This is a genomic window from Rhizobium sp. CF080 (assembly GCF_000282095.2).
Lineage (GTDB): Bacteria > Pseudomonadota > Alphaproteobacteria > Rhizobiales > Rhizobiaceae > Neorhizobium.
In genome coordinates this window covers 166,452-395,195 of the sequence record NZ_AKKC02000015.1, presented here as the reverse complement: position 1 = coordinate 395,195, position 228,744 = coordinate 166,452, and the positions used below count along the sequence as shown (strand labels likewise).

Genomic DNA, 228,744 nt, shown 5'->3' with positions numbered 1-228,744 from the left:
GGGCGATCCTTGGCGGCGGTTGCGCCGTGCATCAGTTCACCCGCATCGGCCGCCAGGCCTTTATCGGCGGGCTTTCGGCTGTCAATTACGACGTCATCCCCTATGGCATGCTGAACGGCAATCCGGGCGTGCTGGGCGGCCTGAATGTGGTCGGCATGACCCGCGCCGGCATCGAACGGGCGACCATCCATACCGTCCGTCGCGCTTTCAAGCAGATCTTCGAGGGCGAGAGCAATATCCGCGCCAATGCAGCGGCGATCCGTGACGACTATGCCGATTGCAAGGAAGCGATGGAGATCCTTGATTTCATCGCGGCCGACAGCGACCGTGCCATTTCCTCGACCTACCGCGGCAAGGGCTGATCTTACATGGCCGGCCTCCCGAGCCTTGCGCCGAAGGGCCGGCTGGCGATCATCGCCGGGAAGGGGTTTCTGCCCCTCTATGTGGCGAAGGCTGCGAAGGAGGCGGGTGAAGCGCCTCTAATCCTCGCGCTTTCAAATGAATCCGACCACAGTTTTGAAGGTTTCGAAGCGATTTCCGTCGGCGTCGGGGACCTTTCGGCGATCGAGCGCCTGTTTCGCGAGAAGGGCATCACCCGCGTCATCCTGTCGGGCGGCGTGGCGCGCAGGCCTGATTGGCGCGATATCCATCCGACCTTCCGCACCTTCTTGAAAGTTCCCTCGGTGGTGCGGACGCTGCTGTCCGGCGGTGACGATTCGGTGCTGCAGATGGTCATCAAGCTCATCGAGGCGATGGGCTGTGAGGTTCTGGGCGCCCACGACATCGTGCCCGGCCTGCTTGCCAAGACCGGACCGCTCGGCGCCAACGCACCGTCGGACGATGATCGCCGCGATATCGACCGGGCTTCCGAGGCCGCCAAACGCCTCGGCGAACTCGATATCGGCCAGGGTGCCGTTTGCGTCGGCGGGCGTGTCGTGGCGCTGGAAGGCGTCGAGGGCACTGACCGCATGCTCGAACGGGTGGCGGCATTGCGCGCCGAAGGTCGCATTTCGGCCCGCCGCAAGGGCGTGCTCGTCAAGCTCTGCAAACCGCAGCAGGACATGCGCGCCGACCTGCCGACGATCGGCCCATCGACCGTCGAGAATGTCATCAAGGCCGGTCTCGCCGGCATCGCGGTTGAGGCTGGACGCGCACTGGTGCTGGAAGAAGCGAAGATGATTGCCGCAGCCGACGCTGCCGGCATTTTTGTCTGCGGCATCGATCCCGGCCTGCCGCAGGGAGGATTGTGATGGTCAGGACCTTGAAGGTCGGCGTCATCGCCGGCGAAGTATCCGGCGATCTTCTCGGTGGTGATCTGATCGCGGCCCTGAAGGCGGCTCATGACGGCGCGGTCGAGCTCGTCGGCGTCGGCGGTGATGCGCTGGAGGCGCAGGGCCTCACCTCGCTCTTCGACTTCTCAGAACTCTCGATCATGGGGCTGACCCAGGTGATCGCCCGCCTGCCGAACCTGATCAGGCGGATCAACCAGACGGCGGCCGCCATCGTCGCGGCAAGGCCGGACGTGCTGATCATCATCGACAGCCCCGATTTCACCCATCGCGTTGCCAAGAAGGTGCGCGCCGCGCTGCCTGACCTGCCGATCGTCAATTACGTCTGCCCCAGCGTCTGGGCGTGGAAGGAATATCGCGCCAAGGCGATGCTTCCCTATGTCGATCATGTTTTGGCCGTGCTGCCCTTCGAGCCCGCGGCCATGAATCGGCTCGGCGGGCCGGAAACCACCTTCGTCGGCCATCGGCTGACGGCCGATCCGTCGCTCCTCAAGGTCCGCGAAATCCGGGCCGGGCGCCCGGTGAAGGCCCCGGGTGAGGAAAAGACGATCATGCTTCTGCCGGGTTCGCGCTCGGCGGAGATCAAGGCGCTGCTGCCGATCTTCGGCGAGGCGGCCCGCGAGTTTATTGCCCGCAACGGACCGACCCGCTTCCTGCTGCCCACGGTTTCCCGCCAGGAAAAGCTGGTGCGGGAGATCATCGCCGGTTTCGAGGTTAAGCCCGAGATTACCGCCAACACGGATGGCAAATGGGCGGCATTCGCCGAAGCGGATGCCGCACTTGCGGCCTCCGGCACGGTGATCCTCGAACTCGGTCTTGCCGGGATTCCGGTGGTCTCGGCCTATAAGACCGACTGGCTGATCACCATGCTCGCCAAGCGCATCAAGACTTGGTCCGGCGCGCTGCCAAACCTGATCGCCGATTACGCGGTCGTGCCGGAATACGTCAACGATGTAGTGCGTGCGGCGAGCCTCTGCCGCTGGGCCGAGCGGCTTTCCGCCGATACGATGCAAAGGCGCGCCATGCTGGAGGGCTTCGACCTCACCTGGGAGCGGCTGCAGGTGCCTGTGCCACCCGGAGAAGCCGCCGCGGGCGTCGTGCTCCAGGTATTGGACAATAAAAAACCCGGTCATCTCTGACCGGGTTTTTTTGATCTTGCCTACCGATTAACGCTTTGAAACCGGAACGTAGTCACGCTGCGCTTCGCCGGTATAAAGCTGGCGCGGGCGGCCGATGCGCTGCTGCGGATCTTCGATCATTTCGGCCCACTGTGCGATCCAGCCGACGGTGCGGGCGAGAGCGAAGAGCACGGTGAACATGGTGGTGGGGAAGCCCATCGCCTTCAGCGTGATGCCCGAATAGAAGTCGATGTTCGGGTAGAGCTTCTTCTCGATGAAATACTCGTCGGTGAGCGCGATACGCTCGAGTTCCATCGCGACCTGCAGGAGCGGATCGTCCTTGTGGCCGAGCTCGCCGAGCACTTCATGCGTGGTCTTCTGCATGATCTTGGCGCGCGGATCGTAGTTCTTGTAGACCCGGTGACCGAAGCCCATCAGACGGAACGGATCGTTCTTGTCCTTGGCGCGGGCGATATATTCCGGGATCTTGTCGACCGTACCGATCTCCGTCAGCATGTTCAGCGCCGCTTCGTTGGCGCCGCCATGTGCGGGACCCCAGAGGCAGGCAATACCGGCCGCGATGCAGGCGAACGGGTTGGCGCCCGAGGAGCCGGCGAGGCGGACCGTCGAGGTCGAAGCGTTCTGCTCGTGGTCGGCATGCAGGATGAAGATGCGGTCCATGGCGCGCGACAGCACCGGGTTGACCACGTATTCTTCGCACGGAACGGCAAAGCACATGCGCAGGAAGTTCGACGCATAGTCCAGGTTGTTCTGCGGATAAACGAAGGGCTGGCCGATATGGTACTTGTAGGCCATCGCGGCAAGCGTCGGCATCTTAGCGATCATGCGCAGCGAAGCGACCATGCGCTGGTGCGGATCGGTGATGTCCGTCGAGTCGTGATAGAAGGCCGACAGCGCGCCGACGCAGCCGCACATGACGGCCATCGGATGGGCGTCGCGGCGGAAGCCGGTGAAGAAACGGCTCATCTGCTCATGCACCATCGTGTGATGGGTCACGCGATAGTCGAAGTCCTTCTTCTGGGCAGCGGTCGGCAGCTCCCCGTAGAGCAGCAGATAGCAGGTTTCCAGAAAGTCCCCATGCTCGGCCAGCTGTTCGATCGGATAGCCGCGATGCAGCAGGATGCCCTCGTCGCCATCGATATAGGTGATCTTGGATTCGCAAGACGCCGTCGAGGTGAAGCCGGGGTCGTAGGTGAAGGTACCGGTGTGTTTGTAGAGAGCGCCGATATCGACCACGTCAGGACCGATAGTGCCCGACTTGACCGGAAGATCGACTTTCTTGTCACCGATTACCAGATTTGCGCTTGTTTCCGTCATGCTGATCCTCCAACCTTTTGGCGGCATGGCGCCCTAAAAGCGCCACAAGAATTAAGCGTCCACCGTTTAGCTATATGATCCGAAAGCTGATGCCAAGCTGTCGTGACGGCATTTTGTGCAGCGCGAAAGATTATTGGGCAGCGGCTTTTGCTTGGATGTCCAACTTCCTGTTGCAACTCTTGTTCGCCCCTTGGAATTCCCGATATTTAACCGCCAGTTGACGGCCGAAGAGGAAACGCGCAGGTTGCATTGCCGCATGTTTGGCGGTCGGGCGAACAGAGCGTTTCATGCCGGAGGAAGATGCATTTCCGACGCGTGCCGAGGCAGGGAGGCTGATATCTCGGCCGCCGGACTCCCGCATAAGCGGAGGCGCATCCGACTCAGCGAAGCTCAGGGATCTGTCCAGGCTTTTTCCGGCCATCGAACGCCGGCCCGTGGTCCATACGCAAGGCGGGACCTTTCGCCGCTCGGCCGGCCGCCTCGATCGGCTGCGCCGCCGCCTCCCGGTCATGCTGGAGGAGGAGACGGCCTATGGGCATGGCTTCCTTTTCCTGCCCGTCATCGTCGGGGCAGGAGCGGCCTCATGGTTCGCGCTGCAGCAGAGCCCGGCCTTCTGGCCGTATTTCCTGGTTTTTTGCGTCTCGACGACAGTCGTGATCGTCTCGCGCTACCGCTCCGGCACGACGCATCTCTTGCCGCTTGGCCTTACGCTCTTCCTTGGCGGAATGATGCTGGCGCAGTTCGAGACCTGGCGGCGGTCTACCGTCATTCTCGATTCGCCGGTCACGACCGAGCTTGCCGGCGTGGTCGAGCGGAAGGAGGTCGATGCCCAAGGCCGCTGGCGCTATATCGTTCGTATCGAACGGACCTCCAATCCGGAAGTAGGGCGCCCACCGCAACGGGTATCGCTGCTGGCAAGAGCCCGTCATGACCCGGCGCAAACCGGCGATACGATCAGCGGCCGCGTGCGCATCTCGCCACCATCCGGGCCGGCTCTGCCCGCTCTCAACGACTTTGCCTTCTCCTCCTATTTCGATGGTATCGGCGCCGTCGGGTTTTTCTACGGAGCGCCGAAAAAACAGGCTGCCGCTCCATCGGCGAGGGGCTGGAGCGCAGAAATCGAAAGCCAGCTTTTCGATCTGCGCAGCGCCATCGCCACCCGTATCCGCGAGACTGTGCCCGGCGACGCGGGCGCCTTTGCCGCGGCGATCGTGACCGACGAGCGCCGGGCGATTTCGCAAGAGACCACGGAAGCCCTGCGGGTGTCGGGACTCGCTCATATCGTTGCGATTTCCGGGCTCAACATGGCGCTCGCCGCCGGCATCTTTTTCGTCGGCGTGCGCACCGTGCTTTCGGTCTTCACGGGTTTCGCGCAGGCCTATCCGGTCAAGAAGCTCGCCGCAGTCGGCGCCCTGATGATGGCGACGGCCTATTACCTGATCTCCGGCTTCGGTGTTTCAGCCGAACGGGCTTACATCATGATGGCGATCATGCTGGTCGCGGTGCTCTTCGATCGCCCCTCGATCAGCCTGCGCAATGTCGCCCTGTCTGCGCTCGTCATCATCGCCATGTCGCCCTCGGAAATCTTAGGACCCAGCTTCCAGATGTCGTTTGCCGCCACCGCCGCCCTGGTCGCCGGTTACGCGCTGTGGAAACACCGGGCCGAAGGCCGGGATCCCGAACCTCTGCCGTTACGTCACCCCATGGTGACGCCCGTCCTGGCGTCGTGGAATTTCGCGGCCGGAATCTTCGTGACCTCGCTGATCGGCGGTATTTCGACGGCGATGTTCTCGGTCGAGCATTTCCACCGCATCGCCACCTACGGCCTTGCCGCCAACCTCGCCGCCATGCCGGTCATCTCCTTCGTGGTCATGCCGGCCGGGCTGGTCGGCATGCTGCTGATGCCCTTCGGCCTCGACGCTCCCTTCATGAAGCTCATGGGTCTTGGCCTGGAGGCGGTGATCGCCATTGCCAAGCACGTGGCGGCCTGGGGCGGCGATGTCGGCATCGGCCGTCAGCATCCCTGGTTCCTGACGGTCTCGACGGCAGGCTTCCTGCTGCTGGCGCTGCTGAGAACGAGGTTGAGGCTGATTGGCCTGCCGCTCATGGTGACCGCTCTGCTGCTCTCCTGGCATCAGCGGACGGCGCCACCGCCGGATATACTGGTCTCGGAAGACGGGACGATGGTGGCGCTTGTGAGCGGCGAGATGGTTGCCACCAATCGCATCCGCCCGCCCGATTTCATCTACGATCAATGGAAGAGGGCGCTTCTCCTTAGCGATCCGACCAAGCCAGAAATATCACCATTCAGGGACAAGCCGCCCGACGGCAAGCCTGCTGGCGCAAAAACCGACGAGCGCCGCGAGCTGACCTCGGAGCAAATCGAAGCGACGAAGGCCCGGATAAGACAGGTGCCCACCGGCCGCTTCACCTGCGAACCAAGGGCCTGGTGCGCGGCAAGCACGGGCAAGGGCATCGTTATTGCCGTCGACGACAGCCGCTATGCCGGTGCCGCCTGCGACACCGCATATCTTGTCATTGCCCCACGAGCCCGCCTCGACCGATGCCGGTCCGGCGCGCTGATGATCAATGGCGTTACGCTCAGAAAGACCGGCGCGCTGGAGATTTCCTTCAACGGTGCGACCGATGTCCGGCGTTGGCAGGTACGGGCCGCGATGGCCGGCGAAGACCGTCCCTGGAGCAGGCACCGCCACTATGATTGGCGAAGCCGGGGTTTCGACAAGTCCCTGCCGGAACCGCTCCGGCAGCTGATCAATGATACCGGCGGATGAGGCCGACGAGCTTGCCCTGGATCTTCACCCGGTCAGGCCCGAAAATGCGGGTTTCGTAGGCGGGGTTGGCCGCTTCGAGGGCGATCGAGGCACCGCGGCGGCGAAAACGCTTCAGCGTCGCTTCCTCGTCGTCCACCAGTGCCACGACGATATCGCCTGGGTTGGCGGTATTGCCGTTGCGGATGATCACGGTATCGCCGTCGAGAATGCCGGCTTCGATCATCGAGTCACCCTTGACCTCCAGCGCATAATGTTCGCCGGAGCCGAGCATCTCGGCCGGTACGGCAATGTCATGCGTATTGTTCTGGATTGCCGAAATCGGCACACCGGCGGCGATGCGGCCCATAACCGGAACGGTCGTGGCGTTCGAGGAGTCGTCGTTGGCGGCGGGCTTCGGGGGCGCTGCCGCCGGCTGCGGCTTTCCGAGGCTTCCCTCGATGACGCTCGGCGAGAAACCGCGACGCGGCTGCATGCTCGGCGAATAGGCTTCCGGCAGCTTGATGACCTCGAGCGCGCGTGCCCGGTTCGGCAGGCGGCGGATGAAGCCGCGTTCCTCGAGCGCCGTGATCAGGCGGTGGATGCCGGACTTGGACGCGAGGTCCAGAGCATCCTTCATTTCGTCGAATGACGGCGGGACGCCGGATTCCTTCATTCGTTCGTGAATGAACAGAAGCAATTCCTGTTGTTTGCGCGTGAGCATCTTTTGGCACCCTGAGAGTCGGAAACAAATCCAGAACGGACACTATATGTTCCATATGTGTTCTGCAAGTCCCTAAATTTCCGTGAAGTATGATGATTTTTTCTTCATAGATGCGTGCCAGATATCTCACTCCTCAGCACTTGCGCGGCGCCAGCCTGCTGCCAAAGTAGCTTTGCGATTCCAATTCTGGGGGCCCTCGCGTGAACGCAAGACCGATCGATCATCTCGTGCTGCCGGTGGCGGAACTTACCGCTGCGCGTTCCCGGCTCACGGAGCTTGGTTTTACAGTTGCGCCGGACGCTTTTCATCCTTTCGGCACCGCCAATGCTTGCGTGTTCTTCTCGGATGGCACCTACCTCGAGCCGCTGGCGCTCGCCAACCGGCGTCATGCGGGTGCTGCGGCAAAGCGCGGCAACGTCTTCACGGCCCGGGATCTCGCCTTCCGCAAGGCGCACAATCGGCAGGGATTTTCGGCTCTCGTGGTCGGGACCCGCGACGCGATGGCCGATCATGCGCGTTTCAAGATGCGGGGCGTCTCGGCAGGCGACGTGCTGGAATTTTCCCGTGGCATGACGTTGCCGGATGGTTCCGAAACGCAGGCGAGCTTCCGGCTGGCCTTTGCCGGCGATGACCGCGCGCCCGATTTCCTCCTGTTTTCCTGTCAGCGCATCAATCCTCTACCCGCCGATCGCGACGAACTCGAGCGCCATGCCAATACGGTCACGGGCCTGAGCGAGATCATCCTGTCGGCCTCGGCGCCGTCCGATTTCACGCCGCTGGTCGAACAGGTGCTGCTGACGAAGGCGGCGCCGGAGGCGGCACCGCTCGCGCTTGCCGCCGCCAATGCCCGCATCCGGATACTGGAGGATCGAGAACTCGAGGCGGAATTTGCCCTTCCGTCGACGCCGGGCGTCGAAGGCTTGCGTGGCCGGGCGATCATCTTCAAGACGGCCGATCTTGCCGTGACAGAGATCATCCTTGCTGCTAATGACGTCGCATTCGTCCGCCGGGAGGGCCGAGTTCTCGTCTCGGCGGCGCCCGGCCAGGGCGTTTTGTTCGGCTTCGAGGAATAGGTTCATGGAAGTTACCGCCAATCCACGCGTCTCCGTCGGCGAAGGAGACGGCAAGGTGGTTTTCGCGCAGGACGCAAAACTGTCGTTGATCGCCGGCCCGTGCCAGATGGAGAGCCGCGACCATGCCTTCATGATGGCAGGCGCCCTGAAGGAACTCTGCGGCAAGCTCGGCCTCGGCCTCGTCTACAAGTCCTCCTTCGACAAGGCCAACCGCACGTCGATTGCCGGCAAGCGCGGCATCGGGCTCGAAGAGTCCATGGCAATCTTCGCCGACCTCAAGCAGGAATTCGGCTTTCCGGTTCTGACCGACATCCATACGGAAGAGCAATGCGCCGTCGTCGCCAAGACGGTGGACATCCTGCAGATCCCGGCTTTCCTGTCCCGCCAGACGGATCTTCTGGTTGCCGCCGCCAAGACCGGCCGCGTCATCAACGTCAAGAAAGGCCAGTTCCTGGCGCCCTGGGACATGAAGAACGTGCTCGCCAAAATCACCCAGAGCGGCAATCCGAACGTTCTGCTGTGCGAACGTGGCGCCTCCTTTGGTTACAACACGCTGGTCTCCGACATGCGGTCTTTGCCGATCATGGCGTCCATGGGCGCGCCGGTGATCTTCGATGCGACGCATTCCGTACAGCAACCCGGCGGGCAGGGAGGCTCCACCGGAGGAGACCGCACCATGGTGCCGGTCCTCGCACGGGCAGCGGTCGCCGTCGGCATTGCTGGCCTGTTCATTGAAACGCATGAGGATCCGGACAACGCTCCGTCCGATGGTCCGAACATGGTGCATCTGAAGGACATGCCGCGGCTGCTCGAAAAGCTGCTCGCCCTCGATGCCGTCGCAAAGACGGCCTGAGCGCGCCCACAAAAGCACGCAAACTGCTTCGATTGTAATTTTCGTGTCATTGATTATGAGACATTTTCAGTGACCTCGTGACGTCCAAACCCAGGGAGAGACCCTTGACCGCCATCACCGATATCATCGCCCGCGAAATCCTCGACAGCCGCGGCAATCCGACCGTCGAGGTGGATGTCTATCTGGAAGACGGGTCCATGGGCCGCGCGGCCGTTCCGTCGGGCGCCTCCACCGGTGCCCATGAAGCCGTCGAACTGCGTGACGGCGGCAAGCGCTATCTCGGCAAGGGTGTCGAAAAGGCGGTCGAAGCCGTCAACACCGAGATCTTCGATGCGATCGGCGGCTTTGATGCCGAGAGCCAGATCCATATCGACAAGACGATGATCGCGCTCGACGGTACGCCGAACAAGTCGCGCCTCGGCGCCAATGCCATCCTCGGCGTCTCGCTCGCCGTCGCCAAGGCGGCTGCCGAAACCTCCGGCCTGCCGCTCTACCGTTATGTCGGCGGCCCGAACGCCCATGTCCTGCCGGTTCCGATGATGAACATCATCAACGGTGGCGCCCATGCCGACAATCCGATCGACTTCCAGGAATTCATGATCATGCCGGTCGGCGCCGACACGCTGAAGGACGCCGTGCGCATGGGCTCGGAAATCTTCCACGTTCTCAAGAAGGAACTGGCAGCCCAGGGCCACAACACCAATGTCGGCGACGAAGGCGGTTTCGCACCGGGCCTGAAGAGCGCGCCCGAAGCCCTCGACTTCATCATGAAGTCGGTCGAGAAGGCCGGTTACACACCGGGCGACGACGTATGCCTGGCGCTCGACTGCGCCTCGACCGAATTCTTCAAGAACGGCAAGTACGAGATGGAAGGCGAGGGCCGCACGCTCGAGCCGGAAGCCATGGCCGATTACCTCGCCGAACTTGCAGCCAGGTACCCGATCATCTCGATCGAAGACGGCATGGCCGAAGACGATTGGGCCGGCTGGAAGTACCTGACCGACAAGATCGGCGCCAAGTGCCAGCTCGTCGGCGACGACCTGTTCGTCACCAACTCGTCCCGTCTGCGCGACGGCATCAAAATGGGCGTTGCCAACTCCATCCTCGTCAAGGTCAACCAGATCGGCTCGCTGTCGGAAACGCTCGATGCCGTTGAGACCGCCCACAAGGCGAGCTATACGGCAGTCATGTCCCACCGCTCGGGCGAAACCGAGGACTCCACCATCGCCGATCTCGCCGTCGCCACCAATTGCGGACAGATCAAGACCGGTTCGCTGTCGCGTTCCGACCGGCTCGCCAAGTACAACCAGCTCATCCGCATCGAGGAAATGCTGGGTCCGCAGGCGGTCTATGCCGGCCGCGGCATCCTGAAGGGTTAAGGACTGTTTGGCGAAGCCAACGAAACGATCCGGTGAATCGTTTCGAAGGACGTACGCCCTGAGCCCAAGCGAAGGGCCGGCAAAATCATTGCACCATAATTCCAAAGCCCGCGCCGGAAGACGCGGGCTTTTTTCGGACTCCATTCTGGTCAACGATTGCTTAAGCAAGTTCTGCGAATTTGAAGCTCTGTTTCGGATCCGATTTGAGATCCCGTAAGCGTGGCAAGGCGTTAGAGCGGCATGTGGACAAAGCATCATAAGAAAAGAAAATTCGGCCGTTTTGTCCTTCCCGCCATCACAGTCGCGTTTCTTTCCTACTTCGGCTATCATTCCATCCACGGTGATCTCGGCCTGATCGCCACGGAGGAATTCGAACGTCAGCGGCAGGCGCGTGCAGGCGAGCTCGCCAAGCTGACCGCTCGGCGCGAAACGCTGGAGCGGCAGGTTCAGCTGATGAGCGATGGTTCGCTTGACAAGGATATGCTCGACGAGATCGCCCGTTATCAGCTGAATGTTTCGCGCGGCGACGAAATCGTCATCTTCAACAACTACTTCTAAATTAACCGAAATCCAGTTAATTTCACATTTCTGTAACCTTTTCATCGTGTTACACGGAATGTGAGCCATGCGTTTATGGCATTGCTGGGGCAGCTTTTCTTGCCTATGGTACGCTCCGAAACCAGAGTGGGAATCTGGCGATCCACGTCAGGGCGTAATCTCGCTTTCAACGCAGAACTCAAAGGGAGGGATGAATGGCGCCGACCAAAACCGCGTCTGTATCCGGCCGCAAACCAGCGGCAAAGTCTGCAATCAAATCAGCCTCGAAATCCTCTGCCAAGGAGTTTACGGGCAGGAACACCCCGGATTTCGGCAAGGACCAGGATCTTCACGCCTATCGTGAAATGCTGCTCATCCGCCGTTTCGAGGAAAAGGCCGGCCAGCTTTACGGCATGGGCTTCATCGGTGGTTTCTGTCACCTCTATATCGGCCAGGAAGCCGTCGTCGTTGGCATGCAGATGGCGCAGCAGGAAGGTGACCAAGTTATCACCGCCTATCGCGATCATGGCCACATGCTGGCAACCGGCATGAGCGCGCGTGGCGTCATGGCGGAGCTGACGGGACGCAAGGGCGGCTATTCCCGAGGGAAGGGCGGCTCGATGCACATGTTCTCCAAGGAGAAGCATTTCTACGGCGGCCACGGCATCGTCGGCGCCCAGGTCTCGCTCGGCACAGGTCTCGCCTTCGCCAATCGCTACCGCAACAATGACAGCGTCTCGGTCGCCTATTTCGGCGACGGCGCGGCCAACCAGGGTCAGGTCTACGAGAGCTTCAACATGGCAGCCCTCTGGAAGCTGCCGATCGTCTATATCGTCGAGAACAACCGTTATGCGATGGGCACCTCGACGGCCCGTGCAACGGCGCAGTCGAACTACTCGCTGCGTGGTTCCGGCTTCGGCATCCCCGGCATTCAGGTCGATGGCATGGACGTTCGCGCCGTCAAGGCCGCCGGCGACGAGGCGCTCGAGCATTGCCGCTCCGGCAAGGGCCCGATCATTCTCGAAATGCTGACCTACCGTTATCGCGGCCACTCCATGTCCGACCCGGCGAAATATCGCTCCAAGGACGAAGTGCAGAAGATGCGCTCCGAGCACGACCCGATCGAGCAGGTGCGCCTGCGCCTTCTCGAAAAAGGCTGGGCCACCGAGGACGAGCTGAAGGCGATCGACAAGGATATCCGCGACGTCGTTTCGGATAGCGCCGATTTCGCCCAGGCCGATCCGGAGCCGGATGCGTCCGAGCTCTACACCGACATTCTGCTCTGATCGCGGGGAGGGAACCCAATGCCAATCGATATCCTGATGCCCGCCCTTTCTCCGACCATGGAGGAAGGCACGCTCAGCAAGTGGCTGAAAAAAGAGGGTGACAAGGTCACCTCCGGCGACGTGATCGCCGAAATCGAAACCGACAAGGCGACCATGGAAGTGGAAGCCGTCGATGAAGGCGTGATCGGTAAGCTGCTGGTGGAAGCCGGCACTGAAAACGTCAAGGTCAACACCAAGATCGCCGTGCTCCTCGCCGATGGCGAAAGTGCCGATGCAATCGGTTCGTCGGCGCCTGCCAAGGAGGCTCCGAAGGCTGAAGCTCAGGCTGCGCCGGAAGAAAAGCCGGCCGCCGCCGCTTCGGCTGCTCCCGTCCCGGCCCAGCCGAAGGTCGAGACCGCTGCCGACCCGGATATCCCGGCCGGTACCGAAATGGTCATGACCACGGTTCGCGAAGCGCTCCGTGACGCCATGGCCGAGGAAATGCGCCGTGATGAGGACGTCTTCGTCATGGGCGAGGAAGTCGCCGAATACCAGGGCGCCTACAAGATCACGCAAGGGCTGCTGCAGGAATTCGGCCCCCGCCGCGTGGTCGATACCCCGATCACCGAACACGGCTTTGCCGGCGTCGGCGTCGGTGCCGCCATGGCGGGCCTGAAGCCGATCGTCGAGTTCATGACCTTCAACTTCGCCATGCAGGCGATCGACCAGATCATCAACTCGGCCGCCAAGACGCTCTACATGTCCGGCGGCCAGATGGGTGCCCCGATCGTGTTCCGCGGCCCGAACGGTGCCGCCGCCCGCGTCGGTGCCCAGCACAGCCAGGATTATGCCTCCTGGTACAGCCAGATCCCCGGCCTCAAGGTCGTCATGCCGTACACGGCGGCCGACGCCAAGGGCCTACTGAAGGCCGCCATCCGCGATCCGAACCCGGTCGTCTTCCTCGAAAACGAAATCCTCTACGGCCAGTCCTTCGAGGTTCCGAAGCTCGATGATTTCGTCCTGCCGATCGGCAAGGCGCGCATCCACAAAAAGGGCAAGGACGTCACCGTCGTCTCCTTCGGCATCGGCATGACCTATGCCGTGAAGGCGGTTGCCGAGCTGGAAAAGGAAGGCATCGATGTCGAGCTGATCGATCTTCGCACGCTGCGTCCGATGGACCTTCCGACCGTCATCGAGTCGGTCAAGAAGACCGGCCGCCTCGTCACCGTCGAGGAAGGGTATCCGCAGAACTCGGTCGGCACCGAAATCGCCACCCGCGTCATGCAGCAGGCCTTCGATTATCTCGATGCGCCGATCCTGACGATCGCCGGCAAGGACGTGCCCATGCCTTATGCGGCCAACCTTGAAAAGCTGGCGCTGCCGAATGTCGGCGAAGTCGTCCAGGCGGTGAAAACCGTCTGCTACAAATAAGGGGAGGATGTTTCGATGCCGATCAACATCACCATGCCTGCCCTGTCTCCGACCATGGAAGAGGGCAATCTTTCCAAGTGGCTGGTCAAGGAAGGCGACAAGGTCAAGTCCGGCGACGTGATCGCCGAGATCGAGACCGACAAGGCGACCATGGAAGTGGAAGCCGTCGATGAGGGCACCGTCGCCAAGCTCGTCGTGCCGGCCGGCACGGAAGCCGTCAAGGTCAACGCCCTGATCGCCATCCTCGCCGCCGATGGCGAGGATGTCTCGGCCGCTGCTGCGGGCGGCGGTGCCGCTCCGGCCCCAAAGGCCGAGGCTGCACCCGCGCCGAAGGCGGAAGCCGCAACTGCTCAGAAGGCTTCCGAACCGGCTCCGGCTCCTGCGGCGGCAGCTCCGGCTGCCGCCCCGGCATCGTCGGGCGGCGCAAAGACGTTCTCGTCTCCGCTCGCCCGTCGCCTCGCGAAGGAAGCCGGCCTCGATCTGTCCGCCGTTTCCGGCTCCGGCCCGCATGGCCGCGTCGTCAAGGCCGATATAGAAAAGGCTGTCGCATCCGGTGGTGCCAAGGCTGCTCCGGCTGCCGCTCCGCAGGCCGCTGCAGCAGCAGCTCCGGCCGTTGCCAAGGGTCCGTCGGACGATACCGTCCTGAAACTCTTCCCCGAGGGCTCCTACGAACTGCTGCCGCATGACGGCATGCGCAAGACGATCGCCTCGCGTCTCACCGAGTCGAGCCAGACGGTTCCGTCCTACTTCGTCTCGATGGATTGCGAGATCGACGCGCTGCTCAAGCTGCGCGGCGAGATCAATGCGTCTGCTCCGGTGAAGAAGACGGAAAAGGGCGAAGTGCCCGCCTTCAAGCTGTCGGTCAACGACTTCATCATCAAGGCGATGGCGCTGGCTCTCCGCGATGTCCCGATGGCGAACGCCTCCTGGACCTCGACGGCCCGCGTGCTGCACAAGCATGCGGACGTCGGCGTCGCTGTATCGATCCCGGACGGCCTGATCACCCCGATCGTCCGCAAGGCCGAAACCAAGACGCTCTCCGTCATCTCCAACGAGGTGAAGGATCTCGCCAAGCGTGCCCGCGACAAGAAGCTGAAGCCGGAGGAATACCAGGGCGGCACGACCTCCGTGTCGAACCTCGGCATGTTCGGCGTCTCCAACTTCACCTCGATCGTCAACCTGCCGCAGGCCTCGATCGTCTCGATCGGCGCCGGCGTCGAGAAGCCGGTCGTCAGGAGCGGCAAGATCGAGGTGGGCACGGTGATGACCGCAACCTTCGCCTTCGACCACCGCGTCATCGATGGAGCGCTCGGTGCGGAACTCGCGTCCGCCTTCAAGCGCTACATTGAAAACCCGATGGCGATGCTGGTGTAACGCGACTTATATGGGGCTATCCCTCCCCCTTGCGGGGAGGGTGTCCGCGGAGCGGACGGGTGGGGTGTCGGAGGTGCGTTCATGAAAACCGTTCTCTGCTATGGCGATTCACTGACCTGGGGCACGGATGCCGCGACCGGTGGCCGCCATGCCTTCGAGGATCGCTGGCCGAGCGTGCTGCAGGCAGCGCTCGGTCCCGCGGTCAATGTGGTAGCCGAGGGTCTCGGGGGCCGTACCACCGCCTATGACGACGGGCTTGCCGATTGCGATCGTAACGGTGCGCGGCTGTTGCCGACCGTCCTTCATAGCCACGGTCCGCTCGAGCTGGTGATCATCATGCTCGGCACCAACGACCTGAAGCCCATCATCCACGGCACGGCCATGGGCGCGCGGCAGGGCGTGAAGAAGCTGGTCAGCCTCGTGCGCTTCCACGACTGGGGCCGGGAATGCGAGACGCCGGAAATCCTCATCGTGTCGCCGCCGACGCTCTGCGAAACCGCAAACCCGATGACGGGAGCGCTGTTTCGGGGCGGCATCGAGCAGTCCTCGATGCTCGCCTCGCTCTATCGCGATCTCGCCGACGAACTCGGCTGCGGTTTCTTCGATGCGGGATCGGTGGCGAAAACGACGCCTATCGACGGCGTGCATCTCGATGCGGACAATACCCGTGCCGTCGGGCGTGGCCTTGAGCCGATCGTCCGAATGATGCTGGGACTATGATGGTGTGAGGCGGTTGACGAGGGTCAAGGAATAGCGGGATGGGGTAGGCTCTACCTCTCCATGTCATCAGCATGGAGATTGAAGATGTCGAGCACACCCCACCATCTCGCGGAAGAGTTTCCGGAGTTTGTCGTCCAGATGCGCCATTTGCGCGAAACGGACGGGCATTTTCACCGGGAATGCAGCGCGTATGAGGACGTGAACCACGCGGTCCACAAGGCGGAAACAGGACTGGAGCCATGCGACGACGTTCGGATGGCGGAGCTGCGCAAGCGGCGGCTGGCCTTGAAGGACGAGATATACGGGATGCTGACGCGGGTGGAACCCGTCGCCGACCAGATCGGCTGACAGATTTCAAGGCTTCGCTCCCGAAGGCAAAAAGGGCAGGGCAGCCATGGCTGCTTTGCCCGTTCAAACAAGGAGTGAAGCGCCTATGGCCAATGCTTACGACGTCATCGTTATCGGTTCCGGTCCGGGCGGTTATATCGCCGCCATCCGGGCATCCCAGCTCGGGCTGAAGGTCGCCGTCGTCGAGCGCGAGCACCTCGCCGGCATCTGCTCCAACTGGGGCTGCATCCCGACCAAGGCGCTGCTGCGCACGGCAGACGTCATGCACACCGCGACCCACGCCAAGGACTACGGCCTGACGCTGGAAGGCACGATCAAGCCGGACGTCAAGGCGATCGTCGACCGCTCGCGCGGCATCGCCCACCGCATGAACAACGGCGTCGGTTTCCTGTTCAAGAAGAACAAGGTCGACATCATCTGGGGCGAGGCGAAACTCACCAAGCCCGGCGAGATCGTTGTCTCGAAAACCACCAAGAAGCCGATGGAGCCGATCGGCCCGATCCCGAAGAACACGCTCGGCGAGGGCACCTATACCGCCAACCACATCATCATCGCGACGGGCGCCCGTCCGCGCGCGCTTCCGGGCATCGAGCCGGACGGCAAGCTGATCTGGACCTATTTCGAGGCGATGAAGCCGGAGGAAATGCCGAAATCCCTGCTGGTCATGGGCTCGGGCGCCATCGGCATCGAGTTCGCGAGTTTCTACCGCACCATGGGCGTCGAGGTCACCGTCGTCGAGATCATGAGCCAGGTGATGCCGGTCGAGGATGCGGAAATCTCCGCGCTTGCCAAGAAGCAGTTCGAGCGCCAGGGCATGAAGATCCTGCTCGAAGCCAAGGTCGCCAAGGTCGTGAAGGGTGCCAACTCGGTCACCGCGACGATCGAACTCAAGGACGGCAAGACGCAGGAGATCACCGCCGACCGGATGATTTCCGCCGTCGGCGTGCAGGCCAATGTCGAAGGCATCGGCCTTGAGACACTCGGCGTAAAGACGGACCGCGGCTTCATCGTCATTGACGGCTACGGCAAGACCAATGTGCCCGGCCTCTATGCGATCGGCGACGTCGCCGGCCCGCCGCTGCTCGCCCACAAGGCCGAGCACGAGGCGGTCATCTGCGTCGAAAAGATCGCCGGCCTGCCCAACGTCCATCCGATGGACAAGCTGAAGATCCCCGGCTGCACCTATTGCAACCCGCAGGTCGCCTCCGTCGGCCTTACCGAAGCCAGGGCCAAGGCCGAGGGCCGCGATATCCGCGTCGGCCGCTTCCCGTTCGTGGCGAACGGCAAGGCGATCGCGCTCGGCGAAGACCAGGGTCTCGTCAAGACCATCTTCGACAAGAAGACCGGCGAACTCATCGGCGCCCACATGGTCGGTGCCGAAGTCACCGAACTCATCCAGGGCTTTGTCGTCGCCATGAACCTGGAGACGACGGAAGAGGAACTGATGCACACGATCTTCCCGCATCCGACCATTTCGGAAACGATGAAGGAAAGCGTGCTGGATGCGTATGGCCGGGCGCTGAATGCGTAATAGGCACAGCATTGCTCGCTGCCTGCGTTTGGGATGGGTGGGGAGGTGCCACATCCGCCGTCATCCTCGGGCTTGACCCGAGGATCCACTCTTCCCTCGCAGGACTTGGCCTGGATCCTCGGGTCAAGCCCGAGGATGACGATTTAGGTGGGGCCGGCCTATCCACCAATATTGCGAACGGGCGAGTGGTCGCCCATATCTTTCAAACTTGGTTTCAACGGGGGTTCTCATGGGTGTAGGTTGGATTGCGGCAATCATCATCGGCGGCCTGGCGGGTTGGCTCGCCGGCAAGCTGATGGATGTCCGCTTCGGCATTTTCATGAACATTGTCATCGGCATCGTCGGCGCGGTTCTCGCCAATGGCATCTTCAACAGGTTCAACATCCATGTTGCAAACGGATGGCTGGGTTACCTGGTTGCAGGTTTCATCGGCTCCTGCATTTTGCTATTCATTGCCAAACTCGTCAGGCGCTGACGGTAGCCGCAATACGGGCGGTTGAAAGCAGGTTCTTATGGTCACCATTCTCGACAGGACGGATATCAGCGAAGAAAAGCGCGTCCGTCATCCTGAAAAGGCGCATCGTCCCGATACCGAGGTGATGCGCAAGCCGGAGTGGATCCGCGTCCGCGCGCCGGTCTCCAAGGGTTACCAGGAAACCCGCGCGATCGTGAAGGAAAACAAGCTGGTGACGGTCTGCGAGGAAGCGGGCTGCCCCAATATCGGCGAGTGCTGGGACAAGAAGCACGCCACCTTCATGATCATGGGCGAGATCTGCACCCGTGCCTGCGCCTTCTGCAACGTCGCGACCGGCAAGCCGAACGCGCTCGACATGGAAGAGCCCGAAAACGTCGCCAAAGCCGTCAAGCAGATGGGCCTTTCCCATGTCGTCATCACCTCCGTCGACCGCGACGACCTGGCCGATGGCGGCGCCGAGCATTTCGAAAAGGTGATCTGGGCGATCCGCGCCGCGTCGCCGATGACGACCATCGAGATCCTGACGCCCGACTTCCTGAAGAAGCCCGGTGCGCTGGAGCGCGTCGTCGCCGCCAAGCCGGATGTCTTCAACCACAATATGGAAACCGTCCCCGGCAACTATCTGACGGTGCGCCCCGGCGCCCGTTATTTCCACTCCATCCGGCTGCTGCAGCGGGTGAAGGAGCTGGATCCGACCATGTTCACCAAGTCGGGCATCATGGTGGGGCTCGGCGAGGAGCGCAACGAAGTGCTCCAGCTGATGGACGACCTGCGCACCGCAGACGTCGATTTCCTGACGATCGGCCAGTATCTGCAGCCGACCCGCAAGCACCATGCGGTCATGAGCTTCGTCACGCCGGACGAATTCAAGTCCTACGAGACCGTTGCCTATACCAAGGGTTTTCTGATGGTGTCTTCGAGCCCGTTGACCCGGTCTTCGCACCACGCCGGCGATGATTTTGCTCGCCTCAGGGTTGCGCGCGAAAAGAAGCTCCTGGCTGCCGCCGAATAAGCGGCAGCCCTCTCAAAAGCCGTTATTCGGCCGCCTGGACCTTTTCGTGCTTGTCCTGGCCGCGCCGTCTTTCCCGGAGCGTGAAGCGGTGACCGCGCGCTTCGCTCTTCGCCATTTCAATAAGATAGACCAGCATCGGGAGCTGGTTCATGTCTGCTAGCTGCTTTGCGGATTCGAGCAGCTTTATCATCTGCGAGAAATCGTCCATGGATGCTTCTTTCGAGTGCGCCCGGTCTGCTATCGGTTGAATAATGCCATTCTACGCTCGTATACGGCAATAGTTCATTACAACCGGATGAATCCTACATTAAATCTTATTAATCTGAATGCCATTTGACATCGACAAATGGCTGGTGCTTAAGCCGGTCAATCTGACGCCAGTGTCAAATCCATGTCACGATCGCATTCGGAGACCTCTATAACGCCGTCCGTCCGACATTGAAATCCTCCTGTCATCATTGTCGGCTACCGCCGCTCACGAAGCTGCGAGCCTGATTCACGGGAGATCATGATGAACACGAAATCTGGCCCGAATGCGATCCGTTACGTGGGAATTGCAGAAGCGGCCGACAAGGTCCGCAATGCCGATCGTATCCTCGTCATCGGCTGCTCCGGCGGCGGCAAATCGACGCTGTCGCAGAAGATCGCCCGCCGCTTCGGGCTCGCTTATGTTTCGATCGACCGCGACGTGCTCTGGCTGCCCGGCTGGGTGCAGCGCGAAAAGCCGGAACAGCACCGGCTGATCGCCGAGCTGACTGCCGGCGAGCGCTGGATCATGGACGGCACCAATACCTCGACTTTCGACATTCGCGTGCCGCGCAGCGATCTCGTCATCTGGGTGCGAATGCCGCGCTGGCTGTGCATCTGGGGCATCTGGAGCCGTTGGATCACCAACCGCGGAGGGACTCGCCCGGAAATGGCACCAGGCTGCCCGGAGAAGATCGATTTCGATTTTTTCCGCTTCGTCTGGACCTGGGAGAAGGTCTATGGCCCGCGCGTGCTTGCCGGGTTGGCGGCGCACGCGGCCGACAAGCCGGTTCTGATGTTGAAATCCCGTCGCGAAATGCGCGATCTTCTTGATCTTGTCGGGGCGGGCGCTTAACTCGGGATCATGCCAAAGTTCGAAATCCGCCGTCCCGTGAAGCACAGCGCCGAAAAGATGTACGCGCTCGTTGCCGATGTCGAAAAATATCCGCAGTTCCTGCCGCTTTGCGAGGCGCTGACCGTGCGCTCGGCCAAGGAGCGTGACGGCAAGACGCTGCTCGTGGCCGATATGACCGTCGGCTACAAGGCGATCCGCGAGACCTTCACCACCCAGGTCCTGCTCAATCCCGCCGAGCGGATCATCGACGTCAAATATATCGAGGGGCCGTTCAAATACCTCGACAACCGCTGGAGCTTCGAGCCGGCGGCCGACGGTTCGCCGAATGCCGGCCCAGAAGGGTGCGTCGTGCATTTTTTCATCGACTACGAATTCAAGAGCATGATTCTCGGCGCCCTGATGGGCTCGATGTTCGACCGTGCCTTCCGCATGTTCGCCGAAGCCTTCGAAACAAGGGCCGACAAGATCTACACCTGACCTGCTTGTGGGCCTGTACCGTCCGGCAGATAATCATGCCGTCAATATTCCCTGGACCAGCGATTTCCTGCTGGCCGATATCTGCCCCTTGCCGAAATAACGCCCGCTCTTGCGAACCTTCTCGCTCTGGCGGATAGTCTCCTCACCGCAGGGGGAGGCTGGCATGGCAGGACATCTCTCACGCATGATGTGGCCGGTGCTTCTGGCTGTGCTTCTGGCGATGCCCGCGGCTGCAGCCGATCTTTCGAAGCTTCGCCAGCCCGGTATCTATGTGATCGTCTCGGACAAGGACGGCAAGGCGATCAGCGGGGCATACTGGCTGTCGCCGGAGCTCAAGTTCGTCGTCCATTCCGAAGACGCCGCTGCACCGGCCATGGGTGTTTTCGTCGATCGGGAAATGTTTCCGCGCCGGATCGCGCAGTTCGAAATCTTCCTGAATGTGCGCCTGACCTATGATCCCGAGCCAGGCTCGCTGCCGGTCGGCAAGATCGCCCAGATCAAGCAGACCGAAAAATTTCCCAGATCCGATCCGAAAACCTCTCTGTTGGCATTCGCAACCACCGGTATCGCCTCGTCGAAACTCCAGGACATCGATATCGTCAGCCGCAGCTATGGCGTCGATGGCGACCAGTTCAGCATTCCCGGCCGCAAGCCCGGCGAACGCGTTTATATCGAGACCCTGGATATCGATCTCTCGGCTGCCGATGCGGCAAAGGTAGCCGTGGTCGAAACCGGCGAGGCGCTGAGCAGCCTGGATTTTCACATGCTTTACGTTACGCGCGCGCTCCCCTCTCACCCAAAGGTGGTGAAATGTTTCGAGGAGGTTCGGGCGAGCCCCAAGTTTCAGACGGAGGCGAAGAAACTGCGCGAAACGATGGATCAGTGGATGGCCACCATCTTCATGAAAGACGGCAAGACATGGTGGGACCGTGAGACGGTGAGCCCGGAGGATTTCGGGCCGGATGTCGCTTCGCTCTGCCCAAATCCTTGATTGGGGAAACGCCAGGATTGCCGCTCAGCGTGCCGCCAGGTTCTGGTCAGCCTGCGGCCTCCATCAGCATTTCCAGCGCGGTTCGCACGGTCGCGAGCCTGATGTCCGTGCGGCCGATATCGCCGTAGCGCATTTCCCGGTGCAGGAGCTTCCCACCACGGCTTTTCGCCGACAGATGCACAAGCCCGACCGGCTTGTCCGCCGATCCACCGCCAGGCCCCGCAATGCCGGTCACCGCAACCGCCACGGCCGCCTTTGAGCGATAAAGCGCGCCATGCACCATCTGCAGCGCCGTTTCCTTGGAAACCGCGCCATGGGCCGTGAGCGTGGCGTCGGTCACGCCGAGCATGTCCATCTTCGCCTGGTTCGTATAGGTGACGAAACCGCGGTCAACGACGGCCGACGACCCCGAAATCTCCGTCAGCGCCCCGGCGATCAGTCCGCCTGTGCAGGATTCCGCGGTCGAGACCATCAGTCCGCGCGCGGTAAAATCGGTGATGATCCGCCTGGCCTGTTCTTCGATATCGGCGGGAAACAGACTCACGTGGCGTCTCCGCGATAAACCACGGTTGCCGTGGCGATCGCGGCAATGCCTTCGCGGCGGCCGATGAAGCCGATTTTCTCGTTGGTGGTCGCCTTCACCGAGCAGCGGTCGAGCGAAATGCCGAGGATGTCGGCAAGGTTTTCGCGCATCGCCTGGCGGTGCGGGGCGATCTTCGGCGCTTCGGCGATCAGCGAAATGTCGGCGTTCATGATCGTGCCGCCATGCTCGCGGACGATCTTTGCCGCATGGTCGAGGAAGGTTTTTGAAGGCGCCCCGCGCCATTGCATGTCCGAAGGCGGAAAATGGTCGCCGATATCGCCGGCACCGCAGGTGGCGAGCAGCGCGTCGGTCAGCGCATGCAGGGCGACGTCGGCATCCGAATGGCCGCTGAGCCTCTGGTCGTGGGGAATGAACACGCCGCAGAGCGTCACCCCGTCGCCGGGTTCCAGCTGGTGCACGTCGTAGCCGTTGCCGGTCCGGACATCGGGAAGGGCGGTCGAGGACCGGGTCTGCGAGAGTTTTTCGTCGGCCATGGCGATATCCCGCTTCACGGTGAGTTTGATATTGTCGACCGATCCTTCCACCAGTGTGACCGGCAGTCCGGCCCATTCGGCGATCGAGGCGTCGTCCGTGAAATCCTCGCGGCGCAGGGCTGCCGCCTTCTCATGAGCGGTGCGGATTTCCGAGAGAAGGAAGCTCTGCGGCGTCTGGGCGGCATAGAGGCCGGAGCGGGGCACGGTCTCGTGCACCAGCCCGTCGGAACCGCCGCGCTTCAGCGTGTCGCTGACGGGAATGGCCGGCAGCACGCCGTCCTGTCCCTCATCGATCGCCTGTGCCACCCGGTCGAGCACGCCGTGGTCGATGAACGGCCGCGCCGCATCGTGGATCATCACATGGGTGGCCTCGGTGCCGGAAAGGGCGCGCAGGCCTTCATAGACCGAGCGCTGCCGGGTCTCGCCGCCGAATGTGGTGATCACGCCGCCCGCGCCGCTGACGCCGACGGTCGCCGCCGCGAACAGGGCTTCGTCGTCCGGATGGATGACGACGACGATCGGGCCACTTCGAGGCCAGGTCAGAAACCGTTCGAGCGTATGGGCGATGACCGGCTTGGTTCCGATCCGCCTGTATTGCTTCGGGCCGTCCTGCGGAGAGCCCGCCCGTTCTCCGCGACCTGCGGCGACGATGACGATACCGATTGTCCTGGAACCGATTGTCATGGCTTTGTCGTCCCCGACCCGTAACTCGTTTTGGATTGACAGGCGGAGAACTATAGGACCAAAAGCCTGAATTCCAGCATGCCGCTCAAAAATAACGCAGTTCAGGAATCGCTCTTGGCAAATGCTCAAGACCTGAATAAAAATAGTGCAACTATCTCATGTGCCCGAAAGATCATCATTTGAATTTTCACGATCTTGCCAAGCCTTTTCAGATCGGGCCTGTCGCCATTCGCAATCGCGTCGTCCTGGCGCCGATGTCCGGTGTCACCGATCTGCCCTTCCGGCAGCTTGCCTGGCGTTATGGCGCCGGGCTGGTCGTGACGGAAATGGTCGCCAGCGGCGAGCTCATTCTGAATCGCGGCGAATCATGGGCGCGGCTGAAGGGCGCCGGCATCTCGCCGCACATGGTGCAGCTGGCCGGCCGCGAGGCGCAGCCGATGGCGCAGGCCGCGAAAATCGCTGCCGATAACGGCGCCAACATCATCGACATCAACATGGGATGCCCGGCCAAGAAGGTGACGGGCGGTTATTCGGGCTCGGCGCTGATGCGCGATCCGGATCACGCGCTGTCGCTGATCGAGGCGACCGTCAATGCGGTCAAGGTGCCGGTGACACTGAAGATGCGACTCGGCTGGGATGAGAACTCCATCAATGCGCCCGAGATCGCCCGCCGTGCCGAACAGGCCGGCATCCAGCTGGTGACCATCCACGGCCGCACCCGCATGCAGTTCTACGAGGGCAGGGCCGACTGGGATGCGATCCGCGCGGTGCGCGACGCGATCTCCATCCCGCTGATCGCCAACGGCGACGTCGAATCGCCCGAGGACGCTCAAGGTATCCTGGCCCGTTCCGGCGCCGACGCGGTCATGGTCGGCCGCGGCGCGCAAGGGCGTCCCTGGCATGTCGGCTGGCTCGCCGGCCATGCCGCGCCGTCGCAGGCTGAGATCGCCGATCTGGTCATCGAACATTACGAGGCCATGCTGGAACTCTACGGCCGCGAGGCCGGCCTTCGCCATGCGCGAAAACAGCTCGGCTGGTATCTCGACCGTTTCGCGGGCGACCTGCCCGTCGAAGAAAAGGCCGCCATCATGATTTCGAAAGACCCGGCCGATGTCTCGCGCCGGATGATTGCAGCGCTCGGCGGGCAATCCGTCGCCGCCCAGAAGGAGGCCGCATGAGCAAGTCCCAGGCGCAGGATGCCGCGATCGGCAACGCGCTCGCCATGGCTGTCCTCAATTCGGTTCAGAACCCGGTGATCCTGGTCGATGCGGCCGGCAAGGTCGCGTTCGCGAACTGGGAGGCGGAGTCCTTCTTCGGCGCCAGCGCTCCCCATCTCGCCAAGAACAAGATCTCCACCTTCATTCCGTTCGGCAGCCCGCTGCTCGCCCTGATCGACCAGGTGCGAGAGCGCAAAGCGCCGGTCAACGAATACCGCGTCGACCTGTCGTCGCCGCGTCTCGGCCAGGACAAGCTGGTCGACCTCTATGTCGCGCCTGTTGTCAGCGAGCCGGGTTCGGTCGTCGTCGTCTTCCAGGAACGGTCGATGGCGGACAAGATCGACCGACAGCTCACCCATCGCGCCGCCGCCCGTTCGGTCACCGGCCTGGCGTCGATGCTGGCGCATGAGATCAAGAACCCGCTTTCCGGCATCCGCGGCGCCGCCCAGCTTCTGGAAACCGTGGTCCCTGATGACGATCGCGCGCTGACCCAGCTGATCTGCGACGAGACCGACCGCATCGTCTCGCTGGTCGATCGCATGGAAGTCTTTTCCGACGAGCGGCCGGTCGACCGCGTGCCGCTCAACATCCATTCGGTGCTCGATCATGTGAAGGCGGTCGCCAAGGCCGGTTTTGCCCGCAACATCAAGATTTCCGAAATGTACGACCCGTCGCTGCCGCCGGTGTTCGCCAACCGCGACCAGCTCGTGCAGGTCTTTCTCAATCTCATCAAGAACGCGGCCGAAGCCGTCGGCGACCAGCCGGACGGCGAAATCATGCTGACCACCGCTTATCGCCCCGGCATCAAGCTTTCGGTCGCCGGCACGCGGGACAAGATTTCCCTGCCGCTCGAATTCTGCGTCATCGACAACGGCCCGGGCGTTCCGACCGATCTCGTGCCGCATCTCTTCGATCCCTTCATCACCACCAAGACGAACGGCTCGGGCCTCGGTCTCGCGCTGGTCGCCAAGATCATCGGCGGCCATGGCGGTATCGTCGAATGCGACAGCCAGGCGCGCCGGACGATATTCCGTGTTCTGATGCCCATGCACAAGGAAGAGGCCACCGATGGCCGCGCCTTGAACTCCACAGGAAGCGTAAAATGACTGCCACGATCCTTGTCGCCGACGACGACGCGGCCATCCGCACCGTTCTGAACCAGGCCTTGACCAGGGCTGGCTACGAAGTGCGCATCACCTCCAATGCCGCCACCCTGTGGCGCTGGATCTCGGCCGGTGAGGGCGACCTCGTCGTCACCGACGTGATCATGCCCGATGAGAACGCCTTCGACCTCCTGCCGCGCATCAAGAAGGCCAGGCCCGAGCTGCCGGTTCTGGTCATGAGCGCCCAGAACACCTTCATGACGGCAATCAAGGCGTCTGAGAAAGGCGCCTACGACTACCTTCCAAAACCCTTCGACCTGACCGAGCTGATCGCCATCATCGGCCGGGCGCTCGCCGAACCGAAGCGCAAGCCCGCCCGCCTCGACGACGACATGCAGGATGGCATGCCACTTGTTGGCCGCTCCGCCGCCATGCAGGAAATCTACCGCGTGCTCGCGCGTCTGATGCAGACCGACCTGACGCTGATGATCACCGGTGAGTCCGGCACGGGCAAGGAGCTGGTCGCCCGCGCGCTTCATGATTACGGCAAGCGCCGCAACGGCCCGTTCGTGGCGATCAACATGGCCGCCATCCCGCGCGACCTGATCGAATCGGAACTCTTCGGTCACGAGAAGGGCGCCTTTACCGGCGCCCAGAACCGCTCCACCGGCCGTTTCGAACAAGCCGAAGGCGGCACGCTTTTCCTCGACGAGATCGGCGACATGCCGATGGACGCCCAGACGCGCCTCCTGCGCGTCCTGCAGCAGGGCGAATACACGACCGTCGGCGGCCGCACCCCTATTCGCACCGACGTGCGCATCGTCGCGGCCACCAACAAGGATTTGAAGCACCTGATCAACCAGGGCCTCTTCCGCGAGGATCTCTATTACCGTCTGAACGTCGTGCCGCTGCGCCTGCCGCCGCTGCGCGACCGCGCCGAGGACATTCCCGATCTCGTCCGCCACTTCATGCAGATGGCCGAGAAGGAAGGGCTCGACGGCAAGCGTTTCGACACCGAGGCGCTGGACCTGATGAAGGCCTATGCCTGGCCGGGCAACGTGCGCGAGCTGGAAAACCTCGTCCGCCGCCTGATGGCGCTCTATCCGCAGGAGGTCATCAGCCGCGAGATTATCGAATCGGAACTCCGCTCGGATGTTCCCGACAGCCCGATCGACAAGATGGGCACCCGCAGCGGTTCGCTGACGATAGCGCAGGCCGTGGAAGAGAACATGCGCACCTATTTCGCGAGCTTTGGCGAGAACCTGCCGCCGCCGGGCCTCTACGATCGGGTGCTGACGGAACTGGAATATCCGCTGATCCTGGCGGCACTGACGGCCACCCGCGGCAACCAGATCAAGGCGGCAGATCTCCTCGGCCTGAACCGCAACACCCTCCGCAAGAAGATCCGCGAACTGGGGGTCTCCGTCTATCGCAGTTCTCGCGGCGCCTGACGCGATAGTTTGCTCTCGGCTGCTTGACACCTTCCGTTCATCGTTGCATTTTCGCCACATTGCGTTGCTTAAAGGTCACGCAGGGTTTGGTGAATGCTCGACGGAGTGGCGGCCGTCGAGGGGGTAGACAGGCCCTTTTCAGGAAGTGGCTGTCACTTCGCTCGGTCTGACCGGGTTGGAATGATCTCCCGCGAGGGTTTTGGGGATCGGAGTGGATTCGATGACTGAAGGCGTAACCGCGCCGGTGGCCGAAGACGAGCCAGCGGTGTCAGTGCAGGATCGGCGCGCGTCGTTTGCGCTCCCCGGCCTTCTGCTTGCCGGCGGAGCTTTGATCTGCGCCACGGTGACGCTTTTCATCCTGCTTGGCCTCACGCCGATTGCTCCCACCACCAATGTCGTGATCGCCTCGGCATCGATCAATTCGCTGTTCATCCTCGGCCTGATGTATCTGATCGGCCGCGAGATCGTCCGGCTGGTCAGGGCCCGCAACCGTGGCCGCGCGGCCGCCCGCCTGCATGTCCGCATCGTCGTGCTGTTTTCGATCGTGGCGATCACCCCGGCGGTCCTGGTGGCGATCTTCGCCAGCCTGACGCTCAATGTCGGCCTCGACCGCTGGTTCTCGCTGCGTACCCAGTCGATCGTGCAGTCGTCCCAGGACGTCGCCCGCGCCTACATGCTCGAGAACGCCAGCTACCTCCAGGGCCAGACTGTGTCGATGTCGAATGACCTCGAGCGCAATCGGCCGATGTTCTATCTCGATCGGACCGGTTTCGTGGAACTGATGACCCGCCAGGCGCGGGGCCGCGGCATGCTCGGCGCCTTCCTGGTGCGCGAGGACGGCCAGGCGATCGTCCAGGCCGACATCAAGACGGAAAAGCCGTTGCCGGCGATCCCGGCCGATGCACTGAAGACGGCGGCTGCCGGCCAGCCGACACTGATCCCGCCTGGAGTCACCAATCTCGTCGGCGCCGTCATCAAGCTCGACGCCATCCCCGGCTCCTATCTGTATACCATCCGCGCCGTCGATCCGAAGGTCATCTCGGCCATGCGGCTGATGGAGGAGAACACCGCCGAATACCAGGCGATGGAGGCCGGCCGCACCTCGCTGCAGATCGCCTTCGCCGTGCTCTATCTCGGTTTTGCGCTGATCGTGCTGCTGGCGGCGATCTGGACGGCGATCGCGGTGGCCGACCGCATCGTCCGGCCCATCCGGCTGCTGATCAGCGCCGCCGACAGCGTGGCGACCGGCAATCTCAATGTCGTCGTGCCGGTGCGTGCGGCCGATGGCGACGTCGGCAGCCTGTCGCGCACCTTCAACAAGATGATTTCCGAGATACGCAGCCAGCGCGACGAGATCCTCGAGGCCAAGGACGAGGTGGACGATCGCCGCCGCTTCATCGAGGCGGTGCTGTCGGGCGTCACGGCTGCCGTCATCGGCGTCGAAGAAGACCGCCGCATCACCATCGTCAATCCGTCCGCCGAGCATTTCCTCGACATTCCCGCCGAAAAGCTGATGGGCGAGAAATTGCAGGATGTCGCGCCCGAGATCGATCTGGTTCTGACCGAGGCGCGCAGCAGGGCGCGCGGTGAGTTCCGCAAGCAGGTCAACCTGATGCGCGGCGGCAAGGAGCGGACGCTGTCGGTTCAGGTCACCCGCGAGGAACAGCGGGCCGCCCACGATTCCTACGTCGTGACGCTCGACGATATCACCGATCTCGTCATCGCCCAGCGTTCGACCGCCTGGGCCGACGTCGCCCGCCGCATCGCCCACGAGATCAAGAACCCGCTCACCCCGATCCAGCTGTCCGCCGAGCGCCTGAAGCGCCGCTACGGCAAGCAGATCGCCGAGGACGACCGCGCCGTCTTCGACCAGTGCACCGATACGATCGTGCGCCAGGTCGGCGATATCGGCCGCATGGTCGATGAATTTTCCGCCTTTGCCCGCATGCCGAAACCCGCGAAGGAAGAGGCCGATCTGCGCGATATCCTGCGCGACGCGATCTTCCTGCGCGAGATGGGCACCACCCATGTCGACTTTATCCGCGAGCTCGGCGATGACCCGCTGAAGGGCATGTTCGATGCGCGCATGCTCGGCCAGGCCTTCGGCAATCTCATCAAGAACGCCGTCGAGGCGATCGAGGCGGTGCCGAGCGATCAGGAACGCGACGGCCGCAAGGTCAAGGTCCGCTCGGTCTACGATGCGGCGCGCGATACCTACGTGGTCGACATCATCGACAACGGCAGCGGCCTGCCGAGCGAAAACCGGCACCGCATCCTCGAGCCCTATATGACCATGCGCGACAAGGGCACGGGTCTGGGGCTCGCCATCGTCAAGAAGATCATCGAAGAACACGGCGGGCAGCTCGAGCTGCACGATGCTCCCGCCGATTTCGATCATGGCAAGGGCGCCATGATCAGGGTGCTGCTGCCGCATCTTGAGCAGGTAGTGGTGCCGGGAACGGACAATAATAACAAGGAATTGGCTTATGGCGTCTGATATTCTGGTCGTGGATGACGAGGCGGATATCCGTGATATCGTGTCGGGTATTCTATCCGACGAGGGCCATGAAACCCGCACGGCGCATGACAGCGACAGCGCGCTCGCCGCGATCTCGGACCGCGTGCCGCGGCTGGTCTTCCTGGATATCTGGATGCAGGGCTCCAGGCTCGACGGCCTGGCGCTGCTCGACGAAGTCAAGAGCCGGCATCCCGATTTGCCCGTTGTGATGATCTCCGGCCACGGCAATGTCGAGACGGCGGTGTCCGCCATCAAGCGCGGCGCCTTCGACTTCATCGAAAAGCCGTTCAAGGCCGACCGGCTGATCCTGATCGCCGAGCGGGCTCTCGAAAACTCCAAGCTGAAGCGTGAGGTGACCGAGCTCAAGAAACGCACCGGCGATGCCGCCGAACTGGTCGGCACGTCGGTTGCCGTCTCGCAACTCCGCCAGACCATCGAGAAGGTCGCGCCGACCAACAGCCGCGTGATGATCCTCGGCCCCTCCGGTTCCGGCAAGGAACTGGTGGCGCGGATGATCCACAAGCGTTCTTCGCGCGTCGCCGGCCCCTTCGTGGCGCTGAATGCAGCGACGATCACGCCCGACCGCATGGAGATGGCACTGTTCGGCACCGAAGGTGCGCCCGGCCAAGCGCGCAAGATCGGCGCTCTGGAAGAGGCCCATCGCGGCATCCTCTATCTCGACGAAGTCGGCGAAATGCCGCGCGAGACGCAGAACAAGATCCTTCGCGTGCTCGTGGATCAGCAGTTCGAGCGCGTCGGCGGCTCCAAGCGTGTCAAGGTCGACGTGCGCATCATCTCGTCGACCGCCTACAATCTCGAAAGCCTGATCGCCGACGGTTCCTTCCGCGAGGATCTCTACCACCGGCTGGCCGTCGTGCCGGTCAAGGTGCCGGCGCTCGCCGAACGTCGCGAGGATATTCCTTTCCTCGTCGACATGTTCATGCGCCAGATTTCCGAACAGGCCGGCATTCGGCCCCGCAAGATCGGCGAGGATGCCATGGCCGTCCTGCAGGCCCATGACTGGCCAGGCAATATCCGCCAGCTCCGCAACAATATCGAGCGGCTGATGATCCTTGCCCGCTCCGACGGCCCGGATTCGCCGATTTCCGCCGACATGCTGCCGACCGATCTCGGCGACATGCTGCCGAAAGTGTCCGCCAAGGGCGACTATCACATCATGACGCTGCCGCTGCGCGAAGCCCGCGAAATGTTCGAGCGCGACTACCTGATCGCCCAGATCAACCGGTTCGGCGGCAATATTTCCCGCACCGCGGAATTTGTCGGCATGGAACGTTCGGCCCTGCACCGCAAGCTCAAGTCGCTCGGTGTATAGCCTATGAAGGTGATCATATGCGGCGCGGGGCAGGTGGGCTACGGCATCGCCGAACGGCTCTCGCAGGAGGACAATGACGTCTCCGTCATCGATACCTCGGCGGCCCTGATCGCCGCGATCACCGAGACCCTCGACGTCAAGGGCTATGTCGGCCATGGCGCCCATCCGGACGTGCTGGAAAAGGCCGGTGCCGAAGACGCCGACATGATCATCGCGGTGACGCTCTACGACGAGGTCAATATCGTCGCCTGCGAGGTCGCGCAGGCGCTCTTTTCCGTGCCCACCAAGATCGCCCGCATCCGCGCCCAGAACTATCTGAAGCCGGAATATGCCGATCTGTTCAGCCGCCAGAACATGTCGATCGACGTGACGATCTCGCCGGAGATCGAGGTCGGCAAGATGGTGCTGCGGCGGATCTCCTTTCCCGGTGCAACCGATGTCGTCCGCTTCGCCGAGGATCACATCGCCATGGTGGCGATCGAATGCATGGAGGACTGCCCGGTCGTCGCCACGCCCCTGCATCAGCTTTCCGACCTCTTCCCGGACCTGATGGCAACCGTGGTCGGCATCTTCCGGAATGGTGTCTTGAGCGTTGCCCGTTCGGCGGATGAGCTCGAAGTCGGCGATCTCGCCTATGTCATCTGCCAGCGCGAACACATCCGCCGCACGCTCGGCCTGTTCGGCCATGAGGAGCAGGAGGCGCGCCGCATCATCATCGCCGGCGGCGGCAATATCGGTTATTACGTCGCCCACAGCATCGAGGAGCACCAGCCGAGGACGCGGCTGAAGATCATCGAGAGCGACCGGGAAAAGGCGCTTGCGGTCTCCGAGCGGCTGCGCAATACCATCGTGTTGCACGGTTCGGCGCTCGATCAGAACATCCTGACCCAGGCCGATATCCAGGATACCGACCTGATCGTGATGCTGACCAACAACGACCAGATCAATATCCTCGGCGCGGTCATGGCCAAATCGCTCGGCTGCAAGTCAAATCTGGTGCTGATCAACTCCACCTCCTTCCATCAGGTCACCGACGCGCTCGGCATCGATGCGCAGATCAACCCGCGTGCCGTGACGATCTCACGCGTGCTGCAGCATGTCCGCAAGGGCCGCATCCGTTCGGTCTATGCCGTGCAGAACGGCGCTGCCGAGATCATCGAAGCCGAAGCGCTGGAAACCTCGCCGCTGGTCGGCCGGCCGTTCCGCGAACTCGACCTGCCGGAGGGCGTCCGCATCGGCGCCATCTATCGCGGCGAGGCGGTGATCCGCCCGAACGGCGACACCAAGATCAAGGCCCGCGACCGGGTCGTGCTTTTTGCGGCCGCCGAAGCCGTGCGCCATGTGGAGCAGCTTTTCCGCGTTTCCATCCAATATTTCTGAGCAGTATTTGCGACAAGCAGGGGACATCCGATGTCGAGAATTGCCTATGTGAACGGACAATATGTTCGCCATTCCGAAGCCGCGGTGCATGTGGAGGATCGCGGTTTCCAGTTCGCGGACGGCGTCTACGAGGTCTGCGAAGTGCGCCACGGCATGATCGTCGACCTGACCCGGCATCTCAACCGCCTCGACCGGTCGCTGAGCGAACTGAGGATGGCCGCACCGATGAGCCGCGCGGCACTCACCTTCGTCATCCGCGAAGTGCTCCGCCGCAACCGGGTCACCAACGGCATCTTCTACATGCAGGTCACCCGGGGTGCGGCCCGCCGCGACCACTACTTCCCCGCCGAAGGCACGCCGCCGACCATTACGATCACCGCCAAGAGCACCGACCCATCGGTCGCCGCCAGGAAATATGCGAACGGCATCAAGGTCATCACGCTGCCCGAGAACCGCTGGGACCGCGTCGACATCAAGACGGTCGGGCTGCTGCCGAACGTGCTCGCCAAGCAGCAGGCGAAGGAAGCCGGCGCCCAGGACGCGATCTTCATCGACCGCAACGGCATCGTCATGGAAGGCGCCTCCTCGAACGTCTGGATCGTCACGCCGGATGGCGAACTGGTCACCCGCCCGGCCGAGCACGGCATCCTCAAGGGAATCACCCGCACGACTCTCATCGATGTCGCAAAGGAGCTCGGCCTCAAGATCGTCGAGCGCGAGTTCGGGACGGAAGAGATGCTGGCCGCCCGCGAGGTGTTTTTCACCTCCGCCACCGGGATCTGCGTGCCGATCGTCGAAATCGACGGAAAGCCCGTCGCCAACGGCCATCCGGGCACCGTGTCGTCAAGTATTCGCGACACCTTTTTCGACGTTGCGGAAAAGACGGCGATTTGATAGTCAAACATCGGGGGAAGGGAAGCACGGGGCGCTTCCCTGCCGTCTCTTATCAAGCTTGATCATGATTCCGGCTTTTGGCCGGCAAAAAAGAAAGAAGCGGCGCTATGGCGGAACGTTCTCAGAATCTGCAGGATTTATTTCTCAATACTGTTCGCAAGCAGAAGATTTCCCTGACGATCTTTCTGATCAACGGGGTCAAACTGACAGGCGTCGTGACGTCTTTCGACAACTTCTGCGTCCTTCTTCGCCGTGACGGCCATTCTCAGCTCGTGTATAAGCACGCGATCTCGACCATCATGCCGGGCCAGCCCATGCAGATGTTCGAAACCGAAGAGAACGCGGCCTAACAGGACAGAACAGATTTCAAATCGCGATACTTCCAACGAATCCATAGTCCCGGAGGCTGAAAAGCGCCGGGACGACATGCGTGCGCTCGTCATCGTGCCGGTCCTCAAGCAGGGACGGTCGAAGGCCGGGCAGGGCGACTCGAGCCCGGCACCCGCACCGCAGCGCTCCAACGAGGCCCGCCTCGAAGAGGCGATCGGCCTTGCCAAGGCCATCGACCTGGAGATCGTGCAGGGCCTGATCGTACCGATCAGCCAGCCGCGTCCGGGAACGCTGATGGGCACCGGCAAGATCGAGGAAATCAAGGCGCTGCTCGACGAGCACGATGCCGGCCTCGTCATCGTCGACCATCCGCTGACCCCGGTGCAGCAGCGCAATCTCGAAAAGGAATGGAACGCCAAGGTCATCGACCGGACGGGCCTGATCCTCGAAATCTTCGGCCGCCGCGCCTCCACCAAGGAAGGCACGCTGCAGGTCGATCTGGCGCATCTCAATTATCAGAAGGGCCGCCTGGTCCGCAGCTGGACCCACCTTGAACGGCAGCGCGGCGGCGCGGGCTTCATGGGCGGCCCGGGTGAAACCCAGATCGAGGCCGACCGCCGGCTGCTGCAGGAGCGCATCGTCAAGCTGGAGCGCGAGCTCGAACAGGTCGTGCGCACCCGCCAGCTTCACCGCGCCAAGCGCCGCAAGGTGCCGCACCCGATCGTGGCGCTGGTCGGTTATACCAATGCCGGCAAGTCGACGCTGTTCAACCGTATCACCGGTGCCGGCGTGCTGGCCGAAGACATGCTGTTCGCCACGCTCGACCCGACGCTGCGCCGCATGAAGCTGCCGCATGGCCGCACGGTCATCCTCTCCGATACGGTCGGTTTCATCTCCAACCTGCCGACCCACCTGGTCGCCGCCTTCCGCGCCACGCTGGAAGAGGTGCTGGAAGCCGATCTCGTCCTGCATGTGCGCGACATGTCCGATCCGGACAATGCCGCCCAGGCCGGCGACGTCATGCGCATCCTGTCCGATCTCGGCATCGACGAGAAGGAAGCCGCCAAGCGCATCATCGAGGTCTGGAACAAGATCGACCGGCTCGACCCGGACGCCCATGAGGCGATTGCCGAACGCGCCGTCGGCCGCGAGAACGTGATGGCGGTCTCGGCGATCTCGGGCGAGGGCGTCGATGCCCTGATGGACGAGATCTCCAGGCGCCTCTCCGGCGTGCTCACCGAAACCTCGATCATCATTCCGGCGGATCAGCTCTCCATCCTCTCCTGGGTCTACAGCAATGCCGTCGTCGACGGCCGCGAGGACAATGAGGACGGTTCCGTCACCCTGGATGTCCGCATGTCCGAAGCCGAGGCCGCCGAGTTCGAGCGCAAGCTCGGCAATGGCCCGAAGGCGACGAAGGAAGACTGGGAGCGGTAAGGGAGCGCGGCATACGCGACTTCGGCCCCGAACGCCGCGCCATGATGTTGCCTGCTTTTTGCGGTGCAACATGAGCCGACGAGGACGGCCACGATTCCCGCAGTATCATTCACCGGCCGGCAACGAGGGTGGCGTAATGATACAGAGTCGGCCGCACGAAGAGACCGGAAAACACCTGGACTATCTCGACGGATGGCGAGGGATTGCGGTCATTTTCGTGATCGTCGGCCATTTCTGGCTCGATGATTTCAAGCCGGGGGTCAGTACATTCGGTGTAGAGCTGTTCTTTGTTCTGTCCGGCCGGTTGATGTCGGAAATCCTGTTCGTGAAGCGGGCAGAATTGCCGACCTTCTTCTTCAGGCGTTTCTCACGAATCTATCCGGCTCTCTTCGCATTCGTCGTCATCACTACCCTTGCCTTCCAGGGCACCGAGATTTCGCATGGGCCTGTTGCAGCATTGCTGGCCCTGACGTTCACGCTCAACTATGCCATGGTCTATACCCATCCGGTGGCGTTGCTTGATCACCTCTGGTCGCTGTGCGTCGAGGAGCACGCCTATGTCCTTCTGGCAGGCGTCGCCTTCCTGTCCCGCCGCAGACTGTTCCCGGTCGGCGCTCTCATCATCGCCCTTGGCGCGGCGGCAATGCTGAACGGCATCATTCGCACCGAACTCGGCGCCAGCGTTTTGGATACCCATTGGCGCAGCGACGTCTCTGTCGCGGGCATATTCATCGCCGGCGGCCTGTGGCTGTTGCTTCGCAAGCGTCAGGCTCCCTGGTGGGTCTCACCGCTGGCGCTGCTGATTGCGGTTGCGGCTAAAATGGCGCCTTTTCAGGTCCTCTCCTTCGGCCTGTCGACCATCATGCTCGCGGTTTCGATCACCACGATCGACAGCGCGGCGCCGGTTTTCCGCAAGATCCTGTCCGCAAAGGTGCTCACCTATGCGGGCCTGTGGTCCTTCTCGCTCTATCTGTGGCAGCAGCCCTTCTACAAGCTCTACCGCGAAGGGGTGGCGCCGACCCCTTTATTGCTTCTGGCCGCCGTGGCGACCGCACTGGCGAGCTTCTACCTGGTGGAGAAGCCCTCACGGAGGGCCCTGAACAGTGTCTTTGAAAACCGCCGTGCGAAAGTCGCCGCCGCCGGCCGAACGGCCTAGAAGCGCCGCCGTCCACGATTGTCGTCACCGTCGCGTCATAGCCGGATCAGAAGGTGGCCAGCTCCTGAGTGCTCACTGACGGCGCCTCAGCCGATCTGCCGCTCGATCGCCTTTGCCGCCTGCCAGAGCTCCTCCATGCGCTCCAGGGTTGCGTCTTCCAGCGTCTGACTCGACTTTTCAAGCGACGTCTCGATGTAATTGAATCGCCGCCTGAATTTTGTATTGGTGCCGCGCAGCGCCTCTTCCGGATCGGCCTTCACATGCCGGCCGATATTGACCAGCGCGAAGATCAGGTCGCCGAGTTCGTCCGAGATCTTGCTGTGGTCTCCGCCGCGCAGCGCCTCGCGCAATTCGCCGACCTCTTCCTCGATCTTGTCGAGGATGGGCTCGGCCTCCGACCAGTCGAAGCCGACCTTGGCGGCCCGCTGCTGCAGCTTCAGCGCTTCGGTCAGCGCCGGCTGGGCGCGATGGACGCTTCCCAGGTATCCGGCCTTGAAATCCTCGGTAATGCCCCGTCGTGCCCGCCGCTCTGCCCGCTCGCGCTTCTCTTCCGTCTTGATGTCATCCCATTGCAGCTTCACCGCATCCGGCGTAGCTGCATCCGAAACGGCAAACACATGCGGGTGCCGGCGGATCATCTTTTTGGTGATCGCCTGCACCACGTCGCCAAAGGCGAATTCGCCGGCTTCCTCGGCCATGCGAGCATGAAAGACGACCTGTAGCAGCAGGTCGCCCAGCTCCTCGCAGAGGTCGTCCATGTCGTTGCGCTCGATCGCATCGCCCACCTCATAGGCTTCCTCGATCGTATAGGGCTTGATGGTCGCAAAGTTCTGCTCGAGGTCCCAGGGGCAGCCGGTGACCGGCGTGCGCAAGGCCGCCATGATCTCGATCAGCCGCGAAATATCCTTCGATGCTTCCATCTTCTTGGTCCTTCAATGTCGGAATGTCAGGCGAGCGGAATGCTGTTCTTGTCCTTGGACGACTGGTAGACCCCGGAAAGCCCGTCATAGCGCGCCTTGATACGGGTCGTCTGCGCCTGGAGTTTGGTGCGAAGCGGCTCCTCCTCGCTCTCGACGAGGTCGGCAACGGCGTAGGAATGCCAGAAGGCGTTGTTACGCCGGTAACCGCCGGGCTCCAGCCCGAACACCTCTTTGAGGATCTTCAGGTCATGCGGAATGGCGAAGGCGTCGCGCGAATCCTCGTGGCTGAAAAAATAGTAGAAATTGTCGAACCCGGCCCAGGTGATTGCCGACATGCACATGGTGCAGGGTTCGTGAGTCGACAGGAAAATGAGATCCTTGGTGGGAAGATCTCGCGTGGTTTCGTAAAAGCGCTTCAGCGTATGCACTTCGCCATGCCAGAGCGGATTTTCAAGCTCGTTATTGGTCTCCGAAATCACCAGCGACAGGTCCGACTTCCTCAGTATAGCCGCGCCAAAAACCTTGTTGCCGGTGGCGACGCCTTTTTCCGTGAGGGGAAGGATGTCGTTTTCGATGACGTCGAGAAGGCGGGCGGCGATTGTCATGGGGGCTCTTTGTTTTAAGCTGTCTAGGCAGTTTATGGCGTGGAACGAGCGGATCGGGGCAAAAAACACTTTAGTCTACAGAAATACTGGAGAAATATCGTCTGCGGTGGCTTTTGCTCAAGAACCGGTTGATCGTAAAACAGAAATACCGGCTCGCAATCCACTTCGCATATCCATTCCTTCAATTCCGGTGCCTTATTGTGGATATTGCTGTCATATGCCTCAGGATAACCGCATGTCTCCAAGCCAACAACGCCTGTCGGTCTTTCCGGCCTTCTTCCGCGTCAGCGGACGGAGCGTTGTTGTATTTGGCAATGGTGACGAAGCCTATGCCAAGGTTCGGCTGTTGCGCAACACCGATGCGGACATCATTGCTTACGTCTCGGCGCCGGATGCGGACTATGCCGACTGGCTGACCGCCCAGGGCATCAAGACCGTTCATTCGGAGTTCTCGCCGGATCAGATCTCGGATCAGATCAGGGGTGCGGTTATGGTGTTTGCTGCAACCGGCGATGCCGCCTTGGATCGTGCGATCGTCACGGCCGCCCGCGCCAAAAAGATCCCGGCCAATGCGGTCGATCAGCCCGATTTCTGCGATTTCTACACGCCGGCCCTTGTCAACCGCGCGCCGGTGGCGATTGCCATCGGCACCGAGGGCGCCGGCCCGGTTCTCGCCCAGATGATCCGCGCCCGCATCGACCAGATGCTGTCGCCGTCGCTTGGGCTTCTGGCGCGCCTTGCTGCCGAATATCGCGATGCTGCCGAACGACTGGTGCCGCGTGGCGTATCGCGCCGCATCTTCTGGCGCCGCTTCTTCTCGGCCGATGTCGCAAGCGCCGTCGATGCCAATGATATCGCCGCCGCCCGCCGCTCGGCCAATGCGCTGCTGTCGACCACCGGTCGCGCCGCAGGCCATGTCTGGCTGGTCGGCGCCGGCCCGGGCGCCGAGGACCTTTTGACGCTGCGGGCCCAGCGCGTGCTGATGGAGGCCGACGCGATCGTCTACGATGCGCTGGTGCCGCAGGCGATCGTCGACATGGGCCGCCGCGACGCCGAGCGCCTGTCGGTCGGCAAGCGCAAGAACTGCCATTCGAAGTCGCAGGACGAGATCAACAAGCTGCTGGTCAGGCTCGGCCGCGAGGGCAAGCGGGTTGTCCGCCTCAAGTCCGGCGATCCGCTGGTCTATGGCCGCGCTGGCGAGGAAATGGCGGCACTGCGCGAGGCGGGTGTCACCTATGAGATCGTGCCCGGCATCACCTCGGCCTTTGCCGCCGCCGCCGATTTCGACCTGCCGCTGACGCTGCGCGGCGTCGCCTCGTCGCTGATCTTCACCACCGGCCACGACCTGACCGGCGATGTCCTGCCCGACTGGGCGAGCCTTGCCATCTCCGGCGCGACGATCGCCGTCTATATGGGGCGCACTGTGGCCGCCTCTGTCGCCGAGCGCCTGATGGGCGCCGGCCTTGCGCCGGAAACCACGGTCGCGGTGATCGAGAATGCCAGCCGTTCCGACCGCCGGCTTTTCCACGGGGTGCTGCGCGAATTGCCGGATCTGGAAGCCCGCGACGATCTTTCCGGCCCGGTCATGGTAATCATCGGCGAAGCCGTCGCCGGTGCGAATTTCAAGAAGTCCGAACCGCTTTCCGCCGGGAAGGTTCTGGTTCGGGAGGAAGTGGGACTGTAAAAGATGACCGACAAGGTTCTGACCGCCAACCGCCTGTCCGACGGCATCGCCGTCTGGCTCGACGCGAACGGCCATTGGGTGGAAAACCTGCAGGACGCGATCGTCGCCCGCCATCCGGAGGCAGTGGCTTCGCTGGAGGCGATCGGCAAGCGCGATTTTGCGGAGAACCGGGTCGTTGACGTTGCCGTCGTCGAAGTGCAGGAGCAGGACGGCAAGCTCTGGCCTCTGCGCCTTCGCGAACGTATTCGTGCCCAGGGCCCGACCATGGAATATGCTGCCGGCTATCGCCCCGCCGACCCGGCCTTCATCGCAGTTTGAGGAAGTCATGTACCGTTACGACGAATTCGACCACGCTTTTGTTTCGAGCCGCGTGGAGCAGTTCCGCGATCAGGTCGGCCGCCGCCTCGCCGGCGAACTGGCCGAGGATGCTTTCAAGCCGCTGCGCCTGATGAACGGAGTCTATCTCCAGCTGCATGCCTACATGCTGCGCGTCGCGATCCCCTATGGGACGCTGAACGGCAAGCAGATGCGGATGCTCGCCCATATCGCCCGCAAGTATGACCGCGGTTACGGCCATTTCACCACCCGCCAGAACATCCAGTACAACTGGCCGAAACTCTCCGACACGCCGGATATCCTGGCCGATCTCGCGACCGTCGAGATGCATGCGCTGCAGACCTCGGGCAATTGCATTCGCAACGTCACCGCCGACCATTTCGCCGGTGCTGCAGCTGACGAGGTCGCCGATCCGCGTCCCTATGCCGAAATCCTGCGCCAGTGGTCTTCGGTCCACCCGGAATTCTCCTTCCTGCCCAGAAAATTCAAGATCGCCGTCACCGGCGCCGAGCGCGACCGCGCCGCGATCCAGGTGCATGACATCGGCCTGCATCTGAAGAAGAATGAGGCTGGCGAAATCGGCTTTGCAGTCTATGTCGGCGGCGGGCAGGGGCGTACGCCGATGATCGCCAAGAAGATCAAGGATTTCCTCCCCGAGGAAGACCTGCTCTCCTATACGACCGCGATCATGCGCGTGTACAACCTGCACGGCCGTCGCGACAACAAATACAAGGCGCGCATCAAGATCCTCGTGCATGAGACCGGTGCGGAGGAACTGGCCCGCCAGGTGGAGGAGGAATTCTCCCATCTGCAGGGCACCGAGCTGAAGCTGCCGGAGAAAGACATCCAGGCGATCTCCGCCTATTTCGCGCCGCCGGCTCTCCTCGATCGCGCCGAAGGCTGGCCGCAGCTTGCCCGCTGGAAGAAGGCCGACGAAAACTTCGCCCGCTGGGTCGACCAGAACGTGCAACCGCATAAGCACCCCGATTACGGCATGGTGACCATTTCCCTGAAGCCGATCGGCGGCATTCCGGGCGACGCCTCCGACGCGCAGATGGACGCGATCGCCGATCTGGCGGAAGAATTCGCCTTCGACGAGATCCGCATCAGCCACGAGCAGAACGTCATCCTGCCGCATGTGGCGCTGGCCGACCTCGAGCCGCTCTACCGCGCGCTGGTGGCGCAGAACCTCGCGACCGCCAATGCCGGGCTGATCACCGACATCATTGCCTGTCCGGGGCTGGACTATTGCGCGCTGGCGAACGCCCGTTCGATCCCGCTTGCGCAGGAAATCTCCTCCCGGTTCGGCGCGGCCGAGCGCCAGGCGGAGATCGGCGAGCTAAAGATCAAGATTTCCGGCTGCATCAACGCCTGCGGGCATCACCATGTCGGCCATATCGGTCTCCTGGGCGTCGAGAAGAAGGGCGCCGAACTCTACCAGATCACGCTCGGCGGTTCCGGCGACGAGAACACCTCGATCGGCGAGATCATCGGCCGCGGTTTCGAGCCGAACAAGGTGACCGATGCGGTGGAAACCATCGTCGACACCTATCTCGGCCTTCGCACCTCGAAGGCGGAGACTTTCCTCGAAGCCTATCGCCGCGTCGGGCCGCAGCCGTTCAAGGAAGCGCTCTATGGCGACGCCAAGGCGGAGGCCGCGTAAATGACCAGGCTTTGGAGAGAAACCGGCTTCGTCGAGAACGATCCCTGGGTGATCGAGACCGAGGAGCTGAAGGCGACCGAGGACCAGAAGGCGCTGCTGCCGCTCGACGAGATGATCGCCCGCGCCGAGGAGAGCAACGACGTCGGCCTCGGCGTGCTGATCCGCCCGGCGGACGACGTGCGCAAGCTCGAACCCTATCTCTACCGCATCGAGATCGTCGCGGTGGATTTCCCGGCCTTCAACGACGGCCGCGCCTTCAGCCATGCCTCGCTGCTGCGCGACCGGCTCGGCTACAGGAACGAGCTGCGGGCGGTCGGCGACGTGCTGATCGACCAGGTGCCCCTGATGCTGCGTTGTGGCATAGACAGCTTTTCGGTGAAGAACGCCACGGCGCTGAAGCGGCTCGAGGAGGGCCGGCTGCCGGGCATCGCCGAGCACTACCAGCCGACGGCCCGCGACGCCGAAAAGGGCGAGGGTTACAGCTGGCGGCGCCGCACGGTGACCGCCTGAGGCGTTTGGATGACCGGACAAAGGTGACTTTCCCGCACATATTTTTCCGAAAGCGCCGCGACAAAGACACGCGGATGCCTTCAAATGCGGGGCCATATGGTATATTTCGCTTCTGCGAAAAACGATGAGACGAAGAGACCGATAGGCATGAACGCTCCAGCAAAGACCGATGACTTCGTAGCGGCCCAGGCTCCGGCCCATGGACTGGCCAAGATCCCGGACGGCGTGTATGCCGAGACGGTGCTCGCCGTCGAGCATTATACCGACCGCCTGTTCCGTTTCCGTATGACGCGTCCGGCCGGTTTCCGCTTCCGTTCGGGCGAGTTCGCGATGATCGGGCTGATGGTCGGCGACAAGCCGGTCTACCGCGCCTATTCGATCGCCAGCCCCGCCTGGGACGAGGAACTGGAATTCTTCTCGATCAAGGTGCCGGACGGTCCGCTGACCTCGCACCTGCAGGCGATCAAGCCGGGCGACACGGTGCTGATGCGCAAGAAGCCGACCGGCACGCTGGTGCTCGACGCGCTGACGCCCGGCAAGCGGCTCTACATGTTCTCGACCGGTACCGGCATCGCGCCCTTCGCCAGCCTGATCCGCGATCCCGAGACCTACGAAAAGTTCGACGAGGTCATCCTCACCCATACCTGCCGCGACGTCGCCGAGCTGAAATACGGTTTCGACCTCATTGAGGAGATCCGCAACCACGAATTTCTGGCGGAACTGGTCGGCGACAAGCTCAAGCATTACCCGACCGTGACCCGTGAGGAATTCTCCCACAAGGGCCGCATCACCGACCTGATGGCGAACGGCAAGCTGTTCGCCGATCTCGGCGTGCCGGCGCTCGACCCCGCCGTCGACCGCGGCATGATCTGCGGCTCGACCGCGATGCTGAAGGACACCAAGGACCTGCTCGAAAAGGCCGGTCTCGTCGAAGGCTCCAACAACAAGCCCGGCGAATTCGTCATCGAACGGGCGTTTGTGGGGTGACGAGCGGTCGGGCGCAGCCCGAGCAATCGATCCAGTGAATCGATTGCAGCGAGGAACGCCGCGAGCCAAAGCGAGTGGCCGGGCGGGAGGCGACGGCCTGCGGCCGGCAAAACGCTCCAGTGGAGCGTTTTGAGCCTCGAACGCCCTGAGCCAAAGCGAAGGGCCTGGGGGCGGTGCGGCATACGCAACCCCCTGCACCATTTCCACATTTCCCGACATTTACGATCACCCGCCCTCCGGCGGCGGCAGCTTTTCCCGCTCGCGCCGATAGGCGTTCCAGCGTTTGCGATCCGTTTTCGAAACGGCGGCGCGGGCGATCTCGACGCCGGCATCCTCCAGCGCCCGCCAGCCGGGCCGGCGCGAGGCGAACATCAGGCCGTTTCGGCCGAGGTGATCGCGGGCGCCGCGCGCCTCATCGTAGACCGCATCGAAAACCTGGCGCTGCGCGGCGTCCAGGTTCTGCAGGCAGCAGGGTTCGTTGTTCGATTTGAAATGCCAGTAGCAGGCATTCCGGCGGCGGCATGAACGCCGGCGGCAGGCCATGTGGGGCAGGGCGAGCATTTCCGCGGTGCGGGCGGCGAGATAGGTTTCGATGGGCGGCTTTTCGTAAGGCATGGTAACTCCTTGGCGATCCTAGATTTTCTTTTCGTCATCCTCGGGCGAGCAAAGCGAGACCCGAGGATCGGACGGGGCGCTGAAAGCTGCCTCGTAAGATAAGTAATAAGTGACACCTCTCAGCGCCCCGTTCGGCTGTTTATGCCCGCGACTTCGGTCCCTCTGCCGTGGCCTTGCCGGACGATGTTCGTATGACCCATGGCGCCCGTCCGAATCCTCGTCCTCGGGTTAAACCCGAGGACTTATCGGCAGGGCTTCCACAGGTCTCCGCCGGTTTCTCCGATTCCCTCGGGTTAATCCCGAGGGTCGGTCGGACTTGTCAAAGCCCGGCGAAACCATCCGGTTTGCCACCCTGTGTGCCGCACAGGCACGCCCGGCGCGCTGTTTCGGGCTTCAAGAGACGAAGGCTCGGTCCGTTTGCCTTCGTCTCTCCCCGTGTCGCCGGAGGGAGACCATTTTCCGCGAACCCCGAATGGAAGGACTTACGTCGTTTCCTGCCACCCGGCGCCGGTCCCGCCTCGCCGGCACGCCTGCCGGTGTATCCGCGACGGAACGGGAGGATTGTAGGCACGGGTTGGGAGGGCGGGGATGAGAGAGGGTGGAGATTTTGGGTAAGGCGTTGAAAGGGTTGGAAGAGGTGTTTGGGAGCATCCCCGCTTAGGGGCAGGGTTGACGTTTTCCACCGTCATCCTCGGGCTTGACCCGAGGATCCAGTCGCCGTGCGGTCGCACGGCGACACCCCTTCTATCAGGCGTCGTGTCCGGGAGAGTCTCCCGCGCCGCCGACGCGGTGCTGCTGGATCCTCGGGTCGTCCTCGGGTTTAACCCGAGGACGAGGATGACGGAGGAGAAATGCTGCCCCAAAAGAAAGACAGAGGGTGGTGCCCCCCCGCGTAAAACCCCGCCCCTATTGCCCCAAAAGCTCCCGAAGGCTCCAGGGGTCGTCGCCGGACTGGTCGGCGATGTCGTCCACCTTCCAGCCGCCGTTTTCGCGCACCAGCGTGTAGTAGAGCGTCGCCGAGCGTTTGCCGTTGCGGAAGGACACTTCCAGCTCGGCCGTGTCGCCCAGGATGATCGGCGGGGTCAGCCGGACATTGCTGGCGACGCCATCCTGCCCGGCGAGGATCGGATCGAAATCCACCGCCTCGCCATTCGCCGCCAGACTCTCGTTGAGCGCCTCGGAGAAATAGGCGGAATAGGGCGAGGGCGCATCGTCCTCGGCCGGGTCGATCGTGTCGGCATAAAGGGATTTGATCAGCGCCTGCGGGGAAGCGTAGGTGCGCGCCTCGGCGGCGGTTGCGGCCAGCAGGGAGAAGAGCAGGGCGAAGACGATGGCTGGCATGCGCATGGGTGAGTCGTCCCCGGTTGGATGTGAGGAGATGTTTAGGCGTATCCCCACCAAATCTGTGTACCGCCAAGTTGCCAAGCGGAGTTCTAACTCTCCCGCCAGGATCGCCGAGTCTGCCATTAAAAATACTGATCGGTCGCAACGGTCAAAGAGAGGGATTCCTAGCCATACAGTTCATTTTGCTTCGTAGTCTCCATTTCGGGGTTGTTAAGATAGTTAACTAAATCCTTTAGAATAACCGCGTCCATCGCGTGATTACCATTCTCATCAAAGAACTTGTGGGTGATGCCGTGATAATCTCGCTCACCTCGACCGTCCTCTGTAAGTAAAGATTGAACACGGAAAAGGCTTTCATATGTATCACCCATCTCCCATGCAATTACCAAACTAATATCGCTGGCTTTCTTGTCGCCAGTATGAAGGTCATTGATAAGGCCGTTAATGGAGTACTTGTACTCCAAAATCATTATGTCATTGGAAATAAATCCGTTAGGGCTGTTTTCTTCGTAATCGTTTCGAAATGCGGAAGAAATACCAAGTGGATTTGTTTCGAAATCAAACTCATGGTCCTCGTATTTGGGGCCTACGCAAACGCGCATTGCTCCATCGTACGTCATTTGTTCATTGGTGCCAACAATCCGAATACCGCGAATTACACCACCTGCAATAAGCTGATTGAATAAAGCAATAACATCTTGCTCTCTTGACGGCTCAGCCGTAATGGCAATTTCGTTAATTGGATTAAAAAAATTCTCATTCTTTAGGAACAGGGGATGACTTGTCTCGTGGTCAATCAGATTTTGCTTCCATCCGTTTACTTTTTGTTTTTCAAGGAGAGATGTTTTTCTGAGGTCATCAATCTTTAAGCAATCTCGTATCTTGGAAAAAATATCCTGTACAATATGGGCAGAAATAGATTTTGCGAGATCCACAAAATCTTTGTCGAATCCCTTCCGCCCCAGATCGACGACGCAATTGTCAAAATGTATCAAAAAATGAACTTGGTTTTGACGTCCAGTGTAGCGTTGAAGAGGAACTTGGATAATCTCACCCTGGGGCATATTGTCAGCGGATAATTGTATGCCCGGCGCATATAGGTTCGCAGTTGATTTGTAACCAATCTTGCTGGCGAGTCGCTTCCAAATCTCGGCGGTGTAGATATACGATGCCTTTATCGTACAATTATGCTGTTGTAGTAGGGCCCGCTCGGCGGAGTCTAGTTTTGGTAGCATCGTTAAAATTTTCTGAGAATTCCAGTCAAGGAATACAGCCTCCAGATTTGACACACTAGGAGGAAGTCCAGCCCCAGCTCCCTTTTTTTGAAAATTTTCGCTAATTTTGGCAAGAATGAAATCGTATTCCCTGGTTTTCTCCAAATGAGCATGAGGTTGAATGTAGCCTATTGATTTCACTGTTTTGACAGACGTTTCGCCCTCTTTATCTTTGCAAATCACAGTGAAGTCGACATCGGCATACGCTGTAACCGCACCCAGAGCGGTTTTGATAGAGAGCGCGACAAACCAAGCATCGGCGGTTCTCAAATTTGGCCAAGACAGATTGTTAGGTTTGGTTTTTGAATCAAACTTAATGGTAATAGAGACGCCGGTCTCGAATTGCTCGAACTCTGAATCAATATGAGGGGCATCTGTAGGGATTACCTGCGGATTCTCTGGCGCCGCATCATCATGGAGCCAATTACGAGCGCCCTCCATAATCCCACTTGCTATGAACGTTTTGGTTTTCGTGTCTACCCGGAGATAGTTGAAGCCATAGGCAATGTAAGTCGCTCCGACCCCCTTGCTGCCGCGCGCGTCGTGATCCTTGAAAGATTCATTGGGAGCAAGAAACCGATGAAATGTCGTTTCGTCCAAACCTGTCCCATTATCAGAGACGGTTAGAGAATTACTTATTAGATCAATAATTACGCGAACTTTTTTTTCATAGCCCGCATCTAATTGCTTAGCTTTCTTATCGACTGAATCCAATGCATTCTGGATCAGTTCAGCAAACGGGTCATACCAACCCACATAAGAATGTAGGATAGAGTGAATATTGCGTTTTTGACGTCTAACAATCGCGACTTCATCAAAGGAATTGGAATGGGATATTTTAAGTGGATCGAAGTTTGCAAAGGCCATTGGTTTTGATCTCATTTTATCGGCGGTCACTACTTGTAGATTACGCGACCTTGGCGTCAAGCGGGCGCTTATCTGGTAAAAAATGCTCAGCGATCACCTGCGGCAGTTGGAAATCTGAATTTAGCCGCTGTAGGATGTTTTCGTAATCTTTGCCACTACCGCCCCGGCCGCCCGGTTTTCCCCTTCGTCCGGCTCTTCCGCTTCTGCTCCCCAGCATCCTCATAACTTCCCGCGCCGACCTTGCCGCGCACGAGGGGGCGGGGGTCGTCGGTGGATCCTCGGGTCGGGCCCGAGGATGACGACGGAGAGGTCGCGGATGACGGCGGCGGCGATGACGGTTTCGGCGGAACCTTGCCCATGACCGGTTTTTCGGTGCGGCCGACGGTCATTTCGTCGAGGTCGTTCTTGCGGAACAGCGATCCTCGGGCTTGACCCGAGGATGAGGGCTCGGCGATGTCGCGACCCATGTCGGAAAGGTCCGGCTTACGGAAGAGTGGCGTCGCGGTGTCGGTGCCCGGGCCCATGTCGTCGAGGCCGGGTTTGGCGAAGAGGGAGGTCGAGGGTGGGGTTTCCCCCTCATCCGCCCTGCGGGCACCTTCTCCCCGCTGGGGAGAAGGAGACTCGCGGCGGGCTTTGGCGCCGCCTTTGCCGTTTCCACCCTTGCCGCCACCACCTTCGAAGGCGCGGGCCTCGTCGCGGGCGATCGGGTCGTCCATGACGGCGAGTTCGGCGGCCTTGAGGCGTTTGATTTCGTCGCGCAGGCGCGCGGCCTTTTCGAAGTCGAGGTCGGCGGCGGCGTCGCGCATCGATTTTTCGAGCGCATTGAGATGGGCCTGCAGGTTGTTGCCGACCAGGTGGCCGCCATCCGCAAAACCCTTGCCGGAGACGCCGGAAATGTCGGCGCGGACGTGGTCGCGCTCGTAGACCGAGTCGAGGATGTCGGAGATCCGTGCCTTCACCGATTCCGGCGTGATGCCGTTGGCGGTGTTGTATTCCATCTGCTTTTCGCGGCGGCGGGCGGTTTCGTCCATGGCGCGCTGCATCGAGCCGGTGATCTTGTCGGCATAAAGGATGACCTTGCCGTCGACGTTACGCGCGGCACGCCCGATGGTCTGGATCAGCGACGTCTCCGAGCGCAAAAAGCCTTCCTTGTCGGCGTCGAGGATGGCGACGAAGGCGCATTCGGGAATGTCGAGGCCTTCGCGCAGCAGGTTGATGCCGACCAGCACGTCGAAGGCGCCGAGGCGCAGGTCGCGGATGATCTCGATGCGCTCCAGCGTGTCGATGTCCGAGTGCATGTAGCGGACGCGCACGCCCTGTTCGTGCAGGTATTCGGTCAAATCTTCGGCCATGCGCTTGGTGAGCACCGTACACAGCGTCCGGTACCCCTTGGCGGCGGTCTCGCGGATTTCGCCGAGCACGTCGTCGACCTGGGAACGGGCGGAACGCACTTCCACCGGCGGGTCGATCAGGCCGGTCGGGCGGATCACCTGTTCGGCGAACACGCCGCCGGACTGTTCCATTTCCCAGGCGCCCGGCGTGGCCGAGACGGCGACGGTGAGCGGGCGCATCGCATCCCATTCCTCGAAACGCAGCGGCCGGTTGTCCATGCACGACGGCAGGCGGAAACCGTATTCGGCGAGCGTCGCCTTGCGGCGGAAGTCGCCCCGGTACATGCCGCCGATCTGGCTGACCGAGACATGGCTTTCGTCGATGAAGAGGAGGGCGTTGTCGGGGATGTATTCGAACAGGGTCGGCGGCGGCTCGCCGGGATTGCGGCCGGTGAGATAACGCGAATAGTTCTCGATGCCGGCGCAGGAGCCGGTCGCCTCCAGCATCTCGATATCGTAGCGGGTGCGCTGCTCCAGCCGCTGCGCCTCCAGCAGTCGGCCGCCCTTTTCGAGTTCGGCGAGGCGTTGCTTCAGCTCTTCCTTGATCGCCTTGATGGCGCCGTTCAGCGTCGGGCGCGGGGTGACGTAGTGCGAATTGGCGTAGATTTTTACCGATTTCAGGTCGCCGACCTTGTGGCCGGTGAGCGGATCGAACTCGGTGATCGCATCGATCTCGTCGCCGAACATCGAGATGCGCCAGGCGGCATCTTCCAAGTGGGCCGGGAAGATTTCAATGGTGTCGCCGCGGACCCGGAACGAGCCGCGCACGAAATTCAGGTCCTGGCGCTTGTATTGCTGGGCCACCAAGTCTGCCAACAATTGACGTTGATCCAATCGGTCGCCGACCGACATCTGGAAGGTCATCGCCGTATAGGTCTCGACCGAGCCGATACCGTAGATGCAGGAGACCGAGGCGACGATGATGCAGTCGTCGCGCTCCAGCAGCGAGCGGGTGGCGGAGTGGCGCATCCGGTCGATCTGTTCGTTGATCGAGGATTCCTTCTCGATGAACGTGTCGGAGCGCGGCACATAGGCTTCCGGCTGGTAATAGTCGTAATAGGAGACGAAATATTCGACCGCGTTGTCCGGGAAGAAGTTCTTGAACTCGGAATAGAGCTGGGCGGCCAGCGTCTTGTTGGGGGCGAGGATCACAGCCGGGCGCTGGGTCGCCTCGATCACCTTGGCCATGGTGAAGGTTTTGCCCGAGCCGGTGACGCCGAGCAGGACCTGGGAGCGCTCGTTGTCGTTGATGCCCGCCACGAGGTCGCGGATGGCGGTCGGCTGGTCGCCGGCCGGCTCGTAGTCGGACGCCATGCGGATGGTGACGCCGCCCTCGGACTTTTCCGGCCGGGCGGGGCGGTGCGGCGTCCACAGCTTGCCGTCCTTGAACAGCGGGTTGCCGCTCTCGATCAGCGCCGACAGGGCCTCGACGGTTGCGGTGACCGCGCCGGCGGCGAGATTCTCGGCATCCTCCAGCGACGTATCCATGCCGGCGACCGGGTTGAGGCCGGCGCGGGCGCGCGTCTTCGGATCCGAGGAGGCGCCGATCGACACGCCGCGGGCGGTCTTCGAGGCGGTGGTGTTCTTGGCCGTGGTGGGCGCGCTCTTCTGGGCGGCCTTGATGGTCTCCTCACGCGCCGCGATCTCTATTCTCTTGCGGTGCTTGCCCGCCTTGGAGGCGATCTCGCGCTGCGTCTCGACGCCCGACGCTTCCGCCTCGGCTTCGAGCTGCTTCACCCAGTCGGAGACGCTGCCTTGCAGAGGCGCGCCCTCGAACGACGATTGCGGGGCTTCCTCGAAACCGTCGTGATTGTCCGGGTTCGAGGCGGGCGATTTTTTCGGTGATCTGGCCATGCCGCGAATATGGAGAGACTCGTCGCGAAAGTGAAGAGGGCCGGGTCACAAAACGAGTACAAAAGGGAAACAGATTTTTGGGGCGCGGGAGGAGTTGGGGAGGTCAGGCCACCTGGCGTTCGGCGAGCATGCGGCGGCTTTCGATCCAGCCGGGGATGCGCTCGGGCGGCATCGGGCGGCCGAAGAAATAGCCCTGGGCGATCTCGCAGCCGAGGGCGGAAAGGGCGTGGGCCTCCTCCTCGCTCTCGACCCCTTCGACCACCACTTCCATCGACAGCGCCCGGCCGAGGCCGACGAGCGCTCCGACGATTTCCTGGTTCTGGCGGCTGAGATGCACGCCGGTGATGAAGCGGCGGTCGAGCTTCAGGCGGTCGACCTTGAGCGCCACGAGATAGGCGAGCGAGGAATGGCCGGCGCCAAAGTCGTCGACCGCCAGCTTGTAGCCGGAACGCTCGATACGCTTCAGCTGCTCGCCGGCGACCAGCGTGTCGAGAATGGCTTCCTCGGTGATCTCGATCTCGAACAGCGCCGGATCGATGCGGTGGGCGGCGGTGATGCGGTCGAGCACGTCGGTGACCGAATAGAGGTCGAATTCGCGCGGCGAGACGTTGATGGCGACGGTCGCCCGCGGCAGGCCGAGCGCGGGCAGGCGGTTGAGCAGCCGGCAGGCGGCTTCGGCGATGGTCGCGGTCAGCCGGTCGGCGAGATTGGCGGCCTGGGCGGCGGCGACGATTTCCGGCGGCGCGATCGGACCGAGATAGGGATGGTGCCAGCGCACCAGCGCCTCGAAACCGGTGATCTCCTCGGAGGCGAGGTCGACCTGCGGCTGGAACCAGGCTTCGAGGTCGCCAGCATCGAGCGCATCGGCGAGTTCCTGCTCGATCTGGTTCTGGCGGTCGGCCTGGGAGCGGAAGGCGGGCTCGAATTCGCGCCACTGGCGGCGGCCGCCGTCCTTGGCCCTGTAGAGCGCCATGTCGGCGCTGATGAACAGGTCTTCGGCGGTATCCGCATGCAGCGGGAAGAGCGCCAGCCCGATCGAGGTGCCGACCACGGTCGGCTGGCCGTCGAGCATCACCGGCTGGCGGCCGCGCTCCAGGATGCGTGCCGCGAGATCCCGGGCGACTTCAGCGGCATCGGAGCCGCCGAGGATGATCGCGAACTCGTCGCCGCCGAGCCGGGCGATGGTGCCCGTGCCGCCGACGGCCGAGCGGAGCCGGTCGCTGACCTCGACGAGCAGCGCGTCGCCGGCGCTGTGGCCGAGCGTATCGTTGACCGTCTTGAAGCGGTCGAGATCGAGGATCAGGAGGGCGAGCTGCTCCTCCCTGACCCGCGCAGTGGAAATCCCGGCGTTGAGGGCGGTATTGAAGGCGGCGCGATTGGCAAGGCCGGTCAGCGGATCGCAATTGGCGAGCACTTCGAGCCGGTAGTTGGCGCGCAGGATGTCCGAGTTGGCCGAGGAGAGGGAATCGGCGAGCGCCGTCGCCTGCAGCTTGCCGAGCACGTTGCCGACGAAGGTCGCCGCGCTGATGCGGCTGCTGCGGATCAGGATGATCGTCAGCGCCACGACGTTCAGCGCCAGCAGCCAGCCGCCGGGACCGCCGCTGGTGGCCAGCGATACCATGACGGACACGTGCGGCGGCAGGGCGAAGGCAAGCGAGTTGGGGCTGTAGCCGACGCCCATCAGCACGGCGCCGGTCGCCATGCCGAGCATCATCAGGTAGAGGCCGCCATCCTTGCCGATCGCCTCGAAACCCGGCAGCGCGAAGGGAAGTGCTGCCCAGGCGAGGCCGCTGAGCAGGGCGCCGACCGTCATCGCGTCGAGCGCCGATTGCGGCGCATGTTCGACGGTTTCCCAGCGTTTCAGCATCGAGGCCATGAAGGCGCGCAGCAACAGGCTGCCGACGACCGCCAGGAACCAGAGCGTGGCAGCGACGGTGAGGCCCCGTTCGATGGTGGTGACGAACAGCGCCGAGGCCGAGACGCCGGCATTGGTGACGAGCGTCGAGGTCAGGCGTTCGAGCATGGTCGATGCCTGGGCCCGCTTCACATCCAGTGCGAGGGCCGGGTCGGTCTGACCAGATCTGAGTTCGGCTTCCATCGATCCGCTCGGGGCTGAAGTTGCTGAAGAATGCCGGCACTATCCGATGGCTGCGATAAGAAAGTCTTGATATCAGACGATTTTCTGCAGCTTGGCCGGGTTATCCTAAATGAAAAGGTAATCGCTTGCCACGGGCGCATTGATATTGGGCGAATGCCTTGAAATTGGCCGTTGCCGGCAAGCAAACAGCAAATTTATCGCTGGCTTTGCGATGGCCTGGAACTTTCCGGCCGGCCCTGAATTACAAATTGTCCATATCACGAAATGGTCGCAATTCCTGTTGGTTTCCACCACATTTGTTGAGGACTCTCAGCGGGTCCAACGAGGAGTAACCCAATGGCTCTTCCCAACTCGACCCTGGCCGCCATCCGATACGGTTATGGCCTTCGTCCCGGCGAAGAGCCGCCCCGTGATGTCGAGGCGCTGCTGGGGCAGATCGAGGAAGGGGCTTCCGAAAAGCCCCGTTTTCCGCGCGAGGGTCTGAGCGGCCGACTAGACACTGCAACCCGCGTCATCTCGCTGCTCGCTGCCGAGGCGAAGGCCCGCAGGGCCGGCAATCCGAACGAAGACGTCCGCAAGGCGACCCAGAGCGAGGCGCGGCGCATCTACCGCCAGGATGCCATGGCGCGGCTTGCCCAGGCGATCCATTCGCCGCTGGGATTTTATGAGCGCCTCGCGAGTTTCTGGGTCGACCATTTTTCGACCAGCGTGATGAAGTCGCTGCCGATGCGGATGATCGTGCCGCTTTACGAGGCGCAGGCGATCCGTCCCAATATCGGCGGTTCCTTCACCAAATTGCTGTCCGATGCGATCCTGCATCCGGCGATGCTGATCTATCTCGATCAGGACCAGAGTGTCGGCCCCGATTCGATTGCGGCGCGCAGGAATGGCCGCGGCCTCAACGAAAACCTCGGCCGCGAGCTGCTCGAACTCCATACGCTGGGCGCCGGCAGCGGCTATACCCAGGACGATGTGCGGGCCGCAGCGCTGATCCTGACGGGACTTTCCGTCGATAATCGCGCTATGCAGGTCGTCTATCAGCCGCGGTTCGCCGAGGCGGGGCCTATCAGCCTGCTCGGCCGGACCTATCAGGACGACGAGGGCGACAGTCAGGACCACGTCCTGATGCTCGAAGATCTCGCCGCCAACCCGAAGACCGCGCAGCACATCTGCGGCAAGCTCGTCCGGCATTTCATCGCCGACATTGCGCCCGAAGACATGGTCGGCGCGATGGTCGCCGCATGGACGAAGAGCCATGGCAATCTGACCGAGGTCTACCGCGCCATGCTCGACCATCCGCGTGCCTGGTCTGATCCCGGCCAGAAGATCAAGCAGCCGTTCGAGTTCGTGGTTTCCGGTTTCCGCGCCCTCGACCTGCCGGAGAAAAATTTCGCCAACCTGCTGCGCGACATGGACGACGGCGACGATGACGAGAGCCCGGTGCAGAAGGCCATGGACATGACCGGCATGGTGGCGAGGCAGGATACGAAGAAGAAGGCGGGGCGCGCCAATGCGCTGACGCTTGGCGCCCTGCAGCGCATGGGCCAGCCGATCTGGCAGCCGCCGAGCCCTGCGGGTTTCCCGGACGAACAGAGCGTATGGCTGACGCCGAGCCAGCTGAGCGAGCGGATTTCGTGGTCACGCACGGTCGCGCGCATCTTCGGGCAGAAAGTGGAGCCGTCCGCCTTCCTGCAAGCCGCACTCGCCGATGCCGCCCATGCCGAGACCAGCAGGATCATCGCCCAGGCGCCCAACAAGGTGCATGGCATCACGATGGTGCTGGCATCCCCCGAATTCAACAGGAGATAGACGATGAGCTTTGACAATGGCTTCCTGTTGTCCCGCCGCGGTTTCCTGGCCGGCGCCTGCTGCACGGCGGCCCCCATCCTGACGCCGGTGAGTTTTGCCGCGATGCCCGGCGACAACCGCTTCGTAACGATCATCCTGCGCGGCGCCATGGACGGGCTTGATTTCGTCCAGCCCTACGGCGACCCTGCCTATGCGGCACTGAGGCCGAAACTGGGCTTGAGGCCCGATACCGGCCTCATCGATCTCGACGGTTTCTTCGGCCTCAATCCGGCGGCCTCCGCCCTGATGCCGCTATGGCAGGCGGGCGAGCTCTCCTTCGTACATGCGGTCTCGACGCCCTATCGCGACCAGCGCAGTCATTTCGACGGCCAGGACATGCTGGAGACCGGCGGCACCGGCAAGGGCGAGCGCACCGGCTGGCTGAACCGCACGCTCGCGGTCATCCCGCGCTCGAATTCCCGCAAGGCGATCGACATCAATACCTCGATGGAGCTGATCCTCAGCGGTCCGAACGAGGCGGATTCCTGGTCGTCGCAGAGTAATTTCGCGCTGGCCGAAGACGAGATCACCTTTCTCGACCGCCTCTATGCCGGCGACCCGGCCTTCGCCAAGGCCCTGGAGGAGGCGAAAAAGACCGACATGTCGGCTGATTCCCTTTATGCCGACAGCAGGCGCGGCGCGGGCATAACCGACATGGCGCGGCTTGCCGGCGGCATGCTGCGCGAGGACTATCGGATCGCCAGTTTCTCGATCAACGGCTGGGACACCCATGTGGGCCAGCAGGGCCAGTTCAGGAAGGCGGCCGGCGACCTCTCGACCGCGATCGTCACACTGAAGGATGCGCTCGGCGAAGACGCCTGGAAGAAGACCGTGGTGCTGGCGATGACCGAATTCGGCCGCACGGCCCGCGAGAACGGCACCAACGGCACCGACCACGGGACCGGCGGGCTTGCGGTGCTCGCCGGCGGGGCGATTCCGGGCGGCAAGGTTCTAGGCAAATGGCCGGGTCTTTCCGAAGACAAACTGCTCGACCGTCGCGACCTGATGCCGACCGGCGACGTGCGCGAGGTCGCCGCCGCCATGCTCTACCGCCAGTTCGGCATCGAGCCCGGCAATCTCACCACCAAGGTGTTTCCGGGACTGAGTTTCGATACGTCCTCGGTCTATCTGAGGGGGTGATCCGGCGGGGTAGCGCTACGTCAGGATGTCGTAGACGCGAAAGATCCAATAGAGCTGGTAGGTCAGCGCGAAGATGACGAAACCGGCATGATAGCGCCGGTTGGCGGTCGTCGCGGCGATGAGGCTCAGGACGACATAGATCGCCGTGCGCACCGGATATTCCCAACCGAGCGAGGCGAAATATTCCCGGCCCTTGAGGATCGTATCGACGATGTCGGTGGCGAGCAGCCCCGCCAGGAAACAGAAGAACCATTTCCGGCGTGACAGGAAATAGTGCTCGTAGCCGTCATAATCCTGCATCGCGGTCGGGAAGAGCAGGGCGCAGAGGAAGAAGAACAGCGCGCAGAAGACGATCAGGAAAAGGAAGGCGGCAAAGCCGATCACCGGCAGGGCGTGCAGCCGGTATTCCCACCACCAGAAATGCACGACGAACAGGAACATGAACGCCACCCAGCCGAGATGGACGGGGTAGATGCGCGCCGCACCGGGATGCTGGACGATGCCGGCGAGGCCATTCAGCAGCCGCGCCAGGCTGAGGCTCACCACCATGCCCATGACCACGCGGATATGCGTGAAGGTTTCGGCGGTGGTCGCGGCGTCCATATCCGTCTCTCGCTCTATTCCTCGGCCGGCACTGGCACCGGGCGGCCGTCCTCGTCGAGGGCGACCATGATGAAGGTTCCGGCCGTGACTTTCTCGATCATCCGGTGACGCGCCCGCTGCGCCCAGGCTTCCACCGTCAGCGTGATCGACGAGCGACCGACGCGGGTGATCTCCGTGTAGATGTTCAGCGTATCGCCGATCTTGACCGGCAGTTCGAACGCCATTTCCTTGACCGCCGCGGTGACCACCCGGCCGCGGGCGCGCTCGGCGGCGCGGATGCCGCTCGCCAAGTCCATCTGCGCCATCACCCAGCCGCCGAAAATATCGCCGGCGGCATTGGCATCCGCCGGCATGGCGAGCGTGCGGAGCGTCAGTTCGCCGGTCGGTTTGGCATTTTCGGTCATTGTCATCTCTCGTTTGAAGGGTTTTGGGCGATTCCTCCAGCCGGGAGAGTAGCGGCAAGCGCAGGAGAAGAAAACTCCACGGAAAAGTGTTTCCACATCAATAGTTTAGGCTGGCCTAATTCGCGCATGCCGCGACCGGAAATGACTTTACTACCTGGTAATCATCGCCCGTTAGTATTTAAGGCGAATTGCGAATAAGGGGGCTCCCATGCAACGTCTCGCCATTTCCTGGCGCCTTTATAGTCTCGTGCTGCTGTCGCTCATCATCCTCGGCGGCGCCATGGTCTTCAGCCTGTTCCAGAGCTATGCCTCGTCGGAACGGGAGCGCAAGGCGGGCCTTGCCCAGATGAACGACGTGGCGCTGACCGTGCTCAAGAAATACCAGGCCCTCGAAGCCTCCGGGGCCATGACCCGCGAACAGGCTCAGACCGAGGCCAAGGCGGTCATCTCGGTGATGCGTTACGGCGAGGGCAGCGGCTATTTCTGGCTCAACGACATGTTGCCGCGGATGATCATGCATCCGATCAAGGCTGAGCTGAACGGCAAGGACCTGTCGAACGACAAGGATCCGAACGGCAAGTTCCTGTTCGTCGAGTTCGTCAATGCCGTCAAGGCAAGCCCGACAGGCAAGGGCTTCGTCGATTACTATTGGCCGAAGCCCGGCGCCGAGCAGCCGGTCGAGAAATATTCGCATGTGGCCGGTTTCGCGCCCTGGGGCTGGATCGTCGGTACCGGCGTTTATGTCGACGACCTGCACGCCATGTTCCGGCGCGACGCGATCAACTTCGCCTCGATGTTCGGTATCGGCGCGCTGGTGCTGATCGCCGGTGCAACCTTTGTGGTCAAGACGGTTACCGGCCCGATCGGCAAGATCAGGCAGGCGCTGCAGTCGATCGCATCGGGCGAGGCGCGTGTCGCCGTGCCCTGCACCGAACAGAACAACGAGATCGGCGAGATGGCCAGAGCCCTCTCCGTGCTGCGCGACTCGGTCGAGGAACGCGCCCAGTTGCAGGCGCGCGAGGCCGAGCAGGCCCGCACCATCGCCAGCGAGCGCTCCGACAACGAGCGGACGATGACGGCCGCCGCAGAACGGCAGGGACGCGCGATCAGCGAGCTAGGACGGGCGCTCGAAGCGCTGGCGGAAGGCGACCTTTCCGTGGCGCTTGCCGATATCGGCGAGGACTATGCGAAACTCCGCCACGACTTCAACGCGGCGGTCGGCTCGCTGCACCAGGCGATCGCGGCGATCTCCGAGACGAGCCTCGTGGTGCGCGACAGCGCGTCCGACATTTCCGGCGCGACGGGTAATCTCTCCAAGCGTACCGAACAGCAGGCGGCGGCCCTCGAGGAGACCGCGGCGGCGCTCGACGAGATCACCGCAACCGTCCGCACCGCATCGGACCGGGCGGTCGAGGCTCGCACCATGGTCAGCGAGACCAAGGACAGCGCCGGTCGTTCGGGCGAGATCGTCCGCAATGCGATCGACGCCATGGGCCGGATCGAGGAGAGTTCCAGCCGCATCAACCAGATCATCTCGGTCATCGACGAGATCGCCTTCCAGACCAACCTTCTGGCGCTCAATGCAGGCGTCGAGGCGGCGCGGGCCGGTGAGGCGGGTCGCGGCTTTGCGGTCGTGGCGCAGGAAGTGCGCGAACTGGCGCAACGCTCGGCCAATGCCGCCAAGGAGATCAAGACGCTGATCAGCAATTCCGCCCGCGAGGTGGAAGGCGGCGTGGCGCTGGTGCGCTCCACCGGCGATGCGCTGGTCGAGATCGCCACGCTGGTCGAGCGGGTCAACGCCCATGTGGACACGATTGCGACGGCCGCACGCGAACAGGCGACCGGCCTCCAGGAGATCAATTCCTCCGTCAACCACATGGACCAGATGACCCAGCAGAACGCGGCGATGGTCGAGGAAACCACGGCGGCGAGCCAGACGCTCGCCGAACAGAGCCTGCACCTGCAGGGCCTTCTTTCGGCCTTCAGGCTCGAAAACGGCGGCCGCGGAGCGGCCTCCGGCCATGGGTCCCGCGCCCGCGCCGCCTGATCGGCACGGATCCACCGCTGACAATTGAGGCCGCCGGAGCGACAAGCCCGGCGGCCTTTTGACGTCGGTCGAATTGATGAGGGTCAAACACCCGAGACTCCGTTGCCCCTAACGCTCCGTCATCTTCAACGGAGAAAGCCGATGACGAGGATCGTGATCATCCAGGGACATCCGGACGCCGCCGAGCCGCATCTCTGTCACGCGCTGGCGGACGCCTATGCCAAAGGAGCCGAAGCCGGCGGGCATTCGGTCGAGCGCATCGAGCTTGCGCGCATCGGCGTGGCATTCCTGACCTCGCAGCGGGAGCAGGAGCATGGGGCGGTGAGCCCGCCGATCGTTGACGCGCAGGTGAAGATCGGCCGGGCGGATCACCTTGTCTTCGTCTATCCGCTCTGGCTCGGTTCGATGCCGGCGCTCGTCAAGGCATTCCTGGAACAGGTGGCGCGGCCGGGTTTTGCCTACGACACGTCGCGCGGACCCTTCGACAGCGGGCTTCTGAGCGGCAAGTCGGCGCGGGTGGTGATCACCATGGGCATGCCCGCCTGGTATTACCGGATCGTCTACGGCAGCCACAGCCTGAAGGCTCTGAAAGTGGGCATCCTGCATTTCGTCGGCATCCGGCCGGTGCGCGCGGTTCTGGTGGGCAGTGTCACGGCCAAGGATTTCGGTGGCGCGAAATGGCTCGCCAAGATGGAGGCCATGGGGCGGCAGGCGTCCTGAAGCGACCTGGGATTGCAGCAAAAGGTCACGAAAGAGCCTTGATTTCTCAAAGGTTCATTTACCGGCTTTGCCTAAACTCTCAGTGTGTGTCATTTCGGCACCGGAAGAGTGGCAACTGGTATGGCGTATGCTTCCTTTTCTCGGCGGGTGATCGGCTCGCTGATGATCCCGACAATGCTGGCTGCCTGTTCCGCCGGGGATCTCGTTCCGCCCGCACCGATCGACGATCGCCGGGTCGGGGCGATTCAGCCGATGCGAGACATTCCGCGCGAGCCCGTCTCGCAGCAGGCCTATCAGATGAGCCCCGCGCCGGTTTCCCAGGCGAGCGCCGTCGACTACGTAAACACGCCGAACCTTGCGGGCAACGGCTATCCGAATACCAACTACCAGAATTCAGCCTATCCCAATTCTGGCGCCAATGACGGCGGCCACTATCTGCGGGCGCCGGCTCAGGTGCAGACTGTGCCCTTGAATGCGCCGATGTCGCAGCAGGCACCCGCCGCGCGCCAGGGCCGCCTGCCGATGATCGACAGCGACGAGGCGATGCAGCAGCAGGCCTCCGCCGGGAGGCGCAATACGACACGCAATGCCGGGCCGATGACCATTCCGGAAGACGGCGTCAACATCGATGCCGAGCTCGGTTTCGGTCCCGACGAGAGCGACGTGACGGGGCTCGCCGAGGAAGAGGATTCCGATATCGCCGAAGGCGTCGGCGACCAGCCCGTCGTCGACGGCATCGGCACCGACAATCCGCGCGCGCTGCAGCCGCGCCGCCAGCCGATCTCGCAGTCGATGCCCCAGTCTATGAACGACGACCGCGTGCTGGTGCCGCCGAAGCGTCAGGGCGCCGGCCTCCAGGGCGATCTGTCGAACGGTAACATGGCCAATCGCGACATGGGGTGGGGTAATGAGCGTAGCATCGCGCCGCCAGGCAGCAGATCGGCCGCCGGCACGCAGCAGGTGGCGATGCTGCGACCCAACAATCCGATGATCGACAACGGCCCGATGAGCCAGCGCGACATGCCCTGGCAGCGCGAGGTCATGCCGCAGTCGGAAGTGAGCTGCCGCGCCGAACTGCGCCGTCTCGGCGTGGAATTCGATGATCGGCCTTCTATCGATGCAGGTCCGAGCTGCAGGGTGCCCTATCCGGTAAAACTCTCCGGCCTGTCGGGCAATATCGACGTCAAGCCGGCCGTCACGCTGAATTGCCAGACGACGCTCGCCTTTGCGAAATGGGTGAAGAACGAGCTCGCCCCTTCTGCCCGTTACCGCTATCTGACCGGTATCCAGAAGATCGTGCCGATGGGCGGTTATTCCTGCCGCCGGATGAACAACAGCAACCAGCGCAACAATCCGATGTCCGAGCATGCCAAGGGCAATGCCATCGACATCGGCCAGATCGTACTGAAGGACGGCCACGAGATCGACGTGCGCAAGAAGGGCCTGTTCTCGATGCGCGAAGGCGGTCTCCTGAAAGCGGTGCGCAGCGACAGCTGCAAGTATTTCAACACCGTGCTCGGCCCCGGCAGCAATGCGGAACACTGGAACCATTTCCACTTCGACCTGCGCTCCCGCCGGGGCGGCAAGCGCTATTGCGACTGAGGGCTGACGATGGCCGATGCAGACATGCTCCGCGGCCTGGCTCTCTCGCTCGAAGGAACGTCCGAGGCGCCGCATTTCGACCGGGCGGCCTTCAAGGTCAAGCGTATCTATGTGACGCTTGCCGCCGACGGCCTGACCGCGAATTTCAAGTTCACGCCCGACGAGCAGCAGATCAAATGCGAGATGCTGCCGGATGCCTTTTCGCCCGTTCAGAATGCCTGGGGCCGGCAGGGCTGGACGACTGCGGTTCTTTCCAAACTCGAAGAGGCGGATCTTGGCGACGCGCTGGAAACGGCGTGGCGGCATGCGCTGCCCGGCAAACGCCGACCCTGAGCTTCGCCCTTTCGGATACAGCGAGCTTCTGCCAAGCCCCGCGAGCCTGTGGACATTAATCCTCCATAAACCATATCCGGCAACCAAACTGGAACCATAAGCGGTGGCGAAGCAAGAGTGGCGACGCCGCAGTCCGTCCCCCGACTACCCCTACTGCGGCACGAGACCCGGTGTGCGCATCAAGCCCCCGGCGGACGCCGGGTCTCACCCAATCCTCGCGGACGCCAGCCCCAACGAACCGGCAGAGCGGAGATTGGCCAGAGACGCCAGCCTGCAGGTGGAAATCTAAGGGCGACCGGCTTTTCTTGATTTGTACGTCTATTTGACGTACAAGATCGTCCTTCGACACCGAATGGGAGGCGACGATGTTTGTTTTCGAGGATGTCACGACCGAAGTCGACGAGCCAAATGATGCGCGAATGAATTTCCGCACCAAGGAGCGCATAAAGAAGGCAATTCATCGCGCCGCAGTTCTGTCCGGGGTCGATGATTCCGCCTTCGTGATCAATGCGGCCTATCAGTCCGCCATGGCGACGATCGCGGCGCACGAAGTCACGCTTGTACAGCCGGCCGACCATAAGGCGTTCTTTGACGCGCTCGACAATCCGCCGGCTCCGACGCAGAAACTGCAGGACGCATTCAAGCGCCACCGTGAGACGGTCGTTTCCAAATAATGCCCGGCGATCTTGTTTTGAAACCGACAATAGAGCCGCTCGATCCGTCCAGGCACGATCGGGCGGCTTTTTCTTGCGGGGTACCGCAGGTGGATAACTTCATCCAGACGACGGCCAACAAGCTGTCCCAGGCGGACAATCTGCGTGTCTATGTCATGACGCAGGGCGACGGCACGATCATCGGGTTCTATGCCATCAACAGCCATTCTGTCGATTATCGTGATCTCCCCGCCAAGTTCGCCCGTACTCGGCCGGCACACGGCCGTATCCCGGCAGTTTATGTCTCCATGATCGGCCGCGATCGGAGATTCCAGGGACGTGGCTATGGAGGCGACCTGCTTGTGGATTGCCTGACGCGAATTGCACGCGTTGCCGACAGCATCGGTGTCGCTATCGTCATGCTGGATGTTCTCGACTGTGGCGACCGGGAGCGCACTGAGCGCCGAGCGAAGCTATACAGGGACTATGGGTTTCAACCCTTGCCGTCCCATGAAATGCGGACGTTCCTTCCGGTCGCGACGATCCGGAAAATGCTGGACGAAGCATAGGTCGCATTCCCGATTGAAGCCTTGCGCGGGTGACCGGACCGGCTTGAAGCCCCACAAAAAAGAAAGCCGGCTCAGGGAGCCGGCAAGGGCGGAGGTGGGGCTCGCGGGGAGGAGCCGTGCTTCCGGTTACTCAAGAACTCATACTTTAAAACATGATGCACGCGGCAAGCGCAAATAACAGGCATTCAAACGCTTTGGTCATGACGGTCGCGCAAGGGCTACGTGCGGCGTAAAGGGCGGGACCGTTGCTTGCCTGGTGGGGACAATGCTGTAAGAACGTCACGGAAAAATGACAACGGCAGTGGATGAATATCCGTCTTCGGATCCGATGTCGGACTGGAGACCGGAATGTTGTCCATCGCAGCGCTTTTCCCTTTCATCCTGGCGCTTCTGGCCGGCGGTGCGGCCGCGGGAATTCTCGCCGGCATGTTCGGCATCGGCGGAGGTGCCATCCTAGTGCCGATCTTCTTCCACGTTTTCGGGCTCCTCGGTGTGCCCGAAGACATACGCATGCAATTGGCACTCGGCACGTCGCTGGCGATCATCGTGCCCACCTCGATTCGCTCCTTCATGGCGCACCGGCAGCGTGGCGCGGTCGATACCAAATTGCTGAAAGGCTGGATTGTCGCGGTGCCGCTCGGCACGCTGATCGCCACCCTGATCGCCGCCAAGGCGACCAGCGTCGAACTGCAGCTGATCTTCGCGGTGATCGCCCTGGTGCTGGCCTTCCGGATGATCTTCAACCGCGCGAGCTGGAAGCTTGGGGACGACCTGCCCGGCAATCCCGTCAAATTCCTGGTCGGCACCGGCATCGGCCTCCTGTCCGGCCTGATGGGCATCGGCGGCGGCATCCTCAACAACACGTTCATGACGCTCTACGGCCGCTCGATCCATCAGGGCGTGGCGACGTCCTCGGGCGTCGGCGTGCTGATCTCGCTCCCGGGGCTGATCGGTTATGTCTGGGGCGGCTGGGGCAGGCCCGGCCTGCCGCCTTTCTCGACCGGCTATATCAACTGGCTGGCGGTGGCGCTGCTGATCCCGATCACGCTCTATCTGGCTCCGGTCGGTGCCCAGCTGGCGCATGTCATGTCGAAACGGCAGCTCGAAATCGGCTTCGGCATCTTCCTGATCGTCATCTCGGCACAGTTCTTCCTGTCGATTATCCTCTGAAACCGTCAGCAATATTCTTCCGCAAGGGATAGTTTTGAAGGTTTGCGTGCCTATATTCGCGGCGCATCCCGAAAATCGATTTCTTGAGAAAACCGTTCCCCATGGCGTCAGTCGTTTCCATAAATAAGCTTACCAAGACCTACGAGAACGGGTTCCAGGCGCTGAAGGGCGTCGACCTGGAGATCGAGGAGGGCGAGATCCTCGCGCTGCTCGGCCCGAACGGCGCCGGCAAGACGACGCTGATCTCGATCATCTGCGGTCTCGTCAACCCCTCGACCGGCAAGGTGCTCGTGAGCGGCAAGGACGTGGTCAAGGACTTTCGGCAGACGCGGTCGCTGATCGGCCTTGTGCCGCAGGAACTGACGACCGACATGTTCGAGACGGTCTGGAACACCGTGACCTTTTCCCGCGGCGTTTACGGCAAGAAACCCAATCCGGCGCTGGTCGAGAGTGTCCTGAAGGAGCTCTCGCTCTGGGACAAGAAGGACAACATGCTGCGTGAGCTTTCGGGCGGCATGAAGCGGCGGGTGATGATCGCCAAGGCGCTCGCCCATGAGCCGAAGATCCTCTTCCTCGACGAGCCGACCGCCGGCGTCGACGTCAATCTGCGCCGCGAGATGTGGCAGGTGGTCGAGAAGCTGCGCGCAAGCGGCGTCACCATCATCCTCACCACCCATTATATCGAGGAGGCGGAAGAGATCGCCGATCGGGTGGGGGTGATCAACGGCGGCAAGCTACTGCTGATCGAAAAAAAGGCGGCGCTGATGAAGAAGCTCGGGCGCAAGCAGCTCAGGCTGGAATTGTCCGAGCCGCTGAAAGTGCTGCCGGGGAGCCTCGCGCTCTACAACCTGACGCTTTCCGACGACGGGACGGCGCTGGTCCACGAATACCAGGGCGAGGAAGGGCAGGGCACGATCGCATCGCTGCTGTCGACGCTCGCAGCAGAAAACATTCATTTCCGCGATCTTTCCACGCGACAGAGCTCGCTCGAGGATATTTTCGTGGCGCTCGTTGCGGAAAAAGCGGGAGAAGACGCATGAATTTCGAAGCGATCAAGTCGATCTATTTCTTCGAGATGGCCCGGCTGCGCCGCACGCTCCTGCAAAGCGTCATCTCGCCGGTCATCACCACCTCGCTCTATTTCATCGTCTTCGGCACCGCGATCGGCTCGCGCATCCAGACGGTCGAAGGCGTTTCCTACGGGTCGTTCATCACCCCCGGCCTGATCATGCTGACGCTTCTGACGCAATGCATCAGCAACGGCTCGATCGGCATATACTTCCCGAAATTCACCGGCACGATCTACGAGATCCTGTCGGCGCCCGTCGCCATGACCGAGATCATCATCGGTTATGTCGGTGCGGCGGCGACCAAGGGGCTGATCATCGGCGTGATCATCCTCGCGACCGCCTCCTTCTTCGTCGACATCCGCATAGCCCATCCGTTCATGATGGTGCTTTTCCTGGTGCTGACGGCGGTCACTTTCAGCATGTTCGGTTTCATCATCGGCATCTGGGCGAAGAATTTCGAGCAGCTCAACATCATCCCGATGCTGGTCGTGCCGCCTTTGACCTTCCTCGGCGGCAGCTTCTATTCGATCAACATGCTGCCGCCCTTCTGGCAGACGGTCAGCCATTTCAACCCCGTCCTCTATCTCGTCTCCGGTTTCCGCTGGAGCTTCTACGAGATTGCCGACGTGAACCCGATGGTCAGCCTCGGCATGATCGCCCTGTTCCTGGTGATCTGCCTGTCGATCCTCGGCTGGATCTTCAAGACGGGTTATCGGCTGCGCAACTGACCGCAGCCGAGAACGGTTTCGAGGGCAGGCTCAGCCCTGGCTGAGCTGCACCTGGCGTCCGCCGCGCATGACCATGACGGATGCTCCGAGAACGGATGCGATTCCGAGGAAGGTCATGACGCCGAGCGGCCCTTGAGCGTCGATCAGCAGGCCGCCGAGAACGGCACCGCTGGAAATGGCGATCTGGAAAGTCGTCAGCAGCAGGGCGCCGGCGCTTTCCGCCTCATCCTGGGCGGCACGGGTGATGTAGCTCTGGATGCTGACCGGTAGTGCGCCGAAGGCGAAACCCCAGAGCGTGATGGCGACCGCTGCGGCCGTCGTCGACGCTCCAAGCGAGACGAGGATCACGGCGGCGACCGCGATCAGGCTGGAGGCGAAGACGACGCCGAGTGCCGAACTGCGTTCGGTGATGATGCCGCCGACGATATTGCCGAAGAAGCCGCCGACGCCGTAGGCGAGCAGGACGAGCGAGACCATCTCGACGTTAAGCCGGGGAACGTCTTCCAGGTAGGGCCGGATATAGGTGAAGCCTGCAAAGTGGCCGGCGACGATAAGCAGCGTCGCGATGAGGCCGATACGGATCTTCGGGCGCTTCAGGACGGCAGCCAGCGTGCCGAGCCCGGCATGTCCGGCCGGCGGCAGCGAGGGCACGGTGACGGCTTGCGCGAGCAGCGCCAGCACGCCGACCGCGCCGGCCAGCACGAAGGCGGCCCGCCAGCCGAGCGTGGAACCGATATAGGCGCCGAGCGGCGCGGCCATGACGGTCGCCACCGAAACGCCGGTGAAGATCATCGCCATGGCGCGGGGCAGGTGGTTGATGGGCACGAGGCGCATCGCAAGCGCGCCGGCCATGGCCCAGAAGCCGCCAAGCCCGATTCCGAGCAGGACGCGCGACACCAGGAGCAGGGTCAGGCCGTTGGCGAAGGCGGCGAGCGCGCAGGAGAGGATGAGAAGCGCGGTCAGCCCGAAGAGCGTCCAGCGGCGGTTGAGGCTGCGGGTGCCGATGACGACGCCGGGGCCGGCAAAGGCCGCGACGACGGCCGTCACGGTCACCGTCTGGCCCGCCACGCCGGAGCTGATGCCGAGATCGGCGGAAATGGGAGTGAGAAGGCTTGCCGGCAGAAACTCCGCCGTCACGAGGCCGAAGACGCCGAGGGTGAGCGCGACGACCGCCTCCCACCGGGCCTTGGCGGGTATATCGGGGCTGGACGTATCGCGAACGGCATCGTCCTCTTCGAAAGTGCTGTCTGTCATAATCGTTTCCTGTCTTGGGAGGTGGCACAGGTTGCCCATGCCTGGGAGGTGAACCAGACTTAGGCGTGACAGTCTGTAGTTTCCATGCTAGAAAATCCGATATGCTTGACCATTCGTCCAAAGAAACGCCGATAGACCTCTCCGATCCATTGACCGAGATGCTGCGGGGCTTGCGGCTCGACGGCGTCGAATACGGCCGCTGCCGGCTGCCCGAGCCCTGGGCGACGTCCTTTCCGGCTCAGGAGGCGGCGCGTTTCCACTTCATTTCATCGGGCTCCGCATGGTTGCAGACGCCTTCAGGCGAATGGCTGGAATTGCGGGCGGGGGATGCGGCTCTTCTGCCGCGCGGCGATGCGCATGTGCTGGCAAGCGTTCCGGGCTTGACGCCGCTGCCGTTCGACCGGTTCGGGCGCAAGGAAGTCTGCCAGGGCGTGTTCGACGTGCAATGCGCCGATGCCTGTGGCGGCACCGTGGCGCTGACCGCCTCGATGCGCTTCAACATCGACAAGCTGCACCCGCTGCTGCAGCTGATGCCCGAGGCGATGCTGACCAGCGATCTCGCCAGGAACGAGCCTTCCATCCCGCATCTTCTCGACGCCATGGCGCGCGAGGTCGACATGGACCGGGTCGGGGCGGGCGGCATTCTCGCAAGACTCGCCGACGTGCTGACCGCGACGCTGATCCGCACCTGGGTCGAACACGGCTGTGGCGACACGACCGGCTGGATCGCCGCGGTGCGCAATCCCGAAGTCGGCCGCGTGCTGGCCGCCATCCATCTCCAGCCGGACCGGGACTGGACCGTCGCCGCGCTCGCCCGGCTGATGGGCGCCTCGCGGTCCGGCTTTGCCGAACGGTTTTTGCGTGTGGTCGGTGAAACGCCGGCGCGTTACGTGGCGCGGGTGCGCATGCACCAGGCGCGGCAATGGCTGCGCGACGGCGAACGGGTCGCAACCGTGGCCGAACGGCTCGGTTACGATGCCGAAGCCTCCTTCAGCCGCGCCTTCAAGCGCATCATCGGCACGCCGCCAAGCCATTTCCGCGGCAAGGGTGATGGGGAAGCCATTCGCGATTTCGGCTGAGGTCAGTCCCGCAATCTCAGCTCGTCCGTCTGCATCTGCAGGGAGCCGAGAGTGGAGAGGAAGCTCATGCCGAGCAGGCTTTCGCCGAGCCTTCCGTCTTCGGCGACCATCGCCCGGATGTTCTTCCGCACGATCGGGCCGATGGCGATTTCGTCGAGGCGCACCGGTGCGGCCAGCGCCCGGCCGTTGGCGGTCATTACCGTGACCGTAAAATTGAGGCTCTGCGGATTGAGGCCGATGGCGCGGGCGTCGTCGTAGGAGAGCACGACGGTGCTGGCGCCGGTATCGACCAGCATCGGCAGGACCTTGCCCTGGACGCTGACATTGGTCTGGAAATGGCTGCCCCGGGTCTTGTGGATGATCACCTCGTTGCCGCCTTCGCTGGTGGTCACCACCACGGCCGTGCCGGGCAGCAGGCCGGCGGTCACCCTTGCGGCGACATTGCGGGCGTCGTCGCGGTAAAGATAGGCGGTCACCAGCCCGAGGATGATCAGCAGCCAGATGGCGATATTGCGCAGCACCTCACCGGCATGGCCGCGCCGGCCGGCGAGAATGCCGACGGCGAGCAGGCCGGCGATCGGCAGCAGGTAGATGATCTGGCCGAAGCTGTCATTGTCGATGCCGAAGGTCTGTCCGGTATCATGGTTGAAGATCAAGAATGCCAGGCCGATGCCAAGCACGATGAGGATGCCGGTGAGCGCGTTCATGCAGTGTCGCGTTCCTTTGCCGGACGCTGGGCCAGACGCTGGCGGCGCGTCTCCCGCCGCGGCTTTCGCTCGACGGTTTCCAGCCGTGCGGGAAGCGTGTCCATCAGCGCGCGGCGCTCCCCGTCGGTATAATCCATCCAGGCGGCGATCTCTTCGCGCGTCCGTCCGCAACCGAAGCAATAGCCGGTCTTGAGGTCGATCGAACAGACGAGGGTACAGGGCGAAATCATGCGTCAGTATATCGGGGTTTCACGCCGCAAGAGCAAGAGTGGCAAGCATGGCGATCTCGCTCAATTGTTGAGTAGCGCCGATCGTATCGCCGGTATGCCCGCCGAGCTTTCGGGCCACGAAACGGGTGAAGCCGACCCCGGCGAGCGCCGCCACGATCAGCGATAACAGGACTTTTGGAAGGCCGAGAACCGGGACGAGCAGGACCAGTGCGATGGCCGCGCCTGTAAACAGCGCGATATTGCGGGCGCCGTCTTCCGGAAGGCCGGCGCTGGCTGCGACGCCGTTTTCTCGGGCCGATGGCAGCGAGCGCCAATGGGCGACCAGGACCGCGCGGCTGACGGCAGCAACGGCAAGGACGGCAAGGGCCGCGGTGACCGCATCCTCGCGGAACAATGCGGCAAGCGCTGAGGCGCGCAGGCCGAAGGACAGTACGAGCGCCACGACGCCATAGGCGCCGATCCGGCTGTCCTTCATGATGAGGAGGGCGTGTTCCTTGTCCCGCCCGCCGCCGAGACCGTCCGCGGCGTCCGCAAGGCCGTCCTCGTGGAGCGCACCGGTCAGAACGGTCAGCAGAGCAAGGGCAAGCAGGCTGACAAGCAGCGGATCGCCGGATTGCAGGAAGAGGAAAACGAGCGCGGGCAGGGCCGCAATGATCAGTCCCGCGACGGGAAAGGCCTGCACCGCCCGCGAGATCGTGCCGTCATGGCCGCGAAAAAATCGGTCCGGCACCGGCAGGCGGCTGAGGAACCCGACCGAGCGGGCGAGGTCCGCGATGAATTCCGTTGCGTTTGGCAGTTGTTCCTCCGTTCCGACCCGACTATGAGTTTGCGCACAGAAGCGCGATTTGCCGGGAAAGACAAGTTTTCCTGGCGGCGATGCGAGACCGAGCTACAAGAGAGACTTTCCATGAGCGTGAGCGGCCTGCCTTTCGACGATTTCCGTGTCCTGCTGCAGAACCTTCCCGGACCGGACCCGCGGGCCTTGGTTGCGGCGCGCGAGCGCGATGCGCAGCTCACCAAGCCGCCGGGTGCGCTCGGCCGCCTCGAGGAAATCGCCTTCTGGCTGGCTGCCTGGACGGGCCGCGCGCCGGCCGTCAACCGGCCGCTGGTGGCGATCTTTGCCGGCAATCACGGCGTCACCCGGCATGGCGTGACCCCGTTCCCGTCGTCGGTGACCCAGCAGATGGTGGAAAATTTCGCAGCCGGCGGAGCGGCGATCAACCAGATCTGCGTCACCCACGATCTCGGCCTGAAGATCTTCGACCTGGCGCTCGACTACCCGACCGGCGACATCACCAGCGAGGCCGCCCTTTCCGAGCGCGACTGCGCCGCGACTATGGCCTTCGGCATGGAAGCGATCGCCGGCGGCACCGATCTTCTCTGCATCGGCGAAATGGGCATCGGCAACACGACGATCGCCGCCGCCATCAATCTCGCCCTCTACGGCGGCGAGGCGGAGGACTGGGTCGGTCCCGGCACCGGCTCGCATGGCGAGTTCATGGAGCGCAAGATCGCCGCGGTGAAGGCGGCCGTCGAATTCCACAAGGACCACCTGAGCGATCCCTTGGAAATCCTGCGCCGCCTCGGCGGACGCGAGATCGCCGCGATCGCCGGCGCGATCCTGGCTGCGCGCGTCGAGAAGATCCCGGTCCTGCTCGACGGTTATGTGGTGACGGCCGCGGCCGCTATCCTCAAGGCTGCCAATCCGGCGGCACTCGACCACTGCCTGATCGGCCATGTCTCCGGCGAACCGGGACACTTGCGGGCCATCGAACAGCTCGGCAAGACGCCGCTTCTGGCACTCGGCATGCGGCTCGGCGAGGGGACCGGTGCAGCGCTTGCCGCCGGCATCGTCAAGGCCGCCGCCGCCTGCCATTCCGGCATGGCGACCTTCGAGCAGGCCGGCGTCAGCAACAAGAGCCACTGAGCCCTTAATGGAAAAGACGCCGCTCGGCAGCAATATCGAAAGGGCGACCGGCATTCGCCGGGTGATTGCGGCATTCCGCTATTCCATGCAGGGGCTGACGCGCTTGTGGCAGGAGGAAGCCTTTCGCCACGAGGTGATCGCCTGTGCGGCAGCCATCGTGATCTTCGCGATCGTCGGCGCCGGCGCGCTCGACTATTTCGTCTTCGGTATCCTGATGCTGGTGCTGTTTGCGGTGGAATCACTGAATACCGCGATCGAGGAACTGGTCGACCGCATCTCCCCGGAAATCTCCACCGTCGGCCGCCACGCCAAGGATCTCGGCTCCTTCGCGGTGTTCTGCCTGCTGTGTGCGAACGGGTTTTTCGCGCTCTATGTGGTGGTGCGGAGTGTTTTGGGGTGAGGTTGGCGACTATTGGCTTTTGCGAGACGCGTGGCGGAAGCGCTGAATTATGATTTCGTCGGCGCCAACACGCGGCGGGTGTTTTTTCTCGGCGTGCTACTACCCGCGAACGGTTGCTCGCTCAAGAACATCAACGCTCCGCGGATGCGTGCAGCGACGTTGTCTGCACCTTGCGGAGAGTGGCTGCCGATATAGGAGATAGCCTCGTCGATTTCTCGGAGAGCTCTGGTCGTATAGCGAAGCTTCACAGGCGGTATTTGGCCCACATCGCGCGGACTTCCTCTTCCGTCGCGATTTCTCCGCGTTCGATTTCTCGATCGGCCTCTTCCAGATCAGCCTCTTCTTCGGGCGTAAGCTGATAAACCCCTTCGTCATCTTTGCCCATGAAGGTCGATCGCCCTCAGGCGAAGCTCTTGCGGCGGCGGGCGACCGTCTGGGCGTCGGCGACGGCCGGCACGCTCTGCAGCACACGCGTCGCCGGCAGGATGGCGATCGCCTCGGTGCCTTCGCGCAGCTTGGAGCGTAGGATGAACTGGCCGTCGTGCTTGGCAAGGATCGCCTGGACGATCGGCAGGCCGAGGCCGGTGCCCTGTTCGGCGCTCTTGATGGCGATCGAGCCCTGGCCGAAGGCCGAGAGCACGACCGGGATCTCTTCTTCCGGAATACCGGGGCCGTTGTCCTTGATCGCCACATACTGGCCGCCGCCGGCGGTCCAGCCGACCTTGACGGTGACCTCGCCGCCCTGCGGCGTGAACTTGACCGCGTTCGAGAGCAGGTTCAGGAGAACCTGGCGCATCGATTTTTCATCCACCCAGACCTGCGGCAACTGCGGTTCGAACTGCTGGCTGATCGCGATGTTCTTGGCGCTGGCGCGCAGCTGAACCATGCCGATGCAATCCTCGGCGATCTCCAGCAGCGACAGCGATTCCTCTGCAAGGTCGTAACGGCCGGCCTCGATGCGCGACAGGTCGAGGATCTCGTTGATGAGGTTAAGGAGATGCTGGCCGGACCGGTGGATGTCGCCGGCATATTCCCTGTAGGTCGGGTTGGCGAGAGGCCCGAGAACCTCGGAACTCATGACTTCGGAAAAGCCGAGAATGGCGTTGAGCGGCGTGCGCAGCTCGTGCGACATCGAGGCGAGGAAGCGGGATTTGGCGAGGTTCGCCTCCTCGGCGCGGCGGCGGGCCTCGTCCGACATGGATTTCGCCACTTCCAGCTCGGCGATCAGGTCGTCCTTTTCCGACTGATAGGACATCAGCGTCAGGTTGGAACGATAGAGCCGGTCGGCGATATAATGGAAAAAGACGACCGCGATGGCGCAGATCGCGATCATGCCGATGTCGAGCACGTGGCGCGACAGAATGGCGGTGGCGAGCAGCGCGAGGATCATCGGCAGGAAGCCGAACAGCACGCTGAGCCGCAGCATGAAGCTGCTCATCGCGGTGATCGAGATCGCGAAGAGGAGCACGGCACCCTTGTAGAAATAATAGCTGTCGCCGGAACAGGCGTCGCAGTTCTGCAGCGCAAAGAGCGCCCAGCCGGTGCCGACGATCATCTGTGCGGCGAGCAGCCTGCGGCGCCATTTCCGGACATCGACCGCGGCAATGTCCTTGCGACTTGCACGGCGGGCGAGCAGCACGTTGATGGCATGGACGCTGAACATCAGCAGCGCCCAGGCAAAGAGATTGGCGTTCGGATTGAGGTAGACGCCGATCGCCGTCACCACGACGATGAAGAGCGGCATGATGGATGCGCCCTGCAGCACGGCATTGACGTGCATGGCGATCATGTCGCGGTCGAAGATCTGGTTGCCCTGGGAACTGGACTGCAGGCGTTCTCGGGTGGCACGAACAGCTTTGGAGACGGCCTTGTTGCGGTGGCCGCGCGAGCGATCAACGATGTTCTTGTCGGTCGATGTGCTGACGCCGCTACTCATGGCCACTAAACTGATACCCCGGGTGTTGAGAGAGTATGTCCAAAACCTTAAGAGAGTACTGCCGGGAAAGGTTTTGTTTGCCATTTTCCTGAAGCTTCCGTTTTCCAATAAGGCTGGATTGTGGCCAGAACGTTCAGGGTTTTTCGCGACGGCGCGTTTCTCGGGGCCTTTTTCATCCTTCTGGTGCTGATTGCCGCGAAGCTGGACGAGGCGGCCGACAGCACCGTGCTCGGCCCGTTCCATGTGATCGACGGCGACACGCTCTCGGCGGGCGGCGAGCGCCTGCGGCTGCAGGGCATGGATGCCCCGGAACTGGACCAGACCTGCAGGGACGACCGCGGCAGGACATGGGCCTGCGGAGAAGAGGCGAAACGACTGCTGATGCGCCTCGTCGGCAATGGTGGCGTCGAGTGCCTCGGCCGTGAGCGCGACAAATATCATCGGCTTCTGGTGCGTTGCCATGCGGGCACGACGAACATTAACGGGACGCTGGTGCGGCAGGGCCTCGCCATCGCCTCGGGACGTTACGCGCAGGAACAGCTGGCGGCCCGCCGCGAAAGGCAGGGGCTGTGGGCCGGCCAGTTCGAAAGCCCGCGTGACTGGCGCGCCAGCCGCGGCATGATGGACGACGCGAGCCTGGTGGAGGCGTTCATGGATTGGGTGACACGGGTGATGGCCTGGCAATGAGCATGGATGGGAGCATGGATGGCATTGTGAATAGCGAGGAGGATATCAGCGAACTCGCCCAAGCGATCGCGGCCTGTCGCATCTGTCGCGATACGCCGGCGAAAGGCGAAGGCGACCGTCTGCCGCATGAGCCGCGGCCGGTCGCCGTGTTGTCGAAGACGGCAAGGGTGCTGATTGCCGGCCAGGCGCCGGGGCTTCGGGTGCACGAAAGCGGGCTGCCTTTCAACGATGCCTCGGGAAACCGCCTGCGCGACTGGATGGCGGTGAGCCGCGAGGAATTCTATGATCCGGAGAAGTTCGCGATTGTGCCGATGGGATTCTGTTTTCCGGGATATGATGCCAAGGGAAGCGACCTGCCGCCGCGGCTCGAATGCGCGCCGCTGTGGCGTTCTCGGGTGATCGCCGCCATGCCCCGGATCGAGCTGGTTCTCGCCGTCGGCGGTTATGCGCAGGCCTGGCATCTGGGCAGCCGGCGAGGCAAGGGCATGACGGAGACGGTCGCCAGCTGGCGCGATTATGTCTTCGCCAATCAGGGACCGAGGATCCTGCCGCTGCCGCATCCGAGCTGGCGCAATACCGGCTGGCTCAAAAAGAATCCGTGGTTCGAGGCAGATCTGCTGCCGGTGCTGCGACAGCATGTGGATAGCTTGATACGGGAAACAAATTTCGGTTAACTGCCACGAATTCGGTGTATAACGAAAAATCATTTCGAAAGGACTCTGATGGACCGCCTCGACCGTAAGATACTGCGCATTCTGCAGGAAGATTCCACTCTCGCCGTCGCGGATCTCGCCAAGAAGGTCGGCCTGTCGACCACGCCTTGCTGGCGCCGCATCCAGAAGATGGAAGAGGATGGCGTCATCCGTCGCCGCGTGGCGCTGCTGGACCCGGTCAAGGTCAATACCAAGGTCACGGTTTTCGTCTCGATCCGCACCGCCAGCCACTCGATCGAATGGCTGAAGCGGTTCTCGGAAGTGGTGGTGGATTTCCCCGAAGTGGTCGAATTCTACCGCATGAGCGGCGACGTCGATTACCTGCTGCGCGTCGTCGTTCCGGATATCGGCGCCTATGACGCCTTCTACAAGCGGCTGATCGCCAAGATCGAGATCCGCGACGTCTCCTCGGTCTTTGCGATGGAGCAGATCAAGTACACGACCGAACTGCCGCTCGACTACATGATGCTGGACAACCAGAAGTCCGGCGAAGAATAGTTCGCCGTTTGGCGGATCGGGATCATTTTCTGGCAGGACGGGCCGAGTTGAAACGGCCCGTTTTTGTCTATCTGAGCTTGGTTAAACAGAATCTGTGTCGGACGTTTGCGGGCGCGACACCGCGGCAATATCGAGCTGGTAAAGCCGGCTAACCCCTCAGCCGCGCCAGAAGCGTCTCGCCCGACAATTCCTTGAGAGCGTCCTTGCCGATCCAGCGGGCGGTCTTGTCCGGCGAGGCGGCAAGCTTTTCGGAGAGTGACAGCGCAGGGGCATGGCAGGTGCGGTTGCGCTTGCCGATATTGCGGAGCGCCCAATTGACCGCCTTTTTCACGAAATTGCGCGGGTCGGTGGAATGCGCCTCGATCAGCGACAGATAGGCGATGAAGGTGTCGTTCGGCTCCTGTTTGCGATGCACGGCGGCGCCGGCGATCATCGCAAACGCGGTGCGACGAATGAATTCGCGGTCATCCTCGGCGAAGTCTGCGACGAGTTGCTGCCAGAACGGCGTTTCGACGAAAAGGTCGGCGGCGGTGTCGACGATTTCCCAGGAGGCGAAGTCTTCCGCCCAGCCGCGCGCCTCGGCAGGCGTCAGCGACGCAGGATCGGCGGTGTAGATCGCCAGCATGTGCGCCTCGCGAATGCCGGTGCGCCAGAGATCCAGCGCCCGGCCGTGATTGCGCTTGATGGTCCGCGCAATCTTCTGCAGGTCGGGATTGGAAATGCCGATCGCCCGGTCGGTGACGATGCCGAACCGGGCCATGCCGGAAATATTCTCCTCCGAGCGCAGCGTTTCGAGATGCACGACGATCCCGGCGACGTCGGAGGAGGGGCCGATCATTTCTTTTCGAGGCGCGCCAGCAGCGAGGACGTATCCCAGCGCTTGCCGCCCATCGCCTGGACGTCGCCGTAGAACTGGTCGACCAAGGCGGTCACCGGCAGCTTGGCGCCGTTGCGGCGGGCTTCGGTCAGCACGATGTCGAGATCCTTGCGCATCCAGTCGACCGCAAAGCCGAAATCGTATTTGCCGGCATTCATCGTCTTGTAGCGGTTTTCCATCTGCCAGGAGCCGGCCGCACCCTTGGAAATCACCTCGATCACCTTCTCGATGTCGAGGCCGGCCTGCTTGCCGAAATGGATCGATTCGGCCAGCCCCTGGACGAGGCCGGCTATGCAGATCTGGTTCATCATCTTGGTGAGCTGGCCGGCGCCTGCCGGACCCATGAGGCCGACCATGCGGGCATAGGCATCGATCACCGGCCTGGCCTTCTCGAACGTCGCTTCGTCACCGCCGCACATGACGGTGAGCACGCCGTTTTCGGCACCCGCCTGGCCGCCGGAGACCGGTGCGTCGATAAAGCCGACGCCCTTTTCCCGTGCCGCGGCATCGAGCTCGCGGGCGACTTCGGCGCTGGCCGTGGTGTTGTCGATCAGGATCGCGCCCGATTTCATGCCGGCGAGAACGCCCGTCTCGGTGATTGTCACCGAGCGGAGATCGTCGTCATTGCCGACGCAGACGAACACGAAATCGGCATCCCTGGCCGCTTCGGCCGGCGTGGCGGCGGCCTTGCCGCCAAATTTCGTCGCCCAGTCCTCGGCCTTGGCAGCCGTGCGGTTATAGACGGTAACGTCATGGCCGCCCTTGACCTTGAGATGCCCGGCCATGGGATAACCCATGACCCCGAGACCGATGAATGCCACTTTTGCCATGCTGAACCTCCAGAATTTTGTTGCCAGAGGATTAGAGCAAAGCGGACCTTCGGAAAAGCGCAGTTCGGTGAAAAGCGCAGATTTCGGTCCGGACGAAACGTCGCGAAGGCGGGTTTTGACAGGCCCGAGCTGCTGGCCGCCAACATCGGCGCCCGGATCGCTCATCCGCTCGCGGCTGCAAGCACGTAGCGGCATTGCCGGATGTTTTCTGCGCGCGGCCGCGAAAAGCGGTCGACGGTATCGAGATGGCGAAAACCGAGCTTGACGAGGATGCGCCCGGAAGCCGGGTTGTCCTGCGCATGCCCCGACTTCAGGACCGACAGCCCGATCTCCTCGAAGGCGAGGCGGATTGTCGCGCGCGCCGCTTCCGACGCATAACCGGATCCCCAGGCGGCCCGCTCGAACCAGTAGCCGAGTTCTCCCTCACCACCGGCAATCTCGTCGATATCGACGAGGCCGATCATACGGCCCGCGACGTCCACGGCAAAACGGCAGGCTTCGCCGGCGAGCCATTCCCGCTCGTGATCGGCGAACCACGTTTCCGTCGCCCGAAGGTCTGGCGGGAAGGCGGCCATGCGCAGCATGCGCGTGACCTGCCAGTCGGACTGGATTTCGAACGCTCGACCGGCATCCTTGGCGGTCGTTGGCCGCAGCACGAGCCGTTCTGTTTTGATGAGACGGCGCGGGGGAATGGGCATCGCCTTTCGGCCTCGGCTCAGAACGGCTTGATGACCGCAAGCGCGATGATGACGACGACCGAGCCGAGGACGATCGGCAGGCCGGCGCGCACGAAGGCCGGTGGGTCGAGATGCGGATCGGCTTCCATGCGGCGCATCCACGCACCCTGCATGCCATGCAGGGCCGACAGCATGAGGACGATCAGGAATTTGAAGCCGAACCAGCCGGTCGTATAAAAGCCGTAACCGAAGGCGAGCCACAGGCCGAAAAGCCAGGCGCCGCCGAGTGCTGCGGTGGTGACGGTGCGGTCGTATTTCCTGAGCGCCGAGATCACGCCGGTGCGGATGGTCGGCGGCACCATGCCGATGACGAAAGCGTTGATCAGCATGCCGCCGATCAGCAGGAAGTCGGACAGAATGTGCAGGGCCTTGATGACGAAATACAGCATGGTCAACTCCAGATCATGGCTTCGGTGAAGCCCAGTTCGGCAAAATCTTGTTGTCTCAATTGGTCTTCGCCCGTGCAGAAGAACTCGTCGAGCTGCGGCGGTTCGACCGAGGTTCCCGACAGCATGGCGTGAACCTGGCCGCGGTGATGGATCTGGTGCTGGAAGAGATGCATCAGCAGGCGATCGGCAGGTTCGACCTGCACGAAGGTGCGCCGAGGAATGCGGATGTCCTCGGCGACGGTTTTCTCGTCCAAGCTTCGACAGTGATCGATGAGGCGGCGGTCGGCGGCGCGCTGTTCGCGGTCGAGATCGGCAAAGAGGGGACAGGGGATTTCCGGCTCGAAGGCGGCGGGGCCGAGGCAATCGCCTTCAAGCGCGCTGATATAGAGCCAGTCGACGGTGAGGATATGGTTGAGTGTGTGGGTGATCGACGGGAAGAAGCTGACACGCGTCGCGTCCAGCTCTTCCCGTGAAAGCTCTCCACAGGCCTTCAGCAGCCGGTGGTTGGCCCAGGCATTGTTATAGGCCTGGGCAAGAAGATAGCGCTGCGGCGTCATCCGAATCCCTCCGTTGCGGAGGGCAAACTATCGGTGAAGCGACGCGATGAGAAGATGGCTTGGAGCACCCATGATGTCGCGGTGAAGTCGTCCGCAATTGCGCGCTCTCAAAGAATGATCCTGCCACCTCGATTGTTATGATTTCGCAGTCAACTTCGCAATCACCAGATGACCCGGCGTCGGGTTGCCGTCCTGCATGCGCACGTTGATGTCGGAGATTTCCAGAAGCTCGAAGCCGGTGGCGGTGAGGCGGTCGCGGACATAGCTTTCGGCATGGGCGAAACGCTGGTGCTGGCCAACCATGTAGGGGCGGCCGGCGAAGGTTTCTTCAGGCAACGTTTCGGACGAGAAGACGAACAGGCCGCCGGGCAGCATATTTTCCGCTGCGCCGAAGAACAGCGGCTCGAGCGCGCCGAGATAGGGCAGCACGTCGGTGGCGGTCACGAGGTCGAAGGGCTCGTCGTCATTGTCCTCGAGGAAATCCTCGACTTCCGCAACGTAAAGCGTCTCGTAGAGATCCTTTTCGTGCGCGATTTCAACCATGTTCTCGGAAATGTCGATGCCGGTGATATCGTCGACCATGTCGCGCAGCGTGCCGCCGGTCAGCCCCGTGCCGCACCCGAGATCGAGCATGCGCTTGAACGGTCCGAGCTTCAGTTCCTGCAAGCGCTGGCGCACGATGACCGGCACGGCGTAACCGAGCTGCTCGACGAGAATGTCCTCGAAGCTTTCGGCATGCTGGTCGAACAGGGTTTCCACATAGGCATCCGGCGCCCTGGGCGGCGTCTCGCCGCGACCCATGGCGGCAATGCGTACGGCCGCACCACCGTGGTCCTCGGGATCGATCTCCAGCACCTGCTGGTAGGCCCCGACGGCGGCGTCGATGTCGCCCGCCTTTTCCAGCGCCAGCGCGCGGTTATAGGCCTCTGCCAGGGCTTCCTCGTCGATCTTCTTCATGGCTCGCGTCCTTCGTTTCGCAAGCGGCTTTAAGCCGAAGCCACGCGTTTGGCAATCGCCGCGGGCGCGGAGCCTTTATCCTGCGAACGAGGAGACGCGGGTCAGTGCAGGATGATCTCACCCTTCACCGCCCGCCACTCGCTGGCCGAAATCAGCTTGCGGTGGACATAGCGGACGGAATGCAGCGGGCCGTCGAGCTTCTCCTGCCAGAATTTCAGAAAACCGTTCATCTCCGGGAAATCCGGAGCGAGGTCGTAGTTCTGCCAGACATAGCTTTGCAGCAGCGCGGGATGGTCCGGCAGGCGGTAGAAGATCTGGGCGGTCGTCAGACCATAGCCTTTCAGCATCATTTCCATTTCAGACATGCAGCAGTTCCCATTTGTTGTTTCGAACTGACGTCGTTGCGTCAGCCGATAGGGGAGCATGCCACGGTTAACCGAAGCTTTACAATTGCGCCTTAAGAGCACATTCATGATATTTTACAGTATGTTAGCAGCTGTGTTCCGTGAGTGCTGCTAACGCTTCAGATGGCGCGTCAGGCGTGCCTCGATGAAGGCCCACAGGTGCCGCAGCGCCTCGACGATGGCGAGGTAGAAGATCGCGGCCCAGAGATAGGTCTGGTAATCGAATGTACGCGAGAAGGCGTAGCGCGTCTCGCCCATCAGGTCGTAGACGGTGACGATCGCCACGACCGCCGATCCCTTGATCAACAGCACGATTTCGTTGCCATAGGGGCGCAGCGCGACGATCAAGGCCTGGGGCAGGATGACCTTGCGGAAGGCGTTGCGTTTCGAGAGGCCGAGGGCTGCGGCACCTTCGTGCTGGCCGCGCGGCACGCTTTCGATCGCGCCGCGCAGGATTTCCGCCTGATAGGCGGCGGTATTGAGCGTCAGCGAGAAGAGGCCGCAATACCAGGCCTCGCGAAAAAACCACCAGAGGCCGACCGCTTCGAGCTCCGGTCGGAAACTGCCGAGCCCGTAATAGATGAGGAAGAGCTGGGCGAGCAGCGGCGTGCTGCGAAACACGTAGACATAAGCGTAGGCGATGCCGTTCAGCACCTTGTTCCTCGCCATGCGGGCAAAGGCGATCGGTGCCGAGAGGATGGCGCCGAGGATGACGGAAAGGCCGACCAGCGAGATCGTGGTCCAGAGGCCGTGGAGATAGCGCGGGCCATAACGCTGGAATTTGTCCTGATCCCAGCCATTGATCATCATGAAGACGAGCGCGATCGCCAGGGCTGCCCAAAGCAGGAGGACGCCGATGCCGGCAACACGCGCCGGCGCCAGCGACCTGACGGCCAGGGCCGGCGGCGCGCGTGGCGGAATCAACTCCCTGACGTAAGTCATCGGCGGCCCTCCGAGCGTCTGGCCCATCGCTCGATGAAGCCGAGGCCAAAGGACGAGATCATCGCGAGGATCAGATAGAGCAGGCAGGCGATGCCGTAGAAGAAGAAGGCTTCCTTGCTGACGCGCGCGGCAATGCCGGTCTGGCGCAGGATGTCGGCAAGGCCGATGACCGAGACATAGGACGTGTCCTTGAGCAGGATCAGCCAGAGATTGGTGAGGCCCGGCAGCGCGATGCGGATGAGCTGCGGCAGGATGACCAGAACCATGGTGCGCGAGCGGTGCAGACCGAGCGAATCACCCGCCTCGTACTGGCCGCGCGGGATCGCCCGGAAGGCCGACAGCAGCACCTCGGAGGAATAGGAGGAGAAGACGACGGCGAGCGCCGCCATGCCGGCGAAAAAGGCATTGATCTCGACACGACCCTCGTACCCGAACGATGCGAGCACCGCCTGGATGAGGATCTGCATGCCGTAATAGACGATGAACAGGGTGAGCAGCTCCGGCAGGCCACGGAAGATCGTCGTGTAGATGCCGGCGGCGAGCCTCAGCAGCTTGTCCTCGGATTGCGCCGCAAGCGCAATCAGGAAGCCGATGACCAAGCCGACTGGCAGGGTGGCGATGGCGAGCGTGATGGTGACCTTGACGCCGAAGGCGATCTCGTCGCCCCAGCCGGCCTCGCCGCAGGCGACAAGGTTACCTGAACCGAACAGTGAAAAAAGCCCGACAGGCCCGCAAAGCGGGTCAAGCGCCGAAAGGAGCGCGGAAAAGAATCCGCTCATAAGGTCGTTTTCCCCTGCGGCCTTTTGGTGTGCCGCTTTTGTCTTGTATTGACGCCATTAAAAAGAAAAACGGCGGAAGGGCAAGCCTCCCGCCGGGTGCTGACCGGGTTCTCCGGTCGATTACTGACCGTAAACGTCGAAATCGAAATATTTGTCGTTGATGGCCTTGTACTTGCCGTTGGCGCGGATCGCGACGATCGCGGCAGAGAACTTGTCGGCAAGCGCCGTTTCGCCCTTGCGGACCGCAATGCCGGCGCCCTCGCCGTTGATCTCTGGATCGAGCGGCAGGGGGCTGAGAATCTTGCAGCATTTGCCGGCATCCGACTTGACCCATTCCGACAGCACGACGACGTCGTCGATGACGGCATCGATGCGGCCATTGGTGATGTCGAGCTTGTATTCGTCAGCGGTCGGATAAAGCTTCAGCTCCGAGTCGGGCATATGCTTTTCGGCATAGTTCGAATGGGTTGTGGAGCCCTGTGCGCCGATCGTCTTGCCCTTGAGGCCGGCGGCGGTCGCATCCTTGATCGGCGAGTTCTTCGGCACGGCGATGGCCGGCGGCGTGTTGTAATACTTCTTCGAGAAGGTGACCTGCTCCTTCCGCTCCGGGGTGATCGACATGGAAGCGATGATCGCGTCGAATTTTTTCGACTGCAGCGCCGGGATGATGCCGTCCCAGTCATTGGTGACGAAGGTGCAGGTGACCTTCATTTCGTCGCAGAGCGCCTTGGCGATATCGACGTCGAAACCGGTGAGCTGGCCGTTGGCTTCCAGGTTGTTGAAGGGCGGATAGGCGCCTTCGGTGCCGATCACGAGTTTCTCCTGGGCCATCGCCGAACCGGCGAAAAGCGACAGGGCGGCGATCGAGGCGGCAGCTAGGAATCGGGTGGAAATGTTCATGTTGATCCTCTCTGTTGGCAACCCTGCGGTGTTGGTCTTTTTCGGCCGCAGGGAGACGGGGCACGCGCACACGCTCGCCCCGAGTGGATTTTTAGATACCTGCTCGGGAAAAATTGCAACGGCATTTTACGTGCACGTCTGGTTGTCTTGAGTGGATGAACGACACATTCATGCGAGGTTCAGGCCAGCCGCAACAGGCTGCAACGGAACCATTTTGGTGCAATACAGTTGAGCCGCCGCGTAAGTCCGCCGAAAAACGGCAATAAAGGACGCGCATGAAAGGGATGACACCCGAGAAGAGGAAATGTTCATGTCGAAGAAATTCAAACTGTTCGCCAGCGTCGCAGCGCCTTTCGTGTCGCTGCCGCTGATGTTTCAGCCGGCCGGTGCCGCCCCCCCGACATCCATTAATTTGAGACCCGCCATAGAGGCCGGCCAGATGCCGGGCGTCGTCCAGGTCCAGCAACAGATCATCGTGCCGCCGGGGGCTCCGGCCACCCAGGAAGGCGAAGGACAGCCGCGCCCGCGCCGCAAGCTGCAGGAGGAGCAACAGCAGGCTCCGGCCGAACGGCCGCAGGCGCCGCCCCGGGCCCAGCAGCAGGAACAGCCGCAGCGCCAGCGCAAGGCTGAGCCTGAAGCTGCGCCCCGTGAGGCTGCACCGCGCGAAGCCACACCACGCCAGGCTCCGCAGGCCGAGCGCCCGGCTGCCGAGGCGCCCGCGCAGGAGCGTCCGCGTCGCCAGCAGCAGGAGACCGGCCAGGGTCAAGGTCAGGGTCAGGGCGGAAATGACGCCCAGCCGCGCCGCCAGCGCGAGCAGGCCACCCCCCAGACCGAACAGCCCGCCGCAAGGGAAGCCCAGCAGCCGAAGACGGCTCCGGTAGAAAAGCAGGCCGAAACGCCGAAGCCTGAGCGGCCGGCAACCAATCGCGCGGCAACGCCGGAAGCAGCGCCCGAGGCTCCCGCCCGCCGCGATGCCCAGCAGCCGCAAGCCGCTCCGACCGAAAAACAAGCCGAAACCCCGAAACTTCCCCCTGCGACCAATCGTGCCGCGACGCCGGAAACTGCGCCGCAGGCTCCAGCCGGTCGCAATGCGCAGGATCGCAACGCCGCTCCGACGCAGAACCAGGCGGACACGCCGAAGCCCCTGCAGCCACCCGCAACCAACCGCGCCGCGACACCGGGAGCCGCACCTGAAAATCCGGCTCGCGGCACCGCAACCGGTCAGGCGCCTGGACAGGTCCCGGGCAACGGAACAGCGCCACCGGCAGCAACCGGCCAAGCCGCTCCGGGTCCGCTGGTTCCGGGCGAAGCGCCTCGCCGGCAGACCACCGAAGGACAGCCGCCAGTGGCGCCCGCGGGCCAGCCCCAGGGCCAGCAGGCGACGGGAGCCCAGCCTAGTACCCAGCCGACCGCACCCCAGACGGCAACCACACCGCAGCAGGTCGAACGCGCCAAGGCACTTGCCAAGGATCCGGCTGCGGCCAAGAGCGGTGAACAGGTCGTACTGCCTGTTCAGAACGGTGCAGCCGTGCTCGACAGCGCCAAGGAGACACCTTCCACACGTCCGCTGCGGGATGGAGAGCGTCCGCGCCGTCCAGCCCCACAGCAGGCCGACCAGCAGCAGCTGGCGCCGCCGAAATCCGATGCCGAGGCCCAGAGCGGCACGCGCGCCACCCGCGAGCAGCAGCAGGAATTTCGACAGCTGTCCGAAGAGCGTGGTCAGCGTCTCGACCGTCGGCCGGATTTCGAACGCCCCCAGGGCTGGGACTTCCGCGACACTGCCGGCCGGGACGGCAATCGGGACCGCAACGGTCGCGATCGCGACAGGGATGGCGGCCGCTTGATCATCTCGATCGACAACCAATCCGTGGTTCGTCATGACGACAGCCGTCGTTTCTACAACGATCGCGATCGGGCGCCGCAATACGAGCAGCTCCGCGACGGCCGGGTGCGTGAGGTCATCGTGCGCGACGACGGCACGCGGATCGTCACTGTCCGCAACAGCTATGGCGAGATCGTCCAGCGCTCGCGAGTCGTGAAGGGCGGTGAGGAATACGTGCTCTACTATTCGCCGGAGCTGATGGATAACCGCCGCGGCCGCGACTATGTCTGGCGCGATCCGGGCGACGACCTGCCGCCGATGCGGCTGGGCGTGCCGCTCGACGACTACATCATCGACACTTCGACCGACCCGGACCGGGATTATTACGAGTTCCTGGAACAGCCGCCGGTCGAGCGGGTCGAGCGGGTCTATTCGCTGGACGAAGTGCGCTACTCCGCCCGTATCCGGGACAAGGTGCCGCGTATCGACCTCGATACGATCACGTTTGCCACCGGCAGTGCCGAAATTCCGATGAACCAGGCGAGCTCGCTGCGCAAGGTCGCCGACGCGATCAACAAGGTTCTGAAGCGGGATCCTTCTGAAACCTTCCTGATCGAGGGTCATACGGATGCCGTCGGCGCCGACGACAGCAACCTCGTTCTCTCCGACGAGCGCGCCGAAAGCGTTGCCCGGGTGCTGACGGACGCATTCGCCATCCCGCCGGAAAACCTGGCGACTCAAGGTTATGGCGAACGTTACCTCAAGGTCCGCACGGACGGTCCGGAACAGGAAAACCGCCGCGTGACCGTGCGCCGCATCACACCGTTGGTCAAACCTGTCGCTTCGAACCAGTAAGCGGTTTCGGGCCTCTCAAACCAAGCCGCCGGAGCGATCCGGCGGCTTGTTCATTTGTCGGGAAGCCCCGTCACCTGCGCAATGAAATCGGCAATCGCGTTCGTGTCGTCGAGATCGAAGACCGGGATTATGGCGTCCGTGACGGGGTGGTCGGCGGCGATGGCGACGATGTGGGGATCGCTGGGTGCGAGCGGTTCCCGGTTGTTTGCCTCCAGGCGGCGCGCTTCGATTTTCGGGACCGGCTCGCGCTTGTAACCCTCGATCAGTACCAGATCGCACGGGGCGAGGCGGGAGAGGATTTCCTCGAAGCTCGGCTCCGGCGCGCCGCGCAGTTCGTGCATGATCGCAAAGCGGGTGCCGGAAACGATCGCCACCTCGTGGGCGCCGGCCGCGCGGTGTCGGAAGGAATCGGCACCCACCTTGTCGATGTCGAAATCGTGGTGGGCGTGCTTGATCGTCGAGATTGCGTAGCCGCGGCGGGTGAATTCCGCCACCAGCCGCACCGCCAGACCCGTCTTGCCGGAATTCTTCCAGCCGGAAATGCCGAAGACACGGGGAGGGGTCATGAAAGCTCCTTGGCGAAACGGCGGGCCTCTTGAAGATCCTCGGGCGTATTGATGTTGAAGAAGGGGTCGAGCAATCCTTGCGGCGTCCCGATCATCGGGAATTCCACCGTCACCACGCGGTGACGCCGAAGGAAATCCTTGATGCGGCGGTTGTCGGGACCGGAGAGCCAGCTTTCCAGATCGTCGGCGATCGAGATCGGCCAGAGCCCGAAGACCGGATGATCGCGGCCGTCCGAGGCAGCGATGACGATCGTGTTTGGATCGTCGGCCTCCGCTTCAAGCCGGTTCGCGAGATCGGCGGGGACGAAAGGGCTGTCGGAGGGGGCGGTGAGGAGGTGCGTTGCCGGAAGTCCACGGTCCAGGATATCGCGCAAGCCGGAGAACACGCCGGCGAGCGGCCCGATCTGGCCAATGATCCGGTCGGGCAAAAGGCGCAACCGGAGTGGATTGGGGAAATCCGCCTGCGCGTTCAGAGTGATCTCCGCGACCTGGGGCCTAAGCCGCCGTGCCACATGGGCGAGGATCGTCTCGCCGCCGATGTCCAGAAAAGCCTTGTCGGTGCCCATGCGGCTCGATTTGCCGCCGGCGAGGATCAGGCAGGGAGGCCGGCGGGGGGCAACAGCAGGAGCGGTCATAGGTCGTCCTCCCGCGTCGGGATCGCGCCTTCGCGGCGATCGATCTGCCACACATAGGCGGTGGCGACGAGTGCGAGGATGGTCGTGGCGCCCATGACGAAGAGAAGCGGCATGGCGCCGCCTTCTTCCTTCAGCACCGCCGCTGCAAGCGTCGAAAGCGCGGCACCGCCTCCGACGGTGATTGCGCCGCCGAGGCCGGAAGCGGAGCCGGCAAGATGCGGCCGCACGCTGACGATGCCGGCATTGGCGCTGGGAAGGGTAAGGCCATTGCCGACGCCGGTGAGCGCGAGCGGCGCGAAGAAGGCAAGCGGCCAGGGGGCTTCGAAGAACAGGAAGGCGGCCGTGATCAGCACCCCGATCAGGCTGACAACGCTGCCGGAGATCATCATCGACATGGTGCCGAAATGGCGGGTGTAGCGGCCCGAAATGAAGTTGCCGATCATGTAGCCGGCCGCGATCAGGAAGAACTGCACCCCGAGCATGGTCGGCGACAGATGGTAGATCGCCGTGCCGACGAAGGGCGCGCCGCCGAGGAACGAGAAGAATACGCCGGAGGAAAAGGTCGAAGTGAACGTATAGCCCCAGAAGCGGCGCGAGCGAAAAAGGTCCGGCCAGCTGCGGAACTGCGCGGTGAAGCTGGTGGCCGGCGCGCGGTTGGTCTCGCCGAGATCGGTGAACACGAGCGTCAGGGTCAACAGGCCGAGCCCGAGCATCAAGGCGAAATTCGCCTCCCAGCCGAACATGTCGTTGAGTGCGCCGCCGATCGTCGGGCTGATCATCGGCACCAGCGACATGCCCATCGTCACATAGGCGATCATCGAGGCGGCCCCCTCCATCGGCACCGTGTCGCGGATGATGGCGCGCGGCAGGACGAAGCCTGCGACCACGGCCGTCTGCAGCAGCCGTCCGATCATGAAGACGGTGACGTTGGCGGCGAACAGGCAGATCAGTGTGCCGGCCAGCATGATCAGGATGCTGCCGATCATCACGCGGCGGCGGCCGAAGAGGTCGGAAAGCGGGCCGAGCACCAGCTGCAGCAGGGCGGTGCCGGCGATATAGCCGGAGACGGCGAGCTGCATAACGGCGTATTCAGTGCCGAAATGGATCGCCATGGCGGAAAGCGACGGCAGGAAGATATTGAGCGAGAGGGCGGCAAGTCCTGCGCAGACGACGAGCGTGACGATATGGGGCGGGGTTCGTCTGTCGAGAAACTGGCTTTGCTGCACGTCTTGTCCTTTCACGCCTGCCTTTCGGCCCTTTGGTCTGGCCTCGAGTCCGGGCCGTCCTTAAGCCGGCGGAGCGGCGGCTGCCTTGTCGGTGGTGACGTCCTGCCGCTTTCGCTCGCGATAGAAGGTATAGAGGCCGGAGCCGATGACGACCGCCGCGCCCACGAGCATGTAGGCGCTCGGGCGTTCGCCGAAGGCGAAAAAGGCGATGACCAAAGCCCAGAGCAGGCCGGTATAGCGGAAGGGCGCGATGAAGGAGATGTCGCCTGTTCGCATCGACTTGATCACCGCCTGGTAGCCGGCGAAGACCAGCACCGAGGCGATCGCCAGATGCCCGAGCGCATAGGCGCTGACGGGCTGCCAGCCGCCCATGGGCGCGATCAGGATCGCCCCGACGACCGTGTTGGCAAGCGACGTGAAGAGCGTCAGCGTCAAACTGGGAGTGTCGGCCTTGATGCGCTTCGTAACGAGATCGCGGCTTGCGGTGCAGCAGCAGGCGATGACGGCAAGCAGTGCTGACGGCGTAAAGCCTTCAGGACCCGGGCGGATGATGATCAGCACGCCGAGAAAACCGATGCCGATCGCGGTCCAGCGCCGCCAGCCGACCGGTTCGCCGAGGAACAGCGCCGCGCCTAACGTTACGGCAAGCGGTAGGGCCTGCATGATCGACGAAATGGCGGCGAATTCGATATGGGCAAGCGCGGAGAGCAGGGTCAGGGTGGCGCCAAGCTCGAAGAGGGTGCGCAGCAGCACCAGCGGATGCATCACCGCCTTGAGCGAGAGGGGCACGCCCATATATCGCGCAACGCAATAGATCAGCCCCGTCGCCATGACGCCGCGCACGGCCATGATCTGGGGAATGCTGAGCTCCGAGGTAACCGACTTGACCAGCGCATCGTTACAGGTGAAAGCCGCCATGGCGAGCGCCATGAACAGCGCGCCCCGCGAATTTTCCGACGATGCCATTCTCAAGATTCCTCCACTACCCCGTACTCTTAAAGCAACGGCTTACGCGTCGCCAGCCCGATTGCCTCGCGGACGGTACTCTTTCGGGCAGAGCGAAGAGATTTCTAATATGCGATAGGGTGTAGCAAAAACGAAATGTAAGGGTCCCGAATTAACCGTTACTCAACCGAATTTGACCACTGTAAACCCCATTCATTCCCGCATGAAGCCGGGATCGTGCCGTTGCCGTTTCGCGAATGCCGCTGACGCGAATGCCGCATCTGGTTTGCAGTGGGGGAAAAATGTCTTTCATCGATCGTCTTCTTCAGAGCCGTAGGATCGTCACCAAGGTCCTCCTTTTCGTCATACCGCTGGTGCTTCTGATCGCCGGCGTCGGCCTTGCCGGCTATTATACGGCAAGCATGCTGAACGGTCATATGACCGTGACGCGTGCGACGATCGAGAACATCGGTGATTTCGAAAATCTCCAGGCTGTTCTCCAGGAATTCAACAACAAGCCCGACAATGCGTCGCTTGCGGCCCTGAAGGCTGTCATCGACAAGCAGGAGAGCGGCGTCCGCGTGCTCGAAGGCCTGCTCGTGACCGATGGCGACCGTGAGCGCATCGCCGTGGTGACCGGCCTCGCGCCGAAGATGCGCGCCGCCACCGACGTGCTCTGGAAGATCAAGCAGAGGCGCGAGGAGAACGCCGCAGCGCTCGACTACAGCATCGACGATGTGCGCACCGTGGCGACGGGGGTCTCGGATCAGGTCGCCAACGTCCGCAAGCAGTTCGAAGGCAAGGAAAAGTTCGCCAAGAGCATGGTGCTGGAAGCTTATGCCTACAAGGCGATCGCCGAACAGATCGGCGAACTCCGCAATTCGGTCAAGGAGACCGGCACGGATGACGGCGCGATCGGCACCGCAGACATGTATCTTGGCATTCTGGACAAGACGTTCCAGGAGGTTCAGGCGTTTCTGACGCCGAACGGCGTCAAGCAGCTGAAACCGATCAACGACGCGATCAGCGCCCTTGCTGCCACCATCAAGGGCAACAAGGAGGTCCCGGAAAAGGCGAAGGCGGTGCGTGACACCGTTGCCGGAATGGAGAAGTTCCAGCTCAGCATGGAGGCGGAAGTCACCAACAAGGCAGGCAACGCAGCCTCTCGTTTCGCAAGCATCGAGGGCGAGGTTGCGAGCCTGCGCACACTTCTCGACCGCAGCGCCGAAGCGCTGCGCCTGATCGACGCCATGCAGCTCCATATCGAGCGGCTGCGCGCTACCCAGACGGAGGATGCACGCAAGGTCGTCCTCAGTGTCATGGCAAAGCTGAAGGATGCCAGCGCCGAAGTTTCCGAACTCGCCAGAAACCCGGCCATGCGCGAATTCGCGACCCTGCTTCAGCCGCGCCTGAAGTCGATCGAGGACGATACCGCCCAGCTTCTGTCCATCGCCGCCGACTGGAAGAAGGCCCGCGCGGCGGCCGGTGAAACCCTGACGGGTGGCATGGCCGGCCTCAAGAATTTCGTGGCCCAGGCCCAGGAGGTCGGCAAGGAAGACAGCGAACGTTCCGCCCAGTTGTCGCTCGTCGCGATGGTTGTCGGCACGCTGCTCGCCATCGCCGGCGGCCTGATGCTGGTGGAAACGCTGCGCGGCCCGCTGCGCCGCGTGACCGAAGTGATGAAGCGGCTCGCCGACGGTGATCTGGAGGTCAAGATCGAGGGCCGCGAACGGGGCGACGAGATCGGCGACATGGTTCGCTCGGTCACCGTCTTCCGCGATGCGGCGGTCGAAAACGTCCGCCTCGAGCAGGATGCCGCCGCGGCCCGCGAGCTCTCGACTGCAGAGTCCGAGCGCCGCGCGACCGAACGTGCCCGCATCGCCGGCGAACAGCGCCAGGCTCTCACTGCGCTCAATGAAGTGCTCGGCAAGCTTGCCGAGGGCGATCTCGAGCGCAGCATGGACGAGAACCTGCCGGAAGACTTTATCGAAATGGCGCGTACCTACAACCAGGCAGTCGAGGCACTCCGCGCGACGCTTGCCGACGTGCGCTCCACTGCTGAAGAGATCGACGGCGGCACAGGCAACCTTGCCGCATCCGCCGATGACCTTGCCCGCCGCACCGAACAGCAGGCGGCAGCTCTCGAACAGAGCTCGCGTGCGCTGCGTCACCTCAGCGACATCGTCCGCTCGACGGCCGAAAGCGCCAAGCAGACGTCGGTCTCGGTCAACGAGACGGAAGATTTCGCCGTCCGCTCCGGCGAAGTCGTGTCCCGCGCGGTCGACGCCATGGGCGAGATCAGCCGCTCCTCGAACAAGATCGCGACGATCATCGGCGTCATCGACGAGATCGCCTTCCAGACCAACCTGCTGGCGCTGAACGCCGGCGTCGAGGCGGCCCGTGCCGGCGAGGCCGGTCGCGGCTTTGCGGTCGTCGCCCAGGAAGTCCGCGAACTGGCGCAGCGCTGTGCCGGCGCTGCCCGCGAAATCAAGGGCCTCATTTCGGCCAGCTCGACACAGGTCAGCAACGGCGTGCACCTCGTCGAGGAGACCGGTACGGCGCTCACCGAGATCATCACGCACATCACCGACGTCCGCAAACTGGTCGCCCAGATTTCGGCGGCGACCGGCGAGCAGTCGACCGGCATCAACGAAGTCACCAAGGCGGTGCAGGAGGTCGAGCTGATCACCCAGCGCAACGCGGCGATGGTCGAGGAAAACAATGCCGAGATCCACGGCCTGCGCAGGCGGGTGGAAATGCTGTCGGAAAAGATCGAGCGCTTCAAGACGCGCGACCCAAACGTCAACTTCCACGCCGGCACCAGCGAACGCCGGGGTGGCTTCCGCCGCAGCGACGCTGCCTGAGCCCACGCCTCACATGCTTTCAAAGCCGGGACGTGAGTTCCGGCTTTTTTGTTGGGCGGCAGGAACGAAAGAGGCGAAGTCTCGAAGGCCGGGTGGGTGCGGATATCACCCGCCGGTGACGCTCATGTGGCGGGCGACGGCGGGGCGTTTGTGGGTGCGGTCGATGATGAAGTCGTGGCCCTTGGGCTTGCGGGTGATCGCCTCGTCGATTGCGGCCGACAGATAGTCGTCGTTCTCGGATGCCCGCAGCGCGGTGCGCAGGTCGGCTGCGTCGTTCTGGCCGAGGCACATATAGAGCGTGCCGGTGCAGGTGAGGCGCACGCGGTTGCAGCTCTCGCAGAAATTATGGGTCATCGGCGTGATGAAGCCCAGTCGTCCGCCGGTCTCCTGTATCTCGACGTAGCGGGCAGGGCCACCAGTCTTGTAGGGGATCTCGGTCAGCGTGAACTGCTCTTCGAGATCGGCGCGCAGCTTGGAGAGCGGCAGGTACTGGTCGGTGCGGTCCTCGTCGATCTCGCCCATAGGCATGGTCTCGATGACCGTCATGTCCATGCCGCGGCCATGCGCGAAACGCAGCATGTCGGCGATCTCGAATTCGTTGAAATCCTTCAGCGCCACGGCATTCAGCTTGATCTTCAGTCCGGCCTTCTGGGCGGCGTCGATGCCTTCCATGACCTTGTGGAAATCGCCCCAGCGGGTGATCGCCTTGAATTTTTCGGGGTTCAGCGTATCGAGCGAGACGTTGATGCGGCGCACGCCGCTGTCATAGAGCTCGTCGGCATATTTTGCGAGCTGGGAACCGTTGGTTGTCAGCGTCAGCTCGTCGAGTGCGCCTGCCTTCACGTGCTGGCCCAGCTCGCGGACCAGGAACATGATGTTCTTGCGCACCAGCGGCTCGCCACCGGTAAGGCGGATCTTACGAACGCCCTTGGAAATGAAGGCGGAACAGAGCCGGTTGAGCTCTTCCAGCGTCAGCAGGTCCTTTTTGGGCAGGAAGGTCATGTTTTCCGCCATGCAATAGGTGCAGCGGAAATCGCAGCGGTCGGTGACCGAGACGCGCAGATAGGTGACGGCACGGCCGAACGGGTCGATCATCGGCGCCTTGTCGGCGATGATGGGCGCTGCGCCTCCGATCGGTCCTGCGAAACTGTTCACGTGGCATTCTCCCTTGCCCCGAAAGTGGGGGTTTCGAGCCTTCGCGTCAAGTGTATGACAATCGGTCCAGATAGAACAGCGCTGGACGCAAAACAGCTTGCGGCGAAACGCCGTAGCTCATAATCCTCCGCGAGACACATGACAATCGGGAGCCTTGAAAGCATGAGCGACATCTGGCCGACGGAACTGCGGGTCTCAAAGGACCGCCACACGCTGAACGTCACCTTCAGCGACGGCGCGGCTTATCCCCTGTCGGCGGAAACGATGCGCGTGCTATCGCCTTCCGCGGAAGTGCAGGGCCATGGCCCGGGCCAGAAGGTGACCGTGCCGGGCAAGCGCAATGTCGGCATCGCGGCGATCACGCCGGCCGGCAATTACGCCGTGCGGATCCGTTTCGACGACGGCCATGACAGCGGTATCTTTACCTGGCCTTACCTGCGCGAACTTGGCGAGCGCGGGGCCGAGCTGTTTGCCGACTACGAGCGCGATCTCGCCGACAAGGGTCTGTCTCGCGATCCGCCACAAAGGACACGGTGATCAGGCCGGTTCGCGGCTGTCCTCCCGGACTTCCGACTGCAGGGTGACGATCAGCCGTTCCATGGATTCCGCCATCGCCATACATTGGTCCAGCGGCTCGGAGGAGAGCGTCCGCTCGATCAGGGCCGTCTGGATCGCCATCGCCCGTTCCGTCACCGAGCGGCCTTCCTGGGTCAGGTAGAGTCGCAGGACGCGCTTGTCCTTCTTGTCGCCACGCCGTTCGATCAGCCCGCGCTTTTCCATCTGCGGCAGGGCCATGCTCATGTTGGAGCGCCCCACCAGCAGCTTGTGGGCCAGCTCCTGCTGGGAGATCCCCTCGAACCGGTAGAGATTGATCAGAATGTCGAGATGCGGCGGCTTGATGTCGAGTTCGGCGAGCTCACGGGTCAGCACGGTTTGCATCAACTGGCAGGCGCGGGCAACGGCAATCCAACTGCGAAAACGCGGATGATCCCAGGGGAGGGATTGATTTTTGTTCATTGTTGTACTTTATTGTTCAGTATTGAACATTATTGGATTTTCCCACTATGCCATCCTTTGCACTGAAGGTCACCCGTCTCGGATTTGCCGCCTTAGGTCGGCCGTTCCCCCGCGCCGCCGCCAGCCTGGCGTTTCGGCTCTTCTGCCTGACGCCCTCGCGCCGTCCCAAGGGCGACAAGGCGCGGTCGATGGCGAAGGAGGGGCGGGAGCGGCTCTCGGCTGCTCAGAAGATGCCGCTCACGGTCGGGACATCGACGGTGATGGCCTATCGCTTCAACGGCGACGGCAAGCCCGGCCGGCCCCGTTACCTGGTCGTGCACGGCTGGGGTTCCAGTGCCGCCTATATCGCGGCGCTGCCGACGGGGCTCGCCGAAACCGGCGCCGAGGTCGTGGTGCTTGATTTTCCAGGCCACGGACTTTCGAGCGGCCGCAGCCTCAACATGCGCCAGGCCGTTGAGGCGATCGTTGCGGCCGAGAAGCGGTTTGGCCATTTCGATGCGGCCGTCGGTCATTCCTTCGGCGGAGCGAGCATGATGCTTGCCGCCGGCGGGGTGATGAAGGAGGTCGGGGCGATCTCGCCGTCGAAACTGGTGGTGATCGGTGCGCCGAGCCATATTCATTGGCTGTTCGACGATTTTTCGCGGATGGTCGGCCTGCCGCCGCGCGTCAAGGCGCGGCTGATCCGGCGGGCAGAGGATGTGGCCGGCGCCTCGCTCGACGATTTCGACACAGTTGCGAGCGCCGCGCGGCTCGGCACGCCCCTGCTGGTCGTGCATGCCGAGGAGGACAAGGAGGTTGATGCCGGCCATGCCCGCCGTTTCGAGGGGCTTGCCAGCGCAAGGATGGAATGGGCGAACGGGCTCGGGCATCGCCGTATCGTCAGCGATCGCGGCGTGATCGAGGCGATTGCCGCCTTCCTGACGGAAGATCGCCGTCCGATGCGCGAAACCTCTGTCGATGACAATTCCGGCAGCGATGCGGCTGCTTGATCCACAGGAAACGTCATCATACTGTCGCCCGCGCGGGTTACGGCCCGCCGTAATTCGAAGGGGCGAGCCATGACCATCATCACATCCGTCGAGCAACTGAAGGCGATCTATGACAGCGTCTCGGAAGCCTCACTCGTCAAGGTGACGAGGACGTTGACCCCGGAATACCGGCAGATGATCGAGGCTTCGCCCTTCGTCGCCTTTGCGACCGTCGGACCGGAAGGGCTCGACTGCTCGCCACGCGGCGATCTCGGCGGCGCGGTTCGGATCCAGGATGAAGCGACGCTGCTTCTGCCCGACTGGCGCGGCAACAACCGCATCGATTCGCTCATCAATATCGTCCGCGACCCGCGCGTCGCGCTGATGTTTCTCGTCCCCGGCTCGAATACGGCGATGCGCATCAACGGCCGCGCCGTGATCTCCGTGGACACGGCCCTGCTCGACAGCTTCGAGATGGACGGTAGGCATCCCCGCAGCGTTACGGTCATCACCATAAACGAGGTCTATTTCCAGTGCGCCCGCGCCCTGATGCGGGCGGAGCTCTGGAACCCGGAGCATTTCATCGATCCGAAGAACCTGCCGACGCCAGGCACACTCCTGAAGGCCGCCAAAGCGGACTTCGATAAGGAGACTTACGACCGCGAATGGCCGGAGCGCGCCGCCAAGACCATGTGGTGAGCCGGGTTTCTCCAAACGAGTCGGAGCCTATTTCCTGTAGATCAGCCAGCTCTTGCCGACATAGTCCTTCTTCATGCCGTCCTCGAAGAAGATCGAGCGGTTGCGGCCGGAATTCTTGGCGGTATAGAGGGCCGTGTCGGCATTGGCGTAGAGTTCGCCGGGATCGCTCGCCTGCGAGCCCATCGCAAAGCCGAGCGAAATAGTGACCGGGCCGTAATCGATGCCGGAGCGCGAATTGCGGAAGATCCGGGTTTCAAGCGCGCGGCGGACCCGCTCGCAGATGATCATCACTTCTTCCGGCGTATTGCCTTCGACGATGATCGCGAATTCCTCGCCGCCGGAACGGGCGACGAAGACATCCTTGCGGACGTTCGAGCGGATCACCGAGGCAACGGTAGCGAGGATCTTGTCGCCGACCGGATGGCCGTAGCTGTCGTTGATCTTCTTGAAGTTGTCGATATCAGCCAGCACCAGCGCGGTGACCGGCAGCAGGGCGGTATTGTCGTAGGTGGCGGCAAGGCGCTCGTCGAAGGCCCGGCGGTTGGCGATGCGGGTCAGCGAATCGGTGTTGGCGATACGCTTGTATTCGTCGAGTTCCCTGCGGACCTGATCCATTTCCTGCGAGCGCTGGGCGACACCGCCGACGGTCTTCTCGCCATGCGCCATGGTGCTGCCGGTCGCTTCGCTCAGGAGGGTCAGCGCGCTGGTCAGGAGGTCGTTTGAAAAATTGCTCTTGGAGTTGATCCGCTGGGCGGTTTCTCCCAGCAGCTTGCCGTAGCTTTCGAGCGAGCTCTGTTCCTGGCGCAACAGTTTCAGGAGCGCGTCGAGTTCGCTGAGAAGCTTGGTATGGGCATCCTCGATCACCGCCACCTGGCCGGTTCCAAGGTAGCGATGCGAGAGCGCGTCCAGCTCTTCCTGCGTCGCACGGCTTCCGAGCGCTGCCAGGTCGCGGGTCAGATCGGAATTGGAACCGATATAGGCCTCGTAGAAAAGCTGATAGTTGCGAGGGATCGGCGCGACGCCCATCGATCGCACTGCATAGATGATCTGGCCGATCAGATCGCTAGATTGCGCCTTCGGCGCCGTTGCCGTCGTCATCGACGATCCCCACTAGATCCCACCCGTATGCTATGAAACGAAGTAGTATGTGAAAAATGTTGGAAAAGAATTAAGGGGTGCCAGCTGAAGAGCTTATTCTTAAATTTATTTCGCATTTCTGAAATACCCCATTTTCCCTCAAAATTAATGGGTTTCCGGACTTTGGGCCCGAAAAGATATTCACCTTTGGAAAGTCGATATATTCTCGGAATTAATCATTTGGACTGACATCAAGAGAAAGCCCGCCCTTCGAGAGGCGGGCTTTTTCCGTTATATTATCAGACAGGTGTGCTTATTTGGGACCGATCATGTTTTCCGGGCGGACATACTGGTCGAATTCCTCGTTCGTCAGGTATCCGCCGCCGACAGCTTCTTCGCGCAGCGTCGTGCCGTTCTTGTGCGCTGTCTTGGCGATCTTGGCGCAGATGTCGTAACCGAGCCTGGTGTTCAAGGCGGTGACCAGCATCAGCGAGTTTTCGACGCCGCGTCTGATATTGTCTTCGCGGGCCTCGATGCCGACCACGCAATTGTCGGTGAAGGAGACGGCAGCGTCGCCGAGCAGCTGCACCGACTGCAGGAAATTGTAGGCCATCATCGGATTGTAGACGTTGAGCTCGAAATGGCCCTGGCTGCCGGCAAAGGTGAGCGCCGCATGGTTGCCGAAGATGTGGGCGCAGACCTGGGTGAGCGCTTCCGACTGGGTCGGGTTGACCTTGCCCGGCATGATCGATGAGCCCGGCTCGTTTTCCGGCAGCGACAGTTCGCCGAGACCGGCGCGCGGGCCGGAGCCGAGGAAGCGGATGTCGTTGGCGATCTTGAACAGGGCTGCCGCGGCAGCATTGATTGCGCCGTGCGCGAAAACCATCGAGTCATGCGAGGCGAGCGCCTCGAACTTGTTCGGCGCCGTGACGAAGGGCAGGCCGGTGATCCTGGAGATCTCGTCGGCAACCTTTTCGGCAAAGCCGACCGGAGCGTTGAGACCCGTGCCGACCGCCGTGCCGCCCTGGGCAAGCTTGGAGAGCGCCGGCAGCGTCAGTTCGATATTGGCGATCGCCGAGCCGACCTGCGCCGCATAACCGGAGAATTCCTGGCCGAGCGTCAGCGGGGTGGCGTCCTGCGTATGGGTGCGGCCGATCTTGATGATGTGGGAGAAGGCCTTGACCTTTACTTCCAGCGCCTCGTGCAGATGCTTCAGCGACGGAATGAGGTGGCGCACGATGGTTTCGACGCAGGCGATGTGCATGGCCGTCGGATAGGTGTCGTTCGACGACTGGCTCATGTTGACGTGGTCGTTCGGATGCACCGGCTTTTTGGAGCCCATCACGCCGCCGAGCATTTCGATCGCGCGGTTGGAGATCACCTCGTTGGCGTTCATGTTCGACTGGGTGCCGGAACCCGTCTGCCAGACGACGAGCGGGAAATGCTCGTCGAGCTTGCCGTCGATGACTTCCTGCGCTGCTTCGACGATAACTTTCCCGATTGAGGCATCGAGGCCACCCAGTTCCATGTTGGCGCGGGCGGCCGCCTGCTTGACGATGCCGAGCGCCCGCACGACGGCGAGCGGCTGCTTTTCCCAGCCGATCTTGAAGTTGCCGAGCGAGCGCTGCGCCTGGGCCCCCCAATAACGGTCGCTCGCCACTTCGATCGGGCCAAACGTATCGGTTTCGGTGCGGGTCGATGCCATCTTCGCTGCCTCTTTTTGCTCGTGGTCGCTGCCGGTGTCTCAAAAGATCAACAACGCGTTACCGCGTCCAGGCCGGCCGGCGGCATTACTATACGATTGTTGCGCGTCCGCAAGCCGGGGAAACAGGCTTTTTGGCGTCCTTTCGCCGTGCCTTTTATGACACGGATCGTGGAATTATGCAGCAGAATCCGCACTCCGACAGGGCACTTATCGATGGTCGTCAGTAAAAATTTAACGAATAGTTTCTTAACCTTCCGGCAACGCAGCGACGATGTTTTTCGCCGGGCCTCAAGCCGGCGGAACACACGGGCGTTTCTTTCCATCCCTCACGCGATCGGTTAGATGGCGTGATACATATTCGAGCCCGCGGATCAAGACGCGGATGCAGGTGACGGGGACGACATTGCAGCACAAACACAAAAAAACTTCGATCGCATTGGCGCTCGTGTCCGGCATTTCGATTTTCACCGGAGCGGCGGTTCCCGCACATGCCGTGACCCTTCTCGACCTCCTGCGCGGCGGCCCTGGAGCCGACCGGTCAAGGGCTGCCGACAACGGCCTGCCGGGCGTTGGCGGCAATACCAGCTTGCCGACCGAGCGTAGTCTCGCCGATCCCGAGCCGCTGCCGAAAGTCTCCGGTCCTCGCTATTACACCTACAAGCCGGATGCCGAGCGTGTCGTGAAGACGGCCGGCTTCGCCGCAGTGTCATCAACGAACGGCACCCGCCTGATCGCCGAGGCCAAGGTTTCGGCGCCGGCGGAAATCGCCACCGCTCTCGAGGCCTTCTATAGCAAGGCGGCCGAGCCCGTCTGGGTCTCCGGCGGTGACGTCAATGAAAAGGCGAGGGGCGTCCTGGCGCTCTTCGAACGCGCCGGCGAATACGGGCTCGAGCCGGCTGATTACATCCTGCCGGTCCCGGCGCTGACGACCGCAAGTGTCGTGTCATCGGCCGATGCGGCAACCCCGATCAATGTTTCGGCAACGGCGTCAGCCCCGGTTTCCGCCGCCGACGGCCATGACCGCGCGCTGATGCAGTTCGAGTTGGCTCTCTCGGAAAAGGTGCTGTTGTTTGCACAGGACATGATGCGCGGCCGCATCGATCCGAACAAGGTGTCCGGTTACCACGACTTCAAGCGCAAGGACGTCAAGCTTTCGCTCGTCCTGCCTTTTGCGCAGACCGGCACGGACGTTGCGGCCTATCTTGAAGGCCTTGCGCCGCAAGGCCCTCAATTCCAGGCGTTGAAGGCCGAGCTTGCAACGCTGCGCGCCGCGGCCGCCGACGACGGTCCGCAGATCGCGCTGCCGACCGACATCCTGCTGAAGCCGGGCAAGAGCAGCCCGGATATGGCAAGCATCATCGCCGCCATCCAGCATACCGGTTCTGAAGCGCTGAAGACCAAGCACGCGGCGACGCTCGCAGCCTACCAGCAGACCCCGGACTACACGCCGGAACTCGTTGAGGTCGTCAAATCCTTCCAGGCCGAAGTCGGCCTCAAGGCTGACGGCGTCATCGGCAATGCGACGGTGCGCAAGATGGTCGGCCATACGTCGAAGGACAAGATCGAGAAGGTCGAAGTCGCCATGGAACAGGCGCGCTGGCTGCCGGACGATCTCGGCCAGCGTTACGTCTTCATCAACCAGCCGGCTTACACGGTCTATTACCATGACCATGGCGCTGAACAGTTCTCGATGCGCGTCGTGGTCGGCGGCAAGGCCAACCAGACCTATTTCTTCCAGGACGAGATCGAAACGGTCGAGTTCAACCCCTATTGGGGCGTGCCGCAGTCGATCATCATCAACGAGATGCTGCCGCATCTTCGCCAGGACCCGAGCTATCTCGACCGGCTGGGATACGAGGTCTCGGTCGGCGGCAAGGCGGTTCCGTCGAGCAGCGTCAACTGGTTCGGCTCGACCGACAAGATCTCCGTGCGCCAACCGCCGTCGAGCGACAATGCGCTCGGCGACCTGAAGATCCTCTTCCCGAACAGCCATGCGATCTACATGCATGACACGCCTTCGAAGAGCTTCTTCCAGCGCGACATGCGGGCGCTGAGCCATGGCTGCGTGCGTCTTGCCGAACCGCGCAAGATGGCGGCCGCCGTGCTCGGCACGACGATCGACGACGTGAACGGACGTATCGCCGCCGGCGAGAACGTCGCCACCAAGGTGCCGGTCAGGATCCCGGTCTACGTCGCCTACTTCACCGCCTGGCCTAACAAGGACGGCAAGGTCGAATATTTCGACGACGTCTATGGCCGCGACGATGCGACGGTGAAGGCTTTTGTGGCAACGACCAAGGTCCGTGCGGCACAAAGCTAGGTTCGGCTTTCGGGCTGAGAACGAGTTTCGGATTGCAGAAGAAGGCGGCCACGTGCCGCCTTCTTATTTGGCTGCCGCCACCCGCTGCACGTCGGCGGAGATCAGCGTTTCCACCATCTCCACGGTCAGCTGGTCATAACCGCTGATCACGCGATCCGGGTTGAGTGTCTCGACGGCGACGTCGGAATAACCGAAGGTCACGGCGACCGAGGCAATGCCGGCATTCTGTGCCGCCAGAATGTCGTTGACGCTGTCGCCGATCATGATGCTCGTCGCGGGGGCGCCGCCGGCCCGTTCGATGGTGCCGAAAATATGCCGGGCATCCGGCTTGCGAACGGCAAATGTATCGCCGCAGGTCATCGCCACGAAGCGATCCAGAAGACCGAGCTTCGCGAGGAGCGGGAAGGCGAGCTGTCCGGACTTGTTGGTGCAGACTGCGAGCCGCATGCCGGCTGCCGACAGGCGGTCGAGGCAGGCGACGACACCGTCGTAAGGCACGCTTCTGCCCGGCATCTGCGCCTCGTAATGCTCCATATAGCGGTCAAACAGCCTGGCGGCCATCGGCTCGTCGAGCGGAACTTTGCGAAGCTCGAAGGCGCGGCGGATCATCACGCGCACACCCTGGCCGACGAGATGCGTCAGGTCCTCGAAGGTGACCGGCGCGAGGCCGACCGCTTCGATCGTATAGTTGAGGCTGTCGATGAGATCGGGTGCGGTGTCGATCAGTGTGCCGTCGAGGTCGAAAATGACGAGTGGAGCGGTCAATGGAACCTCGTGAATGTCGTTTGGGAGATGCCCCGGATTAAGCAATGCTGTCGTGAAATGCAAATATGCGAGATTCGCGGAGCTTCGTAAAACCCGCCGCGAGGGGACTTTCGTTTGCCGGGAGAGGCGTGTAAACAGCGGGTCGGCGAAAACAGCGGGGAGCTTTTGGCGAATGGACGCCCGGGAAATGAAAGTCAAGGCGGCGCAAGCGGCACTGGCCTATGTCGAGGACGGCATGAGGCTTGGTATTGGCACCGGTTCGACGGCGGACGAATTCGTCAGGCTACTCGCCGAAAAGGTCCACGGCGGCTTCAAGGTCGAAGGCGTACCGACGTCCGAGCGTACCGCCAGACTCTGCGTCGAGCTCGGCATTCCGCTGAAATCGCTCGACGAGCTTCCGGAGCTCGACCTGACGGTCGACGGGGCTGACGAAGTCGATGCCAACCTGACCCTGATCAAGGGCGGCGGCGGCGCATTGCTGCGCGAGAAGATCGTTGCTGCCGCGTCCACTCGCATGATCGTGATTGCCGACGAAAGCAAGCTGGTCGGCATGCTCGGAGCCTATCCTCTGCCGATCGAGATCAATCCCTTCGGCCAGGCGGCGACCCAGATCGCGATCGAAAAGGCCGCCTCCAGGTTAGGCCTGAGCGGCGAGCTGAAACTGCGCAAATCCGGGGCCGATATCTTCATGACGGATGGCGGCCACTACATTTTCGACGCATCTTTTGGCCGCATTCCTGATGCAGACGCTCTGTCGGCGGAGCTTAATTTCATTCCCGGTGTCGTGGAACACGGGCTGTTCATCCACATGGCGTCCTTAGCGATCATTGCCGGCGAGGCTGGAGCGCGGACGCTCGAGGCGAAATAAACTAGGAGCAACAAACTCATGATCAGATTCGCGGTTCTCGGCCGTGCCGCCGCTGTGGCGATCCTCTTCTCCGGCGCCTTCACGGTATCGGCTCGCGCGCAGGAAGTTTCGGAAGCCCAGCTTGCCGCTGCGCGCGATGCTATCGCAGCGCTCAATGTGACGGATCGTTACGATAATATCCTGCCCAACCTGGCAGAGCGTCTGAAGGCCCAGTTCATCCAGGCCTCCCCCAACTTCCAGGGTCAGATCTCCAACGTTGTCGACGAGCAGGCGCTCGTGCTTGCGCCGCGCCGTGCCGATCTGGAAAAGGAAGCCGCGACCATCTACGCCAAGAGCTTCTCCGTCGATGAGCTGAAGTCGATCTCCACCTTCTTCAACACCGATGCAGGCAAGAAACTGCTGACCAACCAGCCGCTCATCAGCCGCGAATTGACCAGGGCCGCTGAAATCTGGGCCAACGGCATTTCCCGCGACCTCACCAACCAGAGCTCGGAAAAGCTGCGCGGTATCATCGACGCGAACCCGATCCAGCCGCCGGTCGTCGATACGGCTCCTGCGGAAGCGCAGGCCGTAGCACCGGTTCCGGCAAAGCCCGCCACGCCGCCGGCCAAGCCAGCTGCCGCGCCTGCGACCAAGCCTGCTGCTCCGGCCGCAGCCGCCCCGGCCAAGCCGGCTGCCCCGGCTGCCAAGCCGGCCCCGGCGCCCGCGCCGAAGCCCTGATCGCATTCGCGAGCCGCTGAATTTTATGGAAGCCCGGAGCAATCCGGGCTTTTCCTTTGGGGGCTCCCGTCCCTATATGTGAGCCACATCCAGCCGCCTGTTTTCAAGGAGAATGCCATGACCACCTATGACTATGATCTCTTCGTGATTGGTGGCGGATCGGGCGGCGTCAGGGCAGGCCGGGTGGCCGCATCGCTCGGCAAGCGGGTGGCGATCGCCGAGGAATATCGTTTCGGCGGCACCTGCGTCATCCGCGGCTGCGTGCCGAAGAAGCTGTTCGTCTACGCCTCGCAGTATCACGAGCATTTCGAGGATGCCGCGGGCTATGGCTGGGAAGTCGGCGCAGGCACGTTCGACTGGAAGAAGCTGATCGCCGCCAAGGACAAGGAGATCGCCCGCCTCGAAGGCCTTTACCGCAAGGGCCTGGAAAACAACGGTGCCGAGATCCTCGATACCCGCGCCGAACTGGTCGGCCTACATACGATCCGGCTCGTGAAGACCGGCAAGGCGGTGACCGCCGAAAAGATCGTCATCGCGACCGGTGGCGCGCCCAATCCGCATGTGGCGCTGCCCGGCCACGAGCTGTGTATCTCGTCCAACGAGGCCTTCCATCTGCCGGAACTGCCGCGCTCCATCCTGATCGCCGGCGGCGGCTATATCGCTGTCGAATTCGCCAACATCTTCCACGGCCTCGGCGTCGACGTGACGCTGATCTATCGCGGCAAGGAAATCCTCTCGCGCTTCGACCACGACATGCGCCAGGGCCTGCACAAGGCGATGGTCGAGAAGGGCATCCGCATCGTCCTCACCGATGTGATCGAGGAGGTGACCAAGGCGGCGGCCGGCGGACTTGTCGCCCGGACCATGAACGGCGAGACGATTGCCGTCGATACCGTGATGCTGGCGCTCGGCCGCGATCCGAATACCAGCGGGTTGGGCCTGGAGGCCGCGGGCGTCGAGGTGAACGAGCGCGGCGCCATTGTCGTCGACAGATATTCCCGCACCAGCGTGCCGCATATCTATGCGCTCGGCGATGTCACCGACCGGGTACAGCTGACGCCGGTGGCGATCCACGAGGCGATGTGCTTCATCGAGACCGAATACAGGAACAATCCGACCGCCCCCGACCACGACCTTATTGCGACCGCCGTCTTCTCGCAGCCGGAGATCGGCACGGTCGGCCTGTCGGAAGAGGAGGCCGCCAAGCGTTATCCGGAGCTCGAAGTCTACCGCGCCGAGTTCCGGCCGATGAAGGCGACGCTTTCGGGACGGGCGGAGAAAATGATCATGAAGCTGGTCGTCGATGCGGCAAGCCGCAAGGTGGTCGGCGCCCACATCCTCGGTCACGATGCCGGCGAGATGGCGCAGCTTCTCGGCATTTCGTTGAAGGCCGGCGTCACCAAGGACGATTTCGACCGCACCATGGCCGTGCACCCGACGGCGGCGGAAGAACTCGTCACCATGTACAACCCGAGCTACCTTGTGAAGAACGGCGAGCGCGTCTGACGCGCTCTCAGGCTCGGCGTCGCGCTAACTGGTGATGCGCGGAGCGCTGACGATCTTGCGGAAGAGCCTGTCCATGGCGGCAGCGATCCCTTCGGTCGGGCTCACCTCAAAGTAATAGCCTTCGGTGGCGCAGGCCTGCATGTTGCTCGGTATCTTCGGCTGGAACGGCGCGATCCAGGTGTTGTAGAAGCTGTTCTCCGGTAGAGGCAGATAGGTCGTGTAGAGCACGGCGATCTTGACGCCCCGGAGCTTTATATCGTTGCAATACTGGACGTCGATCGGTTCCATGCAGCGCGGCAATTGTTGGGATCCCACCTTCGTGTAGGTCAACTTCTCCTTGCAGTCGGCGCGCTGCGCATCGCCGACGCCATCTGCCACCAGGAAGACAATCGCCTGCCGATCGGCAGAGCTTGTACCATTGCCGGTCGACTTGATCTTGTCGTCGATGCCGGTCAGGGCCGCATTGTAGTCCGTCTGATTGTTCGGGTAATCGTGACTTGGAATGCTCATCAGCTGGATCTTTTGCGTCGCCTTGCCGAGGGCATCGAAATCGGTCGTCGGATTGGCGACCGTGAAGAGCTTCGCATCCAGCGCGGTTTGCCCGAACGTGTAGGCTGACATGCGGAACTGACCGGTAACCGTTTGCGTCTCCTTGGCGGTGGTCATGAGCGCGGCGACCGCATCTGCCACCACGTCGATACGGATCGTTGCTCCGATCGATTTGGCGAGGTTGTAGTAGCTGCCCATGTCCTCGACGCCGCTTTCCGAGACGATGTGGCAGGCGAAGGCGCAGTCCTTGTCTTTCCCGTTGCGGCCATTGATGGTCGCTGCTCGGAGTTTGGCCACGTCTGAAGGTGTCGCTCCGACGCCCATCGAAGGTGTGTTGTCGAGCAGCATGTAGAAATCGATGAACGACGGCGTCTGGTATTGCGCGGTGGCCTGACCGGAAACAGTGATGTCGTCCTTGCCGAGGACTGCCATGAAGGTGGTCGGCAAGGTCGCGCTGAACGAGACGCGCGAGGTCAGGATGCCGTTGTTCTTCGCGACCTCGATATCGACGCTGACCGGCAGGGTGGAAAGCTCGCCGGACATCTGGCCGAGGAAGATGCCGCGGGCCTCGGCCGGATCCAGCGCCACGCTGCCGTCGCCCTGCAATTGCATGGCCTGGGCGACGGCCTTGGATTTCTCCGCAACCGCGCCGACGGCGGCCGCATCGGCCGCGCCGACGAGTTGCTGCTTGATGGTCAGCGCGCGACCGAAATCAAGCGCCATGCCGGCGGTTCCGATCAGCGGAACCAGCAGCAAGGCGGTCATGACGCCGAAATTGCCCCGGCGATCTTTCCAGAAACGTGTCATCGGATGCATCGCCCGCTCCCCAGCAAGAAACTTTCGGCGAAATGTGGCGCAAATTCGTGAAATTGTGGCTAAGAACAGGATTAAAATCCGCTGATGCCCTGATTTCATACTGCATGCGATCGACCGGGTTATGCCTGAATACTCAGTCGCCGAGGGTGGGGCACCTCGGCACCGGAAGCAGCTTTTATCAGATGTGGGGGCCGCCGAAGTGGGCCAGGCAGCGATGCAAAGCGGCTATGCAAGGCGGCTGTTAAGGTTTATAAGCCGCCTCGATTTTGAAGGCGTTTGTCCGGCAGAGGATCGCCGCGACGGAAACAGGTGAGTGAGATGGCACAGAATTGGACCCCGAGCAGTTGGCGGCAGAAACCGATCCAGCAGGTCCCGGAATTTCCGGACAAGGCCGCGCTGGCAGCGACGGAAGCTCAGCTCGCCACCTTTCCGCCGCTTGTCTTTGCCGGTGAAGCCCGCCGCCTGAAGAAGCAGCTCGCCAGCGTCGCGGAAGGCAATGCCTTCCTGCTGCAGGGCGGCGACTGCGCCGAAAGCTTCGTCGAACATGGCGCGGACAACATCCGCGACTTCTTCCGTTCGTTCCTGCAGATGGCCGTCGTTCTGACCTATGGCGCCCAGCTTCCGGTCGTCAAGGTCGGCCGCATCGCCGGCCAGTTCGCCAAGCCGCGCAGCAACTCGCACGAGACGCAGGACGGCAAGACGCTGCTCACCTATCGCGGCGACATCGTCAACGGTACGGAATTCACCGAAGAAGCCCGCACGCCGGATCCGGAACGCCAGATGATGGCCTATCGCCAGTCTGCCGCGACCCTCAACCTGCTGCGCGCCTTCGCGATGGGCGGTTATGCCAATCTCGAAAACGTCCACAAGTGGATGCTCGGCTTCGTCAAGGACAGCCCGCAGGGTGAGCGTTACCGCAAGCTCGCCGACCGCATCAGCGAAACCATGGATTTCATGAAGGCGATCGGCATTACCGCCGAAAACCAGCCGAGCCTGCGCGAGACGGATTTCTTCACCAGCCATGAAGCGCTGCTGCTCGGTTACGAAGAGGCGTTCACCCGCGTCGACTCCACCTCGGGCGACTGGTACGCGACGTCGGGCCATATGCTGTGGATCGGTGACCGCACCCGCCAGCTCGACCATGCGCATGTCGAATATTTCCGCGGCATCAAGAACCCGATCGGCCTGAAATGCGGCCCGTCGCTGCAGGCCGACAACCTGATCGAGCTGATCGACGCGTTGAACCCGGCCAACGAAGCCGGCCGCCTGACGCTGATCTGCCGTTTCGGCTACGACAAGGTCGCCGACAGCCTGCCGAAGCTGATCCGCGCCGTCGAGCGCGAAGGCAAGAAGGTGGTCTGGTCCTGCGATCCGATGCACGGCAACACGATCACGCTCAACAACTACAAGACCCGGCCGTTCGACCGGATCCTGTCGGAAGTCGAGAGCTTCTTCCAGATTCATCGTGCGGAAGGCACCCATCCGGGCGGCATCCATATCGAGATGACCGGCAAGGACGTTACCGAATGCACCGGCGGCGCCCGCGCCGTCACGGCCGGCGACCTGCAGGACCGTTACCACACCCATTGCGACCCGCGCCTCAACGCCGACCAGGCGCTGGAACTGGCCTTCTTGCTCGCCGAGCGGATGAAGAGCGGCCGCGACGAAAAGCGGATGGTCGTTAACGGCTGAACCGCCGCTTAGGATGGTTGGAAATCAGAAAGGCCGGCGGTGACGCCGGCCTTTCTTCGTATTGTTTCCCCTGATGGTCATCATCAGCCGAATAGATTTGACCCCGAGGCTCGTGCTCGCGACACTGAGCGTCTCGCGTTCATTGGGGATGGTGCATGCAGCAGAAGAACAGCGGTCGTTGCCTGTGCAGGGCGATCCGGTTTGAAACGGTTGGTCCGCTGCGGACGGTCACGGCCTGCCATTGTTCGCAATGCCGCCGCCAGACCGGGCTTTATTACGCGGCGACCAGCGTTCGCGCCGAGAACATGACGCTCGAAGGTGAGGAGATGCTGAGCTGGTATCGCGCCAGCGATGAAGCGCGGCGCGGCTTCTGCTCGCAATGCGGCTCGGCGCTGTTCTGGCAGGCGGAGGGCGCGGAAAGCATTTCGATCCTGGCGGGCGCCTTCGATCAGCCGAGCGGGCTTGTGATGGGCGAGCATATCTATTGCGCCGACAAGGGAGATTTCTACGAACTGCTGGAGGACGGCGTGCCGCATTATCCGGGCGATCGTCCTGCATCCGCCTGAACCATAAAAATCACGGAACAACGTTGCCGCCGCCTGCGGCTGACGCTAAATCGGTATCATGACCCAGGACATCAGCCAGACTTTCCGCATCGCCGTCGCCCAGCTCAACCCGACCGTCGGCGATATCGCCGGCAATCTGGCGTTGGCCCGAGAAGCCCGAAGGGATGCTGCCCGCGAGGAGGCGGATATCATCCTGTTCACAGAGCTCTTCCTCTCCGGTTATCCGCCGGAAGACCTCGTCCTGAAGCCGGCTTTCCTAAAGGCCTGCCTGAAGGCGGTGGAGGAGCTTGCGGCCGACACCGCGGATGGCGGCCCCGGCGTCATCATCGGGTTTCCTCGCCAGGGCGCGGAGGGCCGGCACAATTCGATCGCCGTGCTCGACGGCGGCAAGGTGATCGCGGTGCGCGACAAGATCGACCTGCCGAACTATGGCGAGTTCGACGAGAAGCGCGTCTTCATCGCCGGCGAGATGCCCGGACCGGTGAATTTTCGCGGCGTTCGGCTCGGCATCCCGATCTGCGAGGACATCTGGGGCGATCTCGGCGTCTGCGAGACCCTGTCTGAAAGCGGGGCGGAAATCCTGCTCGTGCCGAACGGTTCGCCCTATTATCGCGGCAAGGTGGATATCCGCCATCAGGTCGTGCTGAAACAGGTGATCGAGACCGGCCTGCCGATGATCTACGCGGCCCAGCTCGGCGGCCAGGACGAACTGGTCTTCGACGGCGCCAGCTTCGCCTTCAACACCGACAAGTCGCTCGCCTTCCAGATGAGCCAGTTCGAAACGGCCGTCGCCGTCACCGAATGGAAGCGGATTGGCGAGACCTGGCACTGCGCCCGCGGGCCGATGGCGCGCATCCCGGAAAAGGAGGAGGCGGATTACCGCGCCTGCCTCCTCGGCTTCCGCGACTACGTCAACAAGAACGGCTTCAAGTCGGTTGTGCTCGGCCTGTCCGGCGGCATCGACAGTGCAATCTGCGCGGCGATCGCCGTCGATGCGCTCGGCGAGGAGAGGGTGCGCACGGTGATGCTGCCCTATCGTTATACGTCCGAGGATTCGCTGAAGGATGCGGCCGATTGCGCCAGGGCGCTCGGCTGCCGTTATGACATCGTGCAGATCGCCGAGCCGGTGGACGGTTTTTCGTCGGCGCTTGCTGAACTGTTCGAGGGAACCGAGGAGGGCATTACCGAGGAGAACCTCCAGAGCCGCGCGCGCGGCACGATCCTGATGGCGATCTCCAACAAGTTCGGCTCGATGGTGGTGACGACCGGCAACAAGTCGGAAATGTCGGTCGGTTATGCGACCCTCTACGGCGACATGAACGGCGGCTTCAACCCGATCAAGGACCTCTACAAGATGCAGGTCTATGCGCTGGCCGCCTGGCGCAACGAACACCTGCCGCCGACAGCTCTCGGCCCAAGCGGCGAGGTGATCCCGAAGAACATCATCTCCAAGGCGCCATCCGCAGAACTGCGACCCAACCAGACCGACCAGGATTCGCTGCCGCCCTATCCGGTGCTCGACGACATTCTCGAATGCCTGGTCGAGCTGGAGATGGGCACGGAAGAGATCATCGCCCGCGGCCACGACATCGCCACCGTGCACCGGATCGAGCACCTGCTCTATCTGGCCGAATACAAGCGACGGCAGTCGGCGCCGGGCGTAAAAATCACCAAGAAGAATTTCGGCCGCGACCGGCGTTACCCGATCACCAACCGTTTCCGGGATCGGTAGGAGAGGGTCATGGCCCTGCGCAGTTCGGTCGAGATCTACAACATCCGAACCCGGACGATGCGGGTGGTCTGGCAGACGGAAGCCCTGTTCGAGGCCCCCAACTGGTCGCCGGACGGAGGCTACCTGATGCTCAACAGCGAGGGCTTGATCTATCGGCTGTCACCGGATTGTGGCGGCGGTCCGCAACGCGTCGATACCGTCTTCGCCCGGCAATGCAACAACGACCACGGCATTTCGCCGGACGGTTCGCTGATCGCCATTTCCGACAAGGTGGAATTCGGCAAGTCGGCGATCTATGTCCTTCCCGCCGAAGGCGGCACGCCGAGGCTGGTGACGCAGAACCTGCCGTCCTACTGGCATGGCTGGTCGCCGGACGGGAAGCGCTTCGCCTATTGCGGCATTCGGGGCGACGAATTCGATATCTATACGATCGGCGTCGAAGGCGGCGAGGAGACCCGGCTGACTTTTGGCGAGGGGCGCAATGACGGGCCGGACTACTCGCCGGATGGCGCCTGGATCTATTTCAACTCCAGCCGCACCGGGCTGATGCAGATCTGGCGCGTTCCGGCCGTCGGCGGCGCGGCCGAGCGGATCACCGACAGCGGTTACGGCGATTGGTTTCCGCATCCGTCACCGAAGGGTGACAAGATCGTGTTTGTCTCCTACGACGCCGATGTCTTCGACCATCCGCGCGATCTGAACGTCCGCGTCCGGCTGATGGACATGGACGGCGGCAATGTCGAGACGCTGTTCGATCTCTTCGGCGGGCAGGGTACGATGAACTCGCCCAACTGGTCGCCTGGCGGTGATGAATTTGCCTATGTGCGCTATTTCCCCGTCGCATGAGCACCTTGCGCCGGGGATGGCGTGAGGGCATAACCGATCCTGTCAGGTGTCGGCGACAAGCCGGAGAATCGGGAATCCGGGGCAGATCCGGAACGTGCCCAACGCTGTGAGGTGGACGCTCGGCCGCAGAATTTGAAAGCCACTGGGATTTTCCCGGGAAGGCGGCGGCGGGAAGCGGATGAAGCCAAGTCAGAAGACCGGCCTGACACGATAGACCGACCCCGCGCGGACGGCGGAAAGGTTTCGGACCTCTCCTTGCTCTCAAAGGCAGGGGAGCGACAGCATTGTTGGGGACAAACGATGCAGCCTGATCCTTTCGCGCATGCCTTGCTGCCTGCCGGTGAATTTTCGAAGGCCGAGCGTGCGGCCGTCTACCGGGCGATCGAGACGCGCCGTGACGTGCGTGACCAGTTCCTGCCCGATCCCCTGCCGGACGAACTGGTGACGCGCCTGCTTGCCGCCGCCCATGCCGCGCCTTCGGTCGGTTTCCTACAGCCCTGGAATTTCATCCTGATTCGCGATCCGGCGATCCGGGAGTCGGCTCGGGCCGCCTTCTCGCGTGCCAATGAAGAGGCGGTTGAGATGTTTGCCGAGGAAAGCCGCGATCTCTATCGCAGCCTCAAGCTCGAAGGCATCGTTAAGGCGCCGCTGTCGATCTGCGTCACCTGCGATCCGGACCGTGCCGGCCCGGTCGTGCTCGGCCGCACCCACAATCCGCGTATGGACGCCTATTCGACCGTCTGCGCCGTCCAGAACCTCTGGCTTGCGGCAAGGGCCGAGGGCGTGGGTGTCGGCTGGGTGAGCATTTTTCGCGACGAGGACGTGCGCGCACTGCTCGGCATTCCCGACCGCATCGAGATCGTCGCCTGGCTCTGCCTCGGTTATGTCGACCAGCTCTACGTCGAACCGGAACTGGCGCTCAAGGGGTGGCGCCAGCGCCTAGGCTTGAATGAGCTGGTCTTTCAGGACCGATGGGAGAGCCGTTGATTATTGCTGCGGCTGCGGTCCTGCCGATTTCGGATTGGCGAGATCGATATTTGCTTCTGGCAGGAAAGTCGGCCCGACGGTGCGCACCTTCTTGTTCGGATCGTATGGTCGCTCCGGCGGCGGCGTGAGCACCGGTGGCTGGACAGCGGCTGCCTGCGGCTTTTGCGGCGGGCGGGTACGCAGGTTGGTGATCCCCGAATAGGGCTGCTCTTGCCTGGGAAGCTCGATGCCCGGCACCTTCCGCCGGTCATCGACAACGGGCGGCAGCGGCTCGAAAGAGGGGATGCAGCGCTGCTCGCGAATGGCGGCGAGAATGGCAGTCCGCTCCTCCGAGGGCAGGATCATCTGCCGCAAACTGTTCCGTTCGGCCGCCAGCGCGTCGCGGCTCTGTTCCATTCTGTCCAGCGCCTCCCGCATCTGGCCGCAGACCTCGGCATTGGGGCCACCCAGAACCACGACGCTTCCGTTACCGCAGCCGGCGCGGCGCATGTCGATCCTGAGTTCGCGGATATCGGCATTGTATTCGCCGAGCTGCTGGGCATAGCTGCGCGCCGCAGACGTGCTGCCGATGATCTGCGGGCTGTTTCCGAGTTTCCGGTAGAGGGCCGCGCAAACGGCAGGGTCTCCTGCAAGTGCTGCGGCAGGCAGAAGCAACAGCGGTATGGTCAGCAGGCCGCGAAGCGGTATCGGCAATTCCGGCATCCTCCCCTTGAGTGGGAGATGGCATCATGAAACGTGCCGGTTGACAATCTCATAAAGCCGCGATCACCGCTCGTTGAAATCGTGCGTGATGTCTGGCGTATATCGTCGATGGCGAAGAGTTTGAGCCCGGTTCAGGGCTCAAACCGATGCAGATGAGTGAAATACTACTTATGGTTGAATTTGCAGGCTGGGCTGCGATGCTTCCACGACGGCGAGCGCCGCCATGTTCACCACGCCGCGCGACGTGACGGACGGCGACAGGATATGTGCCGGCAGCGCCGCCCCCAGAAGGATGGGGCCGACATGCAGGGCATCCGTCAGGTTGCGGACGAGGCCGAGCGAAATGTTTGCCGCATCGAGGTTCGGGAAGACCAGTAGATTTGCTTCGCCGGTGAGCGAACCGTTCGGCATTGCCCGCTTGCGCAGCGTTTCCGACAGTGCCGAGCCGCCCTGCATTTCGCCGTCCACTTCCAGCTCCGGCGCGCGCCCACGCACCAGCTTCAGAGCGGCGCGCATCTTCTGCGCACTTTCGGAATCCCGCGAGCCGAAGTTCGAGTGGCAGATCAGCGCCGCCTTCGGGGTGATGCCGAACCGGCGGATTTCGTCGGCGGCCAGAACCGTGATCTCGGCGATCTCCTGCGCGGAAGGGTTGTAGTTGACGAACGTGTCGGTGAAGAACATCGCGCCGCGCTGGGAGATGACCAGGCTGAGGCCCGAGAAGGCGCAGACATCCGGACGCTTGCCGATGATCTGGTTCACGTCGTTGAGATGTTTGTCATAGCGGCCTTCGACGCCGCAGATCAGCGCATCCGCATCGCCGCGCTTGACGGCCAGCGCGCCGATTACCGTGTTGTTGGTGCGCACGATGGTGCGCGCCGCTTCCGGGTTGATACCCTCGCGGCCGACCAGCGCGAAATATTCGTCGACATAGTCGCGATAGCGTGGATCGTCTTCCGGGTTGACCACGGCGAAATCGACATTCGGGCGGATGCGGATGCCGAAACGCGCCAGCCGCGCCTCGATGACGGAAGGACGGCCAATCAGGATCGGGGTTGCGGTCTTCTCTTCGAGCAGAACCTGGGCGGCGCGCAGCACGCGCTCGTCCTCGCCTTCAGCGAAGATCACGCGATTCTTTTCGGAAACCTTGGCGGCGCTGAAGATCGGCTTCATGACGAATCCGGAGCGCCAGACGAAGCGGTTCAGCTGGTCGAGATAGGCTTCGAAATCATGGATCGGCCGGGAGGCGACGCCGGTCTCGGCGGCTGCCTTTGCGACCGCAGGCGCAATGCGCAGGATGAGGCGCGGATCGAACGGCGAGGGGATGAGGTAGTCCGCGCCAAAAATCGGCGTCTCGCCGGAATAGGCGCGCGCCGCTACGTCGGAAACTTCCTCGCGGGCAAGCGCTGCGATCGCCTTGACCGCCGCCATCTTCATTTCCTCGTTAATCGTCCGGGCGCCGCAATCGAGCGCGCCACGGAAGATATAGGGAAAACACAGCACGTTGTTGACCTGGTTCGGGAAGTCCGAACGGCCGGTGCAGATCATCGCATCCGGACGGGCGGCGCGGGCAAGCTCCGGCATGATTTCCGGCGTCGGATTGGCGAGCGCCATGATCAGCGGCTTTGCGGCCATCTGCTCCAGGAGCTCGGGCTTCAGTACGCCGGCGGCGGAAAGGCCGAGAAACACGTCGGCACCGCGGATGCTGTCGGCCAGCACGCGGTTGTCGGACTTCTGCGCGTAGATTTCCTTCCACTCGTCCATCAGCGTGTTGCGCCCGTCATAGACGAGGCCTTCGATGTCGTGGACCCAGATGTTCTCCTTCTTCGCACCGAGCGAGACGAGGAGATGCAGGCAGGCGAGCGCCGCGGCACCCGCACCCGAGGTGACGATCTTGACGTCGGAAATGTTCTTGCCGGCCAGTTCCAGCCCGTTGAGGATCGCCGCGGCGACGATGATCGCCGTACCATGCTGGTCGTCGTGGAAGACCGGGATGTTCATCTTTTCACGCAGCCGGCGCTCGACCTCGAAACATTCCGGCGACTTGATGTCTTCGAGGTTGATGCCGCCGAAGGTCGGCTCAAGCGCCGAGACGGTCGAGACCATCGCCTCGATGCCGGGCGCCTCGATCTCGATATCGAACACGTCGATGCCGGCGAATTTCTTGAAGAGGACGGCCTTGCCTTCCATGACGGGCTTGGAGGCCAACGGGCCGATATTGCCGAGACCGAGCACGGCCGAGCCGTTTGAGATGACAGCAACGAGATTGGCGCGGGCGGTATAATCCGCCGCCATGTCCGGATTGTCGCGAATCGCGAGACATGGCGCTGCAACGCCCGGCGAATAGGCAAGCGCCAGGTCGCGCTGGTTGCCGAGCGGCTTGGTGGCTTGGATCTCCAGCTTGCCGGGCCGCGGGTAGCGGTGGAAGAACAGCGCCTGTTCATCGAGATCGGCATTGACCGGCATGGCCGGCGCCTTCGGTTTGTCCTGCGCGTTCATGGTTCCTCCTGGCTTGCTTGTTCTGTCTTTGAGGGTCGAAAGGAGAGCCCCCTCATTACATCAATCAACCGGAAGCGACAGCAGCTAATTTGCCGCCACGACGGAAATTGGAACATGGCCGATCGGGGGCGGGGAGCCACCTTTCCCGGCCTCTGTCATCATCCTGAAACACGAGTCTGGTTTTGAAGCCCGTAGAAGCGGCAGCGAAAGGACGACTTCGTGACCGGTGAGATGGATACAAGGCATTTCAGAACGCTCTTCATTTCGGACGTTCACCTGGGCTCCAAGGCGGCCCGAACGGATTTTCTCCTGGATTTCCTGCGCTATCATGAAGCGGAGACCATTTTCCTGGTCGGCGACATCATCGACGGCTGGCGGCTGAAGCGCAACTGGTACTGGCCGCAGGGCTGCAACGACGTGGTCCAGAAGCTGCTGCGCAAGGCGCGCAAAGGCACCCGCATCGTTTATATCCCCGGCAATCACGACGAATTCCTGCGCTCTTTCCCGGGCACGCATTTCGGCGGCATCGAAGTCGCCGAGCGCGAAATCTACGAAATGGCCGACGGCAAGAAATACCTGATCCTGCATGGCGACGAATTCGACGTCGTGGTCCGCAATGCCCGCCTGCTCGCCTATCTCGGCGACTGGGCCTATGACGCGGCCATCGTCATCAATATCGGCCTTGCCGCCATCCGCCGCCGTCTCGGCATGCCCTACTGGTCGTTTTCCGCCTGGGCCAAGCTGCAGGTCAAGCATGCCGTGAACTTCATCGGCGAGTTCCAGCGAGTCGTCGCCGACGAAGCCCGCCGAAACAATGTCGACGGCGTCATCTGCGGCCACATCCATCACGCCGTGATGGAGGACATCGACGGCATCCACTACGTCAATACCGGCGACTGGGTGGAAAGCTGCACGGCGATCGCCGAAAACTTCGACGGCACGCTGGAGATGATCTCCTGGCAGAACATCACCGTCACGGCCGAGATCAAGTCCCTGCCGGCGCCGCAATCCGTCGAGGACATGCAGGCCGCCTGACCGGCTTGCAATAGAAGGACCGACCGGTCAAGCGGCCATTTCTTGCCATAGGCAGGCACGAGGCTGTGTGTTAGGTAAGCTGAAACTTCAGCAACCCATCCGTGAAATCGTGATTCCCTCAAATACGGCGCAGGCTGCGCCCCGGTTCTTCCAGTTGCGCTGTGCGATCGCCTATGGGGCGCCGCTCGGGGTGAACGGCGTGATTCTGCCCTATCTGCCCGTCTGGCTGGACGGGCTGGCCTTCACCGAATTCGAAATCGGCATCGTGCTCGCAGCCCAGCTTTTCCTGCGCGTGGCGGCGGCCCCGGTGGCGGGCCTGCTTGCCGACCGCATGACGGAACGAACCCTGATGCTCGCCTGGTCCGGTGCCCTGTCGCTGCTGACGGCATTCGCCATGTTCTTCACCCACGACTTCTGGCCCGTTCTGATCGTCGTCGCCGTTCAGGCGGCGGTTTTCGCGCCCTATGCGCCGATCGTCGAATCAATCGCCGTCAGCGGCGTTCGGCGCTGGGGTTTCCAGTATGGCTCGATGCGCGTGTGGGGCTCGGTCGGCTTCGTGGCCGTGGCGCTCTTCGTCGGAGAACTGCGTGGGTTCTGGGGTCTGCAGGCCATCCCGTCGGCGATGGCGCTCGGCTTTCTCCTGACTGTTGCTGTCGCCTTTGCTGCACCCAGGCTCGGCCGGGCGGTTTTGCGGCCGGATGTCGACAGGGCGCCTCAACCGAGCTCGCTCAGGCGTCTCGATTTGCATGTGCTGATGATCGGCGCGTCGGTCGCGCAGGCGGGCCACGGCATGTTCTATACGTTCGGCTCGATCCATTGGCAGCAGATCGGCTTTTCGAACGGCTCGATCGGCGTGCTTTGGAGCGCCGCAGTCGTGTCGGAGATCCTGGTCTTCTTCGCCGCTGGCTGGATCGCCCGCAGGATCTCGCCCTGGACGCTGATGCGAATCGGTTGTGCCGTGGCGGTGCTGCGCTGGACGCTGTTTCCGATGCCGCTCGATTTCTGGGGGTATCTGGCGCTACAGGCCACCCATGCCTTCACCTTCGCCTTCGTGCATATCGGCATCCAGCACCGGCTGGTCGAGGCGGTGCGCGAGGACCAGGAAGCCTCGATGCAGGGCGCCTATGTCTTCTACAACGGCGTCTTCCTGGCGCTGTCGACAGTGCTGTCCGGAGTGCTCTACCGCCAGTTCGGCCTGACGAGCTACGTTGCCATGTCCGTTCTGGCGCTTGTCGGCCTGTCGATCATCGCGCTCGCGGCAAGACTTCAGCCCCAGAGGGCCGCTTCCGGCGGGTAGACGAGGGATCCTTCGTAACGCAGCCCGTCCGGCCGGTCGCCGGCAAGCAGCAGCGGGCCGTCGAGATCCGCATAATCCGCATCCTGGGCAAGCAGCACGGCCGGCGCCATGGCGAGTGACGAGCCGACCATGCAGCCGATCATCACGGCAAATCCAAGCCGCTGCGCTTCCGCCTTCATGGCGAGCGCTTCGGTGAGCCCGCCGGTCTTGTCGAGCTTGATATTGACCGCGTCGTAGCGGTCACGAAGGCTTTCCAGGTCCTTCGTGGCATGCACGCTTTCATCGGCGCAAACCGAGACGAGGCGCCGGATACGGCCTAGCGCCGCATCCCGCCCAGCCGGCAACGGTTGTTCGATCAGCGACACATTCGTTTCGGCGGCGATCGCCATATGGTGCGCGAGGTTTTCCTCCGTCCACCCTTCATTGGCATCGACGATGATCCGCGCCGCCGGCGCGGCGCTACGAACGGCCCTCAGCCTCGCCTCGTCATTGTCCGTCCCGAGCTTGACTTTAAGAAGCGGTCGCTGCGCGTGCCTGGCCGCTTCGGCGGCCATGGCCTTCGGTTCGCCGAGCGACAGGGTGAAGGCCGTGACGAAGGGTTTTCGGCTGGTGGCGCCGATGACATCGGCAACGCGCTTGCCACTCTGCTTGGCCTCAAGGTCCCAGAGAGCGCAGTCGACGGCGTTCCGCGCCGCGCCGGGCTTCATCCGGCTCTGCAGCTCTTTGCGTGTCAGACCGTTGAGGATTGCCTCGGCGACCGCGTTGATATCCTCCATCACGCCATCCAGGCTTTCACCGTAGCGCTTGTAAGGCACGCATTCGCCGCGGCCGGAAAAGCCGTTCTCACGGACGGTGCAGGTAATCACATCCGCTTCGGTCTTGGAGCCACGGGAAATCGTGAAGGAACCGGCGATCGGAAAGGTTTCTATTGTGGCTTGGAGGTGACGGCTCATGGTTTTACGCGTCCCGTTAATGGCAAATCCCTATGAGGTGGCTATATTGCCGGTCTCGAAAGTGCGATCAACCGCATGATATTGAAACTTCAGACAAGCTTGAAGCGCGAAAGAAACACGTGACGTTGCAGCCAGCCGAAATCAAGGCCGAACCTATGCCCGGCGACGGCGGTGAGCGGTACGTGCTGGCCGGCGAATGGCGTGGTCCGACGATCGGGCCGGTGCTCAAGGAGTTCGAGCAGTTTGAACAGGCCAAGAGCCAAGGAAAGGTGGAGATCGACCTTACCGGTATAACCGGCGTCGATACCGCCGGCGCCTGGCTGATCCGCAGGCTCATGACCGCCAAGGGCGGGCAGGGCGAGGAAGCTGCCCTGGTGGGTGGCGAAGGCCCGATCCGCGAGTTGATCGGCGTGTTGCCCGAACACACTCCTGCACCGCCTGCGGACAGCGGGTCCAAGGGAAACCTGTTCGAGCGGCTGTTTGGACCGATCGGCGAGGTGATGGTTTCGCTCGGCGGCGACTTCTATGCGGCCATGCACATTCTGGGATCGGCGGTTCGCGGTGCGCAGATGAAGTTCGGCCGTGGCGCCGGCGTCTCGCCGGCCTCGGTCGTCACCCATATCGATCGCATGGGCGTGCGTGCCGTGCCGATCATCGTGCTGATGTCCTTCCTGATCGGCGCGATCATCGCCCAGCAGGGCGCCTTCCAGCTGCGTTATTTCGGCGCCGAGATTTTCGTCGTCGACCTTGTCGGTATCCTGCAGCTTCGCGAGATCGGCGTGCTCCTGACGGCGATCATGATCGCCGGCCGTTCGGGCAGCGCCATCACCGCCGAGATCGGTTCGATGAAGATGCGCGAAGAGATCGACGCGTTGACGGTGATCGGCCTCAATCCGATCGGCGTGCTGATCTTCCCGCGCCTCGTGGCCCTGACCGTGGCGCTGCCGCTTCTGACGATCATCGCCAATTTTTCGGCGCTGTTCGGGGCCGCCGTCGTCGCCCTCGTCTATTCCGGCATTACCTTCGATACGTATCTCTCGCGCCTCCACGAAGCGATCGACCACACGTCCGTTGCCTCCGGCATGATCAAGGCGCCATTCATGGCGCTCGCAATCGGCATCGTTGCCGCCGTGGAGGGCATGAAGGTCGGTGGCAGCGCCGAATCGCTCGGCCAGCACGTCACCACCTCGGTGGTGAAATCGATCTTCGCCGTCATCTTCATGGATGCGATGTTCGCCCTCTTCTATTCCGCGATCAATTTCTGATGGAGAACGGATTGCAAGAGGCACCGCAGGCCGAGATGGAGGACAAGGCGAACGGCCGGCAGGTGGTTCTGTCGGTGCGCGACCTGACGGTCGGCTTCGGCGACAAGCTGGTGCTCGACCACCTGAACCTCGATATCTATCGCGGCGAAATCCTGGGCTTTGTCGGTGCGTCGGGCACGGGCAAGTCGGTGCTGATGCGCACGGTGCTCGGCCTCCTGCCGCACCGTTCCGGCACGATCCACATTCTCGGCGCCGACTATGATGCGGTCTCGGAAGACGAGCGCATGGGGCTCGATACGCGCCTCGGCGTGCTCTTCCAGCACGGAGCGCTGTTTTCGGCACTGACGGTGAAGGAAAATATCCAGCTGCCGATGCGCGAATATCTCGACCTGCCGCAGTCGCTGATGGACGAACTCGCCTACCTGAAGATCGAGATGGTCGGCCTGCCGCCTGACGCAGCCGACAAATATCCCTCCGAACTGTCCGGCGGCATGATCAAGCGCGCCGCACTGGCGCGTGCCCTGTCGCTCGATCCCGACCTGGTTTTCCTCGACGAGCCGACCTCCGGCCTCGATCCGATCGGTGCTGCCGATTTCGATGCGCTGATCGCCAGGCTGCGCGATACGCTGGGCCTGACGGTTTATATGGTGACACACGACCTCGACAGCCTGTTCTCGGTTTGCGACAGAATTGCTGTGCTCGGCGAGAAACGGGTCTTGGTAGAGGGTACGCTTGAGGATATGTTTGCCTATGACGATCCATGGGTACAGTCCTATTTCCGCGGCAAGCGGGCGCGGTCAGTCGTGGTCCAAGAAAAGCAGCCTGCGGCAGAAGTAGAAGAGTGACGTAATCTATGGAAACGAGAGCCAACTACGCCCTTGTCGGTTTCTTCACCTTGCTGGTGATCGCTGCCGCTTTCGGCTTCGTCTACTGGATGGCACAATCCGGCCGCGGCGGACCGACGGCTGAACTTGCGATCCGCATTCCGGGCTCGGCGAACGGTTTGTCGGTCGGTTCTCCGGTCCGGTTCAACGGCATTCCGGTCGGTTCGGTGCGCAGCCTCACCATCGATCCGGACGATCCGCGCTTCTCGATCGCGTTCACCGAAGTGCGCGCCGATGCGCCGGTCTATCAGTCCACCCAGGCAGCACTCGAAGTGCAGGGCCTGACGGGTGCGGCCTATATCGAGCTTTCGGGTGGCGCCAAGGGCGAAGAGAACATTCTCCAGAAATCGATCGAAACCGGCCGGCCGGCCGTGCTGATCGCCGAACAATCGAGCGTCACCAACCTGCTCGCCACCGCCGACAAAATCCTCGATCGGGCCGACGATGCGATCGGCGACATCCAGGGCTTTGTCGCCGACGCGCGAGGTCCGTTGACCCAGACCATCCGCAACGTCGAGACGTTCACGTCGGCGCTTGCTCAGAACTCCGACAGTATCGACAAGTTCCTGAACAGCCTCTCGACGCTCTCGACGACGATCGACCGCGTATCCGGAACGCTCAACTCCACCCTTGCAGCAGCCGAACGGCTGGTGAAGGCGATCGACGCGGAAAAGATCAACGCCGTGGTCTCCAATACCGAGCGCGCCACCCGCAATATCGCCACCGCCTCGGATAAGTTCGACGACTTGGTGACCAATGTCAGGAACGCTGCCGCCAATTTCGAAAAGGCGGGTGCGGATGCCCAGACCCTTCTGAGGCGTGCCGATGGCGTGCTGAGTGCTGTCAACACCGATCAGGTCGCGACGACGATCCGCAATATCACCGCAGCTTCCGAGGACGCCCGCCAGACCATCGGCTCGGCCCGAGGCGTGGTCGACAATTTCGCTCACCGCAAGGACGATATCGACCGGGCGATCGGCGATTTCACCGATCTGGCAAAGAAGCTCAACGACGCTTCCAGCCGCGTCGACGGCATTCTTGCCAAGGTGGACGGACTTGTGTCGAGCGACGACTCGCAAGGCCTGTTTGCCGAGGCGCGCAAGACGCTCGAATCCTTCCGCACCGTTGCCGACAACATCAATGCGCGGGTCGGGCCGATCGCCGACAACCTGTCGCGCTTCTCTGCAGGCGGCCTGAGGGACATCCAGACTCTGGTCAACGACGCGCGCCGCACGGTGCAGTCGCTCGACCAGACGATCACCAATTTCGACCAGAATCCGCAGCGGCTGATCTTCGGCGGCGAGACGGTGAAGGAATATGACGGCAGGACGCGGCGGTAAGCGCGGCGTTTTCAGTGTTTGACAGTGGGGTTTTAATGACCGGTTCGGAGTTACTGATGCGACGTGCGGCGACCCGCGCCTCGGCTCTGCTTGCCCTGCCGCTGATCGCGGCTCTGGTGAGCGGTTGCGGCAGCAAGGCGAACAACGATACGTTCGATCTGTCGATCACTCCCTCTGGCCAGGGCGCTTCCGCCCGCAACCGGCAGATCCTGGTGCCGGAACCCACGGCGCTGAAGCTGCTGAACAGCGAGCAGGTGATCGTGCGCGTTTCGCCTTCCGAGATCCAGTATCTCTCCGATTCCCGCTGGGGCGACCGCCTGCCGGCGCTCGTCCAGTCGAAGCTCGTGGAAGCGTTCGAGAATTCCGGCCGCCTCGGCGGCGTCGGCAAGCCGGGGCAGGGCCTTGCGATCGACTACCAGGTCGTGACCGATATCCGCGCCTTCGAGGTGACGGCCGGCAGCCCCCGCCTCGCCAATGTCGAGATCTCGGCAAAAATCCTCAACGACCGTAACGGTACGGTGCGCGCCCAGAGCGTATTCAAGGCCACTTCTCCGGTCTCGGGCGCCGAGAACCGCGATTTCATCGAGGCGCTGGATCGCGCCTTCGCCAAGGTCGGTGCTGAGATCGTCGACTGGTCGCTGAAGTCGATGTGAGCCCTTCCGGTCAGTAATAGGTAGCGGGTGTTCAGACACCAATATTTGGCCTCCTCGGTCTAATTCGGCACATCGGCCGCTTGCTCGAGTTAGAATAAGATTCGTTTTCTCGCATAGCGCATGGGGTGAATCGTCTTGCCCAGAGATAAGATAGAACTGCTCCTGCTGCATGCCTTGCCGCTCGACGGCTCGATGTGGAAAGGCCAGATGGGCCTGTTGCCCGGGGCAACCCATGCACCGACCCTTTATGCCATGGGCAATCGTATGGAGAATTGGGCCGCAGCAGCATTGGAACTGGTAAAGGGTGACCGCGTAATCGTTGCAGGCTGCTCGGTCGGCGGCTCCTGCGCGCTCGAAGTGGCGATGATGGCACCCCATCGGGTAGCAGCGCTCGTCCTCGTCGGCACGAAGGCTGTGCATCGACCGGATATTGCTCTTCACGCCTCCGCCCTTGAGGTAATTGATCAGCAGGGGCTTGAAAAGGCATGGGAAACATTCTGGTTTCCGCTTTTTTCACGGACCACCGCCGATTCGATAACCGCGCATGCAAAGGGCATGGCGCTTCGGCAGGCCCCTGAGGATATTGCCAGAGGCGTCACGGTTTTTCACACGCGGCCGAGCAGGGATCAGATACTCAGAGAAGCGCCTTTTCCGATTGTTTTCGTCACCGGTGCGGATGATGTCGCACCGGGGCCGAAGACGACTTCAGCCCAGGCCAAAATGGCACAGCAAGGGCAAATGCACATCATTCCGAATTGCGGGCACTACGTACCGCTGGAGCGCGCTGAGGTCCTGAATGAAATCCTGCGGGATACAATCGCCAAAAGCGGGAATGCCAGATTTTAGGGCGCCCTTGCTGCAAATACGCTGGCTGAAATGAGTTCACCCCGAAATCAGTTTTCGGGGTGAAAGCAATTTTAGTTGAACCGGCCGGCGGCGTGGGCCAGCATCGTGTATACCTTGCCCGTATCCGAGGTGAGGTAGCTCTGGGTTACCGTCTTGTCGCGGTCGGTGCGGGCGACATCGGCGAGCAGCTTTTCGAAATCGGCGATATAGCGGTCGACGGCGGTGCGGAATTCCGGTTCGCGGTCGTACTTGCGCTTGATCTCGTCGAAGGTCTGCTGGCCCTTCAGCGTGTAGAGGCGACGGGTGAAGACGTCGCGCTCGCCGCGCTGGTAACGCCGCCACAGGTCGACCGATGCGTCGTGGTCGATGGCGCGGGCGATATCGACCGACAGCGAGTTCAGCGATTCCACCATATGGCGCGGGTTGCGGTTGTCGCCGTTGCCACGCGGAGCGGGGGCCGGTTCGGCGGCACGTGGTGCCGGCTGCGGCTGCTGACGGGGTGCCGCCGGTGTCTCCGCCATCTCGTCGCGCGATGCGCCGCGCAGCAGGTCGCTGATCCAGCCGCCGTCGGTGCCGCGTGGTTCCGGTGCGCGGGCGACGGGCGCCTGTGCCTGGCGATCGAGCGGCAACGTACCGCGCAGCGCGTTTCCGGCATAGGGATCGTTGCGAGGCGCAGGCGGAGCCGGCTGCGGGATGGCGGCGGTGGCAGGCTGCGGCTGCGGACGCGGAGCGGCCGGCTGCGGAGCGGGAGCAGGCGCCGGGCGCGGTGCCGAAGCCTCGGAGATCTCGAAGTTCTGCGTCGAACGTCCGACCAGCGCCGAGATGTCCTGCAGCGCCTTGATCTGCTCGGAGACGGCACGCCGCATCGCGGCTGCACTTTCCTTGGCTTCTTCCGGCAGGTCGAAGGCGCCGCGCTTGAGTTCGGTGCGGGTCGTATCCAGCTCGCGGCGGATATCCTGCGCCGAGCGGCGGATTTCGTCGGTCGCGCCGGAGAAGCGGTTGATGGCTTCCTCGACCGATTCCCGCAGCGTATCGCGCAGCTGTTCGGCGGCACTGCCGGAGCGGGTTGTGGCATCCGACAGCAGCTGCTCGACGTCGGTGAGCGACTGCGAGATGCTGCCGCGCATCCGCTCGGATAGATCACGGGTCCGCTTCTCGGCATCGGAGAGAGTCGTCTCGATGGCGTGGTTGGCGTCGCTGCCGGCGCTGATCAGGGCCTCGCGCATCGCATCGGCGGTCACTTCGGCGCGGTGCTGGGTCTCCCCGAGCGTGCGGCCGATATCGGCGAACGAGGCATGCAGGCTTTCGCGAAGCCGCGAGCCGACCTGCAGCGAGCGTTCTTCCGCCCGTTCGAAAGCGCCGTCGACGAGGGTCGTCAGGCCGCGCATCGTCGTCTCGATTTCTTCGGAACGCTTGACGAGGCCGGTGGAGAGGTTGCGAAGCGCGGTCTGGCGTTCATCGAGCGTGCTGACGAGATTGGACTGGGCGGCACCGAGAAGCTCGGCTGCCTCGGCCAGCACGCGCGAATGGTCGTCGAAGCGGCCGACGAGGCTGCTGACCTGATCGAGCGTATTCCCGAAAACGTCCGACATGCGACCGATATTGTCTTCGAGCATGCGGGTGGAGCCGGACACGATGTCGGCGGAGTGGGTCGCCGACTGCACGAACCGGTTGGCCGTGGCGCTGAGCTTGCGGTCGGCCTCGGAAAGATGGTGGGCGACGGCATCGGCCGTGCTGCCGAGTTCCTTTGCCGACTCCTGGACCAGCGCGGAAATGCTGGAATTGCTTTCCGCCAGCTTGTCGATGAGGCTGTTGACGCTGACAGACAAGCCCTGTTCGACATGACGCATTGTGCCGGCGGCACTTTCGGTCCGCTGGGTGATGGCGGCAAGCGTCTCGTTGGTCCGTGCGGCGATCGCGTCGACGAGCGCCGAATTCTCGTTGCGGATCCGCGCTGTCGATTCATCCGTCGCGGAGGAAAGCCGTGTGGTCGTCTCTTCCGCCGCGGAAGAAAGCCGCGAGGTCGTCTCGTCTGCGGCCGAGGCAAGCCGGGTCGTCGTTTCCTGCGCCACGGCGGAGAGCCGTTCTGCACCCTGCTGGGCGGCAGTCGTCATCTGTTCGATGGCATTGCGGCCGGTCGCGGCATATTCCTCGACCATCGGCCGCGCCTTTTCGTCGAGAAGGCGGGTCAGTTCGGCCGAGCGGCCGGCAAGCATGGAGTTCAGATCGCGGGCACGGGCGTCGAGGGCCGTGTGGATGGCGTCGCCGCGGGCTGCAAGTGCGCGATCGACCGCGTCCATGGCAGTGTCGAGCTGATTTGCGGTATCGGCGAGCGTGGTGCGGATGCCGTCGCCGCGCGAGTCGAGCGCCTTCTGCGCCTCGTCCAGTGCCTCGGAGATTGCCGTGACCTGGCGTTTCACCAGGCTGTCGGCTTCCGCAACCTTGTGGACGATCGCATTGCCGGCTTCCGAGAAGGCGAGCGCCACGGTTGCCGCCTGGCCCGCGAGCCGGTTCTGGGTTTCCGAAATCCGGCCGACGATCTGGGTCGAACGTTCCTCGATCGCCTTGGTGAATTCGGCGTTGCGGCTGCTCAGTTCCTCGGTGAACTCGGCACCGGCACGAGCCAGCACTTCGGCGGAGCGGCTTGCTTCGCTGTCCATGCTCTGGGCAGCGGCACTGACCGCTTCGCGCAGCGTCGAGGCGAGGCCGACGGCCTTGCTTTCGATGGTCTTGGTGACGTTGTCGAGACCGATCGTCAGTGCGCGGTCGATCGTGCCGAGGCGCTCCTCGATCCGGGCGGTGCGGCCGTCCATGGTATCGGTGATGCGGTCAGAAGCCTCGGTAGCGACGCGTTCCAGGTCGGCGGTGCGGTTGGTGAGCGTGGCGGAAAGATTGGTGCCCGCTTCATCGACCAGCTGCGCTGCTTCGAGGATCTCGCCGCGGATGCGGCCTTCGAGCCCGCCGAACGTCGATTCGATGCGGCTGCCGGTTTCTTCAAGGGCGCCCTGAACGCCACCCACCGTCTGACGGATGCGGTTCGAGAAGGCATCGGCCGAGCGGCCGATCTCGCTGGCGGCATCGGAGAGCCGCACAGCAAGCGTGCCGACATTGTCGCGCAGACGTTCTTCGAGCGACTGGCCAGCCGTATCGATAGCATCACGCAGGGCGTTCTGCTGGGTTTCGAGCGACATTTCCAGCATGCCGGCACTTGCGGCAACCGAGGTGCCGAGCGACGTCACCTGGTCCTGCATCAGGGTTCCGATCTGGCTCTGCGCATCGCCGAGCGTGGCTGCGATCGAATTCGTGCGTTCTTCCAGAGTGTCGCGGATCTGTTCGTAACCGGAGCCGAGTGTCGTCTCCAGCTGCTGATGACCGAGGCCGATGGTCGCCGCGATCCGCTCCTGCGTCGAGCCGAGAACGGCTTCCACGCGCTCAAGCCCGTCCGCCATGCCCGTTTCGAAACGCTGTGCGCCGCTTGTGAGCACCGTTTCGATGCGGCCGCTTGCGCCGCCGACAGCCTGTTCGAGGCGATCGCCGCCGCTTTCGAGAATGCGGGCGAGCTCGGCCGTGCGGTTCTCGAGCGATACGTCGAGATTGAGCTGATTGTCGGCATAGGCGTTGCGGATGGCTTCCGCCCGGGCCGCAAAGGACTGCTCGATGCGGACGTCGGCATCGATGAAGGTGTTGGCGATCGCTGTCGACTTCTCGTCCAGCATGCCGGCGAGGCGGTCTTCGCCGAGCGCGAAGGAGGTGGCGATTTCCATCGACTTGTCGTCGAGGATTTCCGCCAGCCTGTCGCGGTTGACGCCGAGCGCCTCGTTGATTTCAGAGGTGCGGCGGGCAAGGTCGCCACTCATGCGCTGTTCGGTTTCCGAAAGCGCGCGGGTGATGGAGTCCGACTTCTCCTCCAGCATGCCGGCGAGGCGGTCCTCACCGAGCGCGAAGGACGTCGCGATTTCCATCGACTTGTCCTCGAGGATTTCGGAAATCCGCTCGCGATTGGCATCGAGCGACGTTTCCATTTCGGATGCGCGTCGGCCAAGCTCGCTGCCGATCCGCTGTTCGCTTGCGGCTAGCGTGCGGGAGATCTGCTCCGACTTTTCGTCGAACATGCCGGCGAGGCGCTCCGGCGCACCGGCCATCAGCGTTTCGATCGCGGTGGACTTCTGGCTCAGGACTTCGGTCAGATGGTCGTGGCTGCCGGAAAGTGCCGCGATGATGGCGCCCGAGCGGATTGCCAGGCTCTGTTCGAACTTGGACTGGTTTTCCGAGAGCGTGCTGAGCAGGCTGCTGCTGCGCTCGGCAAGCGTCGTTTCGATGTTCTGATGCGCGCTCGCAAAGCCCGCATGAAGACCGCTGGTGCCGGATTCGAACACATCCCTGAGCTCGCCGGTGCGGGACGTAAGTGCTTCCTGAAGCTCGCTGGTACGGGCTCCGATCACGTCCTGAAGTTCGCTTGTGCCGGAAGCGAGCACCGTCTGGAGTTCGCTGGTGCGCACTCCGAACGCATCCTGAAGCTCGCTGGTGCGCGCTCCGAGTGCTTCATGAAGCGCACCGGTGCCGGACGTGAGTACGCCCTGGAGTTCAGTGGTGCGGGCTCCGAGCGTTTCGTGGAGCTCGCCGGTGCCAGAGGCGAGCACGGATTGGAGTTCGCCGGTGCGTGTTTCAAGCGCTTCGTGAAGTTCGCCGGTACGCGTGGCGATCACGTCCTGGAATTCGCTGGTGCGCGCTCCGAGTGCTTCCTGAAGCTCCTCGGTGCGGGAGACGAGCACGGACTGGAGTTCGTTGGTGCGTGTTCCGAGCACGTCCCGAAGCTGACTGGTCCGTGACCCGAGGACATCCTGCAGTTCGCCGGTGCGCGTCACGAGCGCGTCCTGGATTTCGGTGGCGCGGGATGCCAGCGTATCCTGAATTTCGCTGCTGCGGGCAGATAGGGCGTCGGACAGTTCGCGTGAGCGGCTGCCGAGCATGGCATCCAGCATTTCCTGGCCGGTGCCGAGCGTCGTCTCGAGTGCGAGCGACTGGTCGGTGAGCGAGGAACTGATGCGCTCGACGCTGGAAGAGAGGATGTTCTCGATCGCATCCGATCCGCTGGCCACCGTCTCGTTGATGCGGGCGAGGCTGTCCATCAGCTTGCTGTCGAGCGTGCCGGCGCGCTGGTCGAAGGCGGAGGTGAACTGCGAGATGCTGTCGTCGAAGGTCGTGCTGAGCAGACCGACGGTCGTCTGCAGGCGCTCTTCGAAGAAGCCGGAGCGCATGTCGAGGTCGAGGACCACGTCTTCGACGGTGCTTTGCAGGCTCTGGCGGAACGACGAGCTCTTCTCTTCGAGCGAGCTGTTGAGAGCCGCAAGGATGCCGCCGAGCGAGCCGGTGAGCGTCTGTTCGCTTTCGGCAAGTCCGTCGGTGATTTCCCGGGTCCGGGCAAGCAGGGTCTCGTTCAGCTGACGGGTGCGGTCCGCAAGTGCTGCGTTGAGCTTTTCCGTATTGGCGTCGAGCGAGGAAGCGCGCGTCTGGAATTCATTGAGAAGCGCCTGGCCGCGCTGCGAAAGCACGGTGTTGATCGCGTCCATCCGCTCGTCGAACTCGTGGGCAAGCGCGAAGCCGGAAGAGTTGAGCGTCTGCAGCAGGTTCTCGGTCTTGGTCGTCAGCAGGCTGCCGAGCGCTTCGCCGGCGGCATTGGACTTCTCCATCAGCGCCGCGCCGCGCGTCTCGATCATCGAGGCGAAGGCTTCGCCTGATGTCGCCAGGCGAATGGAGATTTCCTCGGTCGCAAGCGACAGTTCTTCCTTGAGCTGGTCATGGGCGCCCGCGATCGACGAGCGGATGCGCTCGGCGTGGTTGACGATCGCGTCCCGTTCGGCGCCGAGTTCGTGGACGAGGCCGCGAACGCGCAGTTCATTGTCCGTGAAGCTCCGCTCCAGCGCATTCACTTCCGAATGCACGAGCGTTTCGAGCTCGGCGGCGCGCGCAATGGTGCGCTCGATGCCTTCGTTCATCGCCGACACTTCGCGGCGCACGGCCTGGCCGACGCTCATGATCCGCTCGGAAGCGACCGTTTCCGGATCGGACAGGCGAAGTGCCACTTCGGCCATCGAGCGGGCGGCGGTTCTCAGGTCCTGAGCGCGTGCCATCATGATTGCGAAGGCGAAGAACAGCATGATCGGGATGAGGATGCAGACCGCAAGCGCCACGATGCCGGGAGCGGCAAGGACGCCTTCGACCGAGGTGATCTGCCAGAGCTGGTTGCCGTAGATCATCTGCCCGAGCGCGATGCCGCCGACCGCCCAGAGGATCGAGACGATTATCGCATTGCGGATCGACGAGCGCATCGCGCCGCCTTCCAGCGTCCGCAGGATCGCCGTCGAGCTGCGTCTGCCCGCATCGTTGGCGGGCTGGAATGTCGGAGACTTGGCAGCGGTTTCGGTGGCAGCCGATTTGTATGATTCGGCGGCATCATCCTGGTACTGGGTCTGACGCGGTTTGGTGGTGTCTGACACTCTTGCCTCCGAGGCATGGGGCACTGATCTGGGACGCGACTGCTCATCGTTGAAATTGATTTTTAGGGCATCTTCCAACGCCTGGAACGCCGTCTCATCGACCGACTCGCTGCTAGGGTTCTTTGCCATGCGGTTACGCCTCGTTACATACTCGCCCGGCAAATCCCATCTGACGCGCTGCCGCCCGCAGACCGACAGATGGAACGCTGCCTGCCGGAAACCCTCGATCCACAAAGCGGAGCTCAAGTTTCCTATTCATTTTCAAGTCGGACGGTCGTTCTTTCAAACGGATGATAATGAAAGCTTACCAACCTACCATCCGGGGCAAAAGGACGATATTCCCCGCCACCTTAGGCGTATTGTAGTGGCACATTCGGCCACCCTGCACAATTATGACGCCTGCCTTCGAATGATGCCGTGGAATGTTGTTAACAGAATTTAAACCATGCGAAGATGCAAAAGTCCTAAAATCCCGGGAGCTTAGCAGAAATTAACCATATGGGAAGAAACCGGCCCAGATTGTGCCGGAATTTAACGGGATAGCTGCGATTAGCCCGCACAATTCGGGACATTATCAGAAGAACAACAGGGAAAACAGGTTCATGGCAATGGCAGCCGTCAGTATCGCGTTCGAAGCCCCAGAAACGCTGCGGGGCGCTTGCCCTTCGCAGTCCCGCCCGATCGATCTCGTCCATCTCGCGACCCAGACCATGGGTGACAAGAACCTGGAAGTCGAAGTGCTTCAGATGTTCGCCCGCCAGGCGCGCCGCGCGCTCCACGACATGGCGAGTGCCGATAGTGCCCACGTCGTCGCCGCCGCGCACCGCCTCAAGGGTGCAGCGGGTGCGGTCGGCGCTTTCAAGGTTTCGGCTGCTGCCGAGCGCGTTGAGGACAACGGCAACGACGCCTCGCTGCGGGCCGCGGTGGCGGCCGCTGTCGTCGAAGCCGAGAACTTCATCAACAAGCTCTGCCGCTGAAGCGATTCGGCGAATCAACTCGCCGCGGCGCCGATGGAACAGCCGGCGGCGCCTGAAAATGTTGACTGTGCCGGGGTTTTATTGGAAGACAGCGCGCTGAAATAGTGTGCCCTGACCCTTCAACATCCCGGATTTCCCTATCATGACGAAACTGACCATCGTTGCCTTCGACGGAACACGCTTCGATATCGAAGCCGAGCCAGGCTCCACCGTTATGGAGAATGCGGTTCGCAATTCCGTCCCGGGCATCGAGGCCGAATGCGGCGGCGCCTGCGCCTGTGCCACCTGTCATGTCTATGTCGACGAGGCCTGGACCGAGAAAGTCGGCCCACCGGCGCCCATGGAAGAAGACATGCTCGACTTCGCCTTCGAGGTGAAGCCGACCTCGCGCCTTTCCTGTCAGATCAAGGTGAAGGCGGATCTCGACGGGCTCGTGGTCAACGTGCCCGAGCGCCAGGCCTGATCGCCGCCTGATCGTCACATTCCCGATTTCCGGGCAAAAAAAAGCCTCGCTCCGCAAAAGCGGCAAGCGAGGCAAGGCGGGCGCATCACCAGCAGGGGAGGGAGGAAACACCTGCGGCTTGAAGACGCGCCAGGAGAACTCAACACTGGAACCAAAACTCAGGAACACCTGAAACAACCGCGTCCGACACATCGGTCCGAAAACCGGAAAGGTACGCTAATCCTGCGGCTATCTACCTCATCTGCTTCGGTTTTCGAAGCGTCGGTAGGTAAGCTATGTCTTAGGTTATATCCGGGATTCGTATTTTAGACCATCACCATAAATCACCCGTCATTGACGGGGGATGACGCAAGTTCCGCGAAAGCTTCGTGGCGGTTGGCCGGGCTGATTCACGAAAAAGCGGGATCAATAGCCGGATCGTTTCATGCGATACTGCAAGAGCCGCATCATCCGCGCGTCGAAATTGGCCGCCTCGATCTGGTCGAATCGGAGCTGCTCCCGGTCATGCGCTTCGAGAACCCGGCGGGTCGTCTCCGCCACCTGCCGTTCCAGCGCATCGCAGGTCTTGTTGGGGGCGAGCGCGAGCAGTTCCCGTTCGAGTTGGCGGGCATTGGTGCGGGCAATTTCCGCATGCCGCTCCTCGTGACGCTTGATATCCTTCGACAGCGTATCCCAGATGAAGCCGAGATCGGTCGCGGCGCGGCTGCGATTGCCCCAGCGGGGCAGGATGAGGTGGGTGCGAAGCGTTACCCGCGCCCCGCCGACCGAACAGCGGCCGCCGCTTTCCACATAGGTGACATCGCCGCCGAACTTGATTTCGGTGGCGCCCGGATGCCGATGGCCGGTTGCGCGGGTGAGGGGGCCGCGGTTCTCCAGCTCCTTGTCGAGATCCTCGGCCGTGCGGCCGCCGATCCGGAAATAGGAATAGGTCTTGTTGATGATCGGCTCTGCAATGGCCGTCGCAGGGATCACGCAGAGGAGAAGAATGGCACCGAAAAGCCGGCGGACTCTGCGCATGGAGAACATTCTATGGCCTGCGACGTTGAACTTATGGGGACCTTGGGGCATAGCCAGCCTGAGCGCAACACAAAGGCATCAAATTTTGCGTTACCCTTCGACAGACGGCCAGCCAGTGATATCGCAGCGCAACAGCATCTGGCGTGTCGGGCGCGGCCGTGTCCTTGAACTCGGCCGGCAAGGCCAGATTATGGCGATCATCAACATCACGCCCGATTCCTTTTCCGACGGCGGAAAATACGGAAACGTCGATGCGGCGGTGGCTCACGCCGTTTCCTGCGTCCGCGACGGCGCCGGCATCCTCGATATCGGCGGCGAATCGACGAGGCCGGGTGCCGCCGAGGTGACAGCGGCGGAAGAGCAGGACCGCGTCCTGACGGTGATCGAAAAACTCGCTGCCGAGACGGATGCGTTGATCTCGATCGATACTTATCGGGCGGAAACCGCGCGTCTGGCGATGGCGGCGGGTGCTCATATCATCAACGACGTCCACGGCCTGCAGCGTGAGCCGGAGATCGCGACCGTTGCGGCTCAGACGTCAGCCGGGGTCTGCATCATGCATACCGGCCGAGGCCGCGAGCAGCAAAAACGTGCCGATCGGATCGCCGACCAGGAATTCTTCCTGCAGCAGTCGCTCGAGATCGCCGGCGCAGCCGGTATTCCCGAAGACGCGATCGTGCTCGATCCGGGTTTCGGCTTTGCCAAGGACCGTGACGACGACATGGAACTGATGGCGCGGTTCGCCGAACTGCACCGGCTCGGCTTTCCGCTGCTCGCCGGCACCTCGCGAAAACGCTTCATCGGCGCTGTCACAGGCCGCGAAAAGGCGGACGAGCGCGACGTCGGCACGGCTGCGACCACGGCGATCCTGCGCCTTGCGGGCGCTTCGATCTTCCGCGTCCACAATGTCGCAGCCAACCGCGATGCGCTGGCGATGGCCGACGCGGTTCTTGCGGCTGCCTCCGCTCATGAGGAAAGAGAGGGCCTTTGATGGCGACCTACACGATCACGCTGAAGAACTGTGCATTCTACGCCAAGCACGGCGCCTTCGAGCAGGAGGCCACGCTCGGCCAGCGTTTCTTCATTGACGTCACCATGGACGTGGAGGCGGACGAGGCGCTTGAAAACGACGACGTCGCAAGTACGGTCCACTACGGTATCGCCTACGAGATCGTCGAGAAGGTCGTGACCGAACACCGCCGCAACCTCATCGAGACTCTCGCCAAGGATATCGCCAAGGCGCTCTGCGCCTGGACCCCGCAGATCCGCCGGGTGGAGATCGCCGTGCGCAAGCCGAGCGTGCCGATCCCCGGCATCCTGGACTATGCGGAGGTGCGTGTTGAACATTTCGCCTGAAAAGACGTGGGAGGTCGCGGCGCTCGGTCTTGGCGGCAATATCGGGGATCCGCCGTCGTCCATGGCCGAGGCCCTCAGGCAGCTCGATGCGCGCGAGGATTGCCGGGTTGTTGCCGTCTCGAAACTGTACTCGACGCCGCCCTGGGGAAAGACCGACCAGGCCGACTTCTACAATTGCTGCGTCCTGGTGGAAACTTCGCTGGAGCCCGAGGACCTGCTGGACGTGTGCCTGTCGATCGAGCGCGGCATGAAGCGTATCCGCCTGGAGCGCTGGGGACCGCGCACTATTGACATCGATATCCTGACCTATGGCACCCGCGAGCAGAGAAGCGAAAAACTGGAAGTGCCGCATCCGCGCATGACCGACCGCGGCTTCGTGATGATGCCGCTTGCCGACATCGCCCCGGATCTTCTTGTGAAGGGAAGGAAAGTGCGCGACTGGCTTGGTGGAGCCGATATTGCCGGCATCAAGGTCGCGCGCGACAGCCGGGACTGGTGGCAGGGCGCCTGAGGCGCCCTTGGTGTCTTATTGTTGGATCGAGCCGACGGCGATCGAATCCATGTCGCGGTCGAGGCTGAGGCCGATCACCGGAACCATCTGGTCCTCGACCTTGATCGAGATGGTGATGTTCATCTTGTTCTCGCCGCGCAGGCTCGCGACCATCGCGCCGTTGAGCTGGTTGCGGTTGATGCCCATGACGACCTTGTCGCCGCTGACCGAGCCGGAAATGATGTCGAGACCCTTGCCCTCGGCGCCGTCCAGGAACTTGCCGGTATAACCGCGGCCGCTCTGGGTGATCGTGGCCGACATCGGCTGCTGGAACACGCCGACCCGGCAGGTTCCGTCGAGCTTGATGCCGACATTGCTGTCCGGAACGGCGGCGCCGGTCAGGTTGCAGCTGAATTTCGTGCCCTTGTATTTGCCGGCGACGATTTCGCCAGGGCCTTTCCAGATGCCCGCGACCGACTGGAAGAAAGCCTTGTCGCGTGGAGCGGCTTCAGCCTGCGGCGCCACGGCGGAGGTCGCCGCGACTGTCAGAACGGCGAACCCGCCGAGAAGCGAAAAGAAGCGCGAATACATGAACTTTCCCCTGACGAGCAGCAACTTTGAGTGTCCCGTAATTTAGGTGGGAATGGTTAACGACTGGTGACGATGGCCGGATTTGGGCGATGGTCAACCACTCTATTGTTCATCTTTCCGCCCACCGACGGTCGCAATATCCGAAATGAAATCGCCGATTCCCGGCCTTTTTACAACACGGAAGGGCAGCGGTCGGCAGAGGTCCATGGCAGCGATGCCGATTCGCGCGGTCAGCAGGCCGTTGATCACGCCTTCGCCCAGCCGCTTCGACAGTTTCGAGGCAAGGCCATGTCCGAGGACCTGTTGCGCAACACCGTCGCCGACCGCGATCGAGCCGGTGACGGCAAGATGGGCGATCACGTCCCGCATCAGCCGCAACAGTCCGAGCGTTCCTGGCCGACCGCCATAGAGTTCGGCCATGGCGCGGATCAGCCGCGTCACTTCGAAGAGCACATAGGCAAGGTCGACAATGGCACGCGGGCTGACGGCTGTGACGATCGAGACCCGTTTGGACGATCCGAGGATGAGCGCACGGGCCTTGCGGTCGAGCGGCGCCAGAAGCTCCCGCTCGGCGAGCTCGATAAGCTGCGGCCCGTCGATGATCTCGTCCTTCGTGGCATCGAGGTTCGCGCGACCCCTTGCAGTCTCCGCCCGGTGAGTGAGGATCTTGGTGAGTGTCACGACAACTGCGCGTGCAGCGATCGGGCGAGGGGAAAGAGCCGCCTCTTCCGCCTGGGCTTTCAGGGTCTGGACGGCGGAAAGCCGCATCATGCCAAAAATCTCACGGCCGACAATCACGGCGACGGCAACGAGTCCGATGGCAAGCGCGGTGAGTGCCGCGTATCCCAGCCAGTCGGCACGGGTGAACAGATCGCGGATGACGCTATCGGCCCAGAGCCCGAAGGCGAGCGACAGGAAGGTCCCGAAGGCGGCCGCCGCCAGATTGACGAACGAGAATTTCTTGCGCGACCGAGGTTCGGCGACCGGGATCGCCTCTGCGGCCAGTTCAGGCGGAGTCACGAACGGATCCTGTTCGTCGGGCGTTACCACGACGCCATCCTCGAAGCTGCGCGGGCTGCGGCGAGGGACGGGCAGGGTCTGGTTTGCGGACACGCTCTCGTCTTCGACCGAGAAAGAGGCCGGGCGGCGCTTGCCGTTCTGGGGTGTTTCGGGCGGTCTCATGCGAGTCGGTCTCCGAACAGGAACTGCATGGCGCGGTCGAGCCGGATATGCGGCACCGAGAGCTTCAAGCCGCCATTCGCCTCCTCGAGCGCCGGCGGGCGGAAGCGCACCACATTGATCTCGGGAAGCTCCGCACCGGCCGAATCGAGTCTTTGAAAGAATGCTTCAGGATCTTCCGGCAAGTCACCGGGAAATATAGCAGTTTTCTTAAGCCCGTCGAAGCGCTCGCCATTGATCATCTCGCCTGAAATAGGCGTGCCGACGATGACCGGCAGGAGGTGATTGTCTTCCTTGACGGTCGCCTCGCGGGTGGCGCGGACCGAGGCGATCGCCATCACCTCGATGCCGGCGCCCGCCATGCCGATTCGCTGGACGGCGCGGTCGACCAGCCGGCCCGTGAGCCGTTCCAGGCGGTCATGACTTTCGTGATGCAGGTGGTCCGCCTTGGTGGCCGCAACCAGAACCTTGTCAATCCGGCGACCGATCAGGGACGAAAAAAAGCTGTTGTGGCCGGGCCGGAAACAGGCGAGCACGTCGGTCAGCGCCCGTTCCAGATCCTGCACCGCTTCGGGCCCGCGGTTGATCGCCTGCAGCGCGTCGATCAGCACGATCTGGCGGTCGAGCCTGGCGAAATGCTCGCGGAAGAACGGTTTGACCACGACGTTCTTGTAGGCCTCGTAGCGGCGCTCCATCATCGCCCGCAGCGAGCCCTTCGGCGCCCGGGTCTCGGGCATGTTCGGCAGCGGCGCGAAAGTGAGCGCCGGCGAGCCTTCGAGATCGCCGGGCATCAGGAAACGGCCGGGCGGCAGGGTCGAAAGCGATCGCTCGTCCGCCTTGCAGGCCTTGAGATAGCCCGCAAAGGCTTCCGACAGCCGCCTGGCGGTCATTTCGTCGGCCGGGGCGTCCGCATCTATGCCGTTTGCGAGAGCCAACCATTCCCTCGACAGCTCCTCGCGGATGCCGGTCCCGGCAAGGGTTGCGGTATTATCGCTGAAGGTGCGAAAATCCTGCGCCAGCAGTGGCAGGTCGAGAAGCCATTCGCCGGGATAATCGACGATGTCGATCGAAAGCCGGCCGCGCGAAAACATCCGGCCCCAGCCGCTGGCACTCTGGTAGTCGAGAGTGATCCGCAGCTCCGAGATGGCGCGGGTCGAATCCGGCCAGATGCGGTCGCGCACCAGGGCCTGGATATGGTCCTCGTATTGGAAGCGCGGGATGGCGTCGTCCGGCTGCGGTTCGAGCCGTACCGCCGAGATCCGGCCGGCGCGCATGGCTTCGAAGAGCGGCAGCCGCCCGCCGTTCAGCAGATTGTGGACGAGCGACGAGATGAACACGGTCTTGCCGGCCCGCGACAGGCCGGTCACGCCGAGCCTGATCGTCGGATGCACGAGGCCCGAGGCGCGGTCGGCGAGATTGTCGAGCGCGATGCGCGCGTCATCCGAGAAGCTGGTAAGCGAAGGCGGCAAGGCGTCGTTCCGGGTCCAGTGTTTACGCCTATATAGGAAGCGGGCGCGGGGCCGCAACGGCCGTTGCCGGATCGAGATCAGGCGGTCAGGAAATCGGTCAGCACCCAGGCGGCATCCGAGCCCGCGACAAAGCCGCGATAATCGAGCACCGCAAGACCGGCAGGGGGATAACCGCCCGGAACCGCCGCAACCATCTGGTCGGCGCCGATCAGCCCTTCCAGGACTTCCTCCATGGTCGGGTTATGGCCGACGAGCATGACCGAGCTGCTGTCCCGCTGGCCTGCGAGAATGGCGAGATAGGTGCCGAGCGAGCCGTTGTAGAGTTCATCGACAAACACCGGCTCGATCTCCTCGCTGATCGCGCGGCGGACGGCTTCGGCGGTCTGGCGGCACCGCATGGCGGTGGAACTGATCAGGATATCGGGCCGGTAGCTGCGATCGGCCGCCTTGTCGGCAACGATCTCGGCCTGCGCAAAACCCTGGTTGTCGAGAGGACGATCAAAATCGTGTTGTCCGGGCTCCGCCCAGCCGGACTTGGCATGCCGTAGGAGGTAGATGCGGGAAGGAGGAGGAGTGATCGTCGTCATGCCCGGCACCGCTGTTAAGAGGATGGAAGGCATGGGTAGCCTTTCGTCACGAGACTCGTCAACTGCCGCAGATGTTTCGAAATAGCTCTGCCGAGCACAACTGCCTGTGGAGAAGAGTTTGGGGTGTTTCGAATAAAAGCTTAAAAAATAGCCGTTTAGCGGATTTTTATGACAGTTTTAAAAATGCCTCAATACTGAGCGCGAGGCTTGAATCGGCATGGGAGGATAGGATATAGAGCGCCGCATGAGATGTTCTTCAGGAGAATCGCGTTGAGTGAGAAGATCGATCTTAGCAACTATGTGCTCTCTGAAAACGATGAGTTCATGAATGCAAATCAGAAGGCATATTTCCGGGCAAAACTGATCGCCTGGAAAAATGACATCCTGAGAGAAGCGCGCGAAACGCTCGGCCACCTGGCTGAAGAGAGCGCCAACCACCCCGATCTCGCCGATCGGGCTTCCTCCGAAACCGACAGAGCCATCGAACTTCGAGCCCGTGACCGTCAGCGCAAGCTGATTTCCAAAATCGATGCCGCCTTGCAGCGCATCGAGGACGGCACCTACGGTTACTGCGAGGAAACGGGCGAACCGATCGGACTCAAGCGTCTCGACGCCCGTCCGATTGCCACACTGTCGATCGAAGCGCAGGAACGCCACGAGCGTCGTGAAAAGGTCTATCGGGACGAATAAATCGCCCGACCAGCCGTAAACGAATTCAAGGCACGGTTCTCCGTGCCTTTTTTCTTGGCGGATTTTTTTGGAAAACTGGCTTCACGCTCACTTGTCGCGGGTGACGGACATCTCGCCGAAGATGCGGGCGACTTCCGACTGCAGGCTCGGTTCGGGCGTAGCGCCCGTGACCGGCGGCACGCCGGCGTTACGTGGGGGTGTCTGACGGTTCGGCTGGGGGATGGCAACCGTCTCGCGGGCCGCGAGGTTGTTGGCCATTTCCTCCTCGAGGATCCGTTCAAAGTCACTGCCGAGCTGTTTCGGCTTGTCGGCTGCCGACTGCAGGGCAGGCGGCACGATCGCGGCGCTGGCCGGCACGACACGCGGCTCGGGCGCTTCCTGGAAAACCCGTCCACGGGCGGCGTCGAGCATATCGACTGCGTCGTCGAAAGCCGGAACCTGTGCGGGAGCGGGCGGCGGAGGCGGAGCCGGTGTCGGAGGAGTCACAGCGGCCGCCAGGGCTGCGATCGGCCGCAACGGTTCCGGTTTTACCTCCGAAACCTGGCGGGCCGGCGGTTCTATCCTTGGGGCGGCCGTCGGCTCGGGAATTGCATTGGCAACCGGGGCGGGCCGTGGTGCCAGCGTACCACTCATCGGTATCGGTGCCCCGGCAACGGGTGCCGCCGCCGGCGCCACGGGCGGAGCTACGCGCGGCGTCTCACGCGGTGGGATGACGCTTTCCCTGGCCGCATCGAAGCGCGTTTCCGGTGCCGCGGGGCGTGGGATCGGGGCAGGGCGTGGTTCGGCAACCGGAGCCGGTCGAGGTTCCATGACCGGTGCGGCTTGAACCGGGACCGTCATGTCCAGCGGCTGGAAACGGTTGGTCGCGGCGGCCGGGATCACCGGCGCGGCGACTGCCGCCGTGGAAATTCCGCTTTCGATGACGACGTCGGTCGGTCCGCCGATCATGATCAGATGTTCCACGCCGTCGCGGCGGATGAGAACCAGGCGACGCCTTGCATCGACGGCTGCCGCATCCAGCACCTGCAGTCGCGGCTGTCGATTCTTGCCGCCGCGCACGAAGGGCGAGGGGCCGCTGCGGCTGCGGATGAGCCAGAGGACGCCGATGAGGACGAGAAGCCCGATGCCGACGCCGACGACTGCGATCACCAGGCGGCCTCCATAGGCGCCCATCAGCTCTTCTAACATCTCTTGTCACTCCTCATGTGATCGCCGCGGTAAAAAACGACTTTTTTCCTACCGAAGCAAGCTGCTAACTGTCATTGTCCCGGGCTGAAAGACAGCGCAGATAAGCAAAGATAGGTCACTCCGCCAAACTGTCCCGGCTTTTGTGGCCTTGCGGAGCTTTTTGCTGAACCTGCAACTTGCTAATAAGGAATCGCGGGATTCCTGATCCCTGAATGTTCATGGCCGCAGCGCCGGTCGAAATGCGAGGAATTGATGACGAAGTTGCAGCAGAGCGGCAACTACGAGGCGCCCCTGGTGGAAAAAGGGACGCGTGGCGGCACCATCATCCGGATCGTTCTGCTGGCGCTCGTTCTCTGTGGAGTGGCCGCCGGCTTCGTGCTGTTTCAGCATGCGCTCGACAATGAGCTGGTGCTCGGTCTGCTCGGCATTCTCGCCATGGTCGGCATCTTCTTTCTGGTGTCCTCGATCATCGGCCTGGTCGAGGTCATGCCACAGTCTCGGTCCGACGAGCTGGCCCGCGGTTTCCTCGCCAATCACCCCGACGGCATTCTGATCACCGACGTCAAGGGCCGCATTCTCTACGCCAACGCCGCCTATGGCCGGATGACCGGTGCGACCAAGGCCAGCAATGTGCAGTCGCTCGAAGCGCTGCTGTCCAAGACCCGCGAATCGACCGAGGCGCTCTACCGGCTGACGACGGCCCTGCGCGAAGGCCGGGAGGGCCACGAGGAGTTCCGGCTTCTGCAGCCGATCGGACGCCCGACCGGAAACGGCTCCGGCGCCCACTGGTACCGTCTCAAGGCGCGGCTGCTGACGCCCTCCGACAGCCGCAAGGGCCAGCTCGACATCTGGCAGATTACCGACATCACCTCGGAACGCGACGACCAGGAACGGTTCTTCCGCGAGCTGCAGAACGCCATCGACTATCTCGACCATGCGCCCGTCGGCTTCTTCTCTGCGGGCAAGAAGGGTGAAATCTTCTACCTGAACGCCACGCTGGCCGAATGGCTCGGCATCGACCTGACCAAATTCCTGCCGCGCTCCATGACCATTGCCGATCTGGTGGCGGGCGAGGGCATGGCGCTCGTGCAGTCGGTGCAGGCAGCCCCGGGGCTGAAGCGCACCGAGACGCTCGACCTCGACCTGCGCCGCGCCAACGGTCAGAGCCTGCCGGTTCGGCTGGTGCACAATGTCAGCGCCACCCGCGACGGTGCGCCGGGCGAAAGCCGCACCATCGTGCTGACGCGGCCCAAGGGCGGCGAGGGCGATCAGTCGGCATCCGCGATGCGCTTCACGCGCTTCTTCAACAACACCCCGATGGCGATCGCCTCCGTCGATGGCGAAGGCCGGATCCTGCGCATCAATGCGCCCTTCCTCAAACTGTTTGCCGGGGTGGTTTCCCGCGATGACGTGGATAACGGCATCGAACTCGACCGCATCGTGCACGACAATTCCCGCCAGCATCTGATGCACGCGATTGCCGCCGCCAAGGATGGGCAGGGGGATATCGCCCCGATCGATTCGCGCCATCCCGGCGACGAGAACCGCTACGTGCGCTTCTACGTGAACGCCGTGATCGACGAGAGCGACGAAGCGCCGGAAGAGGCGGCGATCGTCTATGCCGTCGAGACGACCGAGCAGAAGGCGCTCGAAACCCAGATGGCACAGACCCAGAAGCTCAATGCGGTGGGCACTCTGGCGGGCGGCATCGCGCATGACTTCAACAACGTCCTGACCGCTATCCTTCTGTCCTCCGACCACCTCCTCCTGCAGGCGCGCCCCTCAGACGCAAGCTTCGCGGACCTGATGGAGATCAAGCGCAATGCCAACCGCGCCGCGGTGCTGGTGCGCCAGCTGCTCGCCTTCTCGCGCAAGCAGACCATGCGGCCGGCGGTGCTGAACCTCACAGATGTCGTAGGCGACCTGCGCATGCTGGTCGACCGGCTGATCTCCGGCACCAATGTGAAGCTCGAAGTGGATTACGGCCGCGATCTCTGGCCGGTGCGCACCGACCTTTCGCAATTCGAGCAGGTGCTGATCAATCTTTGCGTCAACGCGCGCGACGCCATGCCCCAGGGCGGCACGATCCTGATCAAGACCCGCAACGTGTCCGCCGAGGACGCGGGCGGCTTCCACCAGACGGATCTGCCGGCCGAGGATTTCGTCATGGTCGAAGTGTCCGACACCGGCACGGGCATCTCGGCCGAGATCATGGACAAGATCTTCGAACCCTTCTTCACCACCAAGGAAGTGGGCAAGGGCACCGGCCTCGGCCTTTCCATGGTCTACGGCATCGTCAAGCAGTCCGGCGGTTATATCTATCCCGAATCGGAAGTCGGTCGCGGTACCAGTTTCCGCATCTTCCTGCCCCGCCACATTCCCGAAGCACCGGTCGTCGTGCAGGAGGGTGGATCGGCTGACGCAACCGGCGCGCCGGCGCAGCCGGCCGTTCTGGCGCCTGTCGTGTCGACGCCCGCTTCCGACGACCTCGATCTCACCGGAAAGTCGGCAGTGGTGCTGCTCGTGGAGGACGAGGAGGCGGTCCGCCGCGGCGGCAAGCGTATGCTGGAGACGCGTGGCTATACCGTTCACGAGGCGGGTTCCGGCACCGAGGCGCTCGATATCATGGAAGAGCTTCAGGGCCAGGTGGATATCGTCGTCTCCGACGTGGTCATGCCGGAAATGGACGGGCCGACGCTTTTGACCGAGCTGCGTAAAACCTATCCGGACATGAAGTTCATCTTCGTCTCGGGTTATGCGGAGGATGCGTTTGCCCGCAACCTTCCGGCCGACGCCAAGTTCGGCTTCCTGCCGAAGCCGTTCTCGCTGAAGCAGCTCGCGGTCGCGGTCCGGGAAATGCTCGATTCGGAGTGAGAATCGGACGGTCTCTCGTAAAATTTCAAACGCCGCGATTCGCTTGGCGATTGCGGCGCCGCATTGATTTCAAACGCGAATTTTCCACACCTCGAAGAGGGGTGAACATCTTGAGAACGAAATCGAAATACCTATTTCGAGTCAATCTCTTGTCTGGCACTTGCCAAATGAGAACAAAATAGGTACATCACCTTTATCGGCTGCTTCATTGCTTGCGCGGCGGCAATAACCTAAAGGTGGGACCAGATGGCACAGAATAGTTTGCGGCTCGTAGAGGATAAAGGCGTGGACAAGAGCAAGGCGCTGGAAGCAGCATTGTCGCAGATTGAACGGTCCTTCGGTAAGGGATCGATCATGAAGCTCGGTTCGAACGAGAACATTGTCGAGATCGAGACGGTTTCCACCGGCTCTCTCAGCCTCGATATCGCGCTCGGCATCGGCGGCCTGCCGAAGGGCCGTATCGTTGAAATCTACGGTCCGGAAAGCTCGGGCAAGACGACGCTTGCGCTGCAGACGATTGCCGAAGCCCAGAAGAAGGGCGGCATCTGCGCCTTCGTCGACGCGGAACACGCGCTCGACCCGGTCTATGCCCGCAAGCTCGGCGTCGATCTCCAGAATCTCCTGATCTCGCAGCCGGATACCGGCGAACAGGCGCTCGAAATCACCGATACGCTGGTCCGTTCCGGTGCCGTCGACGTCCTCGTCGTCGACTCGGTCGCCGCACTGACGCCGCGTGCCGAAATCGAAGGCGAAATGGGCGACAGCCTGCCGGGCCTGCAGGCGCGTCTGATGAGCCAGGCGCTGCGCAAGCTGACGGCTTCGATCTCGAAGTCGAATACGATGGTGATCTTCATCAACCAGATCCGCATGAAGATCGGCGTGATGTTCGGTTCTCCGGAAACCACCACCGGCGGCAACGCCCTGAAATTCTACGCCTCGGTTCGCCTCGACATCCGCCGCATCGGCCAGGTCAAGGAGCGCGAGGAAGTGGTCGGCAACCAGACTCGCGTCAAGGTCGTCAAGAACAAGATGGCGCCTCCCTTCAAGCAGGTCGAATTCGACATCATGTATGGCGAAGGCGTGTCCAAGACCGGCGAACTGATTGATCTCGGCGTCAAGGCCGGCATCGTCGAGAAATCCGGTGCCTGGTTCTCCTATAACAGCCAGCGTCTCGGCCAGGGCCGTGAGAACGCCAAGATTTTCCTGCGTGATAATCCCGAACTTGCCCGCGAGATCGAAACGTCGCTCCGCCAGAATGCCGGCCTCATTGCCGACCGCTTCCTGCAGAATGGCGGTCCGGATGCCGACGACAGCGACACGGCCACCGAGATGTAGGTCATTTCGCGGCACGCGGGGTTTTCTCCGACCGCTTCCAATCAGCCGGTCGCCATCGAAAGATGAGCGGCCGGTTTCTCGTTTGGTTCGACGGTGGGCGGCTGGACAGTTGTGGGCGTGGGCGATACAAGCCTTTGGTTTTCGAAAAATAGGACCGCATCCGGCGGTAAAAAGGGCGTAGCATGAGCGGCGTGAATGAAATCCGGTCGACCTTCCTCGACTATTTCCGAAAGAACGGACACGAGGTCGTCTCCTCCAGTCCGCTGGTGCCGCGCAACGATCCGACGCTGATGTTCACCAATGCCGGCATGGTGCAGTTCAAGAACGTGTTCACCGGCCTTGAAAAACGGCCCTATTCGACGGCGACGACGGCGCAGAAATGCGTTCGCGCGGGCGGCAAGCACAATGACCTCGACAATGTCGGTTATACCGCCCGTCACCACACCTTCTTCGAAATGCTCGGCAACTTCTCCTTCGGCGACTATTTCAAGGAACGCGCGATCGAACTCGCCTGGAACCTGATCACCAAGGAGTTCGGCCTCGACGCCAAGCGTCTGCTGGTAACGGTCTATCATACCGACGACGAGGCCTTCGGCCTCTGGAAGAAGATTGCCGGTCTCTCGGACGACAGGATCATCCGCATCCCGACCAGCGACAATTTCTGGGCGATGGGCGATACCGGTCCCTGCGGTCCGTGCTCGGAAATCTTCTATGACCATGGCGATCATATCTGGGGCGGACCTCCCGGTTCGCCGGAAGAGGATGGCGACCGGTTCATCGAGATCTGGAACCTCGTCTTCATGCAGTATGAGCAGGTGACGAAGGAAGAGCGGATCGACCTGCCGCGCCCGTCGATCGACACCGGCATGGGTCTGGAGCGTGTCGCTGCCGTCCTGCAGGGCCAGCACGACAATTACGATATTGACCTGTTCCGGGCACTGATCTCGGCCTCTGAAGAGGCGACCGGCGTCAAGGCAGAAGGCGAACATCGTGGCAGCCATCGTGTCATCGCCGACCACTTGCGTTCATCGGCCTTCTTGATCGCGGACGGCGTGCTGCCATCGAACGAGGGGCGCGGTTACGTGCTCCGCCGCATCATGCGCCGCGCCATGCGCCACGCCCAGCTGCTCGGCGCCCGCGATCCGCTGCTCTGGAAGCTGCTGCCGGCCCTTATCCAGCAGATGGGCCGCGCCTATCCGGAACTGGTGCGCGCCGAATCGCTGATTTCGGAAACGTTGAAGCTTGAGGAAAATCGCTTCCGCAAGACGCTGGAGCGCGGTCTTTCGCTGCTCTCGGATGCGACCGGTACGCTTCACAAGGGCGACATGCTGGACGGCGAGACCGCCTTCAAGCTCTACGACACCTACGGCTTCCCGCTCGACCTGACCCAGGATGCCTTGCGCGCCCGCGAGATCGGCGTCGATATTTCAGGCTTCACGGACGCCATGGAGCGCCAGAAGGCCGAAGCCCGCTCCCATTGGGCCGGCTCCGGCGACAAGGCCACTGAGACGATCTGGTTCGAGCTCAAGGAAAAGCACGGCGCCACCGAGTTCCTCGGTTATGACACGGAAACGGCCGAAGGCGTTGTGCAGGCGATCGTCCGTGACGGCAAGGCGGTCGACAGCGCGTCGGCCGGCGAGCAGGTGCAGGTCGTCGTGAACCAGACGCCGTTCTATGGCGAATCCGGTGGCCAGATGGGCGATACCGGCGTGATCTCGACGGACAACGCCAAGCTCGATGTCGCAGATGCCCAGAAGAAGGGTGAGGGCCTGTTCGTCCACATCGCGACTGTCGCCGAGGGCACGTTGAAGGTTGGCGATGCGGTGGCGCTGACGGTCGATCATGCCCGTCGTTCGCGCCTGCGCTCCAACCATTCGGCAACCCATCTCCTGCACGAGGCGCTGCGCGAAGTGCTCGGCACCCATGTCGCCCAGAAAGGTTCGCTGGTGGCGCCAGAGCGTCTGCGCTTCGACGTCTCACACCCGAAGCCGATGTCGGCGGAGGAGTTGCAGAAGGTCGAGGACATGGCAAACGCCATCATCCTGCAGAATGCTCCGGTGACGACGCGCCTGATGAGCGTCGACGATGCTATCGCGGAAGGCGCCATGGCGCTGTTCGGCGAAAAATACGGCGATGAAGTCCGCGTCGTTGCGATGGGCAAGGCAGTCGAAGGCCCGAAGGCCGGCAAGCCTTATTCGATCGAACTCTGCGGCGGCACGCATGTCAATGCCACCGGTGATATCGGCCTTGTCCGCGTCCTCGGCGAAAGCGCCGTCGGCGCCGGCGTTCGACGTGTCGAAGCCGTGACCGGCGAAGCCGCACGTCTCTACCTTGCTGAGCAGGACGATCGCGTGAAGACGCTCGCAGGCGCCTTGAAGGTGCAGCCGGCAGAGGTGGTTTCGCGCGTCGAGGCACTGCTTGACGAGCGCCGCAAGCTCGAAAAGGAACTGGCGGATGCCAAGCGCCGGCTTGCCATGGGCGGCGGGCAGGGCGGTTCGACCAGCGATGTCAGGGAGATAGGCGGCGTCAAGTTCATGGGCAAGGCGCTGACCGGCATCGATGCCAAGGACCTCAAGGGTCTGGCGGACGAAGGCAAGGCGAGCCTCGGCTCCGGCGTCGTCACCCTGATCGGCGTTTCGGAAGACGGTAAGGCGAGCGCCGTGGTTGCGGTCACGCCGGATCTCACCGGCCGCTTCAGCGCCGTGGATCTGGTCCGCATCGCATCGGTGGCGCTCGGCGGCAAGGGCGGCGGCGGCCGTCCGGACATGGCCCAGGCCGGTGGCCCCGATGGCGCCAAGGCCAGTGAAGCGCTCGACGCGGTGGCAGCCGTTCTCGGCGCCTGACGACAAACACCAGAAGCGGGCATTGCCCGCTTTTCGGTTTCAAAGGAAAACCAATGGGCGTGATGGCCAAGATCGACGACGAGCTGGATGGGGTCGAAAACGACCTCGTGCCGGCGCTCTTTCGGGATGCGCCGAGTTCCGTCTCGTTCAACAAGTTGCGCAAACGTCTGCTGCGGCAGGTGCGTCAGGCCTTCGAAGATTTTGGCATGCTCAATGGCCAGAAGCGTTGGCTGATCGGTCTCTCCGGGGGCAAGGATTCCTATTCGCTGCTCTCCGTGCTGCTCGATCTGCAATGGCGCGGCCTGCTGCCAGTCGAACTCCTGGCCTGTAATCTCGACCAGGGCCAGCCGAATTTCCCCAAGCACGTGCTGCCGGACTACCTGACCTCGATCGGCGTGAAACACCGCATCGAATATCGCGACACCTATTCGATCGTGAAGGAAAAGGTGCCGGAAGGCGCCACCTATTGTTCGCTCTGTTCAAGGCTGCGGCGCGGCAATCTTTACCGGATCGCCCGCGAAGAAGGCTGCGATGCGCTGGTGCTTGGCCATCATCGTGAAGACATCCTCGAAACCTTCTTCATGAATTTCTTCCATGGCGGAAGGCTCGCTGGCATGCCGGCAAAGCTGCTGAACGACGAAGGCGACATGATGGTGCTGAGGCCGCTCGCCTATTGCGCCGAGGACGATCTGGCGAAGTTCGCGGCCGCCATGCAGTTCCCGATCATCCCCTGCGATCTCTGCGGCTCTCAGGATGGCCTGCAGCGCAATTCCATGAAGGCGATGCTCGCGGATATCGAGGCCCGCATGCCGGGCCGCAAGGACACGATGCTGCGCGCGCTCGCGCATGTGAACCCGTCGCACCTGCTCGATCCGAAACTCTTCGATTTCTCCGGCCTTCAGGCCGCTCAAAGCCTCTGAATTCCTCCCGACCCAAGCCCCCAAAGAGACGATTGTCATGACCCTGCCGCTCGACATCACGAAGCTTGCCGATCTTCTGCGCCTTGCCGCCAAGGCGGAAATCCTGCCGCGTTTCCGGCGGCTTGGCAGCGGTGACGTGCGCTCCAAGAGCGAGCCGGCCGACCTGGTGACGGAAGCCGACGAGGCAGCCGAGCGGATGATCCGCCGCGAACTGGAAGCCTTTGCACCCGGTGCGCTTTTTGTTGGCGAGGAATCGGTCGCGGCCGATCCGTCATTGCTCGCCAGGCTCGCGGACGCGGAATTCGCGGTGGTCGTCGATCCGGTCGATGGCACGTTCAACTTTGCCTCGGGCATCCCGGCCTTCGGCGTCATGGCCTCCGTCGTCTGGAAGGGCGAGACGGTTGCCGGCATCATCTATGATCCGATGGGTGACGACTGGGTCATGGCGGAAAGGGGCGCCGGCGCGTTCCTGCGGCGTCCGGACGGCGAAGCGATCCGCCTTGCGGTCGCCGAAACCCGGCCGATCGAAGCCATGATCGGCATGGCATCGCCCGGATACTTCTTCGGCGGCGAGCGCGAGCGGATCCTCGGCAATCTCGCCAAGGTTCGCTTCTTCGCCAACTATCGCTGCTCTGCCCACGAATACCGCACGTTTGCCGGCGGCCATGTGCAGTTCGTGCTCTACAACAAGCTGATGCCCTGGGACCATCTGGCCGGCACGCTGATCGGCACGGAGGCGGGCGGTTACGTCGCGCGCTTCGACGGTTCCCCCTATATGCCGCACCATGTCGATGGCGGCCTGCTGCTCGCGACCGACAAGGACAGCTGGCAACTGCTGCGCAACGAGATCATCGGCCACTGAAATGACGGCCGTCAAAAAGAAAGGCCGGATCGCTCCGGCCTTTTTCTTGGATGAAATGCCTCAGATCTTTGGATTTTGCGGCTGGAAGAGTTTTCCCTTCTCGCCGATCAGAACGAAGATCAGCCCGATGATCGAGACCGTGAAGAAGCCCACGACCAGCGGCAGCGCCGTGCCGTTGAAGGACTGGCCGATTGCGACGCCGATCAGCGCTCCGCCGACTGTGCTCATGAAGCCGAGCACGGCGGACGCGGTTCCAGCGACATGGCCGAGCGGCTCCATGGCGAGCGAATTGAAGTTCGAGCCGATCCAGCCGAACTGGAACATGGAGAGCCCGAAAAATACGATGAAGATGACGAGCGGCATGGGTTGAGGCCCGAAGATCTGCACGAGCATCCAAACGAATGTGATGCCGATAAAGCCAAGGAGCGAGCCGTGCGAAAGGCGTCGCATGCCGAAACGCCCGACAAACCGGGCGTTCAGGAAGGATGCCGCAGACATGAACACCGCCACGCAGGCGAAGACCAGCGGAAACCAGACGCCGACGTCGTAGATGCCGACATAAATCTGTTGGGCCGAGTTGATGAAGCCGAACATGGCGCCGAAAATGAACGTGCTGGCAATCGTGTAACAGAGGGCAAGGCGATTGGTCAGAACGATCTGGAAGGCGCGCAGAATCGAGGAAACGGTGAACGGGCGCACATCGGCCGGATCGAGTGTTTCCGGCAGGCGCGAATACATCCAGAAGCCGACGCAGAGCGATGCGATCGCCATGAACACGAAGATCAGATGCCAATTCCCGAACAGCATGATGACCTGGCCGGTGGCAGGCGCAATGACCGGCACGACCATGAAGACCATCATGATCAGCGACATCACTTCCGCCATGGCGCGACCACCGTATACGTCGCGCACGATCGAGATGGAGATCACCCGTGTTGCGGCCGCTCCGGCGCCTTGGATGAAGCGAAGGATCAGCAGCGCCCCGAATGACGGCGCGATGACAGCACCGACCGCACAGACGAAATAGAGGCCGAGGCCGAAGATCATCGGGTTTCGGCGACCAAAACGGTCGGAGATCGATCCATAGACGACCTGCGCTGCGCCGAGACCGAAGAGATAGGCCGAAACGACATATTGCCGGTGGTTCTCGTTGACGACGCCGAGCGAAGCGCCGATCTCCTGAAGGCCGGGGAGCATGATGTCGATGGCGAGCGAATTGATGGCCATCAACATCGCCATCATTGCAATGAATTCGACCCGACCCATGCCGCGCAGGCGGTCCGGGGCCGTTTGTGAAGGATTTGTCACAGCAGTTTCCTAAACAACGTGAAAGGCGCCGTTGGGAGCGGCGCCTTGAAAATATTTCTGACAATGTCCCGGACCTTGGCCCGGAAAATCCTACGCCGCGCCGCGGACGCTGATTCCCTGTTCCTGCAGGTGAGTCTGCAGCTCGCCGGACTGGAACATCTCGCGGACGATATCGCAACCGCCGATGAACTCGCCCTTGACGTAAAGCTGTGGAATGGTCGGCCAGTTGGAATAGTCCTTGATCCCCTGGCGAATTTCGGCGTCGGCGAGAACGTTGACACCCTTGTAGTCGAGGCCGAGATAATCGAGGATCTGCACGACCTGGCCCGAGAAACCACATTGCGGGAACTGCGGGGTGCCCTTCATGAAGAGAACCACGTCGTTGGTCTTCACTTCGTTGGCGATAAAATCGGTAATTCCGCTCATGTCCTATCCTTTCACATGCGGTTTCAAGGGCCGCTGCGCTGCGTCATTTCCCTTAAATAGCAATGTGGCATTGGGAATTCCAGCGGAATAGTCCGCCGGGACGCGCTTATTGAGTCGCGTGGCCGCTGTTTTTACTCAAGCCGGGCAATGGTTCGGTCAGCGGCTGCGCTGCTTGCTGCGACTTGCCGTCGTGCGCCGGCGGCTCACCTGCTTCCTCGCCGGCTTCGCCGCGCGGTTGCTTGAGGCCTTCGTGCGCGAGCTCTTCTTGACGAAACGCCCGGAGGTGGCGGATCGGGTCTGCCGCTTCTTGCGTTTTGCGGGTGTGCGGCCATGCGACTTGCCGAGAAGCTCTTTCATGGCAGTTTCGACGAGGCCGGTGACGATCTCCTTGATCAGGTCGGGCATCGGATCATGTCACTCCGCCGGAGCCGAGGTCTGCAATGCCAGCGCATGCAGAACGCCGCCCATATTCCCCTTCAGAGCCTCGTAGACCATCTGGTGCTGCTGGACGCGGCTCTTCCCCCGGAAAGCTTCCGCCACCACTTCGGCGGCATAGTGGTCGCCGTCGCCGGCAAGATCCCGGATGGTGACCTTGGCACCGGGAATGCCGGCCTTGATCAGGTCTTCGATTTCACCGGGTCTCATAGCCATGATGTCATCCCTTTTCTTCTCCGCGGACTCAACCGCGGAACCTTTTGTCAGGATACACTGCCTCAAAGCTGCTCTCCGGTCAAAGCGGGATCGAGCGGCTCCGCCTCAATGGTGCAAGAATACGTGCTTCACCTTGTAGAGGCTGGCCTTGGCTCGAGTCAGAAGCGGTGGAAGATGCTGGGTCCGGGAGAAGCGAAAGAGCCAGATGGAACTCAGTGTCAGGATCATGAAGCCGTAGGACTCGAAACTTTCCTCCATCACGACGATATCGAAATGCTCGGCGAGTTGGCTGCAGGCGAGAACGGCGGCAACCAAGCCCAGCGGCCAGGAAAGGCGCGGATGAATGGCGCGCAGGATGCCGCCTCTATGACGGTATTCGAACACGATGGTCGCAATCAGCAGCACGAGAACGGCAGCGCCGATAATAATCGGCAGCCATGTCTTCGACACACAATAAACTGTCATACTTCCACGGCATACTGGCATCTCGCGCATGAAGAAGATGACGGAGATGCAGGCCGTCGTAACTGCGACGAAACGTGCCAATATCCTCGTCCCCAAGGCCGCCATCACGGCAAAGAGGGCGGTGATGGCGAGCGATGCAGACTGAAGGTCTTCGATGGGGCCATCCTCATCGAAGATGTCGTGGGTGGTCATCCCCATCTTCGAAAAAATCATCCAGGCCAGAACGTTCAGGCAAAGGGTGATGATCAGTGCATCGAGCCAGATGCGCCTGTAGCGCCAGGTCGGGCCCGATGACCTCAACCAGGTCAAAATCGGCATAAGCATTTTTGTGCGCTTACTTCCTATGTCAGAAAAACAGCGATGCTTACCCGGAGAGCCCGAGTCCATCAATCCCTTGCGCTTCACGTTTGTTCACGCGTGCAGATAAACCGCGATTCCTGGACCGCGGCGAATCGCGCCGGTGTGTTTGGGCCGGGGTATATCAGGCCATGAAGGCCGGGAACCAGCTTTCGTGCGCTTCCGTGAGCTGCAAGACCGCAAGGTTGATGAGGTCATCGACCACGAGGCTGTCGCCTGCGACCGTGCCGAGCGTGCGGAACGGTACCCCTGCGCCTTCGGCATTCGCCTGCACGAAATTGGCCAGATCGGCCGGTACCGCGATCACGTAGCGGGCCTGGTCTTCGCCGAACAGCAACGCATGGGCAGGGCCGCGCTGTTCCTTGAGGCTGACCTTCATACCCTTGGACGAGGCCATCGCCATTTCGGCAAGCGTGATCGCAAGGCCGCCCGAGGAAATGTCGTGGCAGGCGGTTACCTGGCCATTGCGGATGAGCGAACGGACGAAATCGCCGTTGCGGCGTTCGGCCTTCAGGTCGACCTCCGGCGGCGGACCGTCGATCGTGTCGAGAATGTCGCGCAGGTAGACCGACGAGCCGAGATGGCTGCCGTCTGTCCCGATCATGATCAGCTTGTCGCCGTCGTTCGCCGAGCCGATCTTCGCCATCTTCTGCCAGTCGGGCAGCAGTCCGACGCCGGCAATCGTCGGGGTCGGCAGGATCGCGACACCATTGGTCTCGTTGTAGAGCGAGACGTTGCCGGAAACGATCGGGAAATCCAGCGCCTTGCAGGCCTCGCCGATGCCCTTGATGGCGCCGACGAGCTGGCCCATGATTTCCGGCTTTTCCGGATTACCGAAATTCAGGTTGTCGGTGGCGGCGAGCGGCTCTGCGCCGGTTGCGACGATATTGCGCCAGCATTCGGCGACGGCCTGCTTGCCGCCTTCGAACGGATCGGCCTCGACATAACGCGGCGTCACGTCGGAAGAGAAGGCGAGGGCCTTGGTCGGATGGGTTTCGATGCGCACGACGCCGGCATCGCCGCCCGGGCGCTGCAGCGAATTGCCCTGGATCAGCGTGTCATACTGCTCCCAGACCCAGCGGCGGCTGGACTGGTTGGCCGAACCGATGAGCTTCAACAATGCCTGGTTATAGTCAGTTGGTGCCGCGACCTGCGAGGCGGGCAGGGGTGCGCGAACATTCGACTGAACCCACGGCCGATCGTATTCCGGCGCCTGGTCGCCGAGATCCTTGATCGGCAGGTTGGCGACTTCCTCGCCCTGATGCAGGACGCGGAAGCGCAGGTCGTCGGTCGTCTTGCCGACGATCGCGAAATCGAGGCCCCACTTGACGAAGATCGCCTTGGCCTGGTCTTCCTTTTCCGGCTGCAGCACCATGAGCATGCGCTCCTGGCTTTCCGACAGCATCATCTCATAGGCCGTCATCCGGTCTTCACGCACCGGCACCTTGTCTAGGTCAAGCTCGATGCCGAGGTCGCCCTTGGCGCCCATTTCGACGGCCGAACAGGTGAGGCCGGCGGCACCCATGTCCTGAATGGCGATGACCGCGCCGGTTGCCATCAGTTCGAGGCAGGCTTCCAGCAGGCACTTTTCGGTGAAGGGGTCGCCGACCTGAACGGTTGGGCGTTTCTCTTCGATGGACTCGTCGAATTCGGCAGATGCCATCGTCGCCCCGCCGACGCCGTCACGGCCGGTCTTGGCGCCGAGATAGACGACGGGCAGGCCAACGCCCTTCGCTTCGGACAGGAAGATCGCATTGGATTTGGCAAGCCCGGCCGCAAAGGCATTGACCAGGATGTTGCCGTTGTAGCGCGGATCGAACTCCACTTCGCCGCCGACCGTCGGCACGCCGAAGGAATTGCCGTAACCGCCGACGCCGGCAACGACGCCAGACACCAGATGCTTGGTCTTCGGATGATCCGGTGCGCCGAAGCGCAGCGCATTCATCGCTGCGATCGGCCGGGCGCCCATGGTGAAGACGTCGCGCAGGATGCCGCCGACACCCGTCGCCGCACCCTGATAGGGCTCGATATAGGAGGGGTGGTTGTGGCTCTCCATCTTGAAGACGACGCAATCGCCGTCGTCGATATCGACCACGCCGGCATTTTCTCCAGGACCCTGGATGACTCGCGGTCCCTTGGTCGGCAGCGTGCGCAACCATTTCTTGGAGGACTTGTAGGAGCAGTGCTCGTTCCACATGGCCGAGAAGATGCCGAGTTCCGTGAAGGTCGGTTCGCGGCCGATCAGATCGAGAATCCGCTGATATTCGTCAGGCTTCAGGCCATGCGAGGCGACGAGTTCGGGAGTGATCGCGATGCGGTTCGGAATGGTCATGATCTTCTCTGGATTGGATAGCCCTGACAAGGCCGCTCTTTAACCTATGTGGCGGCGGCGCGCGACAGGAAAATGCTGCCGTGCAACGGTGCTGCGTGGAGGCCGGAAAACAAAAAGCGCCGGAAACCCGGCGCTTCTGTCAGAAAATACTCTGGGCTGGATCAGAACTTGTAGCCGACCGCGATGCCTGCGTAGGAAAGGCCGTCATTGTGGTCGCAGAGATCAGCGTTCGAGGAGTGCTCGACGGTCGCCAGAACACGCCAGTTGTTGGTGATGTTGTAACCGAGGCCGAGCGACTCATGGAAAAGCGCATGGCAGCCGACCTTCGGGCCGTCGTTCGGCTTGTCGAGATTGCCGTTGTTGAATGCGCCGCCGAAGCCGAGATCGACGAAGATGCGGTCGGTGATCGGCGCAGTCCAAGTGAAGCCGGCAAAGACCTGGCTCGCTTCGCCTGCCGTCGACACGATCGCGCCGACATGGACGCGCGGACGCAGCATGTGATCCATGAAACTCTGGGCATGGCGCTGGTCGAAGGGGTCGAAGAAAACGGTCGCGGACGGGAATGCGCCCTTCTCGAAGGTCCTGTTGCTCTGGATCGAACCGGAAACGCCGATTCGCACTTCATCGAACAGATGCTCCTGGGCAAATGCCGAGGACGAGATGCCCGAAGCCAGGATGACAGCTCCGATTGCCGATGCGAAAAAGGTCTTGTTCATTCCACCGCCCTCATAAGCGCCGCCATGCTGGCAGCCGGTGCGATTCGCACTCGGTACGCTCGCCCACTCTTCAAGACTGAAGTGGTACAATGGCACCCTGAAGCCGTCCAGCGCCGTTCACACTGTGTTATCACTTGTGGCTAAAAAATGTGACGATTTGGACAAGCCGGTGCAGGCGTGCAACAGATTGCATATTAACGCGTAAATACAGATGGTTAATATCAGCAGCCCGTCGCGCCGCCAGCCCAGCGCAGGACGTCGCGCTTGATCCGCTCTCCGTCCGGGCCGCTCATCATCGGACCGAAAGCATCGAGACGGGCGGGGTTGCCCTCCGCCTGGACGACCAGCATCGGGCGCGACTCGGGGCTGTGGCGCGGCACCGCGAGAATGCGCGGCCGGCCGGAGAAGGAATTGAGTTCCGGTGCCAGCCGATAGGGCTTGAAGGCGGCATCGCCCGATTTGAACCAGCAGCTATTGGCGGCGATCGCCACGCGTTCCATGGTCGGCAGCGCCGCACGGTTCGCCGTCACCGCCGCCGGACGCTCGGACTGGCAGGCGGATAGCGCTGCACCGAGGACGACGAGGGAAAGTGCAGCGGGCAGGCGATAGGAGAACGGCATCAAAACGTCCTGACGTGGTTTCGATCGTTCCATATGATCGATGCGGAAAAGCAGATGGTTCAGGCGGTCGCGGCAATCACATCGAGCGCCGAGGCGAAAATCCCGCGCCCGTCATTGCCGCCATGGGCGGCCTCGATCAGGTTTTCCGGATGCGGCATCATGCCAAGCACGTTGCCGCGGCTGTTCATCACGCCTGCGATATCGTTCAGCGAGCCGTTCGGGTTGGTGCCTTCGGCATAACGGAAGACGATCTCGCCGCGATCTTCCATGCCGGACAGCGTCTCTGCATCGACGAAATAATTGCCGTCGTGATGAGCGACCGGGCAGCGGAGCACCTGGCCCTTTTCATAGGCCCGGGTGAAATCCGTGTCGGCATTGACCACTTCGAGCTTCACTTCCTTGCAGACGAATTTCAGCGAGGAATTGCGCATTAGGGCGCCAGGCAGCATGCCGGCTTCGACGAGGATCTGGAAACCGTTGCAGACGCCGAGCACCTTGACGCCCTTGTCAGCCTTGTCCCGGATCGCCTGCATGACCGGCATGCGGGCCGCGATCGCCCCGCAACGCAGATAATCGCCATAGGAAAAGCCGCCCGGGATGACGATCAGGTCGACATCATCCGGGATGTCGGTCTCTGTCTGCCAGACGGTGATCGGCGCCTTTCCGGAAATCTTGGTGAGGGCGGCGATCATGTCGCGATCGCGATTGAGACCGGGAAGCTGAACGACGGCGGATTTCATGGGTGCGCTTCAAACCTTGCCTGGGCCTCGGCGAGCTCGCGCAATTCGAGGCGGTTTTCGATTCTCTCCAACCGCACATCCAACTGATGCAACATAGTGTAGAGATTATTGATGTCGCTCTGATGCGCATGGACAACCAAGCGCATCGAATTCATTTCATTCCGCAGATCGCGAATGGCCGTATCGGACTTGTCCGCTCGCTGATGCAGGCGCCGCAAAAGCTCCTGAATCAACTCGTGCGAAAGCTCAGCCAAGAACGACTCCATTTCGATCGAAGCGGTCGCCGAACAACCTCTTCTTCAAGGCATCCGTTTTTGCCTGGCCTTCGGCCAGTTCCCGGTTCGTGTCCTTCATGAACAGGACCAAATCCTCCAGCGCCGCCAGCGTCTGCTTACTGCGCTCGTCGAGCTTCAGCATTTCGTCATAGAGCATTTCATTAGTGACTTCAGCCATCACACGCTCCGCAACCTTCAGTCGAGAGCGATAGTATAATTCTCAATTACAGTGTTTGCCAACAGCTTCTCGCACATGGCTTTCAGGTCCGCCTCGGCCTTCGCCTTGTCGGTGCCCTCGAGTTCGAGGTCGAAGACCTTGCCCTGGCGGACATGGCCTACGCCGGAAAAACCGAGACTGCCGAGCGCGCCTTCGATGGCTTTGCCCTGCGGATCGAGAACGCCGTTCTTGAGCGTGACCGTCACGCGTGCCTTGATCACTGATCCAACCCCCAGATTACTTGACGAGAACCGGCCCGGTCCCGCGGATCGGTTCGTTTTCATTGATGATGCCGAGACGCCGCGCGACTTCCGAATAGGCTTCAACGAGCCCGCCGAGATCGCGCCGGAAACGGTCCTTGTCCATTTTTTCGCGGGTCTCGATGTCCCAGAGGCGGCAGCTGTCCGGCGAGATCTCGTCGGCAAGGATGATGCGCATCATGTCGCCTTCGAACAGGCGGCCGCATTCGATCTTGAAGTCGACGAGCTGGATGCCGACCCCGAGGAAGAGCCCCGAGAGGAAGTCGTTGACGCGGATGGCGAGCGCCATGATGTCGTCGAGTTCGGCGGGATTTGCCCAGCCGAAAGCGGTGATGTGTTCCTCGGAGACCATCGGGTCGGCGAGCGCATCGGACTTGTAGTAGAACTCGATGATCGAGCGCGGCAGGACCATGCCTTCCTCGATGCCGAGGCGGGTGGAGAGCGATCCGGCGGCAACGTTGCGCACCACGATCTCAAGCGGAATCATCTCCACTTCCTTGATCAGCTGCTCGCGCATGTTCAGCCGGCGGATGAAATGCGTCGGGATGCCGATCTTGTTCAGATGGGTGAAGAGGTATTCCGAGATTCGGTTGTTGAGGACGCCCTTGCCGTCGATGACGTCATGTTTCTTCTTGTTGAAGGCGGTGGCGTCGTCCTTGAAGAACTGGATCAGCGTGCCGGGCTCCGGACCTTCATAGAGGATCTTGGCCTTGCCTTCGTAGATACGGCGGCGACGGTTCATGATTCTTGTCTCGTTGTTGGCGCCCTTGCGGACGCAATGGATGATGTTTGAGCGGTCCCTTATCGGAAAAGATCAGGTTTCACAATGCGGGCCTCCAAAACCTTTGTGGGCGAGGGACTAACGAAGCGCAATGAGGAATCATTGAGCTTCAGATTACACGTATTTTCAAAGGTCTTGCGCTAGCAATTCGGATGTTTCGACCCAAAGAGCCCTAATAAACAGGGAAAAGCAGGGAACCATGATATCTACGCTCTTCGTGGCTGGACCGAAGCCCTGGAAAACAGATGTGCCTATGATGAGAGTTTGCAGTTCCACGCGGAATCCCGTCGCATCAGGCTGATGGGCCTGGGGGCCACATCGCTGCTCGGCGTTGCCGAGGCAGGCGCCTATGCACAGGATCTGGTGTTTTCCACCCTCGAGGGCAAGGCTTCACATGAGATAGCCACCAAATTGCGTCATGATTTCGACGCCGCCGGTGCCGACGCCTCAACAAAGAGGCGGGCGCGATCAGCCCGGCGCCGAGGCTTTGCCGCGATGGAACTCGCATTCGTCAATTGCCCGCCAGGATTCCGCTTCCGTCAGAGCCGGAATCGACGTCCCGCCGATTGCGCTTGCCTCGTCTTTTGATTATGGGGTCCCATATAAGTTCACTTTGGGAGACCCGAGATGAGTGGCCTCAGCGATCGCGAAAAAGCCTTTGAAAACAAGTTTGCCCTGGACCAGGAGTTGAAGTTCAAGGCGCTCGCCCGCCGCAACAAGCTCATCGGCCTCTGGGCGGCCGGCCTGCTGGGCAAGGCGGATGCCGATGCTTACGCAAAGGAAGTCGTCGTTGCCGACTTCGAGGAAGCGGGCGACGGGGATGTGTTCCGCAAGCTGCGCAGCGATCTCGATGCCGCCGGCATCTCCATCTCCGATCAGGATATCCGCACCAAGATGGTGGAGCTTCTGGCTCAGGCAATCGATCAGATCGAGAACCAGTAAGCTGCATTTCATCAGCAGACATGAAAGCTGCGTCCAACCGGGCGCGGCTTTTCTTTCTGTATATAAATTCGGATTCTCAGCTGCCGATGGGGTGCCGCTTGCGGCTGTCGGGCTGTGGGCTTTCTCCGGGGCGCCAGCGGCCTGAAAGTATGAAGTCCGGAATCGCAGTGCGCGGCATCGGCCTTGCGAGTGCATAACCCTGCAGAATGTCGCAGCCAAGGTCGCGCAGGATGCGGATCTGTTCGGTGGTCTCGACGCCTTCCGCAACGACCTCGATATTCAGCGATTTGCCGATCTCGATGATCGATCCGACCATCTTGCGCTGCTTGTGCGATTGGGAGACGAGGCGGACGAGTTCGCGATCGATCTTCAGCGCACGCGGATTGAGCCGCAGGAGGCTGATGATCGAGGCATGGCCGGTGCCGAAATCGTCGATCTCGATCGCGATGCCGAGCTTCCTGATTCGCGCCAGGTTCTTCAGGACATCGTCGTCGCAATTGTCGAGGAAGATCGATTCCAGGAGCTCGAAGGATACCGTGCCCGGCTCGATCTTGAGTTTCTGGAGCTTGCGCGATAGCGAGGCGTCGTGCAGCCGACGGTAGGAAACGTTGACCGAGAGCTTCGGGATCGAAAGGCCATGGGCGCGCCAATCGCGGAAATCGGCAAGCGCCTTGTCGAGAATCATCCCGTCGATCACCGAGACGACGTCGAGGTCCTCGGCCATTTCGAGGAACTTGTCGGGAGACAGGATACCACGCTCCGGATGCATCCATCTTGCCAGCGTTTCCACGCCGGCGATCTCCAGCGTCGCTGCATCGAACTGCAGCTGATAAAACGGGATGAATTCGTCGCGCTCGAGAGCAAGAAGGATCTCGTCCGATATACGCTTGGTGCTGATGATTTCGTTCTGGGTGTCGGCGGAAAAGAATTCATGCCGGTTGCGGCCGCGATTCTTGGCCCGGTAGAGCGCGATATCGGCATTCAGGAGGAGTTGGCGTGCATCGACCTCCGCTCCCGTATGGCAGGCAATGCCGATGCTGGCGCCAAAACGGCAGTCGTGGCCCTCGTAGGACACCGGCTTGCGCAGTTCCCTGATGATCCGGTCGGCCAGATGGGAAAGCTTGCGGGGCGAACCCTCGAATTTGGACAGGATGACGAATTCGTCGCCGCCGATACGGGCGACGAAATCGCCCTTGCGGATCGTGCCTTTGAGGACTTTCGCCGCATGTTTCAGCATCATGTCGCCGGCACTGTGGCCGAGCGTGTCATTGATCTGCTTGAAGCGGTCGAGGTCGATATGGAGGATCGCGATGCCGTGTCTGTCGCGGGCACATTCCGCGCCCACGCGGTCCAGCATCTCGTCCAGGTAACGCCGGTTTGGAAGATCGGTCAGGTAGTCGTGCATCGCATTGTGCTCGATGCTACTGCGGGCGGCCTCGAGTTCGCGATTGCGCGCCTCGGCAAGGGTCTTTGCCCGTTCGAGTTCGCGGTGAAGCGTCACGTCGGCCGTGACGTCCCAGTTGGCGCCAACCATTTTTTTGTGGCCGTTACCGTCGATGAAGGACATGGTGCAGGTGCGCACGACGCGTTCTGAGCCGTCCCGCAGGACCACGCGGTATTCGTCCGAGAAGCGTTTGCCCTCCTCGATATTGGCAAGAACGTTTGCTTGAACACGTGCGGCATCATCCGGGTGCAGGAAGCTCTCCCAGAGCCCGCCGATCTTCACTTCCTCGCCCTTTTCCAGCCCATAGATCCGGAACATGCGTTCGTCCCAGTCGACTTCTCCGGTGGAGAAGTCGGATTCGTAAACGCCGATGCCGGATATTTCGAGGGCCATGTCGAGCCGCCGTGACATCTGCGCAGTCTTTTCTTCCGCCGCCTTGCGTGCGGTGATATCCGTGTCCGTGCCGACGACACGGGTCGCCTTGCCGTTCGCGTCCCATTCGACGCAGGCGCCCCGGCATTCGATCCAGATCCAGTGCCCCTGCTTGTGGCGTTCGCGATAGTCGAAGACGGCATAGGCCGGGTCGCCGGCATTCTGCCGCGCGATGGCGTGGATGACGCGGTCATGGTCATCCGGATGCACAAGCTTCAGCCATTCCTCTGTACTGGCCGCCAGCGGATCTTCCGGCGACATTCCGCGGATCTGCCGCCACACCGGCGAGTAATATTTCTGGCCGGTTGCATAGTTGTGGTCCCAGACGCCTGAAACGGAGCTGACCAGCGCGTTGTCCCAGCGACTTTCACGTTCGGCAAGATCTTCGACCTGGCGTCTTTGATCGGTGACGTCGGTCAGGTGGACCGCAAACAGAAACTGGCCTTTGAGATTCTTGCCGAGCGGCGCGAAAGTGGCCAGTGCCCATCGCTGCGAGCCGGTCGGGCCCATGACGCGCAGCTCCAGGCGTTCCGCAGGGGAATCAACGTCCAGGCCTTCGATCGCCTGATGGAATCTGGCTTTGTCATCGGGATGCAGGAGGATCGATAAGTCTGCCGGTTGCTGGCTTTCGCCAATCCATTCGCGTTTGAATGTATCATTCGCGAACAATAGCGCAGCGGCATGGTCGATGATGGCAATCGGGAAGGGAGCTGCCTGGAACACCGTCTCAAGAACGCCGATCTCGTCTCCTGGGCCGGAGTCCAAAGGGCGTGAGAGAACACTTGACGGCATCGGCACAGCCTGGCTCGCAACAAAACGAGCTGGCACTTTAGCAAGTGTCAATTAAATCCAGCTTAAAATTGCCATTCGAATTGACGCACCCGGAAATTATGGGACGACGCCAATTCTGTCGTGTTTTCAAGGCTTCAGGCGACTGAGGAACTGGGCAAAAACCATCGTTCCTTCCGGCCAGGGGCCGTGTCCGGATTCTGCGTTGATGTGGCCTGCTTCCCCGGCATCGACTAGCACCGACCCCCAGGCGGCCGTAATGTCGTCCGCGTGTTCATAAGAGCCGAACGGATCGTTGCGGCTCGCGACCGTCAGCGACGGGAAGGGCAGCGGATCGCGCGGGTAGGGGCCGAAGGTCAGGAGGTGCTTGGGCCGGATGGACGGATTGTCCACCTCCGGCGGAGCAACGAAAAAGGCGCCGGCAACCGGTTTCGTGAACAGCGGAACGGCATGGATGACGGCCGGGATGCCGAGCGAATGGGCGACGAGAACCACGGGCCGTGTCGCACGGTTCACCTCTTCGGCGACGCGGGCGATCCAGTCCTCCCGCACCGGTTTCGACCATTCGTCCTGTTCGACCCGGCGGGCCGTTGTGAGCTTCTGCTCCCAACGGGTCTGCCAGTGATGCGGCCCGGAATTGGTGTAGCCGGGGACGATCAATATATCTGCTTCGGATGCCTTCATGGCGCCTATCTGTGTTCGCCGAGGGTCAAGATCAAGCCTCGCCGAAAACCCGGCGGAAGATCGTGTCCACGTGCTTGGTGTGATAGCCGAGGTCGAATTTCTCGCGCAGGTCCTCTTCGGAAAGTGCGGCACGGACTTCCTGATCCGCAAGCAGTTCATCGAGGAAATCCTTGCCTTCTTCCCAGACCTTCATGGCGTTGCGCTGCACGAGGCGATAGGCGTCCTCGCGGGAGGTGCCGGCTTGCGTAAGGGCAAGCAGCACCCGCTGCGAGTGAACAAGTCCGCGGAACTTATTCATATTCTTCATCATGTTCTCAGGGTAGACGAGCAGCTTGTCGATGACGCTGGTCATGCGCGCCAGGGCGAAATCGAGCGTCACAGTCGCGTCCGGGCCGATCATGCGCTCCACGGAGGAGTGCGAAATGTCCCGCTCATGCCAGAGCGCCACGTTTTCCATGGCCGGCAGTGCGTAGGAGCGCACCATGCGGGCAAGACCGGTCAGGTTTTCGGTCAGCACCGGGTTGCGCTTGTGCGGCATTGCCGACGAGCCCTTCTGGCCCGGGGAGAAATATTCTTCCGCTTCGAGCACTTCGGTGCGCTGCAGGTGGCGTACCTCGATCGCCAGGCGTTCGATCGACGAGGCGATGACGCCGAGGATCGCGAAATACATGGCGTGGCGGTCGCGCGGGATGACCTGGGTCGAGACCGGCTCCGGCTTCAGGCCGAGCGCTGCGGCGACATGTTCCTCTACGCGCGGATCGATATTGGCAAAGGTGCCGACGGCGCCGGAAATCGCGCAGGTGGCGATCTCGTCGCGGGCTTCCAGCAGGCGGGTCTTGTTGCGGTCGAATTCCGCATAGGCCTGGGCGAGCTTGACGCCGAACGTGGTCGGCTCCGCATGGATGCCATGGCTGCGGCCGATCGTGACCGTGTCCTTGTGCTCGAAAGCGCGGCGCTTCAGCGCTTCCAGCAGCTTGTCGATATCGGCAAGCAGAAGGTCGGTGGCGCGCACCAGCTGGACGCTGAAGCAGGTGTCGAGCACGTCGGAGGACGTCATGCCCTGATGGATGAAGCGGCTGTCCGGACCGACGAATTCGGCAAGATGGGTTAGAAAAGCGATGACGTCATGCTTGGTGACGGCCTCGATCTCGTCGATACGCGCAACGTCGAAGGTGGCACTGCCGCCTTTGGCCCAGATCGTCTCCGCTGCCGATTTCGGGATCACGCCGATGGCCGCAAGCGCATCGCAGGCATGGGCCTCGATTTCGAACCAGATGCGGAACTTTGTTTCGGGCGACCAGATGGCGACCATTTCCGGTCGCGAGTAACGGGGGATCATGGGCTTGTCGTTTCCTTCACGAGTGTCGGCTGCGCTGTAGCAAGAAGCGCGGCGAAGCTCAAGTTTTTGAGGCGCCTAAACGGGATCAGGGCGCCGTCTTGATCGGAACGGCGATCCAGCGTCCGTTCTGGCCCTCGAAACCAGCACTGAGGACCATGACCAACGCAACTTCGACCGGAGCGCCTTCGAGCGACGAGCCGGTGACGACGCCGGCCAGCCGGTAGCCGGTGACGCAGCCGCGTGATGCCGGAATGCGCTGGTCTTCGTGAACCACGTCGTTGACGGGTTTTCCGTTCCGTTCGGTAAAGCGAAGGCGGAAAGAGACCGTCTTCTCGACCATGCCCTCGCATTGCGGGTCGAGCGGCTGAGGGACCTCGTCGAGGACGAGCGTGTTGGCTTCTCCGACGGGCGGCACGGCCGGCACGCTGCGATAGCGGAGCTGGTGGGGATCGTTACCGATCTCGGTGATCGGGTTGAAGGCGACGAGTTCACCCGGATGATTGGGGAGCTCATGGGCTTCGACCAGCACATCCGCATCATTGTGGACCTGCCAGCGGGCCTTGGCGATCGTCGCCCCGTCCTCTTCCAGCCGGACCCGGAAAGGCGTTCCGGGCAGATAGGTGTCCTTGTTGAGGTCGAGCGCATAGATATTGGCATAGGGGAAACCGGACCCGTCCTGGATGCCGTATTCCTCGAAGGCGAAAACGGCGCCGTCGGCGGAAAAGCCGATGGAGCGGACGCTTGCGATATCGGCAGCGGATGTGGAGCCGGCAAACAGCATTGCCGCAAATGCAGGAACCGAAGATCGCAAGCGTGATATCATCTGCGTCCGTCCTCCGCCGCAGCTTTCAGCCGCGCGATATTCTCACGATAGGCCGCGATTCCATCGCCTTTGTAAACCGCAGATCCGGCAACGAAGACATTGGCGCCGGCGGCGGTCGCCGCGCCGATCGTCTCGGCGGTAATGCCGCCGTCGACTTCCAGTTCGATCGGCCGGCTGCCGATCAACGCCTTGGCAGCGCGGATCTTGTCCATCATCGCCGGGATGAACTTCTGGCCGCCGAAGCCGGGATTGACGCTCATGATCAGGATCAGGTCGATCTCATCGAGCACGTTTTCGATGGTTGAAAGCGGCGTTGCCGGGTTGAGCGTGACGCCGACCTTCTTGCCGAGCGAGCGGATCGTCTGAAGCGAGCGGTGCAGGTGCGGCCCGGCTTCGACATGTACGGTGATGCCGTCGCAACCCGCCTTGGCGAAGGCTTCCAGATACGGATCGGCCGGCGAGATCATCAGGTGGCAGTCGAAGAAGGCCGTGGTGTACGGCCGCAGCGACCTGATGACGTCAGGCCCGAACGAGATGTTCGGCACGAAATGCCCGTCCATCACGTCGAGATGGACCCATTCCGCTCCCGCTTCGACCGCGTCGCGAACTTCCTGGCCGAGCTTCGAGAAATCGGCGGCGAGAATGGAGGGGGCGATGCGGATCGGCAGGGGGGTGGCCAGTGTCATGGGTCGAAAATCTCCGGTTGTCGGCGGTCCCTCTAACATTGCAGCGTGGGCGGAACAATCGTCAGTCGGTCGCCGGACGCGACAGGATGAACGTGGATCCCCGCCATTCGAGCAGATGGAACGGGTTGTCCTTCAGTTCATGACCGCGATCGAAGGCGATCGGGCCGATCACGGTATTGAAGGAGCGGCTGCCGATCGTTGGGACCAAGGGCTGGCCCGCTGCCGTCGTCACCGCCTGGTGAACCAGTTCGGCGGCGGCATAGGCAGGCAGCATGTAGCCGTCCGCGTCGATATTTTTCGCGCGCAGGGCCGCGACGGCGGGGGCCGCGGAGGGCAGGGTAGCATAGTCCGGGAGCGCAACGGCCAGGACGCCGTCGCGCAAGGGCACCGGACGGTTGGCAGCACGCAGGTTATCACCGCCGAGCAAGATCAGGGGAATGTTTTCGGACGCTCCGTCGCGGGCGATGACCGCCATGTCGTTGCGGTCGCCGCCGACGAAGACATGGCTTGCGCCTGCCTTGGCGAGACGGCGCACCAGCGCTACCTGCTGTTCCTGGCCCGGCCGGAACGTATCGGTGAAGATCGGCGTGATGCCCATCGGCTCGAGACGTTGGCGGATTGCGCTTGCGAGCTCGCGACCGTAGATCGTGCCGTCCTCGACCAGCGCGATCGGTTCCGCCTTCCAGATGCTGAGGATGGTTTCGGACAGTTTTTCCGCTTCGTCGCCTTCGGCCGGCGCCATGCGGAAGAATGGCCAGCCGTTGCGCAGCGTATCTTCCATCAGGATCTTCGAGCGTACCGAGATGGTAATGGCCGGGATCTGGGCGGCTTTCAGCTGCGGCAATGCGGTGGAGAGCGTCTCGACGCAGAGGAAACCGATAGCGGCAGATACTTTCGCGTCAGTCAGGCCCTTGGCGACGGCAGCGCCGCCGTTCTCGTCACAGCCCTCGTCGATCTCGATGAGGGTGTCGCCGGCCGCTTCCGCTGCCGCGCGCGCCCCTTGAAAGACCTGGGTGCCGAGCGGTGCGTATGGACCGGAGCGGGGCGCCACGACGCCGATCACTGCCGCCGATGCCGATCCGCATCCGAGAAACAAAGCCAGCAGTCCGGCGATGATGAAACGTCGTGCTGTCATGTTTTCCCTGGGATTATTCTTCGAAGTGACATTTAGCTTTCTGATCGCAGCCGTCAAAGAGAATCGGCTTGTCGACGTAAAAAGCCGCAACTCCGGTAGACATCGAGGGGCTTTGCCACCATATCTCGAAGAGTAATGCGGGACTGACATCAGCCGCCGGATGCCTTTCAAGAGATGCCTTTGACGGACCAGCCTCTTCTCGATCCCGTCCACTACCGCAACGGCATGGCACGATATGCTGGACATGTCCAGGTTGTGACGACGGAATTCGAAGGCGTGCGGCGCGGTGTGACGGTGACGGCGGCCTGCTCGGTCTCGGACAATCCGCCGACCGTGCTCGTCTGTCTCAACGGCAGCAACGTGAACAATGCCATCTTCGAGAGGAGCGGCATCTTTGCTTTGAATTCGCTGGCGGCGCATCATCAGGCGCTGGCGACGGGCTTTGCGGGGTTGAGCGGCGTGCCAGTCGACGAGCGTTTTGCGCTTGGAAATTGGATGACGCTGGTGACGGGTGCTCCGGTGCTGACCGATGCCGTCGTCAGTTTCGACTGCCGGCTGACCGACATCAAGCGGGTCTCGACCCATTTTGTTATGTTCGGCGAAGTGAAGGCCATGCATTTCGGCGAGGCGAACCCCTCGCTCATCTATCTGGACCGCGGCTTTCGTACATTATAGAACGCCGTTTGAAAGGGACTCATTATGGCGCAAGGAAAAACGGGCAGTTCCTCCACCTCCATCCCGAGCTCCATCGACGAGACGATCGCGCTTCTGGGCGCTGAGGATTATCTTGCCGGCCGCTCGCTTGGCACGGTGATTTTCCTGGCACTGAAGATGAAACGCCCACTCTTCCTCGAAGGCGAAGCCGGCGTCGGCAAGACCGAGATCGCCAAGGCGCTGGCCAAGGGCCTGAACCGGCCGTTGATCCGGCTGCAGTGTTATGAAGGCCTCGACATTTCCTCGGCCGTCTACGAATGGAATTATCCCGCCCAGATGCTGGACATCCGGCTTTCGGAAGCCTCCGGGGTCAAGGATCGAACGCGCATCGAGGCGGACCTGTTTTCCGAACGCCACCTGATCCGTCGGCCTGTGCTGCAGGCGCTGGGCCAACCGGGCGGTCCGGCGCCGGTCTTTTTGATCGACGAACTCGACCGCACCGACGAGGCCTTCGAAGCCTTCCTGCTGGAAGTGCTGTCGGATTTCCAGGTGACGATCCCCGAGCTCGGCACGATCAAGGCCGAGGAGCCGCCGATCGTCATCATCACCACCAACCGCACCCGCGAGATCCACGACGCGCTGAAGCGGCGCTGCCTGTATCACTGGGTTGACTATCCGGATGCGGCACAGGAACTGGAGATCATCCGCCGCAAGGTACCGCAATGCTCGGAAACCCTGTCGCGGCAGGTGGTCGCCTATGTGCAGAAGCTGAGGACGGTCGATCTCTTCAAGAATCCGGGCGTCGCCGAAACCATCGACTGGGCGACGGCGCTGACCGAACTCGACCGGATCGCCCTCGATCCGGAAACGATCGCCGATACACTGGGCACGCTTTTGAAATATCAGGACGATATCGCCCGCATCAAGGGCGGCGAGGGCGAACGGGTGCTTTCCGAGGTGAAGGCCGAACTTCTGGCGGCAGGGTAGGGACCATGGCGGCTGGCTTCAGCGACGACGGAATGATCGTCCCGCCGGTTCCAGCCGGTGCCGGAAGGGTTGCGGATGGTCGGCTTGCGGACAACCTCGTCTATTTTTCCCGCGTGCTGCGCCGTGCTGGGCTGAAAACCGGGCCGGCCGCTGCGGCCGATGCGATTGCCGCGGTCGACGCGATCGGCATCGGTTCGCGCGAGGAATTCCATGCTGCGCTGTCGGCTGTCTTCGTCAAGCGCCACGAGGACCAGCCGGTCTTCGACGAGGCCTTTCGCCTGTTCTGGCGCTCCCGCGACCTAGTCGGCAAGATGATCGCGATGATGTCGCCCAAGGCGGCCGACAATCGCGAACGGGAAAAACAGAAGGCCGGCGCCACTCGCGTCAGCGATGCATTGACCGCCGACCAGCCGGAGGCCCCAAGCCGCAAGAAGCCACCGGAGATCGAAGTGGACTCCCGCTTCACGACCTCCGCCAGCGAGATCCTCAAGCGCATGGACTTCGCCCAGATGAGCGCGGCGGAACTGGCCGAAGCCCGGCGCGAACTGGTCAAGCTTGCCCTGCCCCTGGACAAGGTGGTGACACGCCGGTTCCGTTCGTCCAACCGCCCGCCGAGGATCGACCCACGCGCGACCATGCGCCATGCGATGAAGAGCGGCGGCGATCTCATTCTGCCGCGGTTTCGAGAGCGAAGGACGGCGCCGCCGTCGCTCGTCGTGCTCGCCGATATTTCCGGCTCGATGAGCCAGTACACCCGCATCTTCCTGCACTTTTTGCACGCGCTGACCGAAAAGCGCACCCGGGTGCACACTTTCCTGTTCGGCACACGGCTGACCAACGTGACCCGCCAGATGCGTCGACGCGATCCCGATGAAGCGCTGTCCGGCTGCACGGACGCAGTGCGCGACTGGTCGGGCGGAACGCGGATCGGTGCGACGCTTGCCGAATTCAATCGCCTCTGGTCGCGCCGCGTGCTGGGGCAGGGCGCAGTCGTGCTGCTCATCACCGACGGGTTGGAGCGTGAGGGCGTCGAGGAACTGGAGCGGGAAATGGACCGGCTGCATCGTTCCTGCCGCCGTCTGATCTGGTTGAACCCGCTGTTGCGGTTCGACGGTTTCGAGGCGCGGGCGCGCGGTGTGCGCGCCATGTTGCCATATGTGGACGAGTTTCGCGCCGTCCACAATCTGCAGTCGCTTGCCGATTTGGCGATTGCATTGTCGGATGATCATACAAAGGCCGCGGACCCGCGGCGTTATTTCGATAGGAGGGTCGCATGACTGTTTCCGAAATTCTGGATCCGCTGCTGACTGCCGAGAGCTGGAAGCAGGCCGGCCGCAACGTGGCGATCGCGACTGTCATCGAGACCTGGGGTTCGGCGCCGCGCCCCACCGGCAGCCATCTCGTCATCGATGGCGAGGGCAATTTCGAAGGCTCCGTCTCCGGCGGTTGCGTCGAGGGCGCCGTCATTACCGAAGCGCTCGACGTGATCGAGAGCGGCGCCCCGAAAATGCTGGAATTCGGCGTTGCCGACGAGACGGCCTGGCGGGTCGGTCTGTCCTGCGGTGGCCGGATTCGCGTCTATGTGGAAAGGCTGGCCTGATGCAGCTCGCAGCACTGACGAAACTCAACGCCGCGCGGCGTTCCCGCAGGGCTGCCGTGGTGGTGACCGATCTCGCCGACGATGAGGTGCAGGTGATCCTGGAGGGCGAACCCGTATCAGGTTCGCTCGGGGAGGAAACCGCAAAAGTGTTTCGCAGCGGCAAGGCCGGAACGGTCGATGTCGAAGGCCGGTCGCTGTTCCTCAATGTCCATCTGCCGCCGCCGCGTATCGTGGTGATCGGCGCCGTGCATATCAGCCAGGCGCTCGCCCGGCTGGCTCCGGTCGCCGGATATGACCTGACGATCATCGATCCGCGCACGGCCTTTGCGACCGAGGAGCGTTTCGAGGGCGTCGAGCTGATCGCCGACTGGCCGGAAGACGTACTGAAGGATCATCCGCTCGATGCCTATACAGCGCTGGCGGCCGTCACCCATGATCCGAAGATCGACGACTTCCCGCTGTCTGAAGCGCTGCGGGTTGGCTGCTTCTATGTCGGCGCCCTCGGCAGCCGGAAGACCCATGCGAAACGGGTGGAGCGGTTGAAGGAAATGGGCCGCACCGATGACGAGATCGGCCGCATCGCTGCGCCGATCGGCCTGGATATCGGTGCCGCGAGTCCGGCCGAGATCGCCCTTGCCACGCTTGCCCAGATCGTCCAGGCTTTTCGCCGGCGCGATCTGGTCACCGCAGTGTGACTTCATGAGATACGGGACGATCGAACTCGCCGAAGCGGAAGGCGCGGTGTTGGCGCACAGCATAAGGCTGCCCGCCGGTCGGCTGTCGAAAGGGCAAATGCTTTCGCCGGATGATATCGGCCGACTTTCGCAAGAAGGCGTCGAATCCGTGGTCGCGGTGCGGCTCGATCCCGGCGACATGCTGGAGGACGACGCGGCCCGGGCGATCGCCGATGCGATCTTGCCGGACAAGCTGCGTTTCTCGGAGGCAACCACCGGCCGGGTCAACATCTATGCCAAGGCGGATGGACTGTTCGTCGCCGACAAGACCGTGGTCGATGCGTTGAACCGCATCGATCCGGCGATCACGCTCGCCTGTCTTGCCGACCATGTGGCGGTGCGCGCCGGCGACATGGTGGCGACCGTCAAGATCATCCCGCTCGCCGTTGGTGGCGCGAAGGTCGCTGAAGCTGTGGCATTGCTGGCAGAATCGGTCGCTTTCGAGGTAAAAGCATTCAGTCCCCGTGCGGTGACGCTGGTCGCAACCGAGCTTCCTTCGCTGAAGGTCTCGGTCATGGACCGCACCGCGAAGCTCTTGGAACAAAGACTGGCGCCATCCGGTAGCCGGCTAATAAAAGAGATCCGAATTCCGCATTCGGCGGATCGGCTGACCGAGGTTCTTCAACAGCTTAGGTCTGAGGAAATTGATGAGCCGGCTATGATTATCGTCTTTGGCGCATCGGCAGTGGCCGATCCGGACGACGTCATCCCCGCCGCCATCCGCCGCGCGGGCGGCGAAGTCGACCAAGTCGGCATGCCTGTGGACCCGGGCAATCTCCTGGTTCTCGGCCGGATCGGCGATGTCCCGGTGCTGGGCGCGCCGGGCTGCGCCCGGTCGCCGAAGGAAAATGGTTTCGACTGGGTGCTGAACCGGCTGATGGCAGGCGAGACGCCGACCTCCTTCGATATTACCGGCATGGGCGTCGGGGGGCTGCTGATGGAAATTCCGACCCGGCCGCGCCCGCGCGATGCGGCGCCAGAAAAAGCTGCGGCATTGTCGGTCGGAGCCCTGATGCTCGCCGCCGGGCAGGCGCGACGCATGGGCAAGGACGGACCGCACAAGCTGCTCGCCGAGTTCGACGGCATTCCGCTCGTCCGCCGCACCGCCGGGATATTGCTGGCATCGGCGGCTTCTCCCGTCGTTGCCGTGACCGGTCATCGGCGCGATGAGATCGAGGCAGTACTTTCGGGGCTCGATCTGCGTACCCATTTCAACCCGGACTATGCCTCCGGCATGGCGAGCTCGCTGGTTGCCGGTTTCTCAAGCCCGGAACTGGCCCAGAAAGACGGCATCCTCGTCATGTTGGCCGATATGCCGGGCGTTACCACGGAGCACCTGAACATGCTGATCGCCGCCTTCCGTCAGGCGGGCGGCGGTGTCGTGGTTCGTTCGGTCTCGGAAGGAAAACGCGGCAACCCGATCATTCTCCCGCGGATAGCCTACGATGCCGTGCTGCGACTGGAAGGTGACGTCGGTGCCCGCGCGCTCATCGAGAACTCGGGGCTTTCGGTGATCGACGTGGATATCGGGCCTGCCGCGCATCTGGATGTCGATACGCCCGAGGCGGTAACGGCTGCTGGCGGGATTTTGAAAAGGTAGGCGAATGGACAATTCCGACATCGAGGACATGTTCGAGGGGCTCGGTCCGGTTTCCATCCGCCGCATGTTCGGCGGCAAGGGCATCTATCACGATGGTTTGATCGTCGCGATCGATCTGCGCGGCGAGATCATGCTGAAGGCGGATGCGGTGAGCGCGCCGGAATTCGAAAGCGCCGGTGCCAGGCAATGGTTTTATGAGGGAAAGAAGGGGAAACCGGTGCTGATGCCGTATTGGTCGGTGCCGGAAGACGCGTTCGACGATCCGGACGAGATGCGCAAATGGGTCCGGCTTGCCTTCGAAGCCGCGCTGCGCGCCAACTCGAAATCCTGATCATCTCAGGAATGTTACAACGAGTGCTAGATTTTGCACCTTGATCGGCAAGGTGTGAAGCGCCTACCGTCCGCTTCGTATTGGGGGCGCGGGCTGCCGAATCTTTCGACCAGGGTCGCGTCCGTAAATTCTGTCAAAGTGATTTCATCAAGTTGGCCGCTTCGGTTCGCCGGAGCGGCTTTCGCCTATGATCACTTTGGAAGATGCGCAAAGGCCTTCACTGAGAAAGGCGACAGCGGCTGAGGCGGATCTTTCGGATCGAACCAGCCGATCTCCGACAGCTTGTCGGGCTCCGTGAGCGAGGGCTCGCCGGTAAAATCGCGGGTAACGTAAATCAGCGAGACCCAGTGTTGCCCGTCAGCCTCGATGATCTCCTCAGCCACGCAGAGAAACTCGACCTTGCCGATCGTGAGGCCGGTTTCCTCTTCCGCCTCGCGGCGGGCGGCTTCCGAGGAGGGCTCCATCGGATCGACCTTGCCGCCGACAATGTTCCAGAAGCCCGCTTCCGGCGCCTTGAGGCGACGGCAAAGCAAAACCTTGCCATCGTCGCGCACGATTGCGAGCCCGGCGCCGACGCCGGGGAAATCAATGCCGGGTCTTGCCACGGAAGTTCTAAGCCTTGGCGGCGTTCGCGACGATCAGCATGAAAGCCGGAATGTCGTCGCCGAAGCCGACCGGGGTCGGGCCGTCGTCGTGGTCGCGGTGGTAACGCTGGCGACGCTCGCGATTGTCGTCGTTCGCGGGTGCCGGTGCAGGCGTCGGCCGCGAATTGCGGTTGCCGCCGTTGTTCTGCGGCTTCCTGTCTGCCTTGCGTTCCGGTTTCACGGTTTCCACCCTAGCTTCCACAAATACCTCTTCGACTGCTTCAATCGGATTATCTTCGATCTTCGTGTCAGCCTTGTGACTCGAAGCGCTGCGCCCAGTATCGGCACGTCCCGAATCACTTCGTCTGCCGCGGCCGCGCTCCTTATCACGATCACGGCCCTTGCGGCCACCGCGGTCGCTCTCATGGCTTTCCATGGGGGCCGGCAGGGCGGAAATATCGCCGTTCAGCCATTCGATCTTCTCGTTGATGAGCTTTTCGATGGCATCGAGATATTTGGTGTCGGAACGGGTGACGAGCGTGAACGCGCGACCCGAACGGCCGGCGCGTCCGGTCCGGCCGATGCGGTGGACATAATCTTCCGCATGGATCGGTACGTCGAAGTTGAAGACATGCCCGACATCCGGCAGGTCGAGGCCGCGTGCCGCGACGTCGGAAGCGACGAGAAGCTGGATATTGCCGTCACGGAAATTCTGCAGCATCGTCGTGCGGGAACGCTGATCCATGTCGCCATGCAGGGCGCCGACCGAGAAGCCGTGTCGCTCGAGCGAACGGAAAAGGTCCGCCACATCGACCTTGCGGTTGCAGAAGATGATCGCGTTCTTGAGATCGTCCTGCGCCTTGATGAGGTCGCGCAGCACGGCGCGCTTCTCATAGTCCTTGTTGTGCGAAGCGACGAGGCGCTGCGTCACGGTCTTGGCGGTCGACGAAGGCTTGGCGACTTCGATCCGTTCCGGGTTCTGCAGGAAGCGGTCGGCGAGCTTCTGGATTTCCGGCGGCATGGTCGCCGAGAAGAACAGCGTCTGCCGGGTGAACGGGATCATCTTGGCGATCCGCTCGATATCCGGGATGAAGCCCATGTCGAGCATGCGGTCGGCTTCGTCGATGACGAGGATCTCGACGCCGGTCATCAAAAGCTTGCCGCGCTCGCAATGGTCGAGCAGGCGGCCGGGGGTGCAGATCAGCACGTCGGCGCCACGCTCAAGCTTGCGGTCCTGGTCGTCGAAGGACACGCCGCCGATCAGCAGCGCAACGTTGAGCTTGTGGTTTTTACCGTACTTCTCGAAATTCTCGGCGACCTGGGCGGCAAGTTCGCGGGTCGGCTCAAGGATCAAGGTACGCGGCATGCGGGCGCGGGCGCGGCCCTTTTCCAGAAGCGTCAGCATCGGGAGAACGAAGGATGCCGTCTTGCCCGTACCGGTCTGGGCGATGCCGCAGATATCGCGGCGCTGCAGCGCATGCGGGATTGCCCCTGCCTGGATCGGCGTGGGGATCGTGTAACCCGCGTCTGTGACAGCGGAGAGGACTTTCTGGCTCAGGCCAAGATCAGCAAATGTGGTCAAAGGGAATTCTGTTTCCGTTCCGGTTCTATACGAACACTATGGGAGTCGGCGCATGCTGGCCGGCAACTGGCCCGCGACATAGGACCAAAATGTCCAAAAGTCAAGGAAAGCAAGGCGATTGGCGATGGGAATGGTGAATGAAGATAGTCGCTGAGCAAGCCGGCTACCCTTATATAGGCAAACAATTGTCTCCTGCCTAGGAGCTTACCTCAATTGAGGTAGGTGGTAAGCTTCATGCCGGCATTGAGGAAATGGACGGGATCGATCGGATTGCCGTCGCGGCGGACCTCGTAATGGACGTGCGGGCCGGTGGAGCGGCCGGTTGAGCCTGCCTTGCCGATGACGTCTCCGGGGGCGACCTCGTCGCCTTCCTTGACCAGGATCTTCGACATGTGGCCGTAGCGAGTGGTGATGCCCTGGCCATGGTCGATCTCGACCATGTTGCCGTAACCGCTCGCGGGGCCGGCCGAGACCACCTTGCCGGCGCCCGTGCTTTTCACGTCGTCGCCGGTGGACGCCTGAAAGTCGATTCCCGCATGCAGCGCCATCCGGCCGAGGAAGGGATCGATGCGGTTGCCATAACGGCTGGTGACCGGACGGCCGGGCGCGGGATTGCCGAAGGGCAGGTCGCGCGCCGTCGCGCGCACACTTTCCAGCCGGCTGAGCGCCGAATCGAGCTCGTCGAGCGAGGCATCGAAGGCGCCGATATTGGTCTGCGGCGCCACATAAGGGCCGCCAACGCCGTCCGTGGCATCTTCAGTTCCCTTGTCTGCAGATGCCACCTCGACGCCAGTCCTTTTCAGGATTGCGGCGATCGCGTCGGCGGTTTCCGAAGCACCGGTCGTCAGGTTGGCGATCTTGGCAAGTTGTTCCTTCTCGATGTTCTTCAGCGATAGAGTCACCCTGGAGAAGACCCGGTCGGCGCGGTCGGCGATGTTTTCGCGCAACGGCGCATAGCCGAGTGCGGTCGCCGTCTGGAGCGGGGTGGCGGAGGTCTCGCCGGAGAGAAGCTTCTCGATCGCCTGGATGCCGCCGCTGCCGCCGGTAAGCGAAGCCTGGCGTTCTTTGGCCGGCGGCTGAAGGATGGTCGGCGCCGGTGTTTCCGGTGCCGTGAGACCGGATTCCTCGGCGCGATTCAGAAGCGAACCGAGCTTGCCGTGGCGCGAAAAGAGGGCGTTCTGCTGTTCCAGCAGCTTCTCGACCTTCTGTTCGACCACCTGCTGGTCGAGAAGCTGGCGCGAGGTGATGCGGTCGAGCTGCGCACGCAGGGCCGCGATCCGGTCCTCGTAGTCGTATTGCATGCGGGCCTGCCGCGCCATGGTTGCGCCGATCAGGTCGTCGCGGATCACCAGATAGGAAGTGGCGCCCAGATAGCCGATCGCGAAAACGCCGAGAAAGCAGAAGGTCAACGCGGCCATCCACGGCCGGATGGTCATGTGGCGGATCTTCTCACCGCTGGCGAAAATGAGAACGTGCTGGGGCGCCCGCTTCCCAAACACCCGGTTTTCGGTTCCCTTCGCCACGCGGATCTCCCGGAGATGCGACTCGTCCGGCCGCTGTTCCCATTGGTGGGATTACACATGGATATGGTTAACGAACGCTTTAATTTCGGGCATTCAGGCGTAGCTGGTGGAGGTCAGCGACCGGTAGAATGACGGCGTCAGGCCTGCCTCCGCCCGGGCGATATCGTTGAACGGCGCCTTCAGCGAACCACGAAAATTGGCCCGCACCAGCTGCTGGAAGGTCGCCGCCGGATCCTTGCGCTCGCGGGCGCAGAGAAAGCGGAACCATTTCGCGCCGATCGCCACATGGCCCTTCTCGTCATTGTAGATGACGTCGAGGATGGCGGCACTTTCGAGATCGCCGGTCTCGCGCATCTTGGCCTGCAGCGAAGGCGTCACGTCGAGCCCACGCGCCTCGAGAATGAGCGGCACGACCGCGAGCCGGGCGGTGAGGTCGTTGCGGGTCGAATGGGCAGCCTGCCACAGCCCGTCATGGGCGGGCATATCGCCGTAGTCGGCGCCCATGTCGTTCAATCGGGCGCGCACCATGCGGAAATGTTTCGCCTCCTCGAAAGCCACCTGCATCCAGCCGTCGAAGAAGGAGTTCGGCACCGGCTCGGTCGCAAACCGGGCGACGATATCGAGTGCCAGGTCGACGGCATTGAGCTCGATATGGGCGATCGCATGCAGCGTCGCGATGCGGCCGCTGGCGGTGTGCAGGGATCGTTTTCCCACAGCCTTCGGCGGCACGAGCTCGGGCTTTGCCGGCCGGCCGGGACGCTCGGGCAGGGGCGGATCAAGTGGAGAGCGCAGGGATAGCCGCCGCTCGAACCAGCGGGTGGCGGTCTCCTGCGCGAGCCGCGTCTTGATATCGAGATCGGCCGACAGGATTGCCGTCGTTGCCCCGCCCCTGAGCGACGTGATCGAAAACTCGCCCGACATCGATTTGTCTCCTGCCTACAGCGCCTTGAGGCTTTCAAGCACCTCTTCGGCATGGCCTGCCACCTTCACCTTCGGCCAGATCCGGGCGATGCGCCCATCCGCGCCGATCAGGAAGGTCGTGCGCTCCACGCCCATATAGGTCCGGCCATACATGCTCTTCTCCTTCCAGACGCCGTAGAGATTGGCAAGGGCGGTGTCTTCGTCAGCCGCGAGGATGACAGAAAGGCCATGCTTCTTGGCGAACTTGTCATGTTTCTTGACGCTGTCGGGTGAAACGCCGATGACCGGGGCACCCGCCTTTTCGAATTCCGGCAAGAGGCCGGTAAACGAGATCGCTTCCTTGGTGCAGCCCTCGGTGTCGTCCTTCGGATAGAAGTAGAGGACAACCGGTTTTCCCGAAAACGCCTTGAGGGAAACTGAGCCGCCGCCGTCGCGCGGCAGTTCGAAGTCCGGTGCGATGTCGCCAATGGTCAGGTCGCCCATGGATTTCCTTTCTTTCGCCGGTATCTTGAGTGATATTCGCCGCAATCGGTATATAGTCGCCCGGGCGACGTCCAGAGCCGTTGCGCCCGGCACCAATGCGAATGCAGAAAGATGAGTTCTCAACCTGATGTCGGAAATTCGCGGAGAAAGGGTCAGTTTCAGCCGGAAGGAAATCATTCCGCTGCATGAATTGCCCTCCGCGCAGGCCGAGGATCCGATCATCGTGCATTGCCCGCCACCAGGCCGGCGGGGCAAGCGATTCGGCAAGACGGTGCTGGTTTTACTTCTATTGGTGATTTTTGCGATCGGCAGCGCCGTCTTCGCGATCGAGGGCGGCATGGTCGACGGCACGCTTTCGTCGCGTGCCCAGAGCGCGATCAACAATGCGATCGGTCCGCGTTACGTCGCCACCGTCGGCTCGACCGCCATTCGTTTCGATTCAGGCTTGCGTCTTGCGCTGGAGGCGCGTGACGTCGATATCGTCGAACAGGCGACCGGCGAACACTTGAGCCGTGCCGGCGCCATGCGCATGGCGGTCGATCCGCTGGCGCTTCTTGGCGGCCGCGTGTCGATCAAACATATGGAGGCGGAACATATCCGTCTCGACACCGCGCAATTGCCCTCCGGCGATCCGTTGCCGATCTCAGAGGTCCGCATCGATGCCATGCCGGCCCTGCTGGAGGAGATTTTCCAGCGCCTCGACGAAGCCCGGGCGCTCATCGAACGAACGGGGACCGGCTCCGTCAGCATAGCCGGCATCGAGATCCTGCTGCCGGCAGCACCCGGACGCAAGCCGATCGTGCTGGTCGTCGACGATATAGATCTGACGCGCAGCGCCGAAGGCGAGGTCGAGATCAACGGCGCGATCAGCCTCAACGGCCGCAAGGCCGTTCTCGTTGCAGCGTCGAAGACCATCGAAGGGGTCACGTCGTCACTCTCGGCCAAGTTGACGGGCCTCGAGGTCACGTCTTTCATGCTGCAGCGAACCGAGGACGGTCAGCCGCGCGAGGGGATCGAAGGCTCTCTCGATCTCGATCTTTCGGCTGTTCGCTCCCGCGAGGCCGTAAAGCCAGCGATCACCGCGACGCTCCGCCAGTCTCCCGGCCATTTCTATTTCGACGGCATCCAGCAGACCTTGAGCGGCGCCAATATCAATCTGGCCTATGATTTCTCGAAAAACTCGATCGAGCTGCTGAAATCCGAGGCCCGGTTCGGACCGACGATCCTGCCGTTCACCGGCGCCATGGTCGATCTCAACCGGCTCAATCCGGATGACAAGCGTCCGGGTTTCGGCGTCGATGTTCTGATCAGCGGCGCGACAGCCGTTGGAGCCTCGACAAGCGAGCAGCCCGCCCGCTTCGATCTCAAGGCGAATGGGCGTTACCTGTCGGCCGATCGCGAGCTCCAGTTCGATGAAATGGCGGTCTCCAGCCCCCTTGGCCGAATGGCCGGCGCCCTGAAGGTGCGTTTCGGCAACCAGTCCCCCGAGATCAGTTTCGGGGCGCAATTGCCGCATATGGAAGTGACCGGCGTCAAGCAACTCTGGCCGTTCTGGATGGCCCGTAAGCCGCGTGATTGGGTGATGGACAACATGTTCGGCGGCACCATCACCAACGGTTCGATCGCGGTCTTCATTCCGGCCGGCCGGATGAAGGGGCCTGGCATTCCGATGGAACTCGACAAGAACGAGCTGCAGATCGGCTTCGACCTCGCCAATGCCCGCATCAATTTGCCCGGCGACGTTCCCCCCTTGCGCGATATCAACGGGCGCTTCGACTTGAAGGGGGAGGTGATGCAGGTCGACATCGCGCGCGCCTCTTCCTTCTTCCCGTCGGGCCGGTTTGTTGCCGTTGAAGGTGGCCGGTTCTCGATCCCGTCGACCTATGCCAAGCCGCTGATGGCCGATCTTTCGCTCAAGATTGCCGGACCCGCCGATGCGGTGACGGAGCTTGCGAATTTTAAGCCGATCAATGCGTTGAAGGGGACCGAGTTCAAGCCGGAGGATTTTTCTGGCCAGGCACGCGTCGACCTCAAGGCGCACATGGGCCTGATCCTGGCTCATAACCCCCCGAAGCCCACCTGGAATGCCCATATCGATCTCGAAGACATCAATCTCGGTCCTCCGTTTTCCGGTCGCAAGATTGCCGGATTGGATGGCACCCTCGATATCGACAACCAGGCAGCGCGGCTTAGCGCCAAGGGCACGATCGACGATGTGCCGGCCGACATCACGCTGGTGGAACCGGTCGATCGGGCATCCCCGATCAAGCGCGAGCGGGTCATCAAGACCGTCCTCAACAATGATCAGCGCGAAAAACTCGCTCCCGGCCTCTCCGATGTGATCGACGGAACGGTGACGGCGCAGTTGACGCGGATCGACGAAACTCGCCAGGCGGTCTCGCTCGATCTCGGCCGTGCGACGCTTTCCGTACCGTGGCTCGGATGGACCAAGGGTAGTGGCATTCCGGCCAAGGCGCAATTCGAGCTCACGGGTGCTGGCGACCATACCGATATCCGCAATTTCGAACTCTCTGGCGATGGTTTTGGCGCACGCGGCAGCCTGGCGCTTAATGGCGGCAGCCTGACTTCAGCGGACTTCTCGCGTATGCAGCTCTCGCCCGCCGACAATTATGCGGTGAGCGTCAAGCGAACCAAGGGCAATTTCGACATCTCGATCAGCGGTTCCGTGGTCGATATGCGGCCGGTCGTCACCAAGATGCGGGCGGGCGGGAAAAGCGGCAACGGAGCCAAGCGCGGTGATGACGACACGGGCAATGCCACCGTGCGCGGCAAGCTCGACCGCATGATCGGTTTCAACGATCAGACGCTCTCGAACGTGTCGTTCCTGTTTTCGAGCCGCAGCGGTAATATCTCGACGGCCGATTTTTCCGGCTCGACGGAAAGCGGGCAGGCCGTCGTCAGCGAGATGAATGCGGGCGACACGATCTCCATCACCAGCGGCGATGCCGGCGCGATCATCCGCTTCATGAACCTCTACGACAACATGCGCGGTGGGCTCTTGAACCTGCGTCTGAAAGCACAGGGCGATGCCTGGACCGGTTCGATCGATCTGCGTAATTTCTCGCTGGTCAATGAAGCCAAGCTTCAATCCCTGGTCGCGACGCCGGACCAGGAGGGGCGTAGCCTGAATACCGCGACGAAGAAGAATATCGATGTCAATTCGGCAAAATTCCAGCGTGGGTTTGCGAGCCTGCTCTATCGGAACGGCTCGTTTGCGGTGGAGAACGGCGTGGTGCGCGGCGAACAGATCGGTGCGACCTTCCAGGGCCTGGTGCGCGACGCCAAGGGCAATATGGAGATGACCGGAACGTTCATGCCGGCCTACGGATTGAACCGACTTTTCGGCGAACTGCCGCTGATCGGCGCCATTCTCGGCAATGGCCGCGACCGTGGACTGCTCGGCATCACCTTCAAGCTCGAAGGCCCCTTCGAGAAGCCGAGGCTGACCGTCAATCCGCTGTCGCTGATCGCGCCCGGCATCTTCCGGCAGATTTTCGAATTCCAATAAAAAGGGCCGCGAAAGCGGCCCGTCTCAATTCGCTATCAAGGCGCCCGGTTCAGGCCGGGCGCACCAGGATGTGCTTCTTCTTGCCGAGCGAAAGCTTGATCACCCCGTCGCCGGTGATCTCGCCGGTGCCGATGGTCATGCGCTCGTCGCTGACGGCCTGATCGTTGATGCGCACCGCACCACCCTGGACGTGACGGCGCGCTTCACCGTTCGAGCCGGCAAGCCCGGCACGCACGATCAGCGACAGCAGACCGATCCCGGCTTCGAGGTCGGCCGTGGAAACTTCGACCGACGGCAGGTTGTCGGAAAGACCGCCTTCCTCGAACGTCTTGCGGGCGGTCTCTGCGGCTTCCTCTGCCGCTGCGCGACCGTGCAGAATGGCCGTGATTTCGGTCGCGAGGATCTTCTTGACTTCGTTGATCTCCGAACCGCCGAGCGCTGAAAGTTTCGCAATCTCGTCCATCGGCAGCGTCGTGTAGAGCTTCAGGAAACGCGGCACGTCCGCATCCTCGGTATTGCGCCAGTACTGCCAGAAGTCATAGGCCGACAGCATGTCCGGGTTGAGCCAGACCGCGCCGGTGGCCGACTTGCCCATCTTGGCGCCGGAAGACGTCGTCAGCAGCGGCGAGGTCAGCGCGAAGAGCTGCGGCGTCCCCATGCGGTGACCGAGGTCGATACCGTTGACGATATTGCCCCACTGATCGGAACCGCCCATCTGCAACCGGCAACCGGTGCGCTTGGCGAGCTCCACGAAGTCATAGGCCTGGAGGATCATGTAGTTGAATTCCAGGAAGGACAGCGACTGCTCGCGGTCGAGGCGAGTCTTGACGCTCTCGAAGGACAGCATCCGATTGACCGAGAAATGCCGGCCGACATCGCGCAGGAATTCGAGGTAGTTGAGGCTGCGCAGCCAGTCGGCATTGTTGATCATCAGCGCGTCCTTCGGGCCTTCGCCATAGGCGAGGTAGTTGGAAAACACACGCTTGATCGAGGCGATGTTGCTCTCGATCGTGTCAATGGTCATCAGCTGGCGCGCCTCATCCTTGAACGATGGGTCTCCGACCATGCCGGTGCCGCCGCCCATCAGCGAGATCGGCCGGTGGCCGGTCTGCTGCATCCAGTGCAACATCATGATCTGGATCAGGCTGCCGGCATGCAGGCTGGGCGCCGTCGGGTCGAAGCCGATATATCCGGTGACGATTTCCTTCGAAAACAGTTCGTCGAGACCGGTCTCGTCGGAGACCTGGTGGATGAAACCGCGCTCGTCGAGCGTGCGGAGGAAATCGGACTTGAACCTGGACATGATCAAACTCTGGCAGGGTGGGTTCTGGGATATGTGGCCGCGCCTCTAGCACTGTTTTTGCCGGTAATCACTTCAAAAGTGATGTTGGTTGCGATCAGCGCCCCGAATGGACGGTTGCGAATAGCGGAAACCTTGTAATTTCCGGTGGACGGACAGGCCGCGCGCCGCAGATGTTTTAGGCATTAACGATTTCTTGTCCATGCGCTTCTAACATCCGATCCGGACACGGTAATCGGGTGGCGTGCAGGGTTCCTGCATTGATGGGTTGATGAACGGGGCTGCCTTTTTCCTCGGGGTGAATTTTATCATCGCCATTTGTTTTGGCGTGGTTTTCGCTGTGGTTTCGACCCGCAGCCGCTCGCGAACGGCTGCGCTCTGGTTTGCAGCCGGTTTTACCGTCGCCTCGCTCTCGGCAGTCTGCGAACTGCTGGTCGCCTATACCAGCCTCACGAAATTCTGGGCGATCGGTGCCTTCGCGTCGGTGCTCGGCGGCATGATCCTTCTGAGGGTCGGCGTCGGCGAGCTCTACGGCCGGAGGGTCGCTCCGGTTTGGACTTGTTGTTTCCTGCTGGCGAGCATCGTTCTCGACCTGCTGATCTATGATCTGCCGCGCGGAACGGCAGCGCATGCCTTTTCCTACCAGACACCATTTGCATTGGTGCTCCTCACGAGTGCTCTGGCGGTCTTTTCCTCTACCCGCCGGCTGACGATTGACCGGGCGCTCGGCTGTTTGCTGCTGGCGACCGGCCTGCATTTCTTCGCCAAGGCGAGCCTTGCGGTGATTGCTGGGGCAGGTACGACCGCCAGGGACTATATCGGCACCAATTACGCGCTGATCTCGCAAAGCTCGACGGCCGTGCTTGTGGTCGCTGTCGGATTGACGCTGCTGTCGGTTCTGGTCCTGGAGATCATGGCGGACGAGCGCAGCAATTCGGAAAAGGATGCGCTTTCCGGTCTCGCCAATCGCCGGGGTTTCGAGAACGGGGTCAAGGCCGCGATGGCGCTGGCACCGAAGGCCGGGCACGCGGTGATCATCTGCGATCTCGACCACTTCAAGCGCATCAACGACACCTATGGCCATCACGGTGGCGACCTGGTGATCCAGGCCTTCGGCGATCTGTTGAGGACAAGCGCCGCCAAGAATGCCGTGGTTGGCCGTATCGGCGGAGAGGAATTCGCCATCTTCCTGCCCAACACGACGCTCGATATGGCGACATTGTTTGCGCAGGCACTGCGAGGCGGGACGATGGGGATAACCGTCAGCGCGCTTCCGTCCTCCTTCGCGGTGACCGCGAGTTTCGGCGTGGCGGAGCTTGCGCCCGGGGATGATCTTGGAGGGGCCATGCGGGAGGCCGATACCGCTCTCTATGAGGCCAAACGCTCAGGCCGCAATCGCGTCAAGCAGGCGCGGCAGATCGGCTTTCCACAGCCGACGTCGATCAAGGCCGGCAAATGAAAACGGCCGCCGAAGTGGCCGTTCCCAGCGTTTCTTTTGAGAGCGATCAGCGAATACGCTTGGCTGCCGGTTCCGGCACCAGTTCGCCGTTCAGGCGGCGGTCGAGATAATCTTCGCATTCGGTCATCAGCGTTTCCACCTGACCGTTGAAGAAGTGATTGGCGCCCTCGACCATCCGGTGGGTGATCAGGATACCCTTCTGCGTCTTCAGTTTTTCCACCAGCCCGTTGACGTCCTTTTCCGGCGCCACCTTGTCGGCATCGCCGTTGATGATCAGGCCGGAGGACGGACAGGGGGCGAGGAACGAGAAATCGTAGGTGTTCGGCTGCGGCGCGATCGACATGAACCCTTCGATTTCCGGACGGCGCATCAGAAGCTGCATGCCGATCCAGGCGCCGAAGGAATAACCGGCGACCCAGCAGCTCTTGGAATCGGGATGCAGGCTCTGCACCCAGTCGAGCGCCGACGCCGCGTCCGAAAGTTCGCCGGCGCCGTGGTCGAATTCACCCTGGCTGCGACCGATACCGCGGAAATTGAACCGGAGTGTGGTGAAACCGCGCTTCTGGAACATGTAGAAGAGCTGGTAGACGATCTGGTTGTTCATCGTGCCGCCGAACTGCGGATGCGGGTGCAGGATGATGGCGATCGGGGCGCTTTTTTCCTTGGATGGCTGATAACGACCTTCAAGGCGGCCGGCTGGGCCGTTGAAAATGACTTCGGGCATCGGTACTCCGGTCAATATGTTCAGGTTCCAAACGAGGATCACGTCGAGTTGGACTTGACGAAGCCGCTCAGCTTTTCTAAAACTCAGTTTAGAACCATTCGAAACTTTGGGCGGCTTTCATTCGCACGCCCGATGCGATGTCTCTTACGGCAAGGCTGACGGAAATTTCAAGGAAAATGCGGTTTCCGACCACCTATATGTAACTCGACTGCTATCTAGAAACGAAAGCCTGTCAGGCAATGGCGCTGAACCGCACATATCTGGACTGGAACGCGACCGCGCCCTTGAGTGCGCCGGCCCGCGCCGCCATGCTGGATGCGCTGCAGTTGCCTGGAAACGCCTCGTCGGTGCATGGCGAGGGCAGGGCAGCACGCGCGGCCGTCGATAAGGCACGCCGGCAGGTGGCGGCGCTCGTCGGCGCCGATTCCGCGCACGTGACCTTCGTTAGCGGTGCGACGGAAGCTGCCAATCACGTCCTGACCCCTGATTTTCGCATGGGCCGGGCGCCTTTGACCATAAGCCGCCTCTATGTTTCTGCAATCGAGCATCCGGCAGTCCGCGAGGGCGGCCGTTTTGACCCGGCCCAGGTGACCGAAGTGCCGGTGACGCCGGCGGGTATCGTCGATCTTTCAGCACTCGAAGCGCTGCTGGCTGCGCATGATCGCAGCATCGGTATGCCGATGGTCGCCGTCATGCTGGTCAACAACGAGACCGGCATTGTTCAGCCCGTGGCAGACGTTGCGGCGATCGCCCATGCCCATGGCGGCTTGATGGTGGTGGACGCCGTGCAGGCGGTCGGCCGTATTCCGGTGGACATCAATGCATTGGATGCGGATTTCCTGATCCTGTCGTCGCACAAGATCGGCGGTCCGAAGGGCGTCGGTGCACTCGTTTCGTGCGGCGAAGTGCTGATGCCGAAACCGCTGATCCGTGGCGGCGGCCAGGAAAAGGGCCATCGCTCCGGCACGGAAAATTTCCATGCCATCGTCGGGTTCGGCGCGGCGGCTCAGGCCGTGCGCGAAAATCTTCATGACCGCAATGCCGCGATCGAGGCGTTGCGCAACCGGCTGGAAATGGGAATGCGCCAGGCTGCCCCGGATGCGATCATCCATGGCGAGGGAGTTCTGCGCGTGGCGAATACCTGCTTTTTCACTTTGCCGGGGCTGAAGTCGGAAACCGGGCAGATCGCTTTCGATCTCGAAGGTATCGCGCTGTCCGCCGGCTCCGCCTGCTCGGCGGGAAAAGTCGGCGAAAGCCATGTTTTGACGGCGATGGGCCATGATCCGAAGCTCGGTGCTTTGCGGATTTCGCTCGGCGTCGACACGACGGAAGATGATATCGCGCGGGCGCTGGCCGCTTTCGCAAAGGTTGCCGGCCGGCGAAAACCGGCGGGCGAGGCGGCGTGACCGCTTCCAAAATTGCGCTTGCGCAAATTTCCGCTTGCCAAAAGGTGTGAAAACCGCCTTCTGGCGCCTACATAAGGGAGGCAATTGTCCCCCCGGATTGATGACAAGAATTGCCGGAATTTGAACCGGCAAGATTTGGAGTATGAACATGGCTGCCGTGCAGGAAACAATCGATCAGGTTCGCCAGATCGATGTGGACCAGTACAAATACGGTTTTGAAACCGTCATCGAAGTGGACAAGGCGCCAAAAGGTCTTTCGGAAGAGATCATCCGTTTCATCTCGGCCAAGAAGCAGGAGCCGGAATGGATGCTGGAATGGCGTCTCGACGCCTATCGCCGCTGGCTGACCATGGAAGAGCCCACGTGGGCGCGCGTCGAATATCCGAAGATCGATTTCAACGACCTCTATTATTACGCCGCGCCGAAAAGCACCGCTGGCCCGAAGTCGCTTGAAGAAGTCGATCCGGAGCTGTTGAAGGTCTACGAAAAGCTCGGCATCCCGCTGCGCGAACAGGAAATTCTGGCCGGCGTCGAGACGCCGCGGGTGGCCGTCGATGCCGTCTTCGACTCGGTCTCCGTCGTCACCACCTTCAAGAAGGAACTGCAGAAGGCCGGCGTGATCTTCATGTCGATCTCCGAAGCGATCCGTGAACATCCCGATCTCATCAAGAAGTATCTGGGTTCGGTGGTTCCGACCTCGGACAATTTCTACGCGACGCTGAACGCCGCTGTGTTCACCGACGGTTCCTTCGTCTTCGTGCCGAAGGGCGTGCGGTGCCCGATGGAGCTTTCCACCTATTTCCGCATCAACGAAAAGAACACCGGCCAGTTCGAGCGCACGCTGATCATTGCCGAGGAAGGCGCTTACGTCTCCTACCTTGAAGGTTGCACCGCGCCGCAGCGCGACGAGAACCAGCTGCACGCCGCCGTGGTCGAACTGATCGCCCTCGACGATGCCGAGATCAAATATTCGACGGTTCAGAACTGGTATCCGGGCGATGCGCAAGGGAAGGGCGGCATCTACAACTTCGTCACCAAGCGTGGCGATTGCCGCGGTGCCCGTTCGAAGATCTCCTGGACCCAGGTCGAGACCGGTTCGGCAATCACCTGGAAATATCCGAGCTGCATTCTTCGCGGCGACGACAGCCGTGGTGAGTTCTATTCGATCGCCGTGTCCAACGGTTATCAGCAGATCGACAGCGGCACCAAGATGATCCATCTCGGCAAGAATACGTCGAGCCGCATCATCTCCAAGGGCATTTCCGCCGGCAATTCGAACAACACCTATCGCGGCCAGGTGTCGATCAACCGCCGGGCTTCGAATGCGCGCAACTTCACCAATTGCGACTCGCTCCTGATCGGCGATCAGTGCGGCGCCCATACCGTGCCCTATATCGACGTGAAGAACGCATCGGCACAGATCGAGCACGAAGCGACGACCTCGAAGATTTCCGAGGACCAGAAGTTCTACGTCATGCAGCGCGGTATTCCCGAAGAGGAAGCCATCGCGCTGATCGTCAACGGCTTCGTCAAGGACGTCATCCAGCAGTTGCCGATGGAATTCGCCGTCGAGGCCCAGAAGCTGATCGGCATCTCGCTCGAAGGCTCCGTGGGCTGATGGCCCGCTGTCCGAATATCGCGCACCGACGCGTCACCGAATAAATCCGGAAGGATAAGAAACATGCTTGAGATCAAGAACCTGCACGCCCGTATCGCCGAAGACGGCACCGAGATCATCCGCGGCCTGAACCTCACCGTGAAGGCCGGCGAAATCGCCGCCATCATGGGCCCGAACGGTTCCGGCAAGTCGACGCTCTCCTACATCCTGTCGGGCCGTCAGGATTACGAAGTCACCGAGGGCGATATCCTGTACAATGGCGAGAGCATTCTGGAACTCGACCCCGCCGAGCGCGCCTCCAAGGGCATCTTCCTCGCCTTCCAGTACCCGCTCGAAATTCCGGGCGTCGCCACCATGCAGTTCCTCAAGGTCGCGATGAACGAGCAGCGCAAGGCCCGCGGCGAAGCGGAACTGACAACACCGGACTTCATCCGCCGCGTCAAGGATGCTGCCGAAAAGCTGAAGATCGACCAGGCCATGCTGCGCCGTCCGCTGAATGTCGGTTTCTCCGGCGGCGAGAAGAAGCGCGCCGAAATCCTGCAGATGGCGCTGCTCGAGCCGAAACTTTGCATCCTCGACGAGACCGACAGCGGCCTCGACATCGATGCGCTGAAGATCGTCGCCGATGGCGTCAACGCATTGAAGTCGCCGGATCGCGCCACGATCGTCATCACCCACTACCAGCGCCTGCTCGACTACATCGTGCCGGACACGGTCCACGTTCTCTACAAGGGCCAGATCATCCGCTCCGGCGACAAGGCGCTCGCACTTGAGCTGGAAGAGAACGGCTATGCCGATATCATCGGAGAAGCGGCTTAAGCGGCCCAAGGGAAGGATGTTGTCATGAACATGCAGACGACAAGCCGTCTCACGGCTGCCGAAACCGCGTTGGTCGAAGCCTTCGGCGCCCAGATCGGCGAACTGCCGGGCAATGGCGCCGTCATCGGCACGCGTGACCGGCTTCTGGACGAACTCAAGAAGGCCGGCCTGCCAACCCGCCGCATCGAGGCCTGGCATTATACCGACCTCAAGAACCTGCTGCGCAGTGTTCCCGACGTAACGCTGGTGTCCGCCATCGATGCGATCGCGCCGCTGGTCGAGGGCTCGAAGGTCCTTTCGATCCTCCAGGGGACAGCCGACCCGAAGGCCGCCGTGGACGGCATCGATATCGCGCTCTTCAAGGACAGGCTCGCCGACGGTTCAGCCGTTGCCGGCCTGACGGCGCTCGACAAGGATGACGCGATCGGCCGCATCAACGGCAGCTTCGTGCGCGATGGTTATGCGATCACGGTTCCGGCCAATACCGAACTCGAAGCGCCGATCGAACTGCAGGCCCTGCATGCCGCGGGCCAGGTCCATACGCGCTTCCCGGTCTCCTTCGGCGCCGCTTCCAAGGCGACGATCATCGAGCGTCACCGCTCGGTGACGGAGGATGCTGCGCTCGTGTCTTCGATCAGTGACATTGCGCTGGAAGACGGCGCCGACATCACCTGGATCATCCTGCAGACCCAGGGTGCGGCGGACACCCATCTTGGCCAGATCCGAGTCCAGCTCGGCACTGATGCCAAGCTGCGCCTGTTCGTCATCAATGCCGGCGGAAAGCTGGTGCGCCAGGAACTGCGGATCGACGTGGCAGGCGAGGGCGCCGAACTGACGCTGCGCGGCGTCAACCTCCTCGGCGCCGAAAGCCACACCGACGTCACGCTGGTTCTCGGCCACAACGTGCCGAACACCAATTCGACGGAAATCATCCGCAACGTCGTGTTTGACCGCGCCAACGGCGTCTTCCAGGGCATGATCCGGGTCGCTCCCGACGCCCAGAAGACCGACGCCAAGATGTCTTGCAACACGCTGCTTCTGACCGACGATGGCGGGTTCTCGGCCAAACCCGAACTCGAAATCTTCGCCGATGACGTCGTTTGCGGCCATGGCGCGACGGTTGCCGATATCGAAAGCAGCCATCTCTTCTACCTGATGGCGCGCGGCGTTCCGGAAAACAAGGCGCGGGCCATGCTGGTCAACGCTTTCGTCGCCGAGATCGTCGAGGAACTCGAAGAAGAAAAGCTTGTCGAAGCGCTGGAAGGCGTCATTTCGGCCTGGCTTGAAAGACATGCCTGATAAGGGGCTTGATATGGACCAGAGTGCACCCTCGACGACCTACGATGTGGAAGCGATCCGCCGGGATTTTCCGATCCTGTCGACGATGGTGCACGGCAAACCGCTGGTCTATCTCGACAACGGCGCCTCGGCCCAGAAGCCGCAGGTGGTGATCGATGCGATCAGCCACGCCTATTCCAATGAATATGCGAACGTTCATCGCGGCTTGCATTTCCTCTCGAATGCCGCCACCGAAGCCTATGAGGCGTCGCGCGAAAAGGTGCGCCGGTTCCTGAATGCCGGTTCGGTAGACGAGATCGTCTTTACGAAAAACTCGACCGAGGCGATTAACACGGTCGCCTATGGTTGGGGCATGCCGAATATCGGTGCCGGTGACGAGATCGTCGTGACGATCATGGAGCACCATTCCAACATCGTGCCCTGGCATTTCATCCGCGAGCGGCAGGGAGCCAAGCTGGTCTGGGTGCCGGTCGATGACGAGGGTGCCTTCCATATCGAGGATTTCGAAAAGTCTCTCACCGAGAAGACCAAGCTCGTCGCGATCACCCATATGTCGAACGCGCTCGGCACCGTGGTTCCGGTCAAGGAAGTCTGCCGCATCGCCCATGAGCGCGGCATTCCGGTTCTGATCGACGGTAGCCAGGGCGCCGTGCACATGCCGGTCGATGTCCGCGATATCGATTGCGACTGGTACGTGATGACCGGCCACAAGCTCTATGGCCCGTCCGGTATCGGCGTGCTCTACGGCAAGTCGGATCGCTTGAGGCAGATGCGGCCGTTCCAGGGCGGCGGCGAGATGATCGTCGACGTCACCGAGGACATCGTCACCTATAACGACCCGCCGCACCGTTTCGAAGCCGGCACGCCGCCGATCGTCCAGGCGATCGGGCTCGGCTACGCGCTCGACTACATGGACAAGATCGGCCGCGCCGCGATTGCCCGTCATGAGGCGGATCTTGCCGCTTACGCAACGGAACGCCTGCGCGCCATCAACTCGCTGCGGATCATCGGCAATGCGCCGGGCAAGGGCGGCATCTTCTCCTTCGAGCTTGCCGGCATCCATGCCCATGACGTGTCGATGGTGATCGACCGCAAGGGCGTGGCGGTCCGTGCCGGCACCCATTGCGCCATGCCGCTCTTGAAGCGCTTCGGCGTCACCTCCACATGCAGGGCATCGTTCGGCATGTACAATACCCGTGCCGAAGTGGATGCGCTGGCCGACGCGCTCGACTACGCTCGCAATTTCTTTGGCTAATTTCTTGTTTGGGGAGCCTTGTGATGGCTGTCGACGAAACGGAACTGAAGTGGGATGCCCGGGAAGGGATCATACAATCCGCCATCCCGGCCGATGAACTGGCGCGCCTAAGCGACGACATCATCGGAGCGCTGAAAACGGTCTATGATCCGGAAATCCCCGCCGACATCTTCGAACTCGGTTTGATCTACAAGATCGATATAGAAGACGACCGCATGGTGAAGATCGTGATGACGCTGACCGCGCCCGGCTGCCCGGTCGCCGGCGAAATGCCGGGCTGGGTGGAAAACGCCGTCGGCGCCGTCGAGGGCGTGTCAGGCGTCGAGGTCGAGATGACCTTCGATCCGCCGTGGACACCGGAGCGCATGTCAGAGGAAGCGCAAGTTTCCGTTGGGTGGTATTGATCCGTTTACGGACGGGCGTTACATTTTTAGTCGTGAAACACCGGACCTTGAATCCGTGTGCGGAAGGAGAATGAGCCCATGGGCTTCGCCATTATGACCATGACCGATGCCGCCGCGACCCGCGTCAAGCAGCTCGTCGCCAATTCCGGACCGGACGCCAAGGGCCTGCGGGTCGGGATCAAGAAGGGCGGCTGCGCCGGCATGGAATATACCGTCGATCTCGTCACAGAGCCGAATGCGAAGGACGACAGGATCGAGCATGACGGCGCCGCCGTCTGGATCGAGCCTTCGGCGGTCCTCTATCTCCTCGGCACGCAGATGGATTTCGAAGTGACGCAGATGCGCTCGGGCTTCACCTTCGTCAATCCCAACCAGACGTCCGCCTGCGGCTGCGGCGAGTCGGTCGAGCTGAAGCCTGCGGATCTTGCAGCGCTCGCGAAACAGCGCGAAGCCGAAGCCCGCGTCTGATCTCCCCTCACGAATTGGTAAGATAACCGAGGAGCGTATCCATCGCTCTTCGCGCAGCCTCCGCGTCGCCTGACCTGATGGCACGGATGACGGCGACATGCTGCGTGACCGACTGATCCATCCGCTCGATGGAGGCGTTCGAAAACCATCGCCGCCTGGAATGGGTCTGGAGCGGCCCCAGCGCCGACGTCAGGAACCGGTTGGGGCAGGCGTCCTCCAGGATATCGTCGAAACGCTTGTCGGCTTCGAGAAATCCGGAAATGTCGCCGGTCGCCGCAGCGGCGCCCATTGCCTTGGCGCAATCGAGCAGGGCAGCGCGCTGTTCTTCGTTGGCGTGTTCGGCCACCAGCGTTGCGGCTACCGGTTCGAGCTGGCGCCGCGCCTGCATGATGGCCGCATGGTCGCTCTCGATGATCTCGGTGATCTGCAACCCGACGCGCGGCCGTACCCGCATCAGCCCCTGCCATTCGAGTTTCTGGATCGCTTCGCGTACCGGTGTTCGGCCCTGGCCCGCCAGGCCGATGAGCTGCTTTTCCGTGACCAGCGCGCCGGGTGCCAGTCGAAGGGTGACGATGAGGTTTTCGAGCCGGCGATAGGCCTGTCGGCTGAGCGATTCCGCCTCGGATGCCATGCGCCTCATCCTCCCTGATATATCACAGAGTGTCATGTCGCATTCGGAATAGCAAGTGTAGCTGATATATCAGGCAAGGGTATGCAAGCAGCCGGCGACCCGGCGGAAACGCCGGACGTCACCGCCTATTCGTGGCGAAGGGCTTCGATCGGGTTGAGCTGAGCGGCCCGGCGAGCGGGGAAATAGCCGAAGACCATGCCGATCGCCGCCGAGAAGGCAAACGCAAGCAGGATGATCGTCGGGCTGGCGACGAATGGCACGCCGAGGAAACTGACGACGCCATAGGCAAGCGCAAGGCCGGCAACGATGCCGCTGACGCCGCCGAAGATCGACAGCATCACCGCCTCGACGAGGAACTGCGTCAGCACCTGCCGCTCCAGCGCGCCGATCGCCAGCCGAATGCCGATCTCGCGGGTACGTTCGGTGACCGAAACCAGCATGATGTTCATGATGCCGATGCCGCCGACCAGCAGGCTGACGGCCGCGACCGCGCCGAGCAGACCCGTCAGAAGCACCGTCGTGCCGGTCATCGCGGCGGCGATCTGCGACATGTCGTTGACCGAGAAATCGTCCTCGCGGCCGATCGCTATCCTGCGCCGTTCGCGCAGCAGGCTCTCGACATCCGACTGGACCTTGGTCGTTGCTATGCCGTCCTGCGCCGATAGGATGATGCTGCTGATCGTCGTCGTGCCGCCGATCCGCCGCTGGTGCAGTTTCAGCGGCATGAGCACGGTATCGTCCTGGTCGTCGCCCATGCCTGATTGGCCCTTGACGGCAAGCACACCGACGACGGGGCAGGCGACGTTGCTGACGCGGATGCTCTGCCCGACCGGGTTGGCTGCGCCGAAAAGCTCCTTGCGCACGGTCTCCCCGATAATGCAGGCGGCCTGGCTGCCGCGGTCCTCGTTGGCGAGGAATTGCCGGCCGAGGGCGAGGTCCCAGTCCTGGGCGATCAGGTAGTCGTTGGTGGTGCCGATCACGCTCGACGAATGGTTGGCGCCGCCGGCGATCACGGTCGCCGTGCCACGGTTCAGCGGCGCCACGGCGCGAAGCCCGGTCACCTGTTCCTGGATCGCCAGGACGTCGTTTTCGCTGAAGCGTTTGGCCTCGCTGCTGGCGCGTCCCGGCCCCCATTGGCCGGGGCGGACGAACAGCGTGTTGGTGCCGAGGCGGGAAAGTTCGGCTTGAACCTTCGCCGTCGTACCATTGCCGACAGTCACCATGGCAATCACGGCCGCGACGCCGATCACCACGCCGAGCACGGTCAGGAAGGAGCGCAGCATGTTGCGGCTGATCGCCCGCCAGGCCAGTTTCGCCGTCTCAAAGAACATGGTCGTGCTCCTTCACCTGTGCCTGGTCGGAGGCGAGATGGCCGTCGACGAAGCGCAGGAGCCGCTTGCCATAGGCGGCGATGTCCTCTTCGTGAGTGACCATGATCACGGTGATGCCGTTGTCGCGATTGAGCCCGGTGATCAGCTCCATGATCTCGGCGCTGGTCCTGGTATCGAGATTGCCGGTCGGCTCGTCGGCGAGCAGCACCGCGGGATCAGTGACGATGGCACGCGCGATCGCCACGCGCTGCTGCTGGCCGCCGGACAGTTCCTGGGTCGTATGGCCCTCGCGGCCCTTGAGGCCTACCTGTTCCAGCGCGACGAGCGCACGCTTGCGCCGCTCGCGGTGATCCATGCCACGGTAGACGAGCGGCAGTTCGACATTCTCGACGGCGGATGTGCGGGCAAGCAGGTTGAACCCCTGGAAGACGAAGCCGAGCATGTGACGCCGCAGCAGCGTCAGTTGCGCGCGGTCGAAGCCGCTAGTCGGAATGCCCTGGAACAGGTATTCGCCGGAGGAGGGCAGGTCGAGCCCGCCGATGATGTTCATCGCCGTGGATTTGCCCGAGCCGGACGGCCCCATGATCGACACGAACTCGCCCGCTGCGATCGACAGGTCGATATGGTCCAGCGCGCGGATGGTCGCTTCACCGTGCCCGTAAAATTTCGAGACCTGGCTGAAGGTGATGATGGGAGGGAGCGTCATCGGAACCCTCCTCAGGTCGCCCGGGCGACGGCATCGGTGATCAGGAGATCGCCATCCTTTATCTCGCCGGATTTCAGCACCGTGAACTGGCCGTCGGTCGGACCGGTTTCGACCTGCACCCGCGTCGGCACGCCGGCGCGCAGAACCCAGACGGCGCGGCCAGCACCCGAAGCATCGTTGCCGCCGCGATTGCCGCGCGGACCGGGCGGCGCGAACAGCCGGGTGAGGAAATTGCCACGGCTGCGCGCCGTCGTCGGCGGCGAATAACGCAAGGCCGCATTCGGGACGAGGAGCGAGTCGGTAACCGACTGCACGGTGATGTCTGCGGTCGCCGTCATGCCGGGACGCAGCAGCAAGTCGGCATTGTCGACGGTCAGGATTGCTTTGTAGGTCACGACATTGGAGACGGTTTCGGATGCGAAGCGCACCGCCTGGATGGTGGCGGGGAAATTACGCTCCGGATAGGCGTCGACCGAGAATTTCGCCGTCTGGCCTTCCCGGACATTGCCGACATCCGCCTCGTCGACGGCCACCTGCAGTTCCATGCGCTTCAGATCGCCGGCAATGGTGAACAGCACCGGCGCATTGAGCGAGGAGGCGACTGTGGCGCCCGGATCCACGTCGCGGGTCAGGACGATCCCGTCGATCGGCGAGACGATCTTGAGCTTGACGAGATTGAGCTCCGACAGCCGCAGATTGGCCTCGGCGGAAAGAACCGACGCCTCGTTGACCGCCTTGGTGGCGAGCGCCGAATCATAGGTGAATTTCGCCGCGTCGAGCTCCTGCTGGGTGGAAATGCGGTTGCTGACGAGACCGGTCAGGCGGTCGAAGGAATTCTTGGCCGAGGCGGCTTCCGCTTCGGCCTTCAGCACGTTGGCCCTTGCCGAAGCGAGCTGGGCGCGGGCGCTCTGAACGTCCGCTTCCTGCTTGTTGGTGTCGAGTTCGGCGAGCACGTCACCCTGCTTGACGGCGCTGTTATAGCTGACATGGACCTTGCGGACGGTGCCGGACAGTTCGCTCGATATGTCCACCTGATCGGTCGGCTGGACCGAGCCCGTCGCCGTGACGATGACCGACAGCCCGCCCCGCTTCGCCGGCTGCGTGGTGTAATCGTAGCGCGGCCCGCTGCTGCCGAAATAGCTGTAGGCGCCCGCTGCGGCGGCAATGAGCACGACAAGGACCGTTGGCCAGATCCATCGACGTTTCTTGCGCCGGCTTCCCGAGGTGGCCAGGATCGCGGCGAGATCGGGCGCGCCGCTGGTCTTTGCTGCCGGGTCGGGTGTGTTCTGCACGTTCAACGGTCTGTCCTTTGGTGGGTAGCGATACAACCGGGGCTGAAACTCCCGCTGCGCCGTCGTGCGGCGCAAATCCGCCGGAAGCATGGTCGCTGGACGGAATTCTTCTGCTCTCTCAATGACATAAAACCGGAATCGATAAAACTTAAATATCGGTAACCTACGTGTATTCAAGCATACGTGTGATTTCACCATGCTTTAACAGGCGGATGATAGTAATACCGTACCCAATCACGGGTAGAGGGAAAGTATTATGGTTAAGAGATTCTCTGCGTTAGCCGGCGCTTTCGCGGCTATTCTGGTGTCCGCGGGTGCCACCCGCGCCGCAGACGATCTTGTGTTCACCCTGATCAACAAGACCAAGGGTACACTTGAGCGCTTTTATACCTCGCCGGAAGGCGTGGACAATTGGGAAGAAGACGTTTTCGGTGATGACGTGCTGGAGCCGGGCCAGAGCATCAAGATCACCATCCGCGATGGTCGCCGTTCCTGCAAATACGACATGCGCTTCGAATTCTCAGAGGATTCCAAGCTTGAAGACATGGAAGATACGCAGGACATCTGCAAAATGGGGACTTACACCCTGCACCAGTAATTCCGGCCGTTGCCGGCGGCAGGCGCGTTTTTAAAAGGCTCTCCGTTTTTGAAGAGCATGCATCGATATCTTCGTTCATGCGTTGTCGGAACGCAGAAAAGGAGATTTCCCATGATTGATGCTGCAAGAATCAAGGAGCACGCCGAAGTCATCGGCGCGGATGGCGTTCATGTTGGAACGGTCGATCGCGTCGAAGGCAGCCGTATCAAGCTGACCAGGAAGGATAGCGGTGAGGGCAGCCATGAAGGCCACCATCACTTCATCCCGCTCGAACTCGTCGCCGATATCGAAGGAAACAGAGTTCGCCTGTCGGCCGATGGCGATGTCGCGGTAACATTCGAAGAGGAAGAGGGCGGCAAGGCCGTTCATTGATTGGGTAGATATGAAAAAGCCGGCGTCTCGAAAGAGACGCCGGCTTTTCGTATTTCAGATCCCAACTTTACCGTGTCGCTGTTACTGTGTCGAACCTGGGACGCCGAAGCGTTCCGGCAGGAAGGCGGTCTCTGCCGGAGGGCCGCTGAGGCGATCCGACTTCGCGGTTGCGGTGGGTCCGGCCGGATGCATCAGAAGCGCAACGACGAGGCCGCCCGCAATCGCGGATCCCAGGGCAATCAGGACATTTTGGGCGCTCATGGCAATGACTCCTCTATTACCTGACAACACCCGGAAAACCGGAAGGTTCCGGCCGGGACCGGAACCCTGGGATCAAGGCGGCGTGATGGGTAATCAGGCTTTTTCGCGGGCCGTCTTGAGCGCTGTCGCCCACCAGGAAAGATCGTCGAGCATGGTCTTCACGCCGGGCTCGAGATGGGTCAGTTCCGACAGCGCTTTGCCCTGCTGCCAGACCGCGAAGAAATCGGCGCCCTGGATGTGGACGCCGGGACGGGTCGGGACCATCTGCAGTTCGACTGCGATGTTGCGAAGATGTTCGACCGCCCGGGCGCCGCCGACGCTGCCGTAGCCGACGGCTGCAGCCGGCTTGCGGTTCCATTCCGGGTAGGCATAGTCGAGTGCGTTCTTCAGCGCGGCCGTGATCGAGCGGTTGTATTCTGCGACGACGAAGATATAGCCGTCGAATTCGGCCACCTTCTTCTGCCAGCGCTGGCCGACTTCGTTTTCGGTGGGGACCCAGGCATTCGACGCCTTTTCATTGAAGAACGGCAACGGGAAATCGCGCAGGTCGACGATCTCGAATTCCATGTCGTCGCGCTTGGATGCCGTGTCGTAGATCCACTGTGCCGGCTTGTCGCCGAACCGGACATCACGCGTGCTGCTGATGATGATCGCAATCTTTGGCTTGGCCATGAAAACCTCTCGCGTTTTGAAAATGGATTGGGGCGGGACCGCAGGAATATGGCGGTAAGACCTGAACGGTCAAGCCAATCCTAGGGCTTGTCGAAAGATCGGCTGCCTCACTTGATGGTGTCAGTTCTGAGCCGAGAGCTCCGCGGGGGTGGCCAGGATATCGCCGCCGCCGAGCGACTGGTCGGCATATTTGAATGCCAGGATGCTGAGCACCGAAACGATCATGACTATGAATATAATGCGCATAACGATGCTCCTTCGGCCGAGCAAACGTCCTATGGGCGCGAAGGTTCCGGTGACGATTTCATCAGCAGACGGTAATTCACGCTTAAGTTTTGGTTAAAGCGAGATTGACTCTATCGTTATCGCGCGCCTGACTTTCAGGGGGCGGCTCCCATCTAAGCCCGCATGACTGAGTTCCATATGACGTGGATGACGACAGCCGCCGAAGCCAGAAGCTATCGGCGGATGTATATCCTTGCGGCCGAGATCCTGTGCAGCGAAGCCGCCTCCCGCGAATTGAAGAGAGCGGCCCGCCGGGTGGTGCGGGTTCTGGAGAACGTCGTGGACAAACCGATCGCCGACGCGTTGGTGCTTGCTCGAGCGAGGGCGAGATTTGCCGAACTCGTTGCCACGCTGGAGGGTTCGCGGATTATCGGCGAAGCAAAAAGAACGCCGCCCGGTTACGAGAACCGGGCGGCGCCAAGACGATAAGGGCGGTGTCGAGGCTCAGCCGATCGAGAAGGGAACCGCGACGAAGGTCTGGTTTTCGCCGCGCTGGATGAGCAGCAGGACCGACTTGCGCCCGGACTTGCCGGCTTCCGCGACCGCCGTCTTGGCTTCCTTGGCGGACTTCACCGGCTGCTGGTTGATCGAGACGATGATGTCTCCAGGCTGCAGGCCCGCATCGGCAGCCGGCTTGTCGGGAGCGACGCTTTCGATCACGGCACCGCTTTCCCGGCGCGGAAGGTTGAGGGCCTGGCGGATGTCGGGGGTGATGTCGGCAAGACCGATGCCGATGGTCGGAACGCGCTGGGCGCCCTGGATGGACTTGTCGCTCTTGTCCGCGGAAGCCTGCTGCTGGTCGGGCTCGTTGCCGCCGACAGTGATGCTGAGACTGCGGCTTTGACCCTGGCGCCAGACGGTCAGCCCTTCCTTGGCGCCGGGCGTCAGGTCGGCCACCATGCGCGACAGGTCGCGCGGAGAGTTGACCGCCTGGCCGCCGAGCGCGGTGATGACGTCGCCGGTCTGTACACCGGCCTTGGCAGCCGGCGTGTCGTCGTTGACATTGGCGACCAGCGCCCCTTCCGGCTTGTCGAGGCCGATGGCACTTGCCACATCCGCCGTCACCGGCTGGATCTGCACGCCGATGAAGCCGTGCTCGATGGAGCCGTCCTTCATCAGCTTGGCGACGACCTTCTGGGCCTGATCGGACGGGATGGCGAAGCCGACACCCACGCTGCCGCCGTTCGGCGAATAGATCGCCGTGTTGATGCCGACGACCTTGCCTTCGAGATCGACCAGCGGGCCGCCGGAATTTCCATGGTTGATCGGCGCGTCGATCTGGATGAAATCGTCATAGGGGCCGCTGTGGAGATCGCGGCCGCGGGCCGAAACGATACCGGCGGTGACGGTCGTGCCGATGCCGAACGGATTGCCGATCGCCAGAATCTGGTCGCCGGCATTGAGCTTGTCCGAATCACCCCAGGCGATGGTCGCCAAAGGCTTCGGCGCGTTGATCTTGATGACGGCGAGATCGGATTTCGGATCGGCGCCGACGAGCTTGGCCGGCACTTCCGTGCCGTCGTCGAGTGTCACCTTGATATCGATCGCGTTGTCGATCACGTGGTTGTTGGTGACGATGTAGCCGTCCGCCGAAACGACGAAGCCGGAGCCGAGAGCCTCGGCGCGCGGAGCCTGGCGTTGCTGCGGCATCTGGCGCGGCATGGGGATGCCCTGCTGGCCGAAGAACTGCCGGAACTGCTCATCGAACGGCGAATTGTCGCCGAAGGGCGAGCTCTCGTCAGAAGCGGCGTTCTGGGCCTTCATCGTGGTGGTGATGGTGACGACCGCCGGCTTGTCGGCCGAAACGATCGGCGCAAACGAGCCGCCCGGAGCAACGATGCCGGAAACGGAGCCGGTGACGGCCGTTGCCGTGTTTGCCGCATGCGCCGCATTGGTGCCGAGAATGACCGGCACCGCGAGCGGGACCGCAACGATGGCGGCGCCGAGAAGTGCCGCGATCCGATGTCTGCGAAGGATATCTGACATGAAGGTCTTCCTTTTTGTCTGCATGTCCTGGCGCCGGGAGGCGGGCGCATTCAGGGCAAGGGGGATCGAAGCCGCGTGAGGACACAGCGGCTGATCGGTTGGGTTTTAAGATCTGCGAGGCTCAAAAGCCGGCTTCAGAGTAAAGCCGTTGCTTGGGAAAACCGGATCACCGAGGGACAGGCGAAACGGCCTGAACTTTCTTACGATCGAAAGCGATCGCCGGGCGGTCCGGTGAGGTGCGTGACCGGGCAGGACGCCGGCGGCACCGGGGAATGCTGGTTTATCGGAACAAGCGAGCGCATGCGAGAGCTCCACCTTGAGTGAACGGTTCTGGAACTGCCTCTGCCGTCATGACATCTTCTGGCCGCCGGCAGCATTCAGTCTTGGAGATGAAAATACGCCCCGAAGCGGCAAAGGTCAGCTTAACAATAAATAAGGTTCCGGCGCTGCGCTTTGCCGAATTTTGGGCCAAATCCTAAGGCCCAGGATGTGGCGCCGCTGGCGGAAGTGTTATTTTTCAATGGCTTGCTGGAATGTCGGTTACTTCCAGGTATCCCGTGGGTTGCCGTGGAAACGTGACGCGGCTGTAATGAATGGGTTCGGCGGGAAAGATGAGGAAATTTTAATGGTGAGAGCGCAGGGATTCGAACCCTGGACCTACTGATTAAAAGTCAGTTGCTCTACCGACTGAGCTACGCTCTCCCGCGGCCGCGGGTAAGCGCGTCCTTGAAAGTGCGCGGAACATAGGCAGGTGACCCCTTGCGGTCAACCCGCAAAAACAGCAAAAATGCGGCTATCTGCCGCTTTTCCGTCGCCGTGCGAAAAGGTGATTGGCATTCGTCGCGTCAGGCCATTACCTGAAGCGCAAGACGCGGGCTCCCGAAAGGCCCGCCATTCGGAGCCACACGTGTCGATTGCCGAAATATCCCTGCTGAGCGCGCTTCTTGCCGGCGCCCTGTCGTTTCTCTCCCCTTGCGTGCTGCCGCTCGTGCCGCCCTATCTCTGTTACATGGCGGGCGTTTCGGTCGAGCAGTTCCGTGGCGGCGGAGGGGCTGCGGTGATCGAATCGGGGGCAGGGACACGCCGGGCGGTGCTGAAGTCGGCGCTGTTCTTCACGCTCGGCTTCGCGACCGTCTTCGTGGCTCTCGGGGCCGGCGCCTCGACAATCGGCGTTTTGCTACGCCAGCATCTCGATCTTCTCTCCAAGCTCGGCGGCTTGATCATCATCGTCATGGGGCTGAATTTCCTTGGCGTATTCCGGATAGGTCTTCTGGCGCGCGAGGCCCGTTTCCAGGGCGGGGGGCAGCCGGCAACGCTCTCCGGCGCCTATGTCATGGGGCTTGCCTTCGCCTTCGGCTGGACACCCTGTATCGGTCCGGTGCTGGGCGCGATCCTCGGCGTCGCCGCATCCCGCGACACGGTCGGCGAAGGGGCGGCGCTGCTTGCCATCTATTCGCTCGGCCTTGCCGTGCCGTTCTGGATCGCCGCCGGCTTCTCCGGCGCTTTCATGCGGTTCCTGACCCGTTTCCGCCGTCATCTCGGCATGGTCGAGAAGGTCATGGGCGTCTTCCTGATCCTCACCGGGCTTGCGTTCATCTTCGGTTTCGTCACGTCTGCCGCAATCTGGTTCCAGCAGACCTTTCCAATCCTGATGCAAATCGGCTAACGGAAAAGCGTCTTCTAATACGCCCGGTGATGCGGGCAGGGAACCGATGGCCGATATCATTGCATTGCTGTTGCCCTTCTTCGGGCTGATCTTCATCGGTTATCTTGCCGCAAGAGTGACGAAACAGCCGGCCGAAGCGCTTGGCTGGATGAATACGTTCATCATCTACGCGGCCCTGCCGGCGCTCTTCTTCAAGCTGGTGTCCCGCACCCCGGTCGAACAGTTGACCCGGGCCGACTTCATCTTCGGCGAGATCGGCGCGACCTATCTCGTCTTCTGCGTTATCTTCCTGATCGGCTTCTTCATCCGCCGCAGTTCCTTTGCCGATTGCACCATCCAGTCGTTTGCAGGGGCCTATGGCAATATTGGCTATATGGGGCCGGGCCTGGCGCTGCTCGCTTTCGGCGAGGCGGCGGCGGTGCCGGTGGCGCTGATCGTCTGCTTCGAGAACGCCGCGCATTTTATCGTCGCGCCGGCGATGATGGCGGTCGCCGGCGGCGACAAACGCCCCGCCAGCCACGTCGTCGCCGATATCGTGCGGAAGGTCGTGCTGCACCCGTTCATCATCTCGACGGCGCTCGGGTTCTGCTTCGCGGCATTTGCGGTGCAGCCGCCGGCTGCCTTCCAGCGGCTCATCGACTACCTTGCCCAGGCGGCGGCCCCCTGCGCGTTGTTTGCCATGGGGGTGACACTGGCGCTGAGGCCGATCAAGCGCGTGCCGGTGGAAATCGGCTATATCACCGTCTTCAAGCTGATCCTCCTGCCGATGACGAGCTATACGGTCCTGTCGCTGATCGGCAATTTCGATCCGGTGTGGATCTATTCCGCAACGCTGCTTTCGGCCCTGCCGCCGGCGACCAATGTCTTCGTCATCAGCCAGCAATACGGGATCTGGCAGGAGAGGGCGTCTGCCAGCATCCTGATCATCACCGTCGCATCGGTGGCGACCTTGCCGGTATTGCTATACCTCATCAATTCCGGCACCTTATCGCCGGATCTCTTTCCGTAAGGCATCGACGACGGCGCGCAGGCCACGGCCAGGCTCGATCCCTTCCCGCATCAACAGGTTTCGAAGCGGGGGCGCATTGGTGAGGATGTGCAGGCCGGCCGCGCGTAGCATCTGCACGGGCAGGAAATCCGACAGCAGCGAGCGGTTGAGAAGATCGACGCCGACGGTGCGGCTGACGATATCCGGCCCGCGGCGCCGGTTGAAGCGATCGCCGGCATCGGCCGGGACCGGGTGGTCGCCGGTGGCGACGAGCAGTTCCGAAAGGGTGATGACGTCGCGGAGCGACAGGTTGAGCCCCTGTGCCCCGATCGGCGGGAAGCCATGTGCAGCTTCGCCGATCAGCGCCAGCCGGCCCTTGCCGAACCGCTCGGCCATCAGGCTGGAAAGCGGCCACGCCTGCGCCGTGCCCTCGACTTTTACCTTGCCGAGCATCGACTGCATCCGCTCCTCGACCAGCCGCGACAGTTCCTCGACCGGAAGTTCGACGAGGCGGCGGGCTTCATCCGGCTTCACCACCCAGACGAGGCTGGAGCGCAGGCCCGGCAGGGGAACCTGGGTGAACGGTCCGCTTTCGGTATGGAATTCGGTCGAGACATTGCCATGCGGCAGAGTGTGGGCGAAATTCAACACCACCGCCGACTGCGGATAGGACCAGCGGCGCACGCCGATGCCGGCCATTTCCCGCGCCTTCGACTGGCGGCCATCGGCCGCCGCGACGAAATCGGCGCCGATCAAGGCGCCATCCGAGAGCGTCAAGACCGCTCTCTCGGCCGAGATGTCGAAGATTTCGACGCTTTGCGCGATCTTGCTGATGTTCGGTTCGGCAGCCACCGCCGCATCCAGCTTTTCCGACAGCGCCCGGTTCGGGATATTGTAGCCGAAGGCGTAGAGGCCGACATCCTGTGCCCGGAACTGGGCCGTCGGCGCGCGGAGCAATCGCTTGGTGCCGTCGATGATCTGCATGACGGAGAGCGGCGCGGCGGAAGGCGCGATATCCTCCCAGACGCCAAGTCGTTCAAGAAAACGGATGGACTGGTCCATTAGCGCGGTCGTGCGTTCATCGGCCTTTTCGGAGAGGGGAGCGATCAGCGCTACCTTGCGTCCGGCGCGCGCGAGCGCCAGTGCGGCAACCGATCCGGAAAGTCCCCCGCCCACCACCGCGATCTCGAAATGCTGCATATCCGTCGTCCTGCGCTGCAAGTGTATGATTGATATCTAGAGCTTCGGGGCCTGCATATCCATGGGACACGGCAGCGCAGCATAGAAAAAGCAATGCTTTATGCGTGGCCGAAGGGCAACGAGGTTGCAATGCGCGGTGATTGGCCGCATACCTCGCTCGCCGGATGAGGGAAAGGCGGGACTGACGCGTGATCAGACGAATCTTCAACTATAAAAAAGTTCCCTACGCTGAAATCCGCGCCTTTTCAGTTCATCTCCTGACGGCCTCCGGCTCGTTCCTCGCCTTCCTCGGCGTCGTCGCAGCAGCCGAGCACCGTTTCGTCCACATGTTCTGGTGGCTGGGTCTGGCGCTCCTCGTCGACGGCATTGACGGACCGATCGCCCGCAAGGTGCGGGTCAAGGAAGTCCTGCCCAACTGGTCGGGCGACACGCTCGACAATATCATCGATTACGTGACTTACGTGCTGCTGCCGGCGTTTGCGCTCTACCAGAGCGGCATGATCGGCGAGCCCTGGTCCTTCGTGGCCGCGGGCGCGATCGTCGTCTCGAGCGCCGTTTATTATGCCGACATGGGCATGAAGACCGACGAATACTTCTTCTCCGGCTTCCCGGTCGTCTGGAACATGGTGATCTTCACCCTGTTCGTCATCGATGCAAGCGCCACGGCGGCTCTCGTTCTGGTTTCGGTATCGGTCATTCTCACCTTCCTGCCGATCAACTTCCTGCATCCCGTCCGCGTCAAGCGGCTCCGTCCGCTCAATCTCGCCGTCTGCCTCATCTGGTGCGCGCTCGGTGGCTATTCGCTGCTCCTGCATTTCGAGACGCCCGCCTGGGTCGTCTACGGTGTCGTGATCAGCGGCATCTATCTCTATTGCATCGGCGGCGTGCTGCAGCTTTTCCCCAGTCTCGGAAAATAGTTGAGCGTTCTGGAAACCCCCTTTCTTTAGTGTTGTGCGAAGCAACAAAAAAGGTATCAATATCAGTCGAATATCCGGGGTGATCGCCGGATGTCGGCAAAATCAATGCATTGCGCAGCCATGAAAACCTCGAAGAAGGTGAGGCCCGCGGTGAACGAGGGGGTTCAGTGACGTTATCCGAGGGTCCGGCGGCCGTTCCGCTTCTGTCGGTTCGAGGTTTGACCAAGCTTTTCGGCAGCTTCGCGGCTTGCAACGCGATCGATTTGGATATCGCGCCCGGTGAAATTCGCGCATTGCTCGGTGAGAACGGTGCCGGCAAGTCGACGCTGGTGAAAATGCTCTTCGGCGTGCTGCAGCCGAGCGCCGGCGAAATGCTCTGGGAAGGTTCTCCGGTGACGATCGGGTCTCCGGGCGAGGCCCGCCGGCTCGGCATCGGCATGGTCTTCCAGCATTTCTCGCTGTTCGAGGCGCTGACGGTCGCCGAAAACATCGCGCTGTCGCTCGACCCGAAGATTTCACTTGCCAGGATATCGGACGAAGCGGCGTCGCTTTCCAAGGCATACGGCCTGCCCCTCGATCCCAAGGCACATGTGGCGGACCTGTCGGTCGGCGAGCGCCAGCGTATCGAGATCGTCCGGGCTCTGCTTCAGAACCCCAAGCTGATCATCCTCGATGAGCCCACATCGGTCTTGACGCCGCAGGAGGCCGACCGGCTGTTCGAGACGCTGTTCAAGCTGAAGGCCGAGGGCCGCTCGGTTCTCTACATCAGCCACCGGCTGGAGGAGGTGCGCCGCATCTGCGATCGCGCCACGGTCCTGCGCCACGGCAAGGTCACCGGCGCCTGCGATCCCAAACACGAAACGCCGGCCTCGCTCGCCCGGATGATGGTCGGCTCGGACGTTGCCGAAGTCCACCGGGATGCCGGCACGGCGCTCGGCGACATCCGCATCGAGGTCCGCAATCTTTCGGTCCCGGCGCGCACGCCCTTTGCCGTGTCACTCAAGAACATCGCCATGAACGTACGCGCCGGCGAAGTGCTGGCAATCGCGGGCGTTGCGGGCAATGGCCAGGGCGAACTCTTCGACGTGCTCTCGGGCGAATATCCGGTCGCCGAGGACGAGGCGATCCGCATCCGCGGCAAGGCGGTTGGCCGCACCGGCATCAACGGCCGCAGGCTGCTCGGCGCCGGCTTCGTGCCGGAAGAGCGTCACGGCCATGCGGCGGTCTCCGCGATGGCATTGTCGGACAATCTTCTCCTCGCGCGCAGCCAGTCGGACAGGAAGGCCTTCCTTTCGGGCGGCGCATTTTCCGTCATCCGCTTCGATGCGATCCGCTCCGCCACCCGCCGCATCTGCGAGGCGATGGATGTCCGCAAGAGCGGCGAGGACCCGCAGGCAGGTTCGCTGTCCGGCGGCAATCTCCAGAAGTTCATCGTCGGGCGCGAGCTCGACCGGCAGCCCTCCGTGCTCGTCGTCAACCAGCCGACCTGGGGCGTCGATGCCGGTGCCGCAAGCCGCATCCGCCAGGCGCTGATCGATCTCGCCAAGTCCGGCTCGGCGGTGGTGGTGATCAGCCAGGATCTCGACGAGATCTTTGAAGTGGCGACCAATATCGCCGTCATCTCGGAAGGCCGGCTCTCGGAGCCTCATCCGGCCGGCACACTGACCTTGGAGCGCATCGGGCTCTTGATGGGCGGCGTCCACGAAAGCCACTCTGTTCCGGAGGCGGCGCATGCGCATTGAACTCCAGAAGCGCGCCCGCGTCTCGACGCTGTTCTCGGTCCTCTCGCCGCTGCTGGCGCTCGCACTGACGCTGCTCTTCGGTGCCATCATGTTCTGGCTGCTCGGCAAGAACCCGGTGAGCGCGCTCTACAGCTTCTTCATCGAGCCGCTGCTGGAAGTCTGGTCGCTGCACGAGCTGGCGATCAAGGCAGCACCCTTGATCCTGATCGCGGTCGGCCTGTCGGTCTGCTACCGCTCCAACAACTGGAATATCGGGGCAGAAGGCCAGTTCACCATCGGTGCCATCACCGGCTCGATCCTGCCGGTGCTTTATCCCGCCTGGCACTCGCCGATGATCCTGCCGTTGATGCTCATCCTCGGCATGCTCGGCGGTGCGCTTTATGCCGGCATCCCGGCGCTCCTGAAGACCCGCTTCAACACCAACGAGATCCTGACCAGCCTGATGTTGGTCTATATCGCCCAGCTCTATCTCGACTGGCTGGTGCGCGGACCATGGCGCGATCCACAGGGCAATAATTTCCCGATTACGAAGACGTTCCAGATCGAGGCCGTCGTGCCGGAAATTCTGTCTTCGTCAGGCCGCGCCCATTGGGCCTTCATCTTCGCGATCGTCGCGGCCGTGGCGCTTTGGTTCATGATGCGCTTCATGCTGAAGGGCTTCGAGGTCTCGGTGCTCGGCCAGTCGGAGCGGGCCGGGCGCTTTGCCGGCTTCTCCGCCCGCCGAATGGTCTGGTTCTCGATGCTGTTGTCGGGAGCACTCGCCGGTCTTGCCGGCATTTCGGAAGTTTCCGGCTCGATCGGTCATCTCCAGCCGATCATCTCGCCGGGTTACGGCTTCACGGCGATCATCGTCGCGTTCCTCGGACGGCTCAACCCGCTCGGCATCATCGCCTCCGGCCTCGTGCTCGCGCTGACTTATCTCGGTGGCGAGGCGGCGCAGCTTTCGATCGGCATTTCGGACAAGGTCAGCCGCGTCTTTCAAGGGTTGCTGCTCTTTTTCGTGCTCTCCTGCGATACGCTGATCCACTACAGGATCCGGCTGATCTTTTCGGGCATGAAAACGGGGGAGGTGAAGGGCTGATGTTCGAGGCGATCCTGCTCACCGTCATCACAGCATCGACCCCGCTGGTTCTCGCAGCCCTCGGCGAACTGGTGACCGAGCGCTCCGGCGTGCTGAACCTTGGCGTCGAGGGTATGATGATCATGGGCGCGGTCTGCGCCTTCGTGGCCGCACAGCTGACCGGGTCCCCCTATGCCGGCATTCTGGCCGGCATTCTCGGCGGCGGGATCTTTTCCCTGCTCTTCGGTTTCCTGACGCTGACGCTGGTCGCCAATCAGGTTGCGACCGGCCTGGCTCTCACCATCCTCGGGCTCGGGCTTTCCGGCCAGATCGGCGAAGCCTTTGTCGGCCAGCCCGGCATCAAGCTGCAGCCGATCGTCTTTCCGCTGCTTTCCGACATTCCGTTCTTCGGCCGCGTGCTGTTCAGCCAGGACCTGATCTTCTACCTGTCGGTCGCATTGGTGATCGGTATCCACTGGTTCCTGTTCAAGAGCCGCACAGGCCTCAAGCTGCGGGCAATCGGCGACAGCCATTCCTCGGCCCATGCGCTCGGCATCAACGTTATCCGCACCCGCTATCTGGCGGTGATGTTCGGGGGTGCCTGTGCAGGCCTCGCCGGCGCCCAGCTTTCGCTCGTCTACACACCGCAATGGGTAGAGAACATGTCGGCCGGCCGCGGCTGGATTGCGCTGGCGCTCGTCGTTTTCGCCTCCTGGCGGCCGTGGCGGATTCTGGCCGGCGGCTACCTGTTCGGTGCGGTCGGCATCGGCCAACTGCATGCGCAGATCCTGGCGCAGAATCTCGGCATCGTCATCCCGTCGCAGTTCCTCTCCGCACTTCCCTATGCGGCGACTATTGTCGTGCTGATCATCATTTCGCATAATCGTCGCACGACGCTCATCAACACGCCGGCTTCGCTCGGGAAACCCTTTGTCCCCGACCGGTGACCGTGGAACCAAAAACAAAACGTCTTCAAGCCAATAGAGGTTAGGAAATGAAGAAACTGATTATCGCCCTTGCCGCATCGGCCGCCCTGATGGGCGGTTTCTCGACCGGCGCCCAGGCCCAGGAGAAGAAGAAGGTCTGTTTCATCTACGTCGGTTCGAAGACGGATGGTGGATGGACCCAGGCGCATGATCTCGGTCGCCAGCAGCTCGACAAGGCACTCGGCACCAAGGTCGAAACGCCCTTCCTGGAAAACGTTCCGGAAGGCCCCGATGCGGAGCGCGCCATCGAGCGTATGGCCCGCTCCGGCTGCGCGCTGGTGTTCACGACGTCCTTCGGCTTCATGGATGCCACCGTCAAGGTCGCCGCGAAATTCCCCGACGTGAAGTTCGAGCACGCGACCGGCTTCAAGGCCGCTCCGAACCTCGCCACCTACAATTCGCGCTTCTATGAAGGCCGCTATATCCAGGGCCAGATCGCCGCGAAGATGTCGAAGAAGGGCGTCGCCGGCTACATCGCCTCCTTCCCGATCCCGGAAGTGGTGATGGGCATCAACGCCTTCGAGCTCGGCGCGAAGTCGATCAACCCGAACTTCAAGCTCAAGGTCGTCTGGGCCAATACCTGGTTCGATCCGGGCAAGGAAGCCGACGCCGCCAAGGCGCTGATCGACCAGGGCGTCGACATTCTGACCCAGCACACCGATACGACCGCCCCGATGCAGGTCGCCTCCGAGCGCGGCATCCTCGCTTTCGGCCAGGCGTCCGACATGATCGCCGCCGGTCCGAAGACGCAGCTGACCGCGATCGTCGACACCTGGGGCGCCTATTACATCAAGCGCACCCAGGCGCTGCTAGACGGCACATGGAAGTCAGAGCAGATCTGGGACGGCCTGAAGGATGGGATCCTGACCATGGCGCCCTACACCAACATGCCGGACGACGTGAAGGCGATGGCCGAAGAGACCGAAGCCAAGATCAAGTCGGGCGAACTGCATCCGTTCACCGGCCCGATCAACAAGCAGGACGGTAGCGCCTGGCTGAAGGCCGGCGAAAAGGCGCAGGACGGCGTTCTGCTCGGCATGAACTTCTACATCGAAGGCGTCGACGACAAGCTGCCGCAATAGTGGGAGCGGTCGGGCAAAGCCCGAGCGATCGATCCAGTGAATCGATTGCGGCGACGAACGCCCGGAGCGCGAGCGACGGACCCGAGGGGTCGGGTTGACAACATCAAGGGCGCTTTCGAGCGCCCTTTTTGTTTCTGGCGCACATAAGGCTTTTATCGCACGTCAATCATCTTGCTGTTATGAAGCGGCAAATTGCCTGAGAAGGAGAATCCCGATGAGCCGTTCCTGCCTTGCCGTCATCCTCGCCGCCGGCGACAGCACGCGCATGAAATCGTCGATGTCGAAAGTGCTGCACCCGATCGCCGGCCGGCCGATGATCGCCCACGTGATGGCGGCGGTGGCTTCGACCGGCGTGACGGAAGCGGCGCTGGTGGTCGGCCGCGACGCGGACGGAGTGGCCAAGGCAGGCGCCGTCAACGGGGTTTCGGTCGAGGCCTTCCTCCAGACCGAGCGGCGCGGCACCGGCCATGCCGTGCTGACGGCCAAACAAGCGATCACTCGCGGTTATGACGACATTCTGGTCGCCTACGGCGACGTCCCGCTGGTCACCTCCGCCCCGTTCGCCGAGGCGCGGGAGAAGCTTGCCGTCGGAGCGGATGTCGTCGTGATTGGTTTTCGTACGGACAAACCGACCGGCTACGGCCGTCTGCTGGTCGAAAACGGCGAACTGATCGCTATCCGCGAGGAAAAGGATGCGACCGACGAGGAGCGCAAGGTCACCTGGTGCAATAGCGGGCTGATGGCGATCAACGGCCGCAAGGCGCTGTCGCTGCTGGAAAGCATCACCAACCACAATGCCAAGGGTGAGTATTACCTGACCGACCTCGTCGAGATCGCCCGTGCCGCCGGCGGCAAGGTCGTGGCGGTCGATGCGCCGGAATCGGAAGTCGCCGGCTGCAACAACCGCGCCGAACTGGCCCAGCTCGAAAAGCTCTGGCAGGAGCGTCGGCGACATGAACTGATGATTGCCGGCGTCAGCATGATCGCCCCGGAAACCGTCTTCCTTGCCTATGATACGGAGATCGGCCAAGACGTGCTGATCGAGCCGAACGTCGTCTTCGGTCCGGGCGTGACGATCGACAGCGGGGCGGTGATCCATGCGTTCTCGCATATCGAGGGCGCTCATGTCAGCGGCGGCGCGACGGTCGGGCCTTTCGCACGGCTTCGCCCCGGTGCTGATCTCGCCGCCGGCTCCAAGGTCGGGAATTTCTGCGAGGTCAAGAATGCCAGGATCGACGAGGGTGCCAAGGTCAACCACCTGACCTATATCGGCGACGCCTTTGTCGGCGCCCATTCCAATATCGGTGCCGGCACGATCACCTGCAATTATGACGGGGTCAACAAGCACGAGACCCGCATCGGCGCCAACGCCTTCGTCGGTTCGAACTCGTCGCTCGTCGCACCCGTCTCGATCGGCGACGGCGCCTATGTGGCTTCGGGAAGTGTCATTACCGAAAACGTGCCGGCCGATGCGCTGGCGCTTGGCCGTGCCCGTCAGGAAGTGAAGCCGGAGCGTGCGAAAATCCTCCGGGAGCGGGCGCTTGCCTTGAAGGCGGCCAAGAAGGCGCAAAAGTAACCCGGCCATTAACATTTGCGCGTTACTTTCCGACATCGAAAGTGACCGGCGGGCCGATTGCGCAAAGCCCGCAATCGGCTAGGAATTCGCGCGGGTTTCACGAAGCGGAAAGGGTCGTTCATGTGCGGAATTGTCGGGATCGTCGGAAATTCGCCGGTGGCGGCGCGTCTGGTCGATGCGTTGCGAAGGCTCGAATACCGCGGCTATGATTCCGCCGGCGTCGCGACGGTCCACGAGGGCCGCATGGATCGCCGCCGTGCCGAGGGCAAACTCTTCAATCTCGAAAAGAAGCTTGACGCCGAGCCGCTGCCGGGCACGATCGGCATCGCCCACACCCGTTGGGCGACCCACGGCGTCCCGAACGAAACCAATGCCCATCCGCATTTCGTCGATGGCGTCGCCGTCGTCCACAACGGCATCATCGAGAATTTTTCCGAGCTGAAGGACGAGCTGCTGGCCGAAGGCGCGGTCTTCGAAAGCCAGACCGACACGGAAGTCGTCGCACACCTGCTTGCCAAATATACCCGCCAGGGCCTCGACCACCGCGCCGCCATGCTGGCGACGCTGAACCGCGTTGCCGGCGCCTATGCTCTGGTGGTGATGTTCGAGGACGATCCGGGCACGATCATGGCTGCCCGTTTCGGACCGCCCCTCGCAATCGGCCACGGCCGTGGCGAAATGTTCCTTGGCTCCGATGCTATTGCTCTATCGCCGTTCACCAACGAGATCACCTATCTGGTCGACGGCGACTGCGCCGTCATGACCCAGAAGGGCGCCGAGATCATCGACTACGACGGCAGGCCGGTGAAGCGGCAAAGCCAGATTTCCCAGGCCTCGGCCTTCATGGTCGACAAGGGCAACCATCGCCATTTCATGGAGAAAGAGATCTACGAGCAGCCGGAGATAATCTCCCATGCGCTCAGCCATTATATCGATTTCGCCTCCCATACGGTGAAGGCGAACGATACGGCGATCGATTTCGGCAAGGTGACGGGCCTGGCGATCGCTGCCTGCGGCACCGCCTATCTCTCCGGCCTGATTGGCAAATACTGGTTCGAGCGTTACGCCCGCCTGCCGGTCGAGATCGATGTCGCCTCCGAGTTCCGCTATCGCGAACTGCCGCTGTCGCCAACCCAGGCGGCGCTGTTCATCTCCCAGTCGGGCGAGACGGCCGATACGCTGGCCTCGCTGCGATACTGCAAGGATAACGGCCTCAAGATCGGCGCGGTGGTGAACGTCAAGGAATCGACCATCGCCCGCGAATCGGACGCGATCTTCCCGATCCTCGCGGGCCCCGAGATCGGCGTCGCCTCCACCAAGGCCTTCACCTGCCAGCTTGCGGTTCTCGCCGCGCTCGCGATCGGCGCCGGCCGCGCCCGCGGCACGGTGACGGCCGGCGACGAGAAGGCGATGGTCAAGCACCTCGCCGAAATGCCGCGGATCATGAGCCGGGTGCTGAACGACATCCAGCCGCAGATCGAGGCGCTGTCGCGCGAGCTGTCGCGCTTCAAGGACGTGCTCTATCTCGGCCGCGGCACCAGCTTCCCGCTCGCCATGGAAGGCGCGCTGAAGCTCAAGGAAATCTCCTATATCCACGCGGAAGGTTATGCCGCCGGCGAACTGAAGCATGGGCCGATCGCGCTGATCGACGAGCACATGCCGGTGATCGTCATCGCACCGCATGACCGCTTCTTCGAAAAGACCGTCTCCAACATGCAGGAAGTGGCGGCCCGCGGCGGCAAGATCATCTTCATCACCGACGAAAAGGGTGCCGCAGCCTCGAAACTGCCGACCATGGCGACGATCGCGCTGCCGAATGTCGACGAGATCATCGCCCCGATGATCTTCTCGCTTCCGATCCAGCTTCTCGCCTATCATACGGCTGTTTTCATGGGCACCGATGTCGATCAGCCGCGCAATCTGGCGAAATCCGTCACGGTGGAGTGATATCCACCGGCTTTTCCTTGCATCGCAACATCGCATCCGTCATTGTCGCAACAGATGATTGCGACAATGCTTAGGGTATGCAGGGAAACCGGATGAGCGACAGTCCAGAGCGAATATCGCTGGCCGGCCGCCTCAGGAACAACTTCCTAACCGGCCTGATCATCTGCGCACCGCTTGCCATCACCATCTGGCTGACCTTCACCTTTATCGACTGGGCCGATAGCTGGGTCACGCCCTACATTCCGCAGCGCTACGATCCGCAATATTATTTCAACATCACCATTCCTGGCACCGGTCTGCTGATCGCGGTGGTGTTCATCACCATCATCGGTTTTCTCGGCAAGAACCTGATCGGCCGCTCGATCGTCAAGTTCGGCGAATCGATCCTGCATCGGATGCCGCTGATCCGCAGCATTTATAAAAGCATCAAACAGATCTTTGAGACGGTCCTCAAGGAACAGTCGACCTCCTTCAAGAAATGCGGGCTTATCGAATTTCCGAGCCCCGGCACATGGGCACTGGTCTTCATCTCCGGCGATGCGCAGGGAGAGATTGCGGCGAAACTCAATGTGGATGGCGAGGAAATGGTTGGCGTCTTCCTGCCTCCGACGCCGGTTCCGACAGCGGGTTTCCTGATGTTCGTGCCGAAGAGCAAGATTGTCATGCTCGACATGACGCCGGAAGAGGGCGCCAAACTGCTGATTTCGGGCGGCCTGATCGCACCGGACTACAAGCCCGTCCCCGGGGCGCCGACCGCCATCCTGCCAGCTCCGAAAATGCAGGCCTGATCTAGCCGGCTCTCAGGAACCGGATGGCCTCGTCGCGGCGATGCAGATAGAGCAGCACGCGCATGTTCTGCCCGCGTTCGCTGGTGAGTTCCGGATCCCGCTCCAGCAGATAGGCCGCATCCTTGCGGGCGATTTCCAAAAGGTCCGCATGTGCTTCCAGGCTGGCGATCCGGAAACCGGGCGTGCCGGACTGGCGGGTACCGAGCAACTCGCCTTCACCGCGCAGTTTCAGATCCTCTTCGGCGATCAGGAAACCATCCTCGCTGTCGCGCAGGATCGAAAGCCGCGCCCGGCCGGTTTCACTGAGCGGTCCCTTGTAGAGCAGGATGCAGGTCGAGGCTTCGTCGCCCCGCCCGACGCGGCCGCGCAGCTGGTGCAGCTGTGCAAGCCCGAATCGCTCCGCGTGCTCGATCACCATGATCGTTGCATCGGGCACGTCGACACCCACTTCGACGACTGTGGTGGCGACCAGGAGGCGCAACTCGCCCGCCTTGAAGGCGGCCATCACCGCGTCTTTTTCCGGCCCGTTCATGCGGCCATGGATGAGGCCGACATTGCGGCCGAGTTCCTTGGCGAGCACTGCATAACGTTCTTCCGCCGACATCAGGTCGGAGGCATCGGATTCCTCGACGAGCGGGCAGATCCAATAGGCTTTTTTTCCTTCGCCGATCGCGCTCCTCAACCGCGCGACGATGTCGCCGATCCGCTCGGTGGGGATGGTGACGGTCTGGATCGGCTTGCGGCCGGCCGGTTTTTCCGTGAGCTTCGAGACGTCCATGTCACCAAACGCAGCGAGTACCAGCGTGCGGGGAATGGGCGTCGCCGTCATCACCAGCATATGCGGGGAAATGCCTTTGGCCGTCAGCCGCAGGCGCTGGTGCACGCCGAACCGGTGCTGCTCGTCGACCACCGCGAGCATCAAATTGTGATAGTTGATCGCATCCTGGAAGAGCGCGTGGGTTCCGATGATGATCTGCGCTTCGCCCGAGGCGATCCGATCGATGATCTGATCCCGCTCGCGTCCCTTGGTGCGGCCGGTCAGCACCTCGACAATCACTCCTGCCGCACCGGCCAACTTCGAGATCGTCGCAAAATGCTGGCGGGCGAGGATTTCGGTCGGCGCCATCAGCACCGCCTGGCCGCCGGCCTCGACGGCCGCGGACATGGCAAGCAGCGCCACCAGCGTCTTGCCGGCGCCGACATCGCCCTGCAGCAACCGCAGCATGCGGTCTTCGCCGGCCATGTCCTTGATGACGTCCTCGACAGCCGCCTTTTGGCTGGGCGTCAGCGAGAAGGGAAGGTTGGCGATGATCTTTGCGGCGAGATCGCCCTTCACCCGGATCGGCTGGCCTGGAACCTTGCGCACCTTCTGGCGCACCAGCGACAAGGATACCTGTCCGGCAAGGAACTCGTCATAGGCAAGCCGTCGGCGGGCAGGGGCCTGCGGATCGATATCCGCCGCGTCGCGCGGATCGTGCAGCCCGCGAAACGCTTCCGCCACGGACGGGAACCCCTGGCGCAAGGTCAGCGCTACGTCGGCCCATTCCGCTAGGTCCGGCAGGCGTGCCACGGCACCCTCGATCGCCTTGCGCAGCACTTTCGGCGTCAGGCCGGCCGTCATAGGATAGACCGGCTCCACCAGCGGCAGGTTTTCAGCCTCGGAGGATTTTACGATGAAATCCGGATGCACCATCGAGGGTCGGCCATTGAACCAGTCCACCTTGCCGCTGACCATGACCATCTCGTCGATCGGCAGCGATTTTTCCAGCCAGTTGCCTTTGGCCCGGAAGAAGGTGAGCGCCAGTTCCCCGGTATCGTCATGCAGGAATACGCGATAGGGCATATTGGATTTGCCGGGCGGTGGCGGCTGATGCCGGTCGACCCGGCCTTCGATGGTGACGATCGCTCCTTGCGGCGAAAGCGCGATGCCCGGCCGGTTGCGCCGGTCTATCAGCGAGGAGGGAGCATGGAAGAGCAGGTCCACGACGCGGCAGTCGTCCGGATCGTCACGGCCGGTGACGCGGGCGATCAGTTCGGCAAGCTTCGGCCCGACACCGGCAAGCGAGGCGACGGGCGAGAACAGCGGATCGAGTATGGCGGGACGCATGGCGCGCAAAATGCGATGGATTTTGCCCATTTGGCAAGGTGACGAGGGCGGAAAAGCGTCCTATATGAACGGCAAAACAAGGACACGGCCATGACAGGACTATCCCGCACCAGCGCGGATCTCGACCCGCGCCGCCGGCGCATCCTCTACCGCTGCTGGCATCGCGGCATAAGGGAGATGGACTTGGTGTTGGGCAGCTTCGCGGAGGCCGAGATCGGCAGCCTCGGGGACGCGGAACTCGACGAGTTCGAGGCGATCATGGGCGAGGACGACCACGACCTGCATGCCTGGATCACCGGTGCACAGACCTTGCCGGAGCACATGAAGACGCCGCTTTTCGCGCGCGTCGCCGCCTATACGCCGGATTTCGATCCCGTCACAAAGGCCTCCCTGGAGCTAAGGCTCGGACACAAGATATGAATTCTGGCCCGATGATTCCTGGCTTCGACGCGAAGAAGATTGCGGCGGCGCAAAGCCCGCTGACCATAGGCAATGTGCCGCCGGGCATGGAGCCGCTGATCGTGGCCGAGCTCGCCCGCGCCGGCCAGGCGGTTGCCTATGTCCTGTCGGACGGCCAGCGCATGCTCGATCTGGAGCAGATGCTGTCCTTCGTGGCGCCGGAAATCCCGGTCCTGACGCTCCCCGCCTGGGACTGTCTTCCCTATGACCGCGTTTCGCCGAGCGCCGATGTCTCGGCACGCCGGCTGGCGGCCTTGTCCGGCCTGATTTCCCATCGGAAAAAGCCGCATGCAGCGATCGTGCTGGTCACCGTCAATGCAATGCTGCAGAAGATTGCGCCTGCCGAGATCATCGAGAGCCTCGCTTTTTCGGCCAAGCCCGGCAACCAGATCCGCATGGACGATATCGCCGCGCGGCTGGAGCGCAACGGTTTCGAGCGCGTCGCGACGGTCCGCGAAGTTGGCGAATTCGCGGTTCGCGGCGGTATTCTCGATGTCTTCGTGCCGGGGACGGAAGAGCCGGTGCGTCTCGATTTCTTCGGCGATACCCTGGAATCGATCCGTTCGTTCGACCCGGCCAGCCAGCGCACCACCGGCCAGTCGCGCGCTCTCGATCTCAATCCGATGAGCGAGGTGACGCTGACGCCGGATACGATCAGCCGTTTCCGCAAGAATTACCTGTCGCTCTTCGGCGCTGCGACCCGCGACGACGCGCTTTATCAGGCAGTCTCGGAAGGCCGCCGTTATCCCGGCATGGAGCATTGGCTGCCGCTGTTCTACGACGGACTCGAAACCGCATTCGATTACCTCAAGGGGTTCCGGATCGTCACCGACCACACGGCGCGCGAAGCGGCCAGCGAGCGTTCGAAACTGGTGCTCGACTATTACGAGGCACGGCGTGACAGCGGCACCCAGGGCAAGGGCGCTGCGGCGCAGGCCGCTCCCTACAAGCCGGTTTCGCCGGGTCAACTCTACTTCGAAAGCAAGGCTTTTGCCGCAGCGCTCGACGCTGTCAACGCGGTGCGCCTGACGCCGTTCAACGAGATGGATGCCGAAGGTCGCCGGGTGGTGACTTTGGACGCGCATGCCGGCCCGCGCTGGGCAAAAAACCAGACGGAGGAAAAGGATCGCGACGAGCGCGTCAACGTGTTCGACCTCGTCGTCAAGCATATCGCCGACAAGCGCGCCGAGGGCGCCAAGGTTCTTGTCACCGGATGGTCCGCCGGCTCGCTCGACCGGCTGCTGCAGGTGCTCGACGAGCGCGGGCTGAAGCGCATCCGCCAGATCGACAAGCTTGCCGATCTCGACAAGCTCGAAAAAGGCGAGGCGGCGTCTGCCGTCCTCAGCCTCGAGGCCGGTTTCGAGACCGGCAATGTCGTCGTCATCGGCGAGCAGGACATTCTCGGCGATCGCATGGTCCGCCGCGGCAAGCGTCGCAAGCGCGGCGCCAATTTTCTGACCGAAGTCGCCGGCCTCGACGAAGGTTCTCTGGTCGTCCATGCGGAGCATGGCATCGGCAAATTCGTCGGCCTGGTGACAATCGAGGCCGCCGGCGCCCCGCGTGCCTGCCTCGAACTGCATTATGCCGACCAGGCAAAGCTTTTCCTGCCGGTCGAAAACATCGACCTTTTGTCGCGCTATGGTTCGGATGCGGCGGAAGCCCAGCTCGACAGGCTTGGCGGCGGTGCCTGGCAGGCCCGCAAGGCCAAGCTCAAGAAGCGGCTGCTCGACATGGCCGACGCGCTGATCCGCATCGCCGCCACCCGCATCACCCGCCGCGCGCCGGTGCTCACCACGCCAGAAGGTCTTTACGACGAATTCGCCGCCCGTTTCCCTTATGACGAGACCGAGGACCAGGCGAACGCCATCGATTCCGTGCGCAACGATCTCGGCGCCGGCCGTCCGATGGACCGGCTCGTCTGCGGCGACGTCGGGTTTGGCAAGACGGAAGTTGCGTTGCGCGCCGCCTTCTTCGCCGCCATGAACGGCGCGCAGGTCGCGGTGGTCGTACCGACCACGCTTCTCTCGCGCCAGCATTTCAAGACGTTCCGCGAGCGTTTTCGTGGGCTGCCGATCAGGGTCGAGCAGGCATCGCGACTGGTGCCCGCCAAGGAACTCGCCCAGACGAAGAAGGACCTCACCGACGGCAAGGTGGATATCGTCGTCGGCACCCATGCGCTGCTCGGCGCCGGCATCCAGTTCGCCAATCTCGGCCTGCTGATCATCGACGAGGAACAACATTTCGGCGTCAAACATAAGGAACGGCTGAAGGAACTGAAGAGCGACGTGCACGTCCTGACGCTCTCGGCAACGCCGATCCCGCGCACCCTGCAGCTTGCGATGACAGGGGTGCGCGAGCTCTCGCTGATCACCACGCCGCCGGTCGACCGCATGGCGGTCCGCACCTTCATCTCGCCCTTCGACCCTCTGGTCATCCGCGAGACGCTGATGCGCGAGCATTATCGCGGCGGCCAGAGTTTTTACGTTTGTCCGCGGCTCGCCGACCTGCCGGAAATCCAGGCTTTCCTCCAGTCCGATGTACCGGAACTGAAGGTCGGCGTCGCGCATGGCCAGATGGCGGCCGGCGAACTGGAAGATATCATGAATGCCTTCTACGATGGCAAATACGACGTACTTCTGTCGACCACCATCGTCGAATCCGGCCTCGACGTGCCGACCGCCAACACGCTGATCGTCCACCGCGCCGACATGTTCGGGCTGGCGCAGCTTTATCAGCTGCGCGGCCGCGTCGGCCGTTCCAAGGTGCGCGCCTTCGCGCTCTTCACTCTGCCGGTCAACAAGACGCTGACCACGACCGCCGAGCGCCGCCTGAAAGTGCTGCAGTCGCTCGATACGCTCGGCGCCGGCTTCCAGCTCGCCAGCCACGACCTCGACATCCGCGGCGCCGGCAATCTCTTGGGCGAAGAACAGTCCGGCCATATCAAGGAAGTCGGATTCGAGCTCTACCAGCAGATGCTGGAAGAGGCTGTCGCCGAAGTGAAGGGCGACGACGAGATCACCGATACCGGCTGGTCGCCGCAGATTTCCGTCGGCATCACTGTGATGATCCCTGAAACCTACGTGCCCGACCTGCATCTGCGCATGGGTCTCTACCGCCGTCTCGGCGAAGTCACGGACCTGTCGGAGATCGACGGTTTCGGTGCGGAAATGGTCGATCGCTTCGGCCCGATGCCGACCGAGGTACAGAACCTGTTGAAGGTCGTCTACATCAAGTCGCTGTGCCGCAAGGCCAATGTTGAGAAGCTCGATGCCGGCCCGAAGGGTATCGTCGTCACCTTCCGCGACAAACACTTCCCGAACCCGGCAAATCTCGTCGGTTATATCGCCAAGCAGGGAACGCTCGCAAAAATCCGGCCGGACCACAGCGTGTTCCTCACCCGCGACCTGCCGACCCCGGAAAAGCGGCTGACGACCGCGGCTCACGTGATGACCCAGTTTGCCGAGCTGGCAAAGACGTGATTATGTATCGGATTTATTGTCTGGCACCGTGACGACCGCGGCTTGCGGATCGGTCGCGACCGAAGCGGGCAGGGGCACGTCGCGTGCCCGCTCGCGGGCCAGCGTCAGGAGGCCCGACCCGATGATCAGCACGATGCCGACCAGCATGGGCAGGTCGACCTTGTCGCCGAAGATGAGATAGCCAAACAGGATGGCCCAAAGCATCTGGCTGTATTGGGTTGGCCCGATCACGGCGGCGGGCGCGTAATTGGCGGCATACATCAGCCAGACGGTGCCCAGCGCCGCCAGCAGGCCGTATCCGGCGAGCATTGCCCATTGTGGCAGTGTCGGCCAATGGAAATCCGGGATCATCAGCACGCCGAGGATGACGAGAACGCCAAGCACGCCGGCGCCGTAGAGCGAGATGTGCTTCTCCGACGGTCCGATGGCGCGATAGACGATGATCGAGATCGCTCCGGAAAGCCCGGCGAACACCGCACCGACATGCCCGATTGAAAGCTCGCGGAAGCCCGGGCGCAATATGACCAGAACGCCGATGAAGCCGATGATCACCGCACTCCAGCGCCGGATTCCGACCGTCTCCTTGAGGAACAGCACCGACATGATAGTCACGAAGGATGGCAGCAGGAAGATCAGCGCGAAGGCTTCCGCCATCGACAGATAGGTGAAGGCCGCGACGCTGCCGATCGTCCCCATGGCAGCGGAAAAGAAGCGCAGGACCCATAGCGGCCGATTGGTGCTTCTGACCACGTCGAGCCAGCTGTCGCCCGGCTTCATCAGGTAGGGAAAGCCGGCAAGCATGAAGACGGCACCGAAAAAGCCCATCTCATAGGGCGTCAGCGCGCCGTCGATCATCTTGACGCTGGCATCGCTCCAGGAATAGGCGGCAAAGGAGGCGAAGGCGAGAAGAACGCCTTTCAGGCTCTGGTCGGTACGCACGCATTTATCCGTTTCAGATCATGCCCTTGCGGGCTTCCGCCTTGAGCTTGGCGATTTCGCGCAACGCATTGGCAAGGACATCCGGCGTCTGGGCGCCGCTGACTGCATACTGCCCGTCGATGATGAAGAAGGGCACGCCGGTCACGCCCATTTTCTGGGCCGCCTCGATTTCCCCGAGGACCGTGTCCTTGTCGGCGTCGCTTGCGAGCAGGTTCTCGATGACCTTGCGGTCGAGGCCTGACTTTTCGGCGATGTCGGCGAGCACGGCATGGTCGCCGACATTGCGGCCTTCCTCGAAATTCGCCTTGAACAGGGCGGTCGCGACCTTGTCCTGAATTTGGCGGTCTTCGACGATCGCCCAATGCAGCAGGCGATGGGCATCGAGCGTATTGGGACCGATCTTGATCGCCTCGAAATTATACTTGATCCCGACCTCTTCGCCGAGCTTCTTCAGCATGTCGTGGGCGCGCTCGACGGCCTGCCTGCCGCCGAGCTTCGCCGCCAGATCCGCCTGATGGTCGACGCCCTCAGGTGGATGGTCCGGGTTGAGCCGATAGGGCCGCCAGTTGATGTCGACGCCGATCTCGTCCTGAACCTCTGCGACCGCCAGTTCCATCCGCGCCTTGCCGAGATAGCACCAGGGGCAGACGATATCCGAAACGATGTCGATAGTTACGCGCTCCATGGCGGCGTCCTTTCTTCGGTAACCGAAAGCGACTGGATTATTGTGCCCGCTTGTCCCACCAGATGTTGAGCTGGTAGCCGTAGAGCGGCAGTTTTTCCGGATAGCCGATATACTTGCGACGCGCCACCCATTGATCGGGGATATGATAGAGCGGAACGAGATAGTGACCGGAAATCAGCATCCGGTCATAGGCCCGCACGGTGGCCTCGAAGTCCTCCTTGCTGCGCACCGTCAGCATGGTCCCGATCAGCTTGTCCAGATCGGGATCCGCCGTGCCGGCAAAGTTGAAGCTGCCGTCGCGATTGCGGGAATCGGATCCCCAGCGCCCGACCTGTTCGATGCCGGGCGACAGCGACGACGGATAGGATTTGACGATCATGTCGTAGTCGAAATTGCCGGAGCGAGCCTGGTATTGCGCGTCGTCGACGGTGCGGATCGACATGTCGATGCCGATCATTTTCAGCGTCCGCTGATAGGCGATCGCGAGCTTTTCCTGGTCCTGGCTCTGGGTCATCACCTCGAACGCCAGCGGTCTGCCGGAAGCGTCAGACATCCTGCCATTCTTGATCGCATAACCGCCCTTCTTGAGAAGATCGACCGCGTCGCGCAACACTTTGCGATCCGCACCGGAAGCATCGGTCCTCGGCAGGTGGTAAGTGCCGTCGAGAACTGCCGGCTCGATCCGGTCCTTGAAGGCCCCGAGGATCGTGAGCTCTCGTGCGTCCGCCGGCTTGCCGAGCGAGGTGAGGGGGGAGTTCTGCCAAAAACTCTCGGTGCGGGTATAGGCGCCCTCGAAGAGGTTCTTGTTGACCCATTCGAAATCGAAGGCGAGCGACAGGCCGGCGCGCACGTTCACGTCGGAAAAGATCGCCCTCCTTGTGTTGAACACGAAGCCGAGCATGCCGGTCGGCAGCTGCGGCTTGAACGCATCCTTGACCACATCGCCGTTCTGAACTGCCGGGAAGTCATAGGCCCGCGCCCAATGTGTCGGGCTGCCGTCGAGATAGATGTCGATCTCGCCCTTCTTGAAGGCCTCGAACAACGTATTGTCCTGTAGGAAATATTCGACGCTGATCTGGTCGTAATTGTCGTAACCCACCTTGGATGGGATATCCTTGCCCCAGTAGTCCGGATTTCGTTCGTAGACGATGCGCTCGCCCGGCGAGACGGACTTGATCCGGTAAGGGCCGGAGCCGATCGGCGGCTTTAGCGTCGACTGGTCGAAAGTGGCCGGATCGATCGCGTGTTTCGGCAGGATCGGCGTTGAGGTCGCCAAAATCAGCGGAAATTCCCGGTCGACCTTGGCGTTGAAGGTGAAGCGGACGCTATGCTCGCCGACCTTCTCGATCTTGTCGACGGGTGACAGCCGGCTGGAAAACGGGATGCGCCCCTTGTCGCGCAGCAATTCGAAGGTGAAAATCACGTCGTCCGGCGTCACCGGCTGGCCGTCCGACCATTTGGCCTTCGGATTGAGGTTGAACTGGATGAAGCTGCGGTTGTCGTCCCACTCGACGCTTTCGGCCAGTAGGCCGTAAAGCGTGAACGCTTCGTCGCTGGAGCGCGTCATCAGCGGTTCGTAGATGAGGTGCCCGAAGATCGTATCCCAGAGGCCGCGCGCCGTGGTGCGCATGCTTTTCAGGATGAAAGGATTGAGGCTGTCGAACGTGCCGACGACGCCATAGGTTACCTTGCCGCCCTTCTTCACATCCGGGTTTACGTAGGGAAAATGCTTGTAATCGGGGCCGAGCGCCGGGCTGCCGTGCATGGCGATCCCATGGACCGGTTCCGCGAATGTCGGGGTGCCGATCAGAAGCGCGGCGATGAGGGGAAGGAAGCGTCGCATGGAACCCATGGGGGTGAAATCCTCGCTGATTCTCCTGCAAAATAGCGCATGCCATGAAGCCCACCAACCACTGCCATGTGCAAAAGAGTGATCACCGACGTTAACTCCTTGTCAAAAAATACGAAAGAAGGACTGGATATCGACGCCTGCCCGATGTAACAGGTTGGCCCGACGGGCGGGTCATTCAATTGCCTCATTTGACCGACAGTTCACAGGCAATAGGACACCCCGAGGGAGTTGACGGCGTCTGCCGTACCCAGCTGATTTCAGGAGACGGATCTCGTTATGATGCTTAAGGCAACCCAAGTTCTGCGGACGGCAATGTCCGTTCTCGCTCTTTCGGCCGGTGCGATGGCGCTGCCGGTTGGAGCCCTTGCCCAGGATGCTCCGGCCGCGGCCGCTCCTGGCGCGCCGCCGCTCGGCTGGTTCAAGACCTGCACCAAGCAGGACGACAGCGATCTCTGCGTCGTGCAGAACATCATAGCTGCCCAGAACGGCCAGCTCATCACCGCCGTCGGCCTGATCACGGTCGAAGGCAAGGTCAACCGCAAGATCATGCAGGTCTCGGTACCGACTGCGCGCCTCGTGCCGCCCGGCATCGTCATGCAGATCGATGGCGGCAAGGGCCAGAAGCTCGATTATATCGTCTGCCTTCCGGACAAGTGCACCGCCGAAGTGCCGCTGACGGACGCGATGATCGCCAGCCTCAAGAAGGGCAGCGAGGTGGTCTTCACCTCGATCAACTTCCGCCGTGCTCCGAACCCGATCAAGGTTCCGCTGACGGGCTTTACCGGTATCTTCGATGGCCCGGCCATGCCGCAGGAACAGATCGCCCAGAGCCAGCGCAGCCTGGAAGAAGGCATGCAGCGCAAGGCGGAAGAGACCCGCAAGAAGCTGGAAGACGCCCAGAAAGCTGCCAAGCAGGGCCAGTAAGCTTTTCGCGGAAAGCCAAACATTCGAAGCCCGGCCATGCGCCGGGCTTTCTGATTCCGGCGTTAAAAAAAGCGCCGGCGAGGTGCCGACGCCTTTCCAGTTTTCGAGAATTGGGTTTAGTGGGCCAGTATGATCTTGGGCTTCAACTGACCGGATGGGCCGCGATCGAAGATCTGGTAGACCTGCGGATTGCGCAGCGGAGCATCGTTTTCGTCATGCTCCAGATTTTGCTCTGAAACATAGGCGACATATTCCGTCTCGTCATTCTCCGCGAGGAGATGATAGAAGGGCTGGTCCTTGTTCGGCCGGATTTCCGCGGGAATGGAATTCCACCATTCTTCCGTATTGGCGAATTCCGGATCCACATCGAACACGACGCCGCGAAACGGGAAGACCTTGTGGCGGACCACTTCTCCGATGGTGAATTTAGCGTTGCGTTGTTTCATGGTGCGATGTCCTTTCGCATCCTAATGTGGGAATAAAATTCTCCGACATCAAGAGATTAATGCAGACCGGCCCGCATCGTTCCACGGGATAGACTTAAGGCTTAGTAAGCCCCCGCGGCCGTCTCGTCGCCAGAACGACGCCGCCGAGAACGAGAACGATGCCGACCGCGTGATATGTTTCGAAAGTCTCGCCAAGGAAGATCACCGCCATGATGATAGAGACCGGCGGCATCATGTACAGCGTTATCCCGGCCGTCGCCGGCCCGAATTTCCTCACCGTGTGCTGGAAGCAGAAGAAGGCGGCAAGCGAGGCAAACAGGATGATGCCGGCGATCTTGGACCAAGCCGAAAACGTCTTCGGCAAGAGCCCGCCATGGAAGAGTTCCCAGATGGCCGGTGGCAGCAGGAGGAGGGAGCCGGAAAAGGCGATCAGCCCGAACAGCGTCAATGGCCGGATCGCCTGGGCGGCCGGGCGGCGCAGCAGGATCGAGTAGATGGCGAAGGCGATCGCCGCCACCAGCATCCCGAGATCGCCCACATTGAAATTCATGCCAGCCAATGCGCCGAAATCGCCGCGCAGCACGATCGCCGTCACACCCGCGAACGCGACCACCATGCCCAGCAGCTCGCGGCTGCCGATCCGACGGCCGGAAAACTGCCATTCGAACAGGATGATGAACAGCGAGGAGGTCGTGTAGATCAGCGTCGCGTTCGAAGCCGTCGTCAACGTCAGCGCCCAATAGACGAAGCCGCCGCAGATGCCGATGCTCAAGAAGCCCAGCCACAGCCAGAGCCAGGTATGCCGGCGCACGAAGGTCCAGGCAGCCGGCCAGTCGAGATAAAGCAGCGGCACCATGATCAGTGTCGACCCAGCCCAGCGGATAAAGGCGGTGATGAACGGTCCGATCTCGCCGATCACGCCGCGCCCGAAGATCAGGTTGCTGGAAAAGAAGACGGGCACAAGGGCGAAGATCAGCCAGTCGGTCGAACGTGGCTGCGGAGAATTGGGGGAGGGCATCGGCACACCGGCAATAAGGCACAAGCCGTCAGGCTCGGCGGAACGGCAAACGGCGGGCTTGCGGCCCGCCGTCTCCAAGGCAAAGGCGCTGATGATTAGGCCGAATAATACATGTCGAATTCGACCGGATGCGGTGTCATCTCGAAGCGCATGACTTCCACCATCTTGAGTTCGATATAGGCGTCGATCTGGTCGTCGTCGAAGACGCCGCCGGCGGTCAGGAACTTGCGGTCGCGATCGAGGTTTTCGAGCGCTTCGCGCAGAGAGCCGCAGACGGTCGGGATCTTCTTCAGCTCCTTCGGCGGCAGGTCGTAGAGATCCTTGTCCATGGCCTTGCCGGGATGGATCTTGTTCTTGATGCCGTCGAGGCCGGCCATCAGCATGGCGGCAAAGGCGAGATAGGGGTTTGCCAGCGGATCCGGGAACCGGACTTCGACGCGCTTCGACTTCGGACCCGTGCCGAAGGGAATGCGGCACGAAGCCGAGCGGTTGCGGGCCGAATAGGCAAGCAGAACCGGCGCTTCATAACCCGGGACAAGACGCTTGTAGGAGTTCGTCGTCGGGTTGGTGAAGGCGTTGATCGCCTTGGCATGCTTGATGATGCCGCCGATATAGAAGAGGCAGCTTTCGGAAAGGCCCGCATATTCGTCGCCCGCGAAGGTCGGCTTGCCGTCCTTCCAGATCGACTGGTGCACGTGCATGCCCGAGCCGTTGTCGCCGAAGATCGGCTTCGGCATGAAGGTCGCGGTCTTGCCATAGGCGTTGGCGACCTGGTGTACGACGTATTTATAGATCTGGATCTTGTCGGCGTTGCGCACCAGCGTGTCGAACTTGACGCCGAGTTCGTGCTGGGCGGAAGCCACTTCGTGGTGATGCTTTTCGACGACCACACCCATTTCGGCGAGCACGGTCAGCATTTCGGAGCGCATGTCCTGCAGGCTGTCGACCGGCGGAACCGGGAAATAGCCGCCCTTGACGCGCGGACGGTGGCCGAGGTTGCCGGTCTCGTAATCCGTGTCGTCGTTGGACGGCAGTTCAGACGAGTCGAGCTTGAAGCCGGTATTGTAAGGGTCGGCCTTGTACTTGACGTCGTCGAAGACGAAGAATTCCGGTTCCGGGCCGACAAACACGGTATCGCCGATACCGGATGCCTTGAGATAGGCTTCGGCCTTCTTGGCGGTGCCGCGCGGGTCGCGGTTATAGGCTTCGCCCGAGATCGGATCGAGAATGTCGCAGAAGATGACCATCGTCGACTGTGCGAAGAACGGATCCATGTGGACCGTCGCCGGGTCCGGCATCAGCACCATGTCCGACTCGTTGATGGCCTTCCAGCCGCCGATCGAAGAACCATCGAACATGACGCCGTCGGCGAACATGTCCTCATCGACCGACGCGATGTCCATGGTAACGTGCTGCAGCTTGCCCTTGGGGTCGGTAAAGCGCAGGTCCACGAACTTGACGTCGTTTTCCTTGATTTGTTTCATGATTTCGCTTGCGCTCGTCATATGACCTCCTCGATGTACGATGACGATGAAACCCGGGCCTTCGGCCTCAAGGCATTTGGATGCAGGGGCGTTTAGATGGCGTCCACGCCCGTTTCACCGGTGCGGATGCGGATGACTTCCTCCACGTTGGAGACGAATATCTTGCCGTCTCCAATCCGTCCAGTCTGTGCCGCATTACGAATGGCTTCGATGACTGCATCCGCATTCTCGTCCGCAAGGACGACTTCGACTTTGACCTTCGGAAGGAAGTCGACGACGTATTCCGCGCCGCGATAGAGCTCGGTATGGCCCTTCTGGCGGCCAAAGCCCTTGGCTTCGGTCACGGTGATCCCTTGCAAGCCGACCTCCTGAAGGGCTTCCTTCACTTCGTCGAGCTTGAAAGGCTTGATGATCGCTTCGATCTTTTTCATGAGAAACTATATCTCCGCTTCTCTCTTGAAGCAGGCCTCTACCCGCTCGCCCATGGCAATGCAGGTATCGTGCCAAACTCGAACGTCACTTTCAAAAAAATAATACAGTTTTGTACGAATTCCCAACAAAACAGCAGCTTCAGTGGCAAAATTGCTTCCGTTTTTCTCAAAATTTGTGCGTTGCGGCACAAGAATCGCAGATTTTTGAAGTTTTTTCGGAAGTTAAGCAACATCGAATATAAGCAGGATAGAGTTCTAAATTTAGGCATTTGCATAATTTTTATGCTATTTTAGTTGGCGAAACGGCGCTTGTTTTCTGACCATCTTTCCGTTCAATAGCGCCTATGGATGTTTCGCTTGTTTCACTGCTACTGACACCTGACGAGATGGCCGCGGCGGACGCCGCTTCTGCCCGATCGGGCATTCCGTCCTTCGCTCTGATGGAAAGGGCGGGCCAGGCGGTCGCGGCCGCAGCACTCCGGCATTTTCCCGGCGCTTTGCGTTTTGCAGCGCTCTGTGGTCCCGGAAACAATGGTGGCGACGGATATGTGGCGGCTCGTGCGCTTGCCGAAGCCGGAGCGGTCGTCGATGTCTATCATCTCGGTGACCCGCAGAAACTGAAGGGCGATGCAAGGCAGGCACGCGACGTCTCCCGTCTGCCATCCAGACCGCTGGAAGAGTACCTGCCGACGGCCGGCGATGTGGTGGTCGATGCACTGTTTGGCGCCGGCCTGACACGCGATGTGCCGGACATTGTCGCGGATGTGATCCGCAAGGTCGCCGAGGCGCGGGTACCGGTTGTCGCCGTCGACCTGCCGTCCGGCCTGTGCGGCCGGCGGGGCGTGCCGCTCGGCGCCGCCTTCCAGGCCGCCCATACCGTCACCTTCATGACCAGAAAGCCGGGACATCTGTTGCTGCCGGGCAGGTCGCTTTGCGGTGACATCGAGGTTTTCGATATCGGCATTCCGGGCCGCATCATTTGCGAAGTCGCTGGCAAGGCAAGGGAAAATGGACCTGATTTGTGGCGCGGTCTGCTGGTCGAGCCGGGAAGCGAAACTCATAAATACCGACGCGGACATCTGGCCGTGTTTTCCGGCGAGGCCGGCAAGACCGGCGCGGCGCGGCTTTCGGCTGCCGCGGGCCTGAAGGCCGGGGCCGGCCTGGTGACGGTCGGTTCGCCGAGCGACGCCATGCCGGTCAATGCGGCATCGCTCACCGCGATCATGCTGCATCAGGTCGATACGGTCAAAGACCTGGAAGATTGGCTGCGCTCGGCAAAGCTTGCCGCCTTCGTGCTCGGGCCGGGCTTCGGCATCGGCAAGAGGGCAACGGAGTTCGCGCTGGCATTGAAGGATCGCCCGCTGCTGCTGGACGCCGATGGCATCACCTCCTTCAAGGAAAAACCCTCGGAATTGTTCGATGCTTTTGCCGGCGGTGAGCCCCATCTGGTGTTGACGCCGCACGAAGGCGAATTTACCCGGCTTTTCCCCGACATCGCCGCCGATGACAACCTCAGCAAGGTGGAAAAGGCGACAACCGCCGCCGCCCGCGCCCACGCCGCCATCGTCTACAAGGGCGCCGATACGGTCATCGCCAGCCCCGATGGACGTGCCTACATCAATACCAACGGACCGCCGTGGCTGGCGACCGCCGGCTCCGGCGACGTTCTGGCGGGCATGATCGGCGCATTGCTGGCTCAGGGCATGCCCACCTTCGAGGCCGCCGCGGCCGGCGTCTACCTGCATGGCGAAGCCGGCAAGCAGGCGGGCAGGGGCATGACGGCCGAAGACCTCACTGCCCATGCCGGCGTCGGGCTGGACCCCTAGCTGCGGCTTTCCAGGAGTTCGCGCATCGCCATCGCGCCATAGGGCGCATTCACCTTGCCCTCATGGATGAAGAAGGCGAAGACGTCGCGCGGCTCCTTCTTGACTTCACGCTTCTCGTCGACCAGGGGCAGGTCGTCCGGCACGCCACCCTCGGACCAGGTTTCAAGCCTTTTTGCCCAGGCCTTCATATCCTCTTCCGCATAGCAGGTCTTGATGTCGTCCGAGCCTTTCTGCAGGCGTGCGTAGACGAAGTCCGCCGTGATATCGGCAATCATCGGATAATCGAAATGGTCGGCGCAGACGGGTGCGATATTGTATTTCGCCAGCAGCGCGATGAATTCCGGCACCTTGAAACTATCGTTGCGGACCTCGA

General features: G+C 62.3%; 213 protein-coding genes, 1 tRNA gene and 1 riboswitch (2 of these 215 running past the window's edge). Of the genes, 118 read left to right on the top strand and 96 right to left on the bottom strand.

The features are described 5' to 3' along the window. The 3 genes in view from lpxA to lpxB are tightly spaced (at most 6 nt apart) and all read left to right on the top strand, a layout consistent with a single transcriptional unit that may run on beyond the window. A protein-coding gene (lpxA, locus tag PMI07_RS28885) for an acyl-ACP--UDP-N-acetylglucosamine O-acyltransferase (RefSeq protein WP_007758361.1) crosses the window boundary here: on the top strand, positions 1–362 show its 3' end. 454 nt of this gene lie to the left of the window's left edge; only the last 362 of its 816 coding nucleotides appear in the window; its start codon lies off the left edge, out of view; it ends in the stop codon at positions 360–362. Between the two features lie 6 nt (positions 363–368). Continuing rightward, complete coding sequence (gene lpxI, locus PMI07_RS28880; RefSeq protein ID WP_007758362.1) at positions 369–1,250, top strand: UDP-2,3-diacylglucosamine diphosphatase LpxI; 882 nt, start codon at positions 369–371, stop codon at positions 1,248–1,250. Continuing rightward, positions 1,250–2,428 (top strand): lipid-A-disaccharide synthase, encoded by a 1,179-nt coding sequence (lpxB, locus tag PMI07_RS28875; RefSeq protein ID WP_024164261.1) that lies wholly within the window; start codon positions 1,250–1,252, stop codon positions 2,426–2,428. The genes lpxI and lpxB overlap by 1 nt, the downstream gene beginning before the upstream one ends. A 27-nt stretch (positions 2,429–2,455) precedes the next feature. Here the strand turns inward: lpxB and gltA are convergent, their stop codons facing one another. Continuing rightward, the gene (gltA, locus tag PMI07_RS28870; RefSeq protein ID WP_007760012.1) at positions 2,456–3,745 is read right to left on the bottom strand and encodes a citrate synthase; all 1,290 of its coding nucleotides are present in this window, start codon (positions 3,743–3,745) and stop codon (positions 2,456–2,458) included. Positions 3,746–4,179: 434 nt separating this feature from the next. Here gltA and PMI07_RS28865 point away from each other — a divergent pair, with 434 nt between their 5' ends. Then, on the top strand, positions 4,180–6,537 hold the full coding sequence (locus PMI07_RS28865; protein ID WP_245277249.1) for a ComEC/Rec2 family competence protein: 2,358 nt from the start codon (positions 4,180–4,182) through the stop codon (positions 6,535–6,537). On the opposite strand, the gene lexA is transcribed toward PMI07_RS28865, so the two are convergent. Next, positions 6,518–7,237, bottom strand: a complete 720-nt coding sequence (gene lexA, locus PMI07_RS28860) for a transcriptional repressor LexA (RefSeq protein WP_007760007.1) — start codon at positions 7,235–7,237, stop codon at positions 6,518–6,520. The two genes, PMI07_RS28865 and lexA, sit on opposite strands and share 20 nt — an antisense overlap. 200 nt (positions 7,238–7,437) lie before the next feature. Between lexA and PMI07_RS28855 the strand changes: the two genes are divergently transcribed. The 12 genes from PMI07_RS28855 (at position 7,438) to lipA (ending at position 19,235) form a co-directional block, all read left to right on the top strand. Then, positions 7,438–8,310 carry a VOC family protein gene (locus PMI07_RS28855; protein WP_007760003.1) on the top strand — a complete coding sequence of 291 codons (873 nt, stop codon included), beginning with the start codon at positions 7,438–7,440 and terminating at the stop codon, positions 8,308–8,310. Positions 8,311–8,314: 4 nt separating this feature from the next. After that, positions 8,315–9,163, top strand: coding sequence for a 3-deoxy-8-phosphooctulonate synthase (kdsA, locus tag PMI07_RS28850; protein WP_007760001.1), 849 nt, complete (start codon positions 8,315–8,317; stop codon positions 9,161–9,163). A 104-nt stretch (positions 9,164–9,267) separates the two neighbouring features. Continuing rightward, positions 9,268–10,542, top strand: a complete 1,275-nt coding sequence (eno, locus tag PMI07_RS28845) for a phosphopyruvate hydratase (protein WP_007759990.1) — start codon at positions 9,268–9,270, stop codon at positions 10,540–10,542. A gap of 240 nt (positions 10,543–10,782) precedes the next feature. After that, positions 10,783–11,100, top strand: a complete 318-nt coding sequence (locus PMI07_RS28840) for a septum formation initiator family protein (protein WP_007759987.1) — start codon at positions 10,783–10,785, stop codon at positions 11,098–11,100. A gap of 194 nt (positions 11,101–11,294) precedes the next feature. Beyond that, positions 11,295–12,365: a pyruvate dehydrogenase (acetyl-transferring) E1 component subunit alpha gene (gene pdhA / locus PMI07_RS28835; protein ID WP_007759982.1), complete on the top strand. Its 1,071-nt coding sequence runs from the start codon at positions 11,295–11,297 to the stop codon at positions 12,363–12,365. A gap of 18 nt (positions 12,366–12,383) precedes the next feature. Beyond that, on the top strand, positions 12,384–13,775 hold the full coding sequence (locus tag PMI07_RS28830) for a pyruvate dehydrogenase complex E1 component subunit beta (RefSeq protein ID WP_007759981.1): 1,392 nt from the start codon (positions 12,384–12,386) through the stop codon (positions 13,773–13,775). Positions 13,776–13,790: 15 nt separating this feature from the next. After that, positions 13,791–15,149 carry a pyruvate dehydrogenase complex dihydrolipoamide acetyltransferase gene (locus PMI07_RS28825; protein ID WP_024164260.1) on the top strand — a complete coding sequence of 453 codons (1,359 nt, stop codon included), beginning with the start codon at positions 13,791–13,793 and terminating at the stop codon, positions 15,147–15,149. An 81-nt stretch (positions 15,150–15,230) separates the two neighbouring features. After that, the gene (locus PMI07_RS28820; RefSeq protein WP_007765650.1) at positions 15,231–15,869 is read left to right on the top strand and encodes an SGNH/GDSL hydrolase family protein; all 639 of its coding nucleotides are present in this window, start codon (positions 15,231–15,233) and stop codon (positions 15,867–15,869) included. A gap of 84 nt (positions 15,870–15,953) precedes the next feature. Next, positions 15,954–16,217 (top strand): YdcH family protein, encoded by a 264-nt coding sequence (locus tag PMI07_RS28815; protein WP_007765653.1) that lies wholly within the window; start codon positions 15,954–15,956, stop codon positions 16,215–16,217. An 85-nt stretch (positions 16,218–16,302) separates the two neighbouring features. Then, positions 16,303–17,748: a dihydrolipoyl dehydrogenase gene (lpdA, locus tag PMI07_RS28810; protein ID WP_007765655.1), complete on the top strand. Its 1,446-nt coding sequence runs from the start codon at positions 16,303–16,305 to the stop codon at positions 17,746–17,748. Positions 17,749–17,977: 229 nt separating this feature from the next. Beyond that, entirely contained in the window at positions 17,978–18,223 is a 246-nt protein-coding gene (locus tag PMI07_RS28805) for a GlsB/YeaQ/YmgE family stress response membrane protein (RefSeq protein WP_007758870.1), read from the top strand. A 37-nt stretch (positions 18,224–18,260) separates the two neighbouring features. After that, a complete protein-coding gene (gene lipA, locus PMI07_RS28800) occupies positions 18,261–19,235 on the top strand; it encodes a lipoyl synthase (protein WP_007758869.1) in 975 nt (324 codons plus the stop codon). 22 nt (positions 19,236–19,257) lie between these two features. On the opposite strand, the gene PMI07_RS28795 is transcribed toward lipA, so the two are convergent. Continuing rightward, on the bottom strand, positions 19,258–19,443 hold the full coding sequence (locus PMI07_RS28795; protein WP_007758868.1) for a hypothetical protein: 186 nt from the start codon (positions 19,441–19,443) through the stop codon (positions 19,258–19,260). A gap of 303 nt (positions 19,444–19,746) precedes the next feature. Here PMI07_RS28795 and PMI07_RS28790 point away from each other — a divergent pair, with 303 nt between their 5' ends. The 3 genes from PMI07_RS28790 to PMI07_RS28780 all read left to right on the top strand — a co-directional run bounded on the left by PMI07_RS28790 (position 19,747) and on the right by PMI07_RS28780 (position 21,805). Further along, a complete protein-coding gene (locus PMI07_RS28790) occupies positions 19,747–20,337 on the top strand; it encodes a hypothetical protein (protein ID WP_024164259.1) in 591 nt (196 codons plus the stop codon). A gap of 9 nt (positions 20,338–20,346) precedes the next feature. Continuing rightward, positions 20,347–20,814 carry a type II toxin-antitoxin system RatA family toxin gene (locus PMI07_RS28785; RefSeq protein WP_007770910.1) on the top strand — a complete coding sequence of 156 codons (468 nt, stop codon included), beginning with the start codon at positions 20,347–20,349 and terminating at the stop codon, positions 20,812–20,814. A 163-nt stretch (positions 20,815–20,977) separates the two neighbouring features. Further along, the gene (locus PMI07_RS28780) at positions 20,978–21,805 is read left to right on the top strand and encodes a hypothetical protein (protein WP_007770908.1); all 828 of its coding nucleotides are present in this window, start codon (positions 20,978–20,980) and stop codon (positions 21,803–21,805) included. A gap of 46 nt (positions 21,806–21,851) precedes the next feature. On the opposite strand, the gene PMI07_RS28775 is transcribed toward PMI07_RS28780, so the two are convergent. Both PMI07_RS28775 and PMI07_RS28770 read right to left on the bottom strand, forming a co-directional pair. Further along, positions 21,852–22,349, bottom strand: coding sequence for a CinA family protein (locus tag PMI07_RS28775; RefSeq protein ID WP_007770907.1), 498 nt, complete (start codon positions 22,347–22,349; stop codon positions 21,852–21,854). Beyond that, a complete protein-coding gene (locus PMI07_RS28770) occupies positions 22,346–23,566 on the bottom strand; it encodes a bifunctional 2-C-methyl-D-erythritol 4-phosphate cytidylyltransferase/2-C-methyl-D-erythritol 2,4-cyclodiphosphate synthase (protein WP_007770905.1) in 1,221 nt (406 codons plus the stop codon). Before PMI07_RS28770 ends, PMI07_RS28775 begins: the two co-directional genes overlap by 4 nt. Before the next feature lie 158 nt (positions 23,567–23,724). Between PMI07_RS28770 and dusB the strand changes: the two genes are divergently transcribed. The 10 genes from dusB to PMI07_RS28720 all read left to right on the top strand — a co-directional run bounded on the left by dusB (position 23,725) and on the right by PMI07_RS28720 (position 36,385). Next, positions 23,725–24,744 (top strand): tRNA dihydrouridine synthase DusB, encoded by a 1,020-nt coding sequence (dusB, locus tag PMI07_RS28765; protein ID WP_024164258.1) that lies wholly within the window; start codon positions 23,725–23,727, stop codon positions 24,742–24,744. Further along, positions 24,741–25,889: a nitrogen regulation protein NR(II) gene (locus PMI07_RS28760; RefSeq protein ID WP_007775957.1), complete on the top strand. Its 1,149-nt coding sequence runs from the start codon at positions 24,741–24,743 to the stop codon at positions 25,887–25,889. The genes dusB and PMI07_RS28760 overlap by 4 nt, the downstream gene beginning before the upstream one ends. After that, entirely contained in the window at positions 25,886–27,337 is a 1,452-nt protein-coding gene (gene ntrC, locus PMI07_RS28755) for a nitrogen regulation protein NR(I) (RefSeq protein WP_007775954.1), read from the top strand. The genes PMI07_RS28760 and ntrC overlap by 4 nt, the downstream gene beginning before the upstream one ends. Before the next feature lie 220 nt (positions 27,338–27,557). After that, on the top strand, positions 27,558–29,834 hold the full coding sequence (locus tag PMI07_RS28750) for a PAS domain-containing sensor histidine kinase (protein WP_024164257.1): 2,277 nt from the start codon (positions 27,558–27,560) through the stop codon (positions 29,832–29,834). Then, positions 29,824–31,188 carry a sigma-54 dependent transcriptional regulator gene (locus PMI07_RS28745; protein ID WP_007757448.1) on the top strand — a complete coding sequence of 455 codons (1,365 nt, stop codon included), beginning with the start codon at positions 29,824–29,826 and terminating at the stop codon, positions 31,186–31,188. The genes PMI07_RS28750 and PMI07_RS28745 overlap by 11 nt, the downstream gene beginning before the upstream one ends. A 3-nt stretch (positions 31,189–31,191) precedes the next feature. Continuing rightward, positions 31,192–32,568, top strand: a complete 1,377-nt coding sequence (gene trkA / locus PMI07_RS28740; protein WP_007757449.1) for a Trk system potassium transporter TrkA — start codon at positions 31,192–31,194, stop codon at positions 32,566–32,568. A 30-nt stretch (positions 32,569–32,598) separates the two neighbouring features. Then, positions 32,599–33,462: a D-amino-acid transaminase gene (locus PMI07_RS28735; protein ID WP_007757452.1), complete on the top strand. Its 864-nt coding sequence runs from the start codon at positions 32,599–32,601 to the stop codon at positions 33,460–33,462. A 107-nt stretch (positions 33,463–33,569) separates the two neighbouring features. Next, positions 33,570–33,812: an RNA chaperone Hfq gene (gene hfq, locus PMI07_RS28730; RefSeq protein WP_007757453.1), complete on the top strand. Its 243-nt coding sequence runs from the start codon at positions 33,570–33,572 to the stop codon at positions 33,810–33,812. A gap of 76 nt (positions 33,813–33,888) precedes the next feature. Then, positions 33,889–35,229: a GTPase HflX gene (gene hflX, locus PMI07_RS28725; protein WP_007757454.1), complete on the top strand. Its 1,341-nt coding sequence runs from the start codon at positions 33,889–33,891 to the stop codon at positions 35,227–35,229. 136 nt (positions 35,230–35,365) lie between these two features. After that, a complete protein-coding gene (locus PMI07_RS28720; protein WP_007757455.1) occupies positions 35,366–36,385 on the top strand; it encodes an acyltransferase in 1,020 nt (339 codons plus the stop codon). Between the two features lie 86 nt (positions 36,386–36,471). On the opposite strand, the gene mazG is transcribed toward PMI07_RS28720, so the two are convergent. Both mazG and PMI07_RS28710 read right to left on the bottom strand, forming a co-directional pair. Next, positions 36,472–37,305 carry a nucleoside triphosphate pyrophosphohydrolase gene (mazG, locus tag PMI07_RS28715; RefSeq protein WP_007757456.1) on the bottom strand — a complete coding sequence of 278 codons (834 nt, stop codon included), beginning with the start codon at positions 37,303–37,305 and terminating at the stop codon, positions 36,472–36,474. A gap of 26 nt (positions 37,306–37,331) precedes the next feature. Further along, positions 37,332–37,910 (bottom strand): nucleoside deaminase, encoded by a 579-nt coding sequence (locus PMI07_RS28710; RefSeq protein ID WP_007757457.1) that lies wholly within the window; start codon positions 37,908–37,910, stop codon positions 37,332–37,334. A 235-nt stretch (positions 37,911–38,145) separates the two neighbouring features. Here PMI07_RS28710 and cysG point away from each other — a divergent pair, with 235 nt between their 5' ends. The 5 genes from cysG to PMI07_RS28685 all read left to right on the top strand — a co-directional run bounded on the left by cysG (position 38,146) and on the right by PMI07_RS28685 (position 43,090). After that, positions 38,146–39,594 (top strand): siroheme synthase CysG, encoded by a 1,449-nt coding sequence (gene cysG, locus PMI07_RS28705; RefSeq protein WP_024164256.1) that lies wholly within the window; start codon positions 38,146–38,148, stop codon positions 39,592–39,594. Positions 39,595–39,597: 3 nt separating this feature from the next. Next, entirely contained in the window at positions 39,598–39,912 is a 315-nt protein-coding gene (locus PMI07_RS28700) for a DUF2849 domain-containing protein (protein ID WP_007756933.1), read from the top strand. 7 nt (positions 39,913–39,919) lie between these two features. Beyond that, the gene (locus tag PMI07_RS28695) at positions 39,920–41,593 is read left to right on the top strand and encodes a nitrite/sulfite reductase (RefSeq protein WP_007756930.1); all 1,674 of its coding nucleotides are present in this window, start codon (positions 39,920–39,922) and stop codon (positions 41,591–41,593) included. Beyond that, entirely contained in the window at positions 41,594–42,103 is a 510-nt protein-coding gene (locus tag PMI07_RS28690) for a DUF934 domain-containing protein (RefSeq protein WP_007756923.1), read from the top strand. Positions 42,104–42,250: 147 nt separating this feature from the next. Next, positions 42,251–43,090: a ferredoxin--NADP reductase gene (locus PMI07_RS28685; RefSeq protein ID WP_007756922.1), complete on the top strand. Its 840-nt coding sequence runs from the start codon at positions 42,251–42,253 to the stop codon at positions 43,088–43,090. Between the two features lie 225 nt (positions 43,091–43,315). Here PMI07_RS28685 and PMI07_RS28680 read toward each other — a convergent pair whose 3' ends face one another. From PMI07_RS28680 to PMI07_RS28660, 5 genes are all read right to left on the bottom strand, one after another. Beyond that, positions 43,316–43,705, bottom strand: a complete 390-nt coding sequence (locus PMI07_RS28680; RefSeq protein WP_007775649.1) for a hypothetical protein — start codon at positions 43,703–43,705, stop codon at positions 43,316–43,318. A gap of 906 nt (positions 43,706–44,611) precedes the next feature. Further along, entirely contained in the window at positions 44,612–45,052 is a 441-nt protein-coding gene (locus tag PMI07_RS28675) for a DUF3828 domain-containing protein (RefSeq protein ID WP_007774811.1), read from the bottom strand. Between the two features lie 161 nt (positions 45,053–45,213). Continuing rightward, entirely contained in the window at positions 45,214–47,190 is a 1,977-nt protein-coding gene (locus PMI07_RS28670) for an ATP-binding protein (protein ID WP_007774809.1), read from the bottom strand. A 155-nt stretch (positions 47,191–47,345) separates the two neighbouring features. Further along, the gene (gene uvrB / locus PMI07_RS28665; RefSeq protein WP_007774807.1) at positions 47,346–50,435 is read right to left on the bottom strand and encodes an excinuclease ABC subunit UvrB; all 3,090 of its coding nucleotides are present in this window, start codon (positions 50,433–50,435) and stop codon (positions 47,346–47,348) included. A 103-nt stretch (positions 50,436–50,538) separates the two neighbouring features. Then, positions 50,539–52,533: an EAL domain-containing protein gene (locus PMI07_RS28660; protein ID WP_024164255.1), complete on the bottom strand. Its 1,995-nt coding sequence runs from the start codon at positions 52,531–52,533 to the stop codon at positions 50,539–50,541. A gap of 336 nt (positions 52,534–52,869) precedes the next feature. Here PMI07_RS28660 and PMI07_RS28655 point away from each other — a divergent pair, with 336 nt between their 5' ends. Next, entirely contained in the window at positions 52,870–54,342 is a 1,473-nt protein-coding gene (locus PMI07_RS28655) for a DUF1800 domain-containing protein (protein WP_007774228.1), read from the top strand. Positions 54,343–54,345: 3 nt separating this feature from the next. Further along, positions 54,346–55,521, top strand: coding sequence for a DUF1501 domain-containing protein (locus tag PMI07_RS28650; RefSeq protein WP_007774227.1), 1,176 nt, complete (start codon positions 54,346–54,348; stop codon positions 55,519–55,521). A 15-nt stretch (positions 55,522–55,536) separates the two neighbouring features. Here PMI07_RS28650 and PMI07_RS28645 read toward each other — a convergent pair whose 3' ends face one another. Both PMI07_RS28645 and PMI07_RS28640 read right to left on the bottom strand, forming a co-directional pair. Then, a complete protein-coding gene (locus PMI07_RS28645) occupies positions 55,537–56,124 on the bottom strand; it encodes a hypothetical protein (protein WP_007774226.1) in 588 nt (195 codons plus the stop codon). Positions 56,125–56,138: 14 nt separating this feature from the next. After that, complete coding sequence (locus tag PMI07_RS28640) at positions 56,139–56,528, bottom strand: acyl-CoA thioesterase (protein ID WP_024164254.1); 390 nt, start codon at positions 56,526–56,528, stop codon at positions 56,139–56,141. A 208-nt stretch (positions 56,529–56,736) separates the two neighbouring features. Between PMI07_RS28640 and PMI07_RS28635 the strand changes: the two genes are divergently transcribed. The 9 genes from PMI07_RS28635 to PMI07_RS28595 all read left to right on the top strand — a co-directional run bounded on the left by PMI07_RS28635 (position 56,737) and on the right by PMI07_RS28595 (position 65,420). Next, positions 56,737–58,575, top strand: a complete 1,839-nt coding sequence (locus PMI07_RS28635; protein WP_024164253.1) for a methyl-accepting chemotaxis protein — start codon at positions 56,737–56,739, stop codon at positions 58,573–58,575. Between the two features lie 141 nt (positions 58,576–58,716). Beyond that, positions 58,717–59,295: an NAD(P)H-dependent oxidoreductase gene (locus PMI07_RS28630; protein ID WP_024164252.1), complete on the top strand. Its 579-nt coding sequence runs from the start codon at positions 58,717–58,719 to the stop codon at positions 59,293–59,295. 120 nt (positions 59,296–59,415) lie between these two features. After that, positions 59,416–60,897, top strand: coding sequence for an extensin family protein (locus PMI07_RS28625; RefSeq protein WP_024164251.1), 1,482 nt, complete (start codon positions 59,416–59,418; stop codon positions 60,895–60,897). A 9-nt stretch (positions 60,898–60,906) separates the two neighbouring features. Further along, positions 60,907–61,230: an MmcQ/YjbR family DNA-binding protein gene (locus PMI07_RS28620; RefSeq protein ID WP_007761180.1), complete on the top strand. Its 324-nt coding sequence runs from the start codon at positions 60,907–60,909 to the stop codon at positions 61,228–61,230. A 365-nt stretch (positions 61,231–61,595) separates the two neighbouring features. Continuing rightward, the gene (locus tag PMI07_RS28615; protein WP_007761179.1) at positions 61,596–61,904 is read left to right on the top strand and encodes a DUF1778 domain-containing protein; all 309 of its coding nucleotides are present in this window, start codon (positions 61,596–61,598) and stop codon (positions 61,902–61,904) included. An 89-nt stretch (positions 61,905–61,993) separates the two neighbouring features. Then, positions 61,994–62,452: a GNAT family N-acetyltransferase gene (locus PMI07_RS28610; protein ID WP_245277248.1), complete on the top strand. Its 459-nt coding sequence runs from the start codon at positions 61,994–61,996 to the stop codon at positions 62,450–62,452. A 348-nt stretch (positions 62,453–62,800) separates the two neighbouring features. Continuing rightward, the gene (locus tag PMI07_RS28605) at positions 62,801–63,622 is read left to right on the top strand and encodes a sulfite exporter TauE/SafE family protein (RefSeq protein ID WP_007761177.1); all 822 of its coding nucleotides are present in this window, start codon (positions 62,801–62,803) and stop codon (positions 63,620–63,622) included. 101 nt (positions 63,623–63,723) lie between these two features. Continuing rightward, the gene (locus PMI07_RS28600; protein ID WP_007761174.1) at positions 63,724–64,662 is read left to right on the top strand and encodes an ABC transporter ATP-binding protein; all 939 of its coding nucleotides are present in this window, start codon (positions 63,724–63,726) and stop codon (positions 64,660–64,662) included. After that, positions 64,659–65,420, top strand: a complete 762-nt coding sequence (locus PMI07_RS28595) for an ABC transporter permease (RefSeq protein ID WP_007761173.1) — start codon at positions 64,659–64,661, stop codon at positions 65,418–65,420. The genes PMI07_RS28600 and PMI07_RS28595 overlap by 4 nt, the downstream gene beginning before the upstream one ends. Positions 65,421–65,450: 30 nt before the next feature. Here PMI07_RS28595 and PMI07_RS28590 read toward each other — a convergent pair whose 3' ends face one another. After that, positions 65,451–66,674, bottom strand: a complete 1,224-nt coding sequence (locus PMI07_RS28590) for an MFS transporter (RefSeq protein WP_007761172.1) — start codon at positions 66,672–66,674, stop codon at positions 65,451–65,453. A 101-nt stretch (positions 66,675–66,775) separates the two neighbouring features. Here PMI07_RS28590 and PMI07_RS28585 point away from each other — a divergent pair, with 101 nt between their 5' ends. Beyond that, a complete protein-coding gene (locus PMI07_RS28585) occupies positions 66,776–67,753 on the top strand; it encodes an AraC family transcriptional regulator (protein WP_007761171.1) in 978 nt (325 codons plus the stop codon). A 2-nt stretch (positions 67,754–67,755) separates the two neighbouring features. Here the strand turns inward: PMI07_RS28585 and PMI07_RS28580 are convergent, their stop codons facing one another. From PMI07_RS28580 to PMI07_RS28570, 3 genes are read right to left on the bottom strand one after another with little or no spacing between them, the layout of a single operon-like run. Then, on the bottom strand, positions 67,756–68,460 hold the full coding sequence (locus tag PMI07_RS28580) for a TIGR02281 family clan AA aspartic protease (RefSeq protein WP_007761170.1): 705 nt from the start codon (positions 68,458–68,460) through the stop codon (positions 67,756–67,758). Further along, the gene (locus tag PMI07_RS28575; RefSeq protein ID WP_007761167.1) at positions 68,457–68,690 is read right to left on the bottom strand and encodes a DUF1289 domain-containing protein; all 234 of its coding nucleotides are present in this window, start codon (positions 68,688–68,690) and stop codon (positions 68,457–68,459) included. The genes PMI07_RS28580 and PMI07_RS28575 overlap by 4 nt, the downstream gene beginning before the upstream one ends. A gap of 19 nt (positions 68,691–68,709) precedes the next feature. After that, positions 68,710–69,486 carry an adenosylcobinamide-GDP ribazoletransferase gene (locus PMI07_RS28570; RefSeq protein WP_037088574.1) on the bottom strand — a complete coding sequence of 259 codons (777 nt, stop codon included), beginning with the start codon at positions 69,484–69,486 and terminating at the stop codon, positions 68,710–68,712. 111 nt (positions 69,487–69,597) lie between these two features. Here PMI07_RS28570 and cobT point away from each other — a divergent pair, with 111 nt between their 5' ends. After that, positions 69,598–70,617, top strand: coding sequence for a nicotinate-nucleotide--dimethylbenzimidazole phosphoribosyltransferase (gene cobT / locus PMI07_RS28565; RefSeq protein ID WP_007761163.1), 1,020 nt, complete (start codon positions 69,598–69,600; stop codon positions 70,615–70,617). Between the two features lie 7 nt (positions 70,618–70,624). Then, positions 70,625–71,017: a diacylglycerol kinase gene (locus tag PMI07_RS28560; RefSeq protein WP_007761161.1), complete on the top strand. Its 393-nt coding sequence runs from the start codon at positions 70,625–70,627 to the stop codon at positions 71,015–71,017. Between the two features lie 47 nt (positions 71,018–71,064). Here the strand turns inward: PMI07_RS28560 and PMI07_RS34570 are convergent, their stop codons facing one another. From PMI07_RS34570 to PMI07_RS28555, 3 genes are read right to left on the bottom strand one after another with little or no spacing between them, the layout of a single operon-like run. Then, entirely contained in the window at positions 71,065–71,265 is a 201-nt protein-coding gene (locus PMI07_RS34570) for a type II toxin-antitoxin system RelE/ParE family toxin (RefSeq protein ID WP_155956670.1), read from the bottom strand. Continuing rightward, positions 71,262–71,402 (bottom strand): hypothetical protein, encoded by a 141-nt coding sequence (locus tag PMI07_RS35155; protein ID WP_007762680.1) that lies wholly within the window; start codon positions 71,400–71,402, stop codon positions 71,262–71,264. The genes PMI07_RS34570 and PMI07_RS35155 overlap by 4 nt, the downstream gene beginning before the upstream one ends. Before the next feature lie 15 nt (positions 71,403–71,417). After that, positions 71,418–72,953: a HAMP domain-containing sensor histidine kinase gene (locus PMI07_RS28555; RefSeq protein WP_037088572.1), complete on the bottom strand. Its 1,536-nt coding sequence runs from the start codon at positions 72,951–72,953 to the stop codon at positions 71,418–71,420. 120 nt (positions 72,954–73,073) lie between these two features. Here PMI07_RS28555 and PMI07_RS28550 point away from each other — a divergent pair, with 120 nt between their 5' ends. Genes PMI07_RS28550 through PMI07_RS28540 form a run of 3 tightly spaced genes read left to right on the top strand, consistent with a single transcriptional unit; the run spans position 73,074 to position 74,851 of the window. Then, complete coding sequence (locus PMI07_RS28550) at positions 73,074–73,640, top strand: thermonuclease family protein (RefSeq protein WP_024164250.1); 567 nt, start codon at positions 73,074–73,076, stop codon at positions 73,638–73,640. Positions 73,641–73,654: 14 nt separating this feature from the next. Further along, the gene (locus PMI07_RS28545; RefSeq protein WP_037088571.1) at positions 73,655–74,314 is read left to right on the top strand and encodes a uracil-DNA glycosylase family protein; all 660 of its coding nucleotides are present in this window, start codon (positions 73,655–73,657) and stop codon (positions 74,312–74,314) included. A gap of 48 nt (positions 74,315–74,362) precedes the next feature. Further along, positions 74,363–74,851, top strand: a complete 489-nt coding sequence (locus PMI07_RS28540; protein ID WP_007771498.1) for an Lrp/AsnC family transcriptional regulator — start codon at positions 74,363–74,365, stop codon at positions 74,849–74,851. 148 nt (positions 74,852–74,999) lie between these two features. On the opposite strand, the gene PMI07_RS28535 is transcribed toward PMI07_RS28540, so the two are convergent. From PMI07_RS28535 to PMI07_RS28490, 10 genes are all read right to left on the bottom strand, one after another. Further along, the gene (locus tag PMI07_RS28535) at positions 75,000–75,689 is read right to left on the bottom strand and encodes a DNA alkylation repair protein (protein WP_007771499.1); all 690 of its coding nucleotides are present in this window, start codon (positions 75,687–75,689) and stop codon (positions 75,000–75,002) included. Continuing rightward, on the bottom strand, positions 75,686–76,723 hold the full coding sequence (locus PMI07_RS28530; RefSeq protein WP_081760988.1) for an NAD(P)-dependent oxidoreductase: 1,038 nt from the start codon (positions 76,721–76,723) through the stop codon (positions 75,686–75,688). Before PMI07_RS28530 ends, PMI07_RS28535 begins: the two co-directional genes overlap by 4 nt. After that, positions 76,720–77,256 (bottom strand): GNAT family N-acetyltransferase, encoded by a 537-nt coding sequence (locus tag PMI07_RS28525; protein ID WP_024164248.1) that lies wholly within the window; start codon positions 77,254–77,256, stop codon positions 76,720–76,722. Before PMI07_RS28525 ends, PMI07_RS28530 begins: the two co-directional genes overlap by 4 nt. Before the next feature lie 17 nt (positions 77,257–77,273). Next, the gene (locus PMI07_RS28520; protein WP_007764760.1) at positions 77,274–77,684 is read right to left on the bottom strand and encodes a CopD family protein; all 411 of its coding nucleotides are present in this window, start codon (positions 77,682–77,684) and stop codon (positions 77,274–77,276) included. Positions 77,685–77,686: 2 nt separating this feature from the next. Continuing rightward, positions 77,687–78,241: a DinB family protein gene (locus tag PMI07_RS28515; protein WP_007764762.1), complete on the bottom strand. Its 555-nt coding sequence runs from the start codon at positions 78,239–78,241 to the stop codon at positions 77,687–77,689. A gap of 135 nt (positions 78,242–78,376) precedes the next feature. Beyond that, the gene (locus PMI07_RS28510) at positions 78,377–79,198 is read right to left on the bottom strand and encodes a methyltransferase domain-containing protein (protein ID WP_007764764.1); all 822 of its coding nucleotides are present in this window, start codon (positions 79,196–79,198) and stop codon (positions 78,377–78,379) included. A 101-nt stretch (positions 79,199–79,299) separates the two neighbouring features. Continuing rightward, positions 79,300–79,563, bottom strand: coding sequence for an usg protein (locus tag PMI07_RS28505; RefSeq protein ID WP_007764766.1), 264 nt, complete (start codon positions 79,561–79,563; stop codon positions 79,300–79,302). Positions 79,564–79,713: 150 nt separating this feature from the next. Continuing rightward, positions 79,714–80,544, bottom strand: a complete 831-nt coding sequence (locus PMI07_RS28500; RefSeq protein WP_007764771.1) for an ABC transporter permease — start codon at positions 80,542–80,544, stop codon at positions 79,714–79,716. Then, a complete protein-coding gene (locus tag PMI07_RS28495) occupies positions 80,541–81,323 on the bottom strand; it encodes an ABC transporter permease (RefSeq protein WP_024164247.1) in 783 nt (260 codons plus the stop codon). The genes PMI07_RS28500 and PMI07_RS28495 overlap by 4 nt, the downstream gene beginning before the upstream one ends. Before the next feature lie 120 nt (positions 81,324–81,443). Beyond that, the gene (locus PMI07_RS28490; protein WP_007764776.1) at positions 81,444–82,223 is read right to left on the bottom strand and encodes an ABC transporter substrate-binding protein; all 780 of its coding nucleotides are present in this window, start codon (positions 82,221–82,223) and stop codon (positions 81,444–81,446) included. 310 nt (positions 82,224–82,533) lie between these two features. Between PMI07_RS28490 and PMI07_RS28485 the strand changes: the two genes are divergently transcribed. Continuing rightward, complete coding sequence (locus PMI07_RS28485) at positions 82,534–84,900, top strand: OmpA family protein (RefSeq protein ID WP_024164246.1); 2,367 nt, start codon at positions 82,534–82,536, stop codon at positions 84,898–84,900. 50 nt (positions 84,901–84,950) lie between these two features. Here PMI07_RS28485 and mobB read toward each other — a convergent pair whose 3' ends face one another. From mobB to PMI07_RS28465, 4 genes are read right to left on the bottom strand one after another with little or no spacing between them, the layout of a single operon-like run. Next, positions 84,951–85,466: a molybdopterin-guanine dinucleotide biosynthesis protein B gene (mobB, locus tag PMI07_RS28480; protein WP_024164245.1), complete on the bottom strand. Its 516-nt coding sequence runs from the start codon at positions 85,464–85,466 to the stop codon at positions 84,951–84,953. After that, positions 85,463–86,101, bottom strand: a complete 639-nt coding sequence (gene mobA / locus PMI07_RS28475; RefSeq protein WP_007772357.1) for a molybdenum cofactor guanylyltransferase MobA — start codon at positions 86,099–86,101, stop codon at positions 85,463–85,465. The genes mobB and mobA overlap by 4 nt, the downstream gene beginning before the upstream one ends. Continuing rightward, on the bottom strand, positions 86,098–87,327 hold the full coding sequence (locus tag PMI07_RS28470; RefSeq protein WP_007772358.1) for a multidrug effflux MFS transporter: 1,230 nt from the start codon (positions 87,325–87,327) through the stop codon (positions 86,098–86,100). The genes mobA and PMI07_RS28470 overlap by 4 nt, the downstream gene beginning before the upstream one ends. Before the next feature lie 60 nt (positions 87,328–87,387). Then, positions 87,388–88,293 (bottom strand): DMT family transporter, encoded by a 906-nt coding sequence (locus tag PMI07_RS28465; RefSeq protein WP_007772359.1) that lies wholly within the window; start codon positions 88,291–88,293, stop codon positions 87,388–87,390. Between the two features lie 281 nt (positions 88,294–88,574). Between PMI07_RS28465 and PMI07_RS28460 the strand changes: the two genes are divergently transcribed. Continuing rightward, the gene (locus PMI07_RS28460; RefSeq protein WP_007772360.1) at positions 88,575–91,136 is read left to right on the top strand and encodes a HAMP domain-containing methyl-accepting chemotaxis protein; all 2,562 of its coding nucleotides are present in this window, start codon (positions 88,575–88,577) and stop codon (positions 91,134–91,136) included. 105 nt (positions 91,137–91,241) lie between these two features. Here PMI07_RS28460 and moaA read toward each other — a convergent pair whose 3' ends face one another. Next, the gene (gene moaA, locus PMI07_RS28455; RefSeq protein ID WP_024164244.1) at positions 91,242–92,291 is read right to left on the bottom strand and encodes a GTP 3',8-cyclase MoaA; all 1,050 of its coding nucleotides are present in this window, start codon (positions 92,289–92,291) and stop codon (positions 91,242–91,244) included. A 162-nt stretch (positions 92,292–92,453) separates the two neighbouring features. Between moaA and PMI07_RS28450 the strand changes: the two genes are divergently transcribed. Then, positions 92,454–92,828: a DUF971 domain-containing protein gene (locus PMI07_RS28450; RefSeq protein WP_007764095.1), complete on the top strand. Its 375-nt coding sequence runs from the start codon at positions 92,454–92,456 to the stop codon at positions 92,826–92,828. Here the strand turns inward: PMI07_RS28450 and PMI07_RS28445 are convergent, their stop codons facing one another. Next, complete coding sequence (locus PMI07_RS28445) at positions 92,829–93,308, bottom strand: MarR family transcriptional regulator (protein WP_007764086.1); 480 nt, start codon at positions 93,306–93,308, stop codon at positions 92,829–92,831. A 47-nt stretch (positions 93,309–93,355) separates the two neighbouring features. Between PMI07_RS28445 and PMI07_RS28440 the strand changes: the two genes are divergently transcribed. Both PMI07_RS28440 and PMI07_RS28435 read left to right on the top strand, forming a co-directional pair. After that, positions 93,356–94,297, top strand: a complete 942-nt coding sequence (locus PMI07_RS28440; protein ID WP_007764081.1) for an alpha/beta hydrolase — start codon at positions 93,356–93,358, stop codon at positions 94,295–94,297. Positions 94,298–94,366: 69 nt separating this feature from the next. After that, positions 94,367–94,975, top strand: a complete 609-nt coding sequence (locus PMI07_RS28435; protein ID WP_007764077.1) for a pyridoxamine 5'-phosphate oxidase family protein — start codon at positions 94,367–94,369, stop codon at positions 94,973–94,975. 27 nt (positions 94,976–95,002) lie between these two features. On the opposite strand, the gene PMI07_RS28430 is transcribed toward PMI07_RS28435, so the two are convergent. Together PMI07_RS28430 and fumC are read right to left on the bottom strand one after the other, a co-directional pair. After that, entirely contained in the window at positions 95,003–96,073 is a 1,071-nt protein-coding gene (locus tag PMI07_RS28430; RefSeq protein WP_007764070.1) for a GGDEF domain-containing protein, read from the bottom strand. Between the two features lie 292 nt (positions 96,074–96,365). Further along, positions 96,366–97,757 (bottom strand): class II fumarate hydratase, encoded by a 1,392-nt coding sequence (fumC, locus tag PMI07_RS28425; protein WP_007764069.1) that lies wholly within the window; start codon positions 97,755–97,757, stop codon positions 96,366–96,368. A gap of 403 nt (positions 97,758–98,160) precedes the next feature. Here fumC and PMI07_RS28420 point away from each other — a divergent pair, with 403 nt between their 5' ends. After that, positions 98,161–100,077 (top strand): L,D-transpeptidase family protein, encoded by a 1,917-nt coding sequence (locus PMI07_RS28420; protein ID WP_245277247.1) that lies wholly within the window; start codon positions 98,161–98,163, stop codon positions 100,075–100,077. A 63-nt stretch (positions 100,078–100,140) separates the two neighbouring features. On the opposite strand, the gene PMI07_RS28415 is transcribed toward PMI07_RS28420, so the two are convergent. Then, a complete protein-coding gene (locus PMI07_RS28415) occupies positions 100,141–100,857 on the bottom strand; it encodes an HAD family hydrolase (protein ID WP_037088681.1) in 717 nt (238 codons plus the stop codon). A 157-nt stretch (positions 100,858–101,014) separates the two neighbouring features. On the opposite strand from PMI07_RS28415, the gene rpiA reads away from it, so the two are divergent. The 3 genes from rpiA to gor all read left to right on the top strand — a co-directional run bounded on the left by rpiA (position 101,015) and on the right by gor (position 103,936). Further along, positions 101,015–101,710, top strand: coding sequence for a ribose-5-phosphate isomerase RpiA (rpiA, locus tag PMI07_RS28410; RefSeq protein WP_007773317.1), 696 nt, complete (start codon positions 101,015–101,017; stop codon positions 101,708–101,710). 18 nt (positions 101,711–101,728) lie between these two features. Beyond that, positions 101,729–102,430: a DUF2059 domain-containing protein gene (locus PMI07_RS28405; RefSeq protein WP_024164241.1), complete on the top strand. Its 702-nt coding sequence runs from the start codon at positions 101,729–101,731 to the stop codon at positions 102,428–102,430. Positions 102,431–102,547: 117 nt separating this feature from the next. Continuing rightward, positions 102,548–103,936: a glutathione-disulfide reductase gene (gene gor / locus PMI07_RS28400; protein ID WP_007764971.1), complete on the top strand. Its 1,389-nt coding sequence runs from the start codon at positions 102,548–102,550 to the stop codon at positions 103,934–103,936. Between the two features lie 24 nt (positions 103,937–103,960). Here the strand turns inward: gor and PMI07_RS28395 are convergent, their stop codons facing one another. Beyond that, entirely contained in the window at positions 103,961–105,301 is a 1,341-nt protein-coding gene (locus PMI07_RS28395) for a TadE/TadG family type IV pilus assembly protein (protein ID WP_007764969.1), read from the bottom strand. Positions 105,302–105,619: 318 nt separating this feature from the next. Here PMI07_RS28395 and PMI07_RS28390 point away from each other — a divergent pair, with 318 nt between their 5' ends. From PMI07_RS28390 to bluB, 5 genes are all read left to right on the top strand, one after another. Continuing rightward, the gene (locus tag PMI07_RS28390; protein ID WP_007764966.1) at positions 105,620–106,993 is read left to right on the top strand and encodes a 3-deoxy-7-phosphoheptulonate synthase class II; all 1,374 of its coding nucleotides are present in this window, start codon (positions 105,620–105,622) and stop codon (positions 106,991–106,993) included. Positions 106,994–107,148: 155 nt separating this feature from the next. Further along, positions 107,149–107,559 carry a GFA family protein gene (locus tag PMI07_RS28385; protein WP_007764962.1) on the top strand — a complete coding sequence of 137 codons (411 nt, stop codon included), beginning with the start codon at positions 107,149–107,151 and terminating at the stop codon, positions 107,557–107,559. Positions 107,560–107,617: 58 nt separating this feature from the next. Beyond that, positions 107,618–109,291 carry an NAD+ synthase gene (locus PMI07_RS28380; RefSeq protein ID WP_007764955.1) on the top strand — a complete coding sequence of 558 codons (1,674 nt, stop codon included), beginning with the start codon at positions 107,618–107,620 and terminating at the stop codon, positions 109,289–109,291. Between the two features lie 15 nt (positions 109,292–109,306). Beyond that, positions 109,307–110,137 (top strand): TolB family protein, encoded by an 831-nt coding sequence (locus PMI07_RS28375; protein WP_037088680.1) that lies wholly within the window; start codon positions 109,307–109,309, stop codon positions 110,135–110,137. Positions 110,138–110,164: 27 nt separating this feature from the next. Next, positions 110,165–110,358, top strand: a riboswitch (cobalamin riboswitch). Positions 110,359–110,437: 79 nt separating this feature from the next. After that, a complete protein-coding gene (bluB, locus tag PMI07_RS28370; protein WP_007764951.1) occupies positions 110,438–111,124 on the top strand; it encodes a 5,6-dimethylbenzimidazole synthase in 687 nt (228 codons plus the stop codon). On the opposite strand, the gene PMI07_RS28365 is transcribed toward bluB, so the two are convergent. Together PMI07_RS28365 and PMI07_RS28360 are read right to left on the bottom strand one after the other, a co-directional pair. After that, entirely contained in the window at positions 111,125–111,817 is a 693-nt protein-coding gene (locus PMI07_RS28365; RefSeq protein ID WP_037088568.1) for a hypothetical protein, read from the bottom strand. A gap of 177 nt (positions 111,818–111,994) precedes the next feature. After that, positions 111,995–114,322 (bottom strand): NADP-dependent malic enzyme, encoded by a 2,328-nt coding sequence (locus PMI07_RS28360; RefSeq protein WP_007764949.1) that lies wholly within the window; start codon positions 114,320–114,322, stop codon positions 111,995–111,997. Positions 114,323–114,553: 231 nt separating this feature from the next. On the opposite strand from PMI07_RS28360, the gene PMI07_RS28355 reads away from it, so the two are divergent. Together PMI07_RS28355 and PMI07_RS28350 are read left to right on the top strand one after the other, a co-directional pair. Next, complete coding sequence (locus PMI07_RS28355) at positions 114,554–115,357, top strand: UDP-2,3-diacylglucosamine diphosphatase (RefSeq protein WP_037088566.1); 804 nt, start codon at positions 114,554–114,556, stop codon at positions 115,355–115,357. A 109-nt stretch (positions 115,358–115,466) separates the two neighbouring features. Beyond that, complete coding sequence (locus tag PMI07_RS28350; RefSeq protein ID WP_037088565.1) at positions 115,467–116,654, top strand: MFS transporter; 1,188 nt, start codon at positions 115,467–115,469, stop codon at positions 116,652–116,654. Here the strand turns inward: PMI07_RS28350 and dgcA are convergent. Continuing rightward, the gene (gene dgcA, locus PMI07_RS28345) at positions 116,624–117,607 is read right to left on the bottom strand and encodes an N-acetyl-D-Glu racemase DgcA (RefSeq protein WP_007764939.1); all 984 of its coding nucleotides are present in this window, start codon (positions 117,605–117,607) and stop codon (positions 116,624–116,626) included. The two genes, PMI07_RS28350 and dgcA, sit on opposite strands and share 31 nt — an antisense overlap. A 155-nt stretch (positions 117,608–117,762) precedes the next feature. On the opposite strand from dgcA, the gene PMI07_RS28340 reads away from it, so the two are divergent. The 5 genes from PMI07_RS28340 (at position 117,763) to PMI07_RS28320 (ending at position 122,595) form a co-directional block, all read left to right on the top strand. Then, on the top strand, positions 117,763–118,872 hold the full coding sequence (locus tag PMI07_RS28340; RefSeq protein WP_007764937.1) for an MlaE family lipid ABC transporter permease subunit: 1,110 nt from the start codon (positions 117,763–117,765) through the stop codon (positions 118,870–118,872). Positions 118,873–118,907: 35 nt separating this feature from the next. Next, the gene (locus tag PMI07_RS28335; protein WP_245277254.1) at positions 118,908–119,717 is read left to right on the top strand and encodes an ABC transporter ATP-binding protein; all 810 of its coding nucleotides are present in this window, start codon (positions 118,908–118,910) and stop codon (positions 119,715–119,717) included. Positions 119,718–119,725: 8 nt separating this feature from the next. Then, complete coding sequence (locus PMI07_RS28330) at positions 119,726–121,096, top strand: MlaD family protein (protein WP_024164240.1); 1,371 nt, start codon at positions 119,726–119,728, stop codon at positions 121,094–121,096. 35 nt (positions 121,097–121,131) lie between these two features. Further along, on the top strand, positions 121,132–121,749 hold the full coding sequence (locus tag PMI07_RS28325; RefSeq protein ID WP_037088563.1) for an ABC-type transport auxiliary lipoprotein family protein: 618 nt from the start codon (positions 121,132–121,134) through the stop codon (positions 121,747–121,749). A 135-nt stretch (positions 121,750–121,884) separates the two neighbouring features. Next, entirely contained in the window at positions 121,885–122,595 is a 711-nt protein-coding gene (locus PMI07_RS28320; RefSeq protein ID WP_081760986.1) for an alpha/beta hydrolase, read from the top strand. Positions 122,596–122,666: 71 nt separating this feature from the next. Here the strand turns inward: PMI07_RS28320 and PMI07_RS28315 are convergent, their stop codons facing one another. Beyond that, the gene (locus PMI07_RS28315; protein ID WP_051484280.1) at positions 122,667–129,092 is read right to left on the bottom strand and encodes a hypothetical protein; all 6,426 of its coding nucleotides are present in this window, start codon (positions 129,090–129,092) and stop codon (positions 122,667–122,669) included. A 608-nt stretch (positions 129,093–129,700) separates the two neighbouring features. On the opposite strand from PMI07_RS28315, the gene PMI07_RS28310 reads away from it, so the two are divergent. Continuing rightward, positions 129,701–130,069, top strand: a complete 369-nt coding sequence (locus PMI07_RS28310; RefSeq protein WP_037088679.1) for an Hpt domain-containing protein — start codon at positions 129,701–129,703, stop codon at positions 130,067–130,069. Between the two features lie 142 nt (positions 130,070–130,211). Continuing rightward, a complete protein-coding gene (locus tag PMI07_RS28305) occupies positions 130,212–130,532 on the top strand; it encodes a 2Fe-2S iron-sulfur cluster-binding protein (protein WP_007754550.1) in 321 nt (106 codons plus the stop codon). 405 nt (positions 130,533–130,937) lie between these two features. Here the strand turns inward: PMI07_RS28305 and PMI07_RS28300 are convergent, their stop codons facing one another. Further along, a complete protein-coding gene (locus PMI07_RS28300) occupies positions 130,938–131,549 on the bottom strand; it encodes a DUF922 domain-containing protein (RefSeq protein ID WP_037088678.1) in 612 nt (203 codons plus the stop codon). Positions 131,550–131,664: 115 nt separating this feature from the next. Between PMI07_RS28300 and folP the strand changes: the two genes are divergently transcribed. Genes folP through folK form a run of 3 tightly spaced genes read left to right on the top strand, consistent with a single transcriptional unit; the run spans position 131,665 to position 133,416 of the window. Next, positions 131,665–132,540 (top strand): dihydropteroate synthase, encoded by an 876-nt coding sequence (gene folP / locus PMI07_RS28295; protein ID WP_037088561.1) that lies wholly within the window; start codon positions 131,665–131,667, stop codon positions 132,538–132,540. After that, complete coding sequence (folB, locus tag PMI07_RS28290) at positions 132,540–132,905, top strand: dihydroneopterin aldolase (protein WP_007754542.1); 366 nt, start codon at positions 132,540–132,542, stop codon at positions 132,903–132,905. The genes folP and folB overlap by 1 nt, the downstream gene beginning before the upstream one ends. Continuing rightward, positions 132,889–133,416 (top strand): 2-amino-4-hydroxy-6-hydroxymethyldihydropteridine diphosphokinase, encoded by a 528-nt coding sequence (gene folK / locus PMI07_RS28285; RefSeq protein WP_007754539.1) that lies wholly within the window; start codon positions 132,889–132,891, stop codon positions 133,414–133,416. Before folB ends, folK begins: the two co-directional genes overlap by 17 nt. A gap of 15 nt (positions 133,417–133,431) precedes the next feature. Here folK and PMI07_RS28280 read toward each other — a convergent pair whose 3' ends face one another. The 4 genes from PMI07_RS28280 to PMI07_RS28265 form a co-directional block, all read right to left on the bottom strand. Continuing rightward, the gene (locus tag PMI07_RS28280; protein ID WP_024164237.1) at positions 133,432–133,986 is read right to left on the bottom strand and encodes a hypothetical protein; all 555 of its coding nucleotides are present in this window, start codon (positions 133,984–133,986) and stop codon (positions 133,432–133,434) included. 102 nt (positions 133,987–134,088) lie between these two features. Next, positions 134,089–135,168, bottom strand: a complete 1,080-nt coding sequence (locus tag PMI07_RS28275; RefSeq protein WP_007770318.1) for a TIGR01620 family protein — start codon at positions 135,166–135,168, stop codon at positions 134,089–134,091. After that, positions 135,165–136,634 (bottom strand): YcjX family protein, encoded by a 1,470-nt coding sequence (locus PMI07_RS28270; RefSeq protein WP_024164236.1) that lies wholly within the window; start codon positions 136,632–136,634, stop codon positions 135,165–135,167. Before PMI07_RS28270 ends, PMI07_RS28275 begins: the two co-directional genes overlap by 4 nt. Positions 136,635–136,711: 77 nt before the next feature. Further along, positions 136,712–137,221 (bottom strand): histidine phosphatase family protein, encoded by a 510-nt coding sequence (locus PMI07_RS28265; RefSeq protein WP_037088677.1) that lies wholly within the window; start codon positions 137,219–137,221, stop codon positions 136,712–136,714. Positions 137,222–137,491: 270 nt separating this feature from the next. On the opposite strand from PMI07_RS28265, the gene dksA reads away from it, so the two are divergent. Continuing rightward, a complete protein-coding gene (dksA, locus tag PMI07_RS28260; RefSeq protein ID WP_007771163.1) occupies positions 137,492–137,911 on the top strand; it encodes an RNA polymerase-binding protein DksA in 420 nt (139 codons plus the stop codon). 87 nt (positions 137,912–137,998) lie between these two features. Here the strand turns inward: dksA and PMI07_RS28255 are convergent, their stop codons facing one another. After that, on the bottom strand, positions 137,999–139,099 hold the full coding sequence (locus PMI07_RS28255; RefSeq protein ID WP_024164235.1) for a flagellar biosynthetic protein FliO: 1,101 nt from the start codon (positions 139,097–139,099) through the stop codon (positions 137,999–138,001). A gap of 252 nt (positions 139,100–139,351) precedes the next feature. On the opposite strand from PMI07_RS28255, the gene PMI07_RS28250 reads away from it, so the two are divergent. The 5 genes from PMI07_RS28250 to PMI07_RS28230 all read left to right on the top strand — a co-directional run bounded on the left by PMI07_RS28250 (position 139,352) and on the right by PMI07_RS28230 (position 147,933). Continuing rightward, complete coding sequence (locus PMI07_RS28250; RefSeq protein ID WP_007770100.1) at positions 139,352–141,973, top strand: PAS domain-containing sensor histidine kinase; 2,622 nt, start codon at positions 139,352–139,354, stop codon at positions 141,971–141,973. A 246-nt stretch (positions 141,974–142,219) separates the two neighbouring features. Continuing rightward, positions 142,220–143,308 (top strand): recombinase RecA, encoded by a 1,089-nt coding sequence (gene recA / locus PMI07_RS28245; protein WP_007770098.1) that lies wholly within the window; start codon positions 142,220–142,222, stop codon positions 143,306–143,308. A 182-nt stretch (positions 143,309–143,490) separates the two neighbouring features. After that, entirely contained in the window at positions 143,491–146,151 is a 2,661-nt protein-coding gene (alaS, locus tag PMI07_RS28240) for an alanine--tRNA ligase (protein ID WP_007770096.1), read from the top strand. A 53-nt stretch (positions 146,152–146,204) separates the two neighbouring features. Further along, positions 146,205–147,071, top strand: a complete 867-nt coding sequence (gene ttcA, locus PMI07_RS28235; protein ID WP_007770094.1) for a tRNA 2-thiocytidine(32) synthetase TtcA — start codon at positions 146,205–146,207, stop codon at positions 147,069–147,071. Positions 147,072–147,108: 37 nt separating this feature from the next. Further along, positions 147,109–147,933 carry an inositol monophosphatase gene (locus PMI07_RS28230; protein ID WP_007770092.1) on the top strand — a complete coding sequence of 275 codons (825 nt, stop codon included), beginning with the start codon at positions 147,109–147,111 and terminating at the stop codon, positions 147,931–147,933. Between the two features lie 60 nt (positions 147,934–147,993). On the opposite strand, the gene PMI07_RS28225 is transcribed toward PMI07_RS28230, so the two are convergent. From PMI07_RS28225 to purC, 13 genes are all read right to left on the bottom strand, one after another. Beyond that, the gene (locus PMI07_RS28225; protein ID WP_037088675.1) at positions 147,994–149,199 is read right to left on the bottom strand and encodes a multidrug effflux MFS transporter; all 1,206 of its coding nucleotides are present in this window, start codon (positions 149,197–149,199) and stop codon (positions 147,994–147,996) included. A gap of 132 nt (positions 149,200–149,331) precedes the next feature. Further along, positions 149,332–149,667 (bottom strand): Grx4 family monothiol glutaredoxin, encoded by a 336-nt coding sequence (gene grxD, locus PMI07_RS28220; protein WP_007770088.1) that lies wholly within the window; start codon positions 149,665–149,667, stop codon positions 149,332–149,334. Between the two features lie 156 nt (positions 149,668–149,823). After that, positions 149,824–150,072 (bottom strand): hypothetical protein, encoded by a 249-nt coding sequence (locus PMI07_RS28215; protein ID WP_007770087.1) that lies wholly within the window; start codon positions 150,070–150,072, stop codon positions 149,824–149,826. A gap of 9 nt (positions 150,073–150,081) precedes the next feature. Beyond that, the gene (locus tag PMI07_RS28210; RefSeq protein ID WP_007770085.1) at positions 150,082–150,318 is read right to left on the bottom strand and encodes a BolA family transcriptional regulator; all 237 of its coding nucleotides are present in this window, start codon (positions 150,316–150,318) and stop codon (positions 150,082–150,084) included. Between the two features lie 105 nt (positions 150,319–150,423). Next, entirely contained in the window at positions 150,424–151,101 is a 678-nt protein-coding gene (locus PMI07_RS28205; RefSeq protein WP_037088558.1) for a hypothetical protein, read from the bottom strand. Between the two features lie 163 nt (positions 151,102–151,264). After that, the gene (gene purL, locus PMI07_RS28200; protein ID WP_007770081.1) at positions 151,265–153,472 is read right to left on the bottom strand and encodes a phosphoribosylformylglycinamidine synthase subunit PurL; all 2,208 of its coding nucleotides are present in this window, start codon (positions 153,470–153,472) and stop codon (positions 151,265–151,267) included. Between the two features lie 161 nt (positions 153,473–153,633). Then, positions 153,634–154,188 carry an acyloxyacyl hydrolase gene (locus tag PMI07_RS28195; RefSeq protein WP_007770079.1) on the bottom strand — a complete coding sequence of 185 codons (555 nt, stop codon included), beginning with the start codon at positions 154,186–154,188 and terminating at the stop codon, positions 153,634–153,636. A gap of 221 nt (positions 154,189–154,409) precedes the next feature. After that, positions 154,410–154,808, bottom strand: a complete 399-nt coding sequence (locus tag PMI07_RS28190; RefSeq protein ID WP_007770077.1) for a hypothetical protein — start codon at positions 154,806–154,808, stop codon at positions 154,410–154,412. 59 nt (positions 154,809–154,867) lie between these two features. Then, positions 154,868–155,548: a phosphoribosylformylglycinamidine synthase subunit PurQ gene (gene purQ / locus PMI07_RS28185; RefSeq protein ID WP_007770074.1), complete on the bottom strand. Its 681-nt coding sequence runs from the start codon at positions 155,546–155,548 to the stop codon at positions 154,868–154,870. Then, entirely contained in the window at positions 155,545–155,802 is a 258-nt protein-coding gene (locus tag PMI07_RS28180) for a hypothetical protein (RefSeq protein ID WP_007770064.1), read from the bottom strand. The genes purQ and PMI07_RS28180 overlap by 4 nt, the downstream gene beginning before the upstream one ends. After that, positions 155,795–156,001 (bottom strand): hypothetical protein, encoded by a 207-nt coding sequence (locus PMI07_RS28175; protein ID WP_007770063.1) that lies wholly within the window; start codon positions 155,999–156,001, stop codon positions 155,795–155,797. Before PMI07_RS28175 ends, PMI07_RS28180 begins: the two co-directional genes overlap by 8 nt. A gap of 17 nt (positions 156,002–156,018) precedes the next feature. After that, positions 156,019–156,261, bottom strand: a complete 243-nt coding sequence (gene purS / locus PMI07_RS28170) for a phosphoribosylformylglycinamidine synthase subunit PurS (RefSeq protein ID WP_007770062.1) — start codon at positions 156,259–156,261, stop codon at positions 156,019–156,021. Positions 156,262–156,277: 16 nt separating this feature from the next. Then, entirely contained in the window at positions 156,278–157,042 is a 765-nt protein-coding gene (gene purC, locus PMI07_RS28165; RefSeq protein ID WP_007770061.1) for a phosphoribosylaminoimidazolesuccinocarboxamide synthase, read from the bottom strand. A 243-nt stretch (positions 157,043–157,285) separates the two neighbouring features. On the opposite strand from purC, the gene PMI07_RS33840 reads away from it, so the two are divergent. Further along, on the top strand, positions 157,286–157,669 hold the full coding sequence (locus PMI07_RS33840; protein ID WP_081760985.1) for an ATPase inhibitor subunit zeta: 384 nt from the start codon (positions 157,286–157,288) through the stop codon (positions 157,667–157,669). A 39-nt stretch (positions 157,670–157,708) separates the two neighbouring features. Beyond that, positions 157,709–158,023, top strand: a complete 315-nt coding sequence (locus tag PMI07_RS28155) for a DUF1476 domain-containing protein (protein WP_007770060.1) — start codon at positions 157,709–157,711, stop codon at positions 158,021–158,023. A 76-nt stretch (positions 158,024–158,099) separates the two neighbouring features. Here the strand turns inward: PMI07_RS28155 and PMI07_RS28150 are convergent, their stop codons facing one another. The 6 genes from PMI07_RS28150 to PMI07_RS28125 form a co-directional block, all read right to left on the bottom strand. Then, the gene (locus PMI07_RS28150; protein ID WP_007770058.1) at positions 158,100–160,691 is read right to left on the bottom strand and encodes an EAL domain-containing protein; all 2,592 of its coding nucleotides are present in this window, start codon (positions 160,689–160,691) and stop codon (positions 158,100–158,102) included. Between the two features lie 126 nt (positions 160,692–160,817). Further along, positions 160,818–161,372 (bottom strand): alpha/beta hydrolase, encoded by a 555-nt coding sequence (locus PMI07_RS28145; protein WP_007770052.1) that lies wholly within the window; start codon positions 161,370–161,372, stop codon positions 160,818–160,820. A gap of 31 nt (positions 161,373–161,403) precedes the next feature. Next, positions 161,404–162,711, bottom strand: coding sequence for an adenylosuccinate lyase (gene purB / locus PMI07_RS28140; protein WP_007770051.1), 1,308 nt, complete (start codon positions 162,709–162,711; stop codon positions 161,404–161,406). A gap of 85 nt (positions 162,712–162,796) precedes the next feature. Next, a complete protein-coding gene (locus PMI07_RS28135; RefSeq protein ID WP_007770050.1) occupies positions 162,797–163,534 on the bottom strand; it encodes a DUF2259 domain-containing protein in 738 nt (245 codons plus the stop codon). Then, entirely contained in the window at positions 163,531–164,220 is a 690-nt protein-coding gene (gene rpe / locus PMI07_RS28130; protein ID WP_024164233.1) for a ribulose-phosphate 3-epimerase, read from the bottom strand. Before rpe ends, PMI07_RS28135 begins: the two co-directional genes overlap by 4 nt. 61 nt (positions 164,221–164,281) lie before the next feature. Next, positions 164,282–165,355 (bottom strand): branched-chain amino acid ABC transporter substrate-binding protein, encoded by a 1,074-nt coding sequence (locus tag PMI07_RS28125; RefSeq protein WP_024164232.1) that lies wholly within the window; start codon positions 165,353–165,355, stop codon positions 164,282–164,284. A gap of 174 nt (positions 165,356–165,529) precedes the next feature. Between PMI07_RS28125 and PMI07_RS28120 the strand changes: the two genes are divergently transcribed. The 7 genes from PMI07_RS28120 to PMI07_RS28090 are packed head-to-tail and all read left to right on the top strand — an operon-like array spanning position 165,530 to position 171,261. Continuing rightward, positions 165,530–166,030 (top strand): flavin reductase, encoded by a 501-nt coding sequence (locus tag PMI07_RS28120; protein ID WP_007772982.1) that lies wholly within the window; start codon positions 165,530–165,532, stop codon positions 166,028–166,030. A gap of 24 nt (positions 166,031–166,054) precedes the next feature. After that, the gene (locus PMI07_RS28115; protein WP_007772984.1) at positions 166,055–166,996 is read left to right on the top strand and encodes a MoxR family ATPase; all 942 of its coding nucleotides are present in this window, start codon (positions 166,055–166,057) and stop codon (positions 166,994–166,996) included. Between the two features lie 32 nt (positions 166,997–167,028). Further along, positions 167,029–168,273 carry a VWA domain-containing protein gene (locus PMI07_RS28110; protein ID WP_051484291.1) on the top strand — a complete coding sequence of 415 codons (1,245 nt, stop codon included), beginning with the start codon at positions 167,029–167,031 and terminating at the stop codon, positions 168,271–168,273. Then, on the top strand, positions 168,270–168,596 hold the full coding sequence (locus PMI07_RS28105) for an XdhC family protein (protein WP_007754318.1): 327 nt from the start codon (positions 168,270–168,272) through the stop codon (positions 168,594–168,596). Before PMI07_RS28110 ends, PMI07_RS28105 begins: the two co-directional genes overlap by 4 nt. Further along, positions 168,596–169,291 (top strand): XdhC family protein, encoded by a 696-nt coding sequence (locus PMI07_RS28100; protein WP_007754314.1) that lies wholly within the window; start codon positions 168,596–168,598, stop codon positions 169,289–169,291. The genes PMI07_RS28105 and PMI07_RS28100 overlap by 1 nt, the downstream gene beginning before the upstream one ends. 4 nt (positions 169,292–169,295) lie before the next feature. Further along, positions 169,296–170,930 carry a molybdopterin-binding/glycosyltransferase family 2 protein gene (locus PMI07_RS28095; RefSeq protein WP_024164230.1) on the top strand — a complete coding sequence of 545 codons (1,635 nt, stop codon included), beginning with the start codon at positions 169,296–169,298 and terminating at the stop codon, positions 170,928–170,930. 4 nt (positions 170,931–170,934) lie between these two features. Further along, a complete protein-coding gene (locus tag PMI07_RS28090; protein WP_007752044.1) occupies positions 170,935–171,261 on the top strand; it encodes a TfoX/Sxy family protein in 327 nt (108 codons plus the stop codon). A 191-nt stretch (positions 171,262–171,452) separates the two neighbouring features. Here the strand turns inward: PMI07_RS28090 and PMI07_RS28085 are convergent, their stop codons facing one another. The 5 genes from PMI07_RS28085 to bcp all read right to left on the bottom strand — a co-directional run bounded on the left by PMI07_RS28085 (position 171,453) and on the right by bcp (position 176,354). Next, the gene (locus PMI07_RS28085; RefSeq protein ID WP_007752056.1) at positions 171,453–171,866 is read right to left on the bottom strand and encodes an NUDIX domain-containing protein; all 414 of its coding nucleotides are present in this window, start codon (positions 171,864–171,866) and stop codon (positions 171,453–171,455) included. 7 nt (positions 171,867–171,873) lie between these two features. Beyond that, on the bottom strand, positions 171,874–173,427 hold the full coding sequence (locus PMI07_RS28080) for a DEAD/DEAH box helicase (protein ID WP_007752058.1): 1,554 nt from the start codon (positions 173,425–173,427) through the stop codon (positions 171,874–171,876). A gap of 209 nt (positions 173,428–173,636) precedes the next feature. Further along, positions 173,637–174,950: a M23 family metallopeptidase gene (locus PMI07_RS28075; RefSeq protein WP_007752060.1), complete on the bottom strand. Its 1,314-nt coding sequence runs from the start codon at positions 174,948–174,950 to the stop codon at positions 173,637–173,639. 93 nt (positions 174,951–175,043) lie between these two features. Next, positions 175,044–175,871, bottom strand: coding sequence for a ferritin-like domain-containing protein (locus tag PMI07_RS28070; RefSeq protein WP_007752066.1), 828 nt, complete (start codon positions 175,869–175,871; stop codon positions 175,044–175,046). Between the two features lie 15 nt (positions 175,872–175,886). Next, complete coding sequence (gene bcp / locus PMI07_RS28065; RefSeq protein WP_007752067.1) at positions 175,887–176,354, bottom strand: thioredoxin-dependent thiol peroxidase; 468 nt, start codon at positions 176,352–176,354, stop codon at positions 175,887–175,889. A 127-nt stretch (positions 176,355–176,481) separates the two neighbouring features. On the opposite strand from bcp, the gene PMI07_RS28060 reads away from it, so the two are divergent. Beyond that, positions 176,482–179,883, top strand: coding sequence for an AsmA-like C-terminal domain-containing protein (locus PMI07_RS28060; protein ID WP_007752068.1), 3,402 nt, complete (start codon positions 176,482–176,484; stop codon positions 179,881–179,883). Between the two features lie 49 nt (positions 179,884–179,932). Here PMI07_RS28060 and tyrS read toward each other — a convergent pair whose 3' ends face one another. After that, entirely contained in the window at positions 179,933–181,186 is a 1,254-nt protein-coding gene (gene tyrS / locus PMI07_RS28055; protein WP_007752069.1) for a tyrosine--tRNA ligase, read from the bottom strand. Between the two features lie 268 nt (positions 181,187–181,454). On the opposite strand from tyrS, the gene PMI07_RS28050 reads away from it, so the two are divergent. Further along, positions 181,455–182,642, top strand: a complete 1,188-nt coding sequence (locus tag PMI07_RS28050) for a diguanylate cyclase (RefSeq protein ID WP_024164229.1) — start codon at positions 181,455–181,457, stop codon at positions 182,640–182,642. Between the two features lie 46 nt (positions 182,643–182,688). Here PMI07_RS28050 and PMI07_RS28045 read toward each other — a convergent pair whose 3' ends face one another. Further along, on the bottom strand, positions 182,689–183,366 hold the full coding sequence (locus PMI07_RS28045) for an alpha/beta hydrolase (RefSeq protein ID WP_007752081.1): 678 nt from the start codon (positions 183,364–183,366) through the stop codon (positions 182,689–182,691). Positions 183,367–183,605: 239 nt separating this feature from the next. Here PMI07_RS28045 and PMI07_RS28040 point away from each other — a divergent pair, with 239 nt between their 5' ends. The 7 genes from PMI07_RS28040 to sufA all read left to right on the top strand — a co-directional run bounded on the left by PMI07_RS28040 (position 183,606) and on the right by sufA (position 190,635). Next, the gene (locus PMI07_RS28040; RefSeq protein WP_007752084.1) at positions 183,606–184,772 is read left to right on the top strand and encodes a cysteine desulfurase family protein; all 1,167 of its coding nucleotides are present in this window, start codon (positions 183,606–183,608) and stop codon (positions 184,770–184,772) included. A gap of 148 nt (positions 184,773–184,920) precedes the next feature. Beyond that, the gene (gene sufB / locus PMI07_RS28035; protein WP_007752086.1) at positions 184,921–186,390 is read left to right on the top strand and encodes a Fe-S cluster assembly protein SufB; all 1,470 of its coding nucleotides are present in this window, start codon (positions 184,921–184,923) and stop codon (positions 186,388–186,390) included. Between the two features lie 63 nt (positions 186,391–186,453). After that, a complete protein-coding gene (gene sufC, locus PMI07_RS28030) occupies positions 186,454–187,209 on the top strand; it encodes a Fe-S cluster assembly ATPase SufC (protein ID WP_007752089.1) in 756 nt (251 codons plus the stop codon). 24 nt (positions 187,210–187,233) lie between these two features. Further along, on the top strand, positions 187,234–188,508 hold the full coding sequence (sufD, locus tag PMI07_RS28025) for a Fe-S cluster assembly protein SufD (RefSeq protein ID WP_007752092.1): 1,275 nt from the start codon (positions 187,234–187,236) through the stop codon (positions 188,506–188,508). A gap of 13 nt (positions 188,509–188,521) precedes the next feature. Further along, the gene (locus PMI07_RS28020; RefSeq protein WP_007752095.1) at positions 188,522–189,763 is read left to right on the top strand and encodes a cysteine desulfurase; all 1,242 of its coding nucleotides are present in this window, start codon (positions 188,522–188,524) and stop codon (positions 189,761–189,763) included. A 23-nt stretch (positions 189,764–189,786) separates the two neighbouring features. Continuing rightward, on the top strand, positions 189,787–190,167 hold the full coding sequence (locus tag PMI07_RS28015) for an SUF system Fe-S cluster assembly protein (RefSeq protein ID WP_007752098.1): 381 nt from the start codon (positions 189,787–189,789) through the stop codon (positions 190,165–190,167). 78 nt (positions 190,168–190,245) lie between these two features. Further along, the gene (gene sufA / locus PMI07_RS28010; protein WP_007752100.1) at positions 190,246–190,635 is read left to right on the top strand and encodes a Fe-S cluster assembly scaffold SufA; all 390 of its coding nucleotides are present in this window, start codon (positions 190,246–190,248) and stop codon (positions 190,633–190,635) included. Between the two features lie 7 nt (positions 190,636–190,642). Here sufA and PMI07_RS28005 read toward each other — a convergent pair whose 3' ends face one another. From PMI07_RS28005 to PMI07_RS27990, 4 genes are all read right to left on the bottom strand, one after another. Continuing rightward, the gene (locus tag PMI07_RS28005) at positions 190,643–191,266 is read right to left on the bottom strand and encodes a GntR family transcriptional regulator (RefSeq protein WP_007752101.1); all 624 of its coding nucleotides are present in this window, start codon (positions 191,264–191,266) and stop codon (positions 190,643–190,645) included. A 125-nt stretch (positions 191,267–191,391) separates the two neighbouring features. Beyond that, the gene (locus PMI07_RS28000; RefSeq protein WP_007752102.1) at positions 191,392–192,597 is read right to left on the bottom strand and encodes an ABC transporter permease; all 1,206 of its coding nucleotides are present in this window, start codon (positions 192,595–192,597) and stop codon (positions 191,392–191,394) included. Beyond that, entirely contained in the window at positions 192,587–193,303 is a 717-nt protein-coding gene (locus PMI07_RS27995) for an ABC transporter ATP-binding protein (protein ID WP_007752103.1), read from the bottom strand. The genes PMI07_RS28000 and PMI07_RS27995 overlap by 11 nt, the downstream gene beginning before the upstream one ends. Positions 193,304–193,314: 11 nt before the next feature. Beyond that, positions 193,315–194,595 carry an efflux RND transporter periplasmic adaptor subunit gene (locus tag PMI07_RS27990; protein ID WP_245277252.1) on the bottom strand — a complete coding sequence of 427 codons (1,281 nt, stop codon included), beginning with the start codon at positions 194,593–194,595 and terminating at the stop codon, positions 193,315–193,317. A gap of 256 nt (positions 194,596–194,851) precedes the next feature. Between PMI07_RS27990 and PMI07_RS27985 the strand changes: the two genes are divergently transcribed. Together PMI07_RS27985 and PMI07_RS34565 are read left to right on the top strand one after the other, a co-directional pair. Further along, positions 194,852–195,193 carry a hypothetical protein gene (locus PMI07_RS27985; protein WP_007752105.1) on the top strand — a complete coding sequence of 114 codons (342 nt, stop codon included), beginning with the start codon at positions 194,852–194,854 and terminating at the stop codon, positions 195,191–195,193. Positions 195,194–195,304: 111 nt separating this feature from the next. Next, the gene (locus tag PMI07_RS34565) at positions 195,305–195,565 is read left to right on the top strand and encodes a DUF2171 domain-containing protein (RefSeq protein WP_007752108.1); all 261 of its coding nucleotides are present in this window, start codon (positions 195,305–195,307) and stop codon (positions 195,563–195,565) included. 81 nt (positions 195,566–195,646) lie between these two features. On the opposite strand, the gene PMI07_RS27975 is transcribed toward PMI07_RS34565, so the two are convergent. From PMI07_RS27975 to PMI07_RS36010, 3 genes are all read right to left on the bottom strand, one after another. Continuing rightward, complete coding sequence (locus PMI07_RS27975; RefSeq protein WP_007752109.1) at positions 195,647–195,826, bottom strand: hypothetical protein; 180 nt, start codon at positions 195,824–195,826, stop codon at positions 195,647–195,649. A gap of 93 nt (positions 195,827–195,919) precedes the next feature. Continuing rightward, the gene (locus PMI07_RS27970; protein ID WP_007752111.1) at positions 195,920–196,498 is read right to left on the bottom strand and encodes an NAD(P)H-dependent oxidoreductase; all 579 of its coding nucleotides are present in this window, start codon (positions 196,496–196,498) and stop codon (positions 195,920–195,922) included. A 120-nt stretch (positions 196,499–196,618) separates the two neighbouring features. Next, entirely contained in the window at positions 196,619–196,744 is a 126-nt protein-coding gene (locus PMI07_RS36010; RefSeq protein ID WP_024164227.1) for a hypothetical protein, read from the bottom strand. Positions 196,745–196,921: 177 nt separating this feature from the next. On the opposite strand from PMI07_RS36010, the gene PMI07_RS33835 reads away from it, so the two are divergent. Further along, entirely contained in the window at positions 196,922–197,212 is a 291-nt protein-coding gene (locus tag PMI07_RS33835; protein ID WP_024164226.1) for a hypothetical protein, read from the top strand. 15 nt (positions 197,213–197,227) lie between these two features. On the opposite strand, the gene PMI07_RS27960 is transcribed toward PMI07_RS33835, so the two are convergent. Together PMI07_RS27960 and PMI07_RS27955 are read right to left on the bottom strand one after the other, a co-directional pair. Next, entirely contained in the window at positions 197,228–198,769 is a 1,542-nt protein-coding gene (locus PMI07_RS27960) for a DegQ family serine endoprotease (protein ID WP_024164225.1), read from the bottom strand. A gap of 626 nt (positions 198,770–199,395) precedes the next feature. Beyond that, a tRNA-Lys gene (locus PMI07_RS27955) sits at positions 199,396–199,471 on the bottom strand. A gap of 205 nt (positions 199,472–199,676) precedes the next feature. Between PMI07_RS27955 and PMI07_RS27950 the strand changes: the two genes are divergently transcribed. Further along, on the top strand, positions 199,677–200,435 hold the full coding sequence (locus PMI07_RS27950; protein ID WP_024164224.1) for a cytochrome c biogenesis CcdA family protein: 759 nt from the start codon (positions 199,677–199,679) through the stop codon (positions 200,433–200,435). A 46-nt stretch (positions 200,436–200,481) separates the two neighbouring features. Continuing rightward, a complete protein-coding gene (locus PMI07_RS27945; RefSeq protein ID WP_024164223.1) occupies positions 200,482–201,444 on the top strand; it encodes an AEC family transporter in 963 nt (320 codons plus the stop codon). Here PMI07_RS27945 and PMI07_RS27940 read toward each other — a convergent pair. Beyond that, complete coding sequence (locus PMI07_RS27940; protein WP_024164222.1) at positions 201,421–202,623, bottom strand: UbiH/UbiF family hydroxylase; 1,203 nt, start codon at positions 202,621–202,623, stop codon at positions 201,421–201,423. The two genes, PMI07_RS27945 and PMI07_RS27940, sit on opposite strands and share 24 nt — an antisense overlap. A 191-nt stretch (positions 202,624–202,814) precedes the next feature. Here PMI07_RS27940 and pcsA point away from each other — a divergent pair, with 191 nt between their 5' ends. From pcsA to PMI07_RS27900, 8 genes are all read left to right on the top strand, one after another. Next, positions 202,815–203,540 carry a phosphatidylcholine synthase gene (gene pcsA / locus PMI07_RS27935; RefSeq protein WP_037088667.1) on the top strand — a complete coding sequence of 242 codons (726 nt, stop codon included), beginning with the start codon at positions 202,815–202,817 and terminating at the stop codon, positions 203,538–203,540. Positions 203,541–203,707: 167 nt separating this feature from the next. Further along, positions 203,708–205,282 carry an ABC transporter ATP-binding protein gene (locus tag PMI07_RS27930; RefSeq protein ID WP_007758749.1) on the top strand — a complete coding sequence of 525 codons (1,575 nt, stop codon included), beginning with the start codon at positions 203,708–203,710 and terminating at the stop codon, positions 205,280–205,282. After that, positions 205,272–206,363, top strand: coding sequence for an ABC transporter permease (locus PMI07_RS27925; protein ID WP_024164221.1), 1,092 nt, complete (start codon positions 205,272–205,274; stop codon positions 206,361–206,363). Before PMI07_RS27930 ends, PMI07_RS27925 begins: the two co-directional genes overlap by 11 nt. Continuing rightward, on the top strand, positions 206,363–207,289 hold the full coding sequence (locus tag PMI07_RS27920; RefSeq protein ID WP_007763588.1) for an ABC transporter permease: 927 nt from the start codon (positions 206,363–206,365) through the stop codon (positions 207,287–207,289). The genes PMI07_RS27925 and PMI07_RS27920 overlap by 1 nt, the downstream gene beginning before the upstream one ends. Positions 207,290–207,336: 47 nt before the next feature. Then, positions 207,337–208,410: a BMP family ABC transporter substrate-binding protein gene (locus PMI07_RS27915; RefSeq protein WP_007763591.1), complete on the top strand. Its 1,074-nt coding sequence runs from the start codon at positions 207,337–207,339 to the stop codon at positions 208,408–208,410. Between the two features lie 214 nt (positions 208,411–208,624). After that, entirely contained in the window at positions 208,625–209,986 is a 1,362-nt protein-coding gene (gene glmU, locus PMI07_RS27910; protein ID WP_024164220.1) for a bifunctional UDP-N-acetylglucosamine diphosphorylase/glucosamine-1-phosphate N-acetyltransferase GlmU, read from the top strand. A gap of 120 nt (positions 209,987–210,106) precedes the next feature. After that, positions 210,107–211,933, top strand: coding sequence for a glutamine--fructose-6-phosphate transaminase (isomerizing) (glmS, locus tag PMI07_RS27905; RefSeq protein WP_007752762.1), 1,827 nt, complete (start codon positions 210,107–210,109; stop codon positions 211,931–211,933). A 92-nt stretch (positions 211,934–212,025) separates the two neighbouring features. Then, complete coding sequence (locus PMI07_RS27900; RefSeq protein WP_007752761.1) at positions 212,026–212,721, top strand: DUF502 domain-containing protein; 696 nt, start codon at positions 212,026–212,028, stop codon at positions 212,719–212,721. A gap of 1 nt (position 212,722) precedes the next feature. Here PMI07_RS27900 and recG read toward each other — a convergent pair whose 3' ends face one another. After that, positions 212,723–214,828, bottom strand: a complete 2,106-nt coding sequence (gene recG / locus PMI07_RS27895; RefSeq protein WP_037088666.1) for an ATP-dependent DNA helicase RecG — start codon at positions 214,826–214,828, stop codon at positions 212,723–212,725. Between the two features lie 90 nt (positions 214,829–214,918). Here recG and PMI07_RS27890 point away from each other — a divergent pair, with 90 nt between their 5' ends. Both PMI07_RS27890 and mfd read left to right on the top strand, forming a co-directional pair. Further along, the gene (locus PMI07_RS27890) at positions 214,919–215,248 is read left to right on the top strand and encodes a succinate dehydrogenase assembly factor 2 (RefSeq protein ID WP_007772205.1); all 330 of its coding nucleotides are present in this window, start codon (positions 214,919–214,921) and stop codon (positions 215,246–215,248) included. Between the two features lie 11 nt (positions 215,249–215,259). Next, a complete protein-coding gene (gene mfd, locus PMI07_RS27885) occupies positions 215,260–218,766 on the top strand; it encodes a transcription-repair coupling factor (RefSeq protein WP_037088664.1) in 3,507 nt (1,168 codons plus the stop codon). Here mfd and PMI07_RS27880 read toward each other — a convergent pair whose 3' ends face one another. The 3 genes from PMI07_RS27880 to PMI07_RS27870 are packed head-to-tail and all read right to left on the bottom strand — an operon-like array spanning position 218,767 to position 222,233. Continuing rightward, complete coding sequence (locus tag PMI07_RS27880; protein WP_007753913.1) at positions 218,767–219,705, bottom strand: DMT family transporter; 939 nt, start codon at positions 219,703–219,705, stop codon at positions 218,767–218,769. A 13-nt stretch (positions 219,706–219,718) separates the two neighbouring features. Next, positions 219,719–220,390, bottom strand: coding sequence for a DsbA family oxidoreductase (locus PMI07_RS27875; RefSeq protein ID WP_007753916.1), 672 nt, complete (start codon positions 220,388–220,390; stop codon positions 219,719–219,721). Positions 220,391–220,427: 37 nt separating this feature from the next. Then, positions 220,428–222,233 carry an extracellular solute-binding protein gene (locus tag PMI07_RS27870; protein ID WP_037088663.1) on the bottom strand — a complete coding sequence of 602 codons (1,806 nt, stop codon included), beginning with the start codon at positions 222,231–222,233 and terminating at the stop codon, positions 220,428–220,430. A 285-nt stretch (positions 222,234–222,518) separates the two neighbouring features. Here PMI07_RS27870 and PMI07_RS27865 point away from each other — a divergent pair, with 285 nt between their 5' ends. After that, positions 222,519–223,166 carry an invasion associated locus B family protein gene (locus PMI07_RS27865; protein WP_007753921.1) on the top strand — a complete coding sequence of 216 codons (648 nt, stop codon included), beginning with the start codon at positions 222,519–222,521 and terminating at the stop codon, positions 223,164–223,166. 116 nt (positions 223,167–223,282) lie between these two features. Here PMI07_RS27865 and hspQ read toward each other — a convergent pair whose 3' ends face one another. The 4 genes from hspQ to PMI07_RS27845 form a co-directional block, all read right to left on the bottom strand. Further along, entirely contained in the window at positions 223,283–223,612 is a 330-nt protein-coding gene (gene hspQ, locus PMI07_RS27860) for a heat shock protein HspQ (RefSeq protein WP_007753924.1), read from the bottom strand. 94 nt (positions 223,613–223,706) lie between these two features. Further along, the gene (locus tag PMI07_RS27855; RefSeq protein ID WP_007753927.1) at positions 223,707–224,630 is read right to left on the bottom strand and encodes a DMT family transporter; all 924 of its coding nucleotides are present in this window, start codon (positions 224,628–224,630) and stop codon (positions 223,707–223,709) included. A gap of 95 nt (positions 224,631–224,725) precedes the next feature. Then, positions 224,726–226,135 (bottom strand): type I glutamate--ammonia ligase, encoded by a 1,410-nt coding sequence (gene glnA / locus PMI07_RS27850; RefSeq protein ID WP_007753930.1) that lies wholly within the window; start codon positions 226,133–226,135, stop codon positions 224,726–224,728. Between the two features lie 71 nt (positions 226,136–226,206). Next, positions 226,207–226,545, bottom strand: a complete 339-nt coding sequence (locus PMI07_RS27845; RefSeq protein WP_007753933.1) for a P-II family nitrogen regulator — start codon at positions 226,543–226,545, stop codon at positions 226,207–226,209. A gap of 344 nt (positions 226,546–226,889) precedes the next feature. Between PMI07_RS27845 and PMI07_RS27840 the strand changes: the two genes are divergently transcribed. Further along, positions 226,890–228,371 carry a bifunctional ADP-dependent NAD(P)H-hydrate dehydratase/NAD(P)H-hydrate epimerase gene (locus PMI07_RS27840; protein ID WP_024164217.1) on the top strand — a complete coding sequence of 494 codons (1,482 nt, stop codon included), beginning with the start codon at positions 226,890–226,892 and terminating at the stop codon, positions 228,369–228,371. On the opposite strand, the gene PMI07_RS27835 is transcribed toward PMI07_RS27840, so the two are convergent. Beyond that, positions 228,368–228,744: the 3' end of a DUF72 domain-containing protein gene (locus PMI07_RS27835; RefSeq protein WP_007763730.1), read on the bottom strand. Its footprint extends 436 nt past the window's final position; only the last 377 of its 813 coding nucleotides appear in the window; its start codon lies beyond the right edge, outside the window — the gene reads right to left on this strand; its stop codon occupies positions 228,368–228,370. The two genes, PMI07_RS27840 and PMI07_RS27835, sit on opposite strands and share 4 nt — an antisense overlap.

Coding starts and splice junctions, on each gene's coding strand:
- PMI07_RS28635 (WP_024164253.1), top strand. CDS start 56,737: ATGCAACGTCTCGCCATTTCCTGGCGCCTTTATAGTCTCGTGCTGCTG.
- PMI07_RS36010 (WP_024164227.1), bottom strand. CDS start 196,744: ATGCGCATTATATTCATAGTCATGATCGTTTCGGTGCTCAGCATCCTG.
- PMI07_RS28830 (WP_007759981.1), top strand. CDS start 12,384: ATGCCAATCGATATCCTGATGCCCGCCCTTTCTCCGACCATGGAGGAA.
- PMI07_RS28100 (WP_007754314.1), top strand. CDS start 168,596: ATGCAGCTCGCAGCACTGACGAAACTCAACGCCGCGCGGCGTTCCCGC.
- PMI07_RS27975 (WP_007752109.1), bottom strand. CDS start 195,826: ATGAGCGCCCAAAATGTCCTGATTGCCCTGGGATCCGCGATTGCGGGC.
- cobT (WP_007761163.1), top strand. CDS start 69,598: ATGAGCGTGAGCGGCCTGCCTTTCGACGATTTCCGTGTCCTGCTGCAG.
- PMI07_RS28380 (WP_007764955.1), top strand. CDS start 107,618: ATGACCCAGGACATCAGCCAGACTTTCCGCATCGCCGTCGCCCAGCTC.
- rpe (WP_024164233.1), bottom strand. CDS start 164,220: ATGACACTGGCCACCCCCCTGCCGATCCGCATCGCCCCCTCCATTCTC.
- glmS (WP_007752762.1), top strand. CDS start 210,107: ATGTGCGGAATTGTCGGGATCGTCGGAAATTCGCCGGTGGCGGCGCGT.
- PMI07_RS28620 (WP_007761180.1), top strand. CDS start 60,907: ATGGCCGATGCAGACATGCTCCGCGGCCTGGCTCTCTCGCTCGAAGGA.
- PMI07_RS28175 (WP_007770063.1), bottom strand. CDS start 156,001: ATGGCTGAAGTCACTAATGAAATGCTCTATGACGAAATGCTGAAGCTC.
- PMI07_RS28405 (WP_024164241.1), top strand. CDS start 101,729: ATGATCAGATTCGCGGTTCTCGGCCGTGCCGCCGCTGTGGCGATCCTC.
- PMI07_RS28210 (WP_007770085.1), bottom strand. CDS start 150,318: ATGGCTATGAGACCCGGTGAAATCGAAGACCTGATCAAGGCCGGCATT.
- gltA (WP_007760012.1), bottom strand. CDS start 3,745: ATGACGGAAACAAGCGCAAATCTGGTAATCGGTGACAAGAAAGTCGAT.
- PMI07_RS28435 (WP_007764077.1), top strand. CDS start 94,367: ATGACCATCATCACATCCGTCGAGCAACTGAAGGCGATCTATGACAGC.
- lpxB (WP_024164261.1), top strand. CDS start 1,250: ATGGTCAGGACCTTGAAGGTCGGCGTCATCGCCGGCGAAGTATCCGGC.
- hspQ (WP_007753924.1), bottom strand. CDS start 223,612: ATGAAACAACGCAACGCTAAATTCACCATCGGAGAAGTGGTCCGCCAC.
- PMI07_RS28105 (WP_007754318.1), top strand. CDS start 168,270: ATGACTGTTTCCGAAATTCTGGATCCGCTGCTGACTGCCGAGAGCTGG.
- PMI07_RS28805 (WP_007758870.1), top strand. CDS start 17,978: ATGGGTGTAGGTTGGATTGCGGCAATCATCATCGGCGGCCTGGCGGGT.
- PMI07_RS28190 (WP_007770077.1), bottom strand. CDS start 154,808: ATGCCGTTCTCCTATCGCCTGCCCGCTGCACTTTCCCTCGTCGTCCTC.
- PMI07_RS27900 (WP_007752761.1), top strand. CDS start 212,026: ATGAGCGACAGTCCAGAGCGAATATCGCTGGCCGGCCGCCTCAGGAAC.
- kdsA (WP_007760001.1), top strand. CDS start 8,315: ATGGAAGTTACCGCCAATCCACGCGTCTCCGTCGGCGAAGGAGACGGC.
- PMI07_RS27870 (WP_037088663.1), bottom strand. CDS start 222,233: ATGCGACGCTTCCTTCCCCTCATCGCCGCGCTTCTGATCGGCACCCCG.
- PMI07_RS28815 (WP_007765653.1), top strand. CDS start 15,954: ATGTCGAGCACACCCCACCATCTCGCGGAAGAGTTTCCGGAGTTTGTC.
- PMI07_RS28575 (WP_007761167.1), bottom strand. CDS start 68,690: ATGATTTCGCCCTGTACCCTCGTCTGTTCGATCGACCTCAAGACCGGC.
- PMI07_RS28150 (WP_007770058.1), bottom strand. CDS start 160,691: ATGCCGTCAAGTGTTCTCTCACGCCCTTTGGACTCCGGCCCAGGAGAC.
- PMI07_RS28390 (WP_007764966.1), top strand. CDS start 105,620: ATGGCACAGAATTGGACCCCGAGCAGTTGGCGGCAGAAACCGATCCAG.
- PMI07_RS33835 (WP_024164226.1), top strand. CDS start 196,922: ATGACGTGGATGACGACAGCCGCCGAAGCCAGAAGCTATCGGCGGATG.
- sufA (WP_007752100.1), top strand. CDS start 190,246: ATGGGCTTCGCCATTATGACCATGACCGATGCCGCCGCGACCCGCGTC.
- PMI07_RS27845 (WP_007753933.1), bottom strand. CDS start 226,545: ATGAAAAAGATCGAAGCGATCATCAAGCCTTTCAAGCTCGACGAAGTG.
- PMI07_RS28395 (WP_007764969.1), bottom strand. CDS start 105,301: ATGCATCCGATGACACGTTTCTGGAAAGATCGCCGGGGCAATTTCGGC.
- purB (WP_007770051.1), bottom strand. CDS start 162,711: ATGATCCCCCGTTACTCGCGACCGGAAATGGTCGCCATCTGGTCGCCC.
- PMI07_RS28555 (WP_037088572.1), bottom strand. CDS start 72,953: ATGAGTAGCGGCGTCAGCACATCGACCGACAAGAACATCGTTGATCGC.
- PMI07_RS28505 (WP_007764766.1), bottom strand. CDS start 79,563: ATGTCTGAAATGGAAATGATGCTGAAAGGCTATGGTCTGACGACCGCC.
- PMI07_RS28580 (WP_007761170.1), bottom strand. CDS start 68,460: ATGAACGCGCTCACCGGCATCCTCATCGTGCTTGGCATCGGCCTGGCA.
- PMI07_RS28485 (WP_024164246.1), top strand. CDS start 82,534: ATGTCGAAGAAATTCAAACTGTTCGCCAGCGTCGCAGCGCCTTTCGTG.
- rpiA (WP_007773317.1), top strand. CDS start 101,015: ATGGACGCCCGGGAAATGAAAGTCAAGGCGGCGCAAGCGGCACTGGCC.
- PMI07_RS28205 (WP_037088558.1), bottom strand. CDS start 151,101: ATGCCGATTTTGACCTGGTTGAGGTCATCGGGCCCGACCTGGCGCTAC.
- PMI07_RS35155 (WP_007762680.1), bottom strand. CDS start 71,402: ATGGGCAAAGATGACGAAGGGGTTTATCAGCTTACGCCCGAAGAAGAG.
- PMI07_RS28215 (WP_007770087.1), bottom strand. CDS start 150,072: ATGCCCGACCTGATCAAGGAGATCGTCACCGGCCTCGTCGAAACTGCC.
- PMI07_RS28095 (WP_024164230.1), top strand. CDS start 169,296: ATGAGATACGGGACGATCGAACTCGCCGAAGCGGAAGGCGCGGTGTTG.
- PMI07_RS28760 (WP_007775957.1), top strand. CDS start 24,741: ATGAGCAAGTCCCAGGCGCAGGATGCCGCGATCGGCAACGCGCTCGCC.
- PMI07_RS28325 (WP_037088563.1), top strand. CDS start 121,132: ATGACCGGTTCGGAGTTACTGATGCGACGTGCGGCGACCCGCGCCTCG.
- PMI07_RS28340 (WP_007764937.1), top strand. CDS start 117,763: ATGCCCGGCGACGGCGGTGAGCGGTACGTGCTGGCCGGCGAATGGCGT.
- PMI07_RS28615 (WP_007761179.1), top strand. CDS start 61,596: ATGTTTGTTTTCGAGGATGTCACGACCGAAGTCGACGAGCCAAATGAT.
- PMI07_RS28710 (WP_007757457.1), bottom strand. CDS start 37,910: ATGACAATCGCCGCCCGCCTTCTCGACGTCATCGAAAACGACATCCTT.
- PMI07_RS28355 (WP_037088566.1), top strand. CDS start 114,554: ATGGATACAAGGCATTTCAGAACGCTCTTCATTTCGGACGTTCACCTG.
- PMI07_RS28685 (WP_007756922.1), top strand. CDS start 42,251: ATGAACGCTCCAGCAAAGACCGATGACTTCGTAGCGGCCCAGGCTCCG.
- PMI07_RS28385 (WP_007764962.1), top strand. CDS start 107,149: ATGCAGCAGAAGAACAGCGGTCGTTGCCTGTGCAGGGCGATCCGGTTT.
- PMI07_RS27985 (WP_007752105.1), top strand. CDS start 194,852: ATGGTTAAGAGATTCTCTGCGTTAGCCGGCGCTTTCGCGGCTATTCTG.
- sufD (WP_007752092.1), top strand. CDS start 187,234: ATGAACATGCAGACGACAAGCCGTCTCACGGCTGCCGAAACCGCGTTG.
- PMI07_RS27925 (WP_024164221.1), top strand. CDS start 205,272: ATGCGCATTGAACTCCAGAAGCGCGCCCGCGTCTCGACGCTGTTCTCG.
- PMI07_RS28690 (WP_007756923.1), top strand. CDS start 41,594: ATGACCAGGCTTTGGAGAGAAACCGGCTTCGTCGAGAACGATCCCTGG.
- PMI07_RS27920 (WP_007763588.1), top strand. CDS start 206,363: ATGTTCGAGGCGATCCTGCTCACCGTCATCACAGCATCGACCCCGCTG.
- lpdA (WP_007765655.1), top strand. CDS start 16,303: ATGGCCAATGCTTACGACGTCATCGTTATCGGTTCCGGTCCGGGCGGT.
- PMI07_RS28465 (WP_007772359.1), bottom strand. CDS start 88,293: ATGGCATCGTCGGAAAATTCGCGGGGCGCGCTGTTCATGGCGCTCGCC.
- PMI07_RS28155 (WP_007770060.1), top strand. CDS start 157,709: ATGAGTGGCCTCAGCGATCGCGAAAAAGCCTTTGAAAACAAGTTTGCC.
- folB (WP_007754542.1), top strand. CDS start 132,540: ATGGCGACCTACACGATCACGCTGAAGAACTGTGCATTCTACGCCAAG.
- PMI07_RS28820 (WP_007765650.1), top strand. CDS start 15,231: ATGAAAACCGTTCTCTGCTATGGCGATTCACTGACCTGGGGCACGGAT.
- mazG (WP_007757456.1), bottom strand. CDS start 37,305: ATGGAAGCATCGAAGGATATTTCGCGGCTGATCGAGATCATGGCGGCC.
- PMI07_RS28110 (WP_051484291.1), top strand. CDS start 167,029: ATGATCGTCCCGCCGGTTCCAGCCGGTGCCGGAAGGGTTGCGGATGGT.
- PMI07_RS27940 (WP_024164222.1), bottom strand. CDS start 202,623: ATGCAGCATTTCGAGATCGCGGTGGTGGGCGGGGGACTTTCCGGATCG.
- PMI07_RS28825 (WP_024164260.1), top strand. CDS start 13,791: ATGCCGATCAACATCACCATGCCTGCCCTGTCTCCGACCATGGAAGAG.
- PMI07_RS28600 (WP_007761174.1), top strand. CDS start 63,724: ATGGCGTCAGTCGTTTCCATAAATAAGCTTACCAAGACCTACGAGAAC.
- grxD (WP_007770088.1), bottom strand. CDS start 149,667: ATGAGCGGAATTACCGATTTTATCGCCAACGAAGTGAAGACCAACGAC.
- sufB (WP_007752086.1), top strand. CDS start 184,921: ATGGCTGCCGTGCAGGAAACAATCGATCAGGTTCGCCAGATCGATGTG.
- PMI07_RS28300 (WP_037088678.1), bottom strand. CDS start 131,549: ATGCGCAGAGTCCGCCGGCTTTTCGGTGCCATTCTTCTCCTCTGCGTG.
- PMI07_RS27875 (WP_007753916.1), bottom strand. CDS start 220,390: ATGGAGCGCGTAACTATCGACATCGTTTCGGATATCGTCTGCCCCTGG.
- mobB (WP_024164245.1), bottom strand. CDS start 85,466: ATGACCCCTCCCCGTGTCTTCGGCATTTCCGGCTGGAAGAATTCCGGC.
- PMI07_RS28590 (WP_007761172.1), bottom strand. CDS start 66,674: ATGACAGACAGCACTTTCGAAGAGGACGATGCCGTTCGCGATACGTCC.
- PMI07_RS28630 (WP_024164252.1), top strand. CDS start 58,717: ATGACGAGGATCGTGATCATCCAGGGACATCCGGACGCCGCCGAGCCG.
- PMI07_RS28540 (WP_007771498.1), top strand. CDS start 74,363: ATGGACCGCCTCGACCGTAAGATACTGCGCATTCTGCAGGAAGATTCC.
- PMI07_RS28640 (WP_024164254.1), bottom strand. CDS start 56,528: ATGACCGAAAATGCCAAACCGACCGGCGAACTGACGCTCCGCACGCTC.
- bcp (WP_007752067.1), bottom strand. CDS start 176,354: ATGGGCGACCTGACCATTGGCGACATCGCACCGGACTTCGAACTGCCG.
- PMI07_RS28780 (WP_007770908.1), top strand. CDS start 20,978: ATGGCAGGACATCTCTCACGCATGATGTGGCCGGTGCTTCTGGCTGTG.
- PMI07_RS34565 (WP_007752108.1), top strand. CDS start 195,305: ATGATTGATGCTGCAAGAATCAAGGAGCACGCCGAAGTCATCGGCGCG.
- PMI07_RS28335 (WP_245277254.1), top strand. CDS start 118,908: ATGGAGGACAAGGCGAACGGCCGGCAGGTGGTTCTGTCGGTGCGCGAC.
- PMI07_RS28135 (WP_007770050.1), bottom strand. CDS start 163,534: ATGATATCACGCTTGCGATCTTCGGTTCCTGCATTTGCGGCAATGCTG.
- PMI07_RS28585 (WP_007761171.1), top strand. CDS start 66,776: ATGCTTGACCATTCGTCCAAAGAAACGCCGATAGACCTCTCCGATCCA.
- PMI07_RS28770 (WP_007770905.1), bottom strand. CDS start 23,566: ATGACAATCGGTTCCAGGACAATCGGTATCGTCATCGTCGCCGCAGGT.
- mobA (WP_007772357.1), bottom strand. CDS start 86,101: ATGACCGCTCCTGCTGTTGCCCCCCGCCGGCCTCCCTGCCTGATCCTC.
- PMI07_RS28305 (WP_007754550.1), top strand. CDS start 130,212: ATGACGAAACTGACCATCGTTGCCTTCGACGGAACACGCTTCGATATC.
- PMI07_RS28450 (WP_007764095.1), top strand. CDS start 92,454: ATGAGCGACATCTGGCCGACGGAACTGCGGGTCTCAAAGGACCGCCAC.
- lexA (WP_007760007.1), bottom strand. CDS start 7,237: ATGCTCACGCGCAAACAACAGGAATTGCTTCTGTTCATTCACGAACGA.
- fumC (WP_007764069.1), bottom strand. CDS start 97,757: ATGGCATCGACCCGCACCGAAACCGATACGTTTGGCCCGATCGAAGTG.
- PMI07_RS28735 (WP_007757452.1), top strand. CDS start 32,599: ATGTCGAGAATTGCCTATGTGAACGGACAATATGTTCGCCATTCCGAA.
- PMI07_RS28500 (WP_007764771.1), bottom strand. CDS start 80,544: ATGACTTACGTCAGGGAGTTGATTCCGCCACGCGCGCCGCCGGCCCTG.
- PMI07_RS28535 (WP_007771499.1), bottom strand. CDS start 75,689: ATGATCGGCCCCTCCTCCGACGTCGCCGGGATCGTCGTGCATCTCGAA.
- PMI07_RS28115 (WP_007772984.1), top strand. CDS start 166,055: ATGGCGCAAGGAAAAACGGGCAGTTCCTCCACCTCCATCCCGAGCTCC.
- PMI07_RS28280 (WP_024164237.1), bottom strand. CDS start 133,986: ATGTATTCGCGCTTCTTTTCGCTTCTCGGCGGGTTCGCCGTTCTGACA.
- dusB (WP_024164258.1), top strand. CDS start 23,725: ATGTGCCCGAAAGATCATCATTTGAATTTTCACGATCTTGCCAAGCCT.
- uvrB (WP_007774807.1), bottom strand. CDS start 50,435: ATGGCCAGATCACCGAAAAAATCGCCCGCCTCGAACCCGGACAATCAC.
- PMI07_RS28545 (WP_037088571.1), top strand. CDS start 73,655: ATGGATGGCATTGTGAATAGCGAGGAGGATATCAGCGAACTCGCCCAA.
- ntrC (WP_007775954.1), top strand. CDS start 25,886: ATGACTGCCACGATCCTTGTCGCCGACGACGACGCGGCCATCCGCACC.
- PMI07_RS28440 (WP_007764081.1), top strand. CDS start 93,356: ATGCCATCCTTTGCACTGAAGGTCACCCGTCTCGGATTTGCCGCCTTA.
- PMI07_RS28595 (WP_007761173.1), top strand. CDS start 64,659: ATGAATTTCGAAGCGATCAAGTCGATCTATTTCTTCGAGATGGCCCGG.
- PMI07_RS28720 (WP_007757455.1), top strand. CDS start 35,366: ATGATACAGAGTCGGCCGCACGAAGAGACCGGAAAACACCTGGACTAT.
- PMI07_RS28525 (WP_024164248.1), bottom strand. CDS start 77,256: ATGCCCATTCCCCCGCGCCGTCTCATCAAAACAGAACGGCTCGTGCTG.
- recA (WP_007770098.1), top strand. CDS start 142,220: ATGGCACAGAATAGTTTGCGGCTCGTAGAGGATAAAGGCGTGGACAAG.
- trkA (WP_007757449.1), top strand. CDS start 31,192: ATGAAGGTGATCATATGCGGCGCGGGGCAGGTGGGCTACGGCATCGCC.
- PMI07_RS28680 (WP_007775649.1), bottom strand. CDS start 43,705: ATGCCTTACGAAAAGCCGCCCATCGAAACCTATCTCGCCGCCCGCACC.
- PMI07_RS28670 (WP_007774809.1), bottom strand. CDS start 47,190: ATGGCCTTTGCAAACTTCGATCCACTTAAAATATCCCATTCCAATTCC.
- PMI07_RS28560 (WP_007761161.1), top strand. CDS start 70,625: ATGGAAAAGACGCCGCTCGGCAGCAATATCGAAAGGGCGACCGGCATT.
- gor (WP_007764971.1), top strand. CDS start 102,548: ATGACCACCTATGACTATGATCTCTTCGTGATTGGTGGCGGATCGGGC.
- PMI07_RS28695 (WP_007756930.1), top strand. CDS start 39,920: ATGTACCGTTACGACGAATTCGACCACGCTTTTGTTTCGAGCCGCGTG.
- tyrS (WP_007752069.1), bottom strand. CDS start 181,186: ATGTCCAGGTTCAAGTCCGATTTCCTCCGCACGCTCGACGAGCGCGGT.
- PMI07_RS28645 (WP_007774226.1), bottom strand. CDS start 56,124: ATGGACGCCGCGACCACCGCCGAAACCTTCACGCATATCCGCGTGGTC.
- dgcA (WP_007764939.1), bottom strand. CDS start 117,607: ATGAGCCGTCACCTCCAAGCCACAATAGAAACCTTTCCGATCGCCGGT.
- recG (WP_037088666.1), bottom strand. CDS start 214,828: ATGCGTCCCGCCATACTCGATCCGCTGTTCTCGCCCGTCGCCTCGCTT.
- PMI07_RS28790 (WP_024164259.1), top strand. CDS start 19,747: ATGAACACGAAATCTGGCCCGAATGCGATCCGTTACGTGGGAATTGCA.
- mfd (WP_037088664.1), top strand. CDS start 215,260: ATGATTCCTGGCTTCGACGCGAAGAAGATTGCGGCGGCGCAAAGCCCG.
- PMI07_RS28125 (WP_024164232.1), bottom strand. CDS start 165,355: ATGACAGCACGACGTTTCATCATCGCCGGACTGCTGGCTTTGTTTCTC.
- PMI07_RS28650 (WP_007774227.1), top strand. CDS start 54,346: ATGAGCTTTGACAATGGCTTCCTGTTGTCCCGCCGCGGTTTCCTGGCC.
- PMI07_RS28495 (WP_024164247.1), bottom strand. CDS start 81,323: ATGAGCGGATTCTTTTCCGCGCTCCTTTCGGCGCTTGACCCGCTTTGC.
- lpxI (WP_007758362.1), top strand. CDS start 369: ATGGCCGGCCTCCCGAGCCTTGCGCCGAAGGGCCGGCTGGCGATCATC.
- PMI07_RS28660 (WP_024164255.1), bottom strand. CDS start 52,533: ATGGAAGCCGAACTCAGATCTGGTCAGACCGACCCGGCCCTCGCACTG.
- PMI07_RS28255 (WP_024164235.1), bottom strand. CDS start 139,099: ATGTTAGAAGAGCTGATGGGCGCCTATGGAGGCCGCCTGGTGATCGCA.
- hfq (WP_007757453.1), top strand. CDS start 33,570: ATGGCGGAACGTTCTCAGAATCTGCAGGATTTATTTCTCAATACTGTT.
- bluB (WP_007764951.1), top strand. CDS start 110,438: ATGCAGCCTGATCCTTTCGCGCATGCCTTGCTGCCTGCCGGTGAATTT.
- PMI07_RS28675 (WP_007774811.1), bottom strand. CDS start 45,052: ATGCGCATGCCAGCCATCGTCTTCGCCCTGCTCTTCTCCCTGCTGGCC.
- ttcA (WP_007770094.1), top strand. CDS start 146,205: ATGGGCGTGATGGCCAAGATCGACGACGAGCTGGATGGGGTCGAAAAC.
- PMI07_RS28625 (WP_024164251.1), top strand. CDS start 59,416: ATGGCGTATGCTTCCTTTTCTCGGCGGGTGATCGGCTCGCTGATGATC.
- PMI07_RS28265 (WP_037088677.1), bottom strand. CDS start 137,221: ATGACGACGATCACTCCTCCTCCTTCCCGCATCTACCTCCTACGGCAT.
- PMI07_RS28795 (WP_007758868.1), bottom strand. CDS start 19,443: ATGGACGATTTCTCGCAGATGATAAAGCTGCTCGAATCCGCAAAGCAG.
- PMI07_RS27995 (WP_007752103.1), bottom strand. CDS start 193,303: ATGACGCTCCCTCCCATCATCACCTTCAGCCAGGTCTCGAAATTTTAC.
- PMI07_RS28050 (WP_024164229.1), top strand. CDS start 181,455: ATGAACGGGGCTGCCTTTTTCCTCGGGGTGAATTTTATCATCGCCATT.
- PMI07_RS28145 (WP_007770052.1), bottom strand. CDS start 161,372: ATGAAGGCATCCGAAGCAGATATATTGATCGTCCCCGGCTACACCAAT.
- PMI07_RS28840 (WP_007759987.1), top strand. CDS start 10,783: ATGTGGACAAAGCATCATAAGAAAAGAAAATTCGGCCGTTTTGTCCTT.
- lipA (WP_007758869.1), top strand. CDS start 18,261: ATGGTCACCATTCTCGACAGGACGGATATCAGCGAAGAAAAGCGCGTC.
- purC (WP_007770061.1), bottom strand. CDS start 157,042: ATGAACCGTCGCCGCCGTATCTACGAAGGCAAGGCCAAGATCCTCTAT.
- PMI07_RS28060 (WP_007752068.1), top strand. CDS start 176,482: ATGTCGGAAATTCGCGGAGAAAGGGTCAGTTTCAGCCGGAAGGAAATC.
- PMI07_RS28120 (WP_007772982.1), top strand. CDS start 165,530: ATGCCTTTGACGGACCAGCCTCTTCTCGATCCCGTCCACTACCGCAAC.
- PMI07_RS28330 (WP_024164240.1), top strand. CDS start 119,726: ATGGAAACGAGAGCCAACTACGCCCTTGTCGGTTTCTTCACCTTGCTG.
- PMI07_RS28785 (WP_007770910.1), top strand. CDS start 20,347: ATGCCAAAGTTCGAAATCCGCCGTCCCGTGAAGCACAGCGCCGAAAAG.
- PMI07_RS27915 (WP_007763591.1), top strand. CDS start 207,337: ATGAAGAAACTGATTATCGCCCTTGCCGCATCGGCCGCCCTGATGGGC.
- PMI07_RS28015 (WP_007752098.1), top strand. CDS start 189,787: ATGGCTGTCGACGAAACGGAACTGAAGTGGGATGCCCGGGAAGGGATC.
- glmU (WP_024164220.1), top strand. CDS start 208,625: ATGAGCCGTTCCTGCCTTGCCGTCATCCTCGCCGCCGGCGACAGCACG.
- PMI07_RS28360 (WP_007764949.1), bottom strand. CDS start 114,322: ATGAACGCGCAGGACAAACCGAAGGCGCCGGCCATGCCGGTCAATGCC.
- PMI07_RS27970 (WP_007752111.1), bottom strand. CDS start 196,498: ATGGCCAAGCCAAAGATTGCGATCATCATCAGCAGCACGCGTGATGTC.
- PMI07_RS28000 (WP_007752102.1), bottom strand. CDS start 192,597: ATGTTCTTTGAGACGGCGAAACTGGCCTGGCGGGCGATCAGCCGCAAC.
- pdhA (WP_007759982.1), top strand. CDS start 11,295: ATGGCGCCGACCAAAACCGCGTCTGTATCCGGCCGCAAACCAGCGGCA.
- PMI07_RS28195 (WP_007770079.1), bottom strand. CDS start 154,188: ATGAACAAGACCTTTTTCGCATCGGCAATCGGAGCTGTCATCCTGGCT.
- purL (WP_007770081.1), bottom strand. CDS start 153,472: ATGACCATTCCGAACCGCATCGCGATCACTCCCGAACTCGTCGCCTCG.
- PMI07_RS28005 (WP_007752101.1), bottom strand. CDS start 191,266: ATGGCATCCGAGGCGGAATCGCTCAGCCGACAGGCCTATCGCCGGCTC.
- glnA (WP_007753930.1), bottom strand. CDS start 226,135: ATGACGAGCGCAAGCGAAATCATGAAACAAATCAAGGAAAACGACGTC.
- PMI07_RS28530 (WP_081760988.1), bottom strand. CDS start 76,723: ATGAGCGATCCGGGCGCCGATGTTGGCGGCCAGCAGCTCGGGCCTGTC.
- PMI07_RS27945 (WP_024164223.1), top strand. CDS start 200,482: ATGGCCGATATCATTGCATTGCTGTTGCCCTTCTTCGGGCTGATCTTC.
- PMI07_RS28510 (WP_007764764.1), bottom strand. CDS start 79,198: ATGAAGAAGATCGACGAGGAAGCCCTGGCAGAGGCCTATAACCGCGCG.
- PMI07_RS28515 (WP_007764762.1), bottom strand. CDS start 78,241: ATGACGCCGCAGCGCTATCTTCTTGCCCAGGCCTATAACAATGCCTGG.
- PMI07_RS28275 (WP_007770318.1), bottom strand. CDS start 135,168: ATGAGACCGCCCGAAACACCCCAGAACGGCAAGCGCCGCCCGGCCTCT.
- PMI07_RS28070 (WP_007752066.1), bottom strand. CDS start 175,871: ATGTCGGGCGAGTTTTCGATCACGTCGCTCAGGGGCGGGGCAACGACG.
- PMI07_RS28745 (WP_007757448.1), top strand. CDS start 29,824: ATGGCGTCTGATATTCTGGTCGTGGATGACGAGGCGGATATCCGTGAT.
- PMI07_RS27890 (WP_007772205.1), top strand. CDS start 214,919: ATGACAGGACTATCCCGCACCAGCGCGGATCTCGACCCGCGCCGCCGG.
- hflX (WP_007757454.1), top strand. CDS start 33,889: ATGCGTGCGCTCGTCATCGTGCCGGTCCTCAAGCAGGGACGGTCGAAG.
- PMI07_RS27840 (WP_024164217.1), top strand. CDS start 226,890: ATGGATGTTTCGCTTGTTTCACTGCTACTGACACCTGACGAGATGGCC.
- sufC (WP_007752089.1), top strand. CDS start 186,454: ATGCTTGAGATCAAGAACCTGCACGCCCGTATCGCCGAAGACGGCACC.
- purQ (WP_007770074.1), bottom strand. CDS start 155,548: ATGAAATCCGCCGTCGTTCAGCTTCCCGGTCTCAATCGCGATCGCGAC.
- PMI07_RS28310 (WP_037088679.1), top strand. CDS start 129,701: ATGGCAGCCGTCAGTATCGCGTTCGAAGCCCCAGAAACGCTGCGGGGC.
- PMI07_RS27855 (WP_007753927.1), bottom strand. CDS start 224,630: ATGCCCTCCCCCAATTCTCCGCAGCCACGTTCGACCGACTGGCTGATC.
- PMI07_RS28045 (WP_007752081.1), bottom strand. CDS start 183,366: ATGCCCGAAGTCATTTTCAACGGCCCAGCCGGCCGCCTTGAAGGTCGT.
- PMI07_RS28605 (WP_007761177.1), top strand. CDS start 62,801: ATGTTGTCCATCGCAGCGCTTTTCCCTTTCATCCTGGCGCTTCTGGCC.
- PMI07_RS28090 (WP_007752044.1), top strand. CDS start 170,935: ATGGACAATTCCGACATCGAGGACATGTTCGAGGGGCTCGGTCCGGTT.
- PMI07_RS28225 (WP_037088675.1), bottom strand. CDS start 149,199: ATGGGTCGGGTCGAATTCATTGCAATGATGGCGATGTTGATGGCCATC.
- PMI07_RS28520 (WP_007764760.1), bottom strand. CDS start 77,684: ATGCTGTATTTCGTCATCAAGGCCCTGCACATTCTGTCCGACTTCCTG.
- PMI07_RS28250 (WP_007770100.1), top strand. CDS start 139,352: ATGACGAAGTTGCAGCAGAGCGGCAACTACGAGGCGCCCCTGGTGGAA.
- PMI07_RS27865 (WP_007753921.1), top strand. CDS start 222,519: ATGATGCTTAAGGCAACCCAAGTTCTGCGGACGGCAATGTCCGTTCTC.
- PMI07_RS28430 (WP_007764070.1), bottom strand. CDS start 96,073: ATGACGACGGCAACGGCGCCGAAGGCGCAATCTAGCGATCTGATCGGC.
- cysG (WP_024164256.1), top strand. CDS start 38,146: ATGTCTCCAAGCCAACAACGCCTGTCGGTCTTTCCGGCCTTCTTCCGC.
- PMI07_RS28230 (WP_007770092.1), top strand. CDS start 147,109: ATGACCCTGCCGCTCGACATCACGAAGCTTGCCGATCTTCTGCGCCTT.
- PMI07_RS28040 (WP_007752084.1), top strand. CDS start 183,606: ATGGCGCTGAACCGCACATATCTGGACTGGAACGCGACCGCGCCCTTG.
- PMI07_RS28020 (WP_007752095.1), top strand. CDS start 188,522: ATGGACCAGAGTGCACCCTCGACGACCTACGATGTGGAAGCGATCCGC.
- alaS (WP_007770096.1), top strand. CDS start 143,491: ATGAGCGGCGTGAATGAAATCCGGTCGACCTTCCTCGACTATTTCCGA.
- PMI07_RS27960 (WP_024164225.1), bottom strand. CDS start 198,769: ATGTCAGATATCCTTCGCAGACATCGGATCGCGGCACTTCTCGGCGCC.
- PMI07_RS28445 (WP_007764086.1), bottom strand. CDS start 93,308: ATGAACAAAAATCAATCCCTCCCCTGGGATCATCCGCGTTTTCGCAGT.
- PMI07_RS28490 (WP_007764776.1), bottom strand. CDS start 82,223: ATGAACATTTCCACCCGATTCCTAGCTGCCGCCTCGATCGCCGCCCTG.
- PMI07_RS28460 (WP_007772360.1), top strand. CDS start 88,575: ATGTCTTTCATCGATCGTCTTCTTCAGAGCCGTAGGATCGTCACCAAG.
- PMI07_RS28655 (WP_007774228.1), top strand. CDS start 52,870: ATGGCTCTTCCCAACTCGACCCTGGCCGCCATCCGATACGGTTATGGC.
- PMI07_RS28750 (WP_024164257.1), top strand. CDS start 27,558: ATGACTGAAGGCGTAACCGCGCCGGTGGCCGAAGACGAGCCAGCGGTG.
- PMI07_RS28700 (WP_007756933.1), top strand. CDS start 39,598: ATGACCGACAAGGTTCTGACCGCCAACCGCCTGTCCGACGGCATCGCC.